The organism is Microbacterium sp. Root53, assembly GCF_001426925.1.
GTDB lineage: Bacteria > Actinomycetota > Actinomycetes > Actinomycetales > Microbacteriaceae > Microbacterium.
This window is the reverse complement of sequence record NZ_LMFR01000022.1, coordinates 1-186,328: the sequence shown is the minus strand read 5'-3', so window position 1 is coordinate 186,328 and position 186,328 is coordinate 1. Positions and strand designations below refer to the sequence as shown.

Annotated in this window: 179 protein-coding genes and 5 pseudogenes; 56 read left to right on the top strand and 128 right to left on the bottom strand. The window is 71.0% G+C overall.

The genetic code is table 11. The features are described from left to right. From ASD19_RS10895 to ASD19_RS10880, 4 genes and pseudogenes are all read right to left on the bottom strand, one after another. A pseudogene (locus ASD19_RS10895) lies at positions 1-482 on the bottom strand (HNH endonuclease signature motif containing protein); the annotation flags it as partial. Positions 483-616: 134 nt separating this feature from the next. After that, positions 617-1,105 (bottom strand): hypothetical protein, encoded by a 489-nt coding sequence (locus ASD19_RS10890; protein ID WP_055992481.1) that lies wholly within the window; start codon positions 1,103-1,105, stop codon positions 617-619. 76 nt (positions 1,106-1,181) lie between these two features. Beyond that, complete coding sequence (locus tag ASD19_RS10885) at positions 1,182-2,645, bottom strand: protein adenylyltransferase SelO (protein ID WP_055992478.1); 1,464 nt, start codon at positions 2,643-2,645, stop codon at positions 1,182-1,184. Positions 2,646-2,897: 252 nt separating this feature from the next. Next, complete coding sequence (locus ASD19_RS10880) at positions 2,898-3,590, bottom strand: NUDIX hydrolase (RefSeq protein ID WP_055992475.1); 693 nt, start codon at positions 3,588-3,590, stop codon at positions 2,898-2,900. 241 nt (positions 3,591-3,831) lie between these two features. Here ASD19_RS10880 and ASD19_RS10875 point away from each other — a divergent pair, with 241 nt between their 5' ends. The 4 genes from ASD19_RS10875 (at position 3,832) to ASD19_RS10865 (ending at position 8,017) form a co-directional block, all read left to right on the top strand. Further along, positions 3,832-4,728 carry an HAD family hydrolase gene (locus ASD19_RS10875; RefSeq protein WP_055992472.1) on the top strand — a complete coding sequence of 299 codons (897 nt, stop codon included), beginning with the start codon at positions 3,832-3,834 and terminating at the stop codon, positions 4,726-4,728. After that, positions 4,725-5,258 carry a hypothetical protein gene (locus ASD19_RS10870; protein WP_055992469.1) on the top strand — a complete coding sequence of 178 codons (534 nt, stop codon included), beginning with the start codon at positions 4,725-4,727 and terminating at the stop codon, positions 5,256-5,258. The genes ASD19_RS10875 and ASD19_RS10870 overlap by 4 nt, the downstream gene beginning before the upstream one ends. Positions 5,259-5,444: 186 nt before the next feature. Continuing rightward, positions 5,445-7,127: an HsdM family class I SAM-dependent methyltransferase gene (locus tag ASD19_RS14115; RefSeq protein WP_156377185.1), complete on the top strand. Its 1,683-nt coding sequence runs from the start codon at positions 5,445-5,447 to the stop codon at positions 7,125-7,127. Further along, entirely contained in the window at positions 7,124-8,017 is an 894-nt protein-coding gene (locus ASD19_RS10865) for a hypothetical protein (RefSeq protein WP_055992466.1), read from the top strand. The genes ASD19_RS14115 and ASD19_RS10865 overlap by 4 nt, the downstream gene beginning before the upstream one ends. A 26-nt stretch (positions 8,018-8,043) precedes the next feature. Here the strand turns inward: ASD19_RS10865 and ASD19_RS10860 are convergent, their stop codons facing one another. Further along, positions 8,044-9,534 (bottom strand): FAD-dependent oxidoreductase, encoded by a 1,491-nt coding sequence (locus ASD19_RS10860; RefSeq protein WP_235563033.1) that lies wholly within the window; start codon positions 9,532-9,534, stop codon positions 8,044-8,046. After that, entirely contained in the window at positions 9,531-9,785 is a 255-nt protein-coding gene (locus ASD19_RS10855) for a hypothetical protein (protein ID WP_055992463.1), read from the bottom strand. The genes ASD19_RS10860 and ASD19_RS10855 overlap by 4 nt, the downstream gene beginning before the upstream one ends. A gap of 213 nt (positions 9,786-9,998) precedes the next feature. Here ASD19_RS10855 and ASD19_RS10850 point away from each other — a divergent pair, with 213 nt between their 5' ends. The 3 genes from ASD19_RS10850 to ASD19_RS10840 all read left to right on the top strand — a co-directional run bounded on the left by ASD19_RS10850 (position 9,999) and on the right by ASD19_RS10840 (position 11,910). Beyond that, positions 9,999-10,700, top strand: coding sequence for a DUF3800 domain-containing protein (locus ASD19_RS10850; RefSeq protein WP_055992460.1), 702 nt, complete (start codon positions 9,999-10,001; stop codon positions 10,698-10,700). A 217-nt stretch (positions 10,701-10,917) separates the two neighbouring features. After that, on the top strand, positions 10,918-11,220 hold the full coding sequence (locus ASD19_RS10845; RefSeq protein ID WP_055992457.1) for a hypothetical protein: 303 nt from the start codon (positions 10,918-10,920) through the stop codon (positions 11,218-11,220). A 42-nt stretch (positions 11,221-11,262) separates the two neighbouring features. Next, positions 11,263-11,910 (top strand): hypothetical protein, encoded by a 648-nt coding sequence (locus ASD19_RS10840; RefSeq protein WP_055992454.1) that lies wholly within the window; start codon positions 11,263-11,265, stop codon positions 11,908-11,910. A 385-nt stretch (positions 11,911-12,295) separates the two neighbouring features. Here ASD19_RS10840 and ASD19_RS14430 read toward each other — a convergent pair whose 3' ends face one another. Next, complete coding sequence (locus ASD19_RS14430; protein ID WP_156377181.1) at positions 12,296-12,592, bottom strand: hypothetical protein; 297 nt, start codon at positions 12,590-12,592, stop codon at positions 12,296-12,298. Positions 12,593-12,771: 179 nt separating this feature from the next. Here ASD19_RS14430 and ASD19_RS10830 point away from each other — a divergent pair, with 179 nt between their 5' ends. From ASD19_RS10830 to ASD19_RS10815, 4 genes are all read left to right on the top strand, one after another. Further along, positions 12,772-13,059 (top strand): hypothetical protein, encoded by a 288-nt coding sequence (locus ASD19_RS10830; protein ID WP_055992448.1) that lies wholly within the window; start codon positions 12,772-12,774, stop codon positions 13,057-13,059. Between the two features lie 123 nt (positions 13,060-13,182). Next, a complete protein-coding gene (locus ASD19_RS10825; protein ID WP_055992445.1) occupies positions 13,183-13,527 on the top strand; it encodes a hypothetical protein in 345 nt (114 codons plus the stop codon). Between the two features lie 125 nt (positions 13,528-13,652). Beyond that, on the top strand, positions 13,653-14,030 hold the full coding sequence (locus tag ASD19_RS10820; RefSeq protein WP_055992441.1) for a YrdB family protein: 378 nt from the start codon (positions 13,653-13,655) through the stop codon (positions 14,028-14,030). A gap of 3 nt (positions 14,031-14,033) precedes the next feature. Then, positions 14,034-15,398 (top strand): FAD-binding oxidoreductase, encoded by a 1,365-nt coding sequence (locus tag ASD19_RS10815; protein WP_055992438.1) that lies wholly within the window; start codon positions 14,034-14,036, stop codon positions 15,396-15,398. Positions 15,399-15,572: 174 nt separating this feature from the next. Here the strand turns inward: ASD19_RS10815 and nagB are convergent, their stop codons facing one another. Beyond that, positions 15,573-16,352: a glucosamine-6-phosphate deaminase gene (gene nagB / locus ASD19_RS10810; protein WP_055992435.1), complete on the bottom strand. Its 780-nt coding sequence runs from the start codon at positions 16,350-16,352 to the stop codon at positions 15,573-15,575. 171 nt (positions 16,353-16,523) lie between these two features. On the opposite strand from nagB, the gene ASD19_RS10805 reads away from it, so the two are divergent. From ASD19_RS10805 to ASD19_RS10795, 3 genes are all read left to right on the top strand, one after another. Beyond that, entirely contained in the window at positions 16,524-17,960 is a 1,437-nt protein-coding gene (locus ASD19_RS10805) for a family 20 glycosylhydrolase (protein ID WP_055992433.1), read from the top strand. A 170-nt stretch (positions 17,961-18,130) separates the two neighbouring features. Beyond that, positions 18,131-19,612 (top strand): L,D-transpeptidase family protein, encoded by a 1,482-nt coding sequence (locus ASD19_RS10800; protein ID WP_156377180.1) that lies wholly within the window; start codon positions 18,131-18,133, stop codon positions 19,610-19,612. A gap of 61 nt (positions 19,613-19,673) precedes the next feature. After that, positions 19,674-20,123: a GNAT family N-acetyltransferase gene (locus ASD19_RS10795; RefSeq protein WP_055992427.1), complete on the top strand. Its 450-nt coding sequence runs from the start codon at positions 19,674-19,676 to the stop codon at positions 20,121-20,123. Positions 20,124-20,584: 461 nt separating this feature from the next. Here ASD19_RS10795 and ASD19_RS10790 read toward each other — a convergent pair whose 3' ends face one another. The 7 genes from ASD19_RS10790 to ASD19_RS10760 all read right to left on the bottom strand — a co-directional run bounded on the left by ASD19_RS10790 (position 20,585) and on the right by ASD19_RS10760 (position 30,351). Continuing rightward, positions 20,585-22,399: an ABC transporter ATP-binding protein gene (locus ASD19_RS10790; protein ID WP_055992424.1), complete on the bottom strand. Its 1,815-nt coding sequence runs from the start codon at positions 22,397-22,399 to the stop codon at positions 20,585-20,587. Next, positions 22,396-24,297, bottom strand: a complete 1,902-nt coding sequence (locus ASD19_RS10785) for an ABC transporter ATP-binding protein (protein ID WP_082543149.1) — start codon at positions 24,295-24,297, stop codon at positions 22,396-22,398. Before ASD19_RS10785 ends, ASD19_RS10790 begins: the two co-directional genes overlap by 4 nt. Before the next feature lie 287 nt (positions 24,298-24,584). Next, positions 24,585-25,079 (bottom strand): methylated-DNA--[protein]-cysteine S-methyltransferase, encoded by a 495-nt coding sequence (locus tag ASD19_RS10780; protein ID WP_055992420.1) that lies wholly within the window; start codon positions 25,077-25,079, stop codon positions 24,585-24,587. Next, positions 25,076-26,647 carry an AlkA N-terminal domain-containing protein gene (locus ASD19_RS10775; protein ID WP_235563032.1) on the bottom strand — a complete coding sequence of 524 codons (1,572 nt, stop codon included), beginning with the start codon at positions 26,645-26,647 and terminating at the stop codon, positions 25,076-25,078. The genes ASD19_RS10780 and ASD19_RS10775 overlap by 4 nt, the downstream gene beginning before the upstream one ends. A gap of 118 nt (positions 26,648-26,765) precedes the next feature. Further along, complete coding sequence (gene purH / locus ASD19_RS10770) at positions 26,766-28,376, bottom strand: bifunctional phosphoribosylaminoimidazolecarboxamide formyltransferase/IMP cyclohydrolase (RefSeq protein ID WP_055992417.1); 1,611 nt, start codon at positions 28,374-28,376, stop codon at positions 26,766-26,768. A gap of 37 nt (positions 28,377-28,413) precedes the next feature. Next, positions 28,414-29,001, bottom strand: a complete 588-nt coding sequence (purN, locus tag ASD19_RS10765) for a phosphoribosylglycinamide formyltransferase (RefSeq protein WP_055992414.1) — start codon at positions 28,999-29,001, stop codon at positions 28,414-28,416. 99 nt (positions 29,002-29,100) lie between these two features. Continuing rightward, a complete protein-coding gene (locus ASD19_RS10760) occupies positions 29,101-30,351 on the bottom strand; it encodes a helix-turn-helix transcriptional regulator (protein WP_235563031.1) in 1,251 nt (416 codons plus the stop codon). A gap of 137 nt (positions 30,352-30,488) precedes the next feature. Here ASD19_RS10760 and fdhA point away from each other — a divergent pair, with 137 nt between their 5' ends. Together fdhA and ASD19_RS10750 are read left to right on the top strand one after the other, a co-directional pair. Further along, positions 30,489-31,709 (top strand): formaldehyde dehydrogenase, glutathione-independent, encoded by a 1,221-nt coding sequence (gene fdhA / locus ASD19_RS10755; protein WP_055992408.1) that lies wholly within the window; start codon positions 30,489-30,491, stop codon positions 31,707-31,709. A gap of 16 nt (positions 31,710-31,725) precedes the next feature. Beyond that, the gene (locus ASD19_RS10750; protein ID WP_055992405.1) at positions 31,726-32,130 is read left to right on the top strand and encodes a GlcG/HbpS family heme-binding protein; all 405 of its coding nucleotides are present in this window, start codon (positions 31,726-31,728) and stop codon (positions 32,128-32,130) included. Positions 32,131-32,171: 41 nt separating this feature from the next. Here ASD19_RS10750 and ASD19_RS10745 read toward each other — a convergent pair whose 3' ends face one another. Together ASD19_RS10745 and ASD19_RS10740 are read right to left on the bottom strand one after the other, a co-directional pair. Further along, complete coding sequence (locus ASD19_RS10745; protein WP_082543148.1) at positions 32,172-33,455, bottom strand: cell division protein PerM; 1,284 nt, start codon at positions 33,453-33,455, stop codon at positions 32,172-32,174. Between the two features lie 142 nt (positions 33,456-33,597). Beyond that, positions 33,598-34,038 carry a nitroreductase family deazaflavin-dependent oxidoreductase gene (locus ASD19_RS10740; protein ID WP_055992402.1) on the bottom strand — a complete coding sequence of 147 codons (441 nt, stop codon included), beginning with the start codon at positions 34,036-34,038 and terminating at the stop codon, positions 33,598-33,600. Between the two features lie 76 nt (positions 34,039-34,114). Between ASD19_RS10740 and ASD19_RS10735 the strand changes: the two genes are divergently transcribed. Beyond that, positions 34,115-34,552, top strand: a complete 438-nt coding sequence (locus tag ASD19_RS10735) for a nitroreductase family deazaflavin-dependent oxidoreductase (RefSeq protein WP_055992399.1) — start codon at positions 34,115-34,117, stop codon at positions 34,550-34,552. A gap of 131 nt (positions 34,553-34,683) precedes the next feature. On the opposite strand, the gene sucD is transcribed toward ASD19_RS10735, so the two are convergent. From sucD to ASD19_RS14425, 3 genes are all read right to left on the bottom strand, one after another. Further along, positions 34,684-35,586, bottom strand: coding sequence for a succinate--CoA ligase subunit alpha (gene sucD / locus ASD19_RS10730; RefSeq protein ID WP_055992396.1), 903 nt, complete (start codon positions 35,584-35,586; stop codon positions 34,684-34,686). Between the two features lie 27 nt (positions 35,587-35,613). Further along, a complete protein-coding gene (sucC, locus tag ASD19_RS10725) occupies positions 35,614-36,780 on the bottom strand; it encodes an ADP-forming succinate--CoA ligase subunit beta (protein WP_055992393.1) in 1,167 nt (388 codons plus the stop codon). A 190-nt stretch (positions 36,781-36,970) separates the two neighbouring features. Further along, positions 36,971-37,129 carry a hypothetical protein gene (locus ASD19_RS14425; protein ID WP_156377179.1) on the bottom strand — a complete coding sequence of 53 codons (159 nt, stop codon included), beginning with the start codon at positions 37,127-37,129 and terminating at the stop codon, positions 36,971-36,973. 135 nt (positions 37,130-37,264) lie between these two features. Here ASD19_RS14425 and ASD19_RS10720 point away from each other — a divergent pair, with 135 nt between their 5' ends. The 3 genes from ASD19_RS10720 to ASD19_RS10710 all read left to right on the top strand — a co-directional run bounded on the left by ASD19_RS10720 (position 37,265) and on the right by ASD19_RS10710 (position 41,284). Next, positions 37,265-38,494 carry an acyl-CoA dehydrogenase family protein gene (locus tag ASD19_RS10720; protein WP_055992390.1) on the top strand — a complete coding sequence of 410 codons (1,230 nt, stop codon included), beginning with the start codon at positions 37,265-37,267 and terminating at the stop codon, positions 38,492-38,494. Positions 38,495-38,585: 91 nt separating this feature from the next. Further along, a complete protein-coding gene (locus ASD19_RS10715) occupies positions 38,586-40,037 on the top strand; it encodes a phytoene desaturase family protein (protein ID WP_055992387.1) in 1,452 nt (483 codons plus the stop codon). Between the two features lie 182 nt (positions 40,038-40,219). Next, the gene (locus ASD19_RS10710) at positions 40,220-41,284 is read left to right on the top strand and encodes an ATP-dependent DNA ligase (protein ID WP_055992384.1); all 1,065 of its coding nucleotides are present in this window, start codon (positions 40,220-40,222) and stop codon (positions 41,282-41,284) included. 197 nt (positions 41,285-41,481) lie between these two features. Here ASD19_RS10710 and ASD19_RS10705 read toward each other — a convergent pair whose 3' ends face one another. Further along, positions 41,482-42,675, bottom strand: a complete 1,194-nt coding sequence (locus tag ASD19_RS10705; RefSeq protein WP_055992381.1) for a RimK family alpha-L-glutamate ligase — start codon at positions 42,673-42,675, stop codon at positions 41,482-41,484. 34 nt (positions 42,676-42,709) lie between these two features. On the opposite strand from ASD19_RS10705, the gene ASD19_RS10700 reads away from it, so the two are divergent. After that, the gene (locus ASD19_RS10700; protein ID WP_055992378.1) at positions 42,710-43,252 is read left to right on the top strand and encodes an ATP-dependent zinc protease family protein; all 543 of its coding nucleotides are present in this window, start codon (positions 42,710-42,712) and stop codon (positions 43,250-43,252) included. 14 nt (positions 43,253-43,266) lie between these two features. Here the strand turns inward: ASD19_RS10700 and ligD are convergent, their stop codons facing one another. Together ligD and ASD19_RS10690 are read right to left on the bottom strand one after the other, a co-directional pair. Continuing rightward, positions 43,267-44,316: a non-homologous end-joining DNA ligase gene (gene ligD, locus ASD19_RS10695; RefSeq protein ID WP_055992375.1), complete on the bottom strand. Its 1,050-nt coding sequence runs from the start codon at positions 44,314-44,316 to the stop codon at positions 43,267-43,269. A gap of 149 nt (positions 44,317-44,465) precedes the next feature. Beyond that, entirely contained in the window at positions 44,466-45,734 is a 1,269-nt protein-coding gene (locus tag ASD19_RS10690) for an SseB family protein (protein WP_055992372.1), read from the bottom strand. A 96-nt stretch (positions 45,735-45,830) separates the two neighbouring features. Between ASD19_RS10690 and ASD19_RS10685 the strand changes: the two genes are divergently transcribed. Then, positions 45,831-46,475 (top strand): YigZ family protein, encoded by a 645-nt coding sequence (locus ASD19_RS10685; protein ID WP_055992369.1) that lies wholly within the window; start codon positions 45,831-45,833, stop codon positions 46,473-46,475. A gap of 42 nt (positions 46,476-46,517) precedes the next feature. On the opposite strand, the gene ASD19_RS10680 is transcribed toward ASD19_RS10685, so the two are convergent. Beyond that, complete coding sequence (locus ASD19_RS10680) at positions 46,518-48,935, bottom strand: ATP-dependent helicase (protein WP_055992366.1); 2,418 nt, start codon at positions 48,933-48,935, stop codon at positions 46,518-46,520. Between the two features lie 160 nt (positions 48,936-49,095). Here ASD19_RS10680 and ASD19_RS10675 point away from each other — a divergent pair, with 160 nt between their 5' ends. Beyond that, positions 49,096-49,815, top strand: coding sequence for a hypothetical protein (locus ASD19_RS10675; RefSeq protein ID WP_055992363.1), 720 nt, complete (start codon positions 49,096-49,098; stop codon positions 49,813-49,815). 8 nt (positions 49,816-49,823) lie between these two features. On the opposite strand, the gene ASD19_RS10670 is transcribed toward ASD19_RS10675, so the two are convergent. After that, on the bottom strand, positions 49,824-50,834 hold the full coding sequence (locus ASD19_RS10670; RefSeq protein ID WP_055992360.1) for a glycerophosphodiester phosphodiesterase family protein: 1,011 nt from the start codon (positions 50,832-50,834) through the stop codon (positions 49,824-49,826). A gap of 155 nt (positions 50,835-50,989) precedes the next feature. On the opposite strand from ASD19_RS10670, the gene ASD19_RS10665 reads away from it, so the two are divergent. Further along, positions 50,990-51,868, top strand: a complete 879-nt coding sequence (locus ASD19_RS10665; RefSeq protein ID WP_055992357.1) for a Bax inhibitor-1/YccA family protein — start codon at positions 50,990-50,992, stop codon at positions 51,866-51,868. 120 nt (positions 51,869-51,988) lie between these two features. On the opposite strand, the gene ASD19_RS10660 is transcribed toward ASD19_RS10665, so the two are convergent. The 10 genes from ASD19_RS10660 to ASD19_RS10615 all read right to left on the bottom strand — a co-directional run bounded on the left by ASD19_RS10660 (position 51,989) and on the right by ASD19_RS10615 (position 61,060). Then, a complete protein-coding gene (locus tag ASD19_RS10660) occupies positions 51,989-53,272 on the bottom strand; it encodes an alpha/beta fold hydrolase (protein ID WP_055992354.1) in 1,284 nt (427 codons plus the stop codon). 33 nt (positions 53,273-53,305) lie between these two features. After that, positions 53,306-53,896 (bottom strand): ClpP family protease, encoded by a 591-nt coding sequence (locus tag ASD19_RS10655; RefSeq protein ID WP_055992351.1) that lies wholly within the window; start codon positions 53,894-53,896, stop codon positions 53,306-53,308. After that, positions 53,896-54,525 (bottom strand): ClpP family protease, encoded by a 630-nt coding sequence (locus ASD19_RS10650; protein WP_055992348.1) that lies wholly within the window; start codon positions 54,523-54,525, stop codon positions 53,896-53,898. The genes ASD19_RS10655 and ASD19_RS10650 overlap by 1 nt, the downstream gene beginning before the upstream one ends. Positions 54,526-54,603: 78 nt before the next feature. Then, positions 54,604-54,951, bottom strand: a complete 348-nt coding sequence (locus ASD19_RS10645; protein WP_055992345.1) for a helix-turn-helix domain-containing protein — start codon at positions 54,949-54,951, stop codon at positions 54,604-54,606. Positions 54,952-55,028: 77 nt separating this feature from the next. Continuing rightward, a complete protein-coding gene (locus ASD19_RS10640) occupies positions 55,029-55,904 on the bottom strand; it encodes a hypothetical protein (RefSeq protein ID WP_055992342.1) in 876 nt (291 codons plus the stop codon). Further along, a complete protein-coding gene (locus ASD19_RS10635; RefSeq protein ID WP_055992339.1) occupies positions 55,901-56,578 on the bottom strand; it encodes a response regulator in 678 nt (225 codons plus the stop codon). Before ASD19_RS10635 ends, ASD19_RS10640 begins: the two co-directional genes overlap by 4 nt. Next, positions 56,566-57,852 carry a sensor histidine kinase gene (locus ASD19_RS10630; protein ID WP_055992336.1) on the bottom strand — a complete coding sequence of 429 codons (1,287 nt, stop codon included), beginning with the start codon at positions 57,850-57,852 and terminating at the stop codon, positions 56,566-56,568. The genes ASD19_RS10635 and ASD19_RS10630 overlap by 13 nt, the downstream gene beginning before the upstream one ends. A 74-nt stretch (positions 57,853-57,926) precedes the next feature. Next, positions 57,927-58,814 (bottom strand): formate/nitrite transporter family protein, encoded by an 888-nt coding sequence (locus tag ASD19_RS10625; protein ID WP_055992333.1) that lies wholly within the window; start codon positions 58,812-58,814, stop codon positions 57,927-57,929. A gap of 123 nt (positions 58,815-58,937) precedes the next feature. Then, positions 58,938-59,696: a 3-hydroxybutyrate dehydrogenase gene (locus tag ASD19_RS10620; protein WP_055992330.1), complete on the bottom strand. Its 759-nt coding sequence runs from the start codon at positions 59,694-59,696 to the stop codon at positions 58,938-58,940. After that, a complete protein-coding gene (locus ASD19_RS10615; protein WP_055992327.1) occupies positions 59,693-61,060 on the bottom strand; it encodes an MFS transporter in 1,368 nt (455 codons plus the stop codon). Before ASD19_RS10615 ends, ASD19_RS10620 begins: the two co-directional genes overlap by 4 nt. Positions 61,061-61,227: 167 nt before the next feature. Here ASD19_RS10615 and ASD19_RS10610 point away from each other — a divergent pair. After that, a pseudogene (locus ASD19_RS10610) lies at positions 61,228-62,144 on the top strand (LysR family transcriptional regulator). A gap of 118 nt (positions 62,145-62,262) precedes the next feature. Here ASD19_RS10610 and guaA read toward each other — a convergent pair. From guaA to guaB, 6 genes and pseudogenes are all read right to left on the bottom strand, one after another. Then, positions 62,263-63,876 carry a glutamine-hydrolyzing GMP synthase gene (guaA, locus tag ASD19_RS10605; protein WP_055992324.1) on the bottom strand — a complete coding sequence of 538 codons (1,614 nt, stop codon included), beginning with the start codon at positions 63,874-63,876 and terminating at the stop codon, positions 62,263-62,265. Beyond that, positions 63,873-64,400: a DUF3817 domain-containing protein gene (locus tag ASD19_RS10600; protein ID WP_055992321.1), complete on the bottom strand. Its 528-nt coding sequence runs from the start codon at positions 64,398-64,400 to the stop codon at positions 63,873-63,875. Before ASD19_RS10600 ends, guaA begins: the two co-directional genes overlap by 4 nt. Positions 64,401-64,447: 47 nt before the next feature. Further along, complete coding sequence (locus ASD19_RS10595) at positions 64,448-65,245, bottom strand: SURF1 family protein (protein WP_082543153.1); 798 nt, start codon at positions 65,243-65,245, stop codon at positions 64,448-64,450. Between the two features lie 81 nt (positions 65,246-65,326). After that, a complete protein-coding gene (locus ASD19_RS10590) occupies positions 65,327-66,451 on the bottom strand; it encodes a GuaB3 family IMP dehydrogenase-related protein (protein ID WP_055992318.1) in 1,125 nt (374 codons plus the stop codon). Positions 66,452-66,653: 202 nt separating this feature from the next. Next, positions 66,654-66,922, bottom strand: a pseudogene (locus tag ASD19_RS10585) (DUF2277 domain-containing protein). 210 nt (positions 66,923-67,132) lie between these two features. Next, positions 67,133-68,635, bottom strand: a complete 1,503-nt coding sequence (gene guaB / locus ASD19_RS10580; RefSeq protein WP_055992315.1) for an IMP dehydrogenase — start codon at positions 68,633-68,635, stop codon at positions 67,133-67,135. A gap of 284 nt (positions 68,636-68,919) precedes the next feature. Here guaB and ASD19_RS10575 point away from each other — a divergent pair, with 284 nt between their 5' ends. From ASD19_RS10575 to ASD19_RS10560, 4 genes are read left to right on the top strand one after another with little or no spacing between them, the layout of a single operon-like run. Then, positions 68,920-70,248, top strand: a complete 1,329-nt coding sequence (locus ASD19_RS10575; protein ID WP_055992312.1) for a branched-chain amino acid ABC transporter permease — start codon at positions 68,920-68,922, stop codon at positions 70,246-70,248. Positions 70,249-70,257: 9 nt separating this feature from the next. Further along, the gene (locus ASD19_RS10570) at positions 70,258-71,238 is read left to right on the top strand and encodes a branched-chain amino acid ABC transporter permease (RefSeq protein WP_055992523.1); all 981 of its coding nucleotides are present in this window, start codon (positions 70,258-70,260) and stop codon (positions 71,236-71,238) included. 19 nt (positions 71,239-71,257) lie between these two features. Beyond that, complete coding sequence (locus ASD19_RS10565; protein ID WP_055992309.1) at positions 71,258-72,250, top strand: ABC transporter ATP-binding protein; 993 nt, start codon at positions 71,258-71,260, stop codon at positions 72,248-72,250. Beyond that, positions 72,247-72,984, top strand: a complete 738-nt coding sequence (locus ASD19_RS10560) for an ABC transporter ATP-binding protein (RefSeq protein WP_055992307.1) — start codon at positions 72,247-72,249, stop codon at positions 72,982-72,984. The genes ASD19_RS10565 and ASD19_RS10560 overlap by 4 nt, the downstream gene beginning before the upstream one ends. A 65-nt stretch (positions 72,985-73,049) precedes the next feature. Here the strand turns inward: ASD19_RS10560 and ASD19_RS10555 are convergent, their stop codons facing one another. Then, complete coding sequence (locus ASD19_RS10555) at positions 73,050-74,669, bottom strand: NAD-dependent epimerase/dehydratase family protein (RefSeq protein WP_055992304.1); 1,620 nt, start codon at positions 74,667-74,669, stop codon at positions 73,050-73,052. A gap of 144 nt (positions 74,670-74,813) precedes the next feature. On the opposite strand from ASD19_RS10555, the gene ASD19_RS10550 reads away from it, so the two are divergent. Then, positions 74,814-75,632: an endonuclease domain-containing protein gene (locus ASD19_RS10550; RefSeq protein ID WP_055992301.1), complete on the top strand. Its 819-nt coding sequence runs from the start codon at positions 74,814-74,816 to the stop codon at positions 75,630-75,632. Between the two features lie 144 nt (positions 75,633-75,776). Here the strand turns inward: ASD19_RS10550 and ASD19_RS10545 are convergent, their stop codons facing one another. From ASD19_RS10545 to groES, 3 genes are all read right to left on the bottom strand, one after another. Further along, positions 75,777-77,048, bottom strand: coding sequence for an ABC transporter substrate-binding protein (locus ASD19_RS10545; protein WP_082543146.1), 1,272 nt, complete (start codon positions 77,046-77,048; stop codon positions 75,777-75,779). A gap of 205 nt (positions 77,049-77,253) precedes the next feature. Continuing rightward, a complete protein-coding gene (rarD, locus tag ASD19_RS10540) occupies positions 77,254-78,213 on the bottom strand; it encodes an EamA family transporter RarD (RefSeq protein WP_442922536.1) in 960 nt (319 codons plus the stop codon). 212 nt (positions 78,214-78,425) lie between these two features. Continuing rightward, positions 78,426-78,722 carry a co-chaperone GroES gene (groES, locus tag ASD19_RS10535; RefSeq protein ID WP_017203655.1) on the bottom strand — a complete coding sequence of 99 codons (297 nt, stop codon included), beginning with the start codon at positions 78,720-78,722 and terminating at the stop codon, positions 78,426-78,428. A 252-nt stretch (positions 78,723-78,974) separates the two neighbouring features. On the opposite strand from groES, the gene ASD19_RS10530 reads away from it, so the two are divergent. Continuing rightward, positions 78,975-80,189 (top strand): class I SAM-dependent methyltransferase, encoded by a 1,215-nt coding sequence (locus ASD19_RS10530; RefSeq protein ID WP_055992296.1) that lies wholly within the window; start codon positions 78,975-78,977, stop codon positions 80,187-80,189. A 65-nt stretch (positions 80,190-80,254) separates the two neighbouring features. Here the strand turns inward: ASD19_RS10530 and ASD19_RS10525 are convergent, their stop codons facing one another. The 10 genes from ASD19_RS10525 to coaA all read right to left on the bottom strand — a co-directional run bounded on the left by ASD19_RS10525 (position 80,255) and on the right by coaA (position 88,671). Next, the gene (locus ASD19_RS10525) at positions 80,255-80,653 is read right to left on the bottom strand and encodes a hypothetical protein (RefSeq protein WP_055992294.1); all 399 of its coding nucleotides are present in this window, start codon (positions 80,651-80,653) and stop codon (positions 80,255-80,257) included. Beyond that, complete coding sequence (tsaD, locus tag ASD19_RS10520) at positions 80,650-81,753, bottom strand: tRNA (adenosine(37)-N6)-threonylcarbamoyltransferase complex transferase subunit TsaD (protein WP_055992517.1); 1,104 nt, start codon at positions 81,751-81,753, stop codon at positions 80,650-80,652. The genes ASD19_RS10525 and tsaD overlap by 4 nt, the downstream gene beginning before the upstream one ends. After that, the gene (gene rimI / locus ASD19_RS10515) at positions 81,750-82,247 is read right to left on the bottom strand and encodes a ribosomal protein S18-alanine N-acetyltransferase (protein WP_055992291.1); all 498 of its coding nucleotides are present in this window, start codon (positions 82,245-82,247) and stop codon (positions 81,750-81,752) included. Before rimI ends, tsaD begins: the two co-directional genes overlap by 4 nt. Continuing rightward, positions 82,244-82,891: a tRNA (adenosine(37)-N6)-threonylcarbamoyltransferase complex dimerization subunit type 1 TsaB gene (gene tsaB / locus ASD19_RS10510; RefSeq protein WP_055992288.1), complete on the bottom strand. Its 648-nt coding sequence runs from the start codon at positions 82,889-82,891 to the stop codon at positions 82,244-82,246. The genes rimI and tsaB overlap by 4 nt, the downstream gene beginning before the upstream one ends. A 106-nt stretch (positions 82,892-82,997) precedes the next feature. Further along, positions 82,998-83,330, bottom strand: a complete 333-nt coding sequence (locus ASD19_RS10505; protein WP_055992285.1) for a GIY-YIG nuclease family protein — start codon at positions 83,328-83,330, stop codon at positions 82,998-83,000. 339 nt (positions 83,331-83,669) lie between these two features. Beyond that, positions 83,670-84,092, bottom strand: coding sequence for a tRNA (adenosine(37)-N6)-threonylcarbamoyltransferase complex ATPase subunit type 1 TsaE (gene tsaE / locus ASD19_RS10500; protein WP_055992515.1), 423 nt, complete (start codon positions 84,090-84,092; stop codon positions 83,670-83,672). 64 nt (positions 84,093-84,156) lie between these two features. Then, on the bottom strand, positions 84,157-85,254 hold the full coding sequence (alr, locus tag ASD19_RS10495) for an alanine racemase (protein WP_055992513.1): 1,098 nt from the start codon (positions 85,252-85,254) through the stop codon (positions 84,157-84,159). A gap of 17 nt (positions 85,255-85,271) precedes the next feature. Further along, a complete protein-coding gene (locus tag ASD19_RS10490) occupies positions 85,272-85,733 on the bottom strand; it encodes a holo-ACP synthase (RefSeq protein ID WP_082543145.1) in 462 nt (153 codons plus the stop codon). 4 nt (positions 85,734-85,737) lie between these two features. After that, positions 85,738-87,591 carry a glutamine--fructose-6-phosphate transaminase (isomerizing) gene (glmS, locus tag ASD19_RS10485; protein ID WP_055992282.1) on the bottom strand — a complete coding sequence of 618 codons (1,854 nt, stop codon included), beginning with the start codon at positions 87,589-87,591 and terminating at the stop codon, positions 85,738-85,740. Between the two features lie 126 nt (positions 87,592-87,717). Beyond that, positions 87,718-88,671, bottom strand: coding sequence for a type I pantothenate kinase (gene coaA, locus ASD19_RS10480; protein WP_374198173.1), 954 nt, complete (start codon positions 88,669-88,671; stop codon positions 87,718-87,720). Positions 88,672-88,751: 80 nt separating this feature from the next. On the opposite strand from coaA, the pseudogene ASD19_RS14110 reads away from it, so the two are divergent. Further along, positions 88,752-89,685 (top strand): annotated as a pseudogene (locus ASD19_RS14110) (Ppx/GppA phosphatase family protein). Here ASD19_RS14110 and glmM read toward each other — a convergent pair. From glmM to ASD19_RS10455, 4 genes are all read right to left on the bottom strand, one after another. Then, positions 89,682-91,037, bottom strand: coding sequence for a phosphoglucosamine mutase (gene glmM / locus ASD19_RS10470; protein ID WP_055992273.1), 1,356 nt, complete (start codon positions 91,035-91,037; stop codon positions 89,682-89,684). The pseudogene ASD19_RS14110 and the gene glmM sit on opposite strands and share 4 nt — an antisense overlap. Before the next feature lie 20 nt (positions 91,038-91,057). Further along, entirely contained in the window at positions 91,058-91,525 is a 468-nt protein-coding gene (rpsI, locus tag ASD19_RS10465) for a 30S ribosomal protein S9 (protein ID WP_200941105.1), read from the bottom strand. Positions 91,526-91,548: 23 nt separating this feature from the next. Further along, positions 91,549-91,995, bottom strand: a complete 447-nt coding sequence (gene rplM, locus ASD19_RS10460; protein WP_055992270.1) for a 50S ribosomal protein L13 — start codon at positions 91,993-91,995, stop codon at positions 91,549-91,551. A gap of 170 nt (positions 91,996-92,165) precedes the next feature. Next, complete coding sequence (locus ASD19_RS10455) at positions 92,166-94,535, bottom strand: hypothetical protein (protein WP_055992267.1); 2,370 nt, start codon at positions 94,533-94,535, stop codon at positions 92,166-92,168. Between the two features lie 190 nt (positions 94,536-94,725). Between ASD19_RS10455 and ASD19_RS10450 the strand changes: the two genes are divergently transcribed. After that, the gene (locus tag ASD19_RS10450) at positions 94,726-96,840 is read left to right on the top strand and encodes an acyltransferase family protein (protein WP_055992263.1); all 2,115 of its coding nucleotides are present in this window, start codon (positions 94,726-94,728) and stop codon (positions 96,838-96,840) included. A 181-nt stretch (positions 96,841-97,021) separates the two neighbouring features. Continuing rightward, the gene (locus ASD19_RS10445; RefSeq protein ID WP_162246669.1) at positions 97,022-97,867 is read left to right on the top strand and encodes a nitroreductase family protein; all 846 of its coding nucleotides are present in this window, start codon (positions 97,022-97,024) and stop codon (positions 97,865-97,867) included. A 61-nt stretch (positions 97,868-97,928) separates the two neighbouring features. Here ASD19_RS10445 and ASD19_RS10440 read toward each other — a convergent pair whose 3' ends face one another. From ASD19_RS10440 to ASD19_RS10405, 7 genes are all read right to left on the bottom strand, one after another. Then, positions 97,929-99,173, bottom strand: coding sequence for a polysaccharide pyruvyl transferase family protein (locus ASD19_RS10440; protein ID WP_082543143.1), 1,245 nt, complete (start codon positions 99,171-99,173; stop codon positions 97,929-97,931). 31 nt (positions 99,174-99,204) lie between these two features. Continuing rightward, positions 99,205-100,608, bottom strand: a complete 1,404-nt coding sequence (locus tag ASD19_RS10435) for an oligosaccharide flippase family protein (RefSeq protein WP_055992254.1) — start codon at positions 100,606-100,608, stop codon at positions 99,205-99,207. Positions 100,609-100,669: 61 nt separating this feature from the next. Further along, positions 100,670-101,797, bottom strand: a complete 1,128-nt coding sequence (locus tag ASD19_RS10430) for a glycosyltransferase family 4 protein (protein ID WP_082543142.1) — start codon at positions 101,795-101,797, stop codon at positions 100,670-100,672. Next, a complete protein-coding gene (locus tag ASD19_RS10425; protein WP_055992247.1) occupies positions 101,785-102,699 on the bottom strand; it encodes an NAD-dependent epimerase/dehydratase family protein in 915 nt (304 codons plus the stop codon). Before ASD19_RS10425 ends, ASD19_RS10430 begins: the two co-directional genes overlap by 13 nt. Then, positions 102,699-103,772 carry a glycosyltransferase gene (locus ASD19_RS14420; RefSeq protein WP_162246667.1) on the bottom strand — a complete coding sequence of 358 codons (1,074 nt, stop codon included), beginning with the start codon at positions 103,770-103,772 and terminating at the stop codon, positions 102,699-102,701. Before ASD19_RS14420 ends, ASD19_RS10425 begins: the two co-directional genes overlap by 1 nt. After that, a complete protein-coding gene (locus tag ASD19_RS14550) occupies positions 103,772-104,896 on the bottom strand; it encodes a hypothetical protein (protein WP_055992238.1) in 1,125 nt (374 codons plus the stop codon). Before ASD19_RS14550 ends, ASD19_RS14420 begins: the two co-directional genes overlap by 1 nt. Beyond that, entirely contained in the window at positions 104,893-105,495 is a 603-nt protein-coding gene (locus ASD19_RS10405; protein WP_156377176.1) for an acyltransferase, read from the bottom strand. Before ASD19_RS10405 ends, ASD19_RS14550 begins: the two co-directional genes overlap by 4 nt. 207 nt (positions 105,496-105,702) lie before the next feature. On the opposite strand from ASD19_RS10405, the gene ASD19_RS10400 reads away from it, so the two are divergent. The 5 genes from ASD19_RS10400 (at position 105,703) to ASD19_RS10380 (ending at position 110,869) form a co-directional block, all read left to right on the top strand. Further along, entirely contained in the window at positions 105,703-107,139 is a 1,437-nt protein-coding gene (locus ASD19_RS10400; protein ID WP_055992232.1) for a polysaccharide biosynthesis tyrosine autokinase, read from the top strand. 6 nt (positions 107,140-107,145) lie between these two features. Continuing rightward, entirely contained in the window at positions 107,146-107,748 is a 603-nt protein-coding gene (locus ASD19_RS10395) for an arsenate reductase/protein-tyrosine-phosphatase family protein (protein WP_055992229.1), read from the top strand. A 44-nt stretch (positions 107,749-107,792) separates the two neighbouring features. After that, positions 107,793-108,677, top strand: coding sequence for a hypothetical protein (locus tag ASD19_RS10390; RefSeq protein WP_055992226.1), 885 nt, complete (start codon positions 107,793-107,795; stop codon positions 108,675-108,677). A gap of 4 nt (positions 108,678-108,681) precedes the next feature. Continuing rightward, positions 108,682-109,932, top strand: a complete 1,251-nt coding sequence (locus ASD19_RS10385) for a hypothetical protein (RefSeq protein ID WP_156377175.1) — start codon at positions 108,682-108,684, stop codon at positions 109,930-109,932. A 124-nt stretch (positions 109,933-110,056) separates the two neighbouring features. Continuing rightward, positions 110,057-110,869: a hypothetical protein gene (locus tag ASD19_RS10380; protein WP_055992221.1), complete on the top strand. Its 813-nt coding sequence runs from the start codon at positions 110,057-110,059 to the stop codon at positions 110,867-110,869. Between the two features lie 10 nt (positions 110,870-110,879). On the opposite strand, the gene ASD19_RS10375 is transcribed toward ASD19_RS10380, so the two are convergent. The 34 genes from ASD19_RS10375 to rpsJ all read right to left on the bottom strand — a co-directional run bounded on the left by ASD19_RS10375 (position 110,880) and on the right by rpsJ (position 130,213). Further along, positions 110,880-111,551: an endonuclease/exonuclease/phosphatase family protein gene (locus ASD19_RS10375; protein ID WP_055992218.1), complete on the bottom strand. Its 672-nt coding sequence runs from the start codon at positions 111,549-111,551 to the stop codon at positions 110,880-110,882. A gap of 52 nt (positions 111,552-111,603) precedes the next feature. Continuing rightward, on the bottom strand, positions 111,604-112,455 hold the full coding sequence (locus ASD19_RS10370) for a tRNA pseudouridine synthase A (RefSeq protein WP_055992215.1): 852 nt from the start codon (positions 112,453-112,455) through the stop codon (positions 111,604-111,606). Between the two features lie 29 nt (positions 112,456-112,484). After that, positions 112,485-113,180 (bottom strand): 5'-methylthioadenosine/S-adenosylhomocysteine nucleosidase, encoded by a 696-nt coding sequence (gene mtnN / locus ASD19_RS10365; RefSeq protein ID WP_235563028.1) that lies wholly within the window; start codon positions 113,178-113,180, stop codon positions 112,485-112,487. Then, positions 113,177-113,656 carry an S-ribosylhomocysteine lyase gene (locus tag ASD19_RS10360; RefSeq protein ID WP_235563027.1) on the bottom strand — a complete coding sequence of 160 codons (480 nt, stop codon included), beginning with the start codon at positions 113,654-113,656 and terminating at the stop codon, positions 113,177-113,179. Before ASD19_RS10360 ends, mtnN begins: the two co-directional genes overlap by 4 nt. Before the next feature lie 212 nt (positions 113,657-113,868). Further along, a complete protein-coding gene (gene rplQ, locus ASD19_RS10355; protein WP_055992212.1) occupies positions 113,869-114,393 on the bottom strand; it encodes a 50S ribosomal protein L17 in 525 nt (174 codons plus the stop codon). A gap of 39 nt (positions 114,394-114,432) precedes the next feature. After that, a complete protein-coding gene (locus ASD19_RS10350; RefSeq protein ID WP_055992209.1) occupies positions 114,433-115,422 on the bottom strand; it encodes a DNA-directed RNA polymerase subunit alpha in 990 nt (329 codons plus the stop codon). A 163-nt stretch (positions 115,423-115,585) separates the two neighbouring features. Continuing rightward, entirely contained in the window at positions 115,586-115,984 is a 399-nt protein-coding gene (rpsK, locus tag ASD19_RS10345; protein WP_055992206.1) for a 30S ribosomal protein S11, read from the bottom strand. Positions 115,985-116,009: 25 nt separating this feature from the next. Then, positions 116,010-116,384, bottom strand: coding sequence for a 30S ribosomal protein S13 (gene rpsM / locus ASD19_RS10340; protein WP_055992202.1), 375 nt, complete (start codon positions 116,382-116,384; stop codon positions 116,010-116,012). Positions 116,385-116,538: 154 nt separating this feature from the next. After that, on the bottom strand, positions 116,539-116,655 hold the full coding sequence (rpmJ, locus tag ASD19_RS10335) for a 50S ribosomal protein L36 (RefSeq protein WP_005050492.1): 117 nt from the start codon (positions 116,653-116,655) through the stop codon (positions 116,539-116,541). Positions 116,656-116,718: 63 nt separating this feature from the next. Further along, positions 116,719-116,940: a translation initiation factor IF-1 gene (gene infA / locus ASD19_RS10330; RefSeq protein WP_055992200.1), complete on the bottom strand. Its 222-nt coding sequence runs from the start codon at positions 116,938-116,940 to the stop codon at positions 116,719-116,721. A 171-nt stretch (positions 116,941-117,111) separates the two neighbouring features. Further along, positions 117,112-117,786 carry a DsbA family protein gene (locus ASD19_RS10325; protein ID WP_055992197.1) on the bottom strand — a complete coding sequence of 225 codons (675 nt, stop codon included), beginning with the start codon at positions 117,784-117,786 and terminating at the stop codon, positions 117,112-117,114. Positions 117,787-117,843: 57 nt separating this feature from the next. Next, positions 117,844-118,695 (bottom strand): type I methionyl aminopeptidase, encoded by an 852-nt coding sequence (gene map, locus ASD19_RS10320; RefSeq protein ID WP_082543141.1) that lies wholly within the window; start codon positions 118,693-118,695, stop codon positions 117,844-117,846. Positions 118,696-118,715: 20 nt separating this feature from the next. After that, a complete protein-coding gene (locus tag ASD19_RS10315) occupies positions 118,716-119,315 on the bottom strand; it encodes an adenylate kinase (protein WP_055992194.1) in 600 nt (199 codons plus the stop codon). Next, positions 119,312-120,634 carry a preprotein translocase subunit SecY gene (gene secY, locus ASD19_RS10310; protein ID WP_055992191.1) on the bottom strand — a complete coding sequence of 441 codons (1,323 nt, stop codon included), beginning with the start codon at positions 120,632-120,634 and terminating at the stop codon, positions 119,312-119,314. The genes ASD19_RS10315 and secY overlap by 4 nt, the downstream gene beginning before the upstream one ends. A 101-nt stretch (positions 120,635-120,735) precedes the next feature. After that, positions 120,736-121,236, bottom strand: a complete 501-nt coding sequence (gene rplO, locus ASD19_RS10305; protein WP_082543140.1) for a 50S ribosomal protein L15 — start codon at positions 121,234-121,236, stop codon at positions 120,736-120,738. Beyond that, on the bottom strand, positions 121,236-121,421 hold the full coding sequence (gene rpmD, locus ASD19_RS10300) for a 50S ribosomal protein L30 (protein WP_055992188.1): 186 nt from the start codon (positions 121,419-121,421) through the stop codon (positions 121,236-121,238). Before rpmD ends, rplO begins: the two co-directional genes overlap by 1 nt. Further along, a complete protein-coding gene (gene rpsE / locus ASD19_RS10295) occupies positions 121,421-122,113 on the bottom strand; it encodes a 30S ribosomal protein S5 (protein WP_134745969.1) in 693 nt (230 codons plus the stop codon). Before rpsE ends, rpmD begins: the two co-directional genes overlap by 1 nt. Continuing rightward, positions 122,110-122,469: a 50S ribosomal protein L18 gene (gene rplR / locus ASD19_RS10290; protein WP_055992182.1), complete on the bottom strand. Its 360-nt coding sequence runs from the start codon at positions 122,467-122,469 to the stop codon at positions 122,110-122,112. The genes rpsE and rplR overlap by 4 nt, the downstream gene beginning before the upstream one ends. Positions 122,470-122,471: 2 nt before the next feature. Beyond that, complete coding sequence (gene rplF, locus ASD19_RS10285) at positions 122,472-123,008, bottom strand: 50S ribosomal protein L6 (protein ID WP_055992180.1); 537 nt, start codon at positions 123,006-123,008, stop codon at positions 122,472-122,474. Between the two features lie 6 nt (positions 123,009-123,014). Then, entirely contained in the window at positions 123,015-123,413 is a 399-nt protein-coding gene (gene rpsH / locus ASD19_RS10280; protein WP_055992177.1) for a 30S ribosomal protein S8, read from the bottom strand. Between the two features lie 172 nt (positions 123,414-123,585). Then, positions 123,586-124,173: a 50S ribosomal protein L5 gene (gene rplE, locus ASD19_RS10275; protein WP_082543139.1), complete on the bottom strand. Its 588-nt coding sequence runs from the start codon at positions 124,171-124,173 to the stop codon at positions 123,586-123,588. A 2-nt stretch (positions 124,174-124,175) separates the two neighbouring features. Next, positions 124,176-124,535, bottom strand: coding sequence for a 50S ribosomal protein L24 (gene rplX, locus ASD19_RS10270; protein WP_055992171.1), 360 nt, complete (start codon positions 124,533-124,535; stop codon positions 124,176-124,178). 3 nt (positions 124,536-124,538) lie between these two features. Further along, positions 124,539-124,907 carry a 50S ribosomal protein L14 gene (gene rplN, locus ASD19_RS10265; RefSeq protein ID WP_055992168.1) on the bottom strand — a complete coding sequence of 123 codons (369 nt, stop codon included), beginning with the start codon at positions 124,905-124,907 and terminating at the stop codon, positions 124,539-124,541. Beyond that, positions 124,904-125,212, bottom strand: a complete 309-nt coding sequence (rpsQ, locus tag ASD19_RS10260) for a 30S ribosomal protein S17 (protein WP_055992166.1) — start codon at positions 125,210-125,212, stop codon at positions 124,904-124,906. Before rpsQ ends, rplN begins: the two co-directional genes overlap by 4 nt. Then, a complete protein-coding gene (gene rpmC / locus ASD19_RS10255) occupies positions 125,212-125,517 on the bottom strand; it encodes a 50S ribosomal protein L29 (protein ID WP_055992163.1) in 306 nt (101 codons plus the stop codon). Before rpmC ends, rpsQ begins: the two co-directional genes overlap by 1 nt. Then, positions 125,517-125,936 (bottom strand): 50S ribosomal protein L16, encoded by a 420-nt coding sequence (rplP, locus tag ASD19_RS10250; RefSeq protein ID WP_055992161.1) that lies wholly within the window; start codon positions 125,934-125,936, stop codon positions 125,517-125,519. Before rplP ends, rpmC begins: the two co-directional genes overlap by 1 nt. Next, entirely contained in the window at positions 125,936-126,694 is a 759-nt protein-coding gene (gene rpsC, locus ASD19_RS10245; RefSeq protein WP_055992158.1) for a 30S ribosomal protein S3, read from the bottom strand. The genes rplP and rpsC overlap by 1 nt, the downstream gene beginning before the upstream one ends. After that, the gene (rplV, locus tag ASD19_RS10240; RefSeq protein WP_055992155.1) at positions 126,694-127,089 is read right to left on the bottom strand and encodes a 50S ribosomal protein L22; all 396 of its coding nucleotides are present in this window, start codon (positions 127,087-127,089) and stop codon (positions 126,694-126,696) included. The genes rpsC and rplV overlap by 1 nt, the downstream gene beginning before the upstream one ends. 25 nt (positions 127,090-127,114) lie before the next feature. Next, positions 127,115-127,396 carry a 30S ribosomal protein S19 gene (rpsS, locus tag ASD19_RS10235; protein WP_055992152.1) on the bottom strand — a complete coding sequence of 94 codons (282 nt, stop codon included), beginning with the start codon at positions 127,394-127,396 and terminating at the stop codon, positions 127,115-127,117. Positions 127,397-127,407: 11 nt separating this feature from the next. Then, on the bottom strand, positions 127,408-128,247 hold the full coding sequence (gene rplB, locus ASD19_RS10230) for a 50S ribosomal protein L2 (protein WP_055992148.1): 840 nt from the start codon (positions 128,245-128,247) through the stop codon (positions 127,408-127,410). Positions 128,248-128,269: 22 nt separating this feature from the next. Then, positions 128,270-128,569, bottom strand: coding sequence for a 50S ribosomal protein L23 (gene rplW, locus ASD19_RS10225; protein WP_055992145.1), 300 nt, complete (start codon positions 128,567-128,569; stop codon positions 128,270-128,272). Beyond that, complete coding sequence (gene rplD / locus ASD19_RS10220) at positions 128,566-129,225, bottom strand: 50S ribosomal protein L4 (protein WP_055992142.1); 660 nt, start codon at positions 129,223-129,225, stop codon at positions 128,566-128,568. The genes rplW and rplD overlap by 4 nt, the downstream gene beginning before the upstream one ends. A 5-nt stretch (positions 129,226-129,230) precedes the next feature. Further along, positions 129,231-129,890: a 50S ribosomal protein L3 gene (rplC, locus tag ASD19_RS10215; RefSeq protein WP_055992139.1), complete on the bottom strand. Its 660-nt coding sequence runs from the start codon at positions 129,888-129,890 to the stop codon at positions 129,231-129,233. 14 nt (positions 129,891-129,904) lie between these two features. Then, positions 129,905-130,213 carry a 30S ribosomal protein S10 gene (gene rpsJ, locus ASD19_RS10210; protein WP_055992136.1) on the bottom strand — a complete coding sequence of 103 codons (309 nt, stop codon included), beginning with the start codon at positions 130,211-130,213 and terminating at the stop codon, positions 129,905-129,907. Between the two features lie 1,077 nt (positions 130,214-131,290). Here rpsJ and ASD19_RS14845 point away from each other — a divergent pair. Further along, entirely contained in the window at positions 131,291-131,506 is a 216-nt protein-coding gene (locus ASD19_RS14845) for an endonuclease domain-containing protein (protein WP_235563026.1), read from the top strand. Positions 131,507-131,612: 106 nt separating this feature from the next. On the opposite strand, the gene ASD19_RS10200 is transcribed toward ASD19_RS14845, so the two are convergent. The 13 genes from ASD19_RS10200 to ASD19_RS10140 all read right to left on the bottom strand — a co-directional run bounded on the left by ASD19_RS10200 (position 131,613) and on the right by ASD19_RS10140 (position 146,825). After that, positions 131,613-132,470 (bottom strand): hypothetical protein, encoded by an 858-nt coding sequence (locus ASD19_RS10200; RefSeq protein ID WP_055992133.1) that lies wholly within the window; start codon positions 132,468-132,470, stop codon positions 131,613-131,615. A 228-nt stretch (positions 132,471-132,698) separates the two neighbouring features. Continuing rightward, complete coding sequence (locus tag ASD19_RS10195; protein WP_055992130.1) at positions 132,699-132,914, bottom strand: Rv0909 family putative TA system antitoxin; 216 nt, start codon at positions 132,912-132,914, stop codon at positions 132,699-132,701. Positions 132,915-133,066: 152 nt separating this feature from the next. Beyond that, a complete protein-coding gene (locus ASD19_RS10190; protein ID WP_327040712.1) occupies positions 133,067-134,521 on the bottom strand; it encodes a sugar transferase in 1,455 nt (484 codons plus the stop codon). 246 nt (positions 134,522-134,767) lie between these two features. After that, positions 134,768-136,444, bottom strand: a complete 1,677-nt coding sequence (locus ASD19_RS10185; RefSeq protein ID WP_235563025.1) for a DUF4012 domain-containing protein — start codon at positions 136,442-136,444, stop codon at positions 134,768-134,770. A gap of 153 nt (positions 136,445-136,597) precedes the next feature. Next, positions 136,598-138,712 carry a glycosyl hydrolase gene (locus tag ASD19_RS10180; RefSeq protein WP_055992120.1) on the bottom strand — a complete coding sequence of 705 codons (2,115 nt, stop codon included), beginning with the start codon at positions 138,710-138,712 and terminating at the stop codon, positions 136,598-136,600. A 113-nt stretch (positions 138,713-138,825) separates the two neighbouring features. After that, entirely contained in the window at positions 138,826-139,458 is a 633-nt protein-coding gene (locus ASD19_RS10175; RefSeq protein WP_055992117.1) for a VanZ family protein, read from the bottom strand. A gap of 193 nt (positions 139,459-139,651) precedes the next feature. Next, a complete protein-coding gene (gene tuf / locus ASD19_RS10170) occupies positions 139,652-140,845 on the bottom strand; it encodes an elongation factor Tu (RefSeq protein ID WP_055992114.1) in 1,194 nt (397 codons plus the stop codon). A 139-nt stretch (positions 140,846-140,984) separates the two neighbouring features. Further along, positions 140,985-143,099, bottom strand: a complete 2,115-nt coding sequence (fusA, locus tag ASD19_RS10165) for an elongation factor G (RefSeq protein WP_055992111.1) — start codon at positions 143,097-143,099, stop codon at positions 140,985-140,987. 108 nt (positions 143,100-143,207) lie between these two features. Beyond that, positions 143,208-143,678, bottom strand: coding sequence for a 30S ribosomal protein S7 (gene rpsG, locus ASD19_RS10160; RefSeq protein ID WP_055992108.1), 471 nt, complete (start codon positions 143,676-143,678; stop codon positions 143,208-143,210). A gap of 5 nt (positions 143,679-143,683) precedes the next feature. Next, positions 143,684-144,052 (bottom strand): 30S ribosomal protein S12, encoded by a 369-nt coding sequence (rpsL, locus tag ASD19_RS10155; protein ID WP_018171438.1) that lies wholly within the window; start codon positions 144,050-144,052, stop codon positions 143,684-143,686. 286 nt (positions 144,053-144,338) lie between these two features. After that, on the bottom strand, positions 144,339-145,004 hold the full coding sequence (locus ASD19_RS10150; protein WP_055992105.1) for a hypothetical protein: 666 nt from the start codon (positions 145,002-145,004) through the stop codon (positions 144,339-144,341). A gap of 182 nt (positions 145,005-145,186) precedes the next feature. Continuing rightward, positions 145,187-145,669, bottom strand: a complete 483-nt coding sequence (locus ASD19_RS10145) for a hypothetical protein (protein ID WP_055992103.1) — start codon at positions 145,667-145,669, stop codon at positions 145,187-145,189. A 16-nt stretch (positions 145,670-145,685) separates the two neighbouring features. After that, the gene (locus tag ASD19_RS10140) at positions 145,686-146,825 is read right to left on the bottom strand and encodes a hypothetical protein (RefSeq protein ID WP_055992100.1); all 1,140 of its coding nucleotides are present in this window, start codon (positions 146,823-146,825) and stop codon (positions 145,686-145,688) included. Positions 146,826-146,971: 146 nt separating this feature from the next. Between ASD19_RS10140 and ASD19_RS10135 the strand changes: the two genes are divergently transcribed. Continuing rightward, positions 146,972-147,412, top strand: a complete 441-nt coding sequence (locus tag ASD19_RS10135; protein ID WP_235563024.1) for a DUF6918 family protein — start codon at positions 146,972-146,974, stop codon at positions 147,410-147,412. Between the two features lie 167 nt (positions 147,413-147,579). Here ASD19_RS10135 and ASD19_RS10130 read toward each other — a convergent pair whose 3' ends face one another. The 3 genes from ASD19_RS10130 to ASD19_RS10120 form a co-directional block, all read right to left on the bottom strand. Further along, positions 147,580-151,455 carry a DNA-directed RNA polymerase subunit beta' gene (locus ASD19_RS10130; RefSeq protein ID WP_055992094.1) on the bottom strand — a complete coding sequence of 1,292 codons (3,876 nt, stop codon included), beginning with the start codon at positions 151,453-151,455 and terminating at the stop codon, positions 147,580-147,582. Positions 151,456-151,494: 39 nt separating this feature from the next. After that, the gene (rpoB, locus tag ASD19_RS10125) at positions 151,495-154,986 is read right to left on the bottom strand and encodes a DNA-directed RNA polymerase subunit beta (RefSeq protein WP_055992091.1); all 3,492 of its coding nucleotides are present in this window, start codon (positions 154,984-154,986) and stop codon (positions 151,495-151,497) included. Between the two features lie 430 nt (positions 154,987-155,416). Continuing rightward, positions 155,417-156,562, bottom strand: coding sequence for a benzoate/H(+) symporter BenE family transporter (locus ASD19_RS10120; protein ID WP_055992085.1), 1,146 nt, complete (start codon positions 156,560-156,562; stop codon positions 155,417-155,419). Between the two features lie 133 nt (positions 156,563-156,695). Between ASD19_RS10120 and ASD19_RS10115 the strand changes: the two genes are divergently transcribed. From ASD19_RS10115 to ASD19_RS10105, 3 genes are all read left to right on the top strand, one after another. Further along, positions 156,696-157,556 (top strand): spermidine synthase, encoded by an 861-nt coding sequence (locus ASD19_RS10115; protein ID WP_055992083.1) that lies wholly within the window; start codon positions 156,696-156,698, stop codon positions 157,554-157,556. A 116-nt stretch (positions 157,557-157,672) separates the two neighbouring features. Further along, on the top strand, positions 157,673-158,197 hold the full coding sequence (locus ASD19_RS10110; protein ID WP_055992081.1) for a hypothetical protein: 525 nt from the start codon (positions 157,673-157,675) through the stop codon (positions 158,195-158,197). Positions 158,198-158,249: 52 nt separating this feature from the next. Then, positions 158,250-158,738 carry a SprT-like domain-containing protein gene (locus ASD19_RS10105; protein WP_055992079.1) on the top strand — a complete coding sequence of 163 codons (489 nt, stop codon included), beginning with the start codon at positions 158,250-158,252 and terminating at the stop codon, positions 158,736-158,738. A gap of 60 nt (positions 158,739-158,798) precedes the next feature. Here ASD19_RS10105 and ASD19_RS10100 read toward each other — a convergent pair whose 3' ends face one another. Further along, a complete protein-coding gene (locus ASD19_RS10100) occupies positions 158,799-160,175 on the bottom strand; it encodes an MFS transporter (protein ID WP_055992076.1) in 1,377 nt (458 codons plus the stop codon). 169 nt (positions 160,176-160,344) lie between these two features. Between ASD19_RS10100 and ASD19_RS10095 the strand changes: the two genes are divergently transcribed. Then, entirely contained in the window at positions 160,345-161,712 is a 1,368-nt protein-coding gene (locus tag ASD19_RS10095; RefSeq protein WP_055992073.1) for an LLM class flavin-dependent oxidoreductase, read from the top strand. Beyond that, a complete protein-coding gene (locus ASD19_RS10090) occupies positions 161,709-162,890 on the top strand; it encodes an acyl-CoA dehydrogenase family protein (protein ID WP_235563023.1) in 1,182 nt (393 codons plus the stop codon). The genes ASD19_RS10095 and ASD19_RS10090 overlap by 4 nt, the downstream gene beginning before the upstream one ends. 195 nt (positions 162,891-163,085) lie before the next feature. Here ASD19_RS10090 and ASD19_RS10085 read toward each other — a convergent pair whose 3' ends face one another. Together ASD19_RS10085 and ASD19_RS10080 are read right to left on the bottom strand one after the other, a co-directional pair. After that, entirely contained in the window at positions 163,086-163,778 is a 693-nt protein-coding gene (locus ASD19_RS10085; protein ID WP_055992070.1) for a response regulator, read from the bottom strand. Next, positions 163,775-165,493, bottom strand: a complete 1,719-nt coding sequence (locus tag ASD19_RS10080; RefSeq protein WP_055992067.1) for a sensor histidine kinase — start codon at positions 165,491-165,493, stop codon at positions 163,775-163,777. Before ASD19_RS10080 ends, ASD19_RS10085 begins: the two co-directional genes overlap by 4 nt. A 179-nt stretch (positions 165,494-165,672) precedes the next feature. Here ASD19_RS10080 and ASD19_RS10075 point away from each other — a divergent pair, with 179 nt between their 5' ends. Then, positions 165,673-167,082, top strand: a complete 1,410-nt coding sequence (locus tag ASD19_RS10075) for a cation:dicarboxylate symporter family transporter (protein ID WP_082543135.1) — start codon at positions 165,673-165,675, stop codon at positions 167,080-167,082. 199 nt (positions 167,083-167,281) lie between these two features. Here the strand turns inward: ASD19_RS10075 and ASD19_RS10070 are convergent, their stop codons facing one another. Further along, the gene (locus tag ASD19_RS10070; protein ID WP_235563022.1) at positions 167,282-167,923 is read right to left on the bottom strand and encodes a 2-phosphosulfolactate phosphatase; all 642 of its coding nucleotides are present in this window, start codon (positions 167,921-167,923) and stop codon (positions 167,282-167,284) included. Positions 167,924-168,088: 165 nt separating this feature from the next. Here ASD19_RS10070 and ASD19_RS10065 point away from each other — a divergent pair, with 165 nt between their 5' ends. Both ASD19_RS10065 and ASD19_RS10060 read left to right on the top strand, forming a co-directional pair. Next, positions 168,089-168,607 carry a hypothetical protein gene (locus ASD19_RS10065; protein ID WP_055992063.1) on the top strand — a complete coding sequence of 173 codons (519 nt, stop codon included), beginning with the start codon at positions 168,089-168,091 and terminating at the stop codon, positions 168,605-168,607. Then, a complete protein-coding gene (locus ASD19_RS10060; RefSeq protein WP_055992060.1) occupies positions 168,600-169,097 on the top strand; it encodes a GNAT family N-acetyltransferase in 498 nt (165 codons plus the stop codon). Before ASD19_RS10065 ends, ASD19_RS10060 begins: the two co-directional genes overlap by 8 nt. A 169-nt stretch (positions 169,098-169,266) precedes the next feature. On the opposite strand, the gene ASD19_RS10055 is transcribed toward ASD19_RS10060, so the two are convergent. Together ASD19_RS10055 and ASD19_RS10050 are read right to left on the bottom strand one after the other, a co-directional pair. Further along, positions 169,267-170,727 carry an ABC transporter permease gene (locus ASD19_RS10055; RefSeq protein ID WP_055992058.1) on the bottom strand — a complete coding sequence of 487 codons (1,461 nt, stop codon included), beginning with the start codon at positions 170,725-170,727 and terminating at the stop codon, positions 169,267-169,269. Then, on the bottom strand, positions 170,724-171,527 hold the full coding sequence (locus tag ASD19_RS10050; protein ID WP_055992493.1) for an ABC transporter ATP-binding protein: 804 nt from the start codon (positions 171,525-171,527) through the stop codon (positions 170,724-170,726). Before ASD19_RS10050 ends, ASD19_RS10055 begins: the two co-directional genes overlap by 4 nt. A 300-nt stretch (positions 171,528-171,827) precedes the next feature. On the opposite strand from ASD19_RS10050, the gene ASD19_RS10045 reads away from it, so the two are divergent. Both ASD19_RS10045 and katG read left to right on the top strand, forming a co-directional pair. After that, positions 171,828-172,274 (top strand): Fur family transcriptional regulator, encoded by a 447-nt coding sequence (locus ASD19_RS10045; protein WP_055992490.1) that lies wholly within the window; start codon positions 171,828-171,830, stop codon positions 172,272-172,274. Positions 172,275-172,310: 36 nt separating this feature from the next. Then, entirely contained in the window at positions 172,311-174,563 is a 2,253-nt protein-coding gene (katG, locus tag ASD19_RS10040) for a catalase/peroxidase HPI (protein ID WP_055992056.1), read from the top strand. Between the two features lie 51 nt (positions 174,564-174,614). Here the strand turns inward: katG and ASD19_RS10035 are convergent, their stop codons facing one another. Beyond that, entirely contained in the window at positions 174,615-175,250 is a 636-nt protein-coding gene (locus tag ASD19_RS10035; protein WP_055992053.1) for a response regulator, read from the bottom strand. Next, positions 175,247-176,470 (bottom strand): sensor histidine kinase, encoded by a 1,224-nt coding sequence (locus ASD19_RS10030; protein ID WP_235563021.1) that lies wholly within the window; start codon positions 176,468-176,470, stop codon positions 175,247-175,249. The genes ASD19_RS10035 and ASD19_RS10030 overlap by 4 nt, the downstream gene beginning before the upstream one ends. 88 nt (positions 176,471-176,558) lie before the next feature. Between ASD19_RS10030 and ASD19_RS10025 the strand changes: the two genes are divergently transcribed. Next, positions 176,559-177,626: a threonine aldolase family protein gene (locus ASD19_RS10025; RefSeq protein WP_055992050.1), complete on the top strand. Its 1,068-nt coding sequence runs from the start codon at positions 176,559-176,561 to the stop codon at positions 177,624-177,626. On the opposite strand, the gene ASD19_RS10020 is transcribed toward ASD19_RS10025, so the two are convergent. Continuing rightward, entirely contained in the window at positions 177,627-178,247 is a 621-nt protein-coding gene (locus ASD19_RS10020) for an NUDIX hydrolase family protein (protein ID WP_055992047.1), read from the bottom strand. 154 nt (positions 178,248-178,401) lie between these two features. On the opposite strand from ASD19_RS10020, the gene ASD19_RS10015 reads away from it, so the two are divergent. Then, positions 178,402-179,061, top strand: a complete 660-nt coding sequence (locus ASD19_RS10015; protein ID WP_082543134.1) for an alpha/beta hydrolase — start codon at positions 178,402-178,404, stop codon at positions 179,059-179,061. Here the strand turns inward: ASD19_RS10015 and ASD19_RS10010 are convergent, their stop codons facing one another. Further along, a complete protein-coding gene (locus ASD19_RS10010; RefSeq protein WP_055992044.1) occupies positions 179,062-179,412 on the bottom strand; it encodes a TraR/DksA family transcriptional regulator in 351 nt (116 codons plus the stop codon). A 140-nt stretch (positions 179,413-179,552) separates the two neighbouring features. On the opposite strand from ASD19_RS10010, the gene ASD19_RS10005 reads away from it, so the two are divergent. Together ASD19_RS10005 and ASD19_RS10000 are read left to right on the top strand one after the other, a co-directional pair. Then, positions 179,553-184,202: an ATP-dependent helicase gene (locus ASD19_RS10005; protein WP_055992040.1), complete on the top strand. Its 4,650-nt coding sequence runs from the start codon at positions 179,553-179,555 to the stop codon at positions 184,200-184,202. Next, the gene (locus ASD19_RS10000; RefSeq protein ID WP_055992037.1) at positions 184,195-184,974 is read left to right on the top strand and encodes a DNA-formamidopyrimidine glycosylase family protein; all 780 of its coding nucleotides are present in this window, start codon (positions 184,195-184,197) and stop codon (positions 184,972-184,974) included. Before ASD19_RS10005 ends, ASD19_RS10000 begins: the two co-directional genes overlap by 8 nt. Before the next feature lie 3 nt (positions 184,975-184,977). On the opposite strand, the gene ASD19_RS09995 is transcribed toward ASD19_RS10000, so the two are convergent. After that, positions 184,978-185,616, bottom strand: a complete 639-nt coding sequence (locus ASD19_RS09995) for a YitT family protein (RefSeq protein ID WP_055992034.1) — start codon at positions 185,614-185,616, stop codon at positions 184,978-184,980. A gap of 206 nt (positions 185,617-185,822) precedes the next feature. Between ASD19_RS09995 and ASD19_RS09990 the strand changes: the two genes are divergently transcribed. Further along, on the top strand, positions 185,823-186,233 hold the full coding sequence (locus ASD19_RS09990) for a transferase (RefSeq protein ID WP_055992031.1): 411 nt from the start codon (positions 185,823-185,825) through the stop codon (positions 186,231-186,233). On the opposite strand, the pseudogene ASD19_RS14415 reads toward ASD19_RS09990, so the two are convergent. Then, positions 186,230-186,328 (bottom strand): annotated as a pseudogene (locus tag ASD19_RS14415) (IS481 family transposase); the annotation flags it as partial. The gene ASD19_RS09990 and the pseudogene ASD19_RS14415 sit on opposite strands and share 4 nt — an antisense overlap.

Sequence of the window (186,328 nt, the reverse complement as noted above, 5' to 3'; positions counted from 1 at the left end):
GCACCCTCCGGTGGCCGCCCGAGCCCGCGGCTGATCGCATCCATCTGCGCCGACGTCAGCACCCCGTCCAGCAGCGCCCGATCCAACGGCGCATGCCACGGCGCCTCCATCGGCGGAACGTCCGCATCCAGCTCCGCGGGAACCTCCTCGGACTGCGCCGTCTCCAGCAGCGACTGCCCCAGCCGCACCTGCCGCGCCGCCTCCCCACGCGAGGTCCCGGCCACCTCCTGCACGAACGCGACCGCGTTGCGGTGACCGCGCTCCTGCGCCAACCCGCCCTGCCCTGCGTCCCGAGACGAACGCGCGGCGACCACCCCGACACCCATCAACCGGCTCCGCTCACCGATCTGCACCAGCTCGGTCGCCGCCTCCACCAGCGCCACCACATCCTCGTCCGACATCCCGAGCACGACCGACGCGTCGCCCGGCGCGGCGGCCGCCGCAGCGGTCACCGCTGCCCGGAACTCATCGAGGAACGTCATACCCCGATCATCCTCCGGGCCACCGACATCCAGACCCCGGAACCCCAGGTCCACCCCCAAAACCAGGAAATCGGTGGATAACTCCCCGAACCGGCTTCCTGTGGACGAGCGTCGGACGCCCGAACCGCCCCGCGTCAGCCGCAGGTGTCGCAGACGCCGGTGCGCGGCAGCACCATGAAGCACGTGGGGCAGACCGCCTCGGCGCGCTCCGGGACGGCCGAGGGGCGCGGCGTCGCCGCCACCCGCGAACCGGCGAACCGCCGAGACGCCGGCCGCTCGGCGCTCGGCCGCGTCTCGGGGTGCGTGACTCCCCACGCGCCCTGGAACCGGCGGCTCGGCCAGCGCTCGGTGTCGCCGGCGAGGCGCACCGCGTCGCTCTCGTTGCGGAACCCGTTCGTGTAGCCCGCGTGCACCTCGAGCGCGGGACCGCTGCGGCGCTCGAGCTTGAAGTAGGTCCGGAATCCGACGATGCCGGCGACATCCGCGCTCTCGACGATGCGGCGCACGAGCGCCTGGTTCGCGGCGGGCGTGCCGTAGCGCTGGAACGCCTCGTCGAGGGTCTCGAACCGGTGCGCGCGCCCCTCCTTGCCGGCGTTGACGGCGACCTCGGGCGATGCAGACATGGTGGGCTCCCTTCCCCACGGTCGACGCTACCCGCGCCGCGCGACCGCGGCGACCACACCGGTGCCTGACCCGGGCTCAGGTTCCGCAGAACGTCCGGTACGGCCCGAACGAGTCCGGCGCCGGCTCGGCAAAGCGCTCGAGCCCGGCACGCTCCTCGAACGGCCGCGCCAGCGCCGACATCAGCCGCTCGAGCGGCCCGAGGTCATCCGCCGTGGCCGCGGTGAGCGCCTCCTCGACCAGGTGGTTCCGCGGGATGTAGACGGGGTTGACGGCGTCCATCGCGTCGGCGTCCGGCTCGAGCGCCGTCCAGCGCGCGAGCCACGCGTCGAAGGCCGCGAGGTCGAGCATCACGCCCCGCGCCTGCTCGGGGCGGCCGCGCGCGGCGTCCGAGAGCCGCCGGAAGAACGACGTGCAGTCCACGCGGCTCTGCTGCATGAGCGCACTCAGGTCGTTGATCACCTCGGCGGCGACCGCCCCGTCCACCGCCTCGGGCAGCCCCAGCTTCGCCCGGAAGCCGGCGGCGAGCGCGGCCCCGTACTGCTCGCGGAAGGCGCCCAGCGCATCCTGCGCCATCTCCACCGCGCGCTCAGGATCGTCGTCGAACAGCGGAAGCAGCGCCTCGGCGAAGCGCGCGAGGTTCCACTCGGCGATGAGCGGCTGGTTGCCGTACGCGTAGCGCCCGTTCACGTCGATCGAGCTGTAGACCGCGCCCGGGTCGAACGCGTCGATGAACGCGCACGGCCCGTAGTCGATCGTCTCGCCTGAGATCGTCATGTTGTCGGTGTTCATGACGCCGTGCACGAAGCCGACGAGCATCCACCGCGCGATCAGCGACGCCTGGGCCGCGACCACCGCCTCGAACAGCGCGAGCGCCGGGTTGTCGGCGCCGGGCAGCTCCGGATGATGGCGCCGGATCGCGTGATCGACGAGCCTCCGCAGCAGCTCGGGATCGCGCATCGCGGCCGCGTACTGGAAGCTCCCGACGCGCAGGTGGCTGCTCGCGACGCGGGTGAGCAGCGCGCCGGGCAGCGCCGTCTCACGGTACACCGTCTGGCCCGTGGCGATCACGGCGAGCGCGCGCGTGGTCGGGATGCCGAGCGCGTGCATGGCCTCGCTGACGATGTACTCGCGCAGCATCGGCCCGAGCGCGGCGAGCCCGTCGCCGGCGCGCGCGAACGGCGTGGGCCCGGAGCCCTTGAGGTGGATGTCGCGCAGGCGGCCTTCGGTGTCGGTCACCTCGCCGAGCAGCAGCGCGCGACCGTCGCCGAGGCGCGGTGAGTACCCGCCGAACTGATGCCCGGCGTATCCCTGTGCGACGGGCGTGGCGCCCTCCGGAACCAGGTTGCCGGTCAGGATGCGCACGCCGTCGGGGCTGCGCAGGATGTCCGGATCCAGCCCGAGCTCGGCAGCCAGCGGCTCGTTCAGCACCAGCAGCCGGGCATCGGGGAACTCCTCGGCCTGCCACGGGATCGCCAGCTCGGGCAGCTCCCGGGCGAAGCGGTTCCCCAGCGAGATCGCGGCATCCAGTCCGACGCTCATGCGCCCACGCTAACCCCGCCGATCGCGCACGAGGGCCGCCCCACCCGTGCACTGGTTGAGCGAGCTCCTCCCCCCTGTGCTGGTTGAGCGAGCTCCCCTATGTGCTGGTTGAGCGAGCGAAGCGAGTCGAAACCCCTGAAGCCCCCGCCGACTCCCACCCCGGTCGTTGAGCGGAGCGAGCGCCAGCGAGCGAAGCCGAAACGGGTTGAGCGAGCGAAGCGAGCCGAAACCGCCCCAACCCTCCCGCGCCCCCTAATACCCCTCCAACGACACAACCCGCTCCCGATCCCACGGCTCCGTCCACCCGAGCCGCTCGAACAGCGCATCCAGCACCATCGCCGTGAACCCCCACACCAGATGCGTCCCGCCCTCATCCGCCACGGTGAACGCGGGCCCGCGCCACTCGCGCCCGTCGCGCCGGATGACGGTCACCCCGCGGTTCGCCGGATCCAGCAGGTCGGCCACCGGCGCCCGGAACACCGCGGACGACTCCCCCTCGTCCATCACGCGCACGGGCGACGGATCCCGCCACCACGCGAGCACGGGCGTCACCAGGTGCCGCGAGAACGCGATCGGCACGGCCGGCAGCGCGCCCAGCACCTCGACACCGGAGGGATCGAGCCCCGTCTCCTCGCGCGCCTCACGCAGCGCCGCGGCTATCGCATCGGCGTCGCCGTCGTCCACGCGCCCGCCCGGAAACGCCACCTGCCCCGGATGCGACCGCAGCGTCGCCGCCCGCGACAGCAGCAGCACATCGAGGTCCCGCGACACCGCCGCGTCGTGCGCAACGCGTTCGCTCGGCACGCGGTCGAGCACCCCGAACAGGATGAGCACCGCCGCCTGCCGCGGATCCTCCGCCGCCGGCAGCTCGAGCAGCCGCGGGTCCCCCGCGCGGGCGAGCGCCGCGAGCTCCTCCCGCGCGCTCCGCGTCGCTCGCCTTGTCAACAGGCCTCCTTGAACGACGAAGGTAGCGGCCCTACAGGTATGGAGACGCCAATGGCTCAATGCTCCTGCAGTAGGCGACGCGACACCCGCGACCAACCGTAGCTACAAGAACCCCTTCTTCCGGCCAGACGACCCGCATACAGAAGGATCAGTGCGGCCGCGCCGTCGGTCCTGCCAGATACACCGCGTGCGTTCCATCGGCGACCACGCCTATGTCCCAGGGGTCCCCTAGTGTGACGACATGACCGAGCTGACACCGGTGAAGCTTCTTGTAGTGGATCTCGACGATACGATCTGGCACTGGTTCGACCCATGGCACAAGTCTTTCAGCGCGTTGCTTGGTGGCCTAGCCCAGCTATCGGGCGTGCCAGAGCCGGAGTTGATAGCTGAGATCCGGACGATTCATCAGCGTCATGGAACCTCCGAGTACTCCTGGCTTGTCGATGAGATGGAGTCGCTTCGCGACGCCGTTCCGGACGGAATGACACCGCGAGATTTCTATGACGACGCGTTGCACGCTCAGAACTCGGCTCGGCGCGAAGCCACGAAGCTCCGCAACGGCGTTCGGCGCACACTCGAGCAAGTTCGCTCGTGTGGCACAAATGTCGTCGCCTACACCGAGTCACTCGAGTTCTGGACCCGCTGGCGAATTCGGACAACAGGCGTGGACGGGTTGCTAGACGCGTATTACTCGTCACCAGACCACGACGCACCAATTGGAATAGACCCGGGAGAACTCCGCCGATTGCCTCACGACGCATACATTCTCAAACACACCGAGCATCGGCACGTGCCGCGCGGAGTACTAAAGCCCTCACCAGTGGTGCTTCAGCAGATCATCACGGACCACGGGGTTCTCCCCGAGCAGACCGTGTACGTAGGCGACACCCTCATCAAGGATGTGGAGATGGCCCAACGCGTCGGCGCGCGCGACGTCTGGGCGGCATACGGAGTGAATCACCACGACACGCGATATGAGTTGCTTCAGCGGGTGTCACATTGGACCGACGAAATGGTAGAAAGAGAGCAAGATCAGCGACCGGGAGTTCAACCGACCCCGACGTTCGTCCTCCACAATAGCTTTGAGGAGTTGCTGAGCATCTTTCAATTCCTCCCAACCACAAAGAGAAGACCGTGAGTAGAATTAGCGCCCATTCGGCCGACCCCGAGCGTTCGCTCGACGTCTGGAAGACGATCGTCGGAGTACAACAACACTTCAACGACATCGGCTGGCGAATACGGTCGCTCGCGATGACAGCGTTGACCTTTACGCTGGGGGCGGCCTTCCTTGGATACCTCAACGCCGATCCACTGCCGTTTGGCGCATTAAGCTTCAGCCCTGGCGCGTTCGTTCCCGTGCTGGGCTTGATGATCTGGCTGCTTTTTTGGTTTGCGGATGGAATTTGGTATCATCGGCTTCTCAAGGGCGCGCAACTTGCAGCGAACTCGATGGAGGAATCGCTCTCTGCTCAGGGAGTCTTCACCACCCTATCCACCGAGATTACTCGCGCCAGCAATGCGAAGTGGGGGCCATTCCAGAAAATGGACTCCGTAAGGAAACTGAATCTATTTTATGGAGCTGGCGCCGCAATATTGTGCCTGGTGGCGATCGGGATTACCCTCCTCACCCTTGAGATCCACACGGCGTGCACCGCGAGTGCGATCTAATGCGCGTCGGAGCTCCAGCGAGCAACGCGCCGAAGTGGACACCAACCTGGCGGCGCGCCGCAGCAACGGCGGACCCGCCGCTCGGATACGCTCGTTTGTCGGGATGTTCGACGACGGCGAGAGACTCCGCTGTATCCGCCCACGCACACCTTGGACTCGCTCGACCTCGACCCGAAGATTGGCTTGGTGAAGTTCGTGCCATCAAGTGACCCTGTGGACTCTGCCGCAAAGCGGAAGGCGCGAGGGGCCTTCTTCACCCCTTCGAGCATTACGACCTATATAGCAGACTGGGCCGTTCGTTCCCACACGGATCGCGTGTTCGAACCGTCGGCGGGCGACGCTGAATTCCTAGTGGCCGCGGTTCGCCGTGCCCTTGTGCTTGCCCCGACGCCCGGAGAATCACCGAGGGTGGACGGCGTTGAAATTCACCAGTCGAGCGCCGAGACCGGCCGGAAGCGGGTGCTCGCGGCCGGCGGCGATCCGCATATTGAGATAAACGACTTCTTCCTGGTCGCGCCGACGGCAACATACGACGCAGTAATCGGCAATCCACCCTACATTCGATATCAGGACTTTTCCGGCGAGTCTCGCACACGATCGCGCGCAGCCGCGTTGCGGGCTGGCGTGGCGCTGTCGGGGCTGGCTTCCAGCTGGGCCGCGTTCACCGTGCACTCAGCGTTGTTCCTACGACCAGGGGGACGGCTGGGTCTAGTTCTCCCCGCCGAACTCCTGTCAGTAAACTATGCAGCCCCGGTGCGTCGTTTCCTGTTCGATCACTTCAGTTCGGTAGAAGTCGTCCTGTTCGATGAGCAGATCTTCCCGGACGCCGAGGCTGACGTGGTCCTGCTCCTCGCCGAAGGATTTCGCGAAGGACCCACGGATCACGCCATCTTCCGACAGACAAAGAATGCCCTTACCCTCCCACAGGCGAGAGAGAGCAATACATGGTCTCCCATTGACCCCTCAGCAAAGTGGACGGGTAGCATCGTTCCAGAATCGGCCACGGCGCCGCTCAGGTCCCTCCATTTTTCCGAGATGTTCGTCGACCTTGAGCAGTGGGGCGATACATCACTAGGGATCGTGACCGGCAACAATCGGTACTTCACACTCTCTCCGGGGAGGGCAAAAGACCTCGGCCTCCATAGCAACGATCTCCTGCGCATATCTCCGCCCGGAAGTTCGCACCTTCGTGGACTTGCGCTGACTCATGAGGAACTGCGTCGCTTGGGGAACGCAGGCAAATCCACTTACCTTTTCGCCCCGCGACGCGCGCTGTCTGACGCAGCTCAGGAATACATCAAAGACGGTGAGCGCACGGGCGTCAATACCGCATACAAGTGCCGCGTGCGCAAGGAATGGTACCGCGTGCCTTTGACTAAGCCTGCAGATCTTTTACTTACCTGCATGAACGCTGACACGCCTCGTCTAACGACCAACGTTGCACGCGCATACCATCTCAACTCCGTGCACGGCGTCTACCTCAAGCCTGAGCTGCGCGCCCTGGGCTCCGATTTGCTTCCGATCGCGAGCCTGAATTCGGTCACACTCCTAAGCGCCGAGATGGTGGGCCGCGCCTACGGCGGTGGAATTCTCAAGCTCGAACCCCGTGAAGCGGACCGCTGGGCCATGCCCTCCCCTCTGCTCATCCAGCGACGCGCTGAAGAACTGCGGGCCTTGAAGCCAGCGATCACTCGCCTCTTGAGGCGAGGGGACCTTCTTGGCGCTGTGGCAATGGTCGATGCGGAGCTGCTTGTGCGGCCAGGCCTCGTCAGTGCGTCAGACCTCGGAAAGGTGCGTATTGCGCACCAGGAGCTCTGGGCTCGACGCACGACGCGTGGTAGTCGAGCCCGGAAGGAACCGCAGACATGACAAGAGTCGACTCCTTCAGTCCTTACGACGCCGAACTTGCGGACGCGGGGCTATCCGAACCTTGGACACACGTGCACGGACGCGCGCCGGTCTACAGACCTGACTATCCGCTCCTCGAGCGCCTTCTTACGATCGCCGTTACCAGCGGCAAGGCGAGCAATGCTGGTGCGCTCGCGAACGGCGTCGACTCCTGGCTTGCGCACGAACTTCGCCGGAGTGGATTCAGCTCAGATGAGGTGTGGCCAAGGGCGTCGCGGCCACGCATCCTGCCGCGCGACGTCGCGGCTCTCCTTTCAAGGTTGCCGGATGAACTCCGAACGCGTGTTACGGAGCGTCTGATTCAGATGCCCTCCGTAGCGCCGACTGACGCGCGGATCCTTGGTCGCGCGTACGAGAAGCAGGTCGACGTTGTCATCTCTCGCTGGGATCGCGGTCCCGAACTGTTGTTGAGCACCAAGACCCAGGTCTCGTCCTTCGGCAAGAATCTCAGCAACAGGTTCGAAGAGGCCTATGGGGACGCGGGAAATCTTAGAAGCCGCCACCCCCTGGCTGCGGTTGGCTTCTTTTTCGTCCAACGGTCGACCATTCTTCGCGATGAGCCTGAGGCGTTCGAACGAACTGTCGACATGATGCGTAAGCTCCGCGACACCTCGGGGCTCAACGGCTACACCGCGACAGCCCTGGCTCTCGCCAGTTGGGGCGATCCTGCGGACGGCGGCGTCAGGATCGATCTAGATCGAGTGCCCGAAGACATCCGCCCGGAGCAGTTCTTCGTCAAGATGATCGATCAGGTGCTCAACGCGACCCCAGTTTCCCAGCACGTTGCGGTTCGAAGCATGCTAGAGCGCCGCCCAATACCGGTCGCCGAGGATGACTCAACCTCCGCGTAAGAGCCACCGTTCACTTGGGGATGCCCCTACCTCCGCTCCAACCCCACGCTCGCCGGCCCCTCCAGCACGTCGCCATCGGGGCTAAATCGCGACCCATGCAGCGGGCAGTCCCACGACCGCTCGGCCGTGTTCCACTCGAGGATCCCGCCCATGTGGGTGCACACCCCCGATACGCGGCACACCACCCCGTCGATCCGCGCCTCCGCCACGGGATGCCGCCCGTCCCGCACGACATGCCCCTCGCCCTCGGCGAGGTCCCCCGATCCGGTCACCGTCCGCACGACCCCGCCAACGAGCGACGCCGCGACGGAGGCCTGGGCCGCCACGAAGTCGACCCCGTCCACAAGCCGCAGATGCGGCGAGCGCAGCGCCTCGGCCCAGGGCACGGGCTCGCGCAGGATGTCGCCCGCGATCGTGAGCGCGGCGGCGGGGGCGTTGGTCATGCCCCACTTGTCGAAGCCGGTGGCGGCGTAGATGCGGCCGTTCGTGCCGGGCATGGCGCCCGCGAAGGGGACGCGGCTCACGGTGCGGTAGTCCTGCGCGGCCCACCAGGTCACGCGCACGGCGCCGGCGAAGTTGTCGCCCGTCCAGTCGTCGAGCTCGCGCAGCAGCCGGTCGGTCTCGCGCTCGCGCCCCGTGGTGAACGCGCCGCCGCCGACCACGAGCAGCTCGCGGCCGTCCTCGCCGCGCGCGGTGCGCAGCGACCGCCCCTCGGGGTCCAGCGAGAGGAACACCCCGCGCGGCAGCGGCCCGACCACGCGGTACGCGGCCACGAGCGAGCGCGACGGGACCAGCCGGGCGAAGAACGCGGCGCGGTCGATCACGGGCGATCCGGTGGTGACGACGAGGGTCTCGGCGTCGAGCTCGCCGGCCGTGGTCTGGACGACCACTCCCCCGTCCTCGACCTCGGCGCCCTGCACGCGGCATCCGGTCACGATGGTCCCGCCGTGCGAGCGGATCTCGGCCGCGAGCTTGGCGAGCAGGCGCATCGGATGGATCTGCGACTGGCCGTGCATGCGCAGCGCGCGCGTCACGGGGTACGGCAGCCCGGCGTCCTGGCCCTGCGCGAGCACATCCACGTCCACGCCGACCGCGGCCATCGCCTCGGCCTCCTGGTCGACGGCCCGCTCGCCCTCGGAGGCGATGGCGTAGGTGACGGCGTCGACCTGCTGGATCGCGTCGTGCTCGCCGGCCAGCTCGCGGCGCACCCAGTCCTGCCCCGCGCGGTTCGCCGCGACGTACGCCTCCAGCGCCTCGAGCCCGGCGTGCGACTGGATCTGCGAGTACACCGATCCCTGCAGCAGGCTCAGCTTCGCGGTGGTGTTGCCGGTGGTGGCGGCGCCGACGTCGCGCCCCTCCAACACGGCGACGCGCTGCCCGCGTCGTGCGAGCAGCGCGCCTGTGGCGAGTCCGGCCAGCCCGGCGCCCGCGATCACCACGTCGGTGTTCGCGGGCGGCTGGGCGTCAGTCTGGATGGGCGGCGACGTCAGCCGCCAGAGGGACTGGGGTGCCGTCATCCGGCTCCCGCGGCCGCGAGCGGCGGCTGGGTGGCCGCGCGCGAGACCCCGCGGCGTCCGCCGGGCGGGAAGTGCGCGATCGGCTTGGGTCGCTCGGCGCGGCTCGCGCTCGCGGCGAGCAGGTCGGCGGCCATGAGCAGCACGCTCTGCATCGAGGTGTGCCTGGTCGTGCCGCGGGCGCCCTGCACCCACACGGCCTCATAGCTCGGCTCGTGGTCGTCCGTCGGGATCTGCTCCACGTACGCGATCACACTGGCTGCATCGCACGACGCCACGCTGCGGTCGCACACACGCCAGGCCCCCTCACCGAGGGGAACGAGCTCGAGTTGGCGATAGTTGTCCATGGTGAGTCACCACCTCCGCATTTAGTGTGCGAAACAAGTGCACCGACTTCCACCGGTTGACACGCGGCGTCAGGCCCGGTAGTGGGTCCAGGCGTCGGTGGCCACGCGTAGGGCCATCCCGTGCTCTACGCCTTCATCGACGAGTCCTACACTGCGGACCGGTACTACGTGGCGGCCGTCGTCGTGAAGGAAGAGCACCTCGGCACGGTCAGCCGCGCGCTCACGGAAGCTCGAGCGTATGCGAAGACGTTCGGCGTCGACGAGGCCCAGATCGAGTTCCACGCTCACGCGCTGATGACCGGACGCAGCGGATGGGAACCAGTGCGCGGCAAGACCCGCGCCGCGCTCGCGATCTACCGCGACGCCCTGACCCGCATGGCCCGACTGCCGGCGACGTTGATCATCCGAGGCGTCGATATCCCCCGGCTGCACGCGCGTTACCGGTATCCGCAGCGCCCGCACGAGCTGACGTTGCGTCACCTTCTCGAGCGAATCGACGACCTCGCGCGCTCGCGTGGCGATGTCGTGACCGTGATCGCCGACGAGATCCAGGATCAGGCGGATCACATCGCGCGCGCCGCCTGGTACCAGCAGAACGGGACGGGTGGATCGCGCTCGAGTCGGCTTGCGCAGATCCAGATGCCGATCGTGTTCGGGTCCTCAGCGGAGTCTCCAGGCATCCAGCTCGCCGATCTGGCGGTCTACCTATACCGACGCCTGGACGCTCACACCGAGACGCATCCGCGGACGGCACGCGAGGTGGAACGCCTCTGGAAGCTCCTGCAGCCGATCTGCCGACACGCCTCACGGTGGGATCCGTAGAAGCACGAAAGCCCCGCGATGCGGGGCCTCCGGCGGACAACGCTCCGGTAACCGGCTCGTCGTCCTTCGACGTTAACACGAATCCCGGACATTGCGGCGTGTCCTGCCGCGATTCATCGGTTCGGATGCTCGCTGACCGAGGGTCGAGCCCCTTTCGGGCGCCCCCGATTGGGCGGACGATGGTGACCAACCGACCCTTCCGCATCAGGAGGCGGACATGAGCACCACGGACGACCCTCGCAACGACCACTACTTCACCTCGCCTGAGCGCATCCAGCGCCACCTGCCGGGCCCGGATGACGTGGACTACGGCTCCTCCCGACATTGGGGCCTGCCCGTCCCCGCCGATGCGTTCCGTCCGGGCGAGTGGGTCGACGACGACCCGCGCGAGGGTCCGCACTGGCGCTGGACGCCCACCGGGACCGAGGGCGGCGAGTTCCACCTCGACACGATCGTGCCGTCGGCGGACACCCGGGGTCAGCCGGGCCGTTCCATCCACGACCCGGAGGGCGGACACTGAAGGCAGAGCTCATCACATCCCCACCACGAACAGGAGGCGGACATGAGCACCGAGGAGAAGGACGCACGGCGACCGCACCGCTTCGGGGACGACCCCGACGAGGTCATGATCGAGACGCAGGCCGGGCTGGCCGCGGCGGGCCTGCCGCCCGGGATCCCGCCGGTGCCGCCCGTGGGACACAACCCCGGGCCCGACGACGTGATGTACATCGGCGAGAACATGGGCACGATGCCGCACTCCGCGGAGGAGTACCGCCCCGCCGAGGTGGATGAGCCCGACACCCGGCACGCCCCGGGCCACTGGGTGCCGAGCGGCATCGGCGAGAGCGGCCGGATCGTCGAGGAGTACATCCCCGGCGCCGACGCGCGCGCCGCCGGCCGCTCGGGCCACCTCGACGGCCCCGCCGACGTGCACAACGTCATCCACCCGCACGTCGGCGCCGTGCGCGAGGACCTCAACCTCGCCACGCCGTCGCAGCGCGTGCAGGGCCTGATCGTGCAGATGGAGGCCGATCTCGCCACCCGCCGGCTCGCGCCGGAGGCAGTGCAGTACGTGCTCGAGGAGCGCCTCGCGCAGGCCGGCATCGAGGCGGACGACGACGAGATCCAGCGGCTGGTGGAGCAGATCACCTCGGAGGCCGCGCCGACCGACGTCGAGCACGGGGAGCCGGGCGCCAGCCGGCGCCTGTGACCCCGGGCGTCCGGCGCCGGGACCGGGCCGGGCGCGGGGATCGCCCGACGGCGTGCGGACCCGCGCCTAGGGCCCTCCCGCGCCCGCGTCAACCCCGTTCAGTGCGCGCCGACTGCGGCGGACGATGGGCTCGAACCCATCCCATCCACGAGCAGGAGGCGGACATGAGCACGTACGACGACCAGCCCGACACCCAGGGCACCGACCCCCTCGACGCGGAGCTCGGCGAGGAGGGCCAGGGCGATCTGACCCGGGAGGACGTGCCGGAGCGGTCGGACCAGATCGGCGCCTCGATCATCAACGAGGACCAGGCCCTCGGCGGGCCCGTGCTGACCACCTCGCCCGACCGCGAGGCGGGCCTCGCACCGGGCCCGGATGACGTGATCTACGAGGGCGACAACGTCGACACCACGCCGTACCCCGCCGACGACTTCCGCCCGGATCCGGATGAGCTCGCCGCCCCGGATGCGACCGGCGGCAGCAGCCTCGAGCAGGGCATGGACCCCTCGCACGCGACCGACGGATGGACGCCGGACGCCCCCGAGACCGAGCAGGGCACGGGCGGCGGCGCCGCGGGCACGGTGCCCGCCGGACGCGAGGGCGCCGACTCGGGGGCGGTGGACAGCGTGAGCGTCGAGGGCACCTCGAGCCCCGACGTCGAGCGCTCGAGCCAGAACGACATCGCGGGCGTCGGCCCGGCCTCGGGTAGCGACGCGGCGTCGGGCGGCGGCGAGGCCGCTCCGTCGGGCTACGAGCCGTCGGGCGCCAATGCCGCGGCGGAGCCCGGCTCCGACCCGCAGGCCGTCGAGGACGCCCCGACCCAGCACGGCTCGGCCGATCCGAGCATCGCGGGCGTTCCGGATGCCGTCGGCCCGGGCGGCAGCGGGGTGCAGACCGGGCACGCGGCAGGACCTCAACGACGCCACGATCGCGCAGCAGGTGCAGGGCATCGTCGTGCAGATGCAGGGCGACCTCGGGACCGACCGCCTCGCGGAGTCGGAGGTGCAGCACGTGCTGGAGGAGCGGCTGACCCAGGCGGGCATCAGCGCCGACGTCGAGCAGATCGAGCAGCTCTCGCGCCAGATCGTGTCGGGCAGCGCCCCGACGGACGTCGACGAGGGCGAGCCCGGCACGAGCAGCAGCCTGTGAGACCGGCCCGGCGGGCGGGGATCGAAACGGCGCTTCCTTCTCCCCGCCCGTCGGTGCCTTGACTCGGGGCGCCACGCCCCGCCGGATCCCGGGCGGACCCCGGGCGAACACGAAGGGGACGACATGAGCACTCCCGACCAGGACGCGGACACCCCGCGCGAGGGGTACGGCGTCGAGCGACCGGACGAGCAGTACCGCGGCCGGCAGGACGAGGCCGAGCAGTGGGGACCGCCCGACAGCGAGTCTCCGCAGAATCCGAGTGAGGGCTATGGCGTCGAGCGCACCGACGACCGCCTCGCCGACGAGGCCTCGGAGGAGGCGTTCGTGGAGGACTCGTCCGACGAGGACGCGGAGAAGTCGTTCGGCCTGCCGCAGGAGTCGGCCGACGGCCAGTCGGCGGACGCCGGCTCGTACGCGCAGTCGGAGCTGCCGGACTCGGACGAGCCGTTCTCGCGCTCGGCGGACTGAGCGCGGGCGTTTCGTCTCCGGCTCCTTCGTCGCCTCCGCTCAACGACCGGAGGACATGCGCGGGTCGTTGAGCGGAGCGAAGCGGAGACGAAACGCCTTGAAGCCCCGCGCCTAGACTGGAACCCATGTCCCACAACGCTTCCGAGGCGACGGCCGGCGTGCGTCCGCCCCGCATCACCGTGCTCGACATCCTGCGATTCGCGTCGGAGCTGGTGGCGATCGCGAGCCTCGCGGTGTGGGGCTTCGCGGCGTGGGACTTCCCGTGGAACATCGTCTTCGGCCTCGGCGCGCCCGCCCTCGCCATCCTGGTGTGGGCCCTGTTCGTCTCACCCAAGGCCGTGTTCTCGGTGCACCCGTTCATCCGGGCGCTCGTCGAACTGCTGGTGTTCCTGTCGGCGACGCTCGCCTGGTGGGCGCTCGGTCAGCCGTGGCTGGGCCTCGGCATCGGCGTTGCCAGCGTCGTGATCGGCGTGCTGCACGGCCGTCGCGAGCTGGCCGCGTAAGCCGTGACCGACATCCTCGAGCTGCTGCGCGCCGAGCTCGGATCCCTCGTCGACACCTCTCCCGCCGCGCTCGACGACGCGCGCGCCGACAAGTCGGGGCACCGCGCGGCGGCTCCCCCGATCGCGGTCGTGCACGCCGAGTCGGTCGCGCACGTGCAGGCGACCCTGCGCATCGCGAGCGCGACCGGCACGCCGGTCGTCACGCGCGGCGCGGGCACCGGGCTCGCGGGCGCCGCCAACGCCGGCGGCGGCGAGATCGCGCTCTCGGTGCGCCGGATGACGCGCATCCTCGAGGTCTCGCCCGACGACCTGCTCGCGGTGGTCGAGCCGGGCATCCTCAACGCCGAGCTCAACGCGCACCTCGCGCAGCACGGCCTGTGGTGGGCGCCCGACCCGGCCAGCCGCGACATCTCGACCGTGGGCGGCAACATCGCCACGGGCGCCGGCGGCCTGCTGTGCGCCAAATACGGCGTCGTGCGCGACGCGGTGCTCGGCGTCGATGTCGTGCTCGCCGACGGGCGCCTCATCCGGATGGGCCACCGCAGCGTCAAGGGCGTCACCGGCCTCGACCTCACGTCGCTCATGATCGGCTCCGAGGGCACGCTCGGCGTGATCGTCGGCGCGACCCTGAAGCTGCGGCGCCTCGTGCCCGGCACGGTGTGCACGATCGCGGCGACGTTCCCGACCGTCCGCGCGGCCGCGGCCGCGTCGTCGGCCGTCACAGCCTCGGGCATCCAGCCGTCGATCATGGAGCTGATGGACGCCACGAGCCTCGCGGCCGTCCACCGCCTGCTCGCGCTGCCGGCCCCGACGCCCGGCGCCTCGCAGCTGACCATCCAGACCGACGGGCCCGCCGCGGCGGCCGAGGCGGACGCGATCGCCGAGGTGCTGCGCGCGTCCGGCGGCACCGTGGCGCTGACGCACGACCGCGCCGAGGGCGAGCGCCTGCTCGCCATCCGCCGCGCCATGCACCCGGCCATGGAGTCGCTCGGCAACGCCCTGATCGAGGACGTCTCGGTGCCGCGGTCGCAGATGGCCGCGATGTTCGACGAGATCGCGCGCGTCGAGCGCGAGCACGGCGTCGCCATCCCGACCGTCGCGCATGCGGGCGACGGCAACCTGCACCCGAACTTCGTGTTCCAGGGCGAGGACGTGCCTCAGCTCATCTGGGACGCGGCCGACGACCTGTTCCGCGCGGCGATCCGCCTGGGCGGCACGCTCACAGGCGAGCACGGCATCGGCCTGCTCAAGCGCCGCTGGCTCGCGGACGAGCTGGGCGACGATCAGTGGCGCCTGCAGCGCGACATCGCCCGCGTCTTCGACCCGCAGGGCATCCTCAACCCCGGGAAGGTGTTCGAGGAGCGCTGAGGGGGTCGCCCCCCCTGTGGTGGTTGAGCGACGAGCGCCAGCGAGGAGTCGAAACCGCCCGGACCGTCCCGCGACGGTGTGCGCCGCGGGGAGGCTCAGCGGGTTTCGACTCGCTTCGCTCGCTCAACCACCACGGGGCGGGCTTCGACTCCGCTCAACGACCGGGGGTACGGCTTACAGGCCCTGCCAGGCGGGCTTGTTGGCGTAGGTGTAGCGGTAGTAGTCGGCGTGCGCGAGGCGCGAGGCGGCCGCCTCGTCGACCACGACCGTGACGTGCGGGTGCAGCTGGATCGCCGAACCGGGCAGCGACGCCGTGACCGGACCCTCGACCGCGCCGGCGACCGCCTCGGCCTTGCCCTCGCCGAACGCGAGCAGCACGAGGTGACGCGCCTCGAGGATGGTGCCGAGGCCCTGCGTGATGCAGTGCATCGGCACGTCGTCGATCGAGTCGAAGAAGCGGGCGTTGTCCTCGCGGGTCTGCTGCGTCAGGGTCTTGACGCGCGTGCGCGACGCGAACGACGAGCCGGGCTCGTTGAAGCCGATGTGGCCGTCGGTGCCGATGCCGAGGATCTGCAGGTCGACGCCGCCGGCCTCCGCGATGGCGGCCTCGTAGTCCTCGCCGTGGTGCTCGATGCCCTCGAGCGAGCCGTCCGGCACGCGGATGCGGGCGGGGTCCAGGCCGAGGGGATCGACGACCTCGCGCGTGATGACCGAGCGGTAGCTCTCGGGGTGCGCCGGGTCGATGCCGACGTACTCGTCCAGGGCGAAGCCGCGCACCTGCGACAGGTCCACGCCCTCGAGGCGCGGGCGCAGGGCCTCGTAGACCGGGAGCGGCGTCGATCCGGTGGCCAGGCCGAGGACGGCGTCGGGGCGGCGCGCGATGAGCTTCGCGATCTCGTCGGCGACGAGCTCTCCGGCGGCGGTCTTGTTCGGGACGATGACGATCTCAGCCATGCAGCACGTCTCTTTCGGGTGGGGATGACGCGAGCCGAGCGCCCGGCGCGCACGCCCCGATCCTAGGGCGGAGGCGCACGCGTGTCCCGTTCGCGGCCGTCCGGATGATCGAACGCAAGCCGCCGCGCAACCCCCTGCTGCGCCTCGCGCGCCGGTGTTAGCGTCGCGCACATGCCTCTCGCACTGCTGCCGTGGCCCGCATCCGTGACCGTCGTCGAGGGCCCGCCGCTGCGGACCGCACCGGGGTCACGGCGCGAGATCGCCGACCGGCTGGCGGATCGGGCGGAGCTCACGTTCGCCGAGGGGCACGGGTTCGAGGGATACCTGCTGCTCGTGAGCGCGAACGGCGTGCGCGTCGAGACCTCCACGCAGGCGGGCGCGTTCTACGCGCGGCAGACCCTCGCGCAGCTGATCGAGTTCGACGAGCAGGGCCCGCTGCTGCCGGCGGTCGAGATCCGCGACGCCCCGCGGTTCGCCTACCGCGGGCTGATGCTCGACGTCGTGCGGCACTTCCATCCGGTCGAGACGGTCGAGGCCGTGATCGACCGCGCCGCGTCGCTCAAGCTCAACGCGCTGCACCTGCACCTCACCGACGACCAGGGCTGGCGGCTGCAGCTGCGTTCGCATCCCGAGCTCGCCGAGCACGGCTCGGGCAGCGAGCTGGGCGGCGGCCCCGGCGGCTCCTACACGCTCGAGGACTGGCGGCGCATCGTCGACTACGCCGCCACCCGCCACATGATCGTGGTGCCCGAGTTCGACCTGCCCGGCCACACGCACGCCGTCGGCCTCAGTCACCCGGAGCTCGTCGCCGACCCCGTGATCACGGACGAGGTGCGCCGCGCCGCCGAGGAGTCCGGCGGCGGGCTGCCCGAGGCCGGCTCGCCGTACACGGGCACGGCGGTGGGCTTCTCGTCGCTGCGGCGCGACGCCGAGGGCCTCGAGGATCTCCTGCGCGACGTGCTCGGCGAGATCGCCGCCGCGACGCCCGGCCCCTACCTGCACTTCGGCGGCGACGAGGCGCTCGGCACCGACCCCGCCGACTTCGGCGCGGTCGTGAAGCTCGCGGCGGGCATCGTCGCCGAGAACGGCAAGACCCCGATCGCGTGGCACGAGGCGAGCGCCGCCGACCTGCCGCGCGGTTCCGTCGCGCAGTACTGGGGCTTCCGCACGCCAGGCAACGAGCAGGCCGAGCGCGCCCGCGCGTTCGTCGAGCGCGGCGGCCGGCTCATCCTGTCGCCCGCCGACGCGATCTACCTCGACATGAAGTACGACGCCGAGACGCGCATCGGGCTGACCTGGGCCGACGGCCCGACCAGCGTCGAGCGCTCGTACGCGTGGGACCCGGCGGCCGTGATCCCGGATGTGCCGGAGTCGGCGATCCTGGGCGTCGAAGCATGCCTGTGGAGCGAGACCGTCGCGGACCTCGCGGACATCGACACCCTGATGTTCCCGCGCGTGGGTTCGGCGGCTGAGGCCGGATGGTCGGCCCCCGCCGGCACCGAGCAGCGCACATGGGAGTCGTTCCGCGAGCGCGTCGCGGGCCTCGGACCGGCATGGGCCGAGGCGGCGATCGCGTTCCACCGCAGCCCCGAGATCGACTGGCGCTGAGCCTCGGGCGAGCCCGCTGACCGGGCCCGGATCGGCGGATGCCCAGCGCATCGTAGTGACTTCGTAACGAATCCCGCCGCCCGGGCGCGTCGCCCGACCGTACCCTGATATGACGGCTCATTCTGCCGACTCGGCTTGTCGAGCCAACCAGGGGGTTAATCGTGACGGACGTGGCGACCAGGCCGGAGGGCACCACTGACGACGGCGGTGATGCCGCCGCCACCGCCGTGATCGCGGAGCAGCCGCGCGTCGAATGGGCGCCGGCCGAGCCGCAGAAGAAGCGTCGGCTGGGTCTCTGGCTGGGCCTCGGCATCCCGACCGGCGTCGTCGCCGCGGGCGCTGTCGCCGCCTCGCTCGTCCTGATCGCGCCCGGCGTGACCGCCGCGGGCGTGCCCGTCGGCGGCATGACGCCCGGCGCGGCCGCCGAGGCGATCAGCGCCGAGCTCGCCTCGACCGAGTTCACGGTCGGCGACGCCACCCTCACGGGCGAGGAGCTGGGCCTGTCGATCGACGCCCAGGCGCTCGCATCCGAGACGTTCGACACCTACCCCGCCTGGAACCTCGGCGCGTGGGGCACCGGCGAGACCGCCGCGGCCGTCACGATCGACGCCGAGCAGGCCGCCGTCGCGCTGCGCGAGGCGCTGCCCGCGATGTACACCGACTCCGTCAACGCGCAGGTCGTGCTCGACGAGGAGAGCGGCCGCTTCACCGTCACGCCCTCGGAGCCCGGCCAGGGCATCGACGTCGAGGCGATCGCCGCGAGCGCCACCGACGCGATCGCCGCCGGCACCACGACCATCGAGCCGCAGCAGACCGAGGTCGAGGCCGCCGCCACGACCGAGGAGGCCGAGGCCTTCGCCGCGAAGCTCAACGAGCAGGCCGACACGGCCGGCTTCTACCTGCAGGACGAGCGCGCGCACGGCGTGCCGCTGCGCACGATCGCCGGCTGGATGGACATCCAGGCCGACCCGACGACGGGAGACTTCGTCGTCACGCCCGACGTCGCCGCGATCGACGAGGCCATCAAGAACCTGCCCGAGCAGGTCAACCAGGACGTCGTCGACGAGAAGGTCGTCACCAACTCGGCGGGCGAGCACCTGCGCGTGATCCAGGAGGGCCAGGACGGCTTCGGCATCACGTCGACCGACGGCGTCTCGGGCCAGATCGCGGACTCGCTCAAGGGCGGCGACCTGCGCTTCGAGCTCGAGGGCGAGGTGGTGAAGTTCCAGACCCAGGAGCTGTTCCGCCGCGTCGAGGTCGACAAGAGCGCCGGCATGACCTACATGTACGAGAACGAGAAGCTGGTGGCCTCGTACGCGGTCGCGATCGGCCGCGGCGGCGTGCACGACGGCATCCAGACCGAGACGCAGACCGGCCACTTCACGGTCTACGGCCAGCTGACCAGCCAGGACATGGGCTCCTGCAACCCGGACGGCACCGTCAAGGAGGGCGGCAAGTTCGGCTACTGCACCGCGGACGTCCCTCACGTCACCTACTTCAACGGCGACCAGGGCTTCCACGGCACCTACTGGCACAACAACTTCGGCGCCGGCGCCCGCATGAGCCACGGCTGCGTCAACATGACCCGCGCGGCCGCCGAGCACATGTACTACTTCGCGCAGACCGGCACCGAGGTGTGGGTGCACGACTGAGCGGATCGTCATCCGGGAGTTCCCGGATGCACGTGCCCACCCGAGCGGTTAGCCTGACGATATGACGCTGAACCTGGTCGAGCTCTCGCCCGCGACGATCGTCGCGGTCAACACCATGTCGCTGAAGCCCGGCCAGGAGGAGTTCCTCGCCCCGATCTCGTACAGCATCGCCGCCACGGTGATCGACCCCGCCAAGGCGTGGCAGCGCGTGGCCGTCGACGGCGACGAGGTCGTCGGCTTCATCAGCGCGAGCTTCGACGAGGACGCACCGCACGAGCACTTCAAGTCGGTGCTGCTGCGCATCAACGTCGACGCCGACGACCAGGGACGCGGCATCGGCCGCTTCCTGGTCGAGGCGCTGGTCGACGAGGTCCGCCGTCGCGGCCTCGACCACATCACGGTCATGTACGAGGCCGGTGAGGGCGGACCCGAGGCGTTCTTCCACCGTGTCGGCTTCACACCCGTGGGTGAGACGGAGTACGGTGAGGTGGTGGCCGAGATCCGCGTCTGATCGACGCGCCTGCCACGGGGGAACACACGCTTTTCGACTGAATCGTCGGCGCCGCCAAAGACGTCTGCGCTGAATCATGCCGGCGGCGGGGTCTCGAATCCCCCTCCCCCATCGAGACCCCGTCGCCATCCTCTTTTTCAGAAGCGGTCGCACGCGTGCGGGCGCCCCTTCGGGGGCCCTTCGCGAGCGAGAACGTCGCTGACGCTCCGTTCGGCAGCGCTTCGCTCGCACGACGGTAGATGTGGGATCTGGGTGTGGTCGTTGAGCGACGAGCGCCAGCGAGGAGTCGAAACGGCGCCGAACCGACCCAGCCGACCGGGGACGCTCAGTCACGTTTCGACTCCGCTCCTTCGTCGCTCCGCTCAACGACCGCAGGAGGGATCCCCGGTCGTTGAGCGGAGCGAAGCGGAGACGAAACGGGCTGTGCGAGCGGAGCGAGTCGAAGCCGCTCCGTCCGCCCGCTACACCAGGCTCTCGCGCCAGGCGGCGTGGAGCTGCGCGAACTTGCCGTCGCCCGCGATCAGGGCGTCCGGGGCGTCGTCCTCGATCACGCGGCCGTGCTCCATCACGAGCACGCGGTCGGCGATCGCGACCGTCGAGAGGCGGTGCGCGATGATGATCGCCGTGCGGTCCGCGAGCAGCGTCTGCAGCGCATCCTGGATCGCCCGCTCCGACGGGATGTCCAGCGACGCCGTGGCCTCGTCCAGGATCAGCACCGCCGGGTCGGCCAGGAACGCGCGCGCGAACGAGATCAGCTGGCGCTGCCCCGCCGAGACCCGGCCGCCGCGCTTGTTGACGTCGGTGTGGTACCCGTCCGGCAGGCCCTGGATGAACGCGTCCGCGCCGACCGCCTTGGCGGCCTCCACGATCTCGTCGAACGTGGCATCCGGCCGCCCGAGCGCGATGTTGTCCGCCACCGTGCCGCTGAACAGGTACGCCTCCTGCGTGACCATGACGATCGCGCGGCGCAGGTCGCGCGGGTGCAGATCTCGCAGGTCGACGCCGTCCAGCGTCACGCGGCCCACGCTCGGGTCGTAGAACCGCGACACGAGCTTGGCGAGCGTCGACTTGCCCGCGCCGGTCGTTCCGACGAGCGCCACCGTCTGCCCGGCCGGGATGTCGAGCGAGAACTCCGGCAGGACGATCCGCCCCGTGCCGTACGCGAACGTGACGTCCTCGAAGCGCACGTGGCCCCGCGCCTCCGGCAGCTCCACCGGCGCGGTCGGATCCGGCACCGTGGGCTCCTCCTCGAGCACGCCCGAAACCTTCTCGAGCGCCGCGGAGGCCGCCTGGAACGAGTTCAGGAACATGGCCACCTCCTGCAGCGGGCTGAAGAAGTTGCGCACGTACAGCACCGACGCCAGCAGCAGGCCCACGGAGAACTCGCCCCACGTGATCCGGATGCCGCCCCACAGCACCACGAGGCCGATCGAGAAGGCCGAAATCGACATCAGGCTGGGCTCGAACACCCCGAACAGGCGGATCGAGCGCATGTTGACGTCACGGTACTCGAGCGCCAGGTCGCCGAACTGCTTCTCGTTGCGCGGCTCGGTGCGGAACGCCTTGCCCGCGCGGATGCCCGTCATGGTCTCGACGAACTTCACGATCACCTTGGCGCTCACCACGCGCGAGACCCGGTATGTGCGCTGCGACGACAGGTAGAACCAGCGCATCAGGATCGCGAGCGGCACACCCGCGGCGACCAGCACGAGGCCCGACTGCCAGTCGACGATCATCAGCGCGATGAACGTGAACGCGCCGTACAGCGCGCCGTTCACGAGCTGCGTGAGGCCGCCGTTGAGCAGCTCGCGGATCGTGTCGAGGTCGCTGGTCTGGCGCGAGATGATCCGGCCCGACGTGTACGACTCGTGGAACTCGAGGCTCAGCAGCTGCGTGTGCCGGAACACCCGCGTGCGCAGGTCGAGCAGCACGTTCTGCGTCACGCGCGCCGCGAGGATGTCGTACCAGGCCAGCAGCAGGGCGCCGCCGATCGCGGTCGCGACGTACGCGCCGCCCACGAGCCACGCCGGGCCCCAGTCGGCCCGCTCGATCACGGCGGGCAGCGCCGTGTTCAACCCGATGCCGAGCAGCGCCGGGCCGAGCACGCGCACGCCGGTCTGCGCCACGACCACGACCGCGACCAGGATGACCTGGGCCTTGAGCGGCGCGAGCAGCGACATCAGCAGGCGCAGCGAGCGGCGGCGGATCGCCCGGCTCTCCTCGCGCGTGTAGTCGGAGCGGTCCTCGCCCGCGGTTCCCTGCACGGAGCTGCTCATCGCGCGGCCTCCTCGTCCTTCTCGCCCGCGATCACGTCGAGATCCGCGGTGGGGCCTGGATCGTCGAAGGGAGACCTGTCGTTGCGCCACGCCTCCTCCTGCTCCACCTCGCGCTCGAAGCTCGAGATCACGGAGCGGTAGTGCGCCGACCGGGCCATGAGCTCGGCGTGCGTGCCGACGGCCGTGATCCGGCCGCCCTCGAGCAGCGCGACGCGGTCCGCGAGCGCGACCGTCGACGGGCGATGCGCCACGATCAGCGCCGTGGTGCCCGCGAGCACGCGGCGCAGCTCGGCCTGCACGCGCTCCTCGGTGTCCACGTCGAGCGCCGACAGCGGGTCATCCATCACGATCACCGCGGGGCGCGCGGCGACCGCGCGGGCCAGGGCCAGGCGCTGGCGCTGTCCGCCCGAGAGCGACAGGCCCTCCTCGCCGATCAGCGTGTCCGCACCATCGGGCAGGTCGTCGACGAACGCGGCCTGCGCGACGTCCAGCGCCTCGCGCAGCACACGGTCCGCCTCCGGCGAGCGTGGGTCGAGGTCGTCGCGTCCGAGCAGGACGTTGTCGCGCACCGAGGCGGAGAAGAGCGTCGCGTCCTCGAACGCGGTCGCGATGATCCGCCGCAGGTCGACCAGGCGCAGGTCGCGCACGTCGACGCCGTCGATCGTGACGCGGCCGCCCGTGACGTCGTACAGACGCGTGGGCAGCGTCGTGAGCGTGGTCTTGCCCGATCCGGTCAGCCCGACGAGCGCCATGGTCTCGCCCGGGCGCACCTCGAGGTCGATGCCGTTCAGCAGGTCCGGCTCGGCCGATCCGGCGTCCTGGTAGCGGAAGTGCACGCCCTCGAACGCCAGCGCGCCGCGCGGCTCGGCGATCTCGACCGGGCGCTCCGGGTCGGTGATCGTGTTCTGCGCGTCGAACACCTCGAAGATGCGGTCGGTGGCCGTGCGGGCGTCCATCATGAACGCGAACAGGAACCCGATCGACTCGATCGGCCAGCGCAGGATGGTCACCATCGCGAAGTACGCGAACAGCTGGTCCACGCCGATCCGCCCGAGCGATGCGAGCCAGATGCCCATGATGAGGCTGACCGCGAACGCGAACTCCTGCATGAACACGAGCCAGAACTCGATGCGCGCGATCGCGCCGGCCTTGCGCATCTCGGTGTCGCGCAGCGTCTGGGCCTGGCGCGTGAAGCGGCGCAGCGCGTGCGGGCCGCGCCCGAAGGCCTTGAGCACGCGGATGCCGTGCACGCTCTCCTCGACGCTCGTGGCGAGGTCACCCTGCTGGTCCTGACTGAGGCGCGTGAGCGTGCCGTACTCGCGCTCGAACAGGAAGCCCTGGATCCACATCGGGATGCCCGAGGCGACGAACACGGCGGCGAGCGCCCAGTGCCACTGGAACAGCAGCACGGCGCCGATGACGACCGTGAGCACGTTGACCACGAGCAGGATGAGGCCGAACGCGAGCCAGCGGCGGATGAGGCCGATGTCCTGCATCATGCGGCTGAGCAGCTGACCCGACTGCCACCGGTCGTGGAACGCGACGGGGAGGTGCTGCAGGCGTGCGTAGAACGTGCGACGCAGGTCGTACTCGACGTACGTGGCCGGGGCGACGACGAGCCAGCGGCGCAGGTAGACCATGAGCGCCTCGGCGAGGCCCAGCCCGAGCACGGCGAGCGCGCCCCATACGACCGCCGTGGTCTCGCCGGAGGCGATGGGGCCGCCGACCACCCACTCGAGGGCGATCGGGATCATCAGGGCCATGAGCGCCGCGCCGAGCGCGGTCACCGCGCCGAGCGCGAGGCGCGGCAGCACGGGACGGGCGAACTCGAGCAGGCGGAGCAGCGCCCGTGCCGTGGACAGACGGGGCGCGGACGGGCGCGGGGAAGGACTGGACATGTTCCTCGTGGGAGTCAGAGAAAGGCCGGATCGGCGGAGCCTTCCAGCCTATTGAGCTTCGAGCGCGCGCCGCAATGGCGATATGAGGCGGCGCGTCGCCCCTCTCGACGCTACCGCTGTGTGGGAGCACCGGCTCCGTCGTGCACCATCCCCGTGGTGGTTGAGCGAGGGAGAGCCAGCGACCGACCCGTGGTGGTTGAGTGAGGGAGCGCCAGCGACCGACCCGTGGTGGTTGAGCGAGGGAGCGCCAGCGACCGAGTCGAAACCCAGGAACCGCCCCGCGGCCCCTACTCCCCCGCCTCGCGCGCGAGCAGGGCCCGCTTCACGTCGAGGCCCCACGCGAACCCGCCGAGCGTCCCGTCGCCGCGCAGCACGCGGTGGCACGGCACGAACAGCGCGGGCGCGTTGCGCGCGCAGATCGAGGCCGCTGCCCGCACCGCGCGGGGCGATCCGAGCGCCGCCGCGAACTCCATGTACGTCAGGGGCGCGCCCGGCGCGATCCGCCGCAGGGCCGACCATCCGGCCGCCTGCAGCTCGGTGCCGCGCTGGCGCACCGTCACGGCGTCGATCGCCGCGAGGTCGCCCGCGTAGTACGCGCGTACGGCGTCGGCGGCGCCGGTCTCGCCGTCGCGGACGTCCGCGGGGCGCAGCGCCGGGTGGATGCGGGCGAGCATCGCGTCGGGGTCGGCGGTCCAGCCCGAGGCGAGCACGGCGCCGTCCGCGTCGACGACGAGCGTGAATGCGCCGTCGGCGGTCTCGAGGGTCTGGATGGTGGCGGTCATGATGCCTCCTCGGCGGGCTTGAGCGGCTTTGACCGGTCTTGGGGGTCGAGACTGGTGCTCCCGGCGCCAGTCTCGACGCCCGGGACCAGTCTCAGCGGGGTGGTCGGCGCGGATCCGGCGGGGCCGGCGGCGAGGCGCCACAGGTGCATGGACAGGTACGAGCGCCACGGGGCCGTGCGGGCGGCCCACGCGGCAAGCTCGCGCGGCTCCGCGGGGATGCCCGCCCGCGCGGCGCCGGTGCGCAGGGCGACGTCACCCGTGAGGACGACGTCGGGGTCACCCGTCACGCGCATGCGGACGTAGTCCGCGGTCCAGGCGCCGACGCCCGGCAGGGCCATGAGGGCGGCGCGCTGCGCGACAGCGTCGTCGCCGGTGGTCAGCGCGAGGTCGCCCGAGGCCAGCGCCGCGGCCGCCCCGGTGATGGCCCGGATGCGCGCGGCCGGGCCGCGCAGCACCTCGGGACCCCGCTCGGCGATGGCGGCCATGGTGGGGAACAGCAGGCGCTGCTCGCCCGCCAGCTCGATGCGCTCGCCCAGCGCCTCCGCGAGGCGCGTGAGGTGGGTGCGGGCCGCCGCCACGGAGATCTGCTGGCCGACCATGGCGCGGATGAGCAGCTCGTGCGGATCGGCCGTGCCCGGGAGCCGGATGCCCGGGCTGTCTGCCACGTGCGGCGCGAGCTCCGGATGGCGCCGGAGCGCCTCATCGATCGCGAGCGGGTCGGCGTCCAGGTCGAACAGCCGGCGGGCACGGGAGACCAGGGTCGACAGGTCGGCCAGGCTCTCGAGCTTCGCCTCGAGCCGCAGGCGACCGCCGCGGTGGCTCAGACGGAACCACGCCGCGCCGTGCGGCAGCCGCAGCGTGCGGGCGAACGACGCCTCGTCGCCCTCCTCCACGCCAGGCAGCGCGCGCACGGACATCCACGCGAACAGCCCAGTCGGGTCGAACGGCTCGCGGTAGGGCAGCGCGAGGTCGATGCCCGTCGGCGCGTCCACGGCCGCGCCGCGGCGGCGCGCGCGCAGCTCGGTCGGGGTCATCCCGAACACCTCGCGCACGGTGTCGTTGAACTGCCGCACGCTCGCGAAGCCGGCCGAGAACGCCACATCCGCCGCGGGCAGGTCCGTGCCGACGAGCAGCAGCCGGGCGGTGTGCGCCCGGTGCGCGCGGGCGAGGGCGAGCGGACCCGCGCCCAGCTCGGCGGCGAGCAGCCGCGTGAGGTGGCGCGACGAGTACCCGAGCCGGCCGGCGAGGCCCGACACGCCCTCGCGCTCGACCACGCCGTCGGCGATCAGCCGCATCGCGCGGCCCGCGACGTCGCCGCGCACGTTCCAGTCGGGCGACCCGGGCGCCGCCTCGGGCAGGCACCGCTTGCACGCGCGATACCCGGCCTCGTGCGCCGCGGCGCTCGTGGGGAAGAACGTGACGTTCTCCTCCTTCGGCGTCCGCGCGGGGCACGACGGCCGGCAGTAGATGCCCGTCGACCGCACGGCGGTCACGAACTGCCCGTCGAACCGCGCATCGCGCGACGAGATCGCCGCGTACCGCTCGGCGAAGGTCATGTCCGGGGCCATGCCTCGATCCTGACACGCCGGACGGCGAACGGCTGGCGGTTTTCGGACATGGCGCTTGCGCGGCGAAACACCGCGAGGTTGCACTCGAAGGAGTGCAACCTCGCGGGGTGGAGCCGGCTCAGTGGAAGAAGTGGCGCTCGCCCGTGAAGAACATCGTGACGCCGCGCTCGCGGGCCAGGGCGATGGTCTCCTCGTCGCGGACCGAGCCGCCCGGCTGGATGATCACCTTCACGCCGGCGTTCATCAGCACCTCGGGGCCGTCCGAGAACGGGAAGAACGCGTCCGACGCCGCGATCGATCCGGCGGCGCGGTCGCCGGCGCGCTCGACCGCCAGGCGGCACGAGTCGACGCGGTTCACCTGGCCCATGCCGACGCCGACCGTGGCGCCGTTCTTCGCGAGCACGATCGCGTTCGACTTGACCGCGCGGCACGCCTTCCACGCGAACACGAGGTCCTGCACCGACACGTCCTCGGGCACCTCGCCCGCGACGAGCTGCCAGTCCTTCGCGACCGACTCGAAGTCGTCCTCGGGGAAGCGGTCGGCATCCTGCAGCAGCAGGCCGCCCGACACGAGGCGGACGTCCATCCGCTCCTGCTGCCAGTCCTCCGGCAGCTTCAGCAGGCGCAGGTTCTTCTTGTCCTTGAACACCTCGAGCGCGGCCGGCTCGAAGTCGGGCGCCACGATCACCTCGGTGAAGATGTCGCGCAGGTTCTCGGCCATCTTGAGCGTGACGGGGCGGTTCGCCGCGATCACGCCGCCGAACGCCGACACCGGGTCGCACTCGTGCGCGCGCAGGTGGGCGCTGGCGATCGGGTCGAGCGCGCTCGGCGCGGCGACCGCGATGCCGCACGGGTTGGCGTGCTTGATGATCGCGACGGCCGGCAGCACCATGTCGTACGCGGCGCGCAGGGCGGCGTCGCCGTCGACGTAGTTGTTGTACGACATCTCCTTGCCTTGCAGCTGCGTGGCCTGGGCGATGCCGTGGCCGCCGACGCGGGAGTAGATCGCGGCGCGCTGGTGCGAGTTCTCGCCGTAGCGCAGGTTCGACAGCTTCTCGGCCTGGATCGTCAGGTGGTCGGGCAGGTCGACCTCGCCCGCGATGGTCTCCTCGGCGAACCACTGCGCCACGGCGGTGTCGTACGACGCCGTGTGCGCGAACGCGCGCGCCGCGAGCTCCCGACGCTGCGACAGCGACGTGCCGCCCTTGCCGACCGCCTGGATGATCGACGGGTACGACTCGGGCGAGACGACGATCGCGACGTTCGCGAAGTTCTTCGCCGACGCGCGCACCATGGCCGGGCCGCCGATGTCGATCTGCTCGACCACGTCGTCGCCCTGCGCGCCCGAACGCACGGTCTCGACGAACGGGTACAGGTTCACGACCACGAGCTCGAACGGCGCGATGCCGAACTCGCCCAGCTGCGCCTCGTGGCTCTCGAGACGCAGGTCGGCGAGCAGGCCGCCGTGCACGTTCGGGTGCAGCGTCTTGACGCGCCCGTCGAGCATCTCGGGGAAGCCCGTGACGCTCGCGACATCCGTCACGTCGTAGCCCGCGTCGCGGATCGTGGCGGCGGTCGATCCGGTCGACACCATCTCGACGCCCGCGCCCGCGAGCGCCTCGGCCAGCACCAGCAGGTCGGTCTTGTCGCTGACGGAGATCAGCGCGCGCCGAATCGGCACCACATCGCGATCGCGATACAGCGAGGGGTCGTGACGGGGGCCGGCCATGGGTGCTCCTTGTGGATCGGGCGGGTGGGTTGGGGGATCAGGGATGCGCGGAGGGATCGAGCTCGCCGGTCGCGATGCGGCGCACGACGTCGATCAGCAGGCGGCGCTCGACGGGCTTGATGCGCTCGTGCAGGGTGTCCTCGGCGTCGCCGGGCAGGACGGGGATGCGCTCCTGCGCCAGGATCGGGCCGGTGTCGACGCCGTCGTCCACGACGATCACGCTCGCGCCGGTCTGCTCGACGCCGGCCGCGAGCGCGTCGCGCACGCCGTGCGCTCCGGGGAACTCGGGCAGGTACGCCGGGTGCGTGTTGATGATGCGCGGCTGCCACTTCGCCACCAGAGAGGCGGGCAGCAGGCGCATCAGGCCGCTCAGCACGATCAGGTCGGGCCGGATGTCGTCGAGCCGGCGCCCGAGCTCGGCGGCCCACTCCTCGCGCGACGCGAAGTCGCGGAACGGCACGACGAATGTCGGGATGCCGAACTCCTCGGCGTGGGCCAGGCCCGCCGCGTCGCGATCGGCGCCGACGGCGACGATGCGGGCGGGGTATCCGGGGTCCTCCGCCGCCTCGAGGAGGGCACGGAGATTCGAGCCCGTGCCCGAGATGAGAACGGCGACCGACAGCACGGTGCTAGTTTCTCACGCCGGACGCATCCGCTCGGGCAAGGGTTGTCTTTGCTTCCCCTTGCGGAGCCACACCATCGCTGCGCCGGGCGCGGGTGCGGTTCAGCGGGCCGCGGGCTCGTCCTGGCGGGCCTGCGCGAAGTAGAGGGCGGTCGCCTCTGCGCGGCTCGAGACGCCGAGCTTGCGGTACACATTGGCCAGGTGGAACTTGACGGTGTTCTCGCTGATGGTCAGCTCCGCCGCGATCTCCCGGTTGCGCAGGCCAGCTGCGACCCGCGCCAGGATCTCCTGCTCGCGCGCCCCGAGCGCCCAATCCGCGGAGAGTCCGGCCGGTGCGTGCGGCGGATCCAGCGGGATGACGATGGACAGGTCGGTCCCCCACCCGGGCGTCGCGTCCAGCGCGATGCGCCCGCGCAGCGCCTGGATGCGGTCCTCGACCAGCTGGTACTGGATCGATTCGCGGGACAGTCCTCCCTCGCCGTCGTCGCGCATGTCGATCAGGAGGTTCTTGCCGTCGCAGTCCCACTGCACGCGCACCCGCCCCACCTTGGGGTCGTCGAGCATGGCCAGGATCGTCCCGCGCACCACCGCCCGCGCCCCGTGCGCGACCTCGCTGGGGAGAGGACGCCCGTCGAGCGGCGGCTCGACGAACTGCATGTCGATCTCGCGGTAGCGCACGAGCGGGCCCAGATCGTCGCGCAGCCGCTCGAACGCCGTCGTGACGGGCTCCTCCGCGACCGTCCGGACACGGTCGCTCACCGTGCGCAGGTGGACGAGCCCCGCCGCCGCGATGCCGGTCGCGGTCGTGCGCGCCGCGGCGTCGTCGAGCGCCCGCGAGCGCAGCGCCGCGAGCACGGTCTCGAGAGTGGTCGAATACTCGTCCGCGAGCTCGGTGAGAGCCTCCATCCGCTCTCCCGCCGACATCCGGGCCAGGCGCAGCCAGCTCGGCGGAGCGGTGTCCGCGAGCCGCTGCACCCGAAGGCTCACGATGTTCCAGAGGTCGAGCACCGCCCGCTCGCCCTCCGCGTCGCAGGTGGGGCCGGCGAGCGCCAGCAGCGCGCCGTTGCGCGACAGGGCGAGCAGCACCTCCTCGGCAGCGCCCTCCGCAACCATCGTGTCGCGCCGGACCGTGCCGGGCGACATACGGCGGCGCATCTCGACGAGATCGAGATACGGGACCTGATCGAGGACGGACGACTCTCCGGCGCCGCGTCGATGCCCGCCATCGACATCCGCGGCGAGGATCGTCAGCGCCCGGTGGCCGGCGCCGGGCGCGAGCAGGCGGGACAGCGCCGCCGGCAGCTCCCTGATGGGCCCGTGGATCACCTCGGACAGCTCACGAAGCGTCTCCATCCGCATCCCCTCCTCGGGGCACGAGCCTAGACCTACCCGTTCGGGTGGGGGAAACGGCCCGTCAGGGTGATCGTGTCCCCTGGGCGGGCCCGAGAGGCTCGTCATGCAACCACCCGCACACAGATCGGAGGGCGAAGATGCCTAGGAACAGAGCTGTTGTCTACAAGGGTCCGGGAGAGGTGGAGGTCGTCGACACCGCTTACCCCGAGTTCGAGCTGAAGGACGGGCCGGGGGTCAACCCCGCGAACGTGGGCCGCAAGGTGCCGCACGGCGCGATCCTGCGCACGGTGAGCACCAACATCTGCGGCTCGGACCAGCACATGGTGCGCGGCCGCACGACCGCCCCGGCCGGGCTGGTGCTCGGCCACGAGATCACGGGCGAGGTCGTCGAGGTCGGCCCCGACGTCGAGTTCATCAAGGTCGGCGACATCGTGTCGGTGCCGTTCAACATCGCCTGCGGGCGCTGCCGCAACTGCAAGGAGGGCAAGACCGGCATCTGCCTGAACGTGAATCCGGATCGCCCCGGCTCGGCGTACGGGTACGTCGACATGGGCGGCTGGGTGGGCGGGCAGGCCGAGTACGTGCTCGTCCCCTACGCCGACTGGAACCTGCTGAAGTTCCCCGACCGCGACCAGGCGCTCGAGAAGATCCTCGACCTGACGATGCTGTCCGACATCTTCCCGACCGGCTTCCACGGCGCGTACACGGCCGGCGTCGGCCCCGGCTCGACCGTGTACATCGCGGGCGCCGGACCGGTCGGCATCGCCGCGGCCGTGGGGGCGCAGCTCCTGGGCGCCGCGGTCGTCATCGTCGGCGACCTGAACCCCGATCGACTGGCCGCCGCGCGGGCGATCGGCTGCGAGACGGTCGACGTGTCGCTGGGCGATCCGAAGGACCAGATCGAGCAGATCCTGGGGGTGCCCGAGGTGGACGCGGGCGTCGACGCCGTCGGCTTCGAGGCGCGCGGCCACGGCGCGGACGCGTCGCACGAGGCGCCCGCGACGGTCCTCAACTCGCTCATGGACCTCACGGCGGCGGGCGGCGCGATCGGCATCCCGGGGCTCTACGTCACGGGCGACCCGGGCGGGATCGACGAGGCGGCGCAGCACGGCTCGCTGTCCCTGCGGCTCGGGCTCGGCTGGGCGAAGTCCCTGTCCTTCACGACCGGGCAGTGCCCCGTGATGCGCTACAACCGCAAGCTGATGCAGGCCATCCTGCACGACAAGGTGCAGATCGCGAAGGCCGTGAACGCCACGCCGATCTCGCTCGAGGACGCACCCCGCGGCTACGCGGAGTTCGATCAGGGCGCGGCCAAGAAGTACGTGCTCGACCCCAACGGCTACATCAAGGCCGCCTGACCCAGAAGGAGAGTCCATGTCCGTCACCCTCGAGGACGCCCGTCGCGTCATCGCCGCCGCCGAGACGCGCGCGGACGAGATCGGCCAGCCCATGAACATCGCGGTCGTCGACGCCGGCGGCAATCTCGTGTCGCACGTGCGTCAGGACGGCGCGTGGATCGGCAGCATCGAGATCTCGATCAGCAAGGCCTGGACGTCCCGGGCGTTCGACATCTCGACGAAGGACCTGGGCGACAACGCGCAGCCCACGCAGCAGTTCTTCGGCATCCACACGACGAACGCGCACGGCCGCGGGGTCGCGATCTTCGCGGGCGGCGTGCCGCTTCGCCGCGACGGAGTCGTGGTGGGCGCCGTCGGCGTGAGCGGCGGCTCGGGGGAGCAGGACCAGACCGTCGCGGAGGCCGGCGCCGCCGCGCTCTGACCGCCCGCGCATGCGAGGGGTCGTCCCGCCGGGGCGGCCCCTCAGTGCGTGCGGGCGTGGTCGGCGTCCTCGTCCGCCCAGCCGGAGGCGAGGCGGTCGAGGCGGGAGGTGTAGGAGCGCGGGGCCAGCAGCAGGGTCGCGGCGCCGAGGAGCACCTCGAGGCCGACGGCGAGCGCGACGGCGCCCGGCTCGGGCCCGACATGCGCCAGCCGGTCGGGCCCTATGGAGCCCGACGTGAGGGCGGCGATGAGCGCCGCGCCCGCGCCGGCGATCACCGCGATGCCGGCCGCCAGGAAGGCGCGCGGGGCGACCGGCTCGTGGTCGGCCCCCTCGGCGCGGGCCTCGGCGCGGAAGGCCGTGCGCACGCCCCATCCGGCGAGCGCGCCCGCGACGACCGGCGCGAGCACCGAGAGGAGCAGCAGCGGTGATCCGTTCTCGGGCAGCAGTCCCAGCATCGGCACGCCGGGCAGCATCCCGAGCTGCGTGGCCACAGGCGTGACGCCGGTGCCGGCGCCGAGCGCGAAGCCCGGCCCGGCCATCCAGGCCACGGCCCAGCCGATCATGGTCGGCAGGTAGGCGAGCTGCGCGAGCGTGAGCAGGATGGCGCCCAGCAGGTCAACCTGCGAGGCCTCGTACAACGCGATCACCTCGCCGCCGCGCAGCGGGACCGCGACCGCGATGGCGAGCGCGGCGAAGCCGATCACGCCCGCGAGGGTGATCCCGCCGCCGCGGGCGACGAGCGCGGGCAGCTCGCGCCATCCGCTCGGCAGCCGGTCGGCGAGGTCGTGCAGGCGGTCGACGAGGCCCTCGTCGCCCTCGCTCCAGGCTCCCGTCACGGCGCCCAGCAGCATGGGGACCGCGTACACCAGCGTGGGCAGCAGCACCGCGAGCCACGGGTCGACGGCGGCGACGGGGTTGTCGGCCGTGACGTTCGCGATCAGGGCCGCGAGCGCGGTCGTGGCGGTGCCGGCCGCGACGCCCGTCAGCCAGCGCCCCGATCCGAGCGCGCGTCGTCCGGATCGCGCGGCGAAGACAGCGACGAGCACCGCGAACGCCAGCGGCGCGAGCGACAGGACGAACGATCCGGCGCCCTCCGGCAGGCCGGTCTCGACGAGGAAGTCGTCATGAAGGGTGAGCGCCAGCGGCACGAGGTTGCCCAGCTGCCAGATGCGCACGGTGGCGGGCCAGAGCCCCTGCCAGTCGGCGACGCCGCCGAACGTGAACACCCACATCAGCAGCAGCGGCACGAGCACGGCCGCGAGCCCCACGATCGCCGCCACGGCGGCATCCAGAGCGGCGAGCAGGGCGACGAGCAGGCGATGCATGACGGATCGACCCTACCCGCGGCGGCCTGCGTGAGCCCTGCGGCTCTCCGGGGTCGAGGCCGGTGGCGGCTTCGTGGGTTTCGACTCGCTTCGCTCGCTCAACCAGCACGGGGGGGGGAGCCAGCTCCCCCATGTCCGAGGCTCAGGCCTCGGTGGGCTCCAGCACGAACACCGCGATCCGGCGGTCGGTCTTCTTCTGGTACTCGGCGTAGTCGGGCCACACCTCGACGGCGCGCGCCCACCACTCGTCGTACTCGGCGCCGTCGAGCTCGCGCGCGACGTAGTCGCGCTTGACCGCGCCGTCCTGCAGCTCGACGTGCGGATTCGCGCGCAGGTTGTAGTACCACTGCGGCGGCTTCGGCGCGCCGCCCTTCGACGCCACGACCGCGTAGCGGCCGTCGTGCTCGACGCGCATGAGGGCGGTCTTGCGCAGGCCGCCGCTCTTGGCGCCGACCGTCGTCAGGACGATCACCGGCACCCCGCGCAGCGTGTTCGCCTCGGCGCCGTTCGTTGCTTCGTACGTCTCGGCCTGCGTGCGCGCCCACTCGGCGGTGCTCGGCAGGTACTCCCCGTTCAGCGGCATGGCACCAGGGTATTGCCGATCGCGGGGGCGGGGGCCGGGGTTACGCGGACGGACCGGCCCCGCCTAGCCTGGCGGCATGGCGGGCACGTACAAGACCACTCCCCTGCGCCGGCGGATCGACCGGATCATGGCGGCGCTCGGCAGGCGCGGCCTCGCGCCCGCCGGGATCTCGGCGCTCACCGTGGTGGGGCGCCGCAGCGGCCTGCCGCACACCGTGCCGGTCACCCCGATCACGGTCGACGGACGGCGCTACATCGTCGCGCCCTACGGCCCCGTGGGCTGGGTCAAGAACATCCGCGCGGCCGGCGAGGCGACGCTCGAGCGCGGGCGCCGTGCAGAGCGCATCCGGGTCGAGGAGCTCCCTCCGGAGGCCGCCGCCCCCGTCCTGCGCGAGTACGTCCGCCTCGTCCCGATCGTGCGCCCGCACGTCGCCGCGGCTCCCGACGCCGACCTCTCAGCCTTCGCGGCGGTCGCGCCGCGGCATCCGGTGTTCGCGATCACCCCCGTCCCCTGATCCCATGTCTCAGTTCGGGTCGGAATCCGGGCCGGATTCCGACCCGAACTGAGACATGCCGGGTCACGCGGGGCCCCGGGGACGACAAAGGCCCCGTCCGAGCGGACGGGGCCTTCGCGCGAAGCTGCTGCTTACAGGCTCGAGATGATCTCGCGCATGAGGGCGGCGGTCTCCGACGGGGTCTTGCCGACCTTGACGCCGGCGGCCTCGAGGGCCTCCTTCTTCGCCTGCGCGGTGCCGGCCGAGCCGGACACGATCGCGCCGGCGTGACCCATCGTCTTGCCCTCGGGGGCCGTGAAGCCCGCGACGTAGCCGACGACCGGCTTGGTGACGTTGGCCTTGATGAAGTCGGCCGCGCGCTCCTCGGCGTCGCCGCCGATCTCGCCGATCATCACGATCGCCTTGGTCTCGGGGTCGGCCTCGAACGCCTCGAGCGCGTCGATGTGCGTGGTGCCGATGACCGGGTCGCCGCCGATGCCGATGGCGGTCGAGAAGCCCAGGTCGCGCAGCTCGTACATCATCTGGTAGGTCAGCGTGCCCGACTTCGACACGAGGCCGATCGGGCCCTTGCCCGTGATGTTCGCGGGCGTGATGCCCACGAGCGCCTCGCCCGGCGTGATGATGCCGGGGCAGTTCGGGCCGATGATGCGGGTCTTGTTGCCCTTCGACTGCGCGTAGGCCCACGCCTCGGCGGTGTCGCCGACGGGCACGCCCTCGGTGATCACGACGAGCAGCGGGATCTCGGCGTCGATGGCCTCGATCATCGCGTCCTTCGTGAAGGCCGGGGGCACGAACGCGATCGACACGTCGGCGCCGGTCTTCTCGATGGCCTCGGCGACCGTGCCGAACACGGGCAGGTCCACCTCGCCCTCGTGCGCCGTCTCGTGCGTCACGGTCGAGCCGGCCTTGCGCGCGTTCACGCCGCCGACGATGTTGGTGCCCGCCTTGAGCATGAGCGCCGTGTGCTTGGTGCCCTCGCCGCCGGTGATGCCCTGGACGATGACCTTGGAGTCCTTGTTGAGGTAGATCGACATCTCTCTAGTCCTTATCCGATCCGGGGCTCAGGCGTTCGCCAGCTCGGCGGCCTTGTCGGCGCCCTCATCCATGCCGGAGGCGAGGGTGACGAGCGGGTGGTTCGCGGCGGCGAGGATGGCGCGGCCCTCCTCGACCTGGTTGCCGTCGAGGCGGACGACGAGCGGCTTGGTGGCGTGGTCGCCCAGGATCTCCAGGGCCTTGACGATGCCCTCCGCGACCGCGACGCACGACGTGATGCCGCCGAAGACGTTGACGAAGACGCTCTTGACCTGCTCGTCGCCGAGGATCACGTCGAGGCCGTTGGCCATGACCTGCGCGTTGGCGCCGCCGCCGATGTCGAGGAAGTTGGCGGGCTTCACGCCGCCGTGGTTCTCGCCGGCGTAGGCGACGACGTCGAGGGTCGACATGACCAGACCCGCGCCGTTGCCGATGATGCCGACCTGGCCGTCGAGCTTGACGTAGTTGAGGCCGTTGGCCTTGGCCTTCGCCTCGAGCGGGTCGGCCTCCTCCTTGTCCTCGAGCTCCTCGTGCTCGGGGTGGCGCACCTCGCTCGCGTTGTCGTCGAGCGTGACCTTGCCGTCGAGGGCGATGATGTCGCCGGCGCCCGACAGGATGAGCGGGTTCACCTCGACCAGGGTCGCGTCCTCGCCCTTGTAGACGTCGTAGAGCTTCACGAAGACGTCGGCGACCTTCTCGACGAGGTCCTCGTCGAAGTTCGCGGCCTTGGCGATCTCGATCGCCTTCTCCTTGTCGATGCCCGTGAGCGGGTTCACCTCGACGCGCGCGAGCGCCTCGGGCTTCTCGACCGCGAGCTGCTCGATCTCCATGCCGCCCTCGACGCTGCACAGCGACAGGTACGAGCGGTTGGCGCGGTCCAGCAGCACCGAGAAGTAGAACTCGCGGGCGATGTCCGCGCCCTGCGCGACCATGACGCGCTTGACGACGTGGCCCTTGATGTCGAGGCCGAGGATCGCCTTCGCCGCCTCGTACGCCTCGTCGGGGGTCTTGGCGACCTTCACGCCGCCGGCCTTGCCGCGTCCGCCGGTCTTGACCTGGGCCTTGACCACCACGACGCCGCCGATCTTCTCGGCCGCTGCCTTCACCTCCTCGGGGGTGTCGGCGACGATGCCGGCGAGCACCGGCACCTCGTACTTCTCAAAAAGGTCTCGAGCCTGGTACTCGTACAGGTCCACGTTGCAATCCTTCGGTGGGGCCACGGGAGGAGACTGGACGTCTCGACGTCGAGAGATCTCGACCGAGATCCCAGCCTACTACCGCGTTCCGGGCGCCCGAGCCCGAAGGGGCCCGGCCCATGCGGTCCCCGGATACGCCGAACGCGGCCCGGATCATCCGGAGCCGCGTTCGCGAAGTCTGTGCGGGCCGCTACTTCGAGGTCTTGCTGAAGTGCATCGGCAGCGCCATCGCCAGGCAGATCGCCAGGATGCCCGCCGTGAAGACGACACCCTGCCAGGCCTCGATGTTCAGCGCGACGCCGAACAGCGCCATGCCGCCGAGGAAGAGCAGCAGCGAGATGATGAACATTGAGGACCTCCGTGAAGGCGCTGTCGGGAACCGCGTCCAGTCTAGGGCAATCCGCACCCCGGATCCGGCGGCTCCGGATGGCGGAGACCTCCAAACGACGTGTGCCGCGCGGGCGCCCGTGCCTAGCCTGGCGGCATGGCATCGGAGCTCTTCCCGGGCGAGAAGGTCCTCGCCTACGACGTGACATCCCCTCTCGACACCGACTACTACGCCGTGTTCGCCGACGTCGGCGGACCCGACCGGGCGCAGTGGTCGCGGGCCCGCGAGGTCGGCGAGGCGCTCGCGCCCCGCATGGCCGAGGCGTGGGACCGCGCCGAGTACCCGCTCGAGGCGCTCACGGCGCTGGGCGAGGCCGACCTCTACGCCGACGGGGTCGATCACCCGGGCGTCACGCCCATGTCGCCGCTCGCGGCCGGCCTCGTGAACATGGAGCTCTCGCGCGTGGACGGGTCGCTCGGCACGATCCTCGCGGTGCAGGGCGGGCTGGCGCTGCGGACACTCGCGCTGTTCGGCAGCCCGGAGCAGCAGGAGCGCTGGATGGGCCCGCTCTCGCGCGGCGAGGTCCCCGGCGCGTTCGCGCTGACCGAGCCCGACCACGGCTCGGACTCCACGTCGCTCGAGACCACGGCCCGCTGGAGCGACGACGGATGGGTGATCCGCGGCGCGAAGAAGTGGATCGGCAACGGCGCCTCGGGCGGCGTGACGTTCGTGTGGGCCCGCATCGACCGGGCGGACGACCCGGATCACGGGCAGGTGCGCTGCTTCCTGGTGGAGCAGGACACCCCGGGGTACACGGGCACGGTGATCACGGGCAAGCTCTCGCTGCGGGGCATCCACCAGGCGCACATCGCGCTCGACGACGTGCGCGTGGGCGCCGACGCCCTGCTGCCGGGCGCGCACTCCTTCAAGGACGCCTCGACCGTGCTCTTCGCGACCCGCTCGGGCGTCGCCTGGTCGGCGCTCGGCCACGCGACCGCCTGCTACGAGGCGGCGCTGGCGTACGCGGGGCAGCGCGTGCAGTTCGGCCGTCCGCTCGCGCGGTTCCAGATGGTGCAGGAGCGGCTGACGCAGATGCTGTCGCAGCTCACGGCCATGCAGCTGTACTGCCGGCGCCTCGCCGAGCTCGAGGCGTCGGGCGCGCTGCGCCCCACCCAGGCGTCGCTCGCGAAGTACCACAACACCCGCACGGCGCGGGACATCGCGCGCACCGCGCGCGACCTGCTCGGCGGCAACGGCATCCTGCTCGAGAACCGCGTCATGCAGCACCTCGCCGACATCGAGGCGATCCACACGTACGAGGGCACGGAGAGCGTCCAGGCCCTCCTGATCGGCCGCGACATCACCGGCGTCGGGAGTTTCGTCTGACCATCGGTCGTTGAGCGGAGTCGAAACGCCCGAAGCGTGCGCTCGGGTCGAGCCCCCGCCGCGGCGGCAGCGCGTCTGAAAGACTGAGCACATGACGCGCGCCACCGTGGTGGGGAGCGGGCCGAACGGCCTGGCGGCCGCGGTCGCGCTGGCGCGCGCGGGGTACGACGTCACGGCGCTCGAGGCGGCGAAGACGTTCGGCGGCGGCGTCCGGACGGCGCAGCTGACGCTGCACGGCTTCCGCCACGACGTGTGCTCGGCCGTGCATCCGGCCGCGCTGACCTCGGAGTTCTTCCGGGCCTTCGGGCTCCACGAGCGGATCGGATGGGTCGTCCCCGACGCGTCGTACGCACAGCCGCTCGACGGCGGGCGCGCGGCCGTCGCGTGGCGCGACATCGACCGGACGGCCGCCGAGCTCGGCCCGGACGGCCGGGCCTGGCTCGCGATGCTCCGCCCGCTCGCGCGACACATCGAGGGGGTCCTGGACTTCACCGGCAACCAGCTGCTGCGCGTGCCCCGGGAGCCCGTCACGGCCATCCGGTTCGGCCTGCGCGCGCTCGAGGCGGGCACGCGGCTCGGTCACCGCACGTTCCGCACGGCGGAGGCCGACGCTCTGCTGAGCGGCGTGCTGGCGCACGCCAACACCCCGCTCCCGTCGCTCGCGAGCGCGGCCGCAGGGCTCATGCTCGCGGCGCTCGCGCACGCCCCCGGCGGCTGGGCCTATCCCATCGGCGGCGCGCAGGCGATCGCCGACGCGCTGGCGGCCGACCTCCACGCGCACGGAGGCCGCATCGAGACCGGGCACCGCGTCCGCGATCTCGCGACGCTCGACTGGGGCGATCCCGCCGCGGGCGACCTGCTGCTGCTCGACACGTCGCCGCGGCTCGCACTGACCCATCCGGATGTGCCCGAGCGCTACGCGCGCGCCGTCCGCGGCTACCGCTACGGCCACGCGGCCGCCAAGGTCGACTTCGCGCTCGAGGGGCCGGTGCCATGGGCGAACCCCGACGTGCATCGCTCCCCCACCGTGCACCTCGGCGGCACGCGCGCGGAGGTGGAGGCGAGCGAGAACGCCGTGGCGCGGGGCGAGGTGAGCGACCGCCCGTACGTGCTCGCGGTGCAGCCCTCGGTGCTCGATCCGTCGCGGGCACCCGCCGGCAAGGCGGTGCTGTGGGCCTACATGCACGTGCCGCACGGGTCGCGGCTCGACCCGACCGAGCACATCACGCGGCAGATCGAGCGGTTCGCGCCCGGCTTCCGCGACCGCATCCTCGCCACGCACGCGGTGCCGGCGTCGCGCCGCGAGGCCGAGAACCCGGCCGAGATCGGCGGCGACGTGCTGGGCGGCGACTTCACGCTGTGGCAGGCGGTGCGGCGCCCGGTCGTGTCGACTGCGCCGTGGCGCACGCCCATGAAGGGCGTCTACCTCGCGTCGTCGGCGACGCCCCCGGGCCCCGGCGTGAACGGGATGGCCGGCTGGCACGCGGCCCGCACCGCGCTCCGCGACGCGGGCGAGCCCGCCCGCCTGACCGACCTGTTCTGAGGCCCCGCGCCGGCGCCGCGCGCCCGGCGCCCCGCCCCGGCGCCGCGCGCCCCGCCCTCTATCCGCCGAGACTGGTCCCCGGCGACGAGACTGGTGTCGGCGAGACCAGTCTCGTCCCCCGGGACCAGTCGAAGCCGTGCGGCGGGTGGCCGGGGCGCTCACGGGGGCGGCAGGATGTCCCCATGAGCCACGACATCCCCGCGCCCATGCTCGCGAAGGCCGTGTCGGCCATCCCGGATCCGGCGAAGCACCCGGGCGGGCTGATCTTCGAGCCCAAGTGGGATGGGTTCCGCGTGCTGGTGTCGTGGGACGGCGAGAGCGTCGAGCTCGGCTCGCGCGGCGCGAAGCCGCTGACCCCGTACTTCCCCGAGCTGGTCGAGGCGCTGGCGCGCATCCTGCCCGGCCCGTGCCTGATCGACGGCGAGATCGTGATCGCGGTCGGCCCGGAGGGGTCGCAGCGGCTGTCGTGGGACACGCTCTCGCAGCGCATCCACCCCGCCGCGTCGCGCATCGCGAAGCTGTCGACCGAGACCCCGGCGATGCTGATCGCGTTCGACCTGCTGTCGGTCGGCGACGAGTCGCTCATGGACCTGCCCTTCCGCGAGCGCCGCGCGCGCCTCGAGGAGCTGCTGCAGGATGCGCCGCATCCGGTGCACCTGACGCGCACGACCGAGGACCCGGAGCTCGCGCAGCGCTGGCTCGAGCAGTTCGAGGGCGCCGGCCTGGACGGCGTGGTCGCCAAGCCCGCCGACCAGCCGTACGCGCCGAACAAGCGCACCATGCTCAAGGTCAAGCACGCCCGCACAGCCGACGTCGTGGCGGTCGGGTACCGCGTCCACAAGAGCGGGCGCGGGGTCGGATCGCTGCTGGTCGGGCTGCACGACGCGTCGGGGACGCTGCACAACGTGGGCGGCGTCTCGGCGTTCAGCGACAAGCGCCGCCGGGAGCTGATCGACGAGCTCGAGCCGCTCGTGGAGCGCGGCGAGTCCGGCGAGATCCTGCGGCGCGAGGGCGAGCGCAGCCGCTTCTCGGCGAGCAAGGACGTCTCGTTCGTGCCGCTGCGCCCGGAGCGCGTGCTCGAGGTGCGCTACGACCAGCTCGAGGGCGATCCCTCGCGCTTCGCCCGCTTCCGCCACACGGTGCAGTTCGAGCGCTGGCGCCCCGACCGCGACCCCGCCTCCTGCCGCTTCGACCAGCTCGAGGTCCCCGCGAAGTACGACCTCGCCGACGTGATCAGTTCTTTCTAGGGACGTCTCGCACGCTGCGGGGGTCGCTTCGCTCCACGCTCGCTTCGCTCGCACGACTCTCGATGCCCGAGGGCGCGGTCGTTGAGCGGAGCGAAGCGGAGTCGAAACGCGCTGATGCTCCCCAGCCGGCCGGGATGATCCGGCCACGTTTCGACTCCGGCGCTGGCGCGCCTCCGCTCAACGACCGGGGGTCGGGCTCAGTCGTCGTGGGGCAGGGGGTGCTTCGGGAGCTTCTTGACGCGCGGGCGGCGCTTCGGGCGCTCGGGGATCATCGAGCGCATCTCCTCGAGCTTGCCCCAGCAGAGCAGCCGGTCCTCGGACTCCAGGATGTACGAGCCCTTCGGGTTCGGGATCACCTGCGGGCCGCGGTGCAGCGTGAGCACCGTGATGTCGCGCTCGCGCAGGCCGGAGTCGGCGAGCTTCTTGCCGACCAGGTCGGCGTCGCCGTGCACGACGAGCTCGGCCACGCCGTAGCCGGTGGAGACCGACAGGCGCTCGCGCACGTCGATCTGCGGGAACGCGACCTGGTTGGCGATGTAGTCGACGATCGCGCCGGCCACGTCGAGCTTCGTCGCGGTCTCGATGCCCTCGAGGCCCGGCGAGGAGTTGACCTCCATCACGAGCGGGCCCTCGTCCGACTCGAGCATGTCGACGCCGGCGACCTTCAATCCCATGATCTGCGCGGCGCGGACGGCCGTGCGCTCGTACTCGGCGTCGAGCTCCACGCGCTCCACGGAGCCGCCGCGGTGCACGTTCGAGCGGAACTCGTCGCCCTTCGCCGACCGCCGCATCGCAGCGACGACCCGGTCGCCCACCACGAGGGCGCGGATGTCCCGGCCGCGCGACTCCTTCACGAACCGCTGGATCAGCACGTTCTGCCGCGCCGACTGCAGCGTCTCGACGATCGCCTCGGCCACCTTGATCTCGGGCGCGAGGATCACGCCGATCCCCTGCGTGCCCTCGAGCAGCTTGATCACGACGGGTGCGCCGCCGACGCGCTCGATCGCGGGGATCACGTCGGCGCGGTTGCGCACGAACGCGGTCGCGGGCATGGCGATGCCGTGCCGCGACATGATCTGGTTGGCGCGCAGCTTGTCGCGCGAGTTCGCGATGCCGTTGGCGGTGTTGGGCGTGTAGACGTCCATCTGCTCGAACTGCCGCACGACGGCCGTGCCGTAGTAGGTGATCGAGTTGCCGATGCGCGGGATGATCGCGTCGTACTCCGACAGACGGCGCCCCCGGTACTGCAGGTCCGGATCATCGCTGGACAGATCGATCGCGAACCGCAGGGTGTTCAGCACCTTGACCTCGTGGCCGCGATCGAGGGCCGCGGCCTTGAGGCGCTGGGTGCTGTAGGCGCGCGGAGCGCGCGACAAGATGGCGATCTTCACGTGGGGATCCTGTGGTTCCTGATTGGATGGGGGCGTGTCCACTCATCTTCCCCCGTCGGAGAGCGTGCCGACGCACGCCCTCGTCGGATGGCGCGAGTGGGTGGGTCTTCCCGGCGTCGGGATCGAGTGGCTCAAGGCCAAGGTCGACACCGGCGCGCAGACGTCGTCGCTGCACGCGTTCGGCATGAAGGAGTTCACGCGCGGCGGCGCCTCGTGGGTGCGCTTCGAGGTGCACCCCTGGCAGCGCAGCGCGGACGACGCCGTCAAGCTCGAGCTGCCCGTGCACGACCGGCGCCGCGTGCGCAGCTCGTCGGGCCACGCCGAGAAGCGGGTCGTCGTGCTGCTGGATGTGCGCCTGCACGACCAGGTCATCCCGACCGAGATCACGCTGACGCGCCGCGACGCCATGGGCTTCCGGATGCTCGTCGGCCGCGAGCTGCTCGCCAAGGGGTTCCTGGTCGACTCCGCCGCCTCGTACCTGGGCGGCAAGCCGCCGCGGGCCGTGCGCCGCGCGAACAAGCGGCCCCCGGGCGAGGAGCACCCGCACTGGCCGCACCGCCGCCGCAGCGACGGCTGACGCGGCACCGCCGGTCAGTCGCCGATCCGATTGCCCTCGGCGTCCCAGTTCTCGGCGACCTTCTTGCTGGGCTGCACGCGCGGCGGCTCCCCCGGCATCTTGGGGAACTCGGGCGGGAACGGCATCTCACCGAGCCCGTTCTCGAGGTCGCGCTCCCACCACTGGAGCAGCGTGTCGATGCGGCCGGGACTGTCCTGGATGCCCGCCCACGGATCGCCCTGCGCCAGCCGCTCCGGGATGGTGCGCACCGTGAACCGCTTCGGGTCGACGTCGTCGACCTCGTCCCAGTGGAGCGGCGTCGAGACCGGGGCGTGCGGCAGCGCGCGGGGGCTGTAGGCGCCCGCCATCGTGCGGTCGCGGTTGGCCTGGTTGAAGTCGACGAACACGCGCTCGCCGCGCTCCTCCTTCCACCAGGCCGTGGTGACGCGATCCGGCATCCGGCGCTCCAGCTCGCGGCCCGCCGCGATCACGGCGTGACGCACGTCGAGGAACTCCCACTCCGGCACGATCGGGCAGAACACGTGGAGCCCGCGGTTGCCGCTGGTCTTGATCCACGCCTCGAGGCCCGCCTCGCGCAGCACCTCGCGCAGCGCGTGCGCGGCCGGGATGGCCTCCTTCACGCCCGTGCCGGGCTGCGGGTCGAGGTCGATGCGCAGCTCGACCGGGTTGTCGGTCACCGGCACGCGCGACGCCCAGGGGTGGAACACGACCGTGTTCATCTGCACGGCCCACACGATCGCGGCGGGCTCCGTGAGGACGATCTGCGGATGCCGCCGCCCGCTGTTGTAGGTGACGGTCTCGGCCTCGACGAACGACGGCGTGCCCTTGGGCGGGTTCTTGGAGAAGAACATCTCGCCCCCGACGGCGTCGGGGTAGCGCTCGAGCGACACGGGCCGATGGCCGTTGTGCGCGAGGAACGCCTCGCTCACCGTCACCGCGTAGTCGGCGAGCTCGCGCTTGGTGATGCCGAGCTCGGGCCACAGCACGCGGTTCGGGCTCGAGAGCCCCACCTCGCGGTCGCCGTCGGGTCCGGGGATGGTCAGCGTGATGCGTTCGGACGCCATGCCGTCACCCTACGCAGAGGAGCGCCCCGCGCGGTACGGGGTTGACCTCGGCCCCTGACAACACGTGCTGTGAGCGGCGACACGTCGTCCGCGCGCTCAGATCGCGTGTCCCCGGTGACGACACGTGTTGTGAGGCCGGGGGCGGTGGCTCAGTCGCCGTCGGCGTCGGATGCCGGGGCGTCGGGCGCGGACGCCGGCTCGGCCGTCTGCGCCGACTCCCTGGCCTGCTCGGCGCCGGCCTTGCGCTCCGCGTCGGCGCGATCGGCCTCGGCGGCGAGCGCGATGACGGGCGCGAGCTCCTCGCGCGTGAGCGTCATGAGCGGGCCCGCGGGATCGATGATGATGCCGCCCACGGAGTCGTGGTCGCGCAGGATCTGCCCGATCTTCGCGACCGAGAGCGGCAGGGCGCGCTCCTCGCGGCCCTGCGCGGCGACCTCGAGCGGGTGCGAGTACACCTGCAGCAGCCGCGTGCCGTCGGCGAGGCGCGCTTCGGCGATCCCGAGCTTGCCCTCGTCCTGCGGTGCCTTGCCGATCGCGACCCACAGCGGCACGCCCTCGGCGAGCAGCGTCGCGATGCGGTGCGGGGTGTCGGCCTCGCGCGGCGCGGCGATCGCGGCCTTCAGGCGCATGGCCGGGTCGGCCTGCTCGAGCGCCCGCACGAGCACCTCGCGCGGCAGCACGGCTCGCGCCGGCGCCGAGTTGTTGTCGACGATGATGCCCGCGAAGTCCTGCTCGACCAGGTGCTTCAGGATGGCGCCGACCGGCTGGCCGACCGCCGACGTGGAGGCGTCGCCGTCGGCCCGCACCGCGTCGTGCAGCGCCTTGCCCGAGCTGAACACGAGCATGTAGGTGCGGTCGCCGTCGTGCGCGATGCCGAACGACAGGCGCCCGTCGCCCTGCTGCAGCTGCTCGCGCGCATTGCCCTGCACGCGCAGGAACAGGTGGCCGTGCATCATCTGCCGCACGACGCCGATCAGCTGCGCGCCCGTCGGGTTCGCGGGCAGCGCCGCGAGCGCGTCGCGCAGCAGCGCGTTGTCGCGCAGGCCGGGGACCGTCTCGAGCTTCTCGGGCGGCGCGGCCGGCGCCAGCGGCAGCTCGCGCGGCGCGGGGGCGGCAGGCTTGGCCGTGCCGGGCTTCAGGGTGTCGTTCGGGGTCGGGATGCTCGGGTCGCGGCGCGGCTGGTCGGCGGGCGGCGGCGCGACCTCGGGCCCGGCGGGCCCGCCCAGTCCGCGGAACGACGACATCGAGATGCCGACCTGCGGCGCCGCGTCGGCGGCAGGCGCCTCGGACGCCTCTGCCGCGGGTGCGTCAGCCGGGGCCTCCGGAGCCGGGGCCTGCGATTCGACCGCGCTGTCCTCGGCGGAAGCCTCGGCGGCCGTCTGGTCGTCGCTCTTCTTCTTCCTGGAGAACAGTCCCATGCGCTCAGCCTACGTGCCGCCCGCGGCCGCCTCAGGGGGTTGCGCTCCCCGTGCCGATGCGCAACGTCGCGCGGCCGCGCTGGGTAGCGTGGCAGGATGCCCGCCTTCCCGTCGACGATCGCGCGCCCCGTCTCGCACGAGCTGGAGATCAGGAAGTCACGGTTCCTGACCCACGCGGCGCCAGTGGGATCCGTCGCGGACGCTGAGGCCGTGATCGCGGACATCCGGAAGCGGCACTGGGATGCCCGCCACAACTGCACCGCGATGATCACCGGGCTGCGCGGCGAGCAGGCGCGGTCGAACGACGACGGCGAGCCGTCGTGCACGGCGGGCGTGCCGATGCTCGAGGTGCTGCGGCAGCGGCGGCTGACCGACCTCGTCGTGGTGGTGACCCGGTACTTCGGCGGCATCAAGCTCGGCGCGGGCGGGCTCGTGCGCGCGTACTCGTCCGCGGTGTCCGAGTGCCTGGACGCCGCGCAGCTCGTCGAGCGCCGCGAGCTCACCGAGGCGCTGCTCACGGTGGATCACGCCGACGCCGGCCGCCTGGACAACCTGCTGCGCGACTGGGCGGCCGGCCACGGCGGCACCCTGGGCGACACCGACTACGCGGGGCAGGTGACCCTGCGCGTCTGGCTCCCGGCCGACGCGCTGCCCGACCTGGCCGATGCGGCCGCCGCGTGGACGGCCGGCGCCCTCACGCCCGAGCGAGGGGCGACCCGGATCGTCGACGTCCCCGCGTAGCGCGCGCATCGACGCCGCTTCGCGGCATTGATCCGCACCACGTCAAAGCTTGGTGATCGGGGCGATCTTGATGAGCAGCTTCTTCGCCCCCGCGGAGTCGAATCGCACGTGCGCGATCCGCTTCGCGCCCTCGCCCGTGACGGCGTCGACGCGGCCCTCGCCGAAGTCGTCGTGCCGGATGCGGTCGCCCGGCGCGAGCTCGAGGTCGCCGTTGTCGCGCACCTTGTTGGTGACCATGCCGGGGAACTTGTCCATCGCGGTCGACTTCGGCTTGAGGCCCGAGCCCGGCCCGAGAGGCTTGACTCCCCATCGGTCCGACCCGCCGGGCCGCCGCGCGTTCAGCGCGCGCGACTGCGTGCCGCCGCGCGAGTTGACGTCGCCGGGCGACTGGCGCCAGTCGATCAGGTCGACCGGGATCTCCTGCAGGAACCGGCTGGGCATCGCGACCGACACCTCGCCGAACTGCGCGCGCGTCATGGCGAGCGACAGGTACAGGCGCTTGCGGGCGCGCGTGATGCCGACGTAGAACAGCCGACGCTCCTCCTGCGGGCCGCCCGGCTCGTTCGCCGAGATGCGGTGCGGGATGAGGTCCTCCTCGACGCCCGTGAGGAACACGGTGTCGAACTCGAGGCCCTTCGCGGTGTGCAGCGTCATGAGCGACACCGATCCCGACTCGTCGTCGAGGTCGTCGCTGTCGGCGACCAGCGCGACCTCGGTGAGGAAGTCGAGCACGGTGCCCTCGGGGTTGTTCCGCGCGAACTCGCGCGTCACGGCGACGAGCTCGTCGAGGTTCTCGACGCGGGCCTCGTCCTGCGGGTCGCGGCTCGCGCGCAGCGCATCCAGATACCCGGTCTTGTTCAGCAGCACCTGCAGGCCCTCGGCGACCGAGATCGGCTCGGGCTGCTCGCCCGACGAGGGCAGCAGGATCTCCTGCGCCTCGACCAGCACGTTGTGCAGCTGCGCGATCGCGCCCTGGATCTTCGGCCCGAACCCGAGGTCTGCGTAGTGCCCGAGCGCGTCGCGGAACGTGATGCCGTGCCGCTCCGCGAACGACGAGATGGTCTCGACCGTCACGTCTCCGATGCCGCGCCGCGGCTTGTTGATGATGCGGCGCAGCGCCATCTCGTCGGCCGGGTTGGCGACCGCCACGAGGTACGCGAGCGCGTCCTTGATCTCCTGGCGCTCGTAGAACTTCGTGCCGCCCATGATCTTGTACGGCACGGCCGAGCGGATGAAGATCTCCTCCAGTGCCCGGGACTGCGAGTTGGTGCGGTAGAACACCGCCATCTGGCCGTAGTCGACGCCCTTGCGGCGCAGCGCCTCGATCTCGTCGGCCACGAACTGCGCCTCGTCGTGCTGCGAGTAGCCGGTGAAGCCGACGACCTTCTCGCCGTCGCCCTGGTCGCTCCAGAGGCGCTTGTCCTTGCGGTCGAAGTTGTTCCGGATGACCGAGTTCGCCGCCGTCAGGATGTTCTGCGTCGAGCGGTAGTTCTGCTCGAGCAGCACGACCTTGGCGCCCGGGAAGTCGCGCTCGAACTCGCTGATGTTGCGGATGTCCGCCCCGCGGAACGCGTAGATCGACTGATCCGAGTCGCCGACCACCGTGAGCGAGGCGCCCTCGGCCTCGTCCATGAGCGCGAGCATGCCGCCGCCGACATCCGTCTGCGACGAGACGGGCCGCGTCAGCTCGTGGATGAGCGCGTACTGCGCGTGGTTGGTGTCCTGGTACTCGTCGACCAGGATGTGCCGGAACCGCTTGCGGTAGACGTCGGCCACCTGCGGGAACGCGCGGAACAGGTACACGGTCTGCGCGATCAGGTCGTCGAAGTCGAACGCGTTCGCCCGCTGCAGCTGCCGCTGGTAGTCCGCGAACAGCTCCACGAACATCCGCTCGACGGGGTCGCTCATGTTCGCGTCGCGCGCGTACGACTCGGCGTCGGCCAGCTCGTTCTTGAGCTTGGAGATCTTCGACTGCACCGCGGCCGGCGTGAGGCCGAGCGCGTCGGCCTCGTGCTCCTTGACGAGCCGCTTGATGAGCGCGCGGGAGTCGCCCGAGTCGTAGATCGTGAACGCCTTGGTGAAGCCGAACTGGTCCGCCTCGCGGCGCAGGATGCGCACGCAGGCCGAGTGGAACGTCGAGATCCACATGCCGCGCGCGCTGTCGCCGACCAGCTGCTCGACGCGCTCGCGCATCTCGCCGGCGGCCTTGTTGGTGAACGTGATCGCGAGGATCTGGCTCGGCCACGCCTCGCGGCTGCGCAGCAGCGACGCGATGCGGTGGGTCAGCACGCGGGTCTTGCCGGATCCGGCGCCCGCCACGATCAGGAGGGCGGGGCCGCGGTACTCGACCGCCTCGCGCTGCTGCGGGTTGAGGCCGTCGAGCAGCTCGTCGGCGCTGGATCGGGGGCCCTGGGGACCGGATCCGCCGCTGACGATGATGGGGGTGGAGGCGTCGGTCATGGCCCTTCGAGTCTAGGCGGCGCGGCCGACACCGAGCGGGGCCCGCCCACAGGGCGCGACCCGTTACGCAAGCGATACCGGAGCATGCGAAGCACGGCGCTCCCCCGGCGCAATACCTGGTGAACGGCCGCGCCGGGGCCCCGCACCGCAAGGGAACGCCATGAACCGCACACGCGCCGGTCTCGCGACCGCGTTCGCCCTCGTCCTGCTGCTGCCGGCGTGCGCGACGCCCGTCGGCGCCGGAGCCGCGCCATCCGGATCGCCGTCCGCGACCCCGGAGCCGACCGCCACGGAGCCGACCCCGGAGCCGACCCCGGACGCGCCCGCGGCCGAACCGACGTCCGCGCCCGAGCCGCCGCAGACCGAGGAGCCCGCGGCCGACGACCCGGATGACCCCGCCACCTGGCGGATCACCACGAGCCGCATCGGCCCGATCGCGCTCGGCGACGACATCGACGACGTCGCGGCGCTGCTCGGGGTCGAGACCTACACCGCCGCGGAGTACATGGAGGGCTGCTCCGGGATCACCGCCTACCGCGTGGGCGACTTCGTGCTGTCGGCGGCCGGCACGGACGGCACCGCGCAGACGATCGGCCTCCAGCTCACCGAGGGACGGGACGCCCCGGCCTCCGGCCCGCGGACCGCGGACGGCATCCGGCTCGGCACGGCGAACGCCGAGGTGGCGGCGATCCGCGGCCCGTACACCCACCCCTCGTTCGGCGGGGGCGGCGGCGTCACCTGGGAGCAGCGCGACGCGGACGGCGCGTCGCTCGCGATCAGCTGGGCCTACGCCTCGGGCGACGAGGTGCCCGACGGCCGGATCGACCTCTTCCTGACGCACCGGCAGCCGGAGGGCGGCTTCCCGCCCTGCATCGACTGACCCGGCACCTACTCGCGGAAGAAGGCCATCCCGAGGTCCGGGTGGTCCACGAACACGCCGTCGACGCCGGAGCGGCGGATGACGTCCCACTCGGCCTCGTAGTCGCCGTACGCCGCCTTGCCGCCCTTCGTGCGGAACTCCGGGGTGAGGAACGCGTTCTCCGGGCGCGCGGTCCACGTGTACACCTGCAGGCCGCGCTCGTGCGCGTCGGCGACCACCGGCGAAGGGCCCGTCGCGCGGCCCAGGCGATCCGGGGCGAGGATCATCCGCTTATCGACGCTGATGCCGTCGACCCTGCCGACCAGCTGGTCCAGGCCCCGCGGCCGCGCGGTCGCCGCGTACGTGGGGGCCGCGTCGCCGCGCGCCGCGATCAGGTCGAACGGCCTGCCCTTCGCCTCGAGCAGGTAGATGTAGGTCGCCGGCACGCCGCGCTCCCGCAGCCGATGCAGCACGGTCGACTCGAACGCCTCGATCGTGAGCGGCAGCTCGCCGGTCGCCCATCCCGTGGCGCGCAGGTCGGCCTCGATCAGCGGCACCAGGTCGAGGCCGACGGAGGAGAAGTACGTCGCGTGCTTGATCTCCAGCACCACGCCGATCTCGCGCCCCTGCGCGAGCGACGTCTCCCGCACGAGATCCAGCACGTCGGTCAGCCGCAGGACGGGCTGCGCGTCGTCGAACGTCGCGCTGCGCGGACGGATCTGCGGGATCCGCTCGCGCGTCGTCAGGGTCGACAGCTCCTCCCACGTGAAGTCCTCCGTGAACCAGCCCGTGAGCTTCACGCCGTCGACCGTCTTGGTGGTGCGGCGGTCGGCGAACTCCGGGCGGTCGGCCACGTTCGTGGTGCCCGAGATCTCGTTCTCGTGCCGGACGACCAGGACGCCGTCGCGCGTCGCGACGATGTCGGGCTCGACCGCGTCCACCCCGAGCTCGAGGGCGAGGTCGTACGACGAGCGCGAGTGCTCCGGGCGGTACCCGGGGGCGCCGCGGTGGCCGATCACGAGCGGACGGGGACGAGGCATGAGCCCAGCGTATTCACGGGCCCGAGGCCCTCCCTGAGCGCCCGGCTCCCGTTCGCCGGGGGCGTAGAGATCACAGCTCAGCCATAGCGTGTCGTGGGTACTGTGGAACCACAGCCTTCACACCGCTGTCCCGCAACCATTTGGAGCTGACCATCATGGCCAAGTTCGGATTCACGGACCCCGCGTTCCACACTGACACGCGCCCGCCGCAGGCGCCGTCGTACGCCGCGCAGACCTACCCCGGCGGCCCTCTCGCGGGCCAGACCGGACTCGTGCCGCCGCCCGCCGAGCGCCTCGAGGGCATGTACGCGGCCCCGGCCGCGAGCTCGGTCGACACCGGCCGCATGACGGTCGAGGACACCATCCACAAGACGCTCGCGTCGTTCGGCGTGCTGCTCGTCACGGGCGTCGTCGGCTGGTTCGCCACCGCCTTCAACCCCGGCATGGGCATGGGCCTCGCGCTCGTCGGCCTGCTCGGCGGCCTCGCGCTCGGCCTCGTCAACGCGTTCAAGCGCATGCCCGGCGCCGCGCTGGTGCTCGGCTACGCCGCGTTCGAGGGCCTCTTCATCGGCGCGTTCTCGCTGCTCATGGAGATCATGTTCCCCGGCGTCGTGATGCAGGCCACGCTCGCGACCGTCGCGGTCGTCGGCGTCACGCTGGCGCTGTTCGCCAACGGCAAGGTGCGCACCTCGCCCCGCATGACCAAGATCTTCATGGTCGCGATGCTCGGCTACCTGGCCTTCAGCCTGCTGAACCTGGGCTTCATGGTCTTCGGCGGCCCGTTCAGCGACCTCGCCTGGGGCATGCGCTCCGTCGAGATCATGGGCATCCCGCTCGGCGTCATCATCGGCGCCCTGGCCGTCCTGATGGGCGCGTACTCGCTCGTCATGGACTTCGAGTTCGTGCAGACCGGCGCCCGCAACGGCGCGCCGCGCAAGCTCGGCTGGAAGGCCTCGTTCGGCATCGTCTCGACCGTCGTCTGGATCTACGTCGAGATCCTGCGCATCCTCGCGATCCTGCGCGGCAACGAGTAACGCACCGCTTCACGACAGAAGGGCCGTCCCGGATGGGGCGGCCCTTCCTCGTGCCGCGGGGGCGCGCCCAGGGCGTGGGACCGTGGGTGCCCTCGCGGCCGCCGCGCGGGTGCTGAGGCGCTACTGCAGCGGCCCGCCCTCGGCGATCACGCGGTCGATGAGCGTGCGGACGACGCGGGTGTCCTGGCGCAGGCCGTCGTGCTCATACTCGTTGGTCACCCACAGGTAGGTGTTCGGCATCGCCGCCGCGGCGTCCTCGGCATAGCCGAAGTCGACGTACATGTCGTCGTAGTACATGGCCGCCGCGAGCGGCACCTCGTTTCGGCGCAGCCGGTCCGGGTCGTAGAGGCGCGGATGGTCCTCCCGCTCGGCGAGCGCGTGAGCGGCGTCGCGGAACGGCCGCAGCGACGCGATCTCGTCGTACTGCCACGGGAAGAACATCTCCCCCGTGAACGGCACGGGCGCGCCGGCCGCCTCGAATCCGCCGAGCTCGGCGCGCACGCGCTCGGCGGCCCACGCCGTGGCCCCGGGGCCGTCGGCGTAGATCTCCTCCTGCAGCAGCGCGTAGAGCGGCGCGCCCCAGTACTGCGTGTGCGCGTCGACCTCGGCGAGGAAGCTCTCGCTCAGCCGCCCCCGCGCGGTGAACGCCTCGTCGAGCATCCAGTGCACGCGGTCGTAGCCGGGCTGCATCCCGAACTCGATGCCCAGCGTCTGCAGGCGCCGAGCCGTGAGCCGGTCGCCGCTGGGCAGGCGCACGTCCGAGCCCTCGACGACGTCGACGATGCGCGCGACCGTGTCGGCGTCCTGCGGATAGCGCCGGTAGAACTCGGCGGTCTTGGCCGCCACGCGGGGCAGCGTGCGCCGGTAGACGTCGGTCGCGTCGGGCTCGAACGAGGTCAGGCCGCCCGTGACGTACGCGGCCGACAGCGCCTCCGGGTGCAGCGACAGGTACGTGAGCGTGAGGAACCCGCCGTAGCTCTGCCCGAGTGTCTCCCAGCGCACGCCGCCGTAGATCTCGCGGCGGATGTGCTCGAGGTCGCCGACGATCTGCTCGGCGCGGAACTTCATGAGGAGCTCCGCGCCCTCCTCCGGCGTCAGCCCCGCGACCGACGAGGTCTCGATCCGCGTGGAGCGGCCCGTGCCGCGCTGGTCGAGCAGCAGCACGCGGTGCGTGTGCAGCACCTCGTCGATCCAGTCGCCGCCGGGCATGGGCCGGGGGCCCTTGCCGCCCGGCCCGCCCTGCAGGAACACCAGCACGGGCGCGTCCACGCGCTCGACGTCCGCCACCTCCCGCGCGAAGACCTCGATGGTCCGGCCGTCGTCCGGCGCGGACCAGTCGAGCGGCACGGTCACGGTGTGGTCCCGGATGATCCGGTCGCGCATCCGATAGGAGGTGGTCGTCATGCGACCATCCTGCCCCGCCGCCGCCGGGTGACGTCACTCGCGGCGCGCCAGCACCCGGTCGACGAGCCCGTACTCCACCGCCGCCGCGGCCGTGAACACGCGGTCCCGGTCGGTGTCGTGCCGCAGCTGCTCGCGCGTGCGTCCCGTGTGCGCGGCGAGGATCTCCTCCATGTCGCCCCGCACGCGCACGAGCTCGTCGGCGTGCAGGATCAGGTCCGGGATGGCTCCCCGGCTCTGCGCGCCGGGCTGGTGCAGCACGACGCGCGCGTGCGGCAGGATCGCCCGGCGCCCCGCGGCCCCGGCGGCCAGCAGCACGGCGCCCGCGCCGACCGCCTGGCCGACGCACGTCGTCGCGACGTCCGGCCGGATGTACCGCATCGTGTCGTGGATCGCGAGCATGGCCGAGGGATCGCCGCCCTCGCAGTTGAGATAGAGCTGGATCTCGCGGTCGGGGGCGTCGGCCTCCAGGTGGAGCAGCTGCGCGATGAGCGCGTTCGCGACGCCGGCGTCGATCGCCGTGCCGAGGTACACCACGCGCTCCGACAGCAGGTGCGAGTACACGTCGAGGATGCGCTCGCCGCGCGGGTCCCGCGCGATCACGTTGGGGATGGGGTAGGTGGACATCACGCGGCCTCCGTCCGCACGTCGGCGCCGATCCCGATGCGGGACCGCGGGCGCGGCATGATCTCGTCGAAGCGCTCCACGATCGCGTCGATGAACCCGTACTCCAGGGCCTCGCCGGCCGTGTACCAGTGGTCGTGGAGCGAGTCCTCGAACACGCGCTCGAGCGGCTGGCCCGTGTCCGCGGCCGTGATCCCGAGCACCGTGTCGCGCATGTGCCGCAGGTCCTCGGCCTGGAGCTCCACGTCGACCGCGGTGCCGCCGATGCCGGCCGAGCCCTGGTGCAGCAGGATGCGCGCGTGCGGCAGCGCGCGGCGCTTTCCCGGAGTGCCGGCGGTGAGCAGGAACTGGCCCGCGCTGGCCGCCATGCCGATCGCGAGGGTCGACACGTCGCACGGCACCAGCCGCATGATGTCGCGGATCGCGAGCATCGACGCGACGGACCCGCCTGGCGAGTGGATCCAGAGCGCGATGTCGGAGACCGGATCCTCCGCGGCGAGCGCGAGCAGCTGCGTCGCCAGCAGGGTGCCGTTGTCGTCGTCGAGCGGCCCTTCGAGCATCAGCACGCGGCGGTGCGCGAGCTCGCGGCGGGCCTCGGAGGTGAACTGCGGGATCTTCGGTTCGTCAGCCATGCGCCCAGCGTGCGCCGCGGCGGGCCGCCGCGGGGCCGGATCCGCCGTGGGCCGATCAGCCGTGGGCAGAGGCGCCGCTCAGGCGGCGAGCGCCAGCGCCCCGGCCGACAGCGCGACGCCGTGGACCGCGCGATCCGGGGCTGCGGCGCGCAGGTCCTCGGCGATGCCGGCCGTCAGGTCGAGCAGCGTGCCGCCCAGCGCCCCCAGCACGGCCGCGACCATCTCGCTCGAGGGCTCCTTGCGGCCCCGCTCGATCTCGGAGAGGTACTGCACCGAGATGCCCGCCCGGCGCGCGACCTCGGCGAGGGTCTCACCCCGCTCGCGTCGCATGCGCCGCAGCCGGTCGCCGGCCAGGTGGCGCCACAGCGGATCCGGCTCCGCGGGCGCGACGGTCGGGGACTTCCGCAGGGGCAGCAGCTCGGCCATGGCCTCACGGTAGGCGCGGGCGCGGACGCGCGCATCCCGTTCCGCCGACAGCAGAACGGGATGCGCGCGGTGCGGCGTCAGTCGCCCTCGGTGAGCTGCACGCGGCCGGCGGAGACCTCGACCGTGACCTCGTGCGGCGCGGAGGCGGCGACGTCCAGGCCGTTGTCGAACGAGCCGGCCGACACGTCCGAGCGCACGTCGTACTCGTCGTCGGGCAGCTCGAGCTCGAGGGATCCGGCGCTGACGTCGATCGCGACCGCGTCCGGTGCGTCGCCCGTCAGGTTGCCGAACAGGCGCCCGGCCGACACCGTGAAGGTGGCCTCGGTCACGCCCTCGAGGTCGATCTGGGTCTGCCCCGCGCTCACGCCGGCGTGCAGCGTCTCGGCCGAGCCGGTCACGTGCATCGCGCCGCCGCCGAGCTCGAGCGCCAGGCGACCGAACTCGCCGTCGGCCCGCAGCTCGCCGGCCGACAGCGCGAGGTCGGCGTCGAGCCCGCTGTCGCGCAGGCTCTCGGGCAGCGTCAGCACGGCGGTCTCGCCGTCGTCGCCCCAGCCACCCCACGTCCAGTCGGGGCCCCAGCCGAACATCCGGTCCGGGCTGCGCAGCACGAGCCGGTCGCCCTCGCGCTCGAGCCGCCAGTCCCCGCGCCGCGCGTCGGTGACCTCGAGCACGGCCTCGTCGACGTCGCCGAACTCGATCGTGACGAGCGAGGCGGCCGCCTCCACGTCGAGCGACCTGACGCCGCTCGCGTCCGCGGTCCACGTGCCGCTCTGGCGCAGGGCGTCGCGGACCGTGCCCACCACGGCGCCCGTCACGGTGCCGAGCAGGATGAGCGCGCCCAGGACGATCGCGAGGATCGACACCACCCGGCCGGCGCCGCCGGGGCTCGTCCCGGACGGGGGCGGCGGCGTGGGGGCCTCGGGGGCCGCGGGAGGGGTGAGCATGTCGTTCATCGTGCCGATCCTGTCTGCGGCGATCCGCCGCTCCGTTCGATGTGGGCCAGCGCCGCGAGGACGCGACGGTTGCCGGATTCGTCGGGCTCGAGGCCCAGCTTCTGGAAGATCGAGGTGATGTGCTTCTCGATGCTCCCCTCGGAGAGGAAGAGCAGCGACGCGATGGCCTGGTTGGACTTGCCCTCGGCGATCAAGGCGAGCACCTGGCGCTCGCGCTCCGTGAGGTGCGCCATCCGGTCGTCCTGCCGCCTCCGCGTGAGCAGCTGCGCGACCACCTCGGGGTCGAGCACCGTGGCGCCCTGGCCGATGCGATCGACCGACTCGAGGAACTCGGACACGTCGGCCACGCGGTCCTTGAGCAGGTAGCCGAGCGCGCCTCCCGGGCTCGTGATGAGCTCGCTGGCGTAGCGCTCCTCGACGTACTGCGACAGGACGAGCACGGGGAGGTGCGGGCGGCGGGAGCGCAGCTCGAGCGCGGCGCGGATGCCCTCGTCGGTGAACGTCGGCGGGAGCCGCACGTCGAGGATGCACAGCTCGGGGTCGTACTCGTCGACCGCCTCGGTGAGGCCGGCGGTGTCGGCGAGCGAGGCGACGACCGTGTGGCCGCCGTCCTCGAGCAGGCGCACGAGGCCCTCGCGCAGCAGGACGGAGTCCTCGCAGATCAGGATGCGCACGGGACGCTCACCTCCAGAGCCGTCGGCCCGCCCTGCGGGCTGTCGAGGCGGAACGTGCCGCCGGCGGCGAGCACGCGGTTCGAGATGCCGTCGAGGCCGCCGCCGGGCAGGATGCGGGCGCCGCCCAGGCCGTCGTCCTCGACGCGGGCCCACAGCGTGCCGTCCTCGCGTCGGCGCACCGTGACGCGGCATCCGCCGGCGCGCGAGTGCTTGGCCGCGTTCGTGAGCGACTCGGCGATCGCGAAGTACACGGCTGCCTCGGCGTCGCGGCTGCAGCGCCCGTCGATGCGCACGTCGAGGTGCACGGGGATGTGCGAGCGGCCGGCGAGCGCGGACAGCGCCGCGTCGAGCCCCCGGTCGTCGAGCACGGATGCGTGGATGCCGCGCGCCAGCTGCCGCAGCTCGGTGATGGCGGCCTTCGTGGAGGTGTGCGCCTCCTCGATGAGGGCCCGCGCGGCGTCCGGGTCGCTGGCGATCTTCTGCTGGGCCAGGCCCAGGGTCATCCCGACCGAGACGAGCCGGGGCTGGACGCCGTCGTGGAGATCGCGCTCGATGCGCGTGCGCTCCACCTCGGATGCGCGCATGGCGCCGGCGCGCTGCGCGTCGGACACCCGGGCCTGCTCGGCCAGCTGCGCCTCGCGGGCCGGGACGATGATGACCCGCGCCAGCACGCCGTGCAGGAGCGCGAGCCCCACGACCGCCGCCGCGGCGGCGAGGAAGCCGAGGATGCCGACGAGCGGCGCCCACGCGGTGGGGATGTCGAGGTCGAGCAGGTCGAACACGGCCAGGCTCGCGACGCCCTCGGTCGCGTACAGCGGCGAGAAGGCGAGCGCGACGCTGGATGCGAGCAGCGCCGCCACGGGGAGGAGCAGCATGCCGAGGATGGTGGCGACGGCCGCGTTCGCGAGCGCGCGCCACATGGCCGGGTCGGTGAACTGCGCCCACACCATCCGCAGGAACCCGCCGAAGCCGGGGCGCGGCGCCCGGCGAGGGCGCAGCGGGGGCAGGCCGGCGCCGTACAGCCCGTCGATGCGGGCGGTCTCGAGCGCCGCGACGGCGAACAGGCCGTAGACGAAGGCGAGGAGGAAGACGAGGCCGATGCCGAGCACGGGCAGCAGGCCCAGCCCGAGGCCGAACAGCGTGGCGAGGATCGTGGCGGCGATCGGACCGACGACGCCGAGCGCCGCGAGGTGGGCCGCGGCCCCGGCGAGCCGCGCCGGCGACGCGTGCGCGGGCAGCCGGCGGGCGGGAGCGGAGGTGGGCTGTGAGGTCATGCCTCCAAGCTAGGCCGGAGGCGTTCGCCGCACCGCCGAGGGAGCCCCCGCTCCCGTTCGGGTTATCCCGAAAGTCAGTCGCGCGCCTGGTCGGCCATGTGGGCCGGGACGCGGGTCGGCGACGCCGCGAAGCTCTTGCCGTTCGGGCGGGTCAGCACGACGCGCTTGGGCGCGGTGCGGCCGTGCGTGGCGAAGATCATCAGGCCCACGAAGCTCAGGCCGCCGACAAGGTTGCCGAGCACGGTCGGGATCTCGTTCCAGATCAGGTAGTCCATCAGCGTGAACTCGGCGCCCATCAGCAGGCCGACGGGGAACAGGAACATGTTCACGATCGAGTGCTCGAAGCCCATGTAGAAGAACAGCATGATGGGCAGCCACATCGCGAGGACCTTGCCCGTCACGGTGGTCGAGATCATCGCCGCGACCACGCCCATCGAGACCATCCAGTTGCACAGCATCGCGCGGACGAACAGGGTCAGCATGCCGCCGAAGCCGTGCTCCGCGTACCCGACGGTGCGGCCGTGGCCGATCTCGCCGATCGCCTGCCCGACGGCGCTCGGCTCGGTCGTGAAGCCGTACGTGAAGTAGATCGCCATCAGCACCGCGACCGTGAAGGCGCCGCCGAAGTTGCCGAGGAACACGAGGCCCCAGTTGCGCCCGATGCCGCCGAGCGTGACGCCGGGGCGACGGTCGAACAGCGCGAGCGGAGCCAGCGTGAACACGCCCGTGAGCAGGTCGTAGCCGAGCAGGTACAGCAGCACGAACCCGACCGGGAACAGCAGCGCGCCGATCAGCGGCTGCCCCGTGTTCGTCGACACGGTCACCGCGAACGCGGCCGCGATCGTCAGCGTCGCGCCGCCCATGAAGGCGCGGATCAGGGTGTCGCGCGTCGACATCAGGACCTTTGACTCGCCGGCGTCGATCATCTGCGTGATCAGTTCGGCGGGCTTCACGTACGACATGGCGGGACTCCTCGGGGGCTGGGTCGTCCCCCCAGGATCGCCCACGGTCGTTACGCCCACGCGCGCCCGCACGTTACAGGCAGCGACAGATTCCCTCACCCGCCGCGGCGGCGGGGTGTGAGATCACTTGGCGCTCCAGCCCCCGTCCATGGTCCAGGAGCCGCCCGAGACCATCGCGCTGTCCGGTCCCGTCAGCCAGCCGACGAGGGACGCGACCTCGTGCGGCTCGACCAGGCGCTTGACGGCCTGCTCGGCCAGCAGCACGCGCTCCAGCACCTCGTCCTCGCCGATGCCGTGGACGGCGGCCTGATCCGCGATCTGCTTCTCGACGAGCGGCGTGCGCACGTAGCCGGGGTTGACGCACACGCTCGTGACGCCGTGCGGACCGCCCTCGAGCGCGGCGACCTTGCTGAGCCCCTCGAGGCCGTGCTTGGCCGACACGTACGCGCTCTTGTACGGCGAGGCGACCAGCCCGTGCACCGACGAGATGTTCACGATCCGCCCCCAGCCGCGCGCGTACATCCCCGGCAGTGCGGCCCGCATCAGCAGGAACGGCGCCACCAGCATGATCGCGTGCAGGCGCCGGAACGCGTCGGGCTCGAACTCCTGGATGGGGCGGACGTGCTGGATCCCCGCGTTGTTGACCAGGATGTCCACGTCGAGCGACAGGTCGTCGAGCGCCGTCGTGTCCGACAGGTCCACGGCCCAGGCGGCGCCGCCGATCCGCTCCGCGACGCGCTGGGCGGCGTCGGCGGCGACGTCCGCGACCGTGACATGCGCGCCGCGGGCCGCCAGCTCGGCGGCGACGGCCTCGCCGATGCCGGAGGCGCCGCCCGTGACGAGCGCCTTCCGGCCGGCGAGCGTCGCCGCGGGGTCCGTCACGCCGGCACCCGCTCGCGCCGCGCCGCATCGGCGGCGTCGAGCTCGGACAGCGACGCGCCCTTGGTCTCGCGCAGCATCAGCACGGCGACGGCGGTGATGACGCCCGCGACCAGCAGGTAGACCGCGGTCGGCACCCACGAGCCCGTGTCCCGCAGCCACGTGGTCGCGAGGATCGGCGCGAGCGAGCCCGCGAAGATCGACGTCACCTGGTACGAGATCGACACCCCGGAGTACCGGGTGCGGGTCGGGAACATCTCGGCCATGATCGCGGGCTGGCCGGCGTACATCATGGCGTGGAACGCGAGGCCCACGATGATCGCGCCGAGGATGAGCGGCGTGCTCATGGTGCCCAGCAGCGGGAATGCCCAGAAGCCCCACGTGCCGCCGAGGATGGCGCCGGCGAGGTACACCGGCTTGCGGCCGAGCGCGTCGATCGCCCGCCCCGCGGCGAGGATCACGACGAAGTGGCTGACGTGCGCGATCGCGATCAGGCCCAGCACCGACGTGGTGTCCATCCCGAGCCCCTCCTTCAGGTACACGATCGAGAAGGCCACGACCAGGTAGTACATGATGTTCTCCGCGAACCGCAGGCCCATCCCGATCAGCACCTGGCGGGGGTAGCGGCGCAGCACCTCGACGACGCCGTAGCCGGCCGACTTCTCGGCGGACTGCTCGCTGCGCGCGGCCTCGAACAGGGGCGACTCGGACACGGTCGTGCGGATCCAGTACCCGACGAGCACGACGAGGGCCGAGAGCCAGAACGCGACGCGCCAGCCCCAGCCGAGGAACGCCTCCTCGCTGAGCACGCCCGACATCACGCCCATCACGAGCGTGGCGAGCAGGTTGCCGACGGGCACGGCGGCCTGCGGCCAGGCCGTCCAGGTCGCGCGCCGGTCGTCCGGGGCGTGCTCGCCGACCAGCAGCACCGCGCCGCCCCACTCGCCGCCGAGCGCCAGGCCCTGCACGAAGCGCAGCAGCACGAGCGCGATCGGCGCGGCGACGCCGATCTGCTGGTACGTGGGCAGGCATCCCATCAGCACCGTGGCGACGCCGATCAGCATGATCGTCAGCTGCAGGGTGTGCTTCCGTCCCAGGCGGTCGCCGATGTGGCCGAACACGATGCCGCCGAGCGGACGGGCCGCGAAGCCGACCGCGTACGTCACGAAGGCGGCGATGATGCCGTCGTAGACGTTGCCCATCTGCGGCAGCAGCACCTTCGAGAAGACCAGCGCCGACGCGGTCGAGTACAGGAAGAAGTCGTACCACTCGACCACGGTGCCCGCCATCGAGGCGGCCACCACCCTGCGCAGCAGGGACTGGTCGCGGGCAGGTGCGGATGCGGACGGCGCGCTGTCGGCAGCCATGGGATCCTCCTGGGTCGTCTTCATCGACGTCGCGCCGGCCGCTCTGCCGGTGCGCGGGTCACGGGTCGCGTGACGTCACGATCCTCGCGATCCCCGCATGTGCACACAATGGCCAACTCGGCACACGCGGTGAACGATTCTGCACATCGGCGGGTACCGTGGCCTCCATGCCCGCACCGTCGCCCGCGCCCTCCCCCGAGCACCTGCTCGTGCTGCTCGAGGTCGCTCGCTCCGGCCGGTACACGACCGCGGCGCAGGCGCTGGGCCTCACCCACACCACGGTGGCCCGCAACATCGCGGCCCTCGACCACGCCCTGGGCGGGCGCGTGCTGGTGCGCGGCGCCGACGGCTGGGAGCTCACGCGGCTGGGCGAGCGCGCGGTGCGCGCCGGCGAGACGATCGCCGCGGCCATGTCCGCGCTGGGCGGCGACGAGAGCGAGCAGGACATGGTGACGGGGGTCGTGCGGATGTCGACGACCGACGGCTTCGCCGCCTACATCGCGTCGCCGGCGATCGCCCGGCTGCGGGAGAGGCATCCGGATCTCTCGGTCGAGAGCGTCACGGTCACGCGCCTGGCCGCGCAGCACCGCTCCGGCGTGGACATCGAGGTGGTCGTCGGCACCCCGCAGGTCAGCCGCGCCCGCGCGGTGAAGCTCGGCGAGTACGCGCTCGGGCTGTACGCGTCGCGCGACTACGTGGCGCGTCACGGCGCGCCCGCGTCGGTCGAGGAGGCGCTCGGGCACCGCCTGTCTACTTCGTCGACTCGATGCTGCAGGTCGACGCGCTCGATGCGCCCCGCCGGCTGCTGCCCGGGATCCGCGACGCGCTGACCTCGACCAACGTGTTCGTGCATCTCGAGGCCACCCGCGCGGGCGCGGGGATCGGCTTCCTGCCCTGCTTCATGGCATCGCGGCACCCGGATCTCGTGCGGCTGCTGCCGGATGAGGTGCACGACCGCCTCCCCTACTTCGCCGTGGTGCATCTCGAGAGCTGGCGGCGGCCCGCCGTCGCGGCCGTGATGGAGGCCATCGTGGCGGAGTCCGCCGCCCAGCGCGAGGTCCTCCTGGGCGAGCGCGCCCCCTGAGCCGCGGGCGCCCCACCCCCGGCCCCTCACAACACGTGTTGTCAGCGACGACACGCCCTCTCGACGCAGAGAGCACGTGTCCTCGCTCAGGACACGTGCTCTCACGAAAGGGGCGGGATCACTCCCACTCGATCGTCCCCGGGGGCTTCGACGTGACGTCGAGCACGACGCGGTTGACCTCGCGCACCTCGTTCGTGATGCGGTTCGAGATCTTCGACAGCACGTCGTACGGCAGGCGCGTCCAGTCGGCGGTCATGGCGTCCTCGCTCGAGACGGGGCGCAGCACGATCGGGTGGCCGTACGTGCGGCCGTCGCCCTGCACGCCCACGGAGCGGACGTCGGCCAGCAGCACGACCGGGCACTGCCAGATCTCGCCGTCCAGACCGGCCTTGGTGAGCTCCTCGCGGGCGATCGCGTCGGCCTCGCGCAGGATCTCGAGGCGCTCGCGCGTGACCTCGCCGATGATCCGGATGCCGAGGCCCGGGCCCGGGAAGGGCTGGCGACCGACGATCGCCTCGGGGATGCCGAGCTCGCGGCCGATCGCGCGGACCTCGTCCTTGAACAGCGTCCGGAGCGGCTCGACGAGCTCGAACTCGAGGTCCTCGGGCAGGCCGCCGACGTTGTGGTGGCTCTTGATGTTCGCGGTGCCGGTGCCGCCGCCCGACTCGACGACGTCGGGGTACAGCGTGCCCTGCACGAGGAACTTGATGGGCTCGCCCTCGGCGGCCGCCTCGCGGATGAGGTCCTTCTGCACCTTCTCGAACGCGCGGATGAACTCGCGGCCGATGATCTTGCGCTTCTCCTCGGGGTCGGTGACGCCCGCGAGGTGGCCGAGGAACGTGTCCTCGGCGTCGACCGTGATGAGGCGCACGCCCGTCGACTCGACGTAGTCCTTCTCGACCTGCTCGCGCTCGCCCTTGCGGAGGAGCCCGTGGTCCACGAACACGGCGGTGAGCTGGTCGCCGACCGCGCGGTGCACGAGCGCGGTGGAGACGGCCGAGTCCACGCCGCCCGACAGGGCCGAGATCACGCGCGCGGAGCCGATCTGCCGGCGGATGCGCTCGACCTGCTCGGCGATCACGTTGCCCGCGTTCCAGTCGGCGGGGAGGCCCGCCGCCTTGTGCAGGAAGTTCTCGATGACCTTCTGACCGTAGTCGCTGTGCTTGACCTCGGGGTGCCACTGCACGCCGTAGAAGCACTTCTCGGCGTTGCCGAACGCGGCGACCGGGGTCGCGGCGGTCGAGGCGAGCACCTCGAAGCCCTCCGGGGCCTGGGCGACCTGGTCGCCGTGGCTCATCCAGACGTTCTGCTGCTCCGGCTGGCCGCCCAGCAGCACGCCGCCGTCGCCGACGAGCGCGGCATCCGTGGCGCCGTACTCGCGCAGACCGGTGTTGGCAACCTCGCCGCCCAGGGCCTGGGCCATCACCTGGAAGCCGTAGCAGATGCCGAGCGTCGGGACGCCGAGCTCGAACACCTTGGGGTCGAGCGTCGGGGCGCCGGGCTCGTACACCGAGGAGGGACCGCCCGACAGGATGATCGCCACCGGGTCGTGCGCGGCGATCTCCTCGGCCGTCGCGGTGTGCGGGATCAGCTCGCTGAACACGCCGGCCTCGCGCACGCGGCGCGCGATGAGCTGCGCGTACTGGGCGCCGAAGTCGACGACCAGCACGGGGCGCTGGGCGGTGTCGTCGGAGACGTCGCCCCCGGACGGGGCGGTGCGGGCTTCGGTCACGAAGCGACCTCCTGTGGGGATGCGGCCTTGGCAGCGGCCTTCTCGGCGGCCGCGGCTTCGCGCTCGGCCAGATAGCGCTTCACGTCGCGAGCGACGCGGACTTCCATGAAGAAGGAGAGGAAGGGGATGACGCCGCCGCCGGCGAGCAGGATGAAGCGGCCGAACGGCCACCGCATCAGGCTCCACACGCGGAAGCAGGCGAACAGGTACACGACGTAGAACCAGCCGTGGATGATCAGGATGCCGAGCGACAGGTTGATCCCGTCGCCGGTCGAGATCATCTCGCAGGCGGTCGAGCCGGGCACGAACTGCGAGTACCACACGCAGTCCTGCGCGATCACGTCGGCGAACCAGAGGAAGCCGCCCGAGCCGCCGAGGAAGAGCTCCACGTGCAGGGGCGTGTACTTCAGGATCATCTCGGCCACGAGCAGCAGCAGGCCGACGCCGGTGATGACGGAGCAGATCTGGTAGAACCGCAGCGCGCCCCGGATCTGCGGGAAGGTGGCGAGCTTGGGCTGCGGCATGGACACCAGTCTATCGGCGGCGGCTGGGCGTCCGATCCGCCCCGGGCCTACTCCTCGTCGAGGTCGACGTCGCCCTCGACCTCGCGCTCCCAGGCGTCCTTGGCGAGGCGGTACCAGAGGTAGAACGCGAAGCCCGCGAAGATCGCCCACTCGGCGGCGTAGAAGACGTTGAGCCAGTTGACCGGGCTGCCGAGCTCGGGCGCGGGCGACGAGATCTCGTCGAGACCGGCGTCCGCCAGGCCGCCGGTGGGGTCGGATGCCGTCAGGTAGGGCCGGTACACGTCGATCGGCGCGACGGGCGACCCGTCGGCCTCGTGCCAGCGGCTCAGCAGCGCGGCGGGCGACATCCGGGTCTGCTCGAGGGGGTCCGCGCCCGCGGGCGGCAGGGCAGGGCCCTCGTCGGAGATGATCCGCCCGGTCAGCGTGACGGCGCCATCCCCGGAGCGCGCGGCCGCGTCCAGGGCCGCGACGGCGGCGTCCGCCCGCTCGCGCGTCTCGGTCCATCCGATCGCCACCGCGAGCGAGGTGGGCTCGGCCGCACCCTCGACGCGCAGCTGCCCCGTGACCCAGAACCCCTCGACGTCGTCGTTGAAGCGCGACGACACGACGATGAAGTCGCGCGGCACCCAGCGGCCCTCGACCTCGACGCGCTGGCCGACCAGCGGCTCCTCGAGGTACTGCCCGGGCTCGACCACCTCGGCGATCGGGCGCACCTCCTCGGTCGCGCCGGCCGGCATCGGGTCGGTGTCGACCGCGCTGGACAGCTGCCACTGCCCGAGCCAGGCGAACACGCCCGCGACGGCCAGGCAGAGCGCGAGCATCGCGATCCACCGCGGCCGGAGCATGACCTCCCGCAGCGTGGGCGGGAAGACCAGTGCGTCGGCCTCGCCCGCGGCGTCAGGGTCGGTCACGTCGGGGGCGGCGGGTCAGGCGCGCTCGTACGGAGCCACGACGACCTCGACGCGCTGGAACTCCTTCAGGTCGGAGTAGCCGGTCGTGGCCATCGACTTGCGCAGCGCGCCGATCAGGTTCGCGGTGCCGTCGGCCTGCGCGGCCGGGCCGTACAGGACCTCCTCGAGGGTGCCGACCTGCGGCACCTTCACGCGACGGCCGCGCGGCAGCTTCGGGTGGTGCGCCTCGGGGCCCCAGTGGAAGCCCTTGCCGGGGGCGTCGGTAGCGCGCGCGAGCGCGACGCCGAGCATGACCGCGTCTGCGCCCATCGCGAGCGCCTTGACGACGTCGCCCGACGTGCCCACGCCGCCGTCGGCGATCACGTGCACGTAGCGGCCGCCGGACTCGTCGAGGTAGTCGCGGCGCGCGCCGGCGACGTCGGCCACCGCGCTCGCCATCGGCGCGTGGATGCCGAGCGTCGTGCGCGTGGTCGAGGCGGCTCCGCCGCCGAAGCCGACCAGCACGCCCGCGGCGCCGGTGCGCATGAGGTGCAGCGCGGCCGTGTAGGTGGACGCGCCGCCCACGATCACCGGCACATCCAGGTCGTAGATGAACTTCTTGAGGTTCAGGGGCTCGGCCTCGCTCGAGACGTGCTCGGCCGACACCGTGGTGCCGCGGATCACGAACAGGTCGACGCCGGCCGCGACGACCGTCTCGTACAGCTCCTGCGTACGCTGCGGGCTGAGCGCTCCCGCGACCGTGACGCCGGCGGCGCGGATCTCGTTGATCCGCTCGGTCACCAGCTCGGGCTTGATCGGCGCGGCGTACAGCTGCTGCATCCGGCTCGTGGCGACCTCGTCGGGCAGCGACGCGATCTCGGCGAGCAGGGGCTCCGGGTCCTCGTAGCGGGTCCAGAGGCCCTCGAGGTCGAGCACGCCCAGGCCGCCGAGCTGGCCCAGCATGATCGCGGTGCGCGGGCTGACCACCGAGTCCATCGGCGCGCCCAGCACGGGGATGCCGAAGTGGAAGGCGTCGATCGACCAGTCGGTCGACACGTCCTCGGGGTTGCGCGTGCGGCGCGACGGCACCACCGCGATGTCGTCGAACGCGTACGCCCGTCGTGCCCGCTTGCCGCGGCCCAGCTCGATCTCCGTGGTCACGATCCCAGCCTACCGTCGCCCGGGAACGGGGCCCGCGGCCTCGACTCGCTCCGCTCTGGGCCCACGCGGCGAGGGGCCCCGCGCGCCGCGAAGCGGCGTGTGGGGTAGCCGTGGGGATCGGCCCGTTTCGACTCCGCTCGCTGGCGCTCGCTCCGCTCAACGACCGGGCTCGGACCTCCGGGGAGGGGGCGTGAGAAGAGAATCACGCCGCGTAGCGGCCGGCGGCGCGGGCGCGCGCCTTCTCGGCCTCGACCTCGCGGTTCTTCGGCGGGGCGGTGGTCACGAGCGCGTCGAGCAGGTGCTGCGTGATGTGCGCGATCTCGTGCACGGCGTGGTCGAACGCGTCCTTGTTCGCCCTCGACGGCTTGGTCGTGCCCGCGATCTTGCGCACGTACTGCAGGGCCGCGGCGTGCACCTCCTCCGAGGTCGCCTTCGGCTCGAAGTTGTGAGGGTGTGGATGCTCCGGCACATGCCGGTCAGGCTAGTCCCGCCCCGCAGACTCCGGAACCCCTCCCCTGTGACCCCCGCATCGACCGTCGTGCGAGCGAAGCGAGCGTGCCGCGGATGCGGCCCGCGCGCGAAGCGCGCCCTCACGCCCGAACGGAGCGAAGCGACGTTCGTCGCTCGCGAGGGCGCCCGCTTGCGGGCCCCGAGCGTGCGACGGGCGTGAGAGAGAAAGTACTACCGCTTGTAGTTCGGCGCCTCGACCACGATCTGGACGTCGTGGGGGTGCGACTCCTTGAGGCCCGCCGAGGTGATGCGCACGAACTTGCCGCGCGCCTTGAGCTCCTCGATCGAGCGCGCGCCGACGTAGAACATCGACTGACGCAGGCCGCCGACCAGCTGGTAGACCACGGCCGAGAGCGGGCCGCGGTAGGCGACCTGACCCTCGATGCCCTCGGGGATGAGCTTGTCGTCGCTCGGCACGTCGGCCTGGAAGTAGCGGTCCTTCGAGTACGAGGTCTGCTTGCCACGCGTCTGCATCGCGCCGAGCGAGCCCATGCCGCGGTACATCTTGAACTGCTTGCCGCCCTGGAACACGATGTCGCCGGGCGACTCCTCCGTGCCGGCCAGCAGCGATCCGAGCATCACGGTGTCGGCGCCGGCGACGAGCGCCTTCGCGATGTCGCCCGAGTACTGCAGGCCGCCGTCCGCGATGACCGGAACGCCGGCCGGGCGCGCGGCGAGCGACGCCTCGTAGATCGCGGTGATCTGCGGCACGCCCACGCCCGCGACCACGCGGGTGGTGCAGATGGAGCCCGGGCCCACGCCGACCTTGACGGCGTCGACGCCCGCGTCGATGAGCGCCTGGGCGCCCTCGCGGGTGGCGACGTTGCCGCCGACGATGTCGATGTGCGCGAACGACGGGTCGGCCTTGAGGCGCTTGACGATGTCGATCACACCCTGCGACTGGCCGTTGGCCGTGTCGACCACGATCACGTCCACGCCCTTGTCGCGCAGCGCCTCGGCGCGCTCCCACGCGTCGCCGAAGAAGCCGATCGCGGCGCCGACGCGCAGGCGGCCCTGCGGGTCCTTCGTGGCGTTGGGGTACTTCTCGCTCTTGTCGAAGTCCTTGATGGTGATGAGGCCGGCGAGCTTGCCCTCGTCGTCGATGAGCGGCAGCTTCTCGACGCGGTGCTTGGCGAACAGCGCGACGACCTCGCCCGACGTGATGCCGACGTGGCCGGTCACGAGGCCCTCGGCCGTCATGACGTCCTTCGCGAGCGTCGTGGTGCGCTCGAACTCCGACACGAAGCGCATGTCGCGGTTGGTGACGATGCCCACCAGGCGGCCGTCCGCGTCCACGACCGGCAGGCCCGAGATGCGGTACTTGCGGCAGAGGGCGTCGACCTCGGCGATCGTCGCGTCGGGGTGCGTCGTGATCGGGTCGGTGATCATGCCCGACTCGCTGCGCTTGACGCGGTCGACCGCGGCGGCCTGGTCATGGATCGACAGGTTGCGGTGCAGGATGCCGATGCCGCCCTGGCGGGCCATGGCGATCGCCATGCGGGCCTCGGTCACGGTGTCCATCGCGCTCGAGAGGAGCGGAGCGGCGACGCGGATGTTGCGCGTCAGGCGGGACGACGTGTCGGCCTCGCTCGGGATCACGTCCGTGTGCCCCGGAAGGAGCAGGACGTCGTCATAGGTGAGTCCGACGAAGCCGAACGGATCGTGGTCAGTCATTGGGCCGCTTCTCCTGCCGATGCGAGTTGGGGTGCGCTCGTATCGCGGGAGGAGCCCGGGTATGACATCCTCCCCCGTATACGGATTCTAAGGCTCCGGACCCTGGAACTATTCCGCGGAGCAGAACGCTCGGGAGATATCGGCCAGCCGGTAGCAGATCGCCCCCGAAGGTCACGGATCGCTATCAGGAAATGTTCAGGACACATTAGGCTCTTACGTTTGAACGACCCGTTCATACCACCCCGGGCGGCCCACCCCACCGCCGTCCGTGGACCGGAGGATCCATGAACCCCAGAACCGCCTCCCCGAGGCGTACCCGATCTGGTGCGATCGTCGCCCTCGCGACCTTCCTCGCCGCCCTCTTCGCGGCCCTGCTGCTGCCCACCGCCGCCCATGCGGCCGAGGGGGACCCGTACACGATCAGCGGAAACGTCCAGCTCGACGGCGAGCCCCTGGAGGGCGTGGCGCTGAGCATCGACGGACCCGGCGGCGTCCAAGACGTCGAGACCAACGACGAGGGCCGCTGGTCGGTCAAGGTGCCCGAGAAGGGCGTCGAGTACACGGTCACGCTCGACGAGCAGACCCTGCCCGAGGGCATCGCGGTGGTCGAGGACACGGACGGCGACGGCGCCCCGAACGTCACGACCGCCGAGATGGGCCAGGGCGGCCGCCTCACCGTGAACTTCTTCATCGGCGAGGGCGAGCGCAACGTCACGAGCTTCTTCGACCAGCTGCTGCAGCGTCTGCTGCTGGGCCTCAACTTCGGCCTCATGCTCGGCCTCGCCGCCGTCGGCCTCTCGCTCGTGTTCGGCACGACCGGCATCTCCAACTTCGCGCACGCGGAGATGGTGACGTTCGGCGCGGTGGCGGCCCTGTTCCTGGTGGGACCGGCGTCGCTCGCCCTCCCGGTCTGGCTGGGCATCCCCGTCGCGATCATCCTGAGCGCCCTGCTCGGCCTCGTGCTCGACATCGGCATCTGGCGGCCCCTGCGCCGCAAGGGCGTCGGCGTCGTGCAGCTGATGATCCTGTCGATCGGTCTGTCGCTCGCGCTGCGGTACGTGTTCCAGTTCTTCATCGGCGGCGACACGCAGCAGCTCCCGGCGATGGTGCCGTCCGTGTCCATCCCCCTCGGCGGGGCCGTGAGCACCACGCTCAACGACCTGGTCTCGATGGGCATCTCGATCGTCGTGATCGTCGCATTCGCGCTGTGGCTCACCCGCAGCCGCCTCGGCAAGGCGACCCGCGCGATCTCGGACAACCCGTCGCTCGCCGCCGCCAGCGGCATCGACGTCGACCGCGTCGTGCGCGTCGTCTGGATCATCTCGGGCGCCCTGGCGGGCCTCGCGGGCATCCTGTACGCGTACTACCGCCCCGGCATCCGCTGGGACATGGGAGCGCAGATCCTGCTGCTCGTGTTCGCGGCGGTCACGCTCGGCGGCCTCGGCACGGCGTTCGGCGCGCTCGTCGGCTCGATCATCATCGGCGTCCTCGTCGAGGCGTCGAGCCTCTGGATCCCGGCCGACCTGCGCTACGCGGGCGCGCTCGTGGTCCTCATCATCATCCTTCTGGTCCGGCCGCAGGGCATCCTCGGCCGCCGCGAGCGAATCGGATAGGTGCCGCTCATGAACTGGTCCCAGATCTTCGACAACACGCTGTCATCGATCCTCAGCCCCGCCACCATGGGCTACGCCCTCGCGGCGCTCGGCCTCGCCATGCACTTCGGCTACGGCGGCCTGCTGAACATGGGCGTCGCGGGCTTCATGGCGCTCGGCGCGTACGGCTACGCGATCTCGATCCTCACGTTCGGCTTCCCGTGGTGGCTCGCGGCGCTCGTCGGCCTCGCGGCCGCGGCCGTGTTCGCGCTCATCCTCGGCATCCCGACCCTGCGCCTGCGCGGCGACTACCTCGCCATCGCGACCATCGCGGCGGCCGAGGTGCTGCGCCTGCTGTTCCTCACCACCACCTTCGACGCCGTCACCGGATCGGCCGACGGCCTCGCGGGCTACCACGGCAGCTTCCGCGAGTCGAACCCGATCCCGGACGGCACGTACGGCTTCGGCCCGTGGGCGTACAACGAGACGCAGTGGTGGGTGCGCATCATGGGCATCCTGACGCTCGCGTTCGCCGCGCTCGTGGTGTGGATGCTCACGCGCAGCCCGTGGGGCCGCGTGATGAAGGGCATCCGCGAGGACGAGGACGCCATCCGCTCGCTCGGCAAGAACGTCTTCTCGTACAAGATGCAGTCGCTCGTGCTGGGCGGCGTGATCATGGCCGCGGGCGGCGTCGTGTACGCGCTGCCGTCGGCCGTGAGCCCCGGCGTCTACGTCACGTCGCTGACGTTCTTCGTATGGACGGCGTTGCTGCTCGGCGGCGCGGCCACCGTGTTCGGGCCGCTGCTCGGATCGCTCATCTTCTGGGTGATCCAGACGTTCCTGTCCAACTTCCTGCCGGCGCTGACCAAGGCCGACATCATCCCCTTCATGACCGACGTCCAGGCGGGTACGCTGCGCTTCATCCTCGTCGGGGTGGCGCTGATGCTGCTGGTCGTCTTCATGCCGCAGGGCATCCTCGGCGACAAGAAGGAGCTGACCTTTGTCCGTTGAGAACACTCCCCGGCAGCCGGTGACCGCATCCGTGCCGCGGCCCAAGACCACGGGCCTGCACGTGGGCGAGGCGGCCCCCGGCGTCAAGAAGGTCGACCCGATCATCGTCGCGGACGGCGTCAAGCGCACGTTCGGCGGCCTCACGGCCGTGGACGTCGAGCACCTCGAGATCCCGCGCGGCGCGATCACGGCGCTGATCGGCCCCAACGGCGCGGGAAAGACCACGCTGTTCAACCTGCTGACGGGCTTCGACAAGCCCAATGCGGGCACCTGGTCGTACGACGGTCACGACCTCGCGCACGTCCCGGCCCACAAGGTGGCGCGGATGGGCCTGGTCCGCACGTTCCAGCTCACCAAGGCGCTGGGCCGACTGAGCGTCATGGACAACATGAAGCTCGGCCAGCAGAACCACGTGGGCGAGCGCTTCTGGCACAGTCTGATCCCGGCGCTGTGGCGCAAGCAGGACGCCGACACCGAGGCGCGCGCCGAGGAGCTGCTCGTCAAGTTCAAGCTGGACGCCAAGCGCGACGACCTCGCGGCGGGGCTGTCGGGCGGCCAGAAGAAGCTGCTCGAGATGGCCCGTTCGCTCATGACCCAGCCGACGCTCGTCATGCTCGACGAGCCGATGGCGGGCGTGAACCCGGCCCTGACCGAGTCGCTGCTCGACCACATCCTCAACCTGAAGGACGAGGGCATGACGGTGCTGTTCGTCGAGCACGACATGCACATGGTCCGCCACATCGCCGACTGGGTCGTCGTGATGGCCGAGGGCAAGGTGGTCGCCGAGGGCGCCCCCGACGAGGTCATGAAGAACCCGGCCGTGATCGACGCGTACCTGGGCGCGCACCAGGAGCTCGACCTCGGCGTCGTGACCGGCCGCATCCCGGTCGTCGAGGCCGACCCGACCACCGACGCCGAGGCCTCCGCGGCCGTGGGCGCCGAGGTCATCGAGGCCGAGGCGGCGGCCGAGGCCGAGGCGGCCGCCGAGGCCGAGAAGGAGGACGACAAGTGAGCACGGACCAGACCCCGGTCGTCCTCGTCGACGACGTGCACGCCGGCTACCTGCCGGGCGTGAACATCCTCAACGGCGCGACGCTCACCGCCCATCAGGGCGAGCTGATCGGCATCATCGGCCCCAACGGCGCCGGCAAGTCGACGCTGCTGAAGGCGATCTTCGGCCAGGTGAAGATCCGCGGCGGCAGCATCTCGCTCGCCGGCGAGGACATCACGGGCCTCAAGGCTGACAAGCTCGTCGCGAAGGGCGTCGGCTTCGTCCCGCAGACGAACAACGTGTTCCCCTCGCTCACCATCGAGGAGAACCTGCAGATGGGCGCGTACCAGAAGCCGAAGATGTTCACGGAGCGCGTGGACTTCGTGATGAGCCTGTTCCCCGACCTCGCGAAGGGGGGCGGCCTCAAGAAGCGCGCGTCGGGCCTCTCGGGCGGCGAGCGCCAGATGGTCGCCATGGGCCGCGCGCTCATGATGGACCCGAAGGTGCTGCTGCTCGACGAGCCCTCCGCGGGCCTCTCGCCCGTGCGTCAGGACGAGGCGTTCCTGCGCGTCTCGGAGATCAACAAGGCCGGCGTGACCTGCATCATGGTCGAGCAGAACGCCCGCCGCTGCCTGCAGATCTGCGACCGCGGCTACGTGCTCGACCAGGGCCGCGACGCCTACACGGGCACGGGCCGCGAGCTGCTCAACGACCCGAAGGTCACGCAGCTCTACCTCGGCACACTCGGCGCCTGACGCCGCGCATCGCCAGCGGAGGCCGGGGGTTCGCCCCCGGCCGCCCCCGGCCTCCCTTCGTCTCGTCAGTCGACGTGCCCCGCGACGAACGCCTCGCGGACTATGTGACGGTGCAGCCGCCCGAGCACGGCCGCCTGCTCCTCGGCCCGCTCCGCCAGCGCCGTGAAGGTCTCCGCCGGCAGGCCGAGGTCCGGCGCGAGCGCGGCCAGCGTCTCCCACACGCCCTTCTTGCCCATGACGGCGCCGCGCATCAGCTCGGTCTCGAGCACGGGCGTCATGGGCGACCCGAGCGGGCGCCCGTTCGTCTTGAGCCGGCCGGCCTTCTCGCCGAGCCAGGCGAGGGCCTGCCGATGCGGGCGCCGCGGCACCTCGAGCGTGTCCACCAGGTCCTTCAGGAAGACGCGCTCGCGGCCGACCTCCTCGGCCAGCCGCGCCAGGTCCGGGCCCAGGTCGGTGTCCGCGTACGCCTTGGCCATCCGCCGGAACCGGGCGACGCCCGCGGTCGCGCCCGTGAGGTGGTCGGAGAGATACAGCCCCAGGATGTCCCGCTGCAGGGTGGCGGGGAGCCGGTGCCCGGGCGAGTCCGCGGGCGGCTGGGCCGGCCCGTCGGGGAGGACGTCGCCGGGCGGCAGCTGATCCTGCGGCCAGTCGCGACGCGGCCGCATCGGAGCGCTCGCGGTGCCCGCGCCGTCGGCCATCCCCGTGAGCAGCTCGCGCAGGGCCGAGGTCGCGTCGTGCCGGGGCTGCCACCCCAGCTCGCGCCGCGCGCGCGAGCTGTCCATGATCGGCACGGTCATCGCCATGTCGAGCCACCCGGGGTCGGCGGCGACGGTGTGCAGCCGCCACGCCGCGTGGAGGAGCGGGCGCAGCACGCGCGCAGGCACCGCGAGCTGGCGCCCGTGCGCGAGCACCGCGGCGATGTCCCGGCCGCGCAGCACGGGGTCGGCGGCGATGTTGAACGCGCCCGTGGCGCCGCCCACGATGACGCGGCGGTACGCGTCGGCCAGGTCGGCGCCGTGCACGACCTGCATCCGCACGCCCGCCGGCAGCGGCACGACGGGCAGGCGCCCGGGGCGCAGCAGCGCGGGCGGCAGGAGGGCCCCGACGAACAGCCGCGTGATCTCCGCCCCGGCGTCGCGGTCGAAGACGAGCGCGGGCCGGAGGCGCGCGACGGCGAGGCCCCGGGTCTCGGCGTCGTCGAGCAGACGCTCCTGCGCGGCCTTGTCGGCCGCGTAGTGCGAGGTGGGGATCCCCTCCGTCGGCCATGACTCGTCCCGCGGGTCGTCGTCGTCCACGCCCGTGTACGCGCCCACGGATGAGGCGCAGACCAGGTGCCGCACGCCGGCGCGCAGGCACGCCTCGATCACGCGGCGCGTGCCGTCCACGTTCGCGCGGCGGATCAGCTCCCGCTTCCGGTTCGGCTGGATGAGCCACGCCAGGTGCACGACGCAGTCCACGCCCCGGAACGCCGCGGCGAGCCGGTCGATCACCCGCTCGTCCGCGGCCCGGTCGACGGCCGGCGCCGCGATGTCGATGCGCTCCCAGTGGGCCGCGTCGTAGGGCGGCGCGGCCTCCGGCGTCCGCCGCGCGATCCCCACGATCGCGTCGACCGCGGGCTCGTCCCTCAGGGCGTGCAGCAGCGCGGTCCCGGTGTTGCCGCTCGCCCCGACGATGGCGACCTTCATGACTGCTCCCGTCCTCGCGTGATCACTGGATGACTCCCGACGCTAGCCGCCGCAGCCCGCACGCCGCAGGGGCTTGCGCCCGGGTCGATCCGGGGTCAGCGGGGCGCCGCCCCGGCCGCCCGCCCGCCCCGGCACCGTGGGCGCATGGACATCTCCACCGCTCTTGCGCTCACGGACGGCGTCGGCCGCGTGCGGGCGCTTCTAGAACTCGGGATCGGCGACCACGCGATCCGCAAGGCGGTCGCCTCGGGCGAACTGGTCCGGATCCGCAGGGACTGGGTCTGCCTGCCCCATGCCGACCCGCTGCTCGTCACCGCCGCGAGACTGGGCGTGGTGCTCACCTGCGTCACGCAGGCCGAGAGATTCGGGCTGTGGACGGTGACACACGAGATCCACGTCGCGGCGCCGCCCCACGGGAGCCTCCCGCGCCCCACGACGGCGCACGTGCACTGGCGCACCCCCTTGGTCCCCCGGCGGCCGGGCACGCTGACCGACGGCATCGAGAACGTGCTCGCCCTGGTCGCGGAGTGCCGCCCGCACGAAGAGGGCCTCGCGGTCTGGGAATCGGCGCTGCGGCGCGGCATGCTCGACAGCGACGTGATGCGACGCCTGCCGCTCGGGCCGGATGCGCGCCGGCTGCTCGCCGAAGCGAGGCCGTTCGCCGACGAGGGCACCGAGTCGGTCGTCATGGCGCGCCTGCGGTGGCTGGACCTGCCGATGCAGCGCCAGGTCGTGCTCGCGGGTCGCCCGGTCGACCTGCTGATCGGCGAGCGCCTCGTCATCCAGATCGACGGCGGGCACCACGTCGGCGTGCAACGCGCCAAGGACAACGAGCACGACGCGCTGCTGAAGCTGATGGGCTACCACGTCATCCGGATCGGCTACGGGCAGATCTTCGACGACTGGCCCAGAGCGCAGGGCCTGATCACCAGCGCGATTGCACAGGGCCTGCATCGCGCATGACGCACATCCGGGCATCCCGGCTTCTCAGGGCCGACCCCGCCATCCGCCCCTGAGAAGCCGGGATCTCCTGGCGAGGACCCGCACGAACGGGAATCGCCCCGCCTCCTCGAGGGAGACGGGGCGATCCGCGGTGAGGCGAGGGGCTCAGCCCTCGTACGGGGTGTAGGTGTTGTCGGGGCCGTACTCGTAGATGTTGATCATGCCCTCGGTCGGGTCGCCGACCTCGTCGAACGTGACGGGGCTCGAGGCTCCGTCGTAGTCCGCGACGCCGCCGGCCAGGATGATGTCCGCGCACTCCGCGAAGGTGGTGCACTTCTCGCCGTCACCCGAGCCGCCCGAGACCTCGATCAGCTTCTCGGCGATCGCCGCCGAGTCGGTCGAGCCCGCGGCGAGCGCGGCCAGCGCGATCAGGTTGGTCGCGTCGAACGACTCCGGCGCGTAGGTGTAGTCGCTCAGCGGCTCGGCGCCCGACTCCTCCACGAAGGCGTCGAGACCGTCGATGAACTCCTGCACCTGCTCCGGCGTCGGACCGGGGTACGTGCCCTTGGCGCCCTCGAGCAGGCCCTCCGGGAAGTCCGGGTACGCGGCCATGTTGCCGTCGACCAGGAACAGGTCCTCGGCCGCGAAGCCCTTCTCGAGCAGGCTCGGGAGGATGGTCTTCGCCTCGTCGAACGAGATCACGGTGATCGCGTCGGGGTCGGCGGCGAGCACCTCCGAGATCTGCGAGTCGAACGACGTGTCGCCGGGGTTGAACGTCGGGGCCGCGACGACCTCGCCGCCCGCGCCCTCGAACGCCTCGGTGATGTACTTGGCCAGGCCGGTGCCGTAGGCGTCGTTCAGCACGATCATGCCGAGCGTCTGGTAGCCGAGCTCGGCGACGAAGTTGCCGTGCACCTCGCCCTGCAGCACGTCCGACGGCGCCGTGCGGAAGTACAGGCCGTTGTCGTCGTACGTCGTGAAGGCGTCCGACGTGTTGGCCGGCGAGAACTGGATGACGCCCGCGCCGGTCACCTGGTCGATGAACTGCAGCGAGACGCCCGACGACGCGGCGCCGATGATCGCGGCCGGGTCCTCGCTGAGCAGGCGCGGGATCTCGGTCTCGTAGGCCTTGTTGTCCAGGTCGCCCGAGTCGCCGTGCACGACCTCGAGCTCGAGGCCCGTGGTCTCGGCGTACTCGTTGATCAGCGACTGCGCGTAGTCGACACCCGCGATCTCGGGCGGGCCGAGGAACGCGAGCGAACCGGTCACGGGCAGGGCCGTGCCGATCTTCAGCGCGAGGTCGCCCGCCGGAGCGGCCGGGGCCGACTCGCTGGGCTCGCCGCTGGCGGTTCCACCGCCGCCGGCACAGCCCGCAAGGGTGAGAGCTGCGGCGCCCGTGAGGGCCAGTGCGCCGATCAGCTTCCGGGATCGAACCATGAGGTTCCGTCCTTTCATCAGGACCCGCGGTTTTCGGGGACTGGTGGTGCATCAGCACACCGCGGGTAATGGACGGAAATCTACCCGCGATTTGTTTCATCCGGATTTTCGCGTGTTGCGCAGACCGGACCCTGGGATCAAATCGTTACCGGCCGCGCCGGCAGGCGGTGCAGTATGTCGCGTGCGACCCTTCTCGGGCGTCGTTCTACGCTCCGCCGTCGATCGCGACGGCCGGCAGGGGCCGCGCCCGGCGCGCGTGGCGGACCTGGTCGAGCATCAGCAGGATGCAGGCGAGCCACACGATCCCGAACCCGATCCAGCGGGCCGGAGGCATCGGCTCGTGGAGCACGGCGGCGCCGATGATGAACTGCAGGATGGGCCCCGCGAACTGGAGCATGCCCATGGTGGCGAGCGGGATGCGGCTCGAGCCGGCGGCGAACAGCAGCAGCGGAACGGCAGTGACGACGCCGGCGCAGAGGAGGAGCACGGTGTGGCCGGCGCCCGCCGTGCCCATCGTGATGCCGGTGGTGACCGCGACGATCGCCAGCTGCACGACCGCGACGGGCACGAGCCACAGCGTCTCGAGCGCGAGGCCGCTGATCGCGTCGACCGAGCCGCCGACCTGCTTCTTCACGAGGCCGTACACCCCGAACGTCGCCGTGAGCCCCAGCGCGTACCAGGGCACGGCGCCGTAGCCGATCACGATGACGATCACCGCGACCGCCGCGACGCCGATCGCGATCCACTGCAGGGGCCGGAGCCTCTCCCGCAGCACCAGCACCGCGAGCAGCACGGTGGTGATGGGGTTGATGAAGTACCCGAGGCTCGCCTCGATCACGGCGTCGCTCTGGGTCGCGATCACGAAGATCTGCCAGTTGCCGTAGATCAGCACGCCGGCAAGGCCCATCAGCAGCGCGAGGCGCGGGTTGCGCAGCACGGCGAAGAAGCGCCCCCAGCCGCGCATCACGGTGAGCAGCAGCGCGCAGAACACGAGCGACAGCAGCACCCGCCAGGCGACGACCTCCCACGGACCGGTGGGCGCGAGCACCACGAAGTAGAGCGGCAGCACGCCCCACAGCACGTACGCGCCGAGGCCGTAGAGGGTACCCGCGGCCTCCGTCCCGATCCGGCCGGGCCGTTCGATCGAGGGGGCGGGTGCGGTCACCGATTCAGCCTACGCTCGCGGCGAGCGCGCCGGGCCCGGTGCGCCCTGCCATCCGCGGTCCGATTCCTGCCAGGTGCGTCCGCTCGACGACCGGTCGTTGAGCGGAGCGAGCGCCAGCGAGCGGAGTCGAAACGTCACGAAGCCGCCCACTTGGGCATGCGAAAGGGCCCGGATGCCGAGCATCCGGGCCCTCTCGGGGCGTGTCGCTGGGATCAGCGGACGACGACCGCGAGGACGTCGCGCGCCGAGAGCACGAGGAACTCGTCAGCGCCGAACTTCACCTCGGTGCCGCCGTACTTGCTGTACAGCACGCGGTCGCCGACGGCGACATCGAGCGGAACGCGGTTGCCGTTGTCGTCGATGCGGCCGGGGCCCACCGCGACGACCTCGCCCTCCTGGGGCTTCTCCTTCGCGGTGTCGGGGATGACCAGACCGCTCGCGGTGGTCTGCTCGGCCTCGACCTGCTTGATGACGATGCGGTCCTCGAGCGGCTTGATGGAAACCGACACGGTGTACCTCTTCTTTCGTGTGCTTCGTACGGGAAGACTCTTCGCACTCTCCCGGGGAGAGTGCTAACAGCAAGTGTAGGAGGGATGCTGGCACTCCCGCAACGCGAGTGCCAACGGCTTCCGCCCGTCGCCGACACAATGCAGGACCTGTGCCGGCTGCATGGCGTGTCGCCGTCCGAGATCACCCGCACACGCCCGAGATCCCGCTCCGGTCCTGCGTTGTGTCGGAGGAGCCGCCCGTAGGCTGGGCGGATGGATTCGGCCGAGCTCGACGCCCTCCTCACCCGCGAGGGCCTGGCCCTGCTCGACGCGCTCGGCGACGTCGACAGCGCCGACGACGTGGCGCGCACCGTGTCCCGGCTGCGGGCGGCGGGCCACTCCCCCGAGCTCGTGTCCGCCGTGGTCGGCCAGGCGCGGCTGCGGCAGCGCGCGACTGCGAAGTTCGGCGAGTTCGCCGACCGGATGCTGTTCACGCGGGCGGGCCTCGAGCAGGCCACCCGGATGAGCGTCTCGGTGCACCACGCGCGCCGCATACGGCAGGCGGGCATCGAGCGGGTCGCGGATCTCGGCTGCGGCATCGGCGGCGACTCGCTCGCGTTCGCGGCCCTCGGCATGGGCGTGCTCGCGGTGGACGCCGACCCCGTCACGGCGGCGCTGGCCGCGTACAACCTCGCGCCGTTCCGCGCGGAGGGCGCGGAGGGCGCGGGCGTCGAGGTGCGCGCGGCGCGGGCCGAGGAGGTGCCGCTCGACGAGGTCGGCGCGGTCTGGCTCGATCCGGCGCGCCGCACGGCCAGACACGGCGAGACCGCGCGCGTGGCGGCCGCGGACTATTCGCCGCCGCTGGACTGGGTGTTCGACCTCGCGGGGCGCGTGCCCGCCGGCGTCAAGCTCGGTCCGGGCCACGACCGCGACGCCCTTCCCGAGCACGCCGAGACGCAGTGGATCAGCGTGGACGGATCCACGGTGGAGCTGGTCGTCTGGACCGGCGCCCTCGCGCGCGAGGGCGTGCGGCGATCCGCGCTCGTGCTGCGCGGCGACGACGCCCACGAGCTGACCGCGGCCGCCGACACGGCCGACGAGCCGGTGCGGGCGCTCGGCGCGTTCCTTCACGAGCCGGAGGGCGCGGTCATCCGGGCCCGTCTGATCGGCGACGTCGCCCGCGCGCTCGACGCCGGGCCGGTCGCGCAGGGCATCGCCTACCTCACCGGCGACGCCGCCGCGACGAGCCCGTTCGTCTCCTCGTTCCGTGTGCGCGAGACGCTGCCCGCCGACCCCAAGCCGCTCGCGAAGGCGCTGCGCGCCCGCGGGATCGGCACGCTCGAGATCAAGAAGCGCGGGGTCGACGTCGACCCCGCCACGCTGCGCAAGCGGCTCTCGCTCAAGGGCGACGAATCGGCGACGCTCATCCTGACGCGCATCGACGGCAGGCGCACCGCGATCCTCGCGGACCGCGTCCCCCGCGCCTGACCCTCGGTCGTCGAGCGGAGGCGCGCCGGCGCCGGAGTCGAAACGCCCGAAGCCGCCGCCAGCGCTCAGGCCCCGGCGGCCTCCTGCACCGCGCGCACGACCCACAGGATCCAGAACGCGCTGCACAGGATCGAGCCGAGCCCGAGGCCGAGGCCCCACCAGGCGAGCTCGCGCTTCGCGCGGCGCCCGGCGAGCGCGATCGCCGCGAGCACGACGCCGATGACGCCGAGCGGCAGTGCCCAGGGCACGAACCAGGACACGACGAGCGCGAACGTGGACAGCGTCATCGACCAGGTCGCCGTCCGCCCGCGGGACAGGCGCATGCTCCGGACGGCCCGAGGCGCCGCTCCGGGCGCCGGGACGGCGGGCACGACCGCTGAGCCGTCGGGCGCCGGGGCGGCGGGCCGCACGTCGCCCGCCGGGGCGGGAGCCTCGGGAGCATGCACGACCGCGCGCTCGTTCACGTCGACTCCACCGCCACCGGGTCGGCCACCGCCACCTGGATCTGCGTGACGGGAAGGGTCGAGTCGGCGCCGAACTCGAGCGTCGACGGCGCGCGACCCTCGGCGATCAGCTCGGCGGCGAGCGCCGCGATCATCGCGCCGTTGTCGGTGCACAGGCTCAGCGGCGGGATCCGCACGGTCACACCGGCGGCCGCCGCACGCTCGAGCGCGACGTCGCGGAGCCGGCGGTTGGCGATCACGCCGCCGCCGAGCAGCAGGCGCGGCACGCCGTGCTGCGCGCACGCGTCCAGCGCCTTGGTCACGAGCACGTCGACGACCGCCTCGCGGAAGCTCGCGGCGACATCCGCGACCGGCACGGGCTCGCCCGCCGCCTCGCGCTGCTCGATCCAGCGCGCGACCGCCGTCTTGAGGCCCGAGAACGAGAAGTCGTAGCGGTGCTTGGCCATGTCGCTCGCCCGCGACAGGCCGCGCGGGAACCGGATCGCGTTCGGGTCGCCCTCGGCGGCCGCGCGGTCGATCTCCGGGCCGCCCGGGTAGGGCAGGCCGAGGATGCGCGCGACCTTGTCGAACGCCTCGCCCGCCGCGTCGTCCACGGTCTCGCCGAGCAGCTCGACGTCGCTCGTCAGGTCGCGCACGAGCAGGAGCGACGTGTGGCCGCCCGAGACCAGCAGGGCGACGGTCGGGTACTCGAGCGGCGGCGCGTCCGCGTCCAGGATGTCGGCCGCGATGTGGCCCACGAGGTGGTTGACGGCGTACAGCGGCCTGCCGAGTGAGACCGCCAGCGCCTTCGCGGCGCCGATGCCGACCATGAGCGCACCGGCCAGCCCGGGCCCGCTCGTGACCGCGACGGCGTCGATGTCGGACAGCGAGACGCCGGCCTCGTCGATCGCGCGCTCGATCGCCGGCTGCAGCGCCTCGAGGTGGGCGCGAGCGGCGACCTCGGGCACGACGCCGCCGTAGCGGGCGTGCTCGTCCATGCTGCTGGCGATCGTGTTGCTGAGCAGGATGTTCCGCTCGCCCGCGCGGGACCGTCCGCGGACGATGCCGATGCCGGTCTCGTCGCAGCTGGTCTCGATGCCGAGGATCAGGGGGCCGGTCACGTGCACGCACCTGCCTCCGCCACGTCCGGCACCCGAGCCGCGGCCCAGGCTTCGAGGTCCAGGCGCATCACGACGGCGTCGACGTCGTCAGGCTGGTAGTAGCGGGGACGGCGGCCCAGCTCGGCGAAGCCCTCGGACGCGTACAGCGCCTGCGCCACGGGGTTGTCGGCGCGCACCTCCAGGAACACCTCGCGCACGCGACGGCGCTCGGCCTCCTCGAGCAGCGCGCGCAGCAGGGCGCGGCCACGGCCGCGGCCGCGGGCCGACTCGGCGAGCGCGATGGTCTGCACGTCGGCGTCGCGCGATCCGGGCAGCGCGCGCAGGCCCGCGTACCCGATCACGCGGCCGGCCAGCTCGTCCACGAGGTAGTGGCCGTGCGGGCCGGCGAGCTCCTCGCGCATCATGGCCTCCGACCAGGCGTCGGTCGGGAACGAGGCGCGCTCGAGAGCCATGATCGCGCCCAGGTCGTCGAGGGTGGCGGGACGGATGGTCATGCGCTCACCTTCTTCGGTGCGTGGCCGATCGTGACGTCCGGGGAGCGCAGGTACAGCGGCTCGGTCTCGGCGAGCTCGCCCGTCGGCTCCCAGCCCGCGGCAAGCGCGAGCGCGGCGGCGCGGCCGAGCGCGGCGGCCGAGATGGCGGGGGTGTCGACGATGTCGGCGGCGGCGGTCAGCGGGTCGGCGGCGAGGTCGGCGGCGCGGGGGCGCAGCTCGGGCCCCGCGACGCGGCGGGGAAGACCGCGGTCGTCGACGCCGTCGTAGACCGTGATCGCGTTCTCGCGGCGGCGGGCGTCCGTGACGATCGCGAACGGCCCGGCGGGGTTCGTGTCGAGGTGCCGCAGCGCCGCCGCGTCGTGGCTCGCGACGGGCACCACGGGGATGCCCCGGCCGAGCGCGAACGCGCGTGCGGCGGCGATCCCGATGCGCAGGCCGGTGAAAGCGCCGGGGCCCATGCCCGCCGCGACGTGCGTGACGTCGGCGGGCGCGATGCCGGCCTCGTCGAGCGCGCGGACCAGCAGCGTGCCGATCAGCTCGGCGTGACCGAGCGTGCCCTCGCTGCCCGCCTCGGCGCGCACGACCCCCGACGGCTCGACGACGGCGACGGTCGAGCCGATCGACGTGTCGATGGCGAGGATCACCCCACCAGGGTATCGACGCCACCTGACGGGACGCCGGGACATGACGCCGTGCGGCCGCTCGCCGGTCGTTGAGCGGAGTGAGCGCCAGCGAACGGAGACGAAACGCCTAAGCGTCGCCTGCAGGCCTCCTGCCACGCGTCACTCGCCTATCGCTCCGAGAGGGGTGCGCGTCGCTCCAGCGTCGGATCGCTGCGACGCCGCCGTCGATGAAAGCCTCCCTCTTCGCATGGCTCCACCCCTGGATGCTCTTCTCGAGCGCGAAAGCGTCTTCCACCCGTTCGAAGTCACACGACCACACCAGCTCCACAGGCAGCCGCCGCTTCGTATAGGCGGCGCCAAGCCCCTGCTTGTGAGCCGCGAGGCGATTGTGGAGATCGATCGTGCTGCCCACGTAGTAGGTGCCGTCCGCGCACCGGAGGATGTAGGTCCAGGCCGTCATGCGAGGACCGTACCGATCCAAGCGCCGACCGCCGAGCACATCGAAGCCGGGGCACACGACCCGCGGCCTGTGGACGAGCGGCTCGCTGGGGCCGTTTCGTCTCCGCTTCGCTCCGCTCAACGACCGAGCCCCTACCGGTCGTTGAGCGGAGGCGCGCCAGCGCCGGAGACGAAACGCACCGAACCCCTGCCGGTCGTTGAGCGGAGGCGCGCCAGCGCCGGAGACGAAACGCACCGAACCCCTACCGGCGTTTCGTCTCCGCTTCGCTCCGCTCAACGACCGGCCGCACGCGCTCGGTCGCTCAACCACCGCAGGCGGGGACGCCCCGCCCCCGCCGCGTCAGCCGCGCACGCGGGCGATCGTGACCACGCGGGGGGCGTCGGCGTCGAGGTCCTCGGCGTCCGCGGCGGCGCCCACCGGGCGTTCGATCTCGATGTCGATCCACTCCTCGCGCAGTCCGTCGACCTTGCCGCGGCCCCACTCGACGATCGTGACCGAGCCGTCCACGTCGACGTCGAGGTCGTCGAGCTCCATGGCCGAGTCGAGGCGATAGGCGTCCGCATGCACGAGGGGTGCTCCGCCCACGAGCGAGGGATGCGTGCGCGCGATCACGAACGTCGGGCTCTGCACCGGCCCGCGCACGCCGAGCCCCTCGGCGATCCCGCGGGTCAACGTGGTCTTCCCCGCGCCCAGCGGTCCGGTCAGCACGATCAGATCTCCCGCGACCAGCCCGGCGCCGAGGCGGCGCCCCAGCGCCTCCATGTCCTCGGACGTCGCGATGTCGTGCCGCCCGAGCAGCTCGCCCGCAATCACCGAGCCGTCCTGTTCACCGCGCCACCCGCGGCACGCGGGCGCCGATCCGCGTGACGATCTCGTAGTTGATGGTGCCGGCGGCGTCGGCCCACTCGGTCGCCGAGGGCACGCCGGCGGCCGGGTCGCCGAATAGCACGACCTCGTCGCCCACCTCGACCGGGTGATCCCCCACGTCGACCACGAACTGGTCCATCGCGATCCGCCCGCCCACGCGGAACCGCTCCCCGCGGATCACGACGGGCCCGGCGCCCGACGCCTGGCGCGGCACCCCGTCGGCGTACCCGAGGGGCACGAGCGCGAGGGTGCTGTCGCCGTCGGTGCGGTGCGTGTAGCCGTACGAGACGCCGTGGCCGTCCGGGACGCGGCGCACCGCCGCGACGCGGGCGCGCAGCGTCATGGCGGGGCGCAGGCCGAGGTCGGCCGCGTCGCGGTCCTCGAACGGCGACAGTCCGTACAGGCCGATCCCGACGCGCACGGCGTCGAGCCTCGCCTCGGGCAGGTCGATCGCGGCGGCGGTCGCGGCGATGTGCGTCACGCTGGGCGTCAGGCCCGCCCCGTGAGCGGCGGCGACGCCGACCTCGAAGCGGCGCAGCTGCACGCGGTCGTCCTCGAGCGACGTGTTCGACAGGTGGCTGAACAGGCCGTCCACCCGCAGGACGCCCTCGCGCTCCAGCGCGGCGGCCTCGCCGAACACGGCCGACCAGTCCTGCGGCGCGAGGCCGTTGCGGGCGAGGCCGGTCTCGAGCTTCAGGTGCACGACGGCCGGACGCCCGGGCGTCGCGGCGCGGGCCGCGTCGCGCAGCTGGCGCAGGCTCGAGATGCCGAGCTGCACGTCCTGCGCGACGGCGTCGGAGAACTCCGTCTCGGGCCCGTGCAGCCACGCCATGATCGGCGCATCGACGCCGGCGGTGCGGAGCGCGAGCGCCTCCTCGACGTCCGCGACGCCGAGGCGCGTCGCTCCCCCGGCGAGCGCGGCGCGCGCGGCGGGCACCGCGCCGTGCCCGTAGGCGTCGGCCTTCACGACCGCGATGAACTCGCGGGTCCCGGTGAGCTCGCGCAGCGTGCGGGTGTTGTGTGTGATGGCGTCGAGGTCGATGAGCGCCTGGCGCATCCAGGTGCCGGCCCCCGTCACCGGGGTTCCTCCGGGTCCATCGACTCCGGCACATCCAGCAGCGCGGCCTCGTCCTCGGCCGGGACGTATTCGGCGCCGACCGCGTCGACCACCGCCGGACCGCCGTCGCCCTCCGCCGTGACGTACGCGATCGCGAGGCCCGCGTCGTGCGAGAGTGACAGGTGCAGCGTGGTGATGCCGCGCGCGGCGACCACCGCGGCGGTCGAGCCGGACAGCGAGAACAGCGGCGGCTGGCTGTCGCCCAGGCGGGCGATCTCGATCTCGTCCCAGTGCACGCCGTCCGAGCCGCCGAGCGCCTTGATCAGCGCCTCCTTGGCGGCATAGCGCGCGGCGAGCGAGTGCAGCGGCAGCTCGCGCTCATGCGGCGTGAAGAGACGCTCCAGCAGCTTCGGCGTGCGCTCGATCGTGCGCTCGAAGCGCGGGATGTCGACCAGGTCGACGCCGATGCCGACGATCATGGCATCACTCGACCGTGACCGACTTGGCGAGGTTGCGCGGCTGGTCGACGTCCAGGCCCTTCGCGTTCGCGAGACCCATGGCGAAGATGTGCAGCGGCACGACCGCCAGGATCGGCTCGTGCAGCGGCGACGCGAGCGGGATGCGCAGCACCTCGTCCGCGAACGGCAGCACGGCGGCGTCGCCCGCTTCCGCGATGGCGATCACGCGGGCGCCGCGCGCGCGGATCTCTTGGATGTTGGAGACGACCTTGGCGTGGAGCACCGACGCGCCGCGCGGCGACGGCACGACCACGAACACCGGCTGGCCGGGCTCGATGAGGGCGATGGGCCCGTGCTTGAGCTCGCCGGCGGCGAAGCCCTCGGCGTGGATGTACGACAGCTCCTTGAGCTTGAGCGCGCCCTCGAGCGCGATCGGGTAGCCCACGTGGCGGCCGAGGAACAGGACGGCGCGGGTGTCCGCCATCCAGCGCGCGAGCTGCTCGATGCGCTCCTGCTCGGTGTCGAGGATCCACTGGATCTTCTCGGGCAGCGCCGCGAGCTCCTGGATCTGCGCGGCCTGCTCCTCGGCGCCGAGCGTGCCCCGGATGCGGGCGACGTGCAGCGCGAAGAGGTACAGCGCGGTGATCTGCGCGACGAACGCCTTGGTCGACGCGACCGCGACCTCGGGTCCGGCGTGCGTGTAGACGATGGCGTCGGACTCGCGCGGGATGGTGGCCCCCTGCGTGTTGCAGATCGACAGCGTCTTGGCTCCGAGCCGCGCGGCCTCCTTGACCGCCATCAGCGTGTCCATGGTCTCGCCGGACTGGCTGATCGAGATGACCAGGACGTCCGGGCCGACGAGGGGGTCGCGGTAGCGGAACTCGTGCGCGAGCTCCACCTCGACCGGGATGCGCGCCCACTGCTCGATCGCGTACTTGCCGACGAGCCCCGCGTAGGCGGCGGTGCCGGCGCCCAGGATGACGATGCGCGAGATGCCCGCGAAGAGGTCGTCCATGCCGTCGAGCTCGGGGATGACCACCCGGCCGTCCTGAACGCGGCCGCGGATGGTGTTGGCCACGGCCTCGGGCTCCTCGGAGACCTCCTTGGCCATGAAGCTCGACCAGCCGCCCTTCTCGGCGGCGGACGCGTCCCACATGACCTCGAACGGCGAGGTCTCGACCGGGGCGCCGTCGAAGTCTGTGACCTCGACGCCGTCGGGCGTGATGGCGACGATCTGGTCCTGGCCGATCGCGAGCGCCTTGCGCGTGTGCTCCACGAACGCGGCGACGTCGGAGCCGAGGAAGTTCTCGCCCTCACCCAGGCCGATCACGAGCGGCGAGTTGCGGCGCGCGCCGACGACGAGCCCCGGGTGGTCCTGGTGCATGGCGAGCAGCGTGAAGGCGCCCTCGAGGCGGCGCGCGACGGCGCGGAACGCGGCGACCAGGTCGCCGCCGCTCGCGCGGTACTCGCGGCCGAGCAGCACCGCGGCGACCTCGGTGTCGGTCTCGCTGCGGAACGCGAAGCCGTCGGCGACCAGCTCGGCCTTCAGCTCCGAGAAGTTCTCGATGATGCCGTTGTGGATGACCGCGAGGCGGTCATCGTCGGCGAGGTGCGGGTGCGCGTTGACGTCGGTCGGGCCGCCGTGCGTGGCCCAGCGCGTGTGGCCGATGCCGGTGGTCCCGGCCGCGATCGGATGCGCCGCCAGCTCGTCGCGCAGCATCGCCAGCTTGCCCGCCTTCTTGGCGGCGTGCAGCGCGCCGTCGCCGTCGATCACGGCGATGCCGGCCGAATCGTAGCCGCGGTACTCCAGGCGGGCGAGACCCGCGATCAGGATGTCCTGGCTGTCGCGAGGGCCGACGTATCCGACGATTCCACACATGCGCCCCATCCTACGGTTCCGCCGACTGGAACCCGCCTGGGCGCCCCCTCGGTCGTTGAGCGGAGCGCAGCGGAGTCGAAACGGGCTGAGCGAGCGCAGCGAGCCGAAGCCGGCCGTCCCGGGCGCCTACAGCTTGCGCAGCAGCACCGACTCGACCGAGTGGTCCGCGCCCTTCCGCAGCACGAGCGAGGCGCGGTGCTTGGTCGGCAGCACGTTCTCGAGCAGGTTCGGCAGGTTGATGTCGTTCCAGTAGCCCCGCGCGGTCTCGGTCGCCTCCTCGTCGGTGAGGTGCGCGAAGACGTTGAAGTGCGAGGCGGGGTTCGAGAAGGCGCCCTCGCGCAGGGCGAGGAAGCGGTCGATGTACCACTGCTCGATGTGGCGGGCGTCGGCGTCGACGTAGATGGAGAAGTCGAACAGGTCGCTGATCGCGACGTCGTTCGGCGCGGGCGGGGGCTGCAGCACGTTCAGACCCTCGACGATCACGACGTCCGGGCGGCGCACCACCACATGCGCGTCGGGCATGATGTCGTACTTCATGTGCGAGTAGAACGGCGCGCGCACCTCATCCGCCCCGCTCTTCACCTTCGTGACGAACTCGACGAGCGCGCGCCGGTCGTACGACTCGGGGAAGCCCTTGCGGTCCATGAGCCCGCGCCGCTCGAGCTCCGCGTTGCTGTAGAGGAAGCCGTCGGTGGTCACGAGCTCGACGCGCGGGGTGTCGGCCCAGCGGCTCATGAGCTCGCGGAGCAGGCGCGCGATGGTCGACTTGCCCACGGCCACCGATCCGGCGACACCCACGACGAACGGCGTGGTCTGGTCGTCGCGGCCGAGGAAGCCGCTGACGTCGCTGCCCAGGCGCTTGGTGGTCTTGGCGTAGATCGAGAGCAGGCGACTCAGCGGCAGGTACACCTCCCGCACCTCGGCGAGATCGAGCCGGTCGCCGATGCCGCGCAGCTGCACGACCTCCGCTTCGGTGAGCGGCTGATCCATGCCCGCCGCGAGGCGCGACCAGTCGCCACGGGCGATCTCGCTGTAGAGCGAGAGCGGGGCGGGGGGAGGGACGGCGCTCATCCGGCCCATCGTATCCGCGCATCCGCCGGTCGTTGAGCGGAGCGAAGCGGAGACGAAACGCGTCCGACCCCGCCCGCTACCCTGGCCCCATGCGCCTGGGAGTCCTCGACATCGGGTCCAACACCGTGCACCTGCTGGTCGCCGACGCGCACCCGGGCGGACGCCCGCTCGCCGCGTCGAGTCACCGCACGGTGCTGCGCCTGATGCGGTATCTGACGCCGGACGGCGCCATCTCGGAGGAGGGCGTGCGCGCGCTGGTCGACGCCGTCACGCGCGCGAAGGAGCTCGCCGCCTCGGAGAACGTGCGCGAGCTGCTGCCGACCGCGACGTCCGCGGTGCGCGAGGCGGCCAACGGCCCCGAGGTGATCGCCCGCATCGAGGAGGCGCTCGGCCAGAGCCTGCAGGTGCTCGGCGGCGAGACCGAGGCCCGCTTCACGTTCCTGGCGGTGCGGCGCTGGTTCGGATGGTCGGCCGGCCGCATCCTGCTGTTCGACATCGGCGGCGGATCGCTCGAGATCGCCGCGGGCGACGAGGAGCTGCCCGACTACGCCGAGTCGGTCCCGCTCGGCGCGGGGCGGATGACCCTGGCGTACCTGCCCGAGGACCCGCCCGGCGAGCACGCCGTGGCCGAGCTGCGCGCGCACGCCGCCGCCACGCTGGCCCCGATCGCCGACGCGCTGAAGGGATCGCCGCGCCCGGATCACGTCGTCGGGTCGTCGAAGACCATCCGCTCGCTCGCCAAGCTCGCCGGCTACCCGCGGCCGGGATGGTCGGGCTCGCCGCGCATGGTGCTGCCCCGTCAGTCGCTCGGCCAGTGGATCCCGCGCCTCGCGCGCATCCCGGCGGCCGTGCGCAAGGAGCTGCCCGGCATCACACCCGAGCGGACCGTGCAGATCACCGCGGGCGCGGTCGTGCTGCACGAGACCATGAAGGCCTTCGGCGTGACCGAGCTCGAGGTCTCCCCCCTGGGCCCTGCGCGAGGGCGTCATGCTCCGCTACATCGAGGAGCTCGGCTGGGCTTAGAGCCCGATGCGCTCCCGCACGACCTCGGCCAGCTGCTCCGCGTAGCGCTGCGCCGACTCCTCGTCGGCGGCCTCGACCATGACGCGCACGAGCTGCTCGGTGCCCGACGCGCGCAGCAGCACGCGGCCGGTGTCGCCGAGCTCGGCCTCGACCTCGCGCACCGCCTGCTGCACGCCCTCGTCCGAGACGCGCTCGCGGTCGACGTTCTTCACGTTGATCAGCACCTGCGGGTACACGGTCATGATCGACGCGAGCTCGGCGAGCGTCTTGCCCGTGCGCGCCATCTCGGCCACGAGGTGCAGACCGGTCAGGAGGCCGTCGCCCGTGGTGGCGTAGTCGCTCATGATCACGTGGCCCGACTGCTCGCCGCCGAGGGAGTAGCCGCCCTCGTCCATGAGCTCGAGCACGTACCGGTCGCCGACGGCGGCCTGCAGCACGGTGATCCCGCGCTCGCGCATGGCGACGTGCAGGCCGAGGTTGCTCATCACGGTGGCGACGAGGGTGTCGTCTTTGAGCCGGCCGCGCTCCTTCATGGAGCTGGCGAGGATGGCCATGATCTGGTCGCCGTCGACGACGCGCCCCTGCGCGTCGACCGCGAGGCAGCGGTCGGCGTCGCCGTCGTGGGCGATGCCGACGTCGGCGCCGACGCGCACGACGGCCGCCGACAGCTGCTCGAGGTGCGTGGATCCGACGCCGTCGTTGATGTTGACGCCGTCCGGGTCGGCGCCGATCACCGTCACGGTGGCGCCGGCGTCGCGGAACGTCTCGGGCGAGACGCCCGCCGCCGCGCCGTGGGCGCAGTCGAGCACGACGTGGATGCCGTCGAGGCGGTGCGGCAGGGACTGCAGCAGGTGCACGACGTAGCGGTCCTCGGCGTCGGCGAAGCGCTTGATGCGGCCGACGTCGCCGCCCGTGGGGAGGAGCTTGGGACCCTGGAGGGCCTCCTCGATGCGCTGCTCGACCACGTCGGGCAGCTTGACGCCGCCGCGCGCGAAGATCTTGATCCCGTTGTCAGGGGCCGGGTTGTGAGACGCCGACACCATGACGCCGAAGTCGGCGTCGCGGTCGGCGACGAGGAACGCCAGACCGGGGGTCGGGATGACGCCCGCGTCGTACACGTCGATGCCCGACGCGGCGAGCCCGGCCGACACGGCGGCGCTCAGGAACTCGCCGGAGATCCGCGGGTCGCGCCCGATCACGACCGAGGTGCGGCGCCCCTGGGCGCGGCGTGCCTCGGCCGAACGGCCCTGGCCCAGGACGACGGCGGTCGCCTGGGCCAGGGACAGAGCAAGGTCGGCGGTGAGGATGCCGTTGGCGAGTCCTCGCACGCCGTCCGTGCCGAAAAGCGGCATTCGGATGTGCCTCGTGCGCCTTAGCGCTTCGAGAACTGCGAAGCCTTGCGGGCCTTCTTGAGACCAGCCTTCTTGCGCTCGATGACGCGGGCGTCGCGCGTGAGGAAGCCGGCCTTCTTCAGGGTCGGGCGGTTGTTCTCACGGTCGATCTCGTTCAGCGCACGGGCGATGGCGAGGCGCAGCGCGCCGGCCTGACCCGAGGGGCCGCCACCCGAGATGCGCGCGATCACGTCGTACGCACCGGCGAGGCTGAGCACCGTGAAGGGGTCGTTGATCAGCTGCTGGTGCAGCTTGTTCGGGAAGTAGTCCTCGAGCGTGCGGCCGTTGACCGTGATCGTGCCCGAGCCCGGGACGACGCGCACGCGGGCGATGGCCTGCTTGCGGCGACCCACGGCGGCGCCGGAGACGTTGAGGACGGGGCGCTCGGCGACGGGGGCCTCGGTGGCCGGCGTCTCGGTCGAGTAGTTCTGGATGTCGTTGTCAGTCACGTTGAATCCTTGGATGCCGGCGCTTACTGGGCGACCTGGTCGAGGGTGTACGTCTTGGGCTGCTGCGCGGCGTGCGGGTGCTCGGCACCGGCGTACACCTTCAGCTTGGCGAGCTGCTGACGGCCGAGGCTGTTCTTGGGGAGCATGCCACGGATGGCCTTCTCGACAGCGCGGACCGGGTTCTTCTCGAGCAGCTCGGAGTACGAGACGGCCTTGAGGCCACCCGGGTAGCCCGAGTGACGGTAGGCCATCTTCTGCTGGAGCTTCTGGCCCGTGAGCGCGACCTTCTCGGCGTTCACGATGATGACGAAGTCGCCCATGTCCATGTGGGGGGCGAAGGTGGCCTTGTGCTTGCCACGCAGGAGCGCGGCGGCGTGCGAGGCGAGGCGGCCGAGGACGACGTCGGTGGCGTCGATCACGAGCCACTCGCGCTGGGCCTCACCGGCCTTCGGGGTGTAAGTGCGCGTCACAGTAGTGCTGCTTTCTGTTCGAACGGAGTCGTTCGTGAATCCCGCTCCGGGGCGGTTCTCCCGACGATGTCGGGCAAACCAGCCGGTGGAGGGCTCACGTTCGCTGTGCCCGCAGTTGGGCACCAAGGGTCCACCTTACCGCACGACACGCCCGGGCGCGAATCGGTCCATCACTCGGCCGCGCCGCCAAGCAGGATCTCCATGCCAGCAGTGTCGAGGCCGTAGTACATCGTGGGCGCCCCGTCGAGCACGATCCGGGCCATCCCGCCTTCTACGGGGATCGCGCTCCGTCTGCCGATCACGTCGATCTTGGTGACGACCTCTTTGGCCGGCACCATCAACTCCTCACGTGTCTGCCAGGTGTCCACCCATGGCTCGGGCGCCGGAAAGAAGTCGCCGTCGCGATCGCCTTCGGAATTGAGAACGAATCCATCCGCCCGCGTCCACAGGATCGCGAGCTCTCCTCGAGGCGTGTCGAACGCCATGCCGCGGCGCGCTCGTCCCCCCATGTCGAGCCAGCGCCGGTAGGTCGCCTGGTCGAGATGCTCGGCGATGTTCGCAAATGCGAGCAGCGACGGCTTGGGGCTCCTGTCCCGGTGAAGGAGCCCGAAGTGGAACTCGCGGTTACGTGGATCGGCCCGGTGCGGGCTCGCGTGCAGACCGTCGTAGAGCTGGTACCACAGCAGAGCGGTGACCTCGTAGGCCAACGCGAGCGCGGCGGAGAGGACGACGTTCTCCGCGGCATGTCGGTACGTGTCCTCCCACCAGGAATTGGGCTTCGTGGGCGCGTAGACCTCGGTCAGCCACAGCTCGAGCCCGCCACCTGAACGCTCGTCGATGAGCCGTCGAGCCTCTCGCAGCGCTCCGAGGTAGTTCCAGTAGAGCCCCTTGCCCCGCGTCCAGTCGGCTGGGTCGGGCGCATAGTCCGGGGTCACGTTGGCGCGACCGGGGTGCAGGTTGAAAGCATCCGCGTATCGCGCAAGCCCGGCGTCATACATGCCCTGCGCGTACGCGAGGTCCATTCCAGCCAGTCCCTGTGGGATCAGCTTGACGGCACTTCCGCGTCGATCCAGCTCCTGCCGGAAGGCGACCAGCCACTTCTCCACATAACGGCGCGCCCCGTCACCGCTCATCAGCCCTTCGCCCAGCATGTTCCACTCGTTCGCGCACTCGTAGTGGGTCACGCCCGCAGCCTCAGCCTCGTCGAGCACTCGCTGCACATAAGCCTGCAGTGCTGCTGGGTCACCGTCGTACTGCGCAGGCGTATCAGGGATCGTGAGGTGCGTCTGAGCGAACCCCAGGCGAGCGGCTTCTGCGGGAGGGTACACAGCGCGACGCACCTTGCGGACGCCGATGCGCTTGAGGAGTGTCTTCTCTTCGGGGATGTCGAAGAGGTGTCCGGCCGCAGTGCCGAACATGGAGGATGCCCCCTCGACGAAACGATGCGGGGGGAGCACAGCCACATTGGTGCGGACGTAGTCGCGGTCCGTTCCCGACGTGACTGTCAATTCTACGAACGCCATGCCACGACCCGGTAAACGCACCTCGACCGAGTCTTGGACCGCCGCATGCGCGTCGGCGACAACCGAGTGGGTGCGCTCGGCGACGAGCCGGCCGTCGAAGTCGCGGGCGACCCAGTGAAACCGCACCTCGCGCTCGCTTACGCCATTGTGGGCGATCCCGTGGACGATGAGCGGAAGGTCGGATCGATCCCAGATGTTGAACGCACGGTCCGTCCATACCGCCGCCGTCAGCGGTCGCTCGAACGCGATCGCGTCGTACACGGCCGGGTGCGGCTCCTCGCCGACGATCACGGACGCCCGCGCACGGAACTCGTCCTCAGCGGTGCGCCGGCAAGGAAGACTGAGCTGCCAGGAGTTTCGCCAGTCGGCGTTTCCTTCCGCGGCGACAATAGCAAGGGTCCGGCCATGCACCTCCTGCACATAGACGAGATGCGTCTCGTCCTCGAAGGGCACCCCTCCACGCGGATCCCGCCTCCAGTCCGCCACTCCGAACGCAGTCTCCCCGATCCCTCCGCTTGGGCCGGGCTCCCGACCCATCATCGCGGTACTCCCGCTCTCGAGGCCGGGGGCCACCACCTGGTACTCGACGTCGAGCCGACGCCCGCGCGGTGTGAAGACGCCCCGAACCTGCGCGGTTGGGGCAGAGACGTCATAGTCGACCACCAAAGCGGGAAGCCCGTCATCGGCTTCGGCCGACCGCGCACTACCCGTGCGCGCATCGAGGTCGCCCACCGAATATCCCAGGAACCGCTGGATGACCTGCCCGCCCACGTCGCGTAGTCGTATGGCGCCGGAGCCGTCCGGATCCACATCGATCGAGAAGCCCTCGCCGCGGAGCTCGGTCAGCGGTTTGGATCTCGGTGCGTCGCTGGGCCCGGGCGATGAACCGTCGGTCTGCGAGGTGATGAGCGGATACAAGGCACCCGCACCGAGAACCGTGACGCCGCCCAGCATCAGACCGCGGCGGGTCAGGTTGCGACTCCGCTGCGCCTCTTCCTCGCTCTGCTCGACTGTCATCGCCCCCCTCGGGCGTTAGCCGACCGCGCCCGATGGTGAGCGGCGACGTCGACCGCGACGAGACGCAGTCGATCGCGTGCGCCTTCGACCATACCCGAGCACCGGCCCCGCTCACGCAGTCCGGGCATAACCGCCGCACCGCCTGGTCTACGGCTCCTTCCTCCCATTCTGCGCAGGTAACCTCCTTCGTATGAGCCACGCTGCGACGGACCTCACTCGGGTCAAGCCGCCCGCCGCGACTTCGCACAGCCGCCGGCGCGCGGATATCCAGGGACTCCGTGCGATCGCCGTCGTGCTCGTCGTGCTGAATCACGTGTTCCTCTGGCCATCCGGCGGGTTCCTGGGCGTCGACGTCTTCTACGTGATCTCGGGATTTCTGATCACAGGACTTCTCCTGCGGGAGGTCGAGCAGAGCGGGTCCATCTCGTTCCGTGGCTTCTATGCGCGGCGGATACGACGGATCTTGCCCGCAGCGGTCATCGTGCTCGTCGTCACCGTGATGGTGGCTGCGCTCCTCTGGTTCCCTCTTCGCAGCCTCCAGACGGTCATCGATGCCTTCTGGTCCCTCGTTTTCATGTCGAACTGGCACTTCGAGGCGGCCGGCAGCGACTACTTCGCGACCGACGCTCGGTCGCCCCTTCTGCACTACTGGTCCCTCGCCGTTGAGGAGCAGTTCTACGCGGTGTGGCCGCTGGTGATTCTCGCGGTCGTACTCGTCGCGCACCGAATCGGTGTCAAGCGACTGCGCATCGCCATCGGCGTCACGGTCGCCCTGCTTACGCTGGCAAGTCTGGCCTGGGCAGGTTGGCGCGCGGGCTCCGGGTTGGACGGCGGGTACTTCGACTCCGTGGCGCGTGCCTGGGAGCTGCTCGCCGGCGCGGCGATCGCCGTGATCGGAACATCGCGCCTCCGGGAGCGCGCACGCAGAGCCATCAGTCTCGCGGGCCTCGCACTCGTGGCTGTCTCCGCTCTGCTCATCCACGAGACGTGGGGCGTCCCCTTCCCGTGGGTGATCCCGGCGGTGCTCGGCGTGGCGCTAGTGATCTGGGCGGATGCACCGGCATCTCCGCGGGGAATCCTCGGGAATCCCATCTCCCAATGGCTGGGCGACGTGTCATACAGCCTGTACCTCTGGCACTTCCCCGTGATTGTCTTCGCGACTTCGGTCCTCGGTAACTCGGTATGGGTTCAACTCGGCTCCCTGGCCGCAATGCTCGCCCTGGCGGCATGCTCGTTCCGTTGGATCGAGCAGCCTTTCCAGCGTGGGCCTCTGCTTCGCAGGGCTTCCAAGTTGCGCAATGCTCGACCCATCGTTCCGCGAGACCTCGCCGTGGGCGCCGTGGCCGTCGTAGCGGTCGCCCTTCTCACAGTCGTCACCGTTCGAGGGCCGGGCGGGTTGCACGATTCCTCTTCGATCGCGAACCGCTTCCCTGGGGATTCCCGCCAGGTGGCGGCCGAGACGGTCGCGCAGCGCGAAGCCGATCTCACTCACGCGGTGACCAACGACGTCTGGCCTGACTCCCTGAGCAACCCGTCGGCCTGGAGGCAGTCGCTCGCCGTCGACGGCGGCGACTGCATGAACGACGTGAGTCGCGCACCCGGCGTGTGGTGCGGAGACCCGGCGGAGGCCGACGTCATCGTCGTCGGTGATTCGGTCGCGATGAGCTGGCTGTCTGCGGTTCGTGCCGCACTCACAGATGATGGCGCCGATGTGGCAGGTATCGGCTTCGCCGGTTGCCAACTGGCGATGGGACTGGAGTACAGCCACCCCGCGTTCGGAAGCGAATTCCCCAGGACCTGCGCAACAGTACAGCGCGAGCTCATCGCGGAGATCGCCGCCCATGAGCCCGACACGCTCGTGCTCATCGGCCACCCCGCGGCCCTCCAGCGACTGGATCTGCCCCTGTCGGAGGCGAGCGTGAAGTGGCAGGCGGCGTACGAGACCATGTTGCGTGAGTTCTCCGGCATCTCGCGTGTCGTCGTCCTGGAATCGAATCCGTGGGACCGCGACTTCCCGGAGTGCCTCGTCCGCACCGACAGTCCCGACGGCTGCATCACCCAGCTCGACGAGTGGCACCTCGCGAAGGCCGACGCTGAACGCGCGGCGACACAGACTGCGTCCAACTCCGTGTACGTCCAGACTCGCGATTGGTTCTGTGCGGACCGCGGATGCCCGTCGGTCGTGGACGACACGGTGGTCACCACTGACGGCCTGCATCTCAGCGCGCCCGGCTCCGCCACGGTCGATCACCTTCTCGATGAAGCGCTGGCTCGCGCTGGGGTCGGGAACCCCGCGGTTCCGTAGGCGACGCCGTGCCGACGACTTTCATTGATATGGTCGTTCGCGCGCAACGCCGTCCCCGAAGTATCGATTGAAGGCCATCTTGAAGCAGAAGCTCGTCAAGCTCCTCCCCCCTTCGTTTGCGGACGGCCTGCGCCGCGCGCGCGCACAGTGGCGCGGCCCTTGGGAGTTCCACGCTGACCGCGTGCGGTACAAGCGCTACGCACACCCCGCCGTGCGCTCCGGGCGCAACGTCCCGGGATCATTCCTGGAAGCGGAGATCACTAAGGACTACCACCGCGTGGAGAAGGGCCTCGCTCTCGCGGCGCCGAAGCGCCCCTTCGGCAGCGAGGTGCAGGCGCGTCTCGAGCGGCTGCTTCCCCTTGCTGAGGCTCAGGACCCGAACGCGCCTTACGTGCGGTTCGGCCGCGAGGCCCTCGAGGCCCTCAAGCTGTGGAACGAGTCCGGCGTCATCGACGACCGGATCGCACCGCCGCGCTCCGTCGCCCGAACCGAGTCACTCGAACCGTCGGTCTCACCGCAGTTCTTCCAGAGCCGCCACAGCGTGCGCCACTTCGCAGCGGAGCCTGTCGACCGGGCGTTGCTCGACGAGGCGATCATCCTGGCTGCGCAGTCTCCCTCCGTGTGCAACCGCGAGCCGTGGCGCATCCGCATCTACGACGGCGCTGACGTGCAGCGACTCCTGGCCCACCAGAACGGCAACAGGGGCTTCACGTCGGATGTGCCCGCGCTCGCGCTGATCACGGTGGACCTCGGGATGTTCACGGGCCTGGGCGAGCGCAATCAGCCGTGGATCGAGGGCGGCATCTTCTCGTCGACGTTCGTGTGGGCGCTGCACTCGCTCGGGCTGTCGTCTTGCATGCTCAACCTCAGCCTCGAGACCCGGGCCGCCGACGCACTTCGCGCTGAGGCGGGCGTCAGCGCCGGTGAGGTTCCGATCATGATGGTGGCGATCGGCTGGGCTTCCGAGAATCACCGTGTCGCGCGATCCGGGCGCCGCGACCTGGCTCAGCTGACGACCAGCCGCTGACGCCGTCTGACGAAGAGGGACGCCCAGGAACCGTCGGTTCCTGGGCGTCCCTCTTCACGGATCAGGCGAGGCCGTCGAAGCTGCGGCGCCCGGCGGCCGTGAGCTCAGGGATCATCTGGCGCAGGCCAGGGTCTTCACCGTTCAGGACGCGTTCAAACGCGGCGACCGCGGCCTTCGCCATCCCCGGTTCGGGTTCGATGCACCACTCCGGACGGCCGATGCGCGTCATCAGACCCGAGACCTTTCCCTGCGTCGAGAGGACGACCGCAGGAACTCCAGCCGAGAGCGACAGGATGCTGAGATGCATCCGGCCGGTGAATACCGCCGCGGCCTGGCGAGCGATAGCGCGGACCTGCTTCGGCCGGAGCAGCCGGTCGATCCTCGTGTGGGGGATCTGCTCCTGGTTCAGCAGCTCGGACAGCCTGCTCACCGCCGAGGAGTCCTTGCCCACGTGCGGCAGCAAGACGATGTGCATCCCGCGATCGCGCGCGAACCGCGCGATCTCCAGATAATCGGGATTCAGGTCGACGCGCGACGCGATGAGACCGCTTGCATTGATGATCAGCACCCGCCGCCCGGCCGCTCGGATGCGCGAGATCTCTTCGTGCTCGGGGGTCGACGGGTCCTCGCCCTCGAGTGCGAACACCGTGTCGACGACCTCTTCGGCACGGATCCCTGCAGCCTGGAGACGCTGAGCGGAGTCCGGGTCGCGCGCGAACAGTCGCACGCCGGAGGCCGCTGCGCGCCGCGCCGCGTCCACAAGCAAGCGCGGAACATCGGTGCCCCAGCTGAAGCCGACGACTCGGCTGTCGATACCGGCTTGCGCAGCACCCTCCGAGAGAGCCCAGCTCAGTGCCGGGGCGCTCAGAAGGTACCCGCCGTCCATGATATCCGCCCCGATCACGCTGAAACTCCTCGCCTGGGCGAGCAGCGTGCGGAACGCCTGCAGATCAATCTGTTGCGCTCGGCCGCGCCCGTAGACGAGAGAGTCGAGGGTCACCTCGCGCACCCGCTCACGCGCATCTGAGGGGATGACGTATGTCGAACTACTGATCTTGATGACGTCGATCGGTCCAGGCACGTTCGCGATGAAGGATTCCAGCATCGCCTGGTCGCCGATGTTGTGGACGCCGCTCGATGTCAGGAGCACATGCCGTGAAGCGTCGGGCGTGACCTCGACTCCCGCGAGCTCCGATATCGTCCGCTCCAACGCCTTTGGCAGCGTCATCGAGTCCATGGCGCCGCGGATCGCCCGCTTGCCGCTTCGCGCGGCTCTCACCGCCACGGCCAGAGCTCTTCGCTTCATGGTTTCCCTTCTCTTCAGCAGCAGGAGCCGCTCAGCGTGCGCGGCGCAGAGTGTCGACGAGCGCCGCGTAATCGTGCCGAACCACGGGGATGATAGTCATGGCCGCGAGCGCGGCAAGCGCCGCCGCCGCCCCGACCCCCAACGTCGCCACGTCGCCGAGCTGGAGGAACGTCGTGCAGAAGGCGCACACCGCGGCAACCCCCGAGACGAGCACCCCGCGGGTGGTGACGCCGATCTGCTTCCAAGGCGAGACTCCGATCGTGCGCGCCGACACGATGACGCTCACCGGCCACGCCAGCCCCCACGCGATGCTGTTGGCGATGGCGACTCCCATCACACCGGCCGGAAGCGCGGAGAGGGTGATCAGCAGCACTCCGACCTGCACGGCCGTGGTCATGACAAGTCCTTCGCGTGACCGCCCAGCCGCGATCAGCCCCCAGCGCGTCGACTGCGACGCCGTGCGGAAAACGCCGCCGATCGCAAGCACCTGCACGAGATGGCCAGCCAGATCCCATCCGGGTCCGAGCGCCACTTCGACCACCTGCGGGCCGAGCGCCGCAACGCAGAGGAAGACCAGAGCAGACGGGTACGCGAGTAGCAGCTGCGCCCTCACGAGGAACACCTCGAACCGGTCCGGCATCGCTCGAAGCTTCGACAGGACGGGGACCGCGATGCGCTGCAGCTGCTCTACGGCGAGCATCACTGGAAGGAAGATGATCTGCTGGGCGCGGTCGTACTGACCGAGCGGACCCGGCTCCGTCACGACGCCGAGCGCAGGCACCACGGCGGCATGCGAGCCCGCCGAGACGGCGTTCATGCCGAAGATCCGCATTCCCTCACGCAAGAGGTCGGAGACCTCGCCACGAAGCGGTGCAGGACGCCCGGGCCGCCACCGCGCGAAGACGATCACCAGCAGACTGAGCAGCCCGGTCTGAAGTAGAACCTGGACGGCGAGGGCGGCGATCCCGTAGCCCGCCGCCGCGATGGCGATCGTGACCGCGAGAGCGGTCAGCTGCGAGATGACCTCGGCGCCGATCAGCCGAGAGAATCGGAAGTGGCGAAGCAGCTGCGCCTGCGATTGGCAGGACAAGGCAGCGAGCAGGGGACCGAGGGCGAGCCACCCGAGCAGAGGCTGGAGCTCCGGCAGGCCATACACCGTCGGCAATACGAACGACAGGCCGAACAGCGCCCCGGCAGCCAAGGTGCCGATCACCAGATTGAGGACGAACAGGCTGGAGACGGCCGCGCGCGAGACCACTGGCGCCTGTACCACGGCGAGCGTCAGGCCGAGCGGCATCAGGCTGACCACATAGCTGGCGATCGTCGTCGCGATCGCTGCGACGCCGAACTCGTCCGGCGTGATGAGCCGGGCGAGGACGACGATCGTCGTCAGCTTCACCAGCACAGTGACGCCCTGACCCGCGAGTGAGAGCATCCCCCCGCGCGCGCCGGCAGAAGCGAGCGAACGATTCACAGCGCCCCTCCGTGGCCGGCTCTCACGCGCGAGCCCTGCGCGCCGTGGCGAGAGTCCGGAGCTCGGCGGCGAGTTGCTCGCTCACGGCCTTCCACGAGTAGGTGCTCTCGACCTTGTCAAGGGCCGTGCGGGAGCAGCGCTCGTACATGCCCTCCTCGTCGAGCAGTCGCTCCACCGCGTCCGCGAGCGAACCGGCATCCACGTCCGAGGACAGGAGGCCGATGCCGAATTCCTCCACCTGCTGCGGAAGGGCGCCGACGGGCGTGGCCACGACCGGCATGCCGAACGTCGCGGCATTGGTGACGACGCCGGACTGGCTGGCCTCCCGGTACGGGAGGAGCAGGACGTCGAGATCCGCGAAGATGCCCGGGATCTCGGACTCGTCGATCCACCGCACCCGCCACTCGATGAGGTGCTGCGTGCGGGCCACGAGCTCGGGCGCGACGGCACCGTTTCCGGCGACGACTCCTCGAACCGCACGACCGCGCCGATCGAGCTCGAGTACTGTGTCGGCGAAGAGGTCGACACCCTTGTAGGCGACGATTCGGCCGAAGAACCCGAGTACCACCGGGTCCGCCGGCGCAGACCGCACGGGGGAGTCGAGCGTGTCCGCGCCGTGCGGCAGCGCGACCACCCTGCGACCGCGCACCTGACGCCGGAGCTGCGCCGCCGAGTGCTCGGAGTACCCGACCACGAGGTCCGCCCTTGAGAGGTCGCGCTTGCGCGCGAGCGCGACCACCTTGCGCTGTTCTCCCGTGTGCTCCACAGCATCGTGGATGGACGAGACGTACTTGACGCCGCGCGGAACTGTGAACGGCATGGCGAGCGACTGCCAGAGACTCAGCATTCCGGAGTAAACGACCTCGATGCGGTTGTCACGGATGTACCGTCTGAGGGACCGAACGGCTCGCAGCCAACGAGGGGCCCCGAGGACGAGTTCGCGCATGGAGCGATAGGTCGGGACGACGTGCGATGGAAGCGCTAGCGCCTCCCAGTCCGCCGCGTTGTCTGCGTATGCGGAGTAGGCCAGATGCACGTCGATGCCTGAGACCTGCGCAAGGCCCGAGGCCATGCGCTGGGTGAAACGAGGCCCTCCACCGTTCGCGCCCCAGTGGAGCACCAGCACCTTCAGATCACTCACTGGCGCCATTCCTCCCAGGTCTGCGCGATTCCCGCCTCGAGGGTCGTGAGCCGCGGCGTGCCGAAGCGCTCCGCGAAGCGTGCCGTGTCCAGAACGATGTGCTCGACGAACGACGGAGGAACCGGACGTGACTCGACAGGCAGTTCCGCGCCCGTCACGCTCCGCACGGTGTCGATGATGGTCGCCACCGAAGTCCCGGAGCCGCTGCCGAGGTTGACTGCACCTGAGAACATCGGGTCCGCGACGATCGCGCCGACCATGTGGGTCAGATCGTCGATGTGGATGTAGTCGCGCACCATGGATCCGTCACCGAGCTGCGTGATCGTGCCGCCGCTCTGGGCTGCACGCAGCAGGGCGCTGACGAGTCCGAACCCCGGTAGCGAGCGGTCCGTCCGAAGGCCGTATGGATTCGCCACACGCAGGACCACCGACGACATATCGTGCTCGATGCCGTAATACGCGAGATACCGTTCGATCGCCGCCTTCCCGATCCCATACGGCGAGATGGGAAGAAGTGCATCGTCCTCATGCGCCGCGCGGTCGACCGATCCATAGACAGTGCCCCCTGAGGAGACGAAGATCACACGTCCCACACTCGTCGCAACACACTGCCCGAGCATGTGAAGGGTGGGCAGGAGGTTGGCCTCGATGTCAGCCTGGGGCCCGCCGAGGGTCTTGGACGGCGTGGTCGCCGAGAGGCAGTGAACGACCAGGTCCTGCCCCGTGATCGCCTGGCGCATCTCGTCGCCGCTCGAGAACGTGCCGACCACCTGCCGTACGCCTTCCGCGGTGTATCGAGGGCCACTTGAGAACCGGTCGAACGCCTCGACTTCCCACCCGTCCCGGGCGAGCTGATCGACGATATGCGCGCCGATGAACCCATTGCCCCCGACCACCAAGGCACGCGCCATCAATACTCTCCTCGATAGATCGCCAGGGTCTGTTCGCCGAGGCGTGCGTCAGTGAGCCGCTCAAGACCCGTCGCGCGCGCTTCGGCAGCCATCCGGCGCCGCAGTTGGTCGTCTCGCAGCAGGCGCTCCACGCCCGCGCGGAGCGCCGCATCGTCCGACGCGATGATCCCAGTGCGCTCGTGAACGACTGCATCGCGGTTGCCGACGACGTCCGACACGACCGCGGGTATGCCGCGCACCTGCGCCATCATGAGCGCGTATGGCATCCCCTCCCACAAGGAGGGGAACAGCAGCACGTCGACCTTAGCGAGCTCGGCGTCGAGCTCCTCGGGACTGAGCCACCCCACGAGGCGTACGGGAGCGTCCCCGATCCATTCGTCGATCGGATCATGCGGCGCGACGCCGTACCAGATGAACTCCGCGAGGTGGCTCAACTGACGGGCCACGGAAGCGAAGCGCCACGGCGCCTTCTGATAGACGACGCGGCCCACCATAGCGACGATCGGCCGGTCATGGACCGCGCCCGCGGGCCCCCAGGACTCCGCTTCCTCGCGATCGATCCCGGTGTCAACGAGGTGCGCGCGGCGGGCCTTCAGCATGTCTCGAGCGAGTTCGACCTCGGTCGCGCTCGTCAGGATCAGTTCGCTTCGCTTGGCCAGCGCTCGCTCCAGCATCCGCGTCCCGAACCTCGAGATGCGCGACGTGTTCTCACGAAGGAAGGCAAACCCGTGTGGCGAGTAGAACATCGGCGTGCGACGCCGCGCCACGACGACTCGGCCGATCGCTCCAGCGAACGAGGAGTGGAGGTGGATGGCGTCATAATCGCCGCTCAGCGCTGCCGTCCGTACAAACCTTGCGAGCTTCAGCAGGTCGGCGCGTCGCGAACCTGTCCGCAGTTCGATCACCTCGGCTCCATGGAGGCGCTCCAGAAGGTCGTCGCGAGCAGGCGTGTCAGGGCGTCGAGTATGGACGACCACAACGTCCGCGCCGAGCTCTCGTTGCCTCCGGATATGTGAGCGGATCACGGCGACGATCCCACCACCCATAGCCTCGGTGACGTGCAGAACCCTCATCAGGATCGCACTCCCGTGATGGTGGGGCTCTGCGACGCCTGCGATTCTGCCGTGCCCGAGCTGGCGAACCGGACCGTGCCGACCGCGATCATCAGCGGAAGAAGGGGGATGAGGTGGCGGAGGGCGGAGCCGTAGTCGGGTTCGAACAGCGACTGCACCATGACGAACGCCAGCACCAAAGAGATCGCTCGCACGGTCACCACGTTGCCTGCATCGACCAAGCGCTGGTTGCGCCCGAATCGGCTGGCGGACACCAGGAAGCCGCCCCAGACCACGAGCAGCAGCGCCGCGATGGCGACGTAGTAGATCTCTCCGATGAAGACGAGCGGCAGGGGGAACAGCAGAACCAGCGCAGTGAGGAGATTGTTGACGATCCCCGCGAGGGGCTGCACTCCGTCGACGAACGGCTGGATCATGGTCGACGAAGCGACATCGAGTCGCACCTCGTTCACGCGCGTGCGGTAGGTGTCGGGTGCGATGTCGAGCACGAACCAGAAGCCGACACTGATGATCACGATCCCGACCGCGAGCCATATCAAGAGCCACCGCGCGCGAAGCGGCCGCCGTTGCACGATGCGGAAGGCGACGTACCCGACGGCGATGAGCAGCCAGTACTGGCGGAAGTTCACCCCGTACCAGACCATGATCGCGATGACCAGCACGTCCCAGGCCCGGCTCCCGCCAGCGATGAGGACCGCCAGAACGATCAGCAGCACGAACGCGTCCTTGGAGAATCCACCGAGGTAGATGCCAGCCAGCACGGCCGCGATCGAGACGACGAGGATGCGATAGAGCGTGGGCGTGCCCTTCGTCCGCCTCATCGCGACGAGAAGAGTGATGACGAACAGTCCGTACCCGAGGATCCCCGCGAGGTCCGGGCTGTCGGCGAGTCCGAGGAACCGATAGATCGAACTGACGGTGTCGAACGTGTAGTCGTCGTAGACCCGCCCCTGCGCGCCTTCCTGGATCTTGTTCGAATCGAACTGGAAGTGCGCGGGGACGAGCTGCTCGCGGAACAGGATGAAGTACAGCCCGATGCCGACGCTCACGATGATCGCCAGGGCCTCGAACTGCCGCATGAAGATGTTGGAACGCTGCCGGCGTGCCGCCGCCTCGGACCTCATCCGAGAGCTCGTTTGACTACGGCGGGAGCGCCGACCGCGAGCACGTCGTCGGGGATGTGCCCGCGGACCACTGAATTGGCGCCGATGGTGGAGCGGTCCCCGATCCGCGAGCCGCGGAGCACCACGGTCCCCGCGCCGATCCAGCTGTCCTCCCCAATCCACACTTCGTCCGTCAAGAAGTCTCCCCGCCGCCCGGCCGGTCCGTGGTCCTCCGTGTGCACCGAGACGTTCTCTCCGAACAGCGTCCTCGGCCCGATGTGAAGCGGGGCGAAGGCGATGATCGTGGAGTTCTTCCCGATGTAGACGTCGTCCCCGATGACGAGGCGGTCGCGAGCGACGATGCGTGCGCCGTGTTCGATCATGACGCCCTCGCCGATGCGGATGGAACCACCCTTTTCGACCCGGAACAGACTCGGGTTGCGGACGATGAACGAGGTACCGCTCACACGCCCCGCGCCGCGGAGGCGATACCACGTCGCGAAGAGCATCCCCGCCAGTCGCCGCACGTCGAACCGACTCCCCATCTGGAGCGCCTCCCGGTTGGTCGATCTGCTGGTCTCCCGCACGAGGCTCGTGCGGCGGATGGTCCGCTCGGCCAAGGTGCTGCATGGGCGGGAACCCACGTTCGGACTCGGCCGGGACCTGCGCAATGCTAACAGTGACGGGTAACCGAGCCCGGTGCGCCAGCGCCACCGCGACGGGCAGCACAGCCCTCCGCACCTCTCACATCCTGCGATTCAGCATCAGACCAGGTGGGTTGCACGGGACATGCAAGAATCGGTATGCCCACGCGACCAGGAGAGCACGTGACCCTACAAGACATCATCCGGATCCTTCACAAGAGCTGGATCGTCATCGTCGTGACCACGCTGCTGGGTCTCGGCCTCGGCGCCACCGCCTCCCTGCTCGCGACACCCGTGTACCAGTCGTCCACGCAGCTCTTCGTGTCCGTGCGCTCGAACGACGCCGCGACCGGAGATCTCGTGCAGGGCAGCACCTTCGCCCGGCAGATCGTGACGAGCTATGTGGATGTGGTCAAGACCGCGATCGTGCTCGAGCCCGCATCCGAGCAGCTCGGCATCCCGCTCGGTCAGCTCACGGGGCGCGTGACGGCGAGTTCGCCCACGAACTCGGTCCTGCTCAACATCACCGCGAGCGCGAATGAGGCGCAGCTTGCGGCCGATATCGCGAACGCCGTGGGTGACAGCTTCATCCAGGTCGTGACGACTGAGCTCGAGGCGCCCGCAGGCGAGGGCGAGCCGAGCCCGGTGCAGTTGAAGACCGTGCAGCCTGCGCAGGTTCCCGGGGCCCCCGTGAGCCCGCGCGTGCCGGTCAATCTCGCGGCGGGCCTCCTCGTCGGCCTGGTGGTCGGACTGGGATATGCCTTCCTGCGAAGCATGCTCGACACCCGAATTCACTCTCTGCACGACATCGAGCAGATCACGCAGAAGCCCCTTCTCGGCGGCATCGCGTACGACCCGGAGGCGAGCTCGCGCCCGCTCATCGTGCACGCCGACCCGCGCAACCCGCGCGCCGAGTCGTTCCGCACGCTCCGCACGAACCTGCAGTTCCTGCAGGTCGGGGACGGCTCTCGTGCCTTCGTCGTCTCGAGCGCGGGGCCGAGCGAGGGCAAGTCGACCACGACGGCGAACCTCGCGATCTCCCTGGCCGAGACCGGCGCCCGCGTCGCGTTGCTCGACGGCGATCTGCGCCTGCCCAAGCTCGCGACGTACATGGGCATCGAGGGCGGCGTGGGCATGACCGACGTGCTCATCGGCAAGGTCGAGCTGGTCGACGCGCTGCAGCGCTGGGGCCGCACTCAGCTGTACGTGCTGCCCGCAGGCAAGGTGCCGCCGAACCCGAGCGAGCTGCTCGGGTCGACGGCCATGGATCGCCTGCTGGAGATGCTGGGCGAGCACTTCGACTACGTGCTGATCGACGCCCCGCCGCTGCTTCTCGTCACCGATGCCGCGGTCGTCAGCAAGAAGACGAAGGGCGTCATCCTCGCCGCCGCTTCGGGCCAGACCAAGAAGGCCGCTCTGCAGGCTGCCGTCCGCACGCTGGAGACCGCAGGCGCCGAGCTTCTCGGCGTGGTGGTGACGAAGCTGCCGACCAAGGGCCCCGACAGCTACGGCTACGGCGAGTACGGCTACGGCCAGAACAACCCAATCGATGACAGCGTGCTGGAGTCGCGACGCGAGGGCGAGCAGGCCGCCCGGCGCAGCACCGCCGGCAAGAGGTAGACGGCGATGGGGACGTTCACGATCCTGACGGTGTGCACGGGCAATGTGTGCCGCTCGCCGCTCGGCGAGCAGCTGCTCGCCCTGGGCCTCCAGGGCCTGCCGGTCGCCGTCGCCAGCGCGGGCACCGGAGCCCTGGTCGACGAGGGCATGCCCACCCAGTCGCTGCGCATCGCCCGCGGCCTCGGAGTTCTGACGCCCGAGACGCACCGGGCGCGGCAGATCACCGCCGACATGATCCGGGAGGCGGATCTGGTGCTGGGGATGGCTCGTGAGCACCGCCGCCAGATCGTCGAACTCGTCCCCCGCGCCTCGCGCTACACGTTCACGATCCGCGAGTTCGCCCGCATCGCCGAGGCGGTGCCCGCCGAGACGATCGACGACCTCGTCCGCGACGAGCCGGACGCGGCCGAGCGGATGCGGCTGGCCGTCGAGGAGATCGGGTTCTCGCGCGGCACGGTGCCGCCGGCCGCGACCGAGGACGGCGACGATGTGATCGACCCGTACCGCCGATCGGATGACGTGTTCGAGCAGTCCGCACAGCACCTCTCACCCGCGGTTGCGACGACCGTGGCCCTGCTGCGCCGCGCCGCGGATGCGGGATCGGCATGAGACTCCGCCAGAGTCTGGGCACATTGCCCCGAACGTGGACATTCGTGGGAGTCGGGCTGCTCGGCGTCGTCGTGCTGGTGCTGTCTGCGCTCGCTCTCACGCAGCATCGGGGCACGCCGCCCGCGGCTGAATCCCCCTCGGAGACGAGGACGCCCACCGAATCGCCGGAGCCGACCGCCTCCGCGACTCCGTCCGCCGAGCCCGAGGCCCCGGCAGCCGTCGCTCCGACCCGTCATCTCACGCAGCTCACCACGGGCACGCTCATCCGGTCGACGACCGGTGAATGCGGCGGCAACGCCCCGACCGTCGAGTTCAGCACCGACGCCGGCGCGACCTGGGCTGCGGGCGACACCAGCACGGCCGGCGCCTCGCAGGTGCTGAGGCTGCTGTCGGGCGACATCGGCCAGGCGGTCACGCTCGACGCGACCTGCGCCCCGAGCGGCATGTGGTCCTTCAGCGAGGGCGCGGCGTGGGAGCAGACCGCCGATCTCGTCGCCGGCTCCTGGTACTTCAACCCGGGCGCTCCGACGACCGTGCACGCCCCTGCGGGCGACGTGCCGCTGCCCTGCACCGCACTTGCCCTCTCGGCATACGAGACGACCGCGATCGCCCTGTGCGACGACGCCACGGTCGTCACGACGGCCGACAACGCCGCCACGTGGTCTGCTCCTGTCCCCGCACCGGGGGCCCTGACCGTCCACGCCGCGGCGGATGGCTTCCGCGTGATGCTCGACGGGACCGCGGCGCAGTGCGCGGGCGTGCAGGTCGCAGCGCTCGCCGACGGCGCCGTCGCACCCGCCGGCGCCTGCCTGGCGGCCGAGTACGCCCCGGGCGACGTGGCCCTGGCCGCCGGCGGCGACGGAACGGTCGTCGCATGGGCCGGTGACGTCGTGGGCCGCTCGGCCGACGGCGGCGCGAACTGGGGCTGACGTCATGAGCGGGTTGGACTCCCTCTTCGAGGGGGAGAAGCGCGCGGTCCGGCCGGCCGCGAAGCAGGAGCACTCCCCGTCGGGGGCCCCGCTCGAGTCACTCTTCGACGGACAGCCGCGCCGGCAGCCTGCTTCGGCCGACGCACCGAGCGCGGCCGCCGCGACGACGCGCCTCGACTCCCTGTTCGTCTCGCCCGACGGAGCATCGGATCGCGGAGCCGCGGCGCCGGCCCCGCCCGGCGTCGACTCCCGGCCCACTGCACGGCGATCGGCCGCGGCGCTCGCCGTGCTCCGGCGCGTTCCGCCGCGCGCCGTCCTCCTCGGCGGTGCGCTCGTCGTCGCGCTCGTCGGCACCGGCGCAGCGGTGACCGCGATGACCCTTCAGGCGCAGGAGTCCGCAGCGTCGCAGCTCGCGGCCACCGCGGCGAACCAGGCCCAGGCCGACGCCCTGGAGCAGGCGCAGGCCGAGCTCGCGTCGGCCACCACCCTGCTGTCCCAGAAGCATCAGTCGCTGCTGGACGCCTCCGCGGCCGCCTCCCAGTTCGCCGATCGCGCCGGCACGGCGCTCCGCGGCGCCGAGGAGGTTCTCGATCCGGCGCTGGTCGCGGCGGCACGCGATGCGGCCACCGCGCTGAAGCGCGAGGCCTCGGCCGTCGACGCGGTCGCGTTGCCGGAGCCCTTCGAGCTCGAGATCGCTGGCGTCGCCACGCCCGCGCAGCTCTCCGACGGGCTCGAGACCGTGGCGCACCAGAGCGCGCTCGTGGAGGAGATCCTCACGGCGATCGAGGAGATCGACCGCCGACTGACCGGCGCCTCGGAGACGGCCCTGGCGTCCGTCAAGGCCCTCACCGACACGTTCCCGGATGTCGCCGCCTCGACCCATGACGCCGCACCGCTCGTCGGCGCGGCGCTCCACGACGCACTGGACACCGCAGCCGCCGCCACCGGCGTGGATGGACCCGACGCGATCGCGGCCTTTCTCGCCGCCGTCGGGGCCCTGCGCGACGAACAGGCGCGCCTGGAGGAACTGGCCCAGGAGCCGCCCGCGTACGAGGCGCCGGTGGACCCGGTCGTTCCGCCGGCCACGACCGAGCCCGAGCCGACCACGGAGCCCGAGCCTACGACGGAGCCGGAACCCACGACCGAGCCCGAGCCGACCACCGAGCCCAGCGAACCGCCGACCGACGAGCAGCCAGGCGGCGGAGGCGGCGTCATCCTGCCGCCCGGACTGGGCGGAACCGACACCCAGGGCTGAGCCCGCCGCCACGGCCGTTCTCGTCCATCCTCCCTAGCAGACGAATGTGCCGGTGCGATCCGCGCCCCTTCAGGCTGACCCGGTATGGTTCCGCGGCGGGGGCAGACGGAGAGGTGATGACAGGATGAGCGGACTCGACGAGCTCTTCGCCGACGACGATCATGACCAGCCGATCGGCCCGGCGACGCCGAAGGCGCGGCCGACCACGGACGCGTCGTTCGCGATGCAGTTCGCGGACGCGACCTCGCCCGGCGACATCGCGCGCGCGAACCCCGGCCCCATGCGCCGCGGGCAGCAGCGCCCCGCGCCGGAGCCTGCCGGGGACTCCGCTCCGACCGCTCCGCTGCCCCGGTACGGCCGGCACGAGGACTCCGTCCTGCCGCAGCCCACCGAGCCCGTCCAGGCTCCTCAGCCGCGGCGAGCACGCGGGCCGATCCTCGGCGGCGCGCTCGCGCTCCTCCTCCTCGGCGGCGGCGCCACGACGGCGCTGTGGGCATGGGCCTCCGAGGCGCCGGCCGCCGCGCGCGCCGTCTCCACGCCCGAGCCGCTCGCGTCGCCCACCGTGATCGGCGTGACGCCTCGCCCCACCGCCACACCGAGCCCGAGCCCGGTCGCCTCGCCGTCACAGCCGGCCGCCCCGCCGGCCGCCGACGCGGCGTCCGCTCCCGAGGCGCCCCTTGAGGAAGCCGCCCCCGTCCAGCCCGCGCAGCCCGCCCCCAGCGCTCCGCCGGTCGCCCAGCCGTCGCCGACCGGATCCGCCCCGCCGTCGGCGACCGCGCCGGCTCCAGCGCCGAGCCCCAGCTCGACCGCGGAGGCCCCCGCGAGCGGCGACGACGCGCGCACGCCGACGTCGACCCCGCGGCCCAGCGACTCGCCTGACGAGCCCGAGTCGGACGGTGGCGTGATCGGCGCGATCGTCGACTCGCTGTTCGGCTGAGCGGCGCGCCTCAGTTCCGGTAGGTCGCCGTGACCAGGATCGGCAGGTGATCCGACGCGCCCTGCGGCAGCGTGGTCACCTTGCCGATGTCGAGTCCGATCGACGTCGCGAAGTCGTAGTGCCCCTTGAAGAAGCGGTAGCGCGTGTAGGTGCGCGCGTCGCTCAGCGTGAGGTCGTGCCCGTGACCCCGGATGTGCTCACCGAGGCGCTCCTTGAACACCGGGTAGTTGTAGTCGCCGACCATGAGCACCGGCAGCCCGTCGCCCAGCTTGCTGAGCTCGGTGAGCGCGGTCCGGATCTGGTGGCGGCGCAGCGAGTTCAGCGCCGTCAGCGGCGCGGCGTGGAAGGACGCGATCACCACGTCGCGTCCTGCATCGATGTCGCGCAGCCGCGCGGCGAGCACGCGCTCGTGCGCGGGCCGGAGCAGGATGTCGTGGAGCGACTTCTTGAGCGACAGGCTCACGACATCCTGGAGCTGGAACATGTTCTCGCGGTAGTAGAGCGCCAGGCCCAGGCGGTTCTTGGCCGTCGCGCGGGCGAGAGTCAGCCCCGCGAGGTGCGAGGGCAGGTGGGCGGTGTCGGCCTCCTGCAGGCACAGGACGTCCGCCTCCCATCGGTCCACCAGCTCCTCGAGCTCGTGGGCCGCGGCATGCTTGCGCAGGTTGTACGAGATCACCCTCATGTCGGATCCACCCTACGCTCGGCGGTCTCCGCGCCCCCTGGGGTTGACGAGGTTATTCGTCGTCCCTCCGACGCCGGGTCTGCTCCGCGCGAGAGGCGAGCAGGTCGTCGGCCGGGTAGCCGACCTCGGTCAGTGTGAGGCCCCGCGCCGCCAGCACCTTGAACTCGCTGGTGCGCAGGCGCGCGTCCCGGATCGCCACGAGGTGCTCGGGCAGCAGCTTGCCTTCGCCTGCCGCGACGCATGCGCCCACGAGGGCGCGCACCATCGAGTGGCAGAACGCGTCGGCCCGCACGTGGGCCACCAGCACACCGAGGTCGTCTCGACTCCATTCGTAGTCGAGCAGCGTGCGGATCGTGGTCGACTCGGGCCGCGGCTTGCAGTAGGCGGCGAAGTCGTGGAGGCCGATCAGGCTGCGGGCGGTGGCGTCCATCGCCTCGACGTCCAGCTCGGCCCGCACGGTCGTCGTGCGGTGCCGCTCGAGCGGGTCGTAGCCCGTGACGGTGTCCGCGACCCGGTACTCGTACCTCCGCCAGACCGCGGAGAAGCGCGCGTCGAAGCCCTCGAGCGCCGTCGACGTGCGGAGGACGGCCACGTCGGCGTACTGGCCCAGCACGCCGGTCAGGCGGCGGGCGAGCGGAGCGACCGGGTCCTCGTGGCGCACGCTGTCGCGCCGGCGCTGCGTGGCGCGCGCCCACTGCGCCTCGTCCAGGTCGGCGTGGGCGACCTGGCCGGTGGCGTGCACTCCCGCGTCGGTGCGCCCCGCCACGGTCAGCGGGACCGGCGACCCGATGATGCGCTCGAGAGCCCCTTCGAGCACTCCCTGCACGGTGCGCAGGCCCGGCTGGCGGGCCCAGCCCCGGAAGTGCGTGCCGTCGTAGGCGATGTCGAGGCGGATGCGGGGCACGGCTCCAGCCTATGCGGCACCGGCTCGCGTCAGAGCGCCGCGAGCGCGCCCAGCACGACGCGCGCCGAGCGCTCGGCGGCGCCGTCGATGTGGGTCAGGAACTCCGTGCCGTCGGGCGCGCACAGGTCGGAGACCGCGCGCACGGAGACGAAGCGCACGCCGTGGTTGTGCGCCACCTGCGCGATCGCGGCCGACTCCATGTCGACCGCGAGCAGGTGCGGGAAGTCGCGGCGCAGCTCCTCGGCGAGCTCTGCGGTCACGAACCGCTCACCGGAGCCGATCGATCCCTCCCGCACGGTCAGGTCGCCGGCTGCGCCCAGGAGGGCCTGCCGCAGCTCCGCGTCGCCGTCGTAGGCGACGGGCATGCCGGGGACCTGCCCCAGCGCGTACCCGAAGGCGCGCGCGTCGGCGCCGACGTTCACGAGCGAATCGCTCACCACGACGTCGCCGACCTGCACGCCCCTCGCGAGCCCCCCGGCGGATCCGGCGCTCACGAGGTGCACCTCGCGACCGTAGCGGGCGATGGCGCCCGCCGCGGCGTCGGCCGCGTTGACCATGCCGATGCCGGTGCGGACGAGCACGTGCGTCCGCCCGTCGACGACGATGCCGCGGTGCTCCGCGCGGCCGATGACCACGGGCTCGCTGACCTCGCCGGCGCGCTCGAGGAAGGGCGCGGCCTCCTCCTCCATCGCGACCAGCACGACCGCGACGGATCCGGCGCTCACCGGCTCTCGCCCGCGAAGACCTGCGACCACTGGCCGCGCTCGGCCAGGAACGCGCGCGCGGCCCGCTGCGCGCCCTCGAGCGTGTGGTTCGCGCCCCAGCCGCACTGCACCTCGTTGGCGGCGGGCACCTCGTCGGCGTCGAGGATGTCCTGCAGCGTCGCGGCCACGAGCTCCTCCACCTGCTCGAACGTGTGGTCGCCCTGCAGGATCAGGTAGAAGCCCGTCTGGCAGCCCATGGGCGAGAAGTCGATCACGCGGTCGGAGTGGTTGCGGCTCTTCTCCGCGAACAGGTGCTCGAGCGAGTGGATGGCCGGCATCTCGAGGTGCGCGACGTTCGGCTGCGCGAAGCGCACGTCGTACTTCACGATCACGTCGCCGTGCGGCAGCACCTTGCGGTCGGCAACGCGCAGGTAGGGTGCGGCGACGGCGCGGTGGTCCAGATTGAAGGACTCGACGTTCATGCGGGGCTCGGTCACCCTTCGAGCCTAATCGCCCCGCCGCAGCCGGGAAGCTCGGCGACGTTTCGACTCGCTTCGCTCGCTCAACGACCACGGGGGGACGCCGATTCGTGGTCGTTGAGCGACGAGCGCCAGCGAGGAGTCGAAACGGCGCCGCGCCTCCCCACTCGCCCGGGAACGACGAAGGGCCCTGCCGGACGGCAGGACCCTTCGTGCGATGCGGGCGGGACTTACTTGGTCTCCTCCGCGGGAGCCTCGGCGGTCTCCTCGGCAGCGGCCTCGGTGGTCTCCTCGGCCGGAGCCTCCTCCACGACCTCGGTCGTGTCCTCGGCCGGGGCCTCCTCGGCGACCGGCGCCTTCTCGGCGGCCGGCGCGGCCTTCTTGACCTTCGGCGAGACGGGCTCGAGGACGAGCTCGATCACGGCCATGGGGGCGTTGTCGCCCTTGCGGTTGCCGACCTTGGTGATGCGGGTGTAGCCGCCCTCACGCTCCGCGACGAGCGGCGCGATCTCGGCGAACAGCGTGTGCACGACCTCCTTGTCGCCGATGACCGAGAGCACGCGACGACGCGCGTGCAGGTCGCCGCGCTTCGCGAACGTGATCAGGCGCTCGGCGAGCGGACGCAGGCGCTTGGCCTTGGTCTCGGTCGTCTTGATCGACTTGTGCGTGAACAGAGCCGCCGCGAGGTTCGCGAGAAGCAGACGCTCGTGGGCGGGGCCGCCTCCGAGGCGGGGACCCTTCGTGGGCTTAGGCATTTCTTGTTACTCCAGTTGTCGGAAAGAAGTCGAAACGGATCAGAGCGACTCGTCGTCGTAGCCGCCGTAGAAGCCGGTGCCGTCGAAGCCGGGCACCGAGTCCTTGAGCGACAGGCCGAGCGAGGTGAGCTTGTCGCGCACCTCGTCCACCGACTTCTGTCCGAAGTTGCGGATGTTCATGAGCTGCGTCTCCGAGAGGGCGACGAGCTCGCTGACCGTGTTGATCCCCTCGCGCTTGAGGCAGTTGTACGAGCGGACCGACAGGTCGAGGTCCTCGATCGGCATCGACAGCTCGTTCGAGAGGACGGTCTCGACCGGCGCCGGGCCGATCTCGATGCCCTCGGCCTCGACGTTCAGCTCACGGGCCAGGCCGAACAGCTCGACCAGCGTGCGGCCGGCCGAGGCGACGGCGTCGCGCGGGGCGATCGACGGCTTGGTCTCGACGTCCAGGACGAGCTTGTCGAAGTCGGTGCGCTCACCGGCACGCGTGGCCTCGACGCGGTAGCTGACCTTGAGCACCGGCGAGTAGATCGAGTCGACCGGGATCTGGCCGGCCTCAGCGTACTCGTTGCGGTTCTGCACGGCCGACACGTAGCCACGGCCGCGCTCGATCGTGAGCTCGAGCTCGAACTTGGCGGTGTCGTTGAGCGTCGCGATGACCAGCTCGGGGTTGTGCACCTCGACACCAGCCGGGGCCGAGATGTCGGCGGCCGTGACCTCGCCGGCGCCGGTCTTGCGCAGGTAAGCCGTGATCGGCTCGTCGCGCTCGCTCGACACCACGAGCTGCTTGATGTTGAGGATGATCTCGGTGACATCCTCCTTGACGCCCGGAATGGTGCTGAACTCGTGCAGCACGCCGTCGATGCGGATGCTGGTCACCGCCGCGCCGGGGATCGACGAGAGGAGGCTGCGACGGAGCGCGTTCCCGATGGTGTAGCCGAAGCCGGGCTCGAGGGGCTCGACGACGAACCGGCTGCGGAACTCCGAGATCTTCTCCTCGGTGAGGGTGGGACGCTGTGCAATGAGCACTGGTTGTTCCTTTCGATCAAGTGCCCGCTATATGACACTTGCGTGGATGAGGTCTTGAGTTGTTCTCGGACGACGCGCCGTGTCTCAGGGACGCGCGGCCGTGGGACGACGAGACGCCGGGGGGCCAGGGCTGCGAGAGCCTGGCTCCCCGGCGGGGATCACGTCAGACGCGGCGGCGCTTGGGCGGGCGGCAGCCGTTGTGCGCCTGAGGCGTCACGTCCTGGATCGAACCGACCTCGAGGCCAGCGGCCTGCAGCGAGCGGATCGCGGTCTCGCGGCCCGAGCCCGGGCCCTTCACGAAGACGTCGACCTTCTTGACGCCGTGCTCCTGGGCCTGGCGGGCGGCCGACTCGGCCGCCATGCCGGCCGCGTACGGCGTCGACTTGCGCGAGCCCTTGAAGCCCACGCCACCGGCCGAGGTCCAGCTGATGACGGCGCCGGACGGGTCCGTGATCGAGACGATCGTGTTGTTGAACGTCGACTTGATGTGGGCCTGGCCCACGGCGATGTTCTTCTTCTCCTTGCGGCGCGGCTTGCGCGCAGCGGTCTTGGGTGCAGCCATGTTGTTCTCCTAAACCGAACCGCGCTTAGCGGGCCTTCTTCTTGCCGGCGACGGTGCGCTTCGGACCCTTGCGCGTGCGCGCATTGGTCTTGGTGCGCTGACCGCGGACCGGGAGGCCGCGGCGGTGGCGGAGACCCTCGTACGAGCCGATCTCGACCTTGCGACGGATGTCGGCGGCGACCTCGCGGCGCAGATCACCCTCGACCTTGTAGTTGCCCTCGATGTAGTCACGGAGCGCGACGAGCTGGTCGTCGCTCAGGTCCTTGACGCGGATCTCGGGGCTGATGCCAGTGGCGGCGAGGATCTCGTTCGAGCGAGTGCGTCCAACGCCGTAGATGTACGTGAGGGCGATCACCACGCGCTTGTCGCGCGGGATGTCGACGCCGGCAAGACGTGCCATGCGACTTTCTCCTGAGTGTTGTTGGAGGTGTGGAGCAGGATCGGTGCCCGGGCCTCCGCCCCGAGGTGTCCCCCGCGTGACGCGGGTTCTGATCCTGCCGAGATTCAGATGTTGAGTTGTGTGCTGCGAGAGACGGGGCCCCGAGGGGCCCGCATCAGCCCTGGCGCTGCTTGTGGCGCGGGTTGCTCTTGCAGATGACCATGACGCGGCCGTGGCGACGGATCACCTTGCAGTGGTCGCAGATCGGCTTGACGCTGGGGTTGACCTTCATGATTCTTCTTTCGCTGTCTTCGTACCGCGCCCTCTCGGGCACGGCCGTTACTTCTCGACCGGCCTAGCGGTAGCGATAGACGATGCGGCCGCGCGTGAGGTCGTAGGGGCTGAGCTCCACGACCACGCGGTCCTCGGGGATGATCCGGATGTAGTTCTGCCGCATCTTCCCGGAGATCGTGGCGAGGACCTTGTGACCGTTGGTCAGCTCGACGCGGAACATCGCGTTGGGCAGAGCCTCGGTGATCACACCCTCGATCTCGATGACACCGTCTTTCTTCGCCATAGACTCGCTTTGCTTGTGCAGACCGGTCGGTCTGCGGTGGGTGGATTCGGTGCCGGAGATGCGGTCGCGGCGACACGCCGAAACAGGCGCAAGGCACCAAAGATCTATGTTAGGCGACGCCGGGCGTGTCGGCAACCTCGGCGTGTCGCGCGGTGGTAGGCCGCACCGCGCTCAGCGCACCCGGGAGGCGATGTCGGCCTCCGGGTCGCCCGTGAGGGCGACGAACTCGCCGTTCAGGAGCACGGTGGGCGTGCCGATCCCCTGCGCGCCCGGCTGCACCGGCGTCTCCTCCGTGATCTGCGTCACGTAGTCGCGGTACTCGCCCTCGGCGATGCACGACTCCGCATCGCCCGCTCCCGCATCGGCCGCGTAGCCGATGAGCTGCTCGTCCGTGAGACCGGTCGAGCCCTCGGCGGGCTGGTTCGCGTAGAGCGACTCGAAGAACGGGTACACGGCATCCGGGTTCGCGTCGGCGACGCAGTACGTCGCGGCCGCCGCGCGCGTGGAGTACTCGGTGCCCTGCGAATAGCGGTCGAGGATCGAGATCGGATGCAGGTTGAGCGTGAGCTCCCCCGCCGCGACGAGGTCGCGCACGGTCTCGCCGTAGATGTCGTTGAAGTCGCCGCAGATCGGGCACATGAAGTCGACGTATTCGTCCAGGACGTCGTCGCCCTCGCCGATGGCGATCGCGCCCGTCCGCGTGTCGACCACGGCGGAGCCAGGCGACTCGGCGCGGGCCGTCGCCTGGTTGTTCATCCAGACCGCGATGCCGCCGACGGCCACGAGCAGCACGACCACGGCCGCCGAGATCCAGATCGCGAGCCAGTTGGTCCGCTTCGTGTTCATCGGATCTCCTTCATGTCCTGGCGAGGCTGGGAGCGTTTCGACTCCGCTTCGCTCCGCTCAACGACCGATGGGAACCGGCACGACGCCGAACGGCGCGAGGCCGGCCGCACCGCCGTCGGGTGCCGTGAGCACCCAGATGCCTCCATCGTGCACGGCGACGCTGTGCTCCCAGTGGGAGCCGTCCGAGCCGTCGACCGTCGAGACGGTCCAGTCGTCGTCCTCCACGAACGTCTCGTCCGATCCGGAGGTCATCATCGGCTCGATGCACACCGCCAGCCCGGGCTTGATCTCGGCCCCCGGGTCCGACGTGCGGTAGTTGAAGATCGAGGGCGCCTCGTGCATCTTCCGGCCGATGCCGTGGCCGACGTACTCGCGCAGGATGCCCGCGGGCCGCCCCGAGTGCGACAGCGGGTTCGCCTCGATGTAGTCCTGGATCGCGGCGCCGACCTCGCCGAGGCGCTTCGCCGACGCGAGCGCGGCGATGCCGGCCCACATCGACCCCTCGGTCACGCGCGACAGCTCCTCGCGCCGCGCAACCACGTCGGGACGCTCGGGGTCCGGGATCACGACGGTGATCGCCGAGTCGCCGTTCCAGCCGTCCGAAGTCTCGGCCCCGCAGTCGATCGACACGATGTCACCCGGCTGCAGCGGCACATCCGTCGGGATGCCGTGCACGACGGCCTGGTTGACCGAGGCGCAGATCGTGTGCCGGTAGCCGCGCACCAGCTGGAAGTTGGAGCGCGCGCCGCGCTCGGTGATCACGCGGTACGCGACCGCGTCGAGCTCGAGCGTGGTCGCGCCGGGGCGGATCAGCGGGCGCACGGCCTCGAGCGCGGCGGCCGTGATGAGGCCGGGCTCGACCATCGCGCGCAGCTGCGCGGGGGTCTTGTAGATCGACTTGCGGAACACGTGCGGGAGGACGGCGCGGGTCAGACCGCGGCCGTGCGCACGAGGCCGCGCGCCTCGAGCGCCGCGAGGATCCGATCGGTGATCTCGTCGAGGCTGCCGACGCCGTCGATCGTCTCGACGATGCCGCGCTCGCCGTACACCGCGAGGAGCGGCGCGGTCTGGCGCTCGTAGATGTCGAGGCGGTGCGCGATGGCCTCCTCGGTGTCGTCCGAGCGGCCCTGCTCCGCGGCCCGCAGCGCGATCCGCTTGAGGCTCTCCTCGCGCGGGACCGCGAGCTCGATCACGGCGTCGAGCGACTCGCCCCGCTCGGCGAGGAACTCGTCGAGGTGGTGCAGCTGCGCGATGTTGCGGGGGTAGCCGTCGAGCAGGAAGCCGTCGGCCGCGTCGGGCTGCGACAGGCGGTCGCGCACGATCTCGCCGGTCAGCTCGTCCGACACGAGGTCGCCGGCGTCGGTGATCGCCTTGACCTTCAGGCCGAGCTCCGTGCCCTCCTTGATGTTGGCGCGGAAGATGTCGCCGGTCGAGATCTCGGGGATGCCGTACGCCTCGGCGATCCGCACGCCCTGCGTGCCCTTGCCCGAGCCCTGGGGGCCGACGATCAGGAGACGGGTGGAGGTCATCGGAGGAGCCCTTCGTAGTGGCGCTGCTGCAGCTGCGCGTCGATCTGCTTGACGGTCTCGAGGCCCACGCCGACGATGATCAGGATCGAGGCGCCGCCGAACGGGAAGTTCTGGTTGGCGCCCACGGTCGCGAGCGCGATCAGCGGGATCAGGGCGATGAGACCGAGGTAGATCGAGCCGGGCAGCGTGATGCGCGTGAGCACGTAGTCGAGGTACTCCGCGGTGGGACGTCCCGCGCGGATGCCGGGGATGAAGCCGCCGTACTTCTTCATGTTGTCGGCGACGTCGACCGGGTTGAACGTGATGGCCACGTAGAAGTACGTGAAGCCGATGATCATCAGGAAGTAGATGGCCATGTACAGCGGGTGGTCGCCCGTGGTCAGGTACGTGGAGATCCACGTCACCCACTCCGGGGGCAGGGTGCCGTCGGCCGGGGTGTTGAACTGCGCGATGAGCGCCGGGATGTACAGCAGCGACGAGGCGAAGATGACGGGCACGACGCCGGCCATGTTGACCTTGATCGGGATGTAGGTGTTGGTTCCGCCGTACGTGCGGCGGCCCACCATCCGCTTCGCGTACTGGACCGGGATGCGGCGCTGCGACTGCTCGACGAACACGACGAGCGCCACGACGAGCACGCCGACCGCCATCACGAGCAGGAAGATCTCGAAGCCGCGGGCCTGCCAGATGGCGCCCATGGCGGCCGGGAAGGTCGCGGCGATCGACGTGAAGATCAGTAGCGACATGCCGTTGCCGATGCCGCGCTCGGTGACGAGCTCGGCGAACCACATGATGAGGCCGGTGCCGGCGGTCATCGTGATGATCATGAGCAGCTGGGCCCACCACACGTCGTTGACGAGCAGCTGCGTGCACTCCGGGATGCCCGTCACGCCGAACAGCTGGCCGGTGCGGGCGACGGTCACGAGGGTGGTCGACTGCAGCAGCGCGAGCGCGATCGTGAGGTAGCGCGTGTACTGCGTCAGCTTCGCCTGGCCCGACTGGCCCTCCTTGTAGAGGGTCTCGAAGTGCGGGATCACGACGCGGAGCAGCTGCGTGATGATCGTTGCCGTGATGTACGGCATGACGCCGAGCGCGAAGATCGACAGCTGCAGCAGCGCGCCGCCGGAGAAGAGGTTGACGAGCGAGAGCAGTCCGTCGGTGCCCGACGTCTGGTCGATGCAGCTCTGGACGTTCGGGAAGTTCACGAACGGAGCCGGCACGTGCGCGCCGAAGCGGTAGATCGCGATGATCGCGAGGGTGAATCCGATCTTCCGCCGCAGATCCGGCGTGCGGAAGATCCGCGCGATGGCGCTGAACAAGGACGTGCCTCCCGGGGATGAGACGGGCCCGCGAGGGCGGGACCGGCCTCCAGGCTAACGCAAGGGGCCGGAAGCGATCGCTTCCGGCCCCTTGACGTGGGTTACTTGACGCTGCCGCCGGCCGCGACGATCTTCTGCTCAGCCGAGCCGGAGACCTTGTCGACGGTCACGTTCAGGGCCACGGCGATGTCGCCGCCACCGAGAACCTTGACCTTCTCGTTCTTGCGGACCGCGCCCTTGGCCACCAGGTCGGCGACGGTCACGTCGCCACCCTGCGGGTAGAGCTCCGCGAGCTTGTCCAGGTTCACGACCTGGTACTCGACGCGGAACGGGTTCTTGAACCCGCGCAGCTTCGGGGTGCGCATGTGCAGCGGCATCTGGCCACCCTCGAAGCCGGGGCGGACGCTGTAGCGCGCCTTGGTGCCCTTGGTGCCTCGACCGGCCGTCTTGCCCTTCGAGCCCTCACCGCGACCGACACGGGTCTTCGCGGTGTTGGCGCCCGGGACGGGACGGAGGTGGTGGACCTTCAGCACACCGGGGCGCTTGGCCTCGGCTGCGGTCTTCTTGTCGGCCTTGTCGGCCGTGGCCTTCTTCTCAGCCATCAGTCGATCTCCTCAACCTTGACGAGGTGGGCGACGGCCTTGACGTAACCGCGCGTCTGCGCGTCGTCGGGACGGACGACCGAGTCGCCGATCCGCTTGAGGCCGAGCGAACGCAGCGTGTCGCGCTGGTTCTGCTTCTCGCTCACCTTGGACTTGGTCTGCGTCACCTTCAGACGAGCAGCCATCAGACACCTGCCTTCGCAGCAGCGGCGGCCTCGGCCTCCGCACGGACGAGACGCGCAGGGGCGACCTGGTCGAACTCGAGGCCACGACGCGCGGCGACCGCACGGGGCTCCTCGAGCTGCTTCAGGGCCTCCACCGTCGCGTGCACGATGTTGATCGTGTTCGACGAGCCGAGCGACTTCGACAGCACGTCGTGGATGCCGGCGCACTCGAGCACGGCGCGGACGGGGCCACCGGCGATGACACCGGTACCCGCGGACGCCGGGCGGAGCATGACGACACCGGCCGCGGCCTCACCCTGCACGGGGTGCGGGATGGTGGCGCCGGCGCGGGGCACGCGGAAGAAGTTGCGCTTCGCGTCCTCGACGCCCTTCGAGATCGCCAGGGGCACCTCGCGGGCCTTGCCGTAGCCGACACCGACCACGCCGTTGCCGTCGCCGACGACCACGAGAGCGGTGAAGCTGAAGCGACGACCGCCCTTCACGACCTTCGACACGCGGTTGATCGTGACGACGCGCTCCAGGAACTGGCTGTCGGCGCCACGGTCGTTGCGGTCACGGCCGCCACGGCCCTGGCCGCGCTCACCGCGTCCGCCGCGGCGGTCGCCGCGCTCGGTGCGCTGCTCGGTCTGCGCCTGCTCGGCGCCGGCCTCGGGGGCCTCGGTGGTCACTTCGGTCTCCTTGTTGTCACTCACAGGTTCAGCCCCCCTTCGCGGGCGCCCTCGGCGATCGCGGCGACACGACCGGCGTAGCGGTTGCCACCACGGTCGAACACCACGTCGGTGAACCCGGCGGCCTTGGCGCGCTCAGCGAGCAGCTCGCCGACCTTGCGGGCCTTGGCGGTCTTGTCGCCCTCGAAGCCGCGCAGGTCGGTCTCGAGAGTCGAGGCGGAGGCCACGGTGTGGCCCTTGCTGTCGTCGACGAGCTGCACGAAGACGTGGCGCGCCGAACGGGTCACGACGAGACGAGGACGGGCCTCGGTGCCGACGACCTTCTTGCGGAGGCGAACGTGACGGCGCGTACGCGCGGCCGACTTCGACTTCACAGCCATGATTACTTACCAGCCTTTCCGGCCTTGCGACGCACGACCTCGCCGGCGTAGCGCACACCCTTGCCCTTGTACGGCTCGGGCTTGCGGATCTTGCGGATGTTGGCGGCGGTCTCACCGACGGCCTGCTTGTCGATGCCGCTCACCGTGAGCTTGTTGTTGCCCTCGACGGTGAACGTGATGCCGGCCGGCGGCTCGACGGTCACGGGGTGCGAGAAGCCCAGAGCGAACTCGACGGCCGAGCCCTTCTGCGCGACGCGGTAACCGGTGCCGACGACCTCGAGGCCCTTGGTGTAGCCCTGGGTCACGCCGATGATGTTGTTGTTGATCAGGGTGCGCGTGAGACCGTGCAGCGAGCGCGAGGCGCGCTCGTCGTCGGGGCGGGTGACGAGAACCTGGTTCTCCTCGACCTTGACCTCGATGGGCTTGGCCACGGTGAGCGCGAGCTCGCCCTTGGGGCCCTTCACGGCGACCTGCTGCCCGTCGACCGTCACGGTGACGCCGGCGGGGATGTCAATGGGAAGACGTCCGATACGCGACATGAGGGATCACCACACGTAGGCGAGAACTTCTCCGCCCACGCCCTTCTGCTCAGCCTGACGGTCGGTGAGAAGACCGGAGGAGGTGGACAGGATGGCGACGCCGAGTCCGCCGAGCACGCGGGGCAGCTCGGTCGACTTCGCGTACACGCGGAGGCCGGGCTTCGAGACGCGCTTGATGCCGGCGATCGACCGCTCGCGGTTCGGGCCGTACTTGAGGGTCATCGTGAGGGTCTTGCCGACGCGCGCGTCGGTCTCCTCCCACGCCGCGATGTAACCCTCCTGCTTGAGGATCTCCGCGATGTGCGTCTTCAGCTTGCTCGACGGCAGCGACACGGTGTCGTGGTGCGCCGAGTTCGCGTTGCGCAGACGGGTCAGCATGTCTGCGACCGGGTCTGTCATCGTCATATGACGTGTCCTTTGTTCATGAGGTTTCGGCTGCCGGTCCACGACAGACGACCTTCGATGATCGATCCGTATTCAGTTGTGCTTCGCGCGGCTCCGCCGCCGGCCGAGAAGATCCCGGCCGGCGGCGGAACACAAACGCTCGATCTTACCGCAGACCGACCTGAGAGATGTCTCAGGCCTGCTGGTCGTCGGCGCGGAACGGGAAGCCCAGGTGGCGCAGGAGCGCCCGGCCCTCGTCGTCCGACTTCGCGGTGGTGACCACCGTGATGTCGAAGCCGCGCACGCGGTCGATCTTGTCCTGGTCGATCTCGTGGAACACGGACTGCTCCTGGAGACCGAAGGTGTAGTTGCCGTTGCCGTCGAACTGCTTGCCCGACAGACCGCGGAAGTCGCGGATGCGGGGCAGGGCGAGCGAGATCAGGCGGTCCAGGAACTCCCAGGCGCGGTCGCCACGGAGCGTGACGTGGGCGCCGATGGGCTGGCCCTCGCGCAGCTTGAACTGCGCGATCGACTTCTTCGCCTTGGTGACGACGGGCTTCTGACCCGTGATCGCGGTGAGGTCGGCGACCGCACCCTCGATGACCTTGGAGTCGCGAGCTGCCTCGCCGACACCCGTGTTGACGACGACCTTGACCAGGCCAGGGATCTGCATGACGTTCTCGTAGCCGAACTCGTCCTGCAGCTTCTGGCGGATCTGGTCGCGGTAGACCTGCTTCAGGCGCGGCTGGATTTTGCCAGCCTGCGCGTCAATGGTGCTCACTGTCAGATGTCCTTACCCGACTTCTTCGCGTAGCGAACGCGAACAGTCTTCTTGACGCCGTCCTTGACCTGCTCCTCGACGCGGAAGCCGACGCGGGTCGGCTTCTTCGTCTCGGGGTCGACGAGCGCGACGTTGGAAATGTGGATGGGGGCCTCGTACGTCTCGATTCCACCGGTCTTCGTGCCGCGCTGCGTCTGGCCGATCCGGTTGTGCTTCGTGATGTAGTTGACGCCCTCGACGACGACGCGCTGGCCGCCGTCCACGACCTCGAGCACCTTGCCCTGCTTGCCGCGGTCGCCGCCGCGGTCCTGCTTGGCGCCGGTGATGACCTGGACGAGGTCGCCCTTCTTGATCTTCGCCATTGCTTACAGCACCTCCGGGGCGAGCGAGACGATCTTCATGAACTTGCGGTCACGAAGCTCGCGGCCGACCGGGCCGAAGATGCGGGTGCCGCGGGGCTCCCCGTCGTTCTTCAGGATCACGGCGGCGTTCTCGTCGAACTTGATGTACGAGCCGTCAGCGCGGCGCGTCTGCTTCACGGTGCGGACGACGACCGCCTTGACGACGTCGCCCTTCTTGACGTTGCCGCCGGGGATCGCGTCCTTGACCGTCGCGACGATGGTGTCGCCCACGCCGGCGTAACGGCGGTTCGAACCACCGAGGACGCGGATCGTGAGCAGCTCCTTCGCGCCGGTGTTGTCGGCGACCTTGAGGCGGGACTCGGTCTGAATCACTTGGCCTTCTCCAGAATCTCAACCAGGCGCCAGCGCTTGGTCGCGCTCAGCGGACGGGTCTCGTTGATGAGCACGAGGTCGCCGATGCCGGCGGTGTTCTGCTCGTCGTGCGCCTTGAGCTTCTTAGTGCGACGGATGACCTTGCCGTAGAGGGGGTGCTTAACGCGGTCCTCGACCTCGACGACGATCGTCTTGTCCATCTTGTCGCTCACGACGTAGCCGCGGACCGACTTGCGGTAGCCACGGGCGTCCGCGTCGCGGACGTCGTGCTCGGCGTGCTCGCCGACCTTCTTCTCGGTGGCCATCACTCAGCCTCTCCCTCGGCGACCGAAGTCTCGTCCGACTTCTTCGCCTTGTTCTTCTTGGCCTTCACCTCGGCCGGAGCGGGCGTGGCACGGATGCCGAGCTCGCGCTCACGGATGACGGTGTAGAGCCGCGCGATGTCGCGCTTGACGGCGCGGATGCGACCGTGGCTCTCGAGCTGGCCGGTGGCCGACTGGAAGCGCAGGTTGAACAGCTCCTCCTTGGCCTTGCGCAGCTCCTCGACGAGGCGCTGGTCCTCGAACGTGTCGAGCTCGCTCGTGGCGAGCTCCTTGGTGCCGATCGCCATTACGCGTCGCCCTCCTCGCGCTTGATGATGCGTGCCTTGAGAGGCAGCTTGTGAATGGCACGGGTCAGGGCCTCACGAGCGAGCTGCTCGTTGACGCCGGCGACCTCGAAGAGGACGCGACCCGGCTTGACGTTGGCGACCCACCACTCCGGCGAGCCCTTACCCGAACCCATGCGGGTCTCGGCGGGCTTCTTCGTAAGCGGACGGTCGGGGTAGATGTTGATCCACACCTTGCCGCCGCGCTTGATGTGACGCGTCATGGCGATACGAGCGGACTCGATCTGACGGTTCGTCACGTACGCGGGCGTGAGGGCCTGGATGCCGAACTCACCGAAGGAGACCTTGGTGCCACCCGTCGCCGCGCCATCCCGCTTGGGGTGGTGCTGCTTGCGGTACTTGACCTTGCGGGGGATGAGCATTACGCCGAAGCTCCTTCCGCGACCGGCGCCTGCGCGTCGTCACGACGCGGGCCACGGCGGCCGCCACGATCGCGGTCGCGGGCCGGCTTCATGTTGGCCTGCTCGCGCGCGAGTTCCTTGTTGGTGAGGTCGCCCTTGTAGATCCAGACCTTCACGCCGATGCGGCCGAAGGTGGTCTTGGCCTCGTAGAAGCCGTAGTCGATGTTCGCGCGCAGCGTGTGCAGCGGCACACGACCCTCGCGGTAGAACTCCGAACGGCTCATCTCCGCGCCGCCGAGGCGGCCCGAGACCTGGATCCGGACGCCCTTGGCGCCGGCGCGCTGGGCGCCCTGCAGGCCCTTGCGCATCGCGCGGCGGAAGGCCACGCGGGCGCTGAGCTGCTCGGCGACGCCCTGGGCGACGAGCTGAGCGTCGGCCTCGGGGTTCTTCACCTCGAGGATGTTCAGCTGGATCTGCTTGCCGGTGAGCTTCTCGAGCTCGCCGCGGATGCGCTCGGCCTCCGCGCCACGACGACCGATCACGATGCCCGGGCGGGCCGTGTGGATGTCGACGCGGACGCGGTCACGCGTGCGCTCGATCTCGATGCGGCTCACGCCGGCACGGTCGAGGTTCGTCTGCAGCAGCTTGCGGATCTTGATGTCCTCGGCCACGTAGTCGGCGTACCGCTGACCCGGCTTCGTCGAGTCCGAGAACCAGCGCGAGACGTGGTCCGTGGTGATGCCGAGGCGGAAGCCGTAGGGGCTGACTTTCTGTCCCATTACTTGCTCGCCTTCTTCTTGTCGGCGTCAGCGGTCTCCGCGACCGCCGGCGTCGAGAGCACGACCGTGATGTGGCTCGTGCGCTTCTTGATCTGGAACGCGCGGCCCTGGGCACGGGGCTGGAAACGCTTGAGCGTCGTGCCCTCGTCCACGTAGGCGTTCGCCACGAACAGGTCCTGCTCGTCCAGGTACTCGCCGTCCTTGTCGGCCTTGACCTGCGCGTTGGCCATGGCCGACGCGACGAGCTTATAGATCGGCTCGGAAGCCGCCTGCGGCGCGAACTTCAGGATCGCGAGCGCCTCCTGGGCCTGCTTGCCCTTGATGAGCGCGACGACACGACGAGCCTTCTGAGGGGTCACGCGGATGTGTCGCACGCGTGCGATGGACTCCACCATTTCTTCTCCTCTTGCGTCACCGCGGTCAGCGGCGACGGCCCTTCTTGTCGTCCTTCTCGTGGCCGCGGAAGGTGCGGGTGGGCGCGAACTCGCCCAGCTTGTGGCCGACAAGCGTCTCGGTGACGAACACCGGGATGTGCTTGCGACCGTCGTGCACGGCGATCGTGTGGCCGAGCATGGCCGGGATGATCATCGAGCGACGCGACCAGGTCTTGATCACGTTCTTGGTGCCGGCTTCGTTCTGCGAGACCACCTTGCGCAGCAGGTGCTCGTCGACGAAGGGGCCCTTCTTCAGACTGCGGGGCATCTTCTTTACTCCTACTTGCGCTTCTTGCCGGCGTTACGGCGACGCACGATGAGCTTGTCGCTTTCCTTGTTGGCGTGACGGGTGCGGCCCTCAGGCTGACCCCACGGGGTGACCGGGTGACGGCCACCGGAGGTCTTGCCCTCACCACCACCGTGCGGGTGGTCGACCGGGTTCATGGCGACACCGCGGACGGTCGGGCGGACGCCCTTCCAGCGCTTGCGGCCGGCCTTGCCCCAGTTGATGTTCGACTGCTCGGCGTTGCCGACCTCGCCGATCGTGGCGCGGCAGCGGGCGTCGACGTTGCGGACCTCGCCCGACGGCAGACGGAGCTGCGCGTAGGGGCCGTCCTTGGCGACGAGACGCACCGCGGCACCGGCCGAACGCGCCATCTTCGCGCCGCCACCGGGGCGCAGCTCGATGGCGTGCACGACGGTACCGGTCGGGATGTTGCGCAGCGGCAGGTTGTTGCCGGGCTTGATGTCCGCGTTCGGACCCGACTCGACGACGTCGCCCTGCTGCAGCTTGTTCGGCGCGAGGATGTAGCGCTTCGTGCCGTCCACGTAGTGCAGGAGCGCGATGCGCGCCGTGCGGTTGGGGTCGTACTCGATGTGCGCGACCTTCGCGTCGATGCCGTCCTTGTCGTTGCGACGGAAGTCGATCACGCGGTACTGGCGCTTGTGGCCACCACCGATGTGGCGCGTCGTGATGCGGCCCTGGTTGTTGCGGCCACCCGTCTTGGCGAGCGGGCGGAGCAGCGACTTCTCAGGCGTCGACCGGGTGATCTCGGCGAAGTCTGCCACCGACGAGCCGCGGCGACCGGGGGTCGTGGGCTTGTAGTTGCGAATAGCCATGTTCTCTCTTCCTCCCCGACCGTCAGCCGACTGCCGTGAAGATGTCGATGGTGCCCGACTTGAGCGTGACGATGGCGCGCTTGGTGTCCTTGCGCTTGCCGATGCCGAAGCGGGTGCGGCGGGCCTTGCCGACGCGGTTGATCGTGTTGACCGAAGCCACCTTGACGCCGAAGATCTTCTCGATCGCGAGCTTGATCTCGGTCTTGTTCGAGCGGGGGTCCACGATGAACGTGTACTTGCCCTCGTCGATGAGACCGTAGCTCTTCTCCGAGACGACCGGCTTCAGGATGACGTCGCGCGGGTCCTTCTGGACGGCGGTCATGCCGAGACCTCCTCAGTGGCGCCGGCCTTCTGCGCGATGAACGCGTCGATGGCGGCCTTGGTGAAGACGATGTCGTCCGAGACGAGCACGTCGTAGGCGTTCAGCTGGTCGGCCATCAGCACGTGCACGTAACCGAGGTTGCGCACGCTCAGGTAGCCGAAGTCGTCCTCGCGGTCGAGCACGACGAGCACGTTCTTGGCAGGCGACACCTTCGCGAGGAAGGAGGCGGCGGCCTTGGTCGAAGGCTCGGTCACACCGAACGACTCGACGACGTGGATGCGCTCGCCCCGCAGACGGTCGCTGAGCGCGCCCGCGAGGGCGGCGGCGATCATCTTCTTGGGGGTGCGCTGCGAGTAGTCGCGCGGCTTCGGGCCGTGGACGATGCCACCGCCGGTCATGTGCGGCGCGCGGATCGAGCCCTGACGGGCGTTACCCGTGCCCTTCTGCTTGAAGGGCTTGCGGCCGGCGCCCGAGACCTCACCGCGACGCTTGGTCGAGTGGGTGCCCTGGCGAGCCGCGGCGAGCTGCGCGACGACGACCTGGTGGATCAGCGGGATGTTCGTCTTGACGTCGAACACCGAGGCGGGCAGCTCGACCGAGCCGGCCTTCTTGCCGTCGATGCCCAGAACGTCGAGAGCGAGAGTCGAGTCAGCCATCTAACTCAGGCCCCCTTCACAGCGTTGCGGACGTACACGGTGCGGCCGCGCGCGCCGGGGACGGCGCCCTTGACGAGCAGCAGACCCTTCTCGGCGTCGACGGCGTGAACCGTGAGGTTGAGGACGGTCACGCGCTCGGCGCCCATACGGCCGGCCATGCGCATGCCCTTGAAGACGCGGCTCGGGGTCGACGAGGCGCCGATCGAACCGGGCTTGCGGTGGTTGCGGTGCGCACCGTGCGAAGCCGAGACGCCCTTGAAGTTGTGGCGCTTCATGACACCCGCGGTGCCCTTGCCCTTGCTCGTGCCGACGACGTCGACGAGCTGGCCGGCCTCGAAGGTGCCGTCGACCGTGAGCTCCTGGCCCAGCGAGTACTCGGCGGCGTCGGCCGTGCGGATCTCCGCGAGGTGACGGCGGGGCGTGACGCCCGCGGCCTCGAAGTGGCCCGAGAGCGGCTTGTTGACCTTGCGCGGGTCGATCGCGCCGGCGGCGATCTGGATGGCCGAGTAGCCATCCTTCTCCGCCGTGCGGATCTGCGTGACCACGTTCGGCGCGAGCTCGATCACCGTGACGGGGATGAGCTTGCCGTTCTCGTTCCACACCTGGGTCATGCCGAGCTTGGTGCCCAGCAGGCCCTTCGAAATCTTGTTGTTGATGTCAGCCATGTCGATCCCCAGCCTCAGAGCTTGATCTCGATGTTGACGTCGGCCGGAAGGTCGAGACGCATGAGCGAGTCGACGGCCTTCGGCGTCGGGTCCACGATGTCGATGAGGCGCTTGTGGGTGCGCATCTCGAAGTGCTCGCGGCTGTCCTTGTACTTGTGGGGCGAACGGATCACGACGACCACGTTCTTCTCGGTCGGAAGGGGCACCGGGCCCACGACCTGAGCACCCGCACGGGTGACCGTGTCGACGATCTTGCGCGCCGACGTGTCGATGACCTCGTGGTCATACGACTTCAGGCGAATGCGGATCTTCTGTCCCGCCATTTGTCTGCTCACTCTCTTTACGCGTCGTACCTCACGGGCATTGGACGCACGTACCCTCCGGATACCCTTCGGGCTGACCCCTGTGGGTCGTGTTCACATGTCAGTCCACGCGCGCAGAGCAGCCTCTGCGAGGTGGGTGTGTGATTTCGTTCTCCTGCCCGCGGCCCAGACCTTCAGGTCTGTGCACTGCCCTGGCAGTGATCCCGCGCAGTCCTCCCGAGGGAGCGCACGCAGGAATGTGGAACTTGTCTATTCTGCCACCCCGGGCGGCACGAGAGCAACCCGGGCGTGTCGCGCGAGATCCCGCGGAATCACGCGGGTCTCGGGAGGGCGTTCGGCACCCTCCCAGCCTCGCCCACCGGAAGCATCGGCGACTCTCGTCCACAGCGATCATCCGCGGCTCACCTGTTCCGCCGCAGCGGATGGCCGCCTCAAGCGAGCCTGGCGACTGCCACGGTGGCCTCATGGATCTCCTCGCACACCTCGCCGCGCAGGGCGGGATCGCCCGCACACGTGCGCTCCGCGACGCCGGCTTCTCTCGGCACGAAATCGACGGAGCAGTCGCACGCGGCGCGCTCAGGCGTCCGCGCCGGGGATGGGTCTACATTCCCGGCTGCGCGGATCAGATGCTCGTCCGGGCAGCCGTCTCGGGAGTGGTGCTTACATGCGTGACCCAGGCTGAACGGCTGGGGCTGTGGACGAGGGCGGCCGATGACCTGGTGCACGTCGGCGCTCTCGCGCCGGCGTCCGTCGTGGTGAAGAAGGCGCACGTCCACTGGGCCCAGCCACTGATACCGCGTCATCCCGGGCAACTCGAGGACCCGATCGAGAACGTCCTCGCGCTCATCGCCGACTGCCAGCCGCACGAGGAGTCGCTCGCCGCGTGGGACTCGGCGTTCCAGCAGGGCCTCGTCGATCGCGACTCGTTCGGGCGCTACCGGCTCTCTCCGGCCGCGCGTCGGCTGCTGGCGGAGGTGTCGCCGTTCCGGGATTCGGGCCTCGAGACGTTCGTGTTCACCCGGCTCCGCTGGCTGCGGATGCTCATCCGATCGCAGATTCTGGCTCTACGGGCACCGCGTGGACTTCCTGATCGGCGAGCGCCTGGTGGTGCAGGTCGACGGCGCGCACCACGTCGGCGCGCAGCGGTCGTCCGACAACGCGCACGACGCGATCCTGCGACTGCACGGCTACCACGTGATCCGCGTGACGTCGCAGCAGATCTACGAGCACTGGGAGGAGGTGCAGGACCTCATCCTGCGCGCGATCGCGCAGGGCCTGCACAAGGCGGCGTGACGACGGCGCACGCCGCCCGCACAGCCGAAGGGATCCGCCATCCCGAAGCGCGGATCGGACGAAACGGGCTTCGGATGTGCGGATCCCTTCGGATCTGCCGGGTGCGTCAGTACCAGTTGACGGCCTGCGAGTGGCCCCACGCCGCGCAGGGGCTGCCGTAGGCGCGCGAGATGTAGTCGAGGCCCCAGGTGATCTGGGTCGTGGCGTTGGTCGCCCAGTCCGAGGCGACCGTGGCCATCTTGTCGCCGGGCAGCGACTGCGGGATGCCGTAGGCGCCGCTCGAGGGGTTCATGGCCTGGTAGTTCCAGCCCGACTCCTTGTTCCACAGCGACACCAGGCAGCTGAACTCGCCGGCGCCCCAGCCGTACACCTCGGCCGCCATGCGCTGGGCCGTCGCCTGCGCGCCCGCGGGGGTGTTCGCGGCGGCGAGGGCCTCGGCCGCCTGGCGCTCCTCCTCGGCCTTGCGCGCGGCCTCCTCCTCGGCCTTGCGAGCGGCCTCCTCGGCGGCGCGGCGGGCCTCCTCCTCGTCCTCGCGCACGAGGGCGGCCGTCTGGGCCACGAGGTCCTGCGTGGCGTGCTCGGTCTCGACGACCTCGCCGCTGATCACGACGGCCGGCAGCTTCTCGTAGTCGCTGAGCTCGTCGAGCTTCGCGCGGAGCTTGCTGGTGTCAGCCTCGGCGTGCGCCTGGGACAGCGCCTTCTCGGCCCGGTCGAGCGCGGCCTCGGCGACGGCGGCCGCCGTGGCGTCGTCGGCGCCCCGGGTCGGCTCGGCGACGGTGCGCGCCCCCGGAGGCGGCGCGGTCGCCGCGACGGCCGCGGTGCCCGACAGCATCAGGCCGGCGGCCACCGCGACGCCGAGCAGGCGGCGCCGCTGGCGGGCTCGGCGCTCACGGCGCAGCAGCGAGAGGTGGTTCGGGCGCGGGAACGGGGTGAGCAGGGGTGTTTCGGGTGTGTTGTGCGACATACCTTGCGTTTCTCATCGGGTACGTCCGCACTCGCCATCGCGCGCAGCGGCGCATCACGCGGCAGGGCCTTCGGGTGGCGGCCGCGGCGAATGGGGACCCCCTACCGTTACCGACTGGTCTGGACGACCCGTGGGCGTTACCTGTTCGTTACCTGGATCCGCCCGAGCCCCGCGAACGCGACGACGCCCCCGCCCGGTGAGGGCGGGGGCGTCGGAAGCCGCTGCTGCTTACTCGTCGCCGACGGCGCCGTCGACGTTGTCGCGGATCTGGTCGATCTGCGCGTCGAGGTCGTCCGGCAGAACGCCCTTGGCGAAGTCCGTGACCTTGTCGAGGACCGAGTCGCTGACGCCCTCGGCCTCGGCGCTCTGGAGCGCGTCCTGGAGCTTGTCCTTGTTCTGCTCGAAGAGTTCCTTGCCCTGGTTCACGAGATCGTCGAAGCCCATGATTTCCCCTCCCAAAGGGTTCGGTGCGTCCGCAGATCGGACGCGTCGCCGCCATTGTGTCAGGCGGACGCGCGGCGGGGAACCCATCCAGCGGGAGTGGCGACGCACTGCGTCATGGGCAGGACTGCCCGCGGTGATGACCGGCCGGCGCGTCAGGCGACGGTGTCGCCGGGCAGGAGCGCGGCCTTGCCCGTCTTGAACAGGATCACGATGTCGCCCATCACGCTCCAGTTCTCGACATAGGAGAGGTCGAGGCGCACGCTGTCGTCCCACGACAGCTTCGACCGGCCTGAGACCTGCCAGAGGCCGGTGATGCCGGGCTTGACGAGGAACCGGCGGTGCACGTGGTCCGCGTACTGGTCCACCTCGCGCTGCAGCGGCGGGCGGGGCCCCACGAGCGACATGGAGCCGCCGATCACGTTGAAGAGTTGCGGCAGCTCGTCGAGGCTGTACTTCCGCATGATGCGGCCCACCGGCGTGACGCGGGGGTCGTTGCGCATCTTGAACAGCACCGAGTTGCCCATGTCCTGCATGTCGAGCAGGGAGGCGAGCTGCTTGTCCGCGTCGGCGACCATCGAGCGGAACTTGAGCATCTCGAATTCGCGCCCGTGCCGTCCGACGCGCTTCTGGCGGTAGATGATCGGCCCCTTCGAGGTGCCCCACACGAGCACCGCGAGCACGAGGAACACGGGGCTGAGCAGCACCACCAGAAGAGATGCGCAGAAGAGGTCCATCATCCGCTTGACGAACCGCTGCCCCGAGGAGAATCGCGGCGTCTCGACGTGCATCAGCGGAAGCCCGGAGACCGGCCGCATGTGGAGTCGCGGGCCCGCGATGTCCGTGATGCTCGGGGCGAGGACCAGATGCTGGCGCCCCGACTCGAGCGCCCACGAGATCTCCTTGACCCGCTGCGGTCCGATCGCGTCGGTGCTCGTGATCACGACGGTGTCCGCACCTGTCACGCTGATCGCACGCTCGATCGAGTCCACGCTGCCCATGACCGGGACGTCGGTGCCCGCCAGCTCGGCCGCCACCCGACCGGTCGGGATGCACGCCCCGACCACGTGATAGCCGGCGCCGCTGGCGCGCTTGAGCTCCCGGGCCATGTGGGCCACGCTCGCCTCGGATCCCACCAGCAGCACGTTGGCGGAGTACTCGCCTCTGGCGCGTTGGATACGCAGCCAGTGGCGCCAGAGATACCGCTCGGTGATGAGCAGGAAGACGCCGAGCGGAAGCGCGATGAAGAGGTAACCGCGGGCGATCGAGATGTTCAGCGCGAAAGCGACGATGGCGATGACGCCGAACAGCATGAAGCTGCTGTCGAAGATGCGCCGGTACTCCTCCGCGCCGACGCCGACGACCCGCTCTGACCGGGTGTCGTTCAGCGCCAGCACGATCATCCAGAGGAACACGATCAATGCCGAGAGCAGGGTGTACGACGACAGACCCGGCCAGGTCGGGATCGGCATCGAGATATTGGCGTGCAGACCGAGCCATCCGAACTGCGTGCCGAAGACCACGGCGGCGATGACGAGAAGGTCGGTCAGGCGCAGCATCCGCGCGTAGCGCTTGCGCCAGTCGAACCTCGATCCGGCTGCCCCGCTCACGACCGGGATGCCCCCGCTCGCGGTCCTCACGACCGCCGGGAACGACGCCGGGGTCCTGCGAACCGAGACGCCCCCCCGGCGCACCCGTCTTGCCCTGCTCGGCCCGCGTGATCTCGGTTGTCAAGCCCTAAGCCTCCCGTTGCCGTCGAACGGCGACCGTGGCAGTCTACCCCGCTCACAGACGATTCGCGGGTGAAGCACCGGCCGTCCTGAGCGACGCGGGGACCTGTCCCCACGACTGCACAATCAGCGCGCGGCGCAGCCTTCGGTCGCGAGCTCCGTCCCGGTCTTGTTGATCATCGGGGTGGATCGGATGTCGACGGGACCGTAATCACCATCCTCGCCGGAGAACACGGCGGTGACGCTCGCGCGTTCGGTCGGTACCAGGTTCGTGGTGAACCAGGCCACCGGCCTGCCGAGATCCTGGACGTCGGTGCGTGCCACGTGCACATCACGCCCGTTCACGGTCACGCTCTCGACTGTCGTTCCCGGAGGACCGTAGATGTAGACCTGTGTGCGGAACTGCTGTGATCCCCAGTGGCCGCTCGCGATGTACTGCGGGAGGAGGTCCGCTTCCGTCTGCGAGATGTCCATGTGAAGCGTCGAGCTGACGGCGAAGGATCTCACCCCGTCCACGCACGACTCCTCCACGCCGACCGCGGACTTCATGTAGTAGTCGATCTTCGACATCGACTCGTCGCGGTAGTAGACGCCGATGGTCGTCGAGTCCGCGTTGTCGTCGGGGAGGATCCCCGCCACCCGCAATGGGGCGATCGTCTGCTGGACCTCTTCGTGCGCACTCCAGAACATGATCGAGCCGTTCTCGATTCCGTCGTTCAGCGCGCTCACCATCGCCATCGGGTCGAAGTCCCCGCGCGTGAGAGCGTCGAAGATCGACGTCGCGGCACTCGCGAAGAAGGCGTCCACGAGGGGCGCTTCCTGATACGACCCCCAGCGCACGTAGATCTCGTTGAGCAGGAGTCGTACAGCGTTACCCTCGTTCAACTCCTCGCCGGTGGCGAGTTGGACGGGACCGGTCGCGCGCAGGACGTAGCTGAGGGCGATCGGGTCGATCGAGATCACACCGTCGATCTGGTCGGGCGCGATGTCGCGTTGCCACCACGCAGCCACGATCTGCGCCATCGTGGGAAAGTCCGGACGGCTGGACGACGTGTTGATGTGATGCACCAGGTAGTCGCTGTAGAGGGCGAGAGCACTATCAGGCACCTCGACTGGGACCTTCTGGCTGTTGCGGTACAGGCGGCTGTTCGCCTGCCCGACGATCTCGATCCGGCCGGCGTCGGCGCGCAGCAGCGTCTGCGATGCCGCCGACCCCCCGAGACCCACCGCCTCGGCGTTGTTCTGAGAGACCAGCAGGTAATTCCTCGGGCCGTTCGCCCCGAGCAGTTCGGACACGACGGGCAGCGCCTCGGCGGCGCCCGAAAGCAGGGGCGCGACCGTGTCGACGCCGTCTCGGACGTCTCCGACGAGCGACTCATCTCCCCTGACGGCCTCCAGGTCACCGGCGAGCTGCGTGAGGCGCGGTTCGGCCTCGGCGAGTATGGGCAGCACCCGCGCAAACACCGGATCAGCACTATCGGCGCCGACCGCCGCCATCGCCGGTCGGCCGAGATCGTTCGCGAGCACGTCAAGCGACTCCGAGGCGAGTCGCACCGCGCGGAGGTTGGGACCCACGAACGGGACGACCTCGGCCGCCCGCCAGATGGGATCCGCCGCCGCCGCAGCGGCCGCCTCCCCGTGTCCGCCGAGCGCATCCAGGGATCCGTCTACGTCGGCGCCGGCCTGCACTTGGGCGACGACGCCCCTCGCTGCGGTGAGCTCCGACCTCACGCTCAGGACTCGGAAGCCGAGCCACGCCACGGCGAGCAGGATGAGCAGAAGGGCGCACGCGGTCGAGATCACGACCACTCGGGCGCGCCGTGACGTCCTCGCCTTCGCGCGGGTATGCCCGCGCGTGGGGGCGGTGCGATTGTCCGTTGAAGCAGCCATCCTGCTCAGCCTACGAGAGCACCACTGGACGATCCCTCGGCGCGGCCGGTGCACCAGCCCGCGAACCTACGGCGCCTCCCCCACGCCTCCGGACACGAGCAGGATCTCGTCCAGCTCGATCGAAACCCTGCCCTCGGCAGGCTCGACCTCAGCCACCTGACCGGACAGCCCCGTGACCGTCACCGTATCCCAGGCCGGGAACTCCACCGTGGTCGACCCTGCCGTGGGGTACACGACCTTCACGGTCCGACCCGGCTCACCGAACGAAACGGACCGCACCCCATCGATGCGGTCGACGTTCCGGAACGGGGCGCCGTCGAGGGCGGCGATGAACAGCGCCTGCACGAACGCCGCCGGCTTGGGCGGCTGGGCCGCGACGCCGTCGCGCTTCTGCCAGAACAGCCCGAAGTTCCCTTCGTGATCGGCCGGCTCGGTGGTGTCGTTGATCAGGTCGTACCAGAAGAACCGCTCGACACCGGCCGCCAGGGCGGTCGACTGAGCGCGAACCAGTCGCGCCCCCTGCTCCTCGAGCGATACGTCGCCGGTCTTGCTCGTCCAGCCGAGCTCCGTCACCCAGATCGGCTCGGCTCCGCCGTGGCGGTTCATGGTGTCCCGCGCCTGGCGGACGACGCCATCCAGTCCTTCGGGACCGAAGTACACCTGGTAAGGGTGGAAGCTCGTCGCATCGGAGTGGGCCAGCCCGCCACGGGACCAGAGCTGCTCGAAGAACGTGTCGTCATAGTTGCCCGTCACGCCGGCTATGACCGGAAGGTCAGGTGCGACGGCTTTCACTCGACCGTACGCCGCCTCGACCAAGGGGTAGTAGCAGTCACCGGTGAGGCCGCACGGCCCGGGGTTGAAGACGGGGATGTTGAACTCGTTGAACAGCTCCAACCCGATGAGGTCGAAGTTCTGCGCGACCGCCGCGGCGAAGTTGCCGTACCCGGCCAGCCCATCCGCCGAGTGGGGGGTGAGTCCGGCATCGTAGAGCTTGTTCCCCCACCCTGCGATGCCAAGGACCCCGAGCCCTCTCGCGCGTGCGTTCACGGCGCCGGCGACCTCATCGTCGCGGAAATCGTAGACGCCCCGCTGCTGCTCGCTGATGGACCATGTGAAGTTCTGGCGAACCGCTCCCAGCCCCAGCGCCGCTGCGGCGGCGGGTGCATCGGAATAGGTCTCCTGCGTCGGGTGGACGTGCGCGCCGAAGCGACCGTCGAGCGGAATATATGCGTGAGGGGAGGAGACGAGCCCGACCGGGGTCGTGATCGACGCACCCGACGAGTCGGTGACCCGGATCTCGAAGTACCCCTGAGGCAGGCCGTCAAGCGGAAGCGCCGAGACTCCATCACCGAGCTGGGCATCCCCCCTGGCGATCTCTGACCCGTCGCGGCGGGTGGCCACCCACGTTGCGGGCCCGGGGGCCATGTTCACAGCGAGGGTGGCCATCCGCTCGTTCAGGATCAGCGCGTCGTTGAGGATGCCCCACTCGCCCTCCACCTCCTCGAAGGACCCGTTCGGCACGTGCTCCACACCGTCCGGCCCGACGAGCGAGATCGCGTCCAGGCCGAATCCCCTGATCGGCCCGGTCAGAGCGATCTGGAAGTCCACCGACGACTGGCCCCCGGAGCTGGTGAACGTGTGCTCGATCGACCACCAGGTGCTGCCGAGCGCCGGCAACTCGATCGGCTCTCCCCCCAGGGAGAGCTCGACGGGCATGTCCGCGACCTCCGGTCCGAGCCGACGGACATCCAATGACAGCCTGTAGTCCGTGTGGGGCTCGATCGGGATCGTCACCGCGGCGGCGACGAGCGTCTCCGTGACTGCCGGGGCATCCATCACTAGCGCGACCGTTCCATCGGAGGCACTGCCGACTTCAGGAAGCACGCCGGGGAGGGCGGCAGCCGAAGGAAACGACCAGCCCGCCACTGTCGCGCGCGCGGCCGCCGCTCGGGGAAGCTCGCCCGGCTCCGGCGTCGGAGTGGGAGTCGGCGTGGGCGAGGCCGTGGCGGTGGGCGTCGCCGACGGAGACGCCATGGGCGGCGCCGGGGAGCGAAGCGCGAACGCCGCGCCCACGCCGCCTCCGGCGAGGGCGAGGGCCGTGACGCTCGCGACGACGACGCGCGTCTTCACGGTCCAATGCTTCGGATTGAGGTGCTCGGCGAACCAGGTCTTGATCGACATCTCACTCCGGGGTCTGCGCGCAGCGGCGGGTCGGATGGGCCTCGGGTCTCCTCGACGTTACCGCGTGAGGGTTCGGACTCCGAACCGGCCCGCGTCGCGCGGCCCGGTGACGGTCAGCGCTCGATGGGCAGCTGCATCGTGGGGACGTCGTCCGCCGTACGCGCCCTGGGCGCGCCGAAGATGCGATCGGCGGGGTCGTCCCACGGCTCGGCGAGGCCAGGCGGCACCGGCCGCCGCCGCGCGGCGATCAGCTCGGCGTCGCGCTCCCAGATCGCGCGGGCGATCATCCGGCGGTCGCGCGCGTGGATCATGGCCCGCAGGATCATCGCCAGGAGCAGGCCGATGTACCCGCCGCTCGTGTTGGCGAAGACATCCAGCAGGGTCGAGACGCGGGACTCGAGCACCGTCGCCTGCGTGAACTCGATGAAGCCGGAGTACCCGGGCAGCAAGAAGAGCGCCAGCCACCACGCGCGTCGCGGCAGCGCAAGCCCGAGCAGGAAGCCCAGCGGCACGAACATCGCGACGTTCGCCGCGAACTCGAGCTCGTTGAAGCCGAACCACTCGGGCACGCCGAAGCGGTGGAGCACCCGCAGCACGCGCTCGGCGATGCTGCCGAACTCCAGGTCGGACGGATCCGGCCACAGCGTCACGAGGGAGACGAAGCCCGCGTAGACGAGCAGCAGCAGGGTGGTGACCCACATGCGGGCGTGGCTGCGCGGGGGCTTCGGGCCGAGGACGTCGGTCATGTGGGGCACGGTACCGGGTGGGGCTGTGGAGGAGCGGAGCGCGCAGGGTGAGTTCGGAGACGTCTCGACTCCGCTTCGCTCCGCTCAACGACCGGGGGCCCTGCGTCGCTCCGCTCCACGACCCCCAGAGAACACGAAAGCGGGGCCGGATCCGAAGATCCGACCCCGCTCCCGAAGCCAGTACTGGAGGTACTTACTTGATGATCTTGGTCACCGTGCCGGCGCCGACGGTGCGGCCACCCTCACGGATCGCGAAGCCGAGGCCCTCCTCCATGGCGATGGGCTGGATGAGCTCCACCGTCATGTCCGTGGTGTCACCGGGCATGACCATCTCGGTGCCCTCGGGCAGCGAGATGACGCCGGTCACGTCCGTGGTGCGGAAGTAGAACTGCGGGCGGTAGTTCGTGTAGAAGGGGTTGTGGCGGCCACCCTCGTCCTTCGACAGGATGTACGCGGTGCCCTCGAAGTTCGTGTGCGGCGTGACCGAACCCGGCTTCACGACGACCTGGCCGCGCTCGACCTCCTCGCGCTTCAGACCACGGAGCAGGAGACCGCAGTTCTCGCCGGCCCAGGCCTCGTCGAGCTGCTTGTGGAACATCTCGATACCCGTGACCGTGGTCTTCTGCGTCGGGCGGATGCCGACGATCTCGACCTCGGAGTTGATGGCCAGCGTGCCACGCTCGGCGCGGCCCGTGACGACCGTGCCACGGCCGGTGATCGTGAAGACGTCCTCGATCGGCATCAGGAACGGCTTGTCGCGGTCGCGCACCGGGTCCGGGATCGACTCGTCGACGGCCTCCATGAGCTCGACGATCGACTGCACCCACTTCTCGTCGCCCTCGAGAGCCTTGAGGCCCGAGACGCGGACGACCGGAGCGTCGTCGCCGGGGAAGCCCTGCGACGAGAGCAGCTCGCGGACCTCGAGCTCGACGAGCTCCAGGATCTCCTCGTCGTCGACCATGTCGGCCTTGTTCAGCGCGACGAGCAGGTAGGGAACGCCGACCTGCTTGGCGAGCAGGACGTGCTCACGCGTCTGGGCCATCGGGCCGTCGGTCGCGGCGACCACCAGGATCGCGCCGTCCATCTGGGCGGCACCGGTGATCATGTTCTTGATGTAGTCGGCGTGACCCGGGGCGTCGACGTGAGCGTAGTGGCGCTTCGGCGTCTCGTACTCGACGTGCGAGATGTTGATCGTGATGCCGCGCTGGCGCTCCTCGGGAGCCGAGTCGATCGACGAGAAGTCGCGCACGACGTTGACGTCCGACGGGTACTTGTCGGCGAGCACCTTCGAGATCGCCGCGGTGAGCGTCGTCTTGCCGTGGTCGACGTGACCGATCGTTCCGATGTTCACGTGCGGCTTGGTGCGCTCGAACTTGGCCTTAGCCACTGGGTCCTCCTCAGGACGGTTCATGGATCATGGCCGGATCGAGCGCGAGCTCGGCATCGCCCCGCTGACGACCCGCAGCTCCTCCCCCGCCGCGTTCGAGACGCGTGTGCTCCCCGCCGAGCCCATCAGGCTGAGGCGATTACTCGCCCTTGCCCTTCTGGATGATCTCGTCGGCGACGGCCTTCGGGACCTCGGCGTAGCTGTCGAACTCCATCGAGTAGACAGCGCGGCCCGACGTCTTCGAACGCAGGTCGCCGATGTAGCCGAACATGCTGGACAGCGGGACGAGGGCCTTGATGACCTTCACGCCCTGCGCGTCCTCCATCGACTGCATCTGACCGCGACGCGAGTTCAGGTCGCCGATGACGTCGCCCATGTACTCCTCGGGAGTACGGACCTCGACCGCCATGAGCGGCTCGAGCAGCACGGGGTTCGCCTTGCGGACGGCCTCCTTGAAGCCCATCGAGCCGGCGATCTTGAACGCCATCTCCGAGGAGTCGACGTCGTGCGAGGCGCCGTCGACCAGGGTCGCCTTGACGCCGACCATCGGGTAGCCCGCGAGGACACCCGTGTTCATCGCGTCCTGGAAGCCCTGGTTGGTGGGCTCGATGTACTCGCGCGGGATGCGGCCACCGGTGACCTCGTTGACGAACTCGTAGGTCTTGTCGGCGGTCACCTCGAGCGGCTCCAGCTTGAACTGGATCTTCGCGAACTGACCCGAACCACCGGTCTGCTTCTTGTGCGTGTAGTCGTGACGCTCGACGACCTTGCGGATCGTCTCGCGGTACGCCACCTGCGGCTTGCCGACGTTGGCCTCGACCTTGAACTCGCGCTTCATGCGGTCCACGAGGATGTCGAGGTGCAGCTCGCCCATGCCCTTGACGACGGTCTGACCGGTCTCGGCGTTGTTCTCGACGCGGAACGTCGGGTCCTCCTCCGCGAGCTTCTGGATCGCGAGACCCAGCTTCTCCTGGTCGGCCTTCGTCTTGGGCTCGATCGCGACCTCGATGACCGGCTCCGGGAACGTCATCGACTCGAGGACGACCTGGTTGGCGGCGTCCGAGAGCGTGTCGCCCGTGGTCGTGTCCTTGAGGCCGATGACCGCGTAGATGTGACCCGCGGTGACCGAGTCGACCGGGTTCTCCTTGTTGGCGTGCATCTGGAAGATCTTTCCGATGCGCTCCTTCTTGCCCTTGGTCGAGTTGACGACCTGGGCGCCCGACTCGAGCGAGCCCGAGTACACGCGGATGTAGGTCAGACGACCGAAGAAGGGGTGCGAGACGACCTTGAAGGCCAGCGCGGCGAAGGGCTCCGAGGCGTCGGCGTGACGCTCGATGATCTTCTCCTCGTCCTTCGGGTCGTGGGCCTCGATGGCCGGCACGTCGAGGGGCGACGGGAGGTAGTCGACGACCGCGTCGAGCATCGGCTGCACGCCGCGGTTCTTGAACGCCGAGCCGCAGAGGACCGGGTAGACCTCGCTGGCGATGGTGAGCTTGCGGATGGCGCCCTTGATCTCCTCGACCGAGAGCTCCTCGCCGCCGAAGTACTTCTCGAGCAGCGCCTCGTCGGTCTCGGCGACCGTCTCGAGCAGCTTCTCGCGGTACTCGGCCGCCTTGTCGGCGAGCTCGGCGGGGATCTCGGTGACGTCGTACTTGGCGCCCATGGTCACGTCGCCCTTGGCGTCGCCCGGCCACACCAGCGCACGCATCTCGACCAGGTCGATGACGCCGACGAAGTCGTTCTCGGCGCCGATCGGCAGCTGCAGCACGAGCGGCTTGGCCTTCAGGCGGTTGACGATCGTGTCGACCGTGAAGTAGAAGTCGGCGCCCAGCTTGTCCATCTTGTTGACGAAGCAGATGCGGGGCACGTTGTACTTGTCAGCCTGACGCCACACCGTCTCCGACTGGGGCTCCACGCCCTCCTTGCCGTCGAACACGGCAACGGCGCCGTCGAGCACGCGGAGCGAGCGCTCCACCTCGACCGTGAAGTCCACGTGGCCGGGGGTGTCGATGATGTTGATCTGGTTGTTGTTCCAGAAGCACGTCACAGCAGCGGACGTGATCGTGATGCCACGCTCCTGCTCCTGCTCCATCCAGTCGGTCGTGGCGCCACCGTCGTGCGTCTCACCGATCTTGTGGTTGACGCCCGTGTAGAACAGGATGCGCTCGGTCGTCGTGGTCTTACCGGCATCGATGTGCGCCATGATGCCGATGTTGCGGACCTTCTTGAGGTCGGTGAGCACCTCTTGTGCCACTTGCGGTTCCTTACGTGTGGTGTGGAGTAGAGCGTGGGTGCCGGCCCCGGACGGCGGGTCCCGTCATCCGGGGCCGGCGGATCCGCATCCGTGGATGCGGGGTGCTGTTTACCAGCGGTAGTGCGCGAAGGCCTTGTTCGACTCGGCCATCTTGTGCGTGTCCTCGCGACGCTTCACGGCGGCGCCGAGGCCGTTCGAGGCGTCGAGGATCTCGTTCATCAGACGCTCGGTCATCGTCTTCTCACGACGGCCCTTGGCGTAGCTGACGAGCCAGCGCAGCGCGAGCGTGTTCGCGCGGTGCGGCTTGACCTCGACCGGCACCTGGTAGGTCGAGCCGCCGACGCGGCGGCTGCGGACCTCGAGGGTCGGGCGGACGTTGTCGAGCGCCTTCTTGAGCGTCGCGACGGCGTCCTGGCCGTTCTTCGCCTCGACGCCCTGGAGGGCGGTGTAGACGATGTTCTCGGCGATCGACTTCTTGCCGTCGACGAGGATCTTGTTCACGAGCTGCGTGACGATCGGAGCGCCGTAGACCGGGTCGTTGACGACGGGGCGCTTCGGGGCGGGTCCCTTACGAGGCATCTGACTCAGCCCTTCTTCGCGCCGTAGCGGCTGCGAGCCTGCTTACGGTTCTTGACAGCCTGGGTGTCGAGCGCACCGCGGACGATCTTGTAGCGGACACCGGGGAGGTCCTTCACACGACCACCGCGGACCAGCACGAGCGAGTGCTCCTGCAGGTTGTGGCCCTCGCCCGGGATGTAGGCGGTGACCTCGGTGCCGTTGCGGAGCTTCACACGGGCGACCTTGCGCATGGCCGAGTTCGGCTTCTTGGGCGTGGTCGTGTAGACGCGGGTGCAGACACCCGCCTGCTGCGGGTTCGCCTTCAGGGCGGGCGCCTTGGTCTTCGAGACCTTCGGCGAACGGCCCTTGCGAACCAACTGCTGAATGGTTGGCACGTTCTCTCCTAGTTGGGCTGCACGGTGACAGCGGGTTGTTCCCCGCATCGCGACGTGTTGCTCGGTGTTGCGACGCGGTTTCACGTAGACCCACCCGCGCGACAGGATGTGTCGAGCGTTTGAGGTGGTGGGTATGCCGTGGGGGTGACCTGTTCGCAGGTCGTTCCCTATGTGTGGTTCACGCGCACGCAAGCGGGCGCGCCTACACGCACACCGAATCATGATAGCGCATCGCACGGCTCACGGCGTGTCGCTCCACCCTCCTGGACACCGTCGGTGCAAGCGCTCAGAGGGTCAGGCCGTCGCCCGGATCGTGCGGGTCGAACGGCGCGTCCAGGCTCTGGGTGAGCTCGGCGAGCATGGCCTCGATCTGCGGCTCGACGAACTCGACGACCGCCGCGTGGATGCGCAGCCGGTGGTGCAGCAGGATGCCGCACACCTCGCGTCCGATGAGGTTGGCGTACTCGTCCGCGAGCGCGACCTCGCGGCGCAGCGCCGCCTTGGCCTCCTCGGAGAGCGGCGGCAGGCTCGGCACCTGCGCCTCCTCCTCGCTCGCCAGGCCCGACAGGGTGAACAGGAACGGGGCGCCCGGCACGGGATCCGGGTCGAGCGGCAGCCCCTCGAACTCGGGGTCCAGGCCCTCGGTCGGCCGGTAGCTGCGCGCGCGGTTGCGGGCGGCCTGCTGATCCAGCTCGGCCTGGAGCATCGGAAGATTGCGCGACGTGTACTCGGCGACCGCCTGGTCGACGATGGTCTTGATCCTGGTCGAGAGCCCGTGCTGCACGCCGTGCGGCACATCCGACCCCAGGCCCGCGGACGACAGGATGGGCGACCCGAGGCAGCGCCGGCACGGCGCGACCCGGCCGCGGTGCGTGGCCGGCTCCCAGCGCGGCACCCAGCGCAGCCAGGCGTCGACCGCCTGGCTCACCTGCGTCTCGAGTGAGCGCTCCACGCCATAAGCGTAGGCGCGGGAGGGCGCTCAGCGCCGCAGGACGCCTGGACCGTTTCGTCTCCGTTCGCTGGCGCTCACTCCGCTCAACGACCGGCATCTCTGTTACTGCGGTCGTTGAGTGGCGGTCGTTGAGCGGAGCGAAGCGGAGCGAAGCGGAGACGAAACGCACCGCCCCGCCGCCGCTACTCCCCGTCCTCGTCCTGCTCCCAGGGCCACTGGGGGCGGTGGGCGTGGGTGCGGCGGACGGCGAGGGCGGCCCATCCGGCGACCACCGCGGCCCCGGCGAAGACCGCCGAGGTCCAGCTCGTGGCCGCTCCCCCGACCGCGCCCGTCGCGGTCGCCACGTCCGCGCCGAACACGAGCGCCAGGATCCAGAGGGCGGCCAGGTGCGCGAGCGCCGTGGACAGCGCGACGCCGATCACGGCGGTGTACTTCGGGTGCTCCTGCCGCAGCGCGGGCCACAGGGATGCGGCGAACGCCAGCGCGGCGACGCCGGCGGCGAGCGGGCCGGGGACGGGGCTCAGCCCGGGCGTCGCGATCACGTCCCGGTCGGTCGCGAGGCTGAGCAGGCCCGAGGCGAACACGACCAGCGCCACGTATCCCGCGACCGCGAACGCGAGGAGCGCCGCGGGAGGGAACCTCCCGGGCGCTCCCGGCGACGTCATGCTGTTCGCGGCGACCTCACCTGCTCAGCTTGGGACCGGCCTCGAGCGTGCGCTCGTACTCGGCCTGCGCCTCGGCGTTGCGCTCGGTCACACGGGCGCCGCGGCGGGCGGCCCAGGCGCCGAACCAGATGGTGATCTCGCGGCCGAACACGAACGCGGCGATCGCCAGCGGCGACAGCAGCTGCTCCTCGACGAGCTGGAAGCCCTCGCTGGGCGTGATGTTCCAGAACGGCGCCTGCACCAGCTGTCCGGCGATGTGACCGAGGTACGCGATCGCGCCGACGAAGACCCCGAGGAGCACCCACGCGGCCCAGCGCGCGCGGTTGACGAGGGCGCCCAGCAGCCAGAAGCCCAGGAAGAAGACGACGACCGGCACCCAGAGCTCGAACGAGGTGAGCAGCTCGAGCGACGCGTCGGCGACGTTGTCCGTCGACACCTGGCCGAGCAGCGCGCGGTAGCCCAGCGTCGCGCCGAAGTACAGCACCGCGAACACCAGCGCGGCGAGGATGCCGATCGCGCCGGACGCACCGCGGTTGCCCTTGGCGCGCGGCGGCTCGGGGGCCTGCACGAAGATCGGCAGCTGCGCCGGCGGCGCCGCGGGGGCGGCGTGCTCGGGAGCGACCGGCTCGCTCGCGGTGATCGCGGGCTCGGCGGGCGGCGCGTCGTACGCGTCGCTGGCCGTGAAGGTCTGCGTGGTGTCGGCGGGCTCGAACCAGGGGTCGGGCCTCTTCGCGGGCTCGCCCGCGTCGGCGGAGCGCGTGGGCAGCGTGGTCGTCGCGCCCCGGTTCTCGAGGGCGTCGAGGTCGGCCGCGAGCGCCGCGTAGTCGGGCTCCTCGGCGGCGGGCGTCTCGTCAGCCGCGGGCCGCGTCACGGCCGCATCGTCCTGGGGCGACGCCACCGTGTCGATCGCGCCCGTGTTGCGGAACTCCCGGCGCGACGCGGGGATGTCGCCGGTGTCGGACGTCGGCGCGGGGGGCTCGCCCTCGGCACCCGGGTCGCCCGTGGCGGCCTCGGTGTGCGCGACGTCCGCGCCGGAGGCGTCGGTGTCGGCGTGCTCGGCTCGGGCGGCGTCATCCGCCGTGGGCGCCGGCTCGGCCGATCCCTCGATGGGCTCGCCGGTGATGGGCTCGCGGTCACGACCCTGGGCGTCACTCATTCGAAGCACTCCTCACGATGTCGGGGACGGTCCCCTGCCTTGCCCGAGGGTACCGGTCGGAGCGGACAGGGCCGGGGAGCCTCGCCGCGGTCGATCCGAGGAGGCCCGTAACGTGGGTGTCCCCGCTCCCGATCGGAAGGATGACCATGACTCTGTCCGGAACCCTGCTCGCCGACTCCACCCGGCCGGCCGTGATCGCCGACCTCGTCCGGGTCGTCGATGCGGAGCTCGCCGACAAGAAAGGCCTCTCGGGCGCCGCCGTCAAGGCCGCGTACTCGGGTGTGACGAAGGTCGTCCCCGACGCCGTGCCGAAGGCGGCGAAGCGCCTGCTGCCGGACGTCGCCCGTGCGCTGGATCCGTTCTGGGCCGACTTCCGGACGTCGGGCGGCCACGACTTCGGCGCGTACCTCGCGGGGCGCGGGGATGAGGCCTCGGCGGCGCTTCTCGCCGCGACCGACGCGAAGGTGGGCACGACGTCGCGCGACGTGGTGCAGCGCACGTACCGCGCATTCCGCGGTTCGGCGGCCGCGCACGTCCGGGCCGCGCTGCCCCGGCTCGGCGCCGCGCTGCAACGGCACGCCAGCTGAGCGAGGCAAGCGCCGGCAGCGGCTTCGGGGGTTTCGACTCGGTCGCTTCGCTCCCTCGCTCAACCAGCACGCGTGGTGGTTGAGCGAGCGAAGCGAGTCGAAACCCAGTAACCCGCCCACGAGTAAGGGCCCCGGCCGAAGCCGGGGCCCTTCTCATCCGTTCACGCTCAGTTGTAGGTGCCGGGCGTGAAGTCGTCCGTCGAGAACGCGTCGAAGTCGACGTAGCTGTAGTCGCCGTCCGCGAAGGCGCCGTCCGACGCGAAGATGCGGTTGGGGTACCGCTCGCTCTTCGCCTCCTCCGTCGCCTCGACCGTGACGTTGCGGTACTTCGCAAGGCCCGTGCCGGCGGGGATCAGCTTTCCGATGATCACGTTCTCCTTGAGGCCGACGAGCGGGTCGCGCTTGCCCTGCATGGCGGCCTCGGTGAGGACGCGCGTCGTCTCCTGGAACGAGGCGGCCGACAGCCACGACTCCGTCGCGAGCGACGCCTTCGTGATACCCATCAGCTCCGGACGACCCGACGCGGGGCGCTTGCCCTCGGCCACGGCCGCACGGTTGATGTCCTGGTAGCGACGCAGGTCGACCATCTCGCCGGGGAGCAGGTCGGTCTCGCCGTGGTCGACCACGGTGACCTTCCGGAGCATCTGGCGGACGATGACCTCGATGTGCTTGTCGTGGATCGGCACACCCTGCGAGCGGTACACGCCCTGCACGCCGCCGACGAGGTACTTCTGCACCTCGCGGGCACCCTGCACGCGCATGATCTCCTTCGGGTCGAGCGTGCCGACCTGGAGGGGCTGACCGACCTCGACGTGCTGGCCGTCCTCGACGAGGAGCGTCGCACGCTTCAGCACCGGGTAGACGACGGGCTCGTCGCCGTTGTCGGGCGTGATGATGACCTTCTTGGCCTTCTCGGTCTCGTCGATCGTGACGCGGCCGGCGGCCTCGGCGATCGGCGACGCGCCCTTGGGGGTGCGGGCCTCGAACAGCTCCTGCACGCGGGGCAGACCCTGCGTGATGTCGTCCGCCGAAGCCGAACCACCGGTGTGGAAGGTGCGCATCGTCAGCTGCGTACCGGGCTCACCGATCGACTGGGCCGCGATGATGCCGACGGCCTCGCCGATGTCGACGAGCTTGCCGGTCGCGAGCGAGCGGCCGTAGCACTGCGCGCAGACGCCGACGGCCGAGTCGCAGGTGAGCACCGAGCGCACCTTGATGGACTCGACGCCCGCCTCGACCAGGCGGTCGATGAGCACGTCGCCCACGTCCGAGCCGGCGGCGGCGAGAACGGTGCCGTCCTCGGCCACCACGTCGACCGCGAGGGTGCGGGCGAACACGGCGTTCTCGACGTTCGCGTCCTTGACCAGCGTGCCGGTCGAGTCGAACGCGGCGATCGGGTACTCGAGGCCCTTCGAGGTGCCGCAGTCGTCCTCGCGGATGATGACATCCTGCGAGACGTCCACGAGACGACGCGTGAGGTAACCCGAGTCGGCCGTACGGAGGGCCGTGTCGGCCAGACCCTTGCGGGCACCGTGCGTCGCGATGAAGTACTCCGCCACCGACAGACCCTCGCGGTACGAGGAGATGATCGGGCGGGGGATGATCTCACCCTTCGGGTTGTTCACCAGGCCTCGCATACCCGCGATGTTGCGGATCTGCAGCCAGTTACCACGGGCACCCGACGACACCATGCGGTTGATGGTGTTGTCCTCGGGGAACGCGGCGCGCATCTCCTTCTGGACCTCGTCGGTCGCCTCGGTCCAGATCTTGATGAGCTCCTGACGACGTTCGGCGTCGGTCGTGAGGCCCTTCTCGTACTGCGAGGTGACCTTGGCCGCCTGCTGCTCGTACTTGGCGATGATCTCGGCCTTGTTCGCGGGCGTGATGACGTCGCTCAGCGACACCGTGACACCCGAGCGCGTGGCCCAGTAGTAGCCGGCGTCCTTGACGCGGTCCAGCGTGGCCGCGACCTCGGTCTTCGGGTACTCCTCCGCCAGCTTGTTGACGATCTGCGAGAGCTTGCCCTTGTCGGCCTGCTCGCGCACGAAGGGGTAGCCCTTCGGCAGCTGGTCGTTGAAGATCGCCTGGCCGAGCGAGGTGTCCACGAGGCCCTTGGTCTCGTAGTCCTCGGGCGCCTGGCCCTCGAGGAAGGTCAGGCCCGGGATGCGGATCCGGATCTTCGCCTGCAGGTCGAGGGTGCCCTCGTCCTTCGCGAGCATCGCCTCGGCCACCGAGCCGAACACGCGGCCCTCGCCCTTGGCGCCGTCCTTCAGCGTGGTGAGGTGGTGCAGACCGATGATCATGTCCTGCGCGGGCAGGGTCACCGGGCGGCCGTCCGACGGCTTCAGGATGTTGTTCGACGCGAGCATCAGGATGCGCGCCTCGGCCTGCGCCTCCACCGAGAGGGGGAGGTGGACGGCCATCTGGTCGCCGTCGAAGTCGGCGTTGAAGGCCGCGCAGACGAGCGGGTGGAGCTGGATGGCCTTGCCCTCGACGAGCTGCGGCTCGAACGCCTGGATGCCCAGACGGTGCAGCGTGGGGGCGCGGTTCAGCAGCACCGGACGCTCGCGGATGATCTCCTCGAGCACGTCCCAGACCTCAGGGCGCGTGCGCTCGACGGAGCGCTTGGCGGCCTTGATGTTCTGCGAGTGACCGAGGTCGATCAGGCGCTTGATCACGAACGGCTTGAATAGCTCGAGCGCCATCTGCTTGGGCAGACCGCACTGGTGCAGCTTGAGCTGCGGGCCGACGACGATGACCGAACGGCCCGAGTAGTCGACGCGCTTTCCGAGCAGGTTCTGACGGAAGCGACCCTGCTTGCCCTTGAGCATGTCGCTCAGCGACTTCAGGGCGCGGTTGCCGGTGCCGGTGACGGGACGACCGCGGCGGCCGTTGTCGAACAGCGCGTCGACGGCCTCCTGCAGCATGCGCTTCTCGTTGTTCACGATGATCTCGGGGGCACCGAGGTCGATGAGGCGACGCAGACGGTTGTTGCGGTTGATCACGCGGCGGTACAGGTCGTTCAGGTCGGAGGTCGCGAAGCGGCCGCCGTCCAGCTGGACCATCGGGCGCAGCTCCGGCGGGATCACCGGGACCACGTCGAGGACCATCGCGGCCGGCGACATGCCGGTCGAGAGGAACGACGAGACGACCTTCAGGCGCTTGATCGCGCGGATCTTGCGCTGACCCTTGCCCTCGGTGATCTGCAGGCGCAGCGACTCGGCCTCGGCGGCCAGGTCGAACTCGGCCAGGCGACGCTGGATCGCCTCGGCGCCCATGTGGGCCTCGAAGTACTGGCCGAAGCGGTCCTGCAGCTCCTGGAAGACGTCGTCCTCCGCCTTGAGCTGGCCGACCTCGAGGTTGCGGAACTCGTCCCACATGCGCTCGAGCTTGGCGACCTGCTCGTCCGCGCGCTTGCGGATCGTCGCCATCTCCTTCTCGGCGGCGTCCTTGACCTTCTTCTTCTGGTCGGCCTTGGCGTCCTCGGCCTCGAGAGCGGCGAGCTCCTCCTCCAGCTTCTGGAGGCGGGCGGCGATGCGGGCATCGCGGCGGTCGCCGATGTTCTTGATCTCGAGACGCAGGTTGTTCTCGTGGGTCGGCATGTCGCGGTGACGCGCATCCTCGTCCACGGAGATCACCATGTAGGCGGCGAAGTAGATGACCTTCTCGAGGTCCTTCGGCGCCATGTCGAGCAGGTAGCCCAGGCGCGAGGGCACGCCCTTGAAGTACCAGATGTGCGTGACGGGCGCGGCGAGCTCGATGTGGCCCATGCGCTCACGGCGGACCGAGCTCTTGGTGACCTCGACACCGCAGCGCTCGCAGACGATGCCCTTGAAGCGCACGCGCTTGTACTTGCCGCAGGCGCACTCCCAGTCGCGCGAGGGGCCGAAGATCTGCTCACCGAACAGACCGTCCTTCTCGGGCTTCAGGGTGCGGTAGTTGATGGTCTCGGGCTTCTTGACCTCACCGAAGGACCAACGACGGATGTCGTCGGCGGTGGCCAGGCCGATGCGAAGCTCATCGAAAGTGGTTGCGTCGAGCAATTGATGTCTCCTGTTTGGAAATCTCTGTATCGGCCGGGCTTAGATCTCGTCGATCGAGGCGGACTCGAAGCGGCTCGAGATGTTGATGCCGAGCTCCTCCGCCGCGCGGAAGGCCTCGTCGTCGGTGTCGCGGAGGTTGACCGCCGTGCCGTCGGCCGAGAGCACCTCGACGTTCAGGCAGAGCGACTGCATCTCCTTCATGAGCACCTTGAACGACTCGGGGATGCCGGGCTCCGGGATGTTCTCGCCCTTGACGATCGCCTCGTACACCTTGACGCGGCCGAGGATGTCGTCGGACTTGACGGTCAGGAGCTCCTGCAGCGCGTACGCCGCACCGTAGGCCTCGAGGGCCCACACCTCCATCTCACCGAAGCGCTGGCCGCCGAACTGCGCCTTACCACCCAGCGGCTGCTGCGTGATCATCGAGTAGGGACCCGTCGAGCGCGCGTGGATCTTGTCGTCCACGAGGTGGTGCAGCTTCAGGATGTACATGTAGCCGACCGAGATCGGGAACGGGTACGGCTCACCCGAGCGGCCGTCGAACAGCTGGGTCTTGCCCGAGCTGTCGATGAGGCGGTCGCCGTCGCGGTTCGGCAGGGTCGAGTCGAGCAGACCCGCCAGCTCCGCCTCGTGCGCGCCGTCGAACACCGGGGTCGCGACCTTGGTGCGCGGGGCGGCCTCGAGGGCCTCCTCGGGCAGGTGCTTCGCCCACTCCGGCATGCCCTCGATCTTCCAGCCCTGCGCCGCGATCCAGCCGAGGTGCAGCTCGAGCACCTGGCCGAAGTTCATGCGGCCGGGGACGCCGAGCGGGTTCAGGATGATGTCGACCGGCGTGCCGTCGGCGAGGAACGGCATGTCCTCGACCGGCAGGATCTTCGAGATGACGCCCTTGTTGCCGTGGCGGCCGGCGAGCTTGTCGCCCTCGGTGATCTTGCGCTTCTGGGCGATGTAGACCACGACGCGGCGGTTGACGCCCGAGCCGAGCTCGTCGTCGCCCTCCTCGGCGTTGAACTCCTTGACCGCGATGACGGTCCCCTGCTCACCGTGGGGCACCTTCAGCGACGTGTCGCGGACCTCGCGGCTCTTCTCGTTGAAGATCGCGCGGAGCAGGCGCTCCTCGGCCGAGAGCTCGGTCTCGCCCTTGGGCGTGACCTTGCCGACGAGGATGTCGCCGGGACGCACCTCGGCGCCGATGCGGATGATGCCGCGCTCGTCGAGGTCCTTCAGCAGCTCCGGGCTGACGTTGGGGAGGTCACGCGTGATCTCCTCCTTGCCGAGCTTGGTGTCGCGGGCGTCGACCTCGTACTCCTCGATGTGGATCGAGGTGAGGGTGTCGTCCTTCACCAGGTTCTGGCTGAGGATGATGGCGTCCTCGTAGTTGTAGCCCTCCCAGTTCATGAACGCGACCAGGAGGTTCTTGCCCAGCGCGAGCTCGCCGTTCTCGGTGGCGGGGCCATCCGCGATGACCTCGCCGACCTCGACGCGGTCGCCCGCGTCGACGATCACACGCTGGTTGTAGTTGTTGCCCTGGTTCGAGCGGTCGAACTTGCGCAGGAAGTAGTCGCGCGTGCCGCCCTCGTCGAGCTGCAGGCGGACGTAGTCGGCCGAGACCTCGACGACCACGCCGGCCTTGTCGGCGATGAGCGTGTCACCGGCGTCGATCGCGGCGTAGTTCTCCATGCCCGTGCCGACCAGCGGCGCCTCCGCGCGGAGCAGCGGCACGGCCTGGCGCTGCATGTTGGCACCCATGAGGGCGCGGTTCGCGTCGTCGTGCTCGAGGAACGGGATCAGCGACGTGCCGACCGACACCATCTGGCGCGGCGAGACGTCCATGTAGCCGATCTCCTCGGCGGGGACCAGGTCGACCTCGCCGCCGACCTGACGCGCGAGCACGCGGTCCTCGGCGAACGAGCCGTCGGCCTTCAGCGGCGCGTTGGCCTGGGCGACGATGTACGCCTCCTCCTCGGCAGCCGTGAGGTAGTCGATCTCGTTCGTGACCTTGCCGTCGACCACGCGACGGTAGGGCGTCTCGATGAAGCCGAACGAGTTGATCCGCGCGAACGAGGCGAGCGAGCCGATCAGACCGATGTTCGGGCCTTCCGGCGTCTCGATCGGGCACATGCGGCCGTAGTGCGACGGGTGGACGTCGCGGACCTCGACGCCGGCGCGCTCACGCGACAGACCGCCGGGACCCAGCGCCGACAGGCGGCGCTTGTGGGTCAGGCCCGCGAGCGGGTTGTTCTGGTCCATGAACTGCGACAGCTGCGACGTGCCGAAGAACTCCTTGATCGCGGCCACGACGGGGCGCACGTTGATCAGGGTCTGCGGCGTGATCGCCTCGATGTCCTGCGTGGTCATGCGCTCGCGGACGACGCGCTCCATGCGCGACAGACCGGTGCGGACCTGGTTCTGGATGAGCTCGCCGACCGCGCGGATGCGGCGGTTGCCGAAGTTGTCGATGTCGTCGACCGACAGGCGCAGCTCGGCGGGCTTGCCGCCCCGCACACCCTCGAAGGTCTCGTCGCCGCGGTGCAGGCGGACGAGGTACTTGATCGTCGCGACGATGTCCTCGACGGTCAGCACCGAGTCGCTCAGCGGACGGTCGATCCCGAGCTTCTGGTTGATCTTGTAGCGACCCACCTTGGCCAGGTCGTAGCGCTTCGGGTTGAAGTAGAAGTTGTCGAGCAGCGCGCGGGCGGCCTCGGCGGCCACCTGCTCGCCCGGACGCAGCTTGCGGTAGATGTCGCGGAGCGCGTCCTCCTTGGTGAGGATCGTGTCCTTCGCGAGGGTCTCCTCGATCGACGCGATGCCGGCGAACTCGGCGAGGATCTCCTCGCTGGTCATGCCGAGGGCCTTGAGGAAGACCGTGACCGACTGCTTGCGCTTGCGGTCGATGCGGACGCCGACCTGGTCGCGCTTGTCGATCTCGAACTCGAGCCACGCGCCGCGGCTCGGGATGACGCGCGCCGACACGATGTCCTTGTCGGACGTCTTGTCGGGGGTCTTGTCGAAGTAGACGCCGGGCGAGCGCACGAGCTGCGAGACCACGACACGCTCGGTGCCGTTGATGATGAACGTGCCCTTGTCGGTCTGCAGCGGGAAGTCGCCCATGAAGACCGTCTGGGTCTTGATCTCACCGGTCTGGTGGTTCATGAACTCGGCCTCGACGTAGAGCGGGGCCGCGTAGGTCTTGCCGCGGTCCTTGCACTCCTCGATCGAGTACTTCTCGGGCTCGAGGTACGGGTTCGTGAACGAGAGCTGCATGGTCTCGCTCAGGTCCTCGATCGGCGAGATCTCCTCGAAGATCTCCTCGAGTCCGCTCCGCTCGGGGACGTCGTTGCGGCCGGCGGCCTTGGCCTCGGCGACGCGGGCCTTCCAGGCCTCGTTGCCGACCAGCCAGTCGAACGACTCGGTCTGCAGCGCCAGCAGGTCGGGGACCGTGAGCGTGTCGGAGATCTTGGCGAACGAGAGGCGGGATGCCCCGCGGCCGTTCTTGGGAGTGGTGGTGGTTGCGTTGCGCGCAGCAGCCAAGGGGATTACCTCCATGAGCGACCGTGGCGGGGCCGCTGAGTTCCTTGTCGACAGGTGAGGTGCGACTCCGTACATCCCGTACACCCAGACCACACGCCGCTATCTGCGGGGATCATGAGCACCAGCCGACCACCATATGAAGGCATGGGGGAATCCAAGGAGCGCAAATACCCACTATAGGACGCCCGACACGCGTTGTCCAGCGGATCCTTGACGAAGGTTCCCCCCTCCGGTATAAACCCGCGCGATTCCGGGTCGCGGGCCGCTCGTTGAGCGACGGTCGTCCAGCGGCGGCGCCGGACGGCGGGGGCGAGACTGCAACGCCCGCGCGAGACTGCATCCCCGGCGCGAGACCGCAGTGGTCCGCTGCTGTCTCGGCGGAGGGATGCAGTCTCGCGATCGCGGCGGCCGCGCGTCGATCGACCTCGCGTCAGCGACGGCGGAGGACGGCGTGGGCGAGGAGGCCCGCGGCGAGCGCCCAGAAGGCGGCGCCGATGCCGAGGATCGAGATGCCGCTCGCGGCGACGACGAACGCGATCGCGGGCGCGATGCGGCCTCCGTCCTCGGCCATGGCGGCGCGCAGGGACGAGGCGAGGGTCGGGATGAGCGCGACGCCGGCGACCGCGGCCAGGACGACCGGGGCCACCCCCACCAGCGTGGTGATCGCGGTGGCCAGGGCCGCGAGCGCCAGGTAGAGGACCGCCGCGACGCGCACGGCGCGCCAGCGCTCCGCCTTGTCCGGATGGGCGTCGGGGGAGGCGGCGAGCGCCGCGGTGATCGCGGCGAGGTTGATCGCGTGGCCGCCGAAGGGCGCACCGAAGACGGTGCCGACGCCCGTGACCGCCATGCTCTCGCGCCACGGGGCGCGGTATCCGTACGAGCCGAGCACCGCCGCGCCGGGGACGTTCTGCGACGCCATGGTCACGATGTACAGGGGCAGCGCCAGACCCAGCACCGCTGACCAGGTGAAGGCGGGTGCCATCGGCTCGAGAACCGGGAGGACGGGCCCATCCGCACCCCCGCGCACGACCGCCTCGATGGCCAGGATCACCAGGCCGACCGCGAAGGCCGCGGGCGCCGCCCAGGTGGGGGCGAGCCGCATCAGGACGAGCCAGACCAGGATGACCGGCGCGACGGCGAAGGGATCCTCGACGACGCCGCGCACCGGCGCGAGGCACAGGCCGACGAGAACTCCCGCGAGCATGGCCTGGGCGATCGGCGCGGGGATGGCGGCGACGAGCCGCGACAGCCCCGGCCACAGGGCCGTGAGCACGATGAGCACGCCCGCGACGAGGAAGGCGCCCACCGCGGCGGGCCATCCGCCCTCGGGCACCGCGGCCGTGGCGAGGAGCGCCGCGCCGGGCGTCGACCAGGCGAGGACGACGGGCATCCGGGTGCGCTGCGCGAGCCACAGCATGCCGAGCGCCTGGGTGAGGCACAGCGCGACGAGCCCGGAGGCGGCCTGCGCGCGCGTCGCGCCGACCGCCTCGAGCCCGGTCAGCACCACAGCGGAAGAGCTCGCGAACCCGACGAGCGCGGTCGTCACGCCGGCGAGCGCGATCCGTCCCCGTTCCATCCGGCCAGGCTATGGGGTTCGATCGGTCGGGATGTTTCATGACGTTTCGACTCGCTTCGCTCGCTCAACGACCGAGAGTGAGGGCTCGCTCGCTCAACGACCGAGGGTGAGGGGGAGCCGTACCCTGAGACGCATGGGGCGGCAGCGGCGGCGCGAGGCGGAGACGCCGTCGGCGCGGCTGTCCGACGGGCGGATCGCGCGGATCATCCCGAGCCCGTACGTCGCGGGGTATGAGGTCGACGTCGACGGGACGCCGCAGTCCCACGTGGATCCGTCGGACCCGCGCCACCTGCACTTCGAGTACGTCGCGCGGATGGGCGTCGTGATCGACCAGCTGCCCGAGGGGCCGCTCACCGCGGTGCACCTCGGCGCGGGCGGGCTGACGATCCCGCGGTACATCGAGGCGACGCGGCCGGGCTCGCGGCAGCAGGTGATCGAGATCGAGCAGGCGCTCGTCGACCTGGTGCGCGAGAACCTGCCCCTGCCCCGAGGCGCGAGCATCCGGATCCGGATCGGCGACGCGCGCGACGGGCTGTCGCGCCTGCCTGCGGCGATGGCGGGGTCGGTCGATCTGCTGGTCTCGGACGTGTACTCGGGCGCGCAGACCCCCGCGCACCTCACGACCGTGGAGTTCTACCGCGCGGCCGCGCGCCTGCTCGCGCCGGCCGGCGTCCTGCTGGTGAACGTCGCCGACGGATCGGGGCTGGCGTTCGCGCGCCGCCAGGTGGCGACCATCCGCGAGGTGCTGCCCGAGGTCGTCGTGCTCGCCGAGGTGCAGGTGCTCAAGGGCCGGCGGTTCGGCAATCTGGTCATCGCTGCGTCGGCCGCTCCCCTGCCGACCGACTGGCTGCCGCGGCTCATGGCGGCCGGCCCGCACCCCGCGAAGGTGGCGCAGGGCGCCGAGGTGGACGCGTTCGTCCAGGGCGCGCGCCCGGCCGTCGACGGCGACGCCACCGACTCCCCGAAGCCGAGCCAGGTGCTCTTCGAGCGCTGATCGATCCGGATGTCCTGGGCGTGCCCTGCTGCGGCTCGCGGATGTCTCGGGGACACTGGACAGGCGGATCGCGAGGGATCGGGAGAGATCGCGAGTGCGGGAAGGGAGCCAGGCGAGTGAACTACATCCACGGGTACGACACCGAGTCGCTGCGTGAGATCGTCGACCCCGTCGAGTGCGCCCGCCGCCTGGACGAGATCGGCCACCTCCGCAGCCTTCCGGCGATGCTCGAGCAGGTGTGGCTGCTGAAGGTGCTCGGCCGCCTCGACGAGTCGCTGCCGCTGTCGGAGCAGGCGGTGCGCCTGGCGCGCATGTCGGGCACGCGGAAGGACCTGCTGCGCGCCCGCATCCTGCACGCGAGCGTCAACCACTGGCTCGGCAAGCACGCCGCGGCCGAGGCGGAGCTGTCGACCTGCATCGACGAGGCCCTCGGCCAGAGCTGGAACAGCATCGCCGCGTTCGCGCTCTCGCACCGCGGCAAGAACCGCTACGACGCGGGCGACATCCACGGCGCACGCGCCGACTTCAAGCAGACGCTGTTCCTGCGCCAGGAGTCCGGCGCCAGCGATGAGGAGCTCGAGCCCGTCATGCAGTGCATCGAGGCGGCCGACCGGCGCCGCCACCAGAGCGCCATCGCCTGACGCGCGGCGGCCGGTGCGCCGGATGTCCGACGCCCCGGATAGCGTTTCGGATGTGTCGGATCTGGAGCGCGTGCGGGTCTGGGCCAACGCCCTGATCGCCCATCACCTCGATCCGGCGTGGACGTTCGGCTTCGACAACGCCAAGCGCCGCGCCGGACTGTGCGACTACACGCGCAAGCGCATCTCGGTGTCGCGCTACCTGGCCGCGCGCTACGACGACGAGACCAACCACCAGACCCTGCTGCACGAGGTCGCGCACGCCCTCGCCGGTCCCGCCGCGGGCCACGGCCCCGAGTGGAAGCGCGTCGCGCGCGAGCTGGGCTACGTGGGCGGCACGACGCATCACGGCGAGACCGCGAACGAGCTCGCCCCCTGGGTCGGGGTCTGCCCGGCCGGCCACACCGCCTACCGCCATCGCCGCCCCACGCGCGCCATGTCGTGCGTGCTGTGCGCGCCGCGGTTCGACCCGCGGCACCAGTTCCGCTGGATGCGCCGCGAGATCACCGCGGCGACGCGGCTCGCGGCCGCCACCCCGCGATAGGCCGAGGCGGGATGTCGCGCCGCCACCCGTTCGCGCCGCGACATCCCCGCCCCGGGGTCATCAGGCCGGGGACAGCTCCTCGATCGGCTCGGCCACCGTCGCCGGGCGCGCCTCGCGAGCCGTGCGGGCCGAGCGGTCGACGGCCTTCGCCGCGGCCAGGATGCTGAGCACGGCGTAGAACGCGATGAAGGCCGACAGCAGCCAGGTGTCACCCCCGGCCCACTGCACGAACACCACGGCGAGCAGCGGCGTCAGGCCGTTCGAGAAGATGCTGCCCACCTGGTAGCCGAGCGAGACGCCCGAGTAGCGCAGGTCGGTCGGGAACTGCTCCGCGAACCAGGCGGCCTGCGGTCCGTAGATCGCGTCATGGAGCACGTTCATCCCGAGCACGAACACCGCCCACACCCAGATCGGGGAGCCGGACTCGAGGATCCCGAAGAAGGGCCACACCAGGATGCCGATGCCGGCCGCCGCCGCGATCGCGATCGTGCGGCGCCCGTACCGGTCGCTCAGCCATCCCCACAGCGGGGTGGTGAAGACGCTCAGGGCCGCGACCGCGATCAGGATGGTCACGCCGATCTGCGCGTCGCCGCGCTGCTCCTTCAGGTAGTTCAGCGAGTACACGGTCAGGATCGAGAACCACGCGGGCTGCACGAGGCGCAGGCCGATCGTCACGAGCACTCCGCGCGGCGCCTCGCGCAGCACGGCCACGACCGGCAGCCGGCGGACCTCGCCGGCCTCACGCAGGCGCTGGAACTCGGGGGCGTCCTCGACGCCGAGCCGGATCACCAGGCCGATCACGACGAGCACGGCGCTCGCGAGGAACGGCACGCGCCAGCCCCACGCCGCGAACGCCTCGGGACCGAACGCCGCCTGAGCCACCGCGAGTGCGCCCGTGGCGAGCAGCAGGCCCGCGGCCGAGCCGACCTGCGTGAAGGAGCCGAAGAACCCGCGGCGCCGGTGGGACGCGTGCTCGGTCGACAGGAGCGCGGATCCGCCCCACTCGGCGCCCACGGACAGGCCCTGCGCCAGACGCAGCACGACCAGGCCGATGACCGCTCCGATGCCCCACACCTCGTAGCCCGGAAGGAGGCCGATCAGGAACGTCGCCACGCCCATGAGGAGCAGCGAGTACACGAGCAGACGCTTGCGGCCGATCCGGTCGCCGAGGTGGCCCGCGATGATGCCGCCCAGCGGCCGGGCGGCGAATCCGACGCCGTACGTGGCGAATGCGGCGATCAGGCCGACCGTGGGGTCGGTGGACGGGAAGAACGTCGCGCCGAACACCAGCGCGGAGGCCTGCGCGTAGATGTAGAAGTCGTACCACTCGATGGTCGTGCCGACGAAGCTCGCGGCGAGGACGCGGCGGGTCGCCGCGGGGCTCGGCGTAGTGGCGGCCGGCGCGCTCGGGGCGTCGGTTCGGACTGCGCTGGTCATGGCGTCTCCTTTCCGGGGGTCCTCCCGAGCGTGCTGGCCGCCCGGATCCGTCGGCAAGGGCGCGCGCAACACGGCGTCGTGCGACGTAACGCAGCGTCACGGAGAGCCCTCTCCGGTCACTGGGCCGGGTCAGGATGGAGGCACCGCTGCCGCCGTCCGAGGGAGACTCATGCCCGTTCGCCCGCCGCTCCGTCTCGCCGCGTTCGTGATGGACACGGTCTCGCACATCCAGCACGGGCTGTGGCGTCACCCCGAGGCGCGCCAGCACGAGTTCGACGACGTGCGGATGTGGATCGACCTGGCGAAGACGCTCGAGCGCGGCCGGTTCGACACCCTGTTCTTCGCGGATGTGGTGGGCCTGTACGGCCCGGCCGACGGCGACTACACCGTGAACGCGCGCGAGGGCCTGCAGGTGCCCAACGCCGATCCGTCGATCCTGGCCGCGGCGCTGGCGACCCACACCGAGCACCTCGGGCTGGCGTTCACGAGCTCGGTGCTTCAGGCGCATCCGTTCGAGTTCGCGCGGCGCGTGTCGACGCTGGACCACCTGTCGCGCGGCCGGATCGGATGGAACATCGTCACGAGCGCGCTCGACGGCGCCGCGCGCAACTTCGGCCACGACCGGCTCGAGGAGCACGACGAGCGCTACGCGTGGGCGCAGGAGTACGTCGACGTCGTCGCCAAACTCTGGGAGGGCTCGTGGGACGACGACGCGTTCCGCGCCGACAAGGCGGCGGGCGTCGTGTCGGACGCGTCCGGCATCCACCGGATCGACCACGTCGGGCAGCGCTACCGGGTCGCCGGGCCGCACCTGTCGAAGCCCTCGCCCCAGCGCACGCCCGTGCTGTTCCAGGCGGGCTCGTCGCCGGCCGGACGGGCGTTCGCGGCGCGCAACGCGGAGGCGCAGTTCATCTTGACATCCACGCGCGAGAAGACCGCCGAGCTGATCGCGTCGACGCGCGCCGACGTCGCGGCGGCCGGGCGCCTGCCCGAGGACCTGCTGTTCTTCCTGGGCCTCACGTTCGTGATCGGGTCGACCGAGGAGGAGGCCAGGCGCCGCTCCGCCGAGATCGACGAGCTGCTGTCGCCCGACGGGTTCCTGCTGCACTCGAACCTCGGCTACGACCCGGAGACGGGCGCCGCGCTGGATCCCGACACTCCCCTGTCGCAGGTCAAGACGCAGTTGGGCCAGTCGCACCTGCAGTGGCTGCGCGAGGCGTCCCCGGACCGCGAGCCGACGATCCGGGATCTCGCGGGACTGTCGGCGAAGCTGCGGGCGCGGGTCGTCGGCACCCCCGAGCAGATCGCCGACGAGCTCGAGCAGTGGCAGGACATCGGCGTCGACGGGATCAACGTCATGAACTGGTGGCTGCCGGGCAGCTACGAGGAGTTCGTGGACCACGTCGTGCCCACGCTGCAGGATCGCGGCCTCGTGCAGCGCGAGTACGCGGAGGGCACGCTGCGGCGCAAGCTCTTCGGCCACGACCAGCTGCCGGATCGCCATCCCGCGCGCCGCTGGCGGGGGGCGTTCTCGTGAGCCTCGTAGAGCGCTTCGCGCCGCTGATCGACGAGGTCCGCGAGGGAGCGGTCGAGCGGGAGCTCGCGGATGCCGCTCCGCACGACGTCGTGCGGTCGCTGGCGGACGCGGGGATCGGGGCGGTCCGGCTGCCCGAGGCGGGCGGCGCGTCGATCGCCGACACGATCGAGCTGGTGATCGCGCTCTCGGCCGCGGACTCCAACGTGGGGCACCTGCTGCGCAGTCACTTCGGCTTCGTGGAGCTCGTGCTGCGGCGGGCGCCGGGCTCCGACCGCGACGAGTGGATCCGGCGGATCGCCGGGGGCGCGCTGGTCGGCAACGCCACGAGCGAGCTCAGCGGCACGACGCTGGCCGACATCAGCACCGCCGTGACGGAGGACGACGAGGGCTGGCGGCTCGACGGGCGCAAGTTCTACTCCACGGGCACGGCGTACTCCGACTGGGTGTACCTCGCCGCCGCGCGCGACGGGCGGCGGGTCACGTTCGCGGTCCCGACCGACGCCACCGGCGTCCGCGTGCTCGACGACTGGGACGGCTTCGGCCAGCGCCAGACGGCGAGCGGGACGACCGTGTTCGACGGCGTGCGCGTCGACGAAGCCGACTTCGCGGTGTACGGCGAGGGGCCGCTGACGCACATCCAGGCCTTCTACCAGCTGCACCTCGTGGCCGTGCTGGCGGGCATCGCGGACGAGGTCGTGCGGGACGCCGCCGCGTTCGTCCGCCCGCGCACGCGCAGCTACGTCCACGCGAACACCGCGCGCCCGGCGGACGACCCGCAGGTGCTCGAGGTGGTCGGGCGGCTGTCGACCGCGGCGTTCGCCGTGCGGGCCGCGACGCTCGAGGCCGCGCGGGGGCTGGATGCCGCCGTCGCGGCGACCCCGCCGGGAGAGCCCGTGGATCGCGGCCTCCTGGAGCGGGCCGAGGTCGCCGTGTACCGCGCGCAGGTGCTGGCGACCGACGAGGTGCCCGCCGCGGCGACCCGCCTGTTCGAGATCGGCGGCGCGTCGGCGACCGAGCGCACCAGGGCCCTGGACCGCCACTGGCGCAACGCGCGCGTGGTCGCGAGCCACAACCCGGCGGTGTTCAAGGCCCGCACGATCGGCTCCTGGGAGGTGTCGGGACGGAGCCCACTCGACGCGTGGATCCGCTACGAGACGGTCGGACCGACGCGGTTCTGAGCCGGCGGCGGCTTCGAGGGTTTCGACTCGGTCGCTTCGCTCCCTCGCTCAACCACCACAGGGTGGGACCCCCGGCGGGCGACACAACGCAGGAGCGGACGGACGCCGGCGGGCCGCCACCCGCGGAAACACGCGGATGGCGCGCCCGGGATGCGTGGGAGGTCCTGCGTTGTGTCGGCGAAGCAACCGCCGGGGCTATGACCGGGGCCGGGAGTACTCGAGCTCGGGGCGGCCGCGGGAGCCGTGGCGCGGGGCGCGGACGGCCACGCCGCGGTCGGCGAGGTGCTCGAGGTAACGGCGGGCCGTGACCCTGGAGAGGCCGAGCGCCTCGGCGACCTCGCTGGCCGAGCGGGCCTGCTCGCTCGCGGCGAGCAGCTCCGACACGGCGTCGAGCGTCTCCTCCGACAGTCCCTTGGGCAGTCCCGGGGCGTTCGAGGTGCGCAGCGCCGCGAACGCGCCATCGACCTCGCGCTGGCTCAGCGTCGACACGGGGGCGGTCATCCGGTCGGAGAACGCGCGGTACGCCGCGAGCTTCTGGGCGAACACCTCGAACACGAACGGCTTGATCAGGTACTGCACGACGCCGACCGCGACCGCCTGCCGCACCGCGTCGAGCTCGCGCACGGCGGTGACCGCGATCACATCGACCACCAGGCCGGATGCCCGCAGCTCGCGGCACAGCGTCAGCCCGTGCCCGTCGGGCAGGTTGAGGTCGAGCAGCAGAAGGTGGATGCGCTCGCCACGGGCCACCGCGTCGCGCAGCTCTCGGCGGGCGGCGCTCGCGGTGTGGGCGATGCCCGCCAGCTCGAAGCCCTCGATCCGGCCGACGTACTCGCCGTGCGCGGCGGCGGTGCGCGGATCGTCCTCGACCACCAGCACGCGGATCATCGCGCGACCCCCGTGGGCTGCGCGACGGGCCCGATCGCGGGCGCCCCGGGCGCCGGCAGGATCGCCGTGAACACGGCGCCGCCGCCCGGCGCCGAGGTCACCTCGATCGTGCCGCCGAGGCCCTCGACCACCTGGCGCACGAGCGTGAGCCCGTAGCCGTGGGCCTGCGACTCGGCGTCCTTCGTCGAGTACCCGCGACGGAAGATCCGCTCGCGCTCCTCCTCGGGCACGCCGTCGCCGCTGTCGGTCACCTGGAACACCAGCGACCCGTCGTCCGCGCTCGCGAGGTACACCTCGACCCACGCATCGGTCTGCCCGGTGCGGGCGGCGCGGCGCGCGGCGGCGTCGATCGCGTTGTCGATCAGGTTGCCCAGGATGGTCACGACGTCGGCCGGCTGCAGGCCCTGCGTGCCCGGGGCGAGGTGGGTCTCGAAGTGCATCTCGACCGCGCGCTCGTGCGCCTGCGCGGCCTTGCCGAGCATGAGCGCCGCGATGACCGGCTCGTCGACGGCGTGCAGCACCCGGTCGGCCAGCCGCTGGCCGAGGTCGCGCTCGGACGCGGCGAACCGCAGCGCCTCGTCGGGCCGGCCGAGCTCGATGAGCGACGCGATCGTGTGGAGGCGGTTGTCGAACTCGTGCGCCTGAGCGCGCAGCGCATCCGAGATCGTCCGCACGCTCGACAGCTCGCCCGTCACGCGCCGCAGCTCGGTGCGGTCGCGCAGGGTCAGGATGTCGGCGTCGCGGCCCGCGAGCTCGGTCCCGTCGCGCGCGACGAGCAGGTCGCGGCCGGCGAGCCGCACGACCTCCTCGCGGTCGGCGCCCGTCAGCAGGTCGCGGACGCCATCCGGCAGCCCGGGGTCGTCGACCGCGAAGGGCGGCGTGCGCGCGAGGTCGAGCATCCGGGTCGCCTGGTCGTTGGCGAGCACGACGCGCGGCGGCTCCCCCGGGCGGCGCTCGATCAGGAGCAGCCCCTCCTCGAGCGAGTGCAGCACGGCCTCGTGCGCCGCGAACAGCCGGGCGAGCTCGTCGGCGTCGCGGCCGTCGGTCACGCGGTCGAGCCGCCGGAACAGGCCCCACGCGGCGAGCGCGCCGAGCCCGACCACCACGACCGTGAACAGCCCGACCAGCTGCAGCCGCACGAGGATCGCGTCGGTCACGTTCTGCAGCGTGACGCCGGCCGACACGAGTCCGACGATGTCGCCGCCCGAGCGCACCGGCGTGACCGCGCGCACGGAGGGACCGAGCGTGCCCTCGTAGACCTCGGTGAACGTCTCGCCCGCCAGAGCGGGCTCGATGGTGCCGAGGAACCGCCCGCCGATCCGTTCCGGGTTCGCGTGCGTGTAGCGCGTGCGGTCGGTGTCCATGATCGTGACGTAGTCGACGTCGGTCGCGCGCAGGATGCCCTCGACGTACGGCTGCAGCACGGACGACGCCGCGGCGACCGAGCCGTCGCGGTCGCTCGCCGCGCGCTCGTGCGCCGCGGCGACCGCCTCGATCACGGTGGGGTCGATCGCGAGCGTCGTGGCGAGATCCGCGCTCGTCTCGGCCGCGCGCTCGTGGGCCGATGTGTGGGCGTCGTACGCGAGCCCCGCGAACACCACGGCCGCCCCCGCGAGCAGCACGAGCGCGAACTCGATCAGGAACCGGCGCGCGATGCTGCGGCGGCGCTCCCGGATGGGCCGCGCCGCCTCCGCCGGATCGCCGCGTCGGGACATGCTCCCCATTGTGACCGCCCGCCGGCCGCCCCGCCCGGTCGGCGCCGGTGCCGGCCGAGAACACTATGCACGCAAATATCCACGGCGGCGGCCGTCCCGAGAGGATCGGGGCGCACGCCGACGGCGCTGTGCATCCGCCCCATCCGGGCGGAGCGGGCGCCCCGACCCGAGGAGACCCCATGGCAATGACGCCAACGGCCGCGAAGAGCACACGCGGCATCGACAAGCAGCACTGGCTCTACATCGCGGTGATCGTCGCCGTCGTGGCCGGCATCGCGGTGGGCCTGATCTGGCCCGAGTTCGGCGCCTCGCTGGCCTGGATCGGCAAGGGCTTCGTCGCGCTGATCAAGATGATGATCGCGCCGGTGATCTTCTGCACGATCGTGCTCGGCATCGGCTCGATCGCCAAGGCCGCCACGGTCGGCAAGGTCGGCGGGCTCGCGCTGGCCTACTTCCTGGTGATGTCGACCTTCGCCCTGCTGATCGGCCTGGTGGTCGGCAACATCCTGCACCCGGGCGAGGGCCTGCAGCTCGGCAACACGGGATACGAGGTCGAGGGCGAGGCGCAGTCGACGACCGACTTCATCCTGGGCATCATCCCGACCACGCTGGTGTCGCCGCTCGTGGGCGAGTCGGTGCTGCAGGTGCTGTTCGTGTCGCTCCTGGTCGGCTTCGCGCTGCAGCAGCTGGGCTCGCGCGGCGAGCCGGTGCTCGACGCCATCCGGTCGTTCCAGACCGTGGTCTTCCGCGTGCTGACGATGGTGCTGTGGGTGGCCCCGATCGGCGCGTTCGGAGCGATCGCCGGCGTCGTCGGCGCGACCGGATGGGGCGCGGTCGTCTCGCTCGCGACCCTGATGGTCGGCTTCTACGTGACGTGCATCCTGTTCATCGGCGTCGTGCTGGCGGCGGTGCTGTGGTTCGCGGCGCGGATCAACATCTTCTCGCTCATGAAGTACCTCGGCCGCGAGTACCTGCTGATCGTGAGCACCTCGTCGAGCGAGTCGGCGCTGCCGCGCCTGATCGCCAAGATGGAGCACGTCGGCGTCTCGAAGCCCGTGGCCGGCATCACGGTGCCGACCGGCTACTCGTTCAACCTCGACGGCACGGCGATCTACCTGACCATGGCGTCGCTGTTCATCGCGACCGCGATGGGCACGCCGCTCACGGTGCCCGAGCAGATCGGCCTGCTGGTCTTCATGATCATCGCGTCGAAGGGCGCCGCGGGCGTGACCGGCGCGGGCCTGGCGACGCTGGCAGGCGGCCTGCAGACCTACCGCCCCGACCTGGTCGACGGCGTCGGCATGATCACGGGCATCGACCGCTTCATGTCGGAGGCCCGCGCGCTGACCAACTTCACCGGCAACGCCGTGGCCGCCGTGGTGATCGGCGCATGGACCAAGGAGTTCGACCGCGACCGCGCGCTCGAGGTGCTGCGCGGCGACCTGCCGTTCGACGAGCGCACCATGGTCGGCGACGGCCACGGCGAGGTGCCCGAGGGCCGGATCGAGGACTCGCTGCTGGAGCTGCCGGAGGACGGCCAGGGCCCGTCGCCCATCTCGGCGCCCATCCCCACGGGGGCGCGGCGCTGACCCGACCCGAGCGGGCGATGGCGGCGGTCCGGGGGGACCGCCGCCATCGGCATGTATGAGGAGGTCGACCGTCGTGCGAGCGCAGCGAGCGTGGAGCGAAGCGAGTCGAAACGGCGCCGCGGCTCCCGACCGGTCGGGAAGCTCGGCCGCGTTTCGACTCCTCGCTGGCGCTCGTCGCTCAACGAGCACGGCGGGGGCCTCAGAGCGCCCGATACACCCCGTCGCGCAGGACCGGGACCGCGTCGAGGTCGTCGACCTTGGCTGCGGCGCGGACCTGCTCGTGCCGCGGGTCGCCCTCGAGCTCGCGGCCGGAGCCGCTCGCCGTGAGCAGGTGCTTGACGGCGCGGCGCAGCGCGGCGAACGACTCCGCGGCGGCCACGGCCTCGGGCGACGAATGGTCGATCCCGAGCGGGGTGAGCGCGTCGATCACGGCGCCCGCGCCGAGGTGGTCCTCGACCGCGAAGCGCAGGTCGCCCTCGGGCGTGCGCTCGCCGGCGGCGATGACCGCGATGCTGGTGCGGGCGCTGCGGCGCTCCTGCTCGGCCTTGATCGCGCGCGCGACGGCCGAGGCGTTGCGCAGCGCGGCCGCCAGGACGAGCGGGCGCTCGCCGTCCTCGCGCGGCGGCAGCTCGGCCAGCTCCCGCGAGATCGCGCCGCCGTTGGGGCACCGCGACTCGGCGACGACGACCTCGCCGCCCTCGGCGACGGTCGCGGCCGCGTTGGAGGCGAACCGGATGACGTCCACGACGACGTACACGTCGGCGGGCGCGAGGCGACGGAGCCCCTCGAGGCCCCAGTCGAGGCGGACCTGGTAGCTGGACTGATCGAACGGCGAGCTCACGGATCCCAGCGTAGGGCGCATCCGAAGCCGGCCGATCCCGTGTGTCGCGGGGCGTCATCCGCACCCGTGTCTCACTTCGGCGCGGAATCGGGGCCGGATTCCGCGTTGAAGTGAGACATGGATTCGGGGATGACCCGACGCGGGGGCGGATGCCAGAGTGGCGGCATGCGGATCCTGCAGAAGCTGGTGCTCGACATCGATGCGGATGCGGCGTGGCGCGCGCTGCACTCGCCGGCCGCGCTCGCCGAGCTCTACGGCCCCCTGCTGCGGGTGGAGGCGATGGCGGCCGACGGCCTGCCGGTCCGGTGGGAGCACGGCTCGGACGCCCCGGTGCGCTACTCGACCGCGGGCCTCGGGCTCGGCGCGCACCTGATCTCGATGCGCGACCGGACGAAGACCGACGCGAACGGCCCCGTGCGGATCCTGCGCGACGCCGGCATCCCACTGACGGGCCCGCTCGCCGGCCTCGACGCGTGGGACCACCAGATGGCCGTCGCGCCGCTGCCCGGCGACCCGTCGCGCACGCTGTGGCGCGAGCGCCTCGTGATCCGCGGGGCGGTCGCGCCGCTCCTGTGGCCGGCCCTGTGGGCCGTGTGGCAGTGGCGCGGCGCGCGCCTGAAGCGCCTCGCCCCGACCTGGGCGTACGACGGGGAGCCGGTCGAGCCGGACGCCGCGGATGAGTGAGATCGCCGTCCGGCGGGCGCTGCCGGACGACGCCGAGGGCCTGGCGAGGGTGCACGTCCGCACCTGGCAGATCGCGTACGCGGGGCTCGTGCCGCAGGCGGTGCTGGACTCGCTCGACATCGCGGCCCGCACCACGCGCTGGCGCGCCATCCTGGAGGGCCTCGACCAGCAGGGGCGGACGTGGGTTGCCATCGAGGGCGACGAGGTGATCGGCTTCAGCTCGTCGGGACCGGCGCGGGGCGACGACCCGCCCTGGCCGCTCGAGCTGTGGGCCCTGTACGTGCACCCGAAGCGGCACGGCTCAGGCGCCGGTGCACTGCTGGCCGACGCGGCCCTCGGCGAGCTGCCCGCGTTCCTGTGGGCGCTCGAGGGCAACGCCCGCGCCATCCGGTTCTACGAGAAGATCGGCTTCGCGCTGGACGGCGCCCGCAAGGACGACGAGGTCGGCGGCGTCACGCTGCACGAGCTCCGGATGGTCCGCGGCATCTGAGCGGTCACGCGCCCGTCCGTGCGACACAACGCAGGACCTGGGCGGGGGTGACGGCGTGTCGGGCCGGAGAACAGGCCGAACACGCCCGGGATGCGCGAGAAGTCCTGCGTTGTGTCGGAGACAGTGACGGCCGCGCGCCGGATGCCCGACGCATCCGGCGCGCGGAGCCTCACTCGGCGTGCAGCGCCTCGACCGGGACCACGCGGGTCGCGAGGCGCGTCGGGACGACCGCCGCCACGAGTGTGAGCGCGGCCGCCGCGACGACCACCGCCGCCACGAACAGCCACGGCACGGCGGGCATCACGATCGCGCCGCCCGGCGCGCCCACGACCAGCGACACGGAGCCGAGCACGGACTGCGCGCCCACCCAGCCGTAGAACACCCCGAGCACGAGCCCGAGCGCGACCGACGCGAGCGTGATGTGCGTGGCCTCGAGCAGCACCATCCGTCGGATCTGCGCGTTGGACAGGCCGAGAGCGCGCAGCAGGCCCAGCTCGCGGCGGCGCTGGACGACGCCGATCGTGAGCAGGTTCACCAGACCCACGGCGGCGATCACGGCCGAGACGCCGACCAGCGCCATCATGACCGCGGCGAACTGATCGAGCACCGGGATGCGGCCGAGGTCCAGGCCCTGCGAGTTGGCGGCCAGCACGGCCTGCGCGCTCTCCGCCGCCACGGCGAACATCGTCACGAGGGTCACGCCGACCGTGACGCCGATGCCCATCCGGCTGGTGCGCTCGGGGTACCGCAGCGCGTTGTCGGCCGCGAGCCGGGCGACGGCCGAGTCGCCGAACGCCCGCCCCACGAGCCGCAGCACGGGCGGCATCACGACGGTGGATCCGACCACCAGGCCCGTGAACGACAGCAGGCCTCCGAGGAACGCCGGCAGCACGCCGAGGGGCGTCACGGCCCCCAGCAAGACGCCGCCGACGAGCAGCAGCGTGCCGGCGCCGACCAGCACCGCCGCCGGGACGTTGCGCGCGGGCCGCGAGAACTCGTCGTGCGCGCGCTCGACCGATCCGCCGAGCGCCTGCAGCGGCGTGACCGTGAGCACGCGGCGCGAGCCCACCCACGCGGCGGCCCACGTCGTGAGCGTCACGATCGCGGCCGGCACAAGCAGCCACGCCTGCGCGACCTCGTATCCGGTGTCTCGGATGACCGCGGTCGCCACCGCGACGCCGCCCGCGGCGAGCGCGACGCCGACGGCGAGGCCGAGCGCCGCGCCGATCGCGCCCACGACCAGGCCCTGGCGGGCGACCTCCACGCGCTGCGAGCGCGCGGTCGCGCCGATCAACCGCATCAGGGCGATCCGCCGCGTGCGGCCCGCGACGATCGTCGAGAACGTGTTGGCCGTCACGATCGCGGCCACGTACAGCGCCAGCAGAAGCAGGATCCCGCTGAGGATCGCGATCACGATGAGCAGCGTCTCGGAATCGCCGATGTACGGGTCGGTCGCGAGCAGGACGCCGAGGAATCCGGTCGCGCTGAGGAGCAGCACTCCGAACGCGGTCGACAGCGCCGCGACCAGGATGCTCGCCCCCATGCCCCGCTCGCGCAGGAACGCCAGGCCGGCGGCGCGCGGAGCCGTGGCCGAGGTGTCCGGGACGACGGTGGCGATCGCGGCGCTCATCGCGCCACCGCCGACGCAACCGCCGGCACCGCCGCCGCGACGGGGGCCGCCTCGGCCGACAGCATGTGCGCCGAGATCTGCTCGGCGGTCTGGCGGGGCTTGTCGGCCGCGATGCGGCCGTCCGCGAGGAACAGCACGCGGTCGGCGTGGCTCGCGGCGATCGGGTCGTGCGTGACCATCGCGATGCTCTGCCCGTGCTCGCGGCTCGCGGTCGCCAGCAGCGCGAGCACCTCGCGGCCGGTGCGGGAGTCGAGGTTGCCCGTGGGCTCGTCCGCGAACACCAGGTCGGGCGCCGTGGCGAGGGCGCGGGCGATCGCCACGCGCTGCTGCTGGCCGCCGCTGAGCTCGTGCGGCCGGTGGCCGAGGCGCGGGCCGAGGCCCAGCGACTCGATCAGCCCGTCGATCCGGGCCCGCTCCGCGGGCGAAGGCCGCCGCCCGTCGAGGTCGAACGGAAGCAGGATGTTGCCGCGCACGTCGAGCGTCGGAACGAGGTTGAACGACTGGAACACGAAGCCGACGCGGCGGCGGCGCAGCAGCGTCAGCTCGGTGTCGCGCAGGACCGTGATCTCGGTGTCGCCGATCCAGGCGCGGCCGGCGCTGGGCGCATCCAGGCCCGCCATGATGTGCATCAGGGTCGACTTGCCCGAGCCGCTGGGGCCCATGATCGCGGTGAACTGACCGCGCCGGATGCCGACGCTGACGTCGTCGAGGGCGCGCACCACGCCGTCGCCCGCGCCGTAGGTCTTGCTGAGGTTCTGGACGCGGGCGGCGAGGCCGAGGTCCGTGGTCGTGATCTCCATACCGGCGACGCTACGGAGCGGGACGGGGGCGGCGGATCGGCCGGCGGGGGCATCCGCGTACATCGCGGGGATGATCCTCGGGGCCCCCTCCGTCGACACAACGCAGGAGCGGATCGCGGCGTCCGGTGGGCCGGGCGCGGATTTCCGCGGTCGACACGCCCGGGAAGCGCGACAGGTCCTGCGTTGTGTCCGGATGGCGGGCGCGAGCGGCGACACGCCGGGACACGCCGCGCGGTTTACAACCCACGCGCCGGCAGCTAGTTTTGAACCATTCAAGATTTGAAGGGCGGTGATCCCGTGATGCATGCGCACGCCACCCCGGAGGAGGCCCTCCGCGCGGCCTCCCTGCGCGTCACGGCGCCGCGGCTCGCGACGCTCGAGGCCGTGCAGACGGCGGCGCACGCCGACACCGACACGGTCATCCGGGTCGTGCGCGAGAAGCTCCCCGCCGTGTCGCACCAGGCCGTCTACGACTCGCTGCACGCGCTCACCCGCGCGGGCCTGGTGCGCCGCATCCAGCCGCACGGCATGGTCGCGCGCTACGAGTCCCGCGTGGGCGACAACCACCACCACCTCGTGTGCCGCTCGTGCGGCCTCATCGTCGACGTCGACTGCGCGGTCGGCTCCGCGCCGTGCGCCGTGCCGGCCGACGACCACGGCTTCGCGATCGACGAGGCCGAGTTCATCTTCTGGGGGCTGTGCGCGTCATGCCAGGCCGCGGCCCCGGAGTCCGCAGATCTCCCCTGACCCCCGTTCCCATCCCATCCACCACGAAAGGCGACAATGACCGAGAGCACCGGCTCCTGCCCCTTCGGCTACGACAGCGGATCCTCCGGATCGGCTCCCGCCGGCACCGTCCAGCCCGCGGCCGTCGACAGCGAACCCGCCCTCCCGGGCACCGGCCCCAGCGCGACCGACGTCCCCGGCAAGCGCGTCCACCCGACCATGGGCTCCGCCAACGCCGAGTGGTGGCCCGAGAAGCTGAACCTCAAGATCCTCGCGAAGAACCCCGCCGTGGCGAACCCGCTCGGCGAGGACTTCGACTACGCCGAGGCGTTCAACAGCCTCGACCTGGCGGCCGTGAAGGCCGACCTCGCGACGGTCATGACCGAGTCGAAGGACTGGTGGCCCGCGGACTTCGGCCACTACGGCCCGTTCATGATCCGCATGGCCTGGCACGCGGCGGGCACCTACCGCTCGCACGACGGACGCGGCGGCGCCGGCGCCGGCCAGCAGCGCTTCGCCCCGCTGAACTCGTGGCCCGACAACGGCAACCTCGACAAGGCGCGCCGCCTGCTGTGGCCCGTCAAGAAGAAGTACGGCCAGAAGATCTCGTGGGCCGACCTGTTCATCCTGGCCGGCAACGTCGCGCTCGAGACCATGGGCTTCCCCACCTTCGGCTTCGCCGGCGGACGCCCGGACGTCTGGGAGGCCGACGACGACGTGTACTGGGGCCCCGAGAAGGTCTGGCTGGACGACGAGCGCTACACGGGCGACCGTGAGCTCGAGGCGCCGCTCGCTGCCGTGCAGATGGGCCTCATCTACGTGAACCCGGAGGGCCCGAACGGCAACCCGGACCCGCTGCTGTCGGCCCGCGACATCCGCGAGACGTTCCGCCGCATGGGCATGAACGACGAGGAGACCGTCGCGCTGATCGCCGGCGGCCACACGTTCGGCAAGACGCACGGCGCCCACCCGGACGACAAGCTCGGCCCGGACCCCGAAGCCGCCCCGCTCGAGAACCAGGGCCTCGGCTGGAAGAACGGCTACGGCACCGGCAAGGGCGACGACACGGTCACGTCGGGCCTCGAGGTGACGTGGACCTACCACCCGACGCGCTGGGACAACGAGTTCTTCCACATCCTGTTCGCGTACGAGTGGGAGCTCATGGAGTCGCCCGCCGGCGCCAAGCAGTGGAGGCCGAAGGACGGCGCGGGCGCCGACATGGTGCCGATGGCGCACTCGGACGGCAAGCGCGAGCCGCGCATGCTCACGAGCGACCTGGCCCTGCGCTTCGACCCTGAGTACGAGAAGATCTCGCGCCGCTTCAAGGACGACCAGGCCGCGTTCACCGACGCGTTCGCCCGCGCGTGGTTCAAGCTGACCCACCGCGACATGGGCCCCAAGGCGCGCTACCTCGGCCCCGAGGTGCCCGCCGAGGACCTCATCTGGCAGGACCCGCTGCCCGCGAACGGCGGCTCGACCCTGCCGGCCGACATCGCCAAGGCGAAGCAGCTCATCCTGGAGTCGGGCCTCAGCGTGCAGGAGCTCGTCTCGACCGCGTGGAAGGCGGCTGCGACGTTCCGCAGCTCCGACAAGCGCGGCGGCGCGAACGGCGGCCGCATTCGCCTCGAGCCGCAGGTGAACTGGAAGGTCAACCGCCCCGAGCAGCTGAAGCCCGTGCTGACCGTCCTCGAGGGCGTCGCGGCGGAGTCCGGCCTGTCGTTCGCCGACGTGGTCGTGCTCGCGGGCAACGTGGGAGTCGAGCAGGCCGCGCAGGCCGGCGGCGTCGAGGTCGAGGTGCCCTTCACCCCCGGCCGCGTCGACGCGACGCAGGAGCAGACCGACCCCGAGCAGTTCGCGTGGCTCGAGCCGGTGGCCGACGGCTTCCGCAACTACGACAGCGGCTTCCTGAAGCTGCCGAGCGAGTACCTGCTGCTCGACCGCGCCAACCACCTGGGCGTCTCGGCCCCGCAGATGACCGTGCTGGTCGGCGGCCTGCGCGTGCTCGGCAACAACTGGGACGGTTCGGACCTCGGCGTCTTCACCGACCGCCCGGGCGCGTTGACGAACGACTTCTTCGTCAACCTGCTCGAGCTCGGCATCGAGTGGACCCCGTCGGAGGACGCCCAGACCTTCACGTCGAACACGGGCCTGACCGGCTCGCGCGTCGACCTGGTGTTCGGCGCCAGCTCGGAGCTGCGCGCGCTCGCCGAGGTCTACGCCTCGGACGACGCGAAGGAGAAGTTCGTCCAGGACTTCGTCGCCGCCTGGGTCAAGGTCATGGAGAACGACCGCTTCGACCTCAAGAAGTAACCCTCCTCACACGGAGCCGCTCCCTCATCCGAGGGGGCGGCTTCGTCGTTTTCAGGCGAGCCCGTGCTCGAAGGCGAAGACGACGAGCTGCACGCGGTCGCGGAGGGCGAGCTTGGTGAGGATGCGGCTGATGTGGGTCTTGACCGTGGCCTCGCTGAGGAACTCGCGTGCCGCGATCTCGGCGTTGCTGAGGCCGCGCGCGGCGAGCGCGAAGATCTCCCGCTCGCGCTCGGTCAGGTCGCCGTAGGCCGGAGGCACGGGGCGCGGCGCCTCCGCGAAGTGGGCGAACAGGTCGCGGGTCGCGGCGGCGGCGATCACGCTCGAGCCGGCGTGGACCGTGCGGATCGCCGCGAGCAGGAACTCCGGCTCGGCGTCCTTGAGCAGGAACCCGGATGCGCCCTGCCGGATGGCGCGGGCGGCCGCCTCGTCCAGGTCGAACGTCGTGAGCATCACGACCTTCGCCGGATCCGGGTCCTTCAGCAGCTCCGCGGTCGCGGCGAGGCCGTCCATGACGGGCATCCGGATGTCCATGAGGATCACGTCGGGACGCGACGCGCGGACGACGGCGAGCGCCTCGCGCCCGTCCCCCGCCTCGCCCACGACCTCGAGGTCGGGCTGCGACGCGACCAGCATCCGGATGCCGGCGCGGAACAGCGCCTGGTCGTCCACGAGCACGACGCGGATCATGCCGCTCTCCTCTCCACGGGAAGCACGGCCCGCACGGTGAAGACCCCGGCGTCGGCGCCGGCGTCGAGACGTCCGCCGACCAGCTGCGCGCGCTCGCGCATGCCGATCAGGCCGTGCCCGCCGGGCTCGGACGGGCGCGCATCCGCGCGGACGCCGTTGCGGACCGTCAGCTCGACGCGGTCCGGGAGCCACGCGAGCGCGACGTCGACCGGCCCGCCGTCGCCGTGGCGCAGCGCGTTCGTGAGCGCCTCCTGCAGGATGCGGTACACCGCGAGCTGCGCCGACGCGGGCGGCGTGCCGGGCGGCGCCGGATCGACGTCGACGCGCAGGTCCACGCCGGCCGCGCGCACCTGCGCGTACAGGTCCTCGAGGTCGGCGAGCGTCGGCTGCGGCCCCTCCGCCTCGCCGCCCGACCCGAACTGACCGTGGCGCAGCTGGGTCAGCAGCAGCCGCACGTCCGACAGCGCAGCCCGCGCCGTCTGGCTGATGGTGCCGAGCGCGGCCGTCGCCGCATCCGGATCGGACGCGGCCGCGTACCGCGCGCCGTCGGCCTGCGCGATCACGACCGCGAGCGAGTGCGCCACCACGTCGTGCATGTCGCGGGCGATCCGGCCGCGCTCCTCCTCGGCGGCGGCGCGCTCCTCGGCATGGCGCTGGGCGAGGCGCCCCTCGCGCGCCCGCACGACCGAGCGGTAGAGGGCGCCGAGCGTCCACGACAGCAGCAGCGCGAACAGCGCGGCCACGAACATCAGCACGCCCGCGGTCAGGCGGTCCCACAGCAGGCCCGGCACGTCCGGGGACGTCCACGCGACCCCGTACAGGTAGGCGACGATCGTGAAGGCGCCGACGAACGCCGAGGCGAAGCCGGCCCAGTACACGGCCCTCGTGCCGTAGGCCGCGGTCGCGAACAGCACCACGAAGATCGCCGTGTTCGCGAACGTCGGCTGCAGGCCCGCGAGCATCTGCAGGATCGCGCCGCCCCACGCGACCGCGAGGGCGAGCGGTGGCGACACCCGGCTCAGCATGAGCGCGGCGACCATCGACGCGACCACGAGGAAGAACCACGCGGGCGACATGTCGCCGTACAGCCCGCGCCATGCGAGGGACGCGAGCGCGAAGACCGCGCCGAGCACGGAGTCGATGAGCCACTGCCCGGGCGAGACGTCCCGGATCCAGCCCCGGGGCATCCGGAGCCCCTCGGTCGTCGCGCGCGCATCCATCCGTCTCACCGTACGGTCCCGGGGCGACGGTCACATCCGTCGCGGGATGTATCCGTGTGGCCCCTGACGCCACCCGTAGGCTGATCGGGTGGATGCCCTGCACGATCCGGACCGCCGCGGCTTCGCCTCGGACAACTACGCCGGCGCCCATCCCGAGGTGATCGCGGCGATCGCCGCGGCCAACGGCGGGCACGAGGTCTCGTACGGGGACGACGCCTGGACCGCGCGCCTGCAGGAGCTGTTCTCGGAGCTGCTCGGCGACGGCGTCGAGGCGTTCCCGGTGTTCAACGGCACGGGCGCCAACGTGGTGGCGCTGCAGTCGATGGTCACCCGGTGGGGCGCGGTGATCGCGCCGGCCGTCGCGCACGTCAACACCGACGAGGGCGGGGCGCCGGAGAAGGTGGGCGGCTTCAAGATCGTCCCGGTCGCGACGCCGGACGCCAAGCTCACGCCCGACCTGGTCGAGGCGGTGGCGGGATCCCGCGGGGTGCACCAGGCCGTGCCGCAGGTCGTCTCGATCACGCAGTCGACCGAGCTCGGCACGCTGTACTCGGTCGACGAGATCGCCGCGATCGCGGATCGCGCCCACGCGCTCGGCCTGACCGTGCACATGGACGGCGCCCGGATCGCGAACGCGGCCGCCGCGCTCGACATGCCGCTGCGGGCATTCACGCGCGACGTGGGCGTCGACGTGCTGAGCTTCGGCGGCACCAAGAACGGCGCGATCGGCGCCGAGGCGGTCGTCGTCCTGGACCCGCATGCCGTGGACGGCATCCCGTACCTGCGCAAGAGCGCCATGCAGCTCGCGTCCAAGATGCGGTTCGTGTCGGCGCAGCTCGTCGCGCTGCTCGAGGACGACCTGTGGCTGCGCAGCGGCGCGCACGCCAACGCGATGGCGGCCCGCCTGCGCGCGGGTGTCGAGGCCGGACTGGCCGCGGGCTCCATCCGGGGCGTCGCATTCACGCAGCCGACGCAGGCCAACGGCGTCTTCGCGACGCTGCCGCCCGGCGTCGCCGACCGGCTGCGCGAGCGCTTCCGCTTCTACGACTGGGACGAGGCCACGGGCGAGGTCCGCTGGCTCACGAGCTGGGACACGACCGAGGCCGACGTCGACGCGTTCGTCGCCGCGATCGCGGCCGAGACCACGCGCGGCTGATCAGCGCAGCGCGCCGACGCTGGCCAGCGCGGTGCGGACGAGCGTCGAGCGGCCGCCCTCCATCTCGGCCGCGAGCGAGTCGGAGCACGCCTCCTCCGGCGACATCCAGGTCACCTCGAGCGCGTCCTGGCGCGGCTCGCACGTGCCCGTGACCGGCACGACGAACGCGAGCGACACCGCGTGCTGGCGGTCGTCGTGGTACGCGCTCACGCCGGGGATCGGGAAGTACTCGGCGACCGTGAACGGCACGGGCGACGGCGGCAGCAGGGGGAACGCCATGGGCCCGAGATCGTTCTCGAGGTGGCGGAACAGCGCGTCGCGCACGGTCTCGCCGTAGCGCACGCGGCCCGACACGATCGTGCGCGTGATCTCGCCCATCGGGGTCGCGCGCAGCAGGATGCCGACCTGGGTCACGGCGCCCGTGCCGTCGGTACGGACCGGCACCGCCTCGACGTAGAGCATCGGCAGCCGGCGCCGGATCTCGGCCAGCTCGATGTCGGTCAGCCACGCCGGGTTGGACGACCCGCCGGGCACGCCGCCGAAGCCCGCCGCGCCCACGGCGGCGAAGTCGTCGTCGTCCGAGCTCTCGTTCGGGTCGGGGTCGGGGGTGCGAACGGCCATGTCTCCTGTATACCCGCACCCACCGGCACCGGACGACGGATGTCCCCGGATCGGGGCAGGTTTCGGCTCGCTCGCTTCGCTCCCTCGCTCAACCTTGCCCCGACGCGCATCAACGCGCTGCGCGCATTGATCCGCGCCGCGGCAAGATGGACCCGTGCCTGAGATCCCCGTCCTCGACGAATCCGCTGTGCTCTGGTCGGGCGAGCCCGCCGGAAGGCCGCTGCTCGTGCTGCTGCACGGCTACGGCGCCGACGAGCGCGACCTGTTCGCACTCGCGCCGCACCTGCCCGAGGCGTTCGCGGTCGCCGCGGTCCGCGCGCCGCTCGAGCCGCCGTTCCCCACGCCGGGTCGCTCCTGGTACCCGATCGAGGGGCTCGAGAGCCGCGATGCCGCACATGTGACGCGTGCCGCCGAGCGGCTGATCGAGTGGCTCGACGCGGTTGCGGGCGAGGCGTCGAGCGTCGCTCTGCTGGGCTTCTCGCAGGGTGGCGCGGTCGCGCTGCAGGCGCTGCGCCTGGACCCCGAGCGGTTCTCGTTCGTCGTGAACCTGTCGGGCTACGCCACTCCCGGGGATCTGCCGCGCGACGCCGAGCTGGCCGAGCTGCGGCCGCCGGTGTTCTGGGGCCGCGGGGCGCTCGACGACGTCATCCCCGAGTGGCTCGTAGCGCACACGACCGACTGGCTGCCCGGGCACAGCGAGCTCGTGGGGCGGATCTATCCGATGCTGCGCCACGCGGTCTCGGAGCAGGAGCTGGCGGACATCCTGATGTTCCTCGACAAGCAGCTGGAGCGCGCGGAGGACGGCGCGCGGTAGTCAGGACGCGCAGGCGACGCACCGGGTGGCCGTGGGGCGGACCTCGAGCCGTCCGGGTGGGATGGGCCGGCCGCAGCCCTCGCACACGCCGTACGTGCCCTGCGCCAGTCGCGCGTCGGCCGCGCGCAGCGCCTCGAGCTCCCGGAGGGCCGCGGCGCGGAGCCCGGTGAGCCGCGACCACTCGTCGGCCAGCGTGGCGCCCTCGGGATCGTGCTCGTCGTCCGCGGTCGAATCGCTGCGCGCGGCACCGAGGCCCTCGAGCGCCGCGTCGTGCGCGCGCAGGGCGGCCTCCGCGCGGGCGCGCTCGTCGGCGAGGATGCGGGCGAGCGCGTCGCGCGTGGCGGAGTCCATGGATCCATGGTGGGGGATCGGACGGGTGGGCAGGCTTCAGAACGTTTCGACTCGCTTCGCTCGCTCAACGAGCACGGGGCGGGCGGCATGTGTCGTCAAGGGGTGGCCGGGATGTCGGCGGCGCGCGGGAGGATAGAGCGATGGACGTGCTGGATCGGTTCGCGCCCGCGACGCGGGAGTGGTTCCGCGGCGCCTTCCGGGCGCCGACCAGCGCCCAGGAGGGCGCGTGGGGCGCGATCTCGCAGGGCCGGCACGCGCTCGTCGTGGCGCCGACCGGATCGGGCAAGACGCTGTCGGCGTTCCTGTGGGCCATCGACCGGATCTTCCGCGAGAAGGAGCCGGGCTCGGAGCGCACGCGCATCCTTTACGTCTCGCCGCTGAAGGCCCTCGGCGTCGACGTCGAGCGGAACCTGCGGTCGCCGCTCGTCGGGATCTCGCAGGCCGCACGCCGCCTGGGCGTGGACGCTCCGGATGTCTCGGTCGGCGTGCGCTCGGGCGACACCCCGTCGTCCGACCGCCAGCGCCTGGTGCGCCACCCGCCGGACATCCTGATCACGACCCCCGAGTCGCTGTACCTGATGCTCACGAGCCAGGCGCGCGAGACGCTGCGCGAGGTGCACACCGTGATCGTCGACGAGGTGCACGCGGTCGCGGCGAGCAAGCGCGGCGCCCACCTCGCGGTGAGCCTCGAGCGGCTCGACGACCTGCTCGAGAAGCCCGCGCAGCGCATCGGGCTCTCGGCCACGGTCCGCCCGATCGACGAGGTCGCGCGGTTCCTGGGCGGCACCGCGCCCGTCGACATCGTGGCGCCCCGCGCGTCGAAGACGTTCGAGCTGAGCGTCACCGTGCCGATCCCCGACATGCAGAACCCGCCGCCCGCGGCGGGCGCGACCCCGGCGGCCGAGACGGGCGACGACGGCGAGTGGTTTCAACCCGAGCAGACGGAGATGACCGGATCGATCTGGTCTCACGTGGAGGAGGCGATCGTCGACCGGATCCTGGCGCACCGGTCCACGATCGTGTTCGCCAACTCCCGGCGCCTGGCCGAGCGGCTCACGGCGCGGCTGAACGAGATCTACAGCGAGCGGCTGGGGCTCGCCCTCCCGGAGCCGGCGGTCCCCGCGGCCATGGGGGCCCCTGCTGCCGAGGCTCCAGGCGGCGCGCATGCGCCGTCTGGAGAAGCAGCCAGGGAGGCGCAGGCCGGTTCGACGGCCGGAGCCGCGCCCGTGCTCGCGAAGGCCCACCACGGGTCGGTGTCCAAGGAGCAGCGGGCGATCGTCGAGGAGGAGCTCAAGTCGGGCGCCCTGCGCTGCGTGGTCGCCACCAGCAGCCTCGAGCTCGGCATCGACATGGGCGCGGTCGACCTGGTGATCCAGGTCGAGGCGCCGCCGAGCGCCGCCAGCGGCCTGCAGCGGGTCGGCCGCGCCGGTCACCAGGTGGGCGAGATCTCGAAGGCCGCGCTGTTCCCCAAGCACCGCAGCGACGTGCTGCACACGGCGATCGTGACCGAGCGGATGCTCGCCGGGCAGATCGAGTCGATCGCGGTGCCGCAGAACCCGCTCGACATCCTGGCGCAGCAGACCGTGGCCGCCACGGCGCTCGGCGCGGTCGAGGTGGAGCACTGGTTCGAAACCGTGCGCCGCAGCGCGCCGTTCCGCTCGCTCCCCCGCAGCGCGTTCGAGGCCACGCTCGACCTGCTCGCGGGACGTTACCCGTCCGACGAGTTCGCCGAGCTGCGGCCGCGCCTGGTGTGGGATCGCGACGCCGGCACGATCGCCGGCCGTCCGGGCGCGCAGCGGCTCGCCGTGACGAGCGGCGGCACCATCCCCGACCGGGGCCTGTTCGGCGTGTTCATCGCGGGCGAGACGCGGAACGCGCGCGTGGGCGAGCTGGACGAGGAGATGGTCTACGAGTCGCGCGTGAACGACGTGTTCACGCTGGGGACCACGAGCTGGAAGATCGTCGAGATCACGCACGACCGCGTCAACGTCGTGCCGGCGTTCGGGCAGCCGGGCAAGGTGCCGTTCTGGCACGGCGACGGGCTCGGACGTCCCGCCGAGCTGGGCGAGGCCCTCGGCCGGTTCGCGCGCGAGCTCACGTCGGCCGCCCCCGAGAAGGCCGAGCAGCGCCTGCGCGAGGCCGGGCTCGACGACAACGCCCGCGGCAACCTGCTCGGCTACCTCGCCGAGCAGCGCGAGACCACCGGCACGCTGCCCACCGACCGCACGCTGACCGTCGAGCGCGGCCGCGACGAGGTGGGCGACTGGCGGATCATCCTGCATTCCCCGTACGGCATGCACGTGCACGCGCCCTGGGCCCTGGCGGTCAACGCGCGCATCCGGGAGCGCCTGGGCGTCGAGGGGTCGGCGGTCGCGAGCGACGACGGCATCATCGCGCGCATCCCCGACGCCGAATCGGAGCCTCCGGGCGCCGAGCTGTTCGTGTTCGATCCGGATGAGCTCGAGCGCATCGTGACCGACGAGGTCGGCGGGTCGGCGCTGTTCGCCTCGCGCTTCCGCGAGTGCGCCGCACGCGCGCTGCTGATGCCGCGCCAGAACCCCGGCAAGCGCAGCCCGCTGTGGCAGCAGCGCCAGCGGTCGGCGCAACTGCTCGAGGTCGCCCGGCGGCATCCGACGTTCCCGATCATCCTCGAGACCCTGCGCGAGGTGCTCCAGGACGTCTACGACCTCCCCGCGCTGCTGCGGATCGCGCGGAGCATCGGCGAGCGCCGCATCCGGCTGATCGAGACCGAGCCCGCGCAGCCCTCGCCCTACGCGCGCGACCTGCTGTTCGGATATGTCGGCGCGTTCATGTACGAGGGCGACTCGCCGCTGGCCGAACGCCGCGCGGCCGCCCTCTCGGTGGATCCGGCGCTGCTGAGCGAGCTGCTGGGCAAGGTCGAGATGCGCGAGCTGCTCGACCCCGAGGTGATCGCGCAGTTCGAGGCCGAGGCCCAGCGCCTCGCGCCCGACCGGCGCGCGCGCGGCGTGGAGGGCGTGGCCGATCTGCTCCGCGTGCTCGGCCCGCTGTCGGCAGAGGAGGTGGCCGAGCGGCTCGAGCCCGGCCCCGAGGCCGCCGGCGCGCAGGCGCACCTCGACGCACTGGTGGACGCGCGCCGCGCCATCCGGGTGTCGATCGCGGGCGCCGACCGGTACGCCGCGATCGAGGACGCGGGGCGCCTGCGGGACGCGCTCGGCGTCGCGCTGCCCGTGGGCGTGCCCGTGGCGTTCCTCGAGCCGCTGCCCGATCCTCTCGGCGACGTGGTCTCCCGGTACGCCCGCACGCACGGCCCCTTCACGACCGCCGCCGTGGCCGAGCGGCTCGGCATCGGCCCCGCCGTCGCGCGCCACGCGCTGCAGCGGCTCGAGGGTCAGGGCCGGCTGGTCAGCGGCTTCTACCTGGCCGACGCGGGGGTGAGCGACGAGCCGGAGTGGTGCGACGCCGAGGCTCTGCGCCGCATCCGGATGCGCTCGCTCGCGGCCCTGCGCGGCAGCGTCGAACCCGTCTCCCCCGACGCATACGCGCGGTTCCTGCCCGACTGGCAGCACGTCACCCGGCCGCTCGAGGGCGTCGACGGCGTGCTCGCGGTGGTCGACCAGCTCGCGGGCGTGCCGATCCCCGCGAGCGCGTGGGAGTCGCTCATCCTGCCGTCGCGCGTCGGCGACTACGCACCCGCCATGCTCGACGAGCTCACGTCGACCGGAGAGGTGGTGTGGTCGGGGCACGGCTCGCTGCCCGGGCGCGACGGCTGGGTCGCCCTCCACCCCTCGGACGCGGCGCCGCTGACCATCCCCGAGCCGGAGGTCGAGATCGCCCCCGACTCGCTCGAGGCGCGGATCCTCGCGGCGCTCGCCGGCGGCGGCGCGTACTTCTCGTCGCAGCTGCGCGAGCTGGCCCAGGCCGAGAACGAGGCGTCGACCGTCGAGGCGCTGTGGAACCTGGTGTGGGCCGGCCGCGTCACGAACGACACGTTCGCCCCCGTCCGGTCGCTGCTCGGCGCCGGGTCGCAGGCCCACCGGTCCGCCCGGCGCGCGCCCCGGGCGCGGATGTACCGGGGCGCCTCGCTCGCGCGACCGAGCTTCGCGGCGAACGCACCGCGCCCGCAGGCGTCGGGCGGGCGCTGGTCGCTGCTGCCCGCGGCGGAGCCGGACGCCGCGGTCCGGCACACGGCGACCGCGTCGCTGCTGCTCGACCGCTACGGCGTGGTCACGCGCGGTGCGGTGCAGAACGAGGGCGTGCCCGGCGGCTTCGCGCAGGCCTATCGCGTGCTGGCGGGCCTCGAGCAGGCGGGCCACTGCCGCCGCGGGTACCTGATCGAGAAGCTCGGCGCGGCGCAGTTCGCGACGTCGCCGACGATCGACCGACTGCGCCGTTTCTCGGGCCTGCCGGATCCTGCGCCGCTGCGGGCCGTGACGCTCGCCGCGACCGACCCCGCGAACCCCTACGGCGCGGCGCTGCCCTGGCCCGCCCTCGACGCCGTGCGGCACCGCCCCGGCCGCAAGGCCGGCGGGGTGGTCGTGCTGGTCGACGGCGCCCTCGCGCTGTACCTCGAGCGCGGCGGGCGCACGGCGCTCGCGTTCACGGACGACGAGCAGGTGCTCGGGGCCGCCGCCGCCGACCTCGCCGGCACCGCGCGGGCCCGCCGCCTGGAGACGCTCACGGTCGAGCAGGTCAACGGCGAGTTCGTCTACGGCACGGCTGTCGGGCGCGCGCTGCGCGAGGCGGGATTCGTCGAGTCGCCCAAGGGGCTCACGCTGCGCAAGGCCGTCGCGGGGGCGGCACGTGCCTGAGGGCGACACCGTCCACCGCACCGCCCGGCGCCTCACCGCGGCGCTCGCGGGGCAGGTGGTGACGCGGTTCGAGATCCGCGTGCCGGGCAGCGCGACCGCCGACCTGCGCGGCGAGGTCGTCCACGAGGTCGCGGCGCGCGGCAAGCACCTGCTGCACCGGATCGGCGACCGCACCCTGCACTCCCACCTGAAGATGGAGGGCGAGTGGCATGCGTACCGCACCGGCGAGCGCTGGCGGAAGCCGGCGTTCAAGGCCCGCGCGATCGTCGGCGCCCGCGGGTGGGAGACCGTCGGGTTCGACCTCGCGATGGTCGAGGTGCTGCCCACGCGCGACGAGTCGCGGGTCGTGGGCCACCTGGGCCCCGATCCCCTGGGCGCCGACTGGGATCTCGCCGAGGCGAGCCGGCGCGTGGCGGCCGACACCCGGGCCATCCACGTCGCGTTGCAGGATCAGCGGAACGTCGCGGGCTTCGGCAACGAGTACGCGAGCGAGCTGCTGTTCCTGCGCGGAGTGCATCCGGAGCGTCCGGCGGCCGACGCCGACGTGCCCGCGCTGCTGGAGCTCGGTGTGCGGACGATCCGCCGCAACGTCGAGCTGCCGGTGCGCGTCTTCACGGGCGACAGCCGCCGGGGCTTCGAGCGCTGGGTGTACGGGCGCGAGAACCGGCCGTGCCGCCGCTGCGGCACGCCGATCCTGCGCGGCGCGCTGGGCGCCGACCCGACGCGCGAGCGCGTGGTCTACTGGTGCCCGCGCTGCCAGCCCGCGGGGTGAGGCTCAGCGGCCGATGTAGCGGCCCTCGCGGTGGTTCATGGCGAGCACCAGGCTCATCACCACGGCGCCAGCCGCGCTCAGCAGCACGATGTACCAGGGCAGCACGAGCAGGGCGCACACGATCACGACGACGTCCAGCGTCATCTGGGTCCAGCCCGCCCGGAAACCGGTCCGCTCCTGCAGCAGCAGGGCGATGATGTTGACCCCGCCGACGCTCGCGCCGTGCCGGAACAGGATGAGCAGCCCCACGCCGGCGAGGAGGTTGCCCGCGAAGACGCCGTAGACCGGGTTCAGGTCGTGCACGGGCAGCAGCACGCCGTCGAGCACGGAGAGGCCAGCGACGCCGCCGATGCAGACGGCGGTGAGGATCGTGAACCGCGCGCCCTTCTTCCAGAACGCGAGGACGGCGAACGGCAGGTTCACCAGGATGAAGATGAGCCAGAACGGCCAGTCCGTCGCCTGGTCGAGCAGCAGCGCGAGCCCGGCCGTGCCGCCCGTCACGGCGCCGCTGGCCTTGAGCAGGTAGAGCCCGAGCGCGGCGACGAACGTGCCGACCACTATGCCCTGCACGTCGTCCGCCACCGTGTGCCGGGCCTGCTCCCAGTCGAAGACCGGGGTGCGGTCGGCCGCATCGTTCGCCATGCCTCAACGATACGAGAACGCGACCCCTCATCCGGCGTGCAGATTGCTCAAATCCGGGGCGCTCCGGTGGACGGAAACGGGGCGCATCGAACCGTTTCATCCGACACGCCCGGACAGCGGGAATCCCGCCCCGATCCGGGAATAAGCCGTCACCGCACTCCGTTGATCCCGATGTCCGGCCTCGACCGGGGCCGAGGGAAGGCATCGTGGGCAAGAACTACGTCGACATCGAGAACGAGCACGGCGAGACTCTGCGTTACCGGAAGCACGTCAACGGACGCGGCCTGGTGGCGCACGGCGCGAAGGTGCATCCTGACGCGCGCGTGGAAGCCGGGGCCTACATCGAGCCGGGCGCGCAGGTCGCCGCCGGCGCCACGGTCGCTCGCGGCGCGTGGGTCGAGTCGGACGCGCTGATCGGACCCGACGCCTACATCGACGCCAACGCGCACGTGGGCCCGAAGGCGACCATCGGCGCGCGGGCGCACATCGGCGTGCGGACGCGCGTCGGTGCCGGTGCGCGCGTCGCCAAGAACGCCAAGATCGGCGACGACGAGTCCATCCCGGCGGGCGGCCACGCCGCGACCGATCGCCGCGGCAGCCTGCACCTGGCCGCCTAGCTGTACTGCCCAGCCAGGTTGTTTGAGATCCGGCTGATGGGCGGGAGCTTCCCGATCGCGGTGTGGGGCCTGTGGTGATTGTAGAAGTGCAGCCA

Excerpts from the sequence above, each read along its gene's own strand:
- ASD19_RS10890 (WP_055992481.1), bottom strand. The coding sequence starts at position 1,105 with ATGTCTGCATCGCCCGAGGTCGCCGTCAACGCCGGCAAGGAGGGGCGC.
- ASD19_RS10885 (WP_055992478.1), bottom strand. The coding sequence starts at position 2,645 with ATGAGCGTCGGACTGGATGCCGCGATCTCGCTGGGGAACCGCTTCGCC.
- ASD19_RS10875 (WP_055992472.1), top strand. The coding sequence starts at position 3,832 with ATGACCGAGCTGACACCGGTGAAGCTTCTTGTAGTGGATCTCGACGAT.
- ASD19_RS10865 (WP_055992466.1), top strand. The coding sequence starts at position 7,124 with ATGACAAGAGTCGACTCCTTCAGTCCTTACGACGCCGAACTTGCGGAC.
- ASD19_RS10860 (WP_235563033.1), bottom strand. The coding sequence starts at position 9,534 with ATGACGGCACCCCAGTCCCTCTGGCGGCTGACGTCGCCGCCCATCCAG.
- ASD19_RS10845 (WP_055992457.1), top strand. The coding sequence starts at position 10,918 with ATGAGCACCACGGACGACCCTCGCAACGACCACTACTTCACCTCGCCT.
- ASD19_RS10840 (WP_055992454.1), top strand. The coding sequence starts at position 11,263 with ATGAGCACCGAGGAGAAGGACGCACGGCGACCGCACCGCTTCGGGGAC.
- ASD19_RS14430 (WP_156377181.1), bottom strand. The coding sequence starts at position 12,592 with ATGTCGTTCTGGCTCGAGCGCTCGACGTCGGGGCTCGAGGTGCCCTCG.
- ASD19_RS10830 (WP_055992448.1), top strand. The coding sequence starts at position 12,772 with ATGCCGTCGGCCCGGGCGGCAGCGGGGTGCAGACCGGGCACGCGGCAG.
- ASD19_RS10825 (WP_055992445.1), top strand. The coding sequence starts at position 13,183 with ATGAGCACTCCCGACCAGGACGCGGACACCCCGCGCGAGGGGTACGGC.
- ASD19_RS10820 (WP_055992441.1), top strand. The coding sequence starts at position 13,653 with ATGTCCCACAACGCTTCCGAGGCGACGGCCGGCGTGCGTCCGCCCCGC.
- nagB (WP_055992435.1), bottom strand. The coding sequence starts at position 16,352 with ATGGCTGAGATCGTCATCGTCCCGAACAAGACCGCCGCCGGAGAGCTC.
- ASD19_RS10805 (WP_055992433.1), top strand. The coding sequence starts at position 16,524 with ATGCCTCTCGCACTGCTGCCGTGGCCCGCATCCGTGACCGTCGTCGAG.
- ASD19_RS10795 (WP_055992427.1), top strand. The coding sequence starts at position 19,674 with ATGACGCTGAACCTGGTCGAGCTCTCGCCCGCGACGATCGTCGCGGTC.
- ASD19_RS10790 (WP_055992424.1), bottom strand. The coding sequence starts at position 22,399 with ATGAGCAGCTCCGTGCAGGGAACCGCGGGCGAGGACCGCTCCGACTAC.
- ASD19_RS10785 (WP_082543149.1), bottom strand. The coding sequence starts at position 24,297 with ATGTCCAGTCCTTCCCCGCGCCCGTCCGCGCCCCGTCTGTCCACGGCA.
- ASD19_RS10780 (WP_055992420.1), bottom strand. The coding sequence starts at position 25,079 with ATGACCGCCACCATCCAGACCCTCGAGACCGCCGACGGCGCATTCACG.
- ASD19_RS10775 (WP_235563032.1), bottom strand. The coding sequence starts at position 26,647 with ATGGCCCCGGACATGACCTTCGCCGAGCGGTACGCGGCGATCTCGTCG.
- purH (WP_055992417.1), bottom strand. The coding sequence starts at position 28,376 with ATGGCCGGCCCCCGTCACGACCCCTCGCTGTATCGCGATCGCGATGTG.
- ASD19_RS10760 (WP_235563031.1), bottom strand. The coding sequence starts at position 30,351 with ATGGAGACGCTTCGTGAGCTGTCCGAGGTGATCCACGGGCCCATCAGG.
- fdhA (WP_055992408.1), top strand. The coding sequence starts at position 30,489 with ATGCCTAGGAACAGAGCTGTTGTCTACAAGGGTCCGGGAGAGGTGGAG.
- ASD19_RS10750 (WP_055992405.1), top strand. The coding sequence starts at position 31,726 with ATGTCCGTCACCCTCGAGGACGCCCGTCGCGTCATCGCCGCCGCCGAG.
- ASD19_RS10745 (WP_082543148.1), bottom strand. The coding sequence starts at position 33,455 with ATGCATCGCCTGCTCGTCGCCCTGCTCGCCGCTCTGGATGCCGCCGTG.
- ASD19_RS10740 (WP_055992402.1), bottom strand. The coding sequence starts at position 34,038 with ATGCCGCTGAACGGGGAGTACCTGCCGAGCACCGCCGAGTGGGCGCGC.
- ASD19_RS10735 (WP_055992399.1), top strand. The coding sequence starts at position 34,115 with ATGGCGGGCACGTACAAGACCACTCCCCTGCGCCGGCGGATCGACCGG.
- sucD (WP_055992396.1), bottom strand. The coding sequence starts at position 35,586 with ATGTCGATCTACCTCAACAAGGACTCCAAGGTCATCGTCCAGGGCATC.
- ASD19_RS14425 (WP_156377179.1), bottom strand. The coding sequence starts at position 37,129 with ATGTTCATCATCTCGCTGCTGCTCTTCCTCGGCGGCATGGCGCTGTTC.
- ASD19_RS10720 (WP_055992390.1), top strand. The coding sequence starts at position 37,265 with ATGGCATCGGAGCTCTTCCCGGGCGAGAAGGTCCTCGCCTACGACGTG.
- ASD19_RS10715 (WP_055992387.1), top strand. The coding sequence starts at position 38,586 with ATGACGCGCGCCACCGTGGTGGGGAGCGGGCCGAACGGCCTGGCGGCC.
- ASD19_RS10710 (WP_055992384.1), top strand. The coding sequence starts at position 40,220 with ATGAGCCACGACATCCCCGCGCCCATGCTCGCGAAGGCCGTGTCGGCC.
- ligD (WP_055992375.1), bottom strand. The coding sequence starts at position 44,316 with ATGGCGTCCGAACGCATCACGCTGACCATCCCCGGACCCGACGGCGAC.
- ASD19_RS10690 (WP_055992372.1), bottom strand. The coding sequence starts at position 45,734 with ATGGGACTGTTCTCCAGGAAGAAGAAGAGCGACGACCAGACGGCCGCC.
- ASD19_RS10685 (WP_055992369.1), top strand. The coding sequence starts at position 45,831 with ATGCCCGCCTTCCCGTCGACGATCGCGCGCCCCGTCTCGCACGAGCTG.
- ASD19_RS10680 (WP_055992366.1), bottom strand. The coding sequence starts at position 48,935 with ATGACCGACGCCTCCACCCCCATCATCGTCAGCGGCGGATCCGGTCCC.
- ASD19_RS10675 (WP_055992363.1), top strand. The coding sequence starts at position 49,096 with ATGAACCGCACACGCGCCGGTCTCGCGACCGCGTTCGCCCTCGTCCTG.
- ASD19_RS10670 (WP_055992360.1), bottom strand. The coding sequence starts at position 50,834 with ATGCCTCGTCCCCGTCCGCTCGTGATCGGCCACCGCGGCGCCCCCGGG.
- ASD19_RS10665 (WP_055992357.1), top strand. The coding sequence starts at position 50,990 with ATGGCCAAGTTCGGATTCACGGACCCCGCGTTCCACACTGACACGCGC.
- ASD19_RS10660 (WP_055992354.1), bottom strand. The coding sequence starts at position 53,272 with ATGACGACCACCTCCTATCGGATGCGCGACCGGATCATCCGGGACCAC.
- ASD19_RS10655 (WP_055992351.1), bottom strand. The coding sequence starts at position 53,896 with ATGTCCACCTACCCCATCCCCAACGTGATCGCGCGGGACCCGCGCGGC.
- ASD19_RS10650 (WP_055992348.1), bottom strand. The coding sequence starts at position 54,525 with ATGGCTGACGAACCGAAGATCCCGCAGTTCACCTCCGAGGCCCGCCGC.
- ASD19_RS10645 (WP_055992345.1), bottom strand. The coding sequence starts at position 54,951 with ATGGCCGAGCTGCTGCCCCTGCGGAAGTCCCCGACCGTCGCGCCCGCG.
- ASD19_RS10640 (WP_055992342.1), bottom strand. The coding sequence starts at position 55,904 with ATGAACGACATGCTCACCCCTCCCGCGGCCCCCGAGGCCCCCACGCCG.
- ASD19_RS10630 (WP_055992336.1), bottom strand. The coding sequence starts at position 57,852 with ATGACCTCACAGCCCACCTCCGCTCCCGCCCGCCGGCTGCCCGCGCAC.
- ASD19_RS10625 (WP_055992333.1), bottom strand. The coding sequence starts at position 58,814 with ATGTCGTACGTGAAGCCCGCCGAACTGATCACGCAGATGATCGACGCC.
- ASD19_RS10615 (WP_055992327.1), bottom strand. The coding sequence starts at position 61,060 with ATGGCTGCCGACAGCGCGCCGTCCGCATCCGCACCTGCCCGCGACCAG.
- ASD19_RS10600 (WP_055992321.1), bottom strand. The coding sequence starts at position 64,400 with ATGCCGCAGCCCAAGCTCGCCACCTTCCCGCAGATCCGGGGCGCGCTG.
- ASD19_RS10595 (WP_082543153.1), bottom strand. The coding sequence starts at position 65,245 with ATGCTCCGGCCGCGGTGGATCGCGATGCTCGCGCTCTGCCTGGCCGTC.
- guaB (WP_055992315.1), bottom strand. The coding sequence starts at position 68,635 with ATGACTGACCACGATCCGTTCGGCTTCGTCGGACTCACCTATGACGAC.
- ASD19_RS10575 (WP_055992312.1), top strand. The coding sequence starts at position 68,920 with ATGAACCCCAGAACCGCCTCCCCGAGGCGTACCCGATCTGGTGCGATC.
- ASD19_RS10570 (WP_055992523.1), top strand. The coding sequence starts at position 70,258 with ATGAACTGGTCCCAGATCTTCGACAACACGCTGTCATCGATCCTCAGC.
- ASD19_RS10555 (WP_055992304.1), bottom strand. The coding sequence starts at position 74,669 with ATGAAGGTCGCCATCGTCGGGGCGAGCGGCAACACCGGGACCGCGCTG.
- ASD19_RS10550 (WP_055992301.1), top strand. The coding sequence starts at position 74,814 with ATGGACATCTCCACCGCTCTTGCGCTCACGGACGGCGTCGGCCGCGTG.
- ASD19_RS10545 (WP_082543146.1), bottom strand. The coding sequence starts at position 77,048 with ATGGTTCGATCCCGGAAGCTGATCGGCGCACTGGCCCTCACGGGCGCC.
- ASD19_RS10530 (WP_055992296.1), top strand. The coding sequence starts at position 78,975 with ATGGATTCGGCCGAGCTCGACGCCCTCCTCACCCGCGAGGGCCTGGCC.
- rimI (WP_055992291.1), bottom strand. The coding sequence starts at position 82,247 with ATGACCATCCGTCCCGCCACCCTCGACGACCTGGGCGCGATCATGGCT.
- ASD19_RS10505 (WP_055992285.1), bottom strand. The coding sequence starts at position 83,330 with ATGACGGCCTGGACCTACATCCTCCGGTGCGCGGACGGCACCTACTAC.
- tsaE (WP_055992515.1), bottom strand. The coding sequence starts at position 84,092 with ATGGAGGCGCTGGGGCGCCGCCTCGGCGCCGGGCTGGTCGCGGGAGAT.
- alr (WP_055992513.1), bottom strand. The coding sequence starts at position 85,254 with ATGCGCCAGGCGCTCATCGACCTCGACGCCATCACACACAACACCCGC.
- ASD19_RS10490 (WP_082543145.1), bottom strand. The coding sequence starts at position 85,733 with ATGATCGTCGGCATCGGCGTCGACCTGGTCGACATCCCGCGCTTCGAG.
- glmS (WP_055992282.1), bottom strand. The coding sequence starts at position 87,591 with ATGTGTGGAATCGTCGGATACGTCGGCCCTCGCGACAGCCAGGACATC.
- coaA (WP_374198173.1), bottom strand. The coding sequence starts at position 88,671 with ATGGGCCGGATGAGCGCCGTCCCTCCCCCCGCCCCGCTCTCGCTCTAC.
- glmM (WP_055992273.1), bottom strand. The coding sequence starts at position 91,037 with ATGCCGCTTTTCGGCACGGACGGCGTGCGAGGACTCGCCAACGGCATC.
- ASD19_RS10455 (WP_055992267.1), bottom strand. The coding sequence starts at position 94,535 with ATGACAGTCGAGCAGAGCGAGGAAGAGGCGCAGCGGAGTCGCAACCTG.
- ASD19_RS10450 (WP_055992263.1), top strand. The coding sequence starts at position 94,726 with ATGAGCCACGCTGCGACGGACCTCACTCGGGTCAAGCCGCCCGCCGCG.
- ASD19_RS10440 (WP_082543143.1), bottom strand. The coding sequence starts at position 99,173 with ATGAAGCGAAGAGCTCTGGCCGTGGCGGTGAGAGCCGCGCGAAGCGGC.
- ASD19_RS10435 (WP_055992254.1), bottom strand. The coding sequence starts at position 100,608 with ATGCTCTCACTCGCGGGTCAGGGCGTCACTGTGCTGGTGAAGCTGACG.
- ASD19_RS10430 (WP_082543142.1), bottom strand. The coding sequence starts at position 101,797 with ATGGCGCCAGTGAGTGATCTGAAGGTGCTGGTGCTCCACTGGGGCGCG.
- ASD19_RS10425 (WP_055992247.1), bottom strand. The coding sequence starts at position 102,699 with ATGGCGCGTGCCTTGGTGGTCGGGGGCAATGGGTTCATCGGCGCGCAT.
- ASD19_RS14420 (WP_162246667.1), bottom strand. The coding sequence starts at position 103,772 with ATGAGGGTTCTGCACGTCACCGAGGCTATGGGTGGTGGGATCGTCGCC.
- ASD19_RS14550 (WP_055992238.1), bottom strand. The coding sequence starts at position 104,896 with ATGAGGTCCGAGGCGGCGGCACGCCGGCAGCGTTCCAACATCTTCATG.
- ASD19_RS10395 (WP_055992229.1), top strand. The coding sequence starts at position 107,146 with ATGGGGACGTTCACGATCCTGACGGTGTGCACGGGCAATGTGTGCCGC.
- ASD19_RS10385 (WP_156377175.1), top strand. The coding sequence starts at position 108,682 with ATGAGCGGGTTGGACTCCCTCTTCGAGGGGGAGAAGCGCGCGGTCCGG.
- ASD19_RS10380 (WP_055992221.1), top strand. The coding sequence starts at position 110,057 with ATGAGCGGACTCGACGAGCTCTTCGCCGACGACGATCATGACCAGCCG.
- ASD19_RS10375 (WP_055992218.1), bottom strand. The coding sequence starts at position 111,551 with ATGAGGGTGATCTCGTACAACCTGCGCAAGCATGCCGCGGCCCACGAG.
- rplQ (WP_055992212.1), bottom strand. The coding sequence starts at position 114,393 with ATGCCTAAGCCCACGAAGGGTCCCCGCCTCGGAGGCGGCCCCGCCCAC.
- rpsK (WP_055992206.1), bottom strand. The coding sequence starts at position 115,984 with ATGGCTGCACCCAAGACCGCTGCGCGCAAGCCGCGCCGCAAGGAGAAG.
- rpsM (WP_055992202.1), bottom strand. The coding sequence starts at position 116,384 with ATGGCACGTCTTGCCGGCGTCGACATCCCGCGCGACAAGCGCGTGGTG.
- rpmJ (WP_005050492.1), bottom strand. The coding sequence starts at position 116,655 with ATGAAGGTCAACCCCAGCGTCAAGCCGATCTGCGACCACTGCAAGGTG.
- infA (WP_055992200.1), bottom strand. The coding sequence starts at position 116,940 with ATGGCGAAGAAAGACGGTGTCATCGAGATCGAGGGTGTGATCACCGAG.
- ASD19_RS10325 (WP_055992197.1), bottom strand. The coding sequence starts at position 117,786 with ATGAACACGAAGCGGACCAACTGGCTCGCGATCTGGATCTCGGCGGCC.
- ASD19_RS10315 (WP_055992194.1), bottom strand. The coding sequence starts at position 119,315 with ATGACCTCCACCCGTCTCCTGATCGTCGGCCCCCAGGGCTCGGGCAAG.
- rplO (WP_082543140.1), bottom strand. The coding sequence starts at position 121,236 with ATGGCTGAGAAGAAGGCCACGGCCGACAAGGCCGACAAGAAGACCGCA.
- rpmD (WP_055992188.1), bottom strand. The coding sequence starts at position 121,421 with ATGGCTGCTCGTCTGAAGGTGACGCAGACCAAGTCCAAGGTGAGCGAG.
- rplR (WP_055992182.1), bottom strand. The coding sequence starts at position 122,469 with ATGGCTGTGAAGTCGAAGTCGGCCGCGCGTACGCGCCGTCACGTTCGC.
- rplF (WP_055992180.1), bottom strand. The coding sequence starts at position 123,008 with ATGTCGCGTATCGGACGTCTTCCCATTGACATCCCCGCCGGCGTCACC.
- rpsH (WP_055992177.1), bottom strand. The coding sequence starts at position 123,413 with ATGACGATGACAGACCCGGTCGCAGACATGCTGACCCGTCTGCGCAAC.
- rplX (WP_055992171.1), bottom strand. The coding sequence starts at position 124,535 with ATGGCGAAGATCAAGAAGGGCGACCTCGTCCAGGTCATCACCGGCGCC.
- rpsQ (WP_055992166.1), bottom strand. The coding sequence starts at position 125,212 with ATGGCCACCGAGAAGAAGGTCGGCGAGCACGCCGAGCACGACGTCCGC.
- rpmC (WP_055992163.1), bottom strand. The coding sequence starts at position 125,517 with ATGGCGATCGGCACCAAGGAGCTCGCCACGAGCGAGCTCGACACGTTC.
- rplP (WP_055992161.1), bottom strand. The coding sequence starts at position 125,936 with ATGCTCATCCCCCGCAAGGTCAAGTACCGCAAGCAGCACCACCCCAAG.
- rpsC (WP_055992158.1), bottom strand. The coding sequence starts at position 126,694 with ATGGGACAGAAAGTCAGCCCCTACGGCTTCCGCCTCGGCATCACCACG.
- rplV (WP_055992155.1), bottom strand. The coding sequence starts at position 127,089 with ATGGTGGAGTCCATCGCACGCGTGCGACACATCCGCGTGACCCCTCAG.
- rpsS (WP_055992152.1), bottom strand. The coding sequence starts at position 127,396 with ATGCCCCGCAGTCTGAAGAAGGGCCCCTTCGTCGACGAGCACCTGCTG.
- rplB (WP_055992148.1), bottom strand. The coding sequence starts at position 128,247 with ATGGCTATTCGCAACTACAAGCCCACGACCCCCGGTCGCCGCGGCTCG.
- rplW (WP_055992145.1), bottom strand. The coding sequence starts at position 128,569 with ATGACCGCCGTCCAGAAGGACCCGCGCGACGTCATCCTGAAGCCGGTC.
- rplD (WP_055992142.1), bottom strand. The coding sequence starts at position 129,225 with ATGGCTGACTCGACTCTCGCTCTCGACGTTCTGGGCATCGACGGCAAG.
- rplC (WP_055992139.1), bottom strand. The coding sequence starts at position 129,890 with ATGGCTGACATCAACAACAAGATTTCGAAGGGCCTGCTGGGCACCAAG.
- rpsJ (WP_055992136.1), bottom strand. The coding sequence starts at position 130,213 with ATGGCGGGACAGAAGATCCGCATTCGCCTGAAGTCGTATGACCACGAG.
- ASD19_RS10200 (WP_055992133.1), bottom strand. The coding sequence starts at position 132,470 with ATGTCGCACAACACACCCGAAACACCCCTGCTCACCCCGTTCCCGCGC.
- ASD19_RS10195 (WP_055992130.1), bottom strand. The coding sequence starts at position 132,914 with ATGGGCTTCGACGATCTCGTGAACCAGGGCAAGGAACTCTTCGAGCAG.
- ASD19_RS10180 (WP_055992120.1), bottom strand. The coding sequence starts at position 138,712 with ATGTCGATCAAGACCTGGTTCGCCGAGCACCTCAATCCGAAGCATTGG.
- ASD19_RS10175 (WP_055992117.1), bottom strand. The coding sequence starts at position 139,458 with ATGACCGACGTCCTCGGCCCGAAGCCCCCGCGCAGCCACGCCCGCATG.
- rpsG (WP_055992108.1), bottom strand. The coding sequence starts at position 143,678 with ATGCCTCGTAAGGGACCCGCCCCGAAGCGCCCCGTCGTCAACGACCCG.
- ASD19_RS10145 (WP_055992103.1), bottom strand. The coding sequence starts at position 145,669 with ATGACGTCGCCGGGAGCGCCCGGGAGGTTCCCTCCCGCGGCGCTCCTC.
- ASD19_RS10140 (WP_055992100.1), bottom strand. The coding sequence starts at position 146,825 with ATGAGTGACGCCCAGGGTCGTGACCGCGAGCCCATCACCGGCGAGCCC.
- ASD19_RS10135 (WP_235563024.1), top strand. The coding sequence starts at position 146,972 with ATGACTCTGTCCGGAACCCTGCTCGCCGACTCCACCCGGCCGGCCGTG.
- ASD19_RS10120 (WP_055992085.1), bottom strand. The coding sequence starts at position 156,562 with ATGGAACGGGGACGGATCGCGCTCGCCGGCGTGACGACCGCGCTCGTC.
- ASD19_RS10115 (WP_055992083.1), top strand. The coding sequence starts at position 156,696 with ATGGGGCGGCAGCGGCGGCGCGAGGCGGAGACGCCGTCGGCGCGGCTG.
- ASD19_RS10100 (WP_055992076.1), bottom strand. The coding sequence starts at position 160,175 with ATGACCAGCGCAGTCCGAACCGACGCCCCGAGCGCGCCGGCCGCCACT.
- ASD19_RS10095 (WP_055992073.1), top strand. The coding sequence starts at position 160,345 with ATGCCCGTTCGCCCGCCGCTCCGTCTCGCCGCGTTCGTGATGGACACG.
- ASD19_RS10085 (WP_055992070.1), bottom strand. The coding sequence starts at position 163,778 with ATGATCCGCGTGCTGGTGGTCGAGGACGATCCGCGCACCGCCGCCGCG.
- ASD19_RS10080 (WP_055992067.1), bottom strand. The coding sequence starts at position 165,493 with ATGTCCCGACGCGGCGATCCGGCGGAGGCGGCGCGGCCCATCCGGGAG.
- ASD19_RS10075 (WP_082543135.1), top strand. The coding sequence starts at position 165,673 with ATGGCAATGACGCCAACGGCCGCGAAGAGCACACGCGGCATCGACAAG.
- ASD19_RS10065 (WP_055992063.1), top strand. The coding sequence starts at position 168,089 with ATGCGGATCCTGCAGAAGCTGGTGCTCGACATCGATGCGGATGCGGCG.
- ASD19_RS10060 (WP_055992060.1), top strand. The coding sequence starts at position 168,600 with ATGAGTGAGATCGCCGTCCGGCGGGCGCTGCCGGACGACGCCGAGGGC.
- ASD19_RS10055 (WP_055992058.1), bottom strand. The coding sequence starts at position 170,727 with ATGAGCGCCGCGATCGCCACCGTCGTCCCGGACACCTCGGCCACGGCT.
- ASD19_RS10050 (WP_055992493.1), bottom strand. The coding sequence starts at position 171,527 with ATGGAGATCACGACCACGGACCTCGGCCTCGCCGCCCGCGTCCAGAAC.
- ASD19_RS10045 (WP_055992490.1), top strand. The coding sequence starts at position 171,828 with ATGCATGCGCACGCCACCCCGGAGGAGGCCCTCCGCGCGGCCTCCCTG.
- katG (WP_055992056.1), top strand. The coding sequence starts at position 172,311 with ATGACCGAGAGCACCGGCTCCTGCCCCTTCGGCTACGACAGCGGATCC.
- ASD19_RS10035 (WP_055992053.1), bottom strand. The coding sequence starts at position 175,250 with ATGATCCGCGTCGTGCTCGTGGACGACCAGGCGCTGTTCCGCGCCGGC.
- ASD19_RS10030 (WP_235563021.1), bottom strand. The coding sequence starts at position 176,470 with ATGGATGCGCGCGCGACGACCGAGGGGCTCCGGATGCCCCGGGGCTGG.
- ASD19_RS10020 (WP_055992047.1), bottom strand. The coding sequence starts at position 178,247 with ATGGCCGTTCGCACCCCCGACCCCGACCCGAACGAGAGCTCGGACGAC.
- ASD19_RS10010 (WP_055992044.1), bottom strand. The coding sequence starts at position 179,412 with ATGGACTCCGCCACGCGCGACGCGCTCGCCCGCATCCTCGCCGACGAG.
- ASD19_RS10005 (WP_055992040.1), top strand. The coding sequence starts at position 179,553 with ATGGACGTGCTGGATCGGTTCGCGCCCGCGACGCGGGAGTGGTTCCGC.
- ASD19_RS09995 (WP_055992034.1), bottom strand. The coding sequence starts at position 185,616 with ATGGCGAACGATGCGGCCGACCGCACCCCGGTCTTCGACTGGGAGCAG.